General features: G+C 62.3%; 220 protein-coding genes and 1 riboswitch (1 of these 221 cut by a window edge). Of the genes, 98 read left to right on the top strand and 122 right to left on the bottom strand.

Going from position 1 to position 228,894, the window contains the following annotated elements; all coding sequences use genetic code 11:
* The 3 genes from FVE66_RS13670 to hppD all read right to left on the bottom strand — a co-directional run.
* A protein-coding gene (locus FVE66_RS13670) for a penicillin-binding protein 1A (RefSeq protein ID WP_241673214.1) crosses the window boundary here: on the bottom strand, positions 1-1,706 show its 5' portion. 808 nt of this gene lie to the left of the window's left edge; 1,706 of the gene's 2,514 nt are visible here — the first part of the coding sequence; it begins with the start codon at positions 1,704-1,706; its stop codon lies off the left edge, out of view.
* 187 nt (positions 1,707-1,893) lie between these two features.
* Entirely contained in the window at positions 1,894-5,466 is a 3,573-nt protein-coding gene (locus FVE66_RS13665) for an indolepyruvate ferredoxin oxidoreductase family protein (RefSeq protein WP_151448003.1), read from the bottom strand.
* Positions 5,467-5,579: 113 nt separating this feature from the next.
* The gene (gene hppD / locus FVE66_RS13660; protein ID WP_151448002.1) at positions 5,580-6,698 is read right to left on the bottom strand and encodes a 4-hydroxyphenylpyruvate dioxygenase; all 1,119 of its coding nucleotides are present in this window, start codon (positions 6,696-6,698) and stop codon (positions 5,580-5,582) included.
* A 122-nt stretch (positions 6,699-6,820) separates the two neighbouring features.
* On the opposite strand from hppD, the gene FVE66_RS13655 reads away from it, so the two are divergent.
* Entirely contained in the window at positions 6,821-7,318 is a 498-nt protein-coding gene (locus FVE66_RS13655) for an Lrp/AsnC family transcriptional regulator (RefSeq protein WP_151448001.1), read from the top strand.
* Here the strand turns inward: FVE66_RS13655 and FVE66_RS13650 are convergent.
* From FVE66_RS13650 to FVE66_RS13635, 4 genes are all read right to left on the bottom strand, one after another.
* On the bottom strand, positions 7,304-8,020 hold the full coding sequence (locus FVE66_RS13650) for a GNAT family N-acetyltransferase (RefSeq protein WP_241673229.1): 717 nt from the start codon (positions 8,018-8,020) through the stop codon (positions 7,304-7,306). The genes FVE66_RS13655 and FVE66_RS13650 overlap by 15 nt on opposite strands.
* A 131-nt stretch (positions 8,021-8,151) precedes the next feature.
* Entirely contained in the window at positions 8,152-9,396 is a 1,245-nt protein-coding gene (locus FVE66_RS13645; RefSeq protein WP_151447999.1) for a multifunctional CCA addition/repair protein, read from the bottom strand.
* Positions 9,397-9,403: 7 nt separating this feature from the next.
* Positions 9,404-10,120, bottom strand: coding sequence for a glutathione S-transferase family protein (locus FVE66_RS13640; RefSeq protein ID WP_151447998.1), 717 nt, complete (start codon positions 10,118-10,120; stop codon positions 9,404-9,406).
* 20 nt (positions 10,121-10,140) lie between these two features.
* The gene (locus FVE66_RS13635; RefSeq protein ID WP_151447997.1) at positions 10,141-12,102 is read right to left on the bottom strand and encodes a lytic transglycosylase domain-containing protein; all 1,962 of its coding nucleotides are present in this window, start codon (positions 12,100-12,102) and stop codon (positions 10,141-10,143) included.
* Between the two features lie 112 nt (positions 12,103-12,214).
* On the opposite strand from FVE66_RS13635, the gene FVE66_RS13630 reads away from it, so the two are divergent.
* The gene (locus tag FVE66_RS13630) at positions 12,215-12,760 is read left to right on the top strand and encodes a 5-formyltetrahydrofolate cyclo-ligase (protein WP_151447996.1); all 546 of its coding nucleotides are present in this window, start codon (positions 12,215-12,217) and stop codon (positions 12,758-12,760) included.
* A 30-nt stretch (positions 12,761-12,790) separates the two neighbouring features.
* On the opposite strand, the gene metF is transcribed toward FVE66_RS13630, so the two are convergent.
* The 8 genes from metF to metK form a co-directional block, all read right to left on the bottom strand.
* Positions 12,791-13,633 (bottom strand): methylenetetrahydrofolate reductase [NAD(P)H], encoded by an 843-nt coding sequence (gene metF, locus FVE66_RS13625; RefSeq protein ID WP_151448164.1) that lies wholly within the window; start codon positions 13,631-13,633, stop codon positions 12,791-12,793.
* Positions 13,633-13,974 (bottom strand): phage holin family protein, encoded by a 342-nt coding sequence (locus tag FVE66_RS13620; RefSeq protein ID WP_151447995.1) that lies wholly within the window; start codon positions 13,972-13,974, stop codon positions 13,633-13,635. The genes metF and FVE66_RS13620 overlap by 1 nt, the downstream gene beginning before the upstream one ends.
* 68 nt (positions 13,975-14,042) lie before the next feature.
* The gene (gene ahcY, locus FVE66_RS13615; RefSeq protein ID WP_151447994.1) at positions 14,043-15,473 is read right to left on the bottom strand and encodes an adenosylhomocysteinase; all 1,431 of its coding nucleotides are present in this window, start codon (positions 15,471-15,473) and stop codon (positions 14,043-14,045) included.
* A 25-nt stretch (positions 15,474-15,498) separates the two neighbouring features.
* Positions 15,499-15,574: riboswitch (S-adenosyl-L-homocysteine riboswitch) on the bottom strand.
* 9 nt (positions 15,575-15,583) lie between these two features.
* A complete protein-coding gene (gene rrtA / locus FVE66_RS13610; RefSeq protein WP_151447993.1) occupies positions 15,584-16,231 on the bottom strand; it encodes a rhombosortase in 648 nt (215 codons plus the stop codon).
* Positions 16,228-18,390 (bottom strand): S8 family serine peptidase, encoded by a 2,163-nt coding sequence (locus FVE66_RS13605; RefSeq protein WP_151447992.1) that lies wholly within the window; start codon positions 18,388-18,390, stop codon positions 16,228-16,230. Before FVE66_RS13605 ends, rrtA begins: the two co-directional genes overlap by 4 nt.
* Before the next feature lie 72 nt (positions 18,391-18,462).
* A complete protein-coding gene (locus FVE66_RS13600; protein ID WP_151447991.1) occupies positions 18,463-18,807 on the bottom strand; it encodes a S8 family serine peptidase in 345 nt (114 codons plus the stop codon).
* Between the two features lie 128 nt (positions 18,808-18,935).
* Positions 18,936-19,934, bottom strand: coding sequence for a M14 family zinc carboxypeptidase (locus FVE66_RS13595; RefSeq protein ID WP_241673213.1), 999 nt, complete (start codon positions 19,932-19,934; stop codon positions 18,936-18,938).
* Positions 19,935-19,950: 16 nt separating this feature from the next.
* Complete coding sequence (gene metK, locus FVE66_RS13590) at positions 19,951-21,114, bottom strand: methionine adenosyltransferase (RefSeq protein ID WP_151447989.1); 1,164 nt, start codon at positions 21,112-21,114, stop codon at positions 19,951-19,953.
* Between the two features lie 181 nt (positions 21,115-21,295).
* Here metK and FVE66_RS13585 point away from each other — a divergent pair, with 181 nt between their 5' ends.
* The 13 genes from FVE66_RS13585 (at position 21,296) to FVE66_RS13525 (ending at position 34,167) form a co-directional block, all read left to right on the top strand.
* Entirely contained in the window at positions 21,296-22,177 is an 882-nt protein-coding gene (locus FVE66_RS13585) for a lysophospholipid acyltransferase family protein (protein WP_151447988.1), read from the top strand.
* On the top strand, positions 22,174-23,043 hold the full coding sequence (locus FVE66_RS13580) for an LpxL/LpxP family acyltransferase (protein WP_151447987.1): 870 nt from the start codon (positions 22,174-22,176) through the stop codon (positions 23,041-23,043). The genes FVE66_RS13585 and FVE66_RS13580 overlap by 4 nt, the downstream gene beginning before the upstream one ends.
* Before the next feature lie 48 nt (positions 23,044-23,091).
* Entirely contained in the window at positions 23,092-23,964 is an 873-nt protein-coding gene (gene dapF, locus FVE66_RS13575) for a diaminopimelate epimerase (RefSeq protein WP_151447986.1), read from the top strand.
* Positions 23,965-24,161: 197 nt separating this feature from the next.
* The gene (locus tag FVE66_RS20490; protein WP_151447985.1) at positions 24,162-24,830 is read left to right on the top strand and encodes a DUF484 family protein; all 669 of its coding nucleotides are present in this window, start codon (positions 24,162-24,164) and stop codon (positions 24,828-24,830) included.
* Positions 24,831-24,852: 22 nt separating this feature from the next.
* On the top strand, positions 24,853-25,833 hold the full coding sequence (locus FVE66_RS13565; RefSeq protein ID WP_151447984.1) for a tyrosine recombinase XerC: 981 nt from the start codon (positions 24,853-24,855) through the stop codon (positions 25,831-25,833).
* A 49-nt stretch (positions 25,834-25,882) separates the two neighbouring features.
* Complete coding sequence (locus FVE66_RS13560; protein ID WP_151447983.1) at positions 25,883-26,947, top strand: CobW family GTP-binding protein; 1,065 nt, start codon at positions 25,883-25,885, stop codon at positions 26,945-26,947.
* Between the two features lie 372 nt (positions 26,948-27,319).
* Positions 27,320-27,772 (top strand): RNA polymerase-binding protein DksA, encoded by a 453-nt coding sequence (dksA, locus tag FVE66_RS20685; protein ID WP_151448163.1) that lies wholly within the window; start codon positions 27,320-27,322, stop codon positions 27,770-27,772.
* 93 nt (positions 27,773-27,865) lie between these two features.
* Complete coding sequence (locus FVE66_RS13550; protein WP_151447982.1) at positions 27,866-28,240, top strand: hypothetical protein; 375 nt, start codon at positions 27,866-27,868, stop codon at positions 28,238-28,240.
* Between the two features lie 105 nt (positions 28,241-28,345).
* Complete coding sequence (locus FVE66_RS13545; RefSeq protein ID WP_151447981.1) at positions 28,346-30,346, top strand: TonB-dependent receptor; 2,001 nt, start codon at positions 28,346-28,348, stop codon at positions 30,344-30,346.
* A 355-nt stretch (positions 30,347-30,701) separates the two neighbouring features.
* Complete coding sequence (locus FVE66_RS13540) at positions 30,702-31,910, top strand: STAS domain-containing protein (protein WP_241673211.1); 1,209 nt, start codon at positions 30,702-30,704, stop codon at positions 31,908-31,910.
* 168 nt (positions 31,911-32,078) lie between these two features.
* Entirely contained in the window at positions 32,079-32,615 is a 537-nt protein-coding gene (gene hslV / locus FVE66_RS13535) for an ATP-dependent protease subunit HslV (RefSeq protein ID WP_151447979.1), read from the top strand.
* Between the two features lie 9 nt (positions 32,616-32,624).
* A complete protein-coding gene (hslU, locus tag FVE66_RS13530; protein WP_151447978.1) occupies positions 32,625-33,959 on the top strand; it encodes an ATP-dependent protease ATPase subunit HslU in 1,335 nt (444 codons plus the stop codon).
* 16 nt (positions 33,960-33,975) lie between these two features.
* Entirely contained in the window at positions 33,976-34,167 is a 192-nt protein-coding gene (locus tag FVE66_RS13525) for a hypothetical protein (protein WP_151447977.1), read from the top strand.
* Between the two features lie 154 nt (positions 34,168-34,321).
* Here the strand turns inward: FVE66_RS13525 and FVE66_RS13520 are convergent, their stop codons facing one another.
* From FVE66_RS13520 to FVE66_RS13460, 13 genes are all read right to left on the bottom strand, one after another.
* The gene (locus FVE66_RS13520; RefSeq protein WP_151447976.1) at positions 34,322-34,993 is read right to left on the bottom strand and encodes a type II secretion system protein N; all 672 of its coding nucleotides are present in this window, start codon (positions 34,991-34,993) and stop codon (positions 34,322-34,324) included.
* Positions 34,993-36,213, bottom strand: a complete 1,221-nt coding sequence (gspF, locus tag FVE66_RS13515; RefSeq protein ID WP_151447975.1) for a type II secretion system inner membrane protein GspF — start codon at positions 36,211-36,213, stop codon at positions 34,993-34,995. Before gspF ends, FVE66_RS13520 begins: the two co-directional genes overlap by 1 nt.
* A gap of 4 nt (positions 36,214-36,217) precedes the next feature.
* Positions 36,218-37,654: a type II secretion system ATPase GspE gene (gspE, locus tag FVE66_RS13510; protein ID WP_151447974.1), complete on the bottom strand. Its 1,437-nt coding sequence runs from the start codon at positions 37,652-37,654 to the stop codon at positions 36,218-36,220.
* A 31-nt stretch (positions 37,655-37,685) separates the two neighbouring features.
* Positions 37,686-39,926 carry a type II secretion system secretin GspD gene (gene gspD, locus FVE66_RS13505; RefSeq protein WP_151447973.1) on the bottom strand — a complete coding sequence of 747 codons (2,241 nt, stop codon included), beginning with the start codon at positions 39,924-39,926 and terminating at the stop codon, positions 37,686-37,688.
* A complete protein-coding gene (gene gspN / locus FVE66_RS13500) occupies positions 39,923-40,696 on the bottom strand; it encodes a type II secretion system protein N (protein ID WP_151447972.1) in 774 nt (257 codons plus the stop codon). Before gspN ends, gspD begins: the two co-directional genes overlap by 4 nt.
* 79 nt (positions 40,697-40,775) lie before the next feature.
* Entirely contained in the window at positions 40,776-41,300 is a 525-nt protein-coding gene (gene gspM / locus FVE66_RS13495; RefSeq protein ID WP_151447971.1) for a type II secretion system protein GspM, read from the bottom strand.
* Positions 41,297-42,565 carry a type II secretion system protein GspL gene (gene gspL, locus FVE66_RS13490; RefSeq protein WP_241673210.1) on the bottom strand — a complete coding sequence of 423 codons (1,269 nt, stop codon included), beginning with the start codon at positions 42,563-42,565 and terminating at the stop codon, positions 41,297-41,299. Before gspL ends, gspM begins: the two co-directional genes overlap by 4 nt.
* A 22-nt stretch (positions 42,566-42,587) precedes the next feature.
* Entirely contained in the window at positions 42,588-43,520 is a 933-nt protein-coding gene (gspK, locus tag FVE66_RS13485; protein ID WP_151447970.1) for a type II secretion system minor pseudopilin GspK, read from the bottom strand.
* Positions 43,520-44,272 (bottom strand): PulJ/GspJ family protein, encoded by a 753-nt coding sequence (locus FVE66_RS13480; protein WP_166454481.1) that lies wholly within the window; start codon positions 44,270-44,272, stop codon positions 43,520-43,522. The genes gspK and FVE66_RS13480 overlap by 1 nt, the downstream gene beginning before the upstream one ends.
* On the bottom strand, positions 44,262-44,636 hold the full coding sequence (gene gspI / locus FVE66_RS13475) for a type II secretion system minor pseudopilin GspI (protein ID WP_421829789.1): 375 nt from the start codon (positions 44,634-44,636) through the stop codon (positions 44,262-44,264). The genes FVE66_RS13480 and gspI overlap by 11 nt, the downstream gene beginning before the upstream one ends.
* 4 nt (positions 44,637-44,640) lie before the next feature.
* Positions 44,641-45,120, bottom strand: a complete 480-nt coding sequence (locus FVE66_RS13470; protein WP_421829876.1) for a GspH/FimT family protein — start codon at positions 45,118-45,120, stop codon at positions 44,641-44,643.
* Complete coding sequence (gene gspG / locus FVE66_RS13465) at positions 45,117-45,587, bottom strand: type II secretion system major pseudopilin GspG (RefSeq protein ID WP_151447968.1); 471 nt, start codon at positions 45,585-45,587, stop codon at positions 45,117-45,119. Before gspG ends, FVE66_RS13470 begins: the two co-directional genes overlap by 4 nt.
* A gap of 464 nt (positions 45,588-46,051) precedes the next feature.
* Entirely contained in the window at positions 46,052-48,298 is a 2,247-nt protein-coding gene (locus tag FVE66_RS13460; protein ID WP_151447967.1) for a PhoX family protein, read from the bottom strand.
* 191 nt (positions 48,299-48,489) lie between these two features.
* Here FVE66_RS13460 and FVE66_RS13455 point away from each other — a divergent pair, with 191 nt between their 5' ends.
* Complete coding sequence (locus FVE66_RS13455) at positions 48,490-48,822, top strand: cupin domain-containing protein (protein ID WP_151447966.1); 333 nt, start codon at positions 48,490-48,492, stop codon at positions 48,820-48,822.
* 46 nt (positions 48,823-48,868) lie between these two features.
* Here FVE66_RS13455 and FVE66_RS13450 read toward each other — a convergent pair whose 3' ends face one another.
* The 5 genes from FVE66_RS13450 to FVE66_RS13430 all read right to left on the bottom strand — a co-directional run bounded on the left by FVE66_RS13450 (position 48,869) and on the right by FVE66_RS13430 (position 51,628).
* The gene (locus tag FVE66_RS13450; protein ID WP_151447965.1) at positions 48,869-49,930 is read right to left on the bottom strand and encodes an NAD(P)H-dependent glycerol-3-phosphate dehydrogenase; all 1,062 of its coding nucleotides are present in this window, start codon (positions 49,928-49,930) and stop codon (positions 48,869-48,871) included.
* Entirely contained in the window at positions 49,930-50,379 is a 450-nt protein-coding gene (locus FVE66_RS13445) for an SH3 domain-containing protein (protein ID WP_151447964.1), read from the bottom strand. The genes FVE66_RS13450 and FVE66_RS13445 overlap by 1 nt, the downstream gene beginning before the upstream one ends.
* Before the next feature lie 8 nt (positions 50,380-50,387).
* The gene (gene secB / locus FVE66_RS13440) at positions 50,388-50,879 is read right to left on the bottom strand and encodes a protein-export chaperone SecB (RefSeq protein ID WP_151447963.1); all 492 of its coding nucleotides are present in this window, start codon (positions 50,877-50,879) and stop codon (positions 50,388-50,390) included.
* Positions 50,880-50,944: 65 nt separating this feature from the next.
* Complete coding sequence (gene grxC / locus FVE66_RS13435) at positions 50,945-51,214, bottom strand: glutaredoxin 3 (protein WP_151447962.1); 270 nt, start codon at positions 51,212-51,214, stop codon at positions 50,945-50,947.
* A gap of 12 nt (positions 51,215-51,226) precedes the next feature.
* Positions 51,227-51,628, bottom strand: a complete 402-nt coding sequence (locus tag FVE66_RS13430) for a rhodanese-like domain-containing protein (protein WP_151447961.1) — start codon at positions 51,626-51,628, stop codon at positions 51,227-51,229.
* Between the two features lie 88 nt (positions 51,629-51,716).
* Between FVE66_RS13430 and gpmA the strand changes: the two genes are divergently transcribed.
* From gpmA to FVE66_RS13410, 4 genes are all read left to right on the top strand, one after another.
* Positions 51,717-52,463 carry a 2,3-diphosphoglycerate-dependent phosphoglycerate mutase gene (gene gpmA, locus FVE66_RS13425; RefSeq protein WP_151447960.1) on the top strand — a complete coding sequence of 249 codons (747 nt, stop codon included), beginning with the start codon at positions 51,717-51,719 and terminating at the stop codon, positions 52,461-52,463.
* Between the two features lie 56 nt (positions 52,464-52,519).
* Positions 52,520-53,872 carry a murein hydrolase activator EnvC family protein gene (locus tag FVE66_RS13420; RefSeq protein WP_151447959.1) on the top strand — a complete coding sequence of 451 codons (1,353 nt, stop codon included), beginning with the start codon at positions 52,520-52,522 and terminating at the stop codon, positions 53,870-53,872.
* Between the two features lie 230 nt (positions 53,873-54,102).
* Entirely contained in the window at positions 54,103-55,566 is a 1,464-nt protein-coding gene (locus FVE66_RS13415) for a S41 family peptidase (protein ID WP_151447958.1), read from the top strand.
* Positions 55,567-55,670: 104 nt separating this feature from the next.
* Positions 55,671-56,417: a HesA/MoeB/ThiF family protein gene (locus FVE66_RS13410; RefSeq protein ID WP_151447957.1), complete on the top strand. Its 747-nt coding sequence runs from the start codon at positions 55,671-55,673 to the stop codon at positions 56,415-56,417.
* Between the two features lie 20 nt (positions 56,418-56,437).
* On the opposite strand, the gene slmA is transcribed toward FVE66_RS13410, so the two are convergent.
* Genes slmA through argB form a run of 3 tightly spaced genes read right to left on the bottom strand, consistent with a single transcriptional unit; the run spans position 56,438 to position 58,692 of the window.
* Positions 56,438-57,013: a nucleoid occlusion factor SlmA gene (slmA, locus tag FVE66_RS13405; protein ID WP_151447956.1), complete on the bottom strand. Its 576-nt coding sequence runs from the start codon at positions 57,011-57,013 to the stop codon at positions 56,438-56,440.
* 13 nt (positions 57,014-57,026) lie between these two features.
* A complete protein-coding gene (locus tag FVE66_RS13400; protein WP_151447955.1) occupies positions 57,027-57,779 on the bottom strand; it encodes a pyrimidine 5'-nucleotidase in 753 nt (250 codons plus the stop codon).
* A 13-nt stretch (positions 57,780-57,792) separates the two neighbouring features.
* Positions 57,793-58,692, bottom strand: a complete 900-nt coding sequence (argB, locus tag FVE66_RS13395; RefSeq protein ID WP_151447954.1) for an acetylglutamate kinase — start codon at positions 58,690-58,692, stop codon at positions 57,793-57,795.
* A gap of 123 nt (positions 58,693-58,815) precedes the next feature.
* Between argB and FVE66_RS13390 the strand changes: the two genes are divergently transcribed.
* The 4 genes from FVE66_RS13390 (at position 58,816) to FVE66_RS13375 (ending at position 61,679) form a co-directional block, all read left to right on the top strand.
* Positions 58,816-59,385: a sigma-70 family RNA polymerase sigma factor gene (locus tag FVE66_RS13390; RefSeq protein WP_151447953.1), complete on the top strand. Its 570-nt coding sequence runs from the start codon at positions 58,816-58,818 to the stop codon at positions 59,383-59,385.
* A gap of 3 nt (positions 59,386-59,388) precedes the next feature.
* On the top strand, positions 59,389-59,583 hold the full coding sequence (locus FVE66_RS13385) for a zf-HC2 domain-containing protein (RefSeq protein WP_151447952.1): 195 nt from the start codon (positions 59,389-59,391) through the stop codon (positions 59,581-59,583).
* Positions 59,580-59,774, top strand: coding sequence for a cysteine-rich CWC family protein (locus FVE66_RS13380; RefSeq protein ID WP_151447951.1), 195 nt, complete (start codon positions 59,580-59,582; stop codon positions 59,772-59,774). Before FVE66_RS13385 ends, FVE66_RS13380 begins: the two co-directional genes overlap by 4 nt.
* A 273-nt stretch (positions 59,775-60,047) precedes the next feature.
* Positions 60,048-61,679: a hypothetical protein gene (locus FVE66_RS13375; protein ID WP_151447950.1), complete on the top strand. Its 1,632-nt coding sequence runs from the start codon at positions 60,048-60,050 to the stop codon at positions 61,677-61,679.
* A gap of 52 nt (positions 61,680-61,731) precedes the next feature.
* Here the strand turns inward: FVE66_RS13375 and FVE66_RS13370 are convergent, their stop codons facing one another.
* The 3 genes from FVE66_RS13370 to FVE66_RS13360 are packed head-to-tail and all read right to left on the bottom strand — an operon-like array spanning position 61,732 to position 64,075.
* Positions 61,732-62,502 carry an SPOR domain-containing protein gene (locus FVE66_RS13370; RefSeq protein WP_151447949.1) on the bottom strand — a complete coding sequence of 257 codons (771 nt, stop codon included), beginning with the start codon at positions 62,500-62,502 and terminating at the stop codon, positions 61,732-61,734.
* A complete protein-coding gene (locus FVE66_RS13365) occupies positions 62,502-63,254 on the bottom strand; it encodes a type III pantothenate kinase (protein WP_151447948.1) in 753 nt (250 codons plus the stop codon). The genes FVE66_RS13370 and FVE66_RS13365 overlap by 1 nt, the downstream gene beginning before the upstream one ends.
* A 2-nt stretch (positions 63,255-63,256) precedes the next feature.
* The gene (locus tag FVE66_RS13360; RefSeq protein WP_151447947.1) at positions 63,257-64,075 is read right to left on the bottom strand and encodes a biotin--[acetyl-CoA-carboxylase] ligase; all 819 of its coding nucleotides are present in this window, start codon (positions 64,073-64,075) and stop codon (positions 63,257-63,259) included.
* Positions 64,076-64,165: 90 nt separating this feature from the next.
* Between FVE66_RS13360 and FVE66_RS13355 the strand changes: the two genes are divergently transcribed.
* The 5 genes from FVE66_RS13355 to FVE66_RS13335 all read left to right on the top strand — a co-directional run bounded on the left by FVE66_RS13355 (position 64,166) and on the right by FVE66_RS13335 (position 68,868).
* Entirely contained in the window at positions 64,166-65,287 is a 1,122-nt protein-coding gene (locus FVE66_RS13355) for an MlaE family ABC transporter permease (protein ID WP_421829778.1), read from the top strand.
* Positions 65,287-66,087 (top strand): ABC transporter ATP-binding protein, encoded by an 801-nt coding sequence (locus FVE66_RS13350; protein WP_151447946.1) that lies wholly within the window; start codon positions 65,287-65,289, stop codon positions 66,085-66,087. Before FVE66_RS13355 ends, FVE66_RS13350 begins: the two co-directional genes overlap by 1 nt.
* A 24-nt stretch (positions 66,088-66,111) precedes the next feature.
* Positions 66,112-67,026: an MlaD family protein gene (locus tag FVE66_RS13345; protein WP_151447945.1), complete on the top strand. Its 915-nt coding sequence runs from the start codon at positions 66,112-66,114 to the stop codon at positions 67,024-67,026.
* A gap of 94 nt (positions 67,027-67,120) precedes the next feature.
* Entirely contained in the window at positions 67,121-67,750 is a 630-nt protein-coding gene (locus FVE66_RS13340; RefSeq protein ID WP_161993277.1) for an ABC-type transport auxiliary lipoprotein family protein, read from the top strand.
* Positions 67,720-68,868, top strand: a complete 1,149-nt coding sequence (locus FVE66_RS13335) for a VanZ family protein (RefSeq protein ID WP_151447943.1) — start codon at positions 67,720-67,722, stop codon at positions 68,866-68,868. Before FVE66_RS13340 ends, FVE66_RS13335 begins: the two co-directional genes overlap by 31 nt.
* 22 nt (positions 68,869-68,890) lie before the next feature.
* On the opposite strand, the gene FVE66_RS13330 is transcribed toward FVE66_RS13335, so the two are convergent.
* Positions 68,891-69,541: an IclR family transcriptional regulator gene (locus FVE66_RS13330; RefSeq protein WP_151447942.1), complete on the bottom strand. Its 651-nt coding sequence runs from the start codon at positions 69,539-69,541 to the stop codon at positions 68,891-68,893.
* Positions 69,542-69,633: 92 nt separating this feature from the next.
* On the opposite strand from FVE66_RS13330, the gene FVE66_RS13325 reads away from it, so the two are divergent.
* The 8 genes from FVE66_RS13325 to lipA all read left to right on the top strand — a co-directional run bounded on the left by FVE66_RS13325 (position 69,634) and on the right by lipA (position 76,072).
* On the top strand, positions 69,634-70,632 hold the full coding sequence (locus FVE66_RS13325) for a Bug family tripartite tricarboxylate transporter substrate binding protein (protein ID WP_241673208.1): 999 nt from the start codon (positions 69,634-69,636) through the stop codon (positions 70,630-70,632).
* Between the two features lie 8 nt (positions 70,633-70,640).
* Positions 70,641-71,549: a TauD/TfdA dioxygenase family protein gene (locus FVE66_RS13320; protein WP_151447941.1), complete on the top strand. Its 909-nt coding sequence runs from the start codon at positions 70,641-70,643 to the stop codon at positions 71,547-71,549.
* A gap of 188 nt (positions 71,550-71,737) precedes the next feature.
* A complete protein-coding gene (locus FVE66_RS13315; RefSeq protein WP_151447940.1) occupies positions 71,738-72,076 on the top strand; it encodes a (2Fe-2S) ferredoxin domain-containing protein in 339 nt (112 codons plus the stop codon).
* Between the two features lie 8 nt (positions 72,077-72,084).
* Positions 72,085-72,738: an alpha/beta hydrolase gene (locus tag FVE66_RS13310; protein ID WP_151447939.1), complete on the top strand. Its 654-nt coding sequence runs from the start codon at positions 72,085-72,087 to the stop codon at positions 72,736-72,738.
* Between the two features lie 94 nt (positions 72,739-72,832).
* Positions 72,833-73,978: a D-alanyl-D-alanine carboxypeptidase family protein gene (locus tag FVE66_RS13305; RefSeq protein ID WP_151447938.1), complete on the top strand. Its 1,146-nt coding sequence runs from the start codon at positions 72,833-72,835 to the stop codon at positions 73,976-73,978.
* Positions 73,979-74,094: 116 nt separating this feature from the next.
* Positions 74,095-74,358, top strand: a complete 264-nt coding sequence (locus tag FVE66_RS13300) for a DUF493 family protein (RefSeq protein ID WP_151447937.1) — start codon at positions 74,095-74,097, stop codon at positions 74,356-74,358.
* Between the two features lie 25 nt (positions 74,359-74,383).
* Positions 74,384-75,016 carry a lipoyl(octanoyl) transferase LipB gene (lipB, locus tag FVE66_RS13295; protein WP_151447936.1) on the top strand — a complete coding sequence of 211 codons (633 nt, stop codon included), beginning with the start codon at positions 74,384-74,386 and terminating at the stop codon, positions 75,014-75,016.
* Positions 75,017-75,043: 27 nt separating this feature from the next.
* Positions 75,044-76,072: a lipoyl synthase gene (gene lipA / locus FVE66_RS13290; RefSeq protein ID WP_151447935.1), complete on the top strand. Its 1,029-nt coding sequence runs from the start codon at positions 75,044-75,046 to the stop codon at positions 76,070-76,072.
* Between the two features lie 461 nt (positions 76,073-76,533).
* Here the strand turns inward: lipA and FVE66_RS13285 are convergent, their stop codons facing one another.
* The 9 genes from FVE66_RS13285 to FVE66_RS13245 all read right to left on the bottom strand — a co-directional run bounded on the left by FVE66_RS13285 (position 76,534) and on the right by FVE66_RS13245 (position 85,580).
* Complete coding sequence (locus FVE66_RS13285; RefSeq protein ID WP_151447934.1) at positions 76,534-77,826, bottom strand: TolC family protein; 1,293 nt, start codon at positions 77,824-77,826, stop codon at positions 76,534-76,536.
* Positions 77,823-78,152, bottom strand: coding sequence for a DUF3240 family protein (locus tag FVE66_RS13280; protein ID WP_206668764.1), 330 nt, complete (start codon positions 78,150-78,152; stop codon positions 77,823-77,825). The genes FVE66_RS13285 and FVE66_RS13280 overlap by 4 nt, the downstream gene beginning before the upstream one ends.
* Positions 78,153-78,202: 50 nt before the next feature.
* Positions 78,203-81,274 carry an efflux RND transporter permease subunit gene (locus FVE66_RS13275; protein WP_151447932.1) on the bottom strand — a complete coding sequence of 1,024 codons (3,072 nt, stop codon included), beginning with the start codon at positions 81,272-81,274 and terminating at the stop codon, positions 78,203-78,205.
* Positions 81,274-82,434 (bottom strand): efflux RND transporter periplasmic adaptor subunit, encoded by a 1,161-nt coding sequence (locus tag FVE66_RS13270; RefSeq protein ID WP_161993275.1) that lies wholly within the window; start codon positions 82,432-82,434, stop codon positions 81,274-81,276. The genes FVE66_RS13275 and FVE66_RS13270 overlap by 1 nt, the downstream gene beginning before the upstream one ends.
* A gap of 76 nt (positions 82,435-82,510) precedes the next feature.
* Positions 82,511-83,044 carry a TlpA disulfide reductase family protein gene (locus tag FVE66_RS13265; protein WP_151447930.1) on the bottom strand — a complete coding sequence of 178 codons (534 nt, stop codon included), beginning with the start codon at positions 83,042-83,044 and terminating at the stop codon, positions 82,511-82,513.
* 74 nt (positions 83,045-83,118) lie between these two features.
* Positions 83,119-83,556, bottom strand: coding sequence for a DsrE family protein (locus tag FVE66_RS13260; RefSeq protein ID WP_151447929.1), 438 nt, complete (start codon positions 83,554-83,556; stop codon positions 83,119-83,121).
* Between the two features lie 243 nt (positions 83,557-83,799).
* Positions 83,800-84,474: a BON domain-containing protein gene (locus FVE66_RS13255; RefSeq protein ID WP_241673207.1), complete on the bottom strand. Its 675-nt coding sequence runs from the start codon at positions 84,472-84,474 to the stop codon at positions 83,800-83,802.
* A 52-nt stretch (positions 84,475-84,526) separates the two neighbouring features.
* Positions 84,527-85,126: a phosphoheptose isomerase gene (locus FVE66_RS13250; RefSeq protein WP_151447927.1), complete on the bottom strand. Its 600-nt coding sequence runs from the start codon at positions 85,124-85,126 to the stop codon at positions 84,527-84,529.
* Between the two features lie 52 nt (positions 85,127-85,178).
* A complete protein-coding gene (locus tag FVE66_RS13245) occupies positions 85,179-85,580 on the bottom strand; it encodes a YraN family protein (protein WP_151447926.1) in 402 nt (133 codons plus the stop codon).
* A gap of 85 nt (positions 85,581-85,665) precedes the next feature.
* Between FVE66_RS13245 and rsmI the strand changes: the two genes are divergently transcribed.
* A complete protein-coding gene (rsmI, locus tag FVE66_RS13240; protein WP_151447925.1) occupies positions 85,666-86,583 on the top strand; it encodes a 16S rRNA (cytidine(1402)-2'-O)-methyltransferase in 918 nt (305 codons plus the stop codon).
* A 13-nt stretch (positions 86,584-86,596) separates the two neighbouring features.
* Here rsmI and FVE66_RS13235 read toward each other — a convergent pair whose 3' ends face one another.
* The 6 genes from FVE66_RS13235 to FVE66_RS13210 form a co-directional block, all read right to left on the bottom strand.
* The gene (locus tag FVE66_RS13235; RefSeq protein WP_241673206.1) at positions 86,597-87,694 is read right to left on the bottom strand and encodes a septal ring lytic transglycosylase RlpA family protein; all 1,098 of its coding nucleotides are present in this window, start codon (positions 87,692-87,694) and stop codon (positions 86,597-86,599) included.
* Between the two features lie 37 nt (positions 87,695-87,731).
* The gene (gene rodA, locus FVE66_RS13230; protein WP_151447924.1) at positions 87,732-88,835 is read right to left on the bottom strand and encodes a rod shape-determining protein RodA; all 1,104 of its coding nucleotides are present in this window, start codon (positions 88,833-88,835) and stop codon (positions 87,732-87,734) included.
* Positions 88,836-88,837: 2 nt separating this feature from the next.
* The gene (mrdA, locus tag FVE66_RS13225) at positions 88,838-90,850 is read right to left on the bottom strand and encodes a penicillin-binding protein 2 (protein WP_151447923.1); all 2,013 of its coding nucleotides are present in this window, start codon (positions 90,848-90,850) and stop codon (positions 88,838-88,840) included.
* Between the two features lie 23 nt (positions 90,851-90,873).
* The gene (gene mreD, locus FVE66_RS13220; protein WP_151448156.1) at positions 90,874-91,386 is read right to left on the bottom strand and encodes a rod shape-determining protein MreD; all 513 of its coding nucleotides are present in this window, start codon (positions 91,384-91,386) and stop codon (positions 90,874-90,876) included.
* A complete protein-coding gene (gene mreC / locus FVE66_RS13215) occupies positions 91,386-92,348 on the bottom strand; it encodes a rod shape-determining protein MreC (RefSeq protein ID WP_151447922.1) in 963 nt (320 codons plus the stop codon). The genes mreD and mreC overlap by 1 nt, the downstream gene beginning before the upstream one ends.
* Before the next feature lie 130 nt (positions 92,349-92,478).
* Positions 92,479-93,522 carry a rod shape-determining protein gene (locus tag FVE66_RS13210; RefSeq protein ID WP_151447921.1) on the bottom strand — a complete coding sequence of 348 codons (1,044 nt, stop codon included), beginning with the start codon at positions 93,520-93,522 and terminating at the stop codon, positions 92,479-92,481.
* Positions 93,523-93,770: 248 nt separating this feature from the next.
* Between FVE66_RS13210 and gatC the strand changes: the two genes are divergently transcribed.
* The 3 genes from gatC (at position 93,771) to gatB (ending at position 97,070) form a co-directional block, all read left to right on the top strand.
* Complete coding sequence (gatC, locus tag FVE66_RS13205; RefSeq protein ID WP_151447920.1) at positions 93,771-94,073, top strand: Asp-tRNA(Asn)/Glu-tRNA(Gln) amidotransferase subunit GatC; 303 nt, start codon at positions 93,771-93,773, stop codon at positions 94,071-94,073.
* A gap of 67 nt (positions 94,074-94,140) precedes the next feature.
* Positions 94,141-95,616 carry an Asp-tRNA(Asn)/Glu-tRNA(Gln) amidotransferase subunit GatA gene (gene gatA / locus FVE66_RS13200; protein ID WP_151447919.1) on the top strand — a complete coding sequence of 492 codons (1,476 nt, stop codon included), beginning with the start codon at positions 94,141-94,143 and terminating at the stop codon, positions 95,614-95,616.
* Entirely contained in the window at positions 95,613-97,070 is a 1,458-nt protein-coding gene (gatB, locus tag FVE66_RS13195) for an Asp-tRNA(Asn)/Glu-tRNA(Gln) amidotransferase subunit GatB (RefSeq protein ID WP_151447918.1), read from the top strand. Before gatA ends, gatB begins: the two co-directional genes overlap by 4 nt.
* A 204-nt stretch (positions 97,071-97,274) precedes the next feature.
* Here the strand turns inward: gatB and pyrE are convergent, their stop codons facing one another.
* Both pyrE and FVE66_RS13185 read right to left on the bottom strand, forming a co-directional pair.
* Positions 97,275-97,943 carry an orotate phosphoribosyltransferase gene (gene pyrE / locus FVE66_RS13190; protein ID WP_151447917.1) on the bottom strand — a complete coding sequence of 223 codons (669 nt, stop codon included), beginning with the start codon at positions 97,941-97,943 and terminating at the stop codon, positions 97,275-97,277.
* 97 nt (positions 97,944-98,040) lie between these two features.
* Positions 98,041-98,400, bottom strand: a complete 360-nt coding sequence (locus tag FVE66_RS13185; RefSeq protein ID WP_151447916.1) for a CHASE domain-containing protein — start codon at positions 98,398-98,400, stop codon at positions 98,041-98,043.
* A 79-nt stretch (positions 98,401-98,479) separates the two neighbouring features.
* On the opposite strand from FVE66_RS13185, the gene FVE66_RS13180 reads away from it, so the two are divergent.
* Positions 98,480-99,259: an exodeoxyribonuclease III gene (locus FVE66_RS13180; protein ID WP_241673205.1), complete on the top strand. Its 780-nt coding sequence runs from the start codon at positions 98,480-98,482 to the stop codon at positions 99,257-99,259.
* 23 nt (positions 99,260-99,282) lie between these two features.
* On the opposite strand, the gene FVE66_RS13175 is transcribed toward FVE66_RS13180, so the two are convergent.
* From FVE66_RS13175 to FVE66_RS13125, 11 genes are all read right to left on the bottom strand, one after another.
* Positions 99,283-100,794, bottom strand: a complete 1,512-nt coding sequence (locus FVE66_RS13175) for an MFS transporter (protein ID WP_151447914.1) — start codon at positions 100,792-100,794, stop codon at positions 99,283-99,285.
* Complete coding sequence (gene metW / locus FVE66_RS13170; protein WP_151447913.1) at positions 100,791-101,405, bottom strand: methionine biosynthesis protein MetW; 615 nt, start codon at positions 101,403-101,405, stop codon at positions 100,791-100,793. Before metW ends, FVE66_RS13175 begins: the two co-directional genes overlap by 4 nt.
* Positions 101,402-102,562, bottom strand: a complete 1,161-nt coding sequence (gene metX / locus FVE66_RS13165) for a homoserine O-succinyltransferase MetX (protein ID WP_151447912.1) — start codon at positions 102,560-102,562, stop codon at positions 101,402-101,404. Before metX ends, metW begins: the two co-directional genes overlap by 4 nt.
* 267 nt (positions 102,563-102,829) lie before the next feature.
* A complete protein-coding gene (ptsP, locus tag FVE66_RS13160; protein WP_151447911.1) occupies positions 102,830-104,587 on the bottom strand; it encodes a phosphoenolpyruvate--protein phosphotransferase in 1,758 nt (585 codons plus the stop codon).
* Between the two features lie 17 nt (positions 104,588-104,604).
* A complete protein-coding gene (locus FVE66_RS13155) occupies positions 104,605-104,874 on the bottom strand; it encodes an HPr family phosphocarrier protein (RefSeq protein WP_151447910.1) in 270 nt (89 codons plus the stop codon).
* A gap of 44 nt (positions 104,875-104,918) precedes the next feature.
* The gene (locus tag FVE66_RS13150) at positions 104,919-105,326 is read right to left on the bottom strand and encodes a PTS sugar transporter subunit IIA (RefSeq protein ID WP_151447909.1); all 408 of its coding nucleotides are present in this window, start codon (positions 105,324-105,326) and stop codon (positions 104,919-104,921) included.
* 51 nt (positions 105,327-105,377) lie between these two features.
* On the bottom strand, positions 105,378-106,316 hold the full coding sequence (gene gshB, locus FVE66_RS13145) for a glutathione synthase (protein WP_151447908.1): 939 nt from the start codon (positions 106,314-106,316) through the stop codon (positions 105,378-105,380).
* A complete protein-coding gene (gene gshA, locus FVE66_RS13140; protein WP_151447907.1) occupies positions 106,316-107,614 on the bottom strand; it encodes a glutamate--cysteine ligase in 1,299 nt (432 codons plus the stop codon). The genes gshB and gshA overlap by 1 nt, the downstream gene beginning before the upstream one ends.
* 219 nt (positions 107,615-107,833) lie before the next feature.
* Positions 107,834-109,363, bottom strand: a complete 1,530-nt coding sequence (locus FVE66_RS13135) for an ammonium transporter (RefSeq protein WP_151447906.1) — start codon at positions 109,361-109,363, stop codon at positions 107,834-107,836.
* 13 nt (positions 109,364-109,376) lie between these two features.
* The gene (locus tag FVE66_RS13130) at positions 109,377-109,715 is read right to left on the bottom strand and encodes a P-II family nitrogen regulator (RefSeq protein WP_151447905.1); all 339 of its coding nucleotides are present in this window, start codon (positions 109,713-109,715) and stop codon (positions 109,377-109,379) included.
* A gap of 19 nt (positions 109,716-109,734) precedes the next feature.
* Positions 109,735-110,538 carry a TorF family putative porin gene (locus FVE66_RS13125; RefSeq protein WP_151447904.1) on the bottom strand — a complete coding sequence of 268 codons (804 nt, stop codon included), beginning with the start codon at positions 110,536-110,538 and terminating at the stop codon, positions 109,735-109,737.
* A gap of 241 nt (positions 110,539-110,779) precedes the next feature.
* Here FVE66_RS13125 and FVE66_RS13120 point away from each other — a divergent pair, with 241 nt between their 5' ends.
* Positions 110,780-111,025 (top strand): accessory factor UbiK family protein, encoded by a 246-nt coding sequence (locus FVE66_RS13120; RefSeq protein ID WP_151447903.1) that lies wholly within the window; start codon positions 110,780-110,782, stop codon positions 111,023-111,025.
* Positions 111,026-111,085: 60 nt separating this feature from the next.
* Here the strand turns inward: FVE66_RS13120 and FVE66_RS13115 are convergent, their stop codons facing one another.
* Together FVE66_RS13115 and FVE66_RS20680 are read right to left on the bottom strand one after the other, a co-directional pair.
* Positions 111,086-111,508: a helix-turn-helix domain-containing protein gene (locus tag FVE66_RS13115; protein ID WP_151447902.1), complete on the bottom strand. Its 423-nt coding sequence runs from the start codon at positions 111,506-111,508 to the stop codon at positions 111,086-111,088.
* Positions 111,505-111,603 carry a type II toxin-antitoxin system HigB family toxin gene (locus tag FVE66_RS20680; protein ID WP_161993274.1) on the bottom strand — a complete coding sequence of 33 codons (99 nt, stop codon included), beginning with the start codon at positions 111,601-111,603 and terminating at the stop codon, positions 111,505-111,507. The genes FVE66_RS13115 and FVE66_RS20680 overlap by 4 nt, the downstream gene beginning before the upstream one ends.
* 261 nt (positions 111,604-111,864) lie before the next feature.
* Here FVE66_RS20680 and FVE66_RS13105 point away from each other — a divergent pair, with 261 nt between their 5' ends.
* Positions 111,865-113,379: a YifB family Mg chelatase-like AAA ATPase gene (locus FVE66_RS13105; RefSeq protein ID WP_151447901.1), complete on the top strand. Its 1,515-nt coding sequence runs from the start codon at positions 111,865-111,867 to the stop codon at positions 113,377-113,379.
* A 145-nt stretch (positions 113,380-113,524) separates the two neighbouring features.
* Here FVE66_RS13105 and FVE66_RS13100 read toward each other — a convergent pair whose 3' ends face one another.
* The 7 genes from FVE66_RS13100 to metC all read right to left on the bottom strand — a co-directional run bounded on the left by FVE66_RS13100 (position 113,525) and on the right by metC (position 121,042).
* On the bottom strand, positions 113,525-114,463 hold the full coding sequence (locus FVE66_RS13100) for a Bug family tripartite tricarboxylate transporter substrate binding protein (RefSeq protein WP_421829874.1): 939 nt from the start codon (positions 114,461-114,463) through the stop codon (positions 113,525-113,527).
* A 130-nt stretch (positions 114,464-114,593) separates the two neighbouring features.
* Positions 114,594-116,129: a class I adenylate-forming enzyme family protein gene (locus FVE66_RS13095; protein ID WP_151447899.1), complete on the bottom strand. Its 1,536-nt coding sequence runs from the start codon at positions 116,127-116,129 to the stop codon at positions 114,594-114,596.
* A gap of 113 nt (positions 116,130-116,242) precedes the next feature.
* On the bottom strand, positions 116,243-116,668 hold the full coding sequence (locus FVE66_RS13090) for a PaaI family thioesterase (RefSeq protein WP_151447898.1): 426 nt from the start codon (positions 116,666-116,668) through the stop codon (positions 116,243-116,245).
* Positions 116,665-117,678: a quinone oxidoreductase family protein gene (locus FVE66_RS13085; protein ID WP_151447897.1), complete on the bottom strand. Its 1,014-nt coding sequence runs from the start codon at positions 117,676-117,678 to the stop codon at positions 116,665-116,667. The genes FVE66_RS13090 and FVE66_RS13085 overlap by 4 nt, the downstream gene beginning before the upstream one ends.
* Positions 117,679-117,709: 31 nt before the next feature.
* A complete protein-coding gene (locus FVE66_RS13080) occupies positions 117,710-118,843 on the bottom strand; it encodes a M14 family metallopeptidase (RefSeq protein ID WP_421829753.1) in 1,134 nt (377 codons plus the stop codon).
* 23 nt (positions 118,844-118,866) lie between these two features.
* Positions 118,867-119,703, bottom strand: coding sequence for a VOC family protein (locus FVE66_RS13075; protein WP_241673204.1), 837 nt, complete (start codon positions 119,701-119,703; stop codon positions 118,867-118,869).
* A 100-nt stretch (positions 119,704-119,803) separates the two neighbouring features.
* Entirely contained in the window at positions 119,804-121,042 is a 1,239-nt protein-coding gene (metC, locus tag FVE66_RS13070) for a cystathionine beta-lyase (RefSeq protein ID WP_151447895.1), read from the bottom strand.
* Positions 121,043-121,180: 138 nt separating this feature from the next.
* On the opposite strand from metC, the gene FVE66_RS13065 reads away from it, so the two are divergent.
* On the top strand, positions 121,181-121,663 hold the full coding sequence (locus tag FVE66_RS13065; protein ID WP_151447894.1) for an Lrp/AsnC family transcriptional regulator: 483 nt from the start codon (positions 121,181-121,183) through the stop codon (positions 121,661-121,663).
* A 97-nt stretch (positions 121,664-121,760) separates the two neighbouring features.
* The gene (locus FVE66_RS13060) at positions 121,761-122,552 is read left to right on the top strand and encodes a fumarylacetoacetate hydrolase family protein (RefSeq protein ID WP_151447893.1); all 792 of its coding nucleotides are present in this window, start codon (positions 121,761-121,763) and stop codon (positions 122,550-122,552) included.
* Positions 122,553-122,688: 136 nt separating this feature from the next.
* Here the strand turns inward: FVE66_RS13060 and FVE66_RS13055 are convergent, their stop codons facing one another.
* Positions 122,689-123,513: a hypothetical protein gene (locus FVE66_RS13055; RefSeq protein WP_151447892.1), complete on the bottom strand. Its 825-nt coding sequence runs from the start codon at positions 123,511-123,513 to the stop codon at positions 122,689-122,691.
* 287 nt (positions 123,514-123,800) lie between these two features.
* Here FVE66_RS13055 and FVE66_RS13050 point away from each other — a divergent pair, with 287 nt between their 5' ends.
* From FVE66_RS13050 to FVE66_RS12995, 12 genes are all read left to right on the top strand, one after another.
* Positions 123,801-124,058: a hypothetical protein gene (locus tag FVE66_RS13050; RefSeq protein ID WP_151447891.1), complete on the top strand. Its 258-nt coding sequence runs from the start codon at positions 123,801-123,803 to the stop codon at positions 124,056-124,058.
* 96 nt (positions 124,059-124,154) lie between these two features.
* Positions 124,155-124,907, top strand: a complete 753-nt coding sequence (locus FVE66_RS13045) for an SGNH/GDSL hydrolase family protein (RefSeq protein WP_241673203.1) — start codon at positions 124,155-124,157, stop codon at positions 124,905-124,907.
* A gap of 34 nt (positions 124,908-124,941) precedes the next feature.
* A complete protein-coding gene (locus tag FVE66_RS13040; protein WP_151447889.1) occupies positions 124,942-126,063 on the top strand; it encodes an acyltransferase family protein in 1,122 nt (373 codons plus the stop codon).
* A gap of 201 nt (positions 126,064-126,264) precedes the next feature.
* A complete protein-coding gene (locus tag FVE66_RS13035) occupies positions 126,265-126,801 on the top strand; it encodes a hypothetical protein (RefSeq protein WP_151447888.1) in 537 nt (178 codons plus the stop codon).
* Positions 126,798-128,069 (top strand): MFS transporter, encoded by a 1,272-nt coding sequence (locus FVE66_RS13030; protein ID WP_151447887.1) that lies wholly within the window; start codon positions 126,798-126,800, stop codon positions 128,067-128,069. The genes FVE66_RS13035 and FVE66_RS13030 overlap by 4 nt, the downstream gene beginning before the upstream one ends.
* Positions 128,070-128,099: 30 nt before the next feature.
* The gene (locus tag FVE66_RS13025; protein ID WP_151447886.1) at positions 128,100-128,447 is read left to right on the top strand and encodes a DUF1840 domain-containing protein; all 348 of its coding nucleotides are present in this window, start codon (positions 128,100-128,102) and stop codon (positions 128,445-128,447) included.
* Between the two features lie 34 nt (positions 128,448-128,481).
* Entirely contained in the window at positions 128,482-129,789 is a 1,308-nt protein-coding gene (gene rsmB / locus FVE66_RS13020) for a 16S rRNA (cytosine(967)-C(5))-methyltransferase RsmB (RefSeq protein WP_151447885.1), read from the top strand.
* Positions 129,790-129,966: 177 nt separating this feature from the next.
* The gene (locus tag FVE66_RS13015) at positions 129,967-130,494 is read left to right on the top strand and encodes a DUF4390 domain-containing protein (RefSeq protein WP_151447884.1); all 528 of its coding nucleotides are present in this window, start codon (positions 129,967-129,969) and stop codon (positions 130,492-130,494) included.
* Complete coding sequence (locus FVE66_RS13010) at positions 130,491-132,752, top strand: sensor histidine kinase (protein ID WP_151447883.1); 2,262 nt, start codon at positions 130,491-130,493, stop codon at positions 132,750-132,752. The genes FVE66_RS13015 and FVE66_RS13010 overlap by 4 nt, the downstream gene beginning before the upstream one ends.
* Before the next feature lie 79 nt (positions 132,753-132,831).
* Positions 132,832-133,521 carry a response regulator gene (locus FVE66_RS13005; RefSeq protein ID WP_151447882.1) on the top strand — a complete coding sequence of 230 codons (690 nt, stop codon included), beginning with the start codon at positions 132,832-132,834 and terminating at the stop codon, positions 133,519-133,521.
* Positions 133,514-133,885 carry a GTPase gene (locus tag FVE66_RS13000; protein WP_241673202.1) on the top strand — a complete coding sequence of 124 codons (372 nt, stop codon included), beginning with the start codon at positions 133,514-133,516 and terminating at the stop codon, positions 133,883-133,885. The genes FVE66_RS13005 and FVE66_RS13000 overlap by 8 nt, the downstream gene beginning before the upstream one ends.
* A gap of 133 nt (positions 133,886-134,018) precedes the next feature.
* Positions 134,019-134,276, top strand: coding sequence for a BTH_I0359 family protein (locus tag FVE66_RS12995; protein ID WP_151447881.1), 258 nt, complete (start codon positions 134,019-134,021; stop codon positions 134,274-134,276).
* Positions 134,277-134,331: 55 nt separating this feature from the next.
* Here the strand turns inward: FVE66_RS12995 and FVE66_RS12990 are convergent, their stop codons facing one another.
* Positions 134,332-135,672 (bottom strand): MFS transporter, encoded by a 1,341-nt coding sequence (locus FVE66_RS12990; protein WP_151447880.1) that lies wholly within the window; start codon positions 135,670-135,672, stop codon positions 134,332-134,334.
* On the opposite strand from FVE66_RS12990, the gene trmB reads away from it, so the two are divergent.
* The 3 genes from trmB to FVE66_RS12975 all read left to right on the top strand — a co-directional run bounded on the left by trmB (position 135,671) and on the right by FVE66_RS12975 (position 138,445).
* Entirely contained in the window at positions 135,671-136,456 is a 786-nt protein-coding gene (trmB, locus tag FVE66_RS12985) for a tRNA (guanine(46)-N(7))-methyltransferase TrmB (protein WP_338325388.1), read from the top strand. The two genes, FVE66_RS12990 and trmB, sit on opposite strands and share 2 nt — an antisense overlap.
* 27 nt (positions 136,457-136,483) lie before the next feature.
* Positions 136,484-137,248, top strand: coding sequence for a class II glutamine amidotransferase (locus tag FVE66_RS12980; protein WP_151447879.1), 765 nt, complete (start codon positions 136,484-136,486; stop codon positions 137,246-137,248).
* Between the two features lie 234 nt (positions 137,249-137,482).
* Positions 137,483-138,445: a Bug family tripartite tricarboxylate transporter substrate binding protein gene (locus FVE66_RS12975; RefSeq protein ID WP_161993273.1), complete on the top strand. Its 963-nt coding sequence runs from the start codon at positions 137,483-137,485 to the stop codon at positions 138,443-138,445.
* 208 nt (positions 138,446-138,653) lie between these two features.
* Here FVE66_RS12975 and metH read toward each other — a convergent pair whose 3' ends face one another.
* From metH to def, 4 genes are all read right to left on the bottom strand, one after another.
* The gene (metH, locus tag FVE66_RS12970) at positions 138,654-142,409 is read right to left on the bottom strand and encodes a methionine synthase (RefSeq protein WP_151447877.1); all 3,756 of its coding nucleotides are present in this window, start codon (positions 142,407-142,409) and stop codon (positions 138,654-138,656) included.
* 177 nt (positions 142,410-142,586) lie between these two features.
* Positions 142,587-143,438 carry a dimethylarginine dimethylaminohydrolase family protein gene (locus tag FVE66_RS12965; protein ID WP_151447876.1) on the bottom strand — a complete coding sequence of 284 codons (852 nt, stop codon included), beginning with the start codon at positions 143,436-143,438 and terminating at the stop codon, positions 142,587-142,589.
* 108 nt (positions 143,439-143,546) lie between these two features.
* The gene (gene fmt, locus FVE66_RS12960) at positions 143,547-144,512 is read right to left on the bottom strand and encodes a methionyl-tRNA formyltransferase (protein ID WP_151447875.1); all 966 of its coding nucleotides are present in this window, start codon (positions 144,510-144,512) and stop codon (positions 143,547-143,549) included.
* A 105-nt stretch (positions 144,513-144,617) separates the two neighbouring features.
* Entirely contained in the window at positions 144,618-145,154 is a 537-nt protein-coding gene (def, locus tag FVE66_RS12955; protein ID WP_151447874.1) for a peptide deformylase, read from the bottom strand.
* Between the two features lie 123 nt (positions 145,155-145,277).
* Here def and FVE66_RS12950 point away from each other — a divergent pair, with 123 nt between their 5' ends.
* From FVE66_RS12950 to FVE66_RS12935, 4 genes are all read left to right on the top strand, one after another.
* On the top strand, positions 145,278-146,387 hold the full coding sequence (locus tag FVE66_RS12950; protein WP_151447873.1) for a LysM peptidoglycan-binding domain-containing protein: 1,110 nt from the start codon (positions 145,278-145,280) through the stop codon (positions 146,385-146,387).
* A 12-nt stretch (positions 146,388-146,399) separates the two neighbouring features.
* A complete protein-coding gene (gene dprA, locus FVE66_RS12945; protein ID WP_151447872.1) occupies positions 146,400-147,539 on the top strand; it encodes a DNA-processing protein DprA in 1,140 nt (379 codons plus the stop codon).
* A gap of 190 nt (positions 147,540-147,729) precedes the next feature.
* Positions 147,730-148,200 (top strand): Smg family protein, encoded by a 471-nt coding sequence (locus tag FVE66_RS12940; protein ID WP_151447871.1) that lies wholly within the window; start codon positions 147,730-147,732, stop codon positions 148,198-148,200.
* Between the two features lie 272 nt (positions 148,201-148,472).
* Positions 148,473-151,148 carry a DNA topoisomerase III gene (locus tag FVE66_RS12935; RefSeq protein WP_151447870.1) on the top strand — a complete coding sequence of 892 codons (2,676 nt, stop codon included), beginning with the start codon at positions 148,473-148,475 and terminating at the stop codon, positions 151,146-151,148.
* Positions 151,149-151,161: 13 nt separating this feature from the next.
* On the opposite strand, the gene FVE66_RS12930 is transcribed toward FVE66_RS12935, so the two are convergent.
* Positions 151,162-151,635, bottom strand: a complete 474-nt coding sequence (locus FVE66_RS12930; RefSeq protein WP_151447869.1) for a methylated-DNA--[protein]-cysteine S-methyltransferase — start codon at positions 151,633-151,635, stop codon at positions 151,162-151,164.
* The gene (locus FVE66_RS12925; protein ID WP_206668763.1) at positions 151,632-153,158 is read right to left on the bottom strand and encodes an AlkA N-terminal domain-containing protein; all 1,527 of its coding nucleotides are present in this window, start codon (positions 153,156-153,158) and stop codon (positions 151,632-151,634) included. The genes FVE66_RS12930 and FVE66_RS12925 overlap by 4 nt, the downstream gene beginning before the upstream one ends.
* A gap of 175 nt (positions 153,159-153,333) precedes the next feature.
* Between FVE66_RS12925 and FVE66_RS12920 the strand changes: the two genes are divergently transcribed.
* The 6 genes from FVE66_RS12920 (at position 153,334) to FVE66_RS12895 (ending at position 159,083) form a co-directional block, all read left to right on the top strand.
* Complete coding sequence (locus FVE66_RS12920) at positions 153,334-154,503, top strand: substrate-binding domain-containing protein (protein ID WP_151447868.1); 1,170 nt, start codon at positions 153,334-153,336, stop codon at positions 154,501-154,503.
* A 108-nt stretch (positions 154,504-154,611) separates the two neighbouring features.
* Positions 154,612-155,382, top strand: a complete 771-nt coding sequence (locus tag FVE66_RS12915; protein ID WP_151447867.1) for an ABC transporter ATP-binding protein — start codon at positions 154,612-154,614, stop codon at positions 155,380-155,382.
* Entirely contained in the window at positions 155,379-156,116 is a 738-nt protein-coding gene (locus tag FVE66_RS12910) for an ABC transporter ATP-binding protein (RefSeq protein WP_151447866.1), read from the top strand. Before FVE66_RS12915 ends, FVE66_RS12910 begins: the two co-directional genes overlap by 4 nt.
* Before the next feature lie 7 nt (positions 156,117-156,123).
* Positions 156,124-157,158 carry a branched-chain amino acid ABC transporter permease gene (locus tag FVE66_RS12905; protein ID WP_151447865.1) on the top strand — a complete coding sequence of 345 codons (1,035 nt, stop codon included), beginning with the start codon at positions 156,124-156,126 and terminating at the stop codon, positions 157,156-157,158.
* 18 nt (positions 157,159-157,176) lie between these two features.
* Positions 157,177-158,247 (top strand): branched-chain amino acid ABC transporter permease, encoded by a 1,071-nt coding sequence (locus FVE66_RS12900; RefSeq protein ID WP_151447864.1) that lies wholly within the window; start codon positions 157,177-157,179, stop codon positions 158,245-158,247.
* Positions 158,247-159,083 (top strand): alpha/beta fold hydrolase, encoded by an 837-nt coding sequence (locus FVE66_RS12895; RefSeq protein WP_161993280.1) that lies wholly within the window; start codon positions 158,247-158,249, stop codon positions 159,081-159,083. The genes FVE66_RS12900 and FVE66_RS12895 overlap by 1 nt, the downstream gene beginning before the upstream one ends.
* 837 nt (positions 159,084-159,920) lie before the next feature.
* Here FVE66_RS12895 and FVE66_RS12890 read toward each other — a convergent pair.
* From FVE66_RS12890 to FVE66_RS12880, 3 genes are all read right to left on the bottom strand, one after another.
* Complete coding sequence (locus tag FVE66_RS12890; protein WP_151447862.1) at positions 159,921-162,290, bottom strand: AsmA family protein; 2,370 nt, start codon at positions 162,288-162,290, stop codon at positions 159,921-159,923.
* A gap of 65 nt (positions 162,291-162,355) precedes the next feature.
* Positions 162,356-163,228 (bottom strand): alpha/beta hydrolase, encoded by an 873-nt coding sequence (locus FVE66_RS12885; RefSeq protein WP_151447861.1) that lies wholly within the window; start codon positions 163,226-163,228, stop codon positions 162,356-162,358.
* Positions 163,229-163,314: 86 nt separating this feature from the next.
* The gene (locus tag FVE66_RS12880; RefSeq protein ID WP_151447860.1) at positions 163,315-163,515 is read right to left on the bottom strand and encodes a hypothetical protein; all 201 of its coding nucleotides are present in this window, start codon (positions 163,513-163,515) and stop codon (positions 163,315-163,317) included.
* Positions 163,516-163,689: 174 nt separating this feature from the next.
* Here FVE66_RS12880 and FVE66_RS12875 point away from each other — a divergent pair, with 174 nt between their 5' ends.
* Positions 163,690-165,003, top strand: a complete 1,314-nt coding sequence (locus FVE66_RS12875; RefSeq protein ID WP_151447859.1) for a hypothetical protein — start codon at positions 163,690-163,692, stop codon at positions 165,001-165,003.
* A gap of 70 nt (positions 165,004-165,073) precedes the next feature.
* Here FVE66_RS12875 and fdhF read toward each other — a convergent pair whose 3' ends face one another.
* The 6 genes from fdhF to oxc form a co-directional block, all read right to left on the bottom strand.
* Entirely contained in the window at positions 165,074-167,905 is a 2,832-nt protein-coding gene (gene fdhF, locus FVE66_RS12870; RefSeq protein ID WP_151447858.1) for a formate dehydrogenase subunit alpha, read from the bottom strand.
* Between the two features lie 30 nt (positions 167,906-167,935).
* Positions 167,936-169,639 carry an NAD(P)H-dependent oxidoreductase subunit E gene (locus FVE66_RS12865; protein WP_151447857.1) on the bottom strand — a complete coding sequence of 568 codons (1,704 nt, stop codon included), beginning with the start codon at positions 169,637-169,639 and terminating at the stop codon, positions 167,936-167,938.
* A gap of 24 nt (positions 169,640-169,663) precedes the next feature.
* Positions 169,664-170,911, bottom strand: a complete 1,248-nt coding sequence (frc, locus tag FVE66_RS12860) for a formyl-CoA transferase (protein ID WP_151447856.1) — start codon at positions 170,909-170,911, stop codon at positions 169,664-169,666.
* A 75-nt stretch (positions 170,912-170,986) separates the two neighbouring features.
* Entirely contained in the window at positions 170,987-171,433 is a 447-nt protein-coding gene (locus tag FVE66_RS12855; RefSeq protein WP_151447855.1) for a PAS domain-containing protein, read from the bottom strand.
* Positions 171,434-171,541: 108 nt separating this feature from the next.
* Positions 171,542-172,801 (bottom strand): formyl-CoA transferase, encoded by a 1,260-nt coding sequence (gene frc / locus FVE66_RS12850; protein WP_151447854.1) that lies wholly within the window; start codon positions 172,799-172,801, stop codon positions 171,542-171,544.
* 28 nt (positions 172,802-172,829) lie between these two features.
* The gene (gene oxc, locus FVE66_RS12845; RefSeq protein WP_151447853.1) at positions 172,830-174,557 is read right to left on the bottom strand and encodes an oxalyl-CoA decarboxylase; all 1,728 of its coding nucleotides are present in this window, start codon (positions 174,555-174,557) and stop codon (positions 172,830-172,832) included.
* A gap of 290 nt (positions 174,558-174,847) precedes the next feature.
* On the opposite strand from oxc, the gene FVE66_RS12840 reads away from it, so the two are divergent.
* On the top strand, positions 174,848-175,456 hold the full coding sequence (locus tag FVE66_RS12840; RefSeq protein WP_151447852.1) for a Crp/Fnr family transcriptional regulator: 609 nt from the start codon (positions 174,848-174,850) through the stop codon (positions 175,454-175,456).
* A gap of 99 nt (positions 175,457-175,555) precedes the next feature.
* On the opposite strand, the gene FVE66_RS12835 is transcribed toward FVE66_RS12840, so the two are convergent.
* The 6 genes from FVE66_RS12835 to FVE66_RS12810 form a co-directional block, all read right to left on the bottom strand.
* Complete coding sequence (locus tag FVE66_RS12835; RefSeq protein ID WP_151447851.1) at positions 175,556-176,569, bottom strand: 2-dehydropantoate 2-reductase; 1,014 nt, start codon at positions 176,567-176,569, stop codon at positions 175,556-175,558.
* A gap of 293 nt (positions 176,570-176,862) precedes the next feature.
* Positions 176,863-178,392, bottom strand: coding sequence for a tripartite tricarboxylate transporter permease (locus FVE66_RS12830; protein WP_151447850.1), 1,530 nt, complete (start codon positions 178,390-178,392; stop codon positions 176,863-176,865).
* 37 nt (positions 178,393-178,429) lie between these two features.
* Positions 178,430-178,948 carry a tripartite tricarboxylate transporter TctB family protein gene (locus FVE66_RS12825; protein ID WP_151447849.1) on the bottom strand — a complete coding sequence of 173 codons (519 nt, stop codon included), beginning with the start codon at positions 178,946-178,948 and terminating at the stop codon, positions 178,430-178,432.
* A 93-nt stretch (positions 178,949-179,041) separates the two neighbouring features.
* Entirely contained in the window at positions 179,042-180,073 is a 1,032-nt protein-coding gene (locus tag FVE66_RS12820) for a Bug family tripartite tricarboxylate transporter substrate binding protein (RefSeq protein WP_151447848.1), read from the bottom strand.
* Between the two features lie 214 nt (positions 180,074-180,287).
* Positions 180,288-180,719: a universal stress protein gene (locus FVE66_RS12815; RefSeq protein WP_151447847.1), complete on the bottom strand. Its 432-nt coding sequence runs from the start codon at positions 180,717-180,719 to the stop codon at positions 180,288-180,290.
* A 63-nt stretch (positions 180,720-180,782) separates the two neighbouring features.
* Entirely contained in the window at positions 180,783-181,490 is a 708-nt protein-coding gene (locus FVE66_RS12810; protein WP_151448150.1) for a TerC family protein, read from the bottom strand.
* Positions 181,491-181,956: 466 nt separating this feature from the next.
* Here FVE66_RS12810 and FVE66_RS12805 point away from each other — a divergent pair, with 466 nt between their 5' ends.
* A complete protein-coding gene (locus tag FVE66_RS12805) occupies positions 181,957-182,946 on the top strand; it encodes a LysR family transcriptional regulator (protein ID WP_151447846.1) in 990 nt (329 codons plus the stop codon).
* 30 nt (positions 182,947-182,976) lie between these two features.
* On the opposite strand, the gene FVE66_RS12800 is transcribed toward FVE66_RS12805, so the two are convergent.
* A complete protein-coding gene (locus tag FVE66_RS12800) occupies positions 182,977-183,948 on the bottom strand; it encodes a LysR family transcriptional regulator (protein WP_151447845.1) in 972 nt (323 codons plus the stop codon).
* 116 nt (positions 183,949-184,064) lie between these two features.
* Between FVE66_RS12800 and FVE66_RS12795 the strand changes: the two genes are divergently transcribed.
* A complete protein-coding gene (locus tag FVE66_RS12795; protein ID WP_151447844.1) occupies positions 184,065-184,664 on the top strand; it encodes an FMN-dependent NADH-azoreductase in 600 nt (199 codons plus the stop codon).
* Positions 184,665-184,730: 66 nt separating this feature from the next.
* Positions 184,731-185,624 (top strand): pirin family protein, encoded by an 894-nt coding sequence (locus tag FVE66_RS12790; protein WP_151447843.1) that lies wholly within the window; start codon positions 184,731-184,733, stop codon positions 185,622-185,624.
* A 101-nt stretch (positions 185,625-185,725) separates the two neighbouring features.
* Here FVE66_RS12790 and FVE66_RS12785 read toward each other — a convergent pair whose 3' ends face one another.
* Positions 185,726-186,103, bottom strand: coding sequence for a hypothetical protein (locus FVE66_RS12785; protein WP_241673201.1), 378 nt, complete (start codon positions 186,101-186,103; stop codon positions 185,726-185,728).
* Between the two features lie 527 nt (positions 186,104-186,630).
* Between FVE66_RS12785 and FVE66_RS12780 the strand changes: the two genes are divergently transcribed.
* The gene (locus FVE66_RS12780; protein WP_151447842.1) at positions 186,631-187,359 is read left to right on the top strand and encodes an SOS response-associated peptidase; all 729 of its coding nucleotides are present in this window, start codon (positions 186,631-186,633) and stop codon (positions 187,357-187,359) included.
* Positions 187,360-187,402: 43 nt separating this feature from the next.
* Here the strand turns inward: FVE66_RS12780 and FVE66_RS12775 are convergent, their stop codons facing one another.
* Complete coding sequence (locus FVE66_RS12775) at positions 187,403-188,533, bottom strand: mechanosensitive ion channel family protein (protein WP_151447841.1); 1,131 nt, start codon at positions 188,531-188,533, stop codon at positions 187,403-187,405.
* Between the two features lie 305 nt (positions 188,534-188,838).
* Here FVE66_RS12775 and FVE66_RS12770 point away from each other — a divergent pair, with 305 nt between their 5' ends.
* Positions 188,839-189,852 (top strand): AI-2E family transporter, encoded by a 1,014-nt coding sequence (locus FVE66_RS12770; protein WP_151447840.1) that lies wholly within the window; start codon positions 188,839-188,841, stop codon positions 189,850-189,852.
* A gap of 57 nt (positions 189,853-189,909) precedes the next feature.
* Here the strand turns inward: FVE66_RS12770 and FVE66_RS12765 are convergent, their stop codons facing one another.
* Both FVE66_RS12765 and FVE66_RS12760 read right to left on the bottom strand, forming a co-directional pair.
* On the bottom strand, positions 189,910-190,185 hold the full coding sequence (locus FVE66_RS12765) for a DUF6139 family protein (protein WP_151447839.1): 276 nt from the start codon (positions 190,183-190,185) through the stop codon (positions 189,910-189,912).
* Positions 190,186-190,247: 62 nt separating this feature from the next.
* Entirely contained in the window at positions 190,248-191,039 is a 792-nt protein-coding gene (locus FVE66_RS12760; protein WP_151447838.1) for a TerC family protein, read from the bottom strand.
* 245 nt (positions 191,040-191,284) lie between these two features.
* Between FVE66_RS12760 and nhaR the strand changes: the two genes are divergently transcribed.
* Entirely contained in the window at positions 191,285-192,202 is a 918-nt protein-coding gene (nhaR, locus tag FVE66_RS12755; protein WP_151447837.1) for a transcriptional activator NhaR, read from the top strand.
* 371 nt (positions 192,203-192,573) lie between these two features.
* On the opposite strand, the gene FVE66_RS12745 is transcribed toward nhaR, so the two are convergent.
* From FVE66_RS12745 to FVE66_RS12735, 3 genes are all read right to left on the bottom strand, one after another.
* Positions 192,574-193,038, bottom strand: coding sequence for a type III secretion system chaperone (locus FVE66_RS12745; protein ID WP_161993272.1), 465 nt, complete (start codon positions 193,036-193,038; stop codon positions 192,574-192,576).
* 160 nt (positions 193,039-193,198) lie between these two features.
* Entirely contained in the window at positions 193,199-193,636 is a 438-nt protein-coding gene (locus FVE66_RS12740) for a hypothetical protein (protein WP_151447834.1), read from the bottom strand.
* 312 nt (positions 193,637-193,948) lie between these two features.
* Positions 193,949-194,464 (bottom strand): tetratricopeptide repeat protein, encoded by a 516-nt coding sequence (locus FVE66_RS12735; protein WP_161993270.1) that lies wholly within the window; start codon positions 194,462-194,464, stop codon positions 193,949-193,951.
* Between the two features lie 121 nt (positions 194,465-194,585).
* Between FVE66_RS12735 and folE the strand changes: the two genes are divergently transcribed.
* A complete protein-coding gene (gene folE / locus FVE66_RS12730; protein ID WP_151447832.1) occupies positions 194,586-195,149 on the top strand; it encodes a GTP cyclohydrolase I FolE in 564 nt (187 codons plus the stop codon).
* A 7-nt stretch (positions 195,150-195,156) separates the two neighbouring features.
* Here the strand turns inward: folE and FVE66_RS12725 are convergent, their stop codons facing one another.
* Together FVE66_RS12725 and FVE66_RS12720 are read right to left on the bottom strand one after the other, a co-directional pair.
* On the bottom strand, positions 195,157-196,005 hold the full coding sequence (locus FVE66_RS12725; RefSeq protein ID WP_151447831.1) for an NYN domain-containing protein: 849 nt from the start codon (positions 196,003-196,005) through the stop codon (positions 195,157-195,159).
* 275 nt (positions 196,006-196,280) lie between these two features.
* On the bottom strand, positions 196,281-196,772 hold the full coding sequence (locus tag FVE66_RS12720; RefSeq protein WP_151447830.1) for an SET domain-containing protein: 492 nt from the start codon (positions 196,770-196,772) through the stop codon (positions 196,281-196,283).
* Positions 196,773-197,078: 306 nt separating this feature from the next.
* Between FVE66_RS12720 and FVE66_RS12715 the strand changes: the two genes are divergently transcribed.
* The 7 genes from FVE66_RS12715 to FVE66_RS12690 all read left to right on the top strand — a co-directional run bounded on the left by FVE66_RS12715 (position 197,079) and on the right by FVE66_RS12690 (position 203,706).
* Positions 197,079-199,001, top strand: a complete 1,923-nt coding sequence (locus FVE66_RS12715) for a PrkA family serine protein kinase (protein WP_151447829.1) — start codon at positions 197,079-197,081, stop codon at positions 198,999-199,001.
* 116 nt (positions 199,002-199,117) lie between these two features.
* Positions 199,118-200,383: a YeaH/YhbH family protein gene (locus FVE66_RS12710; protein WP_151447828.1), complete on the top strand. Its 1,266-nt coding sequence runs from the start codon at positions 199,118-199,120 to the stop codon at positions 200,381-200,383.
* Positions 200,380-201,921: a SpoVR family protein gene (locus tag FVE66_RS12705; RefSeq protein WP_151447827.1), complete on the top strand. Its 1,542-nt coding sequence runs from the start codon at positions 200,380-200,382 to the stop codon at positions 201,919-201,921. The genes FVE66_RS12710 and FVE66_RS12705 overlap by 4 nt, the downstream gene beginning before the upstream one ends.
* A 164-nt stretch (positions 201,922-202,085) precedes the next feature.
* Positions 202,086-202,241 (top strand): hypothetical protein, encoded by a 156-nt coding sequence (locus tag FVE66_RS20190; RefSeq protein WP_161993269.1) that lies wholly within the window; start codon positions 202,086-202,088, stop codon positions 202,239-202,241.
* A 92-nt stretch (positions 202,242-202,333) separates the two neighbouring features.
* Positions 202,334-202,801, top strand: coding sequence for a PA2169 family four-helix-bundle protein (locus FVE66_RS12700; protein WP_151447826.1), 468 nt, complete (start codon positions 202,334-202,336; stop codon positions 202,799-202,801).
* 121 nt (positions 202,802-202,922) lie between these two features.
* Positions 202,923-203,294, top strand: a complete 372-nt coding sequence (locus FVE66_RS12695) for a hypothetical protein (RefSeq protein ID WP_151447825.1) — start codon at positions 202,923-202,925, stop codon at positions 203,292-203,294.
* A gap of 97 nt (positions 203,295-203,391) precedes the next feature.
* Positions 203,392-203,706, top strand: coding sequence for a hypothetical protein (locus tag FVE66_RS12690; protein WP_151447824.1), 315 nt, complete (start codon positions 203,392-203,394; stop codon positions 203,704-203,706).
* A 41-nt stretch (positions 203,707-203,747) separates the two neighbouring features.
* Here the strand turns inward: FVE66_RS12690 and FVE66_RS12685 are convergent, their stop codons facing one another.
* Positions 203,748-204,440 (bottom strand): FecR family protein, encoded by a 693-nt coding sequence (locus tag FVE66_RS12685; RefSeq protein WP_151447823.1) that lies wholly within the window; start codon positions 204,438-204,440, stop codon positions 203,748-203,750.
* A 105-nt stretch (positions 204,441-204,545) separates the two neighbouring features.
* Here FVE66_RS12685 and FVE66_RS12680 point away from each other — a divergent pair, with 105 nt between their 5' ends.
* Positions 204,546-206,153 (top strand): NAD(P)/FAD-dependent oxidoreductase, encoded by a 1,608-nt coding sequence (locus FVE66_RS12680; RefSeq protein ID WP_151447822.1) that lies wholly within the window; start codon positions 204,546-204,548, stop codon positions 206,151-206,153.
* Between the two features lie 78 nt (positions 206,154-206,231).
* Here FVE66_RS12680 and phaP read toward each other — a convergent pair whose 3' ends face one another.
* Positions 206,232-206,792 carry a TIGR01841 family phasin gene (gene phaP / locus FVE66_RS12675; RefSeq protein ID WP_338325387.1) on the bottom strand — a complete coding sequence of 187 codons (561 nt, stop codon included), beginning with the start codon at positions 206,790-206,792 and terminating at the stop codon, positions 206,232-206,234.
* Positions 206,793-206,997: 205 nt separating this feature from the next.
* Between phaP and FVE66_RS12670 the strand changes: the two genes are divergently transcribed.
* Positions 206,998-208,479, top strand: coding sequence for a B12-binding domain-containing radical SAM protein (locus tag FVE66_RS12670; RefSeq protein WP_151447820.1), 1,482 nt, complete (start codon positions 206,998-207,000; stop codon positions 208,477-208,479).
* A 24-nt stretch (positions 208,480-208,503) separates the two neighbouring features.
* Complete coding sequence (locus FVE66_RS12665) at positions 208,504-209,211, top strand: alpha/beta fold hydrolase (protein WP_151447819.1); 708 nt, start codon at positions 208,504-208,506, stop codon at positions 209,209-209,211.
* Between the two features lie 28 nt (positions 209,212-209,239).
* On the opposite strand, the gene FVE66_RS20610 is transcribed toward FVE66_RS12665, so the two are convergent.
* The 6 genes from FVE66_RS20610 to FVE66_RS12640 all read right to left on the bottom strand — a co-directional run bounded on the left by FVE66_RS20610 (position 209,240) and on the right by FVE66_RS12640 (position 214,411).
* Complete coding sequence (locus FVE66_RS20610; RefSeq protein WP_277753166.1) at positions 209,240-209,368, bottom strand: hypothetical protein; 129 nt, start codon at positions 209,366-209,368, stop codon at positions 209,240-209,242.
* 10 nt (positions 209,369-209,378) lie between these two features.
* Positions 209,379-210,596 (bottom strand): MFS transporter, encoded by a 1,218-nt coding sequence (locus tag FVE66_RS12660; protein ID WP_151447818.1) that lies wholly within the window; start codon positions 210,594-210,596, stop codon positions 209,379-209,381.
* A gap of 100 nt (positions 210,597-210,696) precedes the next feature.
* Entirely contained in the window at positions 210,697-211,821 is a 1,125-nt protein-coding gene (locus tag FVE66_RS12655; protein WP_241673200.1) for an FUSC family protein, read from the bottom strand.
* A 108-nt stretch (positions 211,822-211,929) separates the two neighbouring features.
* A complete protein-coding gene (gene gdhA / locus FVE66_RS12650; protein ID WP_151447817.1) occupies positions 211,930-213,273 on the bottom strand; it encodes an NADP-specific glutamate dehydrogenase in 1,344 nt (447 codons plus the stop codon).
* A 260-nt stretch (positions 213,274-213,533) separates the two neighbouring features.
* Positions 213,534-214,160 (bottom strand): DUF2026 family protein, encoded by a 627-nt coding sequence (locus FVE66_RS12645; protein ID WP_161993268.1) that lies wholly within the window; start codon positions 214,158-214,160, stop codon positions 213,534-213,536.
* A gap of 68 nt (positions 214,161-214,228) precedes the next feature.
* The gene (locus tag FVE66_RS12640; protein ID WP_151447815.1) at positions 214,229-214,411 is read right to left on the bottom strand and encodes a hypothetical protein; all 183 of its coding nucleotides are present in this window, start codon (positions 214,409-214,411) and stop codon (positions 214,229-214,231) included.
* 132 nt (positions 214,412-214,543) lie between these two features.
* Here FVE66_RS12640 and FVE66_RS12635 point away from each other — a divergent pair, with 132 nt between their 5' ends.
* From FVE66_RS12635 to FVE66_RS12625, 3 genes are all read left to right on the top strand, one after another.
* Positions 214,544-215,707, top strand: a complete 1,164-nt coding sequence (locus FVE66_RS12635; protein WP_151447814.1) for a formyltransferase family protein — start codon at positions 214,544-214,546, stop codon at positions 215,705-215,707.
* 129 nt (positions 215,708-215,836) lie between these two features.
* Entirely contained in the window at positions 215,837-216,964 is a 1,128-nt protein-coding gene (locus tag FVE66_RS12630; protein ID WP_151447813.1) for an aminotransferase class V-fold PLP-dependent enzyme, read from the top strand.
* Positions 216,965-217,297: 333 nt separating this feature from the next.
* On the top strand, positions 217,298-217,786 hold the full coding sequence (locus FVE66_RS12625; protein WP_151447812.1) for a hypothetical protein: 489 nt from the start codon (positions 217,298-217,300) through the stop codon (positions 217,784-217,786).
* A 143-nt stretch (positions 217,787-217,929) separates the two neighbouring features.
* Here the strand turns inward: FVE66_RS12625 and gyrB are convergent, their stop codons facing one another.
* The 3 genes from gyrB to dnaA all read right to left on the bottom strand — a co-directional run bounded on the left by gyrB (position 217,930) and on the right by dnaA (position 223,223).
* On the bottom strand, positions 217,930-220,422 hold the full coding sequence (gene gyrB / locus FVE66_RS12620; RefSeq protein WP_151447811.1) for a DNA topoisomerase (ATP-hydrolyzing) subunit B: 2,493 nt from the start codon (positions 220,420-220,422) through the stop codon (positions 217,930-217,932).
* Between the two features lie 180 nt (positions 220,423-220,602).
* Entirely contained in the window at positions 220,603-221,709 is a 1,107-nt protein-coding gene (gene dnaN, locus FVE66_RS12615; RefSeq protein ID WP_151447810.1) for a DNA polymerase III subunit beta, read from the bottom strand.
* A 113-nt stretch (positions 221,710-221,822) separates the two neighbouring features.
* Complete coding sequence (gene dnaA, locus FVE66_RS12610) at positions 221,823-223,223, bottom strand: chromosomal replication initiator protein DnaA (RefSeq protein WP_151447809.1); 1,401 nt, start codon at positions 223,221-223,223, stop codon at positions 221,823-221,825.
* A gap of 350 nt (positions 223,224-223,573) precedes the next feature.
* On the opposite strand from dnaA, the gene rpmH reads away from it, so the two are divergent.
* The 5 genes from rpmH (at position 223,574) to mnmE (ending at position 227,605) form a co-directional block, all read left to right on the top strand.
* Positions 223,574-223,708 carry a 50S ribosomal protein L34 gene (gene rpmH, locus FVE66_RS12605; RefSeq protein ID WP_129166618.1) on the top strand — a complete coding sequence of 45 codons (135 nt, stop codon included), beginning with the start codon at positions 223,574-223,576 and terminating at the stop codon, positions 223,706-223,708.
* Positions 223,668-224,129, top strand: a complete 462-nt coding sequence (gene rnpA, locus FVE66_RS12600) for a ribonuclease P protein component (protein ID WP_151447808.1) — start codon at positions 223,668-223,670, stop codon at positions 224,127-224,129. The genes rpmH and rnpA overlap by 41 nt, the downstream gene beginning before the upstream one ends.
* Entirely contained in the window at positions 224,126-224,386 is a 261-nt protein-coding gene (gene yidD, locus FVE66_RS12595; protein WP_151447807.1) for a membrane protein insertion efficiency factor YidD, read from the top strand. The genes rnpA and yidD overlap by 4 nt, the downstream gene beginning before the upstream one ends.
* Positions 224,387-224,407: 21 nt before the next feature.
* Positions 224,408-226,081 carry a membrane protein insertase YidC gene (yidC, locus tag FVE66_RS12590; protein ID WP_151447806.1) on the top strand — a complete coding sequence of 558 codons (1,674 nt, stop codon included), beginning with the start codon at positions 224,408-224,410 and terminating at the stop codon, positions 226,079-226,081.
* 135 nt (positions 226,082-226,216) lie between these two features.
* Positions 226,217-227,605: a tRNA uridine-5-carboxymethylaminomethyl(34) synthesis GTPase MnmE gene (gene mnmE / locus FVE66_RS12585; RefSeq protein ID WP_151447805.1), complete on the top strand. Its 1,389-nt coding sequence runs from the start codon at positions 226,217-226,219 to the stop codon at positions 227,603-227,605.
* Positions 227,606-227,682: 77 nt separating this feature from the next.
* Here mnmE and FVE66_RS12580 read toward each other — a convergent pair whose 3' ends face one another.
* A complete protein-coding gene (locus FVE66_RS12580; protein ID WP_151447804.1) occupies positions 227,683-228,669 on the bottom strand; it encodes a Bug family tripartite tricarboxylate transporter substrate binding protein in 987 nt (328 codons plus the stop codon).
* Between the last annotated feature and the right edge of the window lie 225 nt (positions 228,670-228,894).

The raw sequence follows: 228,894 nt of genomic DNA, 5'->3' as shown, positions 1-228,894 counted from the left end.
AGCAAGCTCACCGGGCTGGTGCCCAGCGCCAGCGACGGCACCGGATCCAGCCGGCTGCGATTGATGCCGGCAGCCCTTGCCAGGCTGACGATGTTGGCCAGGCCGACATCCTGCATCACCTGCGCGGTGATGGCATTGCGCGACCGGATCAGGCCTTCGCGCATCGTCATGGGTATTTCCGTCGGTGCGCCCATGTCGGTCGGCATCCAGCTGCCGCCTTCCGGGATCCGTATGTTGACGCGCGTATCCAGGTAGGTACGCAACGGACTGAAGCCCAGCTCCAGCGCCGCGCCGTAGACCAGGGGCTTGAAGGTCGACCCGGGCTGCCGCAACGCCTGCGCAACATGGTCGAACTGGTCGCGCCCGAAGTCCCGGCTGCCGACCCACGCCTTCACTTCGCCGGAGTTCGGATCCATTGCCACCATCCCGGCCTCCAGCCGTGTCTTGCCCTGCTTGAGCCGGCCCATGAATCCGGAATCACCGCGCAGTGCCGACAGCACCGCCTGTGCCGATTTCCCGGACTCCACGCCGCTCCGGAACTCGGGCGACTCACGGATGAATGCCAGCAGCAGATCCCCCCGGCTGCGCCAGAAATAATCGAATGCATCGACCTGCCCCTGCTTGCTGACGTAGGCCGCTGCGGATCTGGACAGCAACCGGCCCGAGCGCTGCGCCCATTCGACATCGGCAACCGCCTGCAGTGCCTGCATCTGCTGCTCCACCGCCTGCCGTGCCAGTTGCTGCAGGCCGGTATCGAGGGTGGCATGAATCACCAGCCCGTCGCTATAGAGGTCGACCTGGTTCTTTTCGGCCCAGTCCAGCAACCAGCGCCGCACATGTACCGTGTAATGCATGGCCGGCCCGTACACTGGTTCCTGCGGCCGCTGGAAGCGCAGCTGCAGCGGCTGCGCCCGCATCCGCCCGGCCTCTTCCTGCGCCAGGTCGCCCTGCCGGACAAGCTGGAGCAACACCGTGTTGCGCCGCGCGCGGGCCCGATCCGGATTGACCACCGGGTTGTAGTAGTGAGTGCCTTTCAGCATGCCGACCAGGGTTGCACTTTCCATCGGCCCCAGTTCGGATGCTGCCCTGGCAAAGTAGGTCCGGGCGGCCATCTCGATGCCGAACACGTTGTAGAGGAAAGGCACCGTGTTCAGGTAGATTTCCAGGATCTCGTCCTTGCTGTAGCGGCGTTCGATCTTGAGCGCGGTCAGCATCTCCCGCGCCTTGCGGGTGGCATTGCGGCTGCGGCCTATTTGCTCGGGAAACAAGTTGCGCGCAAGCTGCTGCGTGATGGTCGATCCGCCCTGCACGTCGCCACCCAGGCTGCTCCAGGCGGCGCCCACAGTGCGCGTCAAATCCACGCCCTTGTGCTGATGGAAGCGGCGGTCTTCAGTCGCCAGCAGCGCGCGGATGACCCACGGCGAAACCTGCTCCAGTTTCACCCATTCGCGCTGCATGTCCCGGAACTGCGTGAGCTGGCGGCCATCGGCCGACAGGACCACGCTCGGCTGTTCGGCGCGCAACTCGGCCAGGTGGTCCACATCCGGTATTTCGCGGTTCAACTGCCAGGCCTGGAAGCCGAGGAAACAGATGACGCCCGACAACAGCAGCGTCAGCGCGGAAAAACCGATCAGGAGTGACTTCAACCACGGGGAACGACGCAGGACAGGCGCCAACGCCAGCGGCGCATGTTGGCCTTGCTTCACACTTCACTCCTGGTTGAGGGAACGAAGTTATGACAGGAAGGCGCGCAGTAAGGTTGCAAGAGCGGTTGCAAGAACGCTTGCAAGAGCGCGTCCAAACGCTCTTGCAAGGCTTCGTCAGCGTTGCGGCCGCGCCGAATTGCGCGTTTTCAATCCGGCGTGCCGATGGCGCTGTGTTCCAACGCCGGCTTCAGGCGGCGTGCTGCTCGCTGCTGCCACCCTGAAGCCGCTGCAGCAGCCTTTCCTGCTTCTGCATCGCAGCAGCGAGATGCCGCTGCTTCACATGACCGTATCCGCGAATTTCCTCGGGGATGCTGGCCAGCGCAGTCACATCGGCAAGCTTGTCTGGCGACAACTGCGACAGCGCCTGCCCGATCACCGTCCGGTAGGACACGATCAGCTCGCGCTCGCTGCGGCGTTCGGCGCTGTAGCCGAAGACATCGAAGGGCGTGCCGCGCAGGAAGCGCAGGCTTGCCAGTGCGCGGAACGCCTTCATCATCCACGGCCCGTACTCCCGCTTCTGCAAGTGCCCGTTGGCATCGCGCCTGGCAAGCAGCGGCGGCGCCAGGTGAAACTTGATCTTGTAGTCGCCTTCGAACATGGCCGCGATCTTCTCCTCGAAGCCGCTTGCTACGTGCAGCCGTGCCACTTCGTATTCGTCCTTGTATGCCATCAGCTTGAACAGGTAACGGGCGACGGCTCCGGTCAGGCGCATTGCCCGTCCCGGCTCACCGAGTGCAAGTTCCGCCTGCCGCACGCGCTCGACGAACTCGCGATACTGGCGGGCGTACGAGGCATCCTGGTAATCGGACAGGAAACGTTCGCGCGTGACGATCACGTCTTCCAGCGCTGGTGTGCGCCGGAATTCGATCACCTGTGCCGGCGCATTGGCCTGCACCACCCGCTCGACCGCGGCGCGGTCGTGCGCGGCGATCCGGCCCCACTGGAACGATTGCTTGTTGAACTCGACCGAGACATCGTTCAGCTCGATTGCCTTGACGATGGCCGCTTCCGACAAGGGCAGCCAGCCCTTCTGCCATGCAAAGCCAAGCATGAACATGTTGGTGGCAATGCTGTCGCCCATCAGTGCCGTGGCCATGCGGCTGGCGTCAAGGAATTCGGCATGCTCGCCGCCGCATGCGCTCATGATCGCCGACCTGGCCGACTGGTCGGGGAGTTGCCAGTCCGGATTGCGGACGAATGCGGCAGTCGGCGTGCCATGCGAATTGATCGCAGCGCGGGTGTGCCCCTCGCCCATGCGCGACAAGGCATCGCGGCTGGCGGCAACGATCAGGTCGCAGCCGATCACGAGGTCGGCGGCGCCGGTGCCGACACGGGTCGAATGCAGGTCGTCAGGGTGGTCGGAAAGCCGCACATGCGAAAGCACAGGCCCGCCTTTCTGCGCCAGTCCGCTCATGTCCAGCACGCTACAGGCTCGACCCTCGACATGGGCCGCCATGGCGATGATTTGCCCGACCGTGATCACGCCGGTGCCGCCGATACCGGTCACCAGTATTCCGAAATTGTCGACCGACTGCGGCAGCGCTGGCGTCGGCAGGATGCTGTTGAATGCGCCCAGCGGAGTCCGCGCGGTTTCCGGCTTCTTCGGCTTGCGCAGGGCGCCGCCTTCGACCGTGACGAAACTCGGGCAGAAACCGTTGACGCAGGAATAATCCTTGTTGCAGGACGACTGGTTGATTTGCCGCTTGCGTCCGAATTCCGTCTCCAGCGGCTCCACCGACAGGCAATTCGACTGCACGCTGCAGTCGCCGCAACCTTCGCAAACGAGTTCGTTGATGACGACCCGCTTGGCCGGATCCGGATAGGCATTGCGCTTGCGGCGGCGGCGCTTTTCGGAAGCGCAGGTCTGGTCGTAGATCATTGCCGAGGTGCCCTCGCACTCGCGCAGTTCGCGCTGGACTGCATCGAGCTCGCTGCGATGACGCACCGTGACTCCCGGCGCCCAGTTGGTGCCTGCCGGATATTTGTCAGGCTCGTCGGTGACGACGATGATCGGCTTGACGCCCTCGGCCGCGAGCTGGCGCGAGATCATGGCCGGATCCAGCGGCCCGTCGAAGGGCTGGCCGCCGGTCATCGCCACCGCATCGTTGAACAGCACCTTGTAGGTAATGTTCACCTTGGCCGCCACCGCTGCCCGGATCGCCAGCAGGCCGGAGTGGAAATAGGTGCCGTCGCCGAGATTGGCGAACACATGCTTCTCGCTGGTGAAGGGCGCATTGCCGATCCAGGTCGCGCCTTCAGCGCCCATGTGGGTGAAGGTGGCGGTCTCGCGGTCCATCCACAGCGCCATGTAGTGGCAGCCAATGCCGGCCAGCGCACGACTCCCTTCCGGCACCCGGGTGGAGGTGTTGTGCGGACAGCCCGAACAAAAATACGGGATGCGATCTTTTTCAGGATCCGGCCTGGCGGCTACCAGCACCGCCTCCTTCGCCTCCAGGTAAGCGATGCGCTCGCGGATGCGCGCAGCAGCAGGGTGACCGGAGAAATAGCGGTCGATTCGACTGGCAATGGCGCGCGCAATCTGCGCCGGATTCAGTTCATAGGTCGCCGGCAGCAACCAGTGACCATGGCCTTCGCGCTGCGAGTTGCTCCATTCGCCGGTGTCGTCGAACTTGCCGACCACGCGCGGCCGCACATCGTCGCGCCAGTTGTACAGTTCTTCCTTGAGCTGGTATTCGAGTATCTGGCGCTTTTCCTCGACCACCAGGATCTCGTCCAGTCCCTGCGCGAACGCGCGCACGCCTTCCGCTTCGAGCGGCCAGGTCATGCCGACCTTGAACAGGCGGATGCCGATATCCCTGGCCACGTTCTCGTCGATGCCCAGGTCGGCCAGTGCCTGGCGGGTATCCAGGTACGATTTGCCGGCGGTAATGATGCCGAAGCGGGCATGCGGGCTGTCCCAGATCACGCGGTTCAACTTGTTGGCGCGGGCGTAGGCAAGCGCCGCATACCACTTGAAGTTGTTCATCCGCGCTTCCTGCTCCAGCACGGCGTCCGGCCAGCGTATGTTCAGTCCGCCGGGCGGCAATTCGAAGTCGGCCGGCAGTGCGATCTGCACGCGATCCGGATCGATGTCCACGGTGGCGCCTGATTCGACCACGTCGGTCACGCATTTCATGGCCACCCAGAGGCCGGTGTAGCGGCTCATTGCCCAGCCGTGCAGCCCGTAGTCCAGGTATTCCTGCACCGACGAAGGGTAGAGCACGGGAATCCCGCATGCCTTCAGTATGTGCTCGCTCTGGTGCGCTGTGGTCGATGACTTGGCCGCGTGATCGTCGCCGCAGACCACCAGCACGCCGCCGTGCTCCGCGGTGCCAGCCATATTGGCATGCTTGAATACATCGCCGCAGCGGTCGACGCCCGGCCCCTTGCCGTACCACATCGAAAACACGCCGTCGTACTGTGCGCCCGGGAACAGCTTGACCTGCTGCGTGCCCCAGATGCTGGTAGCGGCCAGGTCTTCGTTGACGCCGGGATGGAAACGGACATGGTGTTCGGCCAGGTGGCGGCTTGCCTTCCACGCGGTCTGGTCGACGCTGCCCAGTGGCGACCCGCGATAGCCGCTGATGAAGCCGGCGGTATTCAGCCCTGCGGCCTGGTCGCGCTGGCGCTGAAGCATGGTGAGCCGGATCAGCGCTTGCGTGCCGGTAATGAACACCCGGCCTCGGGCCAGGGTGTATTTGTCGTCGAGCGAAATCTCGCTGGCAGCCACGTTGAGGGCTGCCTCTGTTGGTGCATTCATGAAGTCTCCGTCCAAAAATTTTGTCTTTGGTGCGATCTCGCCATCACAGCCATCGCAGTCATCGGCCGTCCTCGTGAGCCGGCCTTTGTTTGACATTCGATACGGTAGCACAGTCAGAGTGTCGCCACGCCACTCCCATCCTTGAGTACCCCGCGCCGGATCTGATCCAGCTCGATCGACTCGAACAAAGCACGGAAATTCCCCTCGCCAAAGCCCTGGTCGCCTTTGCGCTGGATGATTTCGAAGAAGATCGGGCCGATCACGTTCTGCGTGAATATCTGCAGCAACAACTGTTTGTTCTGGCCATCGCTGTGTCCATCGATGAGCAGGCGCAGACGACGCAGTTCATCCAGCGGTTCGCCATGGCCTGGCAGGCGCCGGTCGACCAGGTCGAAGTAGCTCTCGATGGTGTCCTGGAACGGGATGCCATTATCCTTCAGCGCTTGCACCGTTGCATAGACATTGCCGGTGCCAAGCGCAATGTGCTGTATGCCCTCGCCATGGTATTGATCAAGGTATTCGGCAATCTGGGATTTGTCATCCGACGACTCGTTGATCGGAATCCGGATCTTCCCGCACGGCGAGGTCATAGCCTTGGATTTCAGGCCGGTCAGTTTGCCCTCGATATCGAAATAGCGTATCTCGCGGAAATTGAACAGGGTTTCGTAGAAGCCCGCCCACTCCTTCATCCGTCCACGATGGACGTTATGGGTCAGGTGGTCGATATACGTCAACCCGAAGCCCTCCGGTTCCGGATCTGCTCCCGGCAGGGCGACGAAGTCGACATCGTAAATGCTGATGTCGCCGATGCCGCCGGCGGAACCGCCCTTGCCGCGCCAACGGTCGACGAAATAGATCAGCGAGTCGCCCACGCCTTTGATGGCCGGGATGTTGAGTTCCATCGGCCCGGTCTTGTTGTCGAATCCCCAGGCGCCAAGTTCGAGCGCGCGGCGATAGGCGAAGGCTGCATCGTCGACCCGAATCGCGATCGCACAGACGCTGGGACCGTGCGTGCGCGCGAAGCGTTGGGCAAAGGAATCGGGCTCGGCGTTGATGATGAAATTGACGCCCCCCTGCCGATACAAGCTCACGTCCTTGTGGCGATGACGGGCAATCGCGGCGAAGCCCATCTGCTCGAACAGCGCGCCCAAGGCTACGGGATCGGGAGCCGCATACTCCACGAATTCGAAGCCATCGGTCCCCATCGGGTTTTCCCAGGTCTGGAAATCCATCCGTCCTCCATGTCGATTGCGCCAGTATAGGGACATGAAGCAGACAGAAAATTGCTATTTCAGCCTCTTCTCGGGGCCGCTGCGCAATACAATTGCGTAAATTATTGGTAATGAGGTGAAAAATGGCCGCCGTGAACCTGGACGCGATCGACCGCAAGATACTTTCCATTTTGCAGGCCGATGGTCACCTGTCCAACCAGGAGGTGGCGGAGCGGGTCAACCTGTCGCCCTCGCCCTGCCTGCGGCGGATACGCCGGCTGGAACAGGAAGGCGTGATACGCGGCTATGTGGCCCTGCTGGACCCGCAGAAAATTGGATTGGGATTGCTGGCCTGGGTGAACGTCAGGCTTGAGAAACATGATGCCTCGTCACCCGCACGCAAGCCGCGCCTCACGCCGCAGGAAGATTTCGCGGCGTCGGTTGCCAACTGGCCGGAGGTGGTCGCGTGCTATGCGATGACGGGGGAGATGGATTACCTGCTGCGGGTGCATGTGGAAGACATGGCGCATTTTTCGCGCTTCATGATGGAGACGCTGCTGCGCCATCCGGCCGTGCTCGATGTAAAGTCCAGCTTCGCGCTGCAAAAGATCAAGGATACGACCGCGCTACCGCTGGTCTGATCCGTCCTTTGATCCGTCCTTTGATTCTTCCTTTGATTCTTCCTTAGTACGCAGGCCCGGCAACTTCTTCAACCACCTGAAGGCGGCCCGGGTATTTGACTTCACCGTATAGTCGAACATGGCAAGCTGTTCGTCCACCGCCTCCTGCAGCATGCTGCCCGGACTGGCCGGCGGCAGCGTCAGGTAGGCGTCCGCCTCGCCGTAGGAACGATGGATTTCCATGCCTGCCTTGCGGGCAATATGCATCATGGTCCCGTTCGACGACAGACAATGCATGTAGAGGGTGTCGACATCTTCATTGCGGCAGTGCATGGAGGCTCGTTCGAACAGGCGGGTGCCGATGCCGCGGCCGCGCGCGCTGGCTGAGACCGACACCCCGAACTCGGCGACCTTCTCCTTGGTGGTGGCATGTCCATACACCGGGTTGCTGTCGCTGGGCGCGAACGCCAGATGGCCGACGCCGACCAACCTGAACGCCAGGTCGTAGACGCCAAAGATGACATCGCGATTGAAGTCGAGTCCCTGCACGTAACGGGTGACCAGTTCGTCCGGCAACTGGCTGCCAAAACGCAGCAAGCGGTCATCCGGCCCAAGAGCCAGGAAATGGCGCAGCAGGCGGCGGCGATCGCTCTCCGACAACGCCTTGACCGTGACCGGGAAATAGCTGCCGCCGGACGCGGGCTTGCTTGCACCGGGCGCCATGCTGGCAAGGATTCGGCTGAGGAGGGCGGCGAAGTTCATGTCGGACTGGCAGTATGGATGTTGCGATGCACAAAACCATTCTACGTGAAGTATTCGATGCTTGCCGCGTCCGGCCGGGCAGGATGGTAAAACTACTGCGCAAGCCGCTCCGCTTGCCAGACCGGCATGATCGCCGCCACCCGCGCGCGCCTGATCGCTTCCGGAATGCGTGCCGGCTCTTGCGGATAGCGGCTCGCTGTCTCCAGCGCAATCCGCCCCGCTTCCACCGCCCGTGCCGCCTGCAATCCACGCAGCAGGTAAGCGGCCTGCGGAAACGGCCGGTCTTCAAAGCCGCTGCGGCCGCGGTAGTCGCACTCAGTGGCGCGCAGCATCTGTTCGAAGCGCTCGGGCTTGCGAAAGGCGTCGCAATGCTCGAACAGGCGCAGCATGGTGTCGGCCCGCAACTCCTTCGCACGGCCGACATTGCCATGTTCCCTGGCCGTCATCAGGGCCAGGTCCCGGACCTCGTTTGGCACCTTCAGGCGGCGGCATACCTGTTCCACCAGGCGCACGCTGTGTGCTTCATGGCCGTGATGCCGCGGCCACTCTTCGGGTGGAGTGGCACCCTTGCCGAGGTCGTGGGTCAGCGCGGCAAAGCGCACGGCCAGGTTCTCCGCGCGGCGTGCCGCAAGATCGAGCACCATCATCACATGCAAGCCGGTATCGACCTCCGGATGATGCTGCGCCGGTTGCGGCACGCCCCACAAGCAATCCAGTTCGGGCAGGATGCGCGCCAGCGCGCCGCAGCCACGCAGCACCTCGAACATGCGCGACGGCTTTTCCTCCATCAGGCCGCGCGCCAGTTCCTGCCAGACACGTTCCGGCACCAGCGCATCCACTTCGCCGGCCTCGACCATCTTGCGCATCAGTTCATTGGTTTCCGGGGCGATCGAGAAGCTGCCGAACCGGGCGGAAAAACGGGCCAGCCGCAATATCCGGACCGGGTCCTCCTCGAAGGCAGGAGAAACATGGCGGAAGACTCGCGCGGCAAGGTCGCGCCGGCCGTTGAATGGATCGACGATGCTGCCGTCGTCCGCGCGCGCCATGGCATTCACCGTCAGGTCGCGCCTGGCCAGGTCCTGCTCCAGCGTGACGTCGGGCGCGGCGTGGAACACGAAGCCGGTGTAGCCCGGCGCAGTCTTGCGCTCGGTGCGCGCAAGCGCATATTCCTCGTTCGTCTGCGGATGCAGGAACACCGGAAAATCCTTGCCGACCGGACGAAAACCGGCGCGGATCATGTCGTCCGGGGTCGCACCGACGACGACATGGTCATGATCCTGCACCGGCAAGCCGAGCATTTCATCCCGCACCGCACCGCCAACCACGTAGGTCTTCATGCGCGTCTCATGCGGCATCGTCGTACTTGGCAATCGCCTCCGGCTCGGCGTGCGCCTGCGCCACCCAGCGCGCCACCGCCGGATGCTCGGCCACGCGCTCGACATAAGCCTGCAGCGCCGGCGCCAGGGCGACGTCGTAAGTGATGAAGCGCATCACGACCGGCGCATAGAAAGCATCGGCGATGGAAAATTCGCCGAACAGGAAACCCCGGTGCCCGAATTCACACAGGCACTGTTCCCAGATCTCGCAGATGCGCCCGATGTCTGCCTGGGCGTCAGGCGTGCGGCCCCGGCCGGGGCGCGAGGCGCGGATGTTCATGCTCATGTCACGCCGCAAGGCGGCGAAGCTGGAATGCATTTCCGCGCATACCGAGCGTGCAGTCGCCCGCGCCCGCACATCCTGCGGCCACATCCGGTGCTCGGGAAATTGTTCCGCCACATACTCGCAGATTGCCAGCGAATCCCATACCGCATGACCGTCGTCAATCAGGACCGGGACCCGCCCGGATGGCGAATAGCGGCAAATTTCCTGGTCGGTATCGGGTTGTGCCAGGCGAATGCGGATTTCTTCGAAAGGAATGTCGAACGCCGTCATTGCCACCCACGGCCGCATGGACCAGGAGGAATAGTTCTTGTTGGCGATGACCAATTGCAGCCTGGGACGCCGGGCGCCCTGCATGGATGCCACCGCAGCGGGCATGGGTTCGAGTTCGGTATCCTGCATTTTCGCGTCGCCGGCTGTGGTCAGGGAGCGTCGCCGCCAGGATTGCTGGCGTCAGCCACCGCCGATCCTGTGTAGCGCTTGGGCGCTACTACGCCAAGGCGCTCGCGCAGCGACTGCGGCCGCCCTTCGAACAGTGCCGCATAGTAGGTGGCATTCGACAACACGTTCTTGACATAGTTGCGGGTCTCGGTGAACGGAATGGTCTCGGCAAAAATCGCACCTTCGACCGCACGCGGCAGTGTCGAGCGCCACGCGCGCGGCCGGCCCGGACCGGCGTTATACGCGGCCGTGGCCATCGCCTGCGAACCCTCGAGGTCCTTCAGCACCATGTTCAGATAGTTGGTGCCCAGGACCAGGTTGGTGCCGATGTCGTTCACCCGCGAATGTTCAAAGTCTCGCATGCCGATCTTGCGGGCGACGAACTTGGCGGTTGCCGGCATCAGCTGCATCAGCCCGGATGCGCCCACATGGGACCGCGCCGACAGGATGAAACGCGACTCCTGCCGTATCAGTCCATAGACCCAGGCCTTGTCCAGTTGCAGCGGCTCGGTAGCCTTGTGCATCAGGTCGCTGAAAGGGGAGGGAAAACGCTGGGTGAAGTCGAACTCCGTCTTGGTGCGGTCGGAGGTGTTGACCATCCGGTCCAGCAGGTTCGAGCGGCGCGCGAACTCGGCGGCGGCCAGGTGCTCCCGGTCGCTCATCTTGCGCAACTGCCAGTTCCACTCGCGGTAGGCCTCGAAACGCATGCTCATCTCAAGGAACCTGATGGCGCGCTGAAAGCCGGGGTTGGCTGCCATGGCGTTGATTTCGTCATCGCCGGGCAGGGTCGCCCGGGCCGGTACGCTGATTTTCTGGCCGAGTTCCTCGGTGGCCAGCTGGCCGTAGAAATTCATCTGGCTGGCAACCGACTTGAACGCGGCCTGCGCATCCTCGGCCTTGCCCTGCGCCTTCAGGGCGCGGCCTTTCCAGTAGATCCATGCCGCGTCGTCCTGCAGCGAGGCTGGCATCGCGGCTATCGCCTTGCCCACCATGCTCCAGTCGCCTGCACGCAGCGCCGAACGCGCCTTCCACTGATGCCCGTCGAGCGAAAGCGGGGCATCGCCGGCGCGACGCCAGTAATCGGCGGCATCCGGCGCTGCCTTCAGCGAAGCTTGCAGCGCGATCTGGGCCCAGCCAAGCGCCTGCTCGGAACGGTTCAGCCTGGGCGCAATCCGCTCCAGGGCCTGCGCCGCCTGCTCGACGCTGCTCCTGGCGACACGACCCAGCGCCACGGCCAACAGCTCATGCGACTCGCGGCCCGGGCCAATTCTGTCCAGCACCAGAACCGGCCGCTCAAAGGCCTGCACGATTGCAGCTTCCGGCACGCCCGAAAAAGGGGCCAGCTTGCGGCCGAGTCCGACGTAGCCGTTTTCGGCCGCCAGTCGAATCTGCGCCCACACGTCGTCCGCCCTGAACTGACCGTTCTGCACCAGCGCCCCGACCAGCGCCGGGCAGGCTTCGCCATAGCCCTTCGGCAAGGTCAATATCGCCCGCGCGTCGGCAGCGACGTCCTGGCCTTTCGCAGCCCGCGACATCAACGCATAACATTTCAGCTGCAAGTCGTCATTCAGGATGAACTGTGGGTATTGCTCGTCGAAGGTACTCCAGTCGCGGGTGAATCCAAGCCACAACAGCCAGTCATTGCGCAGGCGGTCGCCGATTGCCGTGCCGGCGTGGCGCGCCAGGTAATCGCGAATTTCCTCCTGCGGTGCGCTGCGCAGCCGCGTCTTCAGGCGGTAGTACTCGACATAGGAAGGGATCGGATGCTGCGCCAGCCGCGCCGCCAGCTCGGCGACACGGCCGCCATCGTCGCGCCGGGCTGCATCGCGCAAGGAGAGGAAGGCGTCGCTGTCCGCGCCGGCCTGCGCACAAGCAGGCGACGACAAGCTCAGCGCACTGAGCGCCGCGACAATTGCATGGCGGAAAAATTTCCTGACTGTCATCGAAAATTGACCTTCTCAGGAGCAAGATGCTGTTCGTCTAGAATAGCACGCGAGCGGCCCGCTTGAACCGGCCGAACCGGCGCGAAACCGCGCCGACAACACTGCTCGAACCATGTCAAAAAAACAGGACCTGCGGGTCCAGCTGTTGCAACAGCGCAAGTCCATGCAGCCCGATGGTCGCGCCGCCATGAACCAGGCGATCTGCGACGCCGTGCTCGCGTGGTGCAGGGCAAATCAGCCAGCGGTACTGGCGCTCTACATGCCGATCCGGGGCGAACCCGACCTGCGGCCGGCTGCCGCCGCGCTCGCCGCCCTGGGCATCCAGCTTGCGCTGCCGGTCGTGGTCGAGCGGGATGCGCCGCTGGCATTTGCCGCCTGGACTCCGGGCGAGGAGATGACGCGCGACCTGGCCGGCGTGACCGTGCCGGCTGGCGTGCACCGGATGGTAGAGCCCGACACCCTGCTGATTCCCTGCCTTGGGTACAACCATCAGCGCTACCGCCTGGGTTATGGCGCCGGCTACTACGACCGGACGCTGGCGGCCCGCCCTGGCGTCCGGGCAATCGGCATAGCATGGTCCGCAAGCCGGGTGGAATTTACGCCGGATGCCTTCGATGTGCCGATGGACGTGATCGTTACGGAAACCGGCTTGGCGTGAGCTTGCGCACACAGGCAAGCCTGCATCACGCTAGCGTTCCGCCAGCCGCAACCTTTTCCACAACTCGGCAGTCGGCCCCGCCTGGTTGAGCGAATAGAAATGCATCCCCGGCACGCCCCCGTCCAGCAGCCGCTCGCACAACTGGGTGACGACATCCATCCCGAAGGCGCGGATCGAGGCGGTATCGTCGCCGTAACTGGCCAGCTTCAGCCGTACCCAACGCGGTATCTCGGCGCCGCACATGTCGGAAAAGCGGCTCAGCTGCGAATAATTCGTGATCGGCATGATGCCGGCTGCGATCGGCACATCCACCCCGGCCTTGTGCGCTTCATCGACGAAGCGGAAGTAGGCGTCGGCGTTGTAGAAATACTGGGTAATTGCCGAGTTGGCGCCGGCCTGGATCTTGCGCACGAAATTCTGCAGGTCGTCCTGCGGTGACTTCGCTTGCGGATGGACTTCAGGATAGGCGGCCGCTTCGATATGAAACCAGTCGCCAGTCTCCTCGCGGATGAAAGCGATCAGCTCGTTGGCATGGCGGAAGTCCCCGGAGGAACCGCCATAGCCGCTCGGAAGGTCGCCGCGCAAGGCAACCAGCCGGCGGATGCCGTGGGCCTTGTAATCCGCCAGGATCTCGCGCAGGTCGCTGCGGGAACGGCCGATGCAGGAGACGTGCGGAACCGCAATATGACCCTCGCGGCATATTTCAAGCACCGTGTCGCGGGTGCCCGCTTGCGTGGAACCGCCGGCGCCGAAAGTGACCGAGAAATAGGCTGGCTTCAATTCCGCCAGTTGCGCGCGCGTCGCGCGCAGCTTCTCCGCGCCTTCCGGCGTCTTGGGCGGAAAAAATTCAATGCTGAAGCTTTTGGAAGACATCATTCTTTCAACAATATGGCAGACAGCGCCCAGGAAATCGCGCTGTACAGGATGGAACCGCCAACCGCGGACCAGAAGCCGGCGACATAAAACCCGGTAATCGACGACCCGACCGCCCAGAACAACAGGCCGTTGATGACGAAGATGAACAGGCCAAGTGTCAGCACCGACACCGGCAGCGTCAGCAATACCAGCACCGGCCGGATCAGCGTGTTCACCAGGCCCAGCACCAGCGCTGCAATCAGGGCGGTCGTGATGTCGGAAATTTCAACCGACTTCATCAGCCAGGAAACGGCAAACAGGGCTGCCGCATTGATCAGCCACACCAGCAAAAGACGCATGGAACCTCCTTCTGTCAGGTTTCGTGCCGCCCATGACGGGCGGCACGTGATACCGGATACCTGGTGGATCAGTAGCGGTAGTGGTCAGGCTTGTAAGGGCCCGATTTCGACACGCCGATGTAACCCGCTTGCTCGTCGGACAGCTCGGTCAATTGCGCATTCAGCTTCCTCAACTGCAGGCGCGCGACCTTCTCATCCAGGTGTTTCGGCAGCGTGTACACGCCAACCGGATAGGCCTTGGTGTTGGTGAACAGCTCGATCTGGGCGATCGTCTGGTTGGCGAACGAGGAGCTCATCACATAGGACGGATGGCCGGTGCCGCAACCGAGATTCACCAGGCGCCCCTCTGCCAGCAGGATGATGCGCTTGCCGTTCGGGAAAATCACGTGGTCGACCTGGGGCTTGATGTTTTCCCAGGTGTACTGCTTCACCGATGCGATGTCGATTTCGTTATCGAAGTGGCCGATGTTGCAGACGATGGCCTGGTCTTTCATGCGCGCCATGTGGTCATGCGTGATGACGTGGTAATTGCCAGTGGCGGTAACGAAGATGTCGGCGTGTTCGGCTGCATAGTCCATCGTCACGACACGATAGCCTTCCATTGCTGCCTGCAGTGCGCAGATCGGGTCGATTTCCGTAACCCAGACCTGGGCCGACAGTGCGCGCAGCGCCTGCGCCGAACCCTTGCCCACGTCACCGTAGCCGGCGACCACGGCAACCTTGCCGGCCACCATCACGTCGGTCGCGCGCTTGATGCCGTCGACCAGCGATTCACGGCAGCCGTACAAGTTGTCGAACTTGGACTTGGTGACGGAATCGTTGACGTTGATGGCGGGGAAGGACAGCTTGCCGTCCTTGTGCATCTGGTAAAGGCGATGCACGCCGGTGGTGGTTTCCTCGGTCACGCCGTGCACCTGCGCCAGGCGAACCGAATACCAGGTCGGGTCCACTGCCAGCTTCTTCTTGATGGCATTGAACATGCAGACCGCTTCCTCGGAATCCGGGTTGGCCAGCACCGACTGATCGCTCTCGGCGCGGGCGCCAAGGTGCAGCAACAGGGTTGCGTCGCCACCGTCGTCGAGGATCATGTTCGTGTATTCGCCGTTCGGCCACTCGAAAATGCGATGCGTGAAATCCCAGTACTCATCCAGGTTTTCGCCCTTGAATGCGAACACCGGCGTGCCGTTGGCGGCAATCGCCGCGGCTGCGTGGTCCTGGGTCGAATAGATATTGCACGAGGCCCAGCGCACCCGCGCGCCGAGTGCTTCCAGGGTCTGGATCAGCACGGCGGTCTGGATCGTCATGTGCAGCGAACCGGTGATGCGCGCGCCTTTCAGCGGCTGGCTGGCGGCGAATTCTTCACGAATCGCCATCAGGCCCGGCATTTCGGTTTCGGCAATGCGGATTTCCTTGCGACCCCAGTCGGCAAGGCCGAGATCGGCTACGAAGAAATCCTGGTTGGCATTCGGGGAAGTACTGGCTGCAAATGTGGCGCTCATCACGCGCTCCTTTCGTAAGAAAAAAGTGACGTGAGCGCCGTTGCATATTGACAATGCCAAGCCTGGCAGGCGGAAAACCTGTCGCAACGCTCCTTGGCACGGCCGTTATTCTAATCGAAAGCAGGGCTGCGCGTCATCCCGCGCCGCCGGCCTGGCAGGCGGCCGGCGAACCGGGCGGCAACTGCATAGGCCAGGCCACCGGCTGCGCCCAGTGCGTGCGCTTGGGTAATGACGACGACGCCTGTCATCGCCGAAGCCGGGCTGGCCGCCCCCATGGCTTCGGACAACAGCTTCCCGGCCAGCGCCAGCAGGGACAGTGCCCACCAGATGCGTGCCTCGCCGGCTAGCGCCGCCGGCCGCCACAACAGCCACAGCGCCGATCCCGCCCAGATGCCATGAAGCACACCCGACAGTCCCGCATAGCGCTGAAGTTCCGGCATCGACAGCCAAAGGCCGGCCGACACCGAAACGGCGCTGGCCAGCAACAGGCCGACCGCATGGCGGGCCGGCAGGCGCACCCAGAGCAGTTCGCACAGCAACAGCAGTCCCGCCAGGTTGAACAGCAGATGCCAGCCATTGACATGGACCAGGTGCGCGCTCAGCAAGCGCCACAACTGGCCGCCCAGCAGCGCCTGGCGATCATAGGCGAACCAGCGCAGCGATTGCGGAAGCAGCGCCAGCAGGATTGCCAGCAGGCATAGCAACAGGCACGGGCACCAGCTGCCCGCACCGGTCACGCCCATCCGGGGAGCCTTCATGCCCGCCGTACCGCTCTCCAGCGGCGCAAGCGCGAACCGCCAGCGAGCACGGCCAGTGCCAGCAAAGCGCCGGTCCCCATGCTGCCGCCACCAGTGCCGCCGGCAACATTCACCATGACTGTGGCCGGCGAACTGGTGGTGTAGTCATCGCTAGCGTAGTAGGTCACCGAATAAGTACCGGCCACCGTGCTGTCCCACTCGAACCTGCCGTCTGCAGACAGCGTGGCGCCCTCAGGCATATCGACCGCATGGAACACCGGGGAGTCGCCGTCACGGTCCACGGCGACCAGCCGGAATCCGAGTGGCGAGCCGGCGGAGCCGCGCTGCTGTCCGAGCAATGAAATCACCGGCGCCGAATTGACGCGCACCGTCACCGTTGCGCTGGCGGTCTTGCCGGTGCTGTCGAGCGCGGTGAGGACGAATCCGTAGGTGCCGGTAATGGGCGCATTGAAGCCGGCAATCGTGGTCGATGCATTATCGATATTCACGGTGCCCGGGTTGCCGGGCAACGGAGCCCAGGTGGTGGAAACGATGCTGCGGCCGGCTGCAGCGCTGACCGTGGCTTCCAGCGGCACATATGTCAATGGCGGCACCACCACGAGATTGCTTTTCACAGCGATGCTCGGCGCGATCACCGACAGCGCCGCTGCGGCGTCGAGCATGCCGGCGCCGCAGCGGCCGGCGTATTCGGGCTTCGCGCAGGTGGTGCCGGCCGGGAACGGCCGCGCCGATGCCCGCAGATAAGACACCACCTGAGACCGGGTCAGCGCGGGATCGAGCGACAGCATCAGGGCAATCACGCCGGACACATGGGGCGCAGCCATGCTGCTGCCGATCATCACCGCATAGCTGTCGCCGTCGGGGCTGGGCTGTGGAGCGCCGGTCCCACGGTTGGACAGCGAAAATATGCCGACGCCATTCTGCGAATAGGTGCTGAGGCAGGAACCTGCTCCGCGGCCGCAGCCGCCGCCCGGGGCGCTGATCGTGATCTGGCTACCGCTGTTGGAATAGTCGGCGAGGTCGCCATCCACCGCATGGGCGGCAACCGCGATCGCACCATTGCAGTTGGCCGGCTGATGCACCCCGACCGTGTCATTGCCGGCCGCGGCGACCACGAGCTTGCCGGCATTGACAACATCGTTCACGGCGCTCTGGAACGCCGCAGAGCAACTGCCAGCGCTGCCCAGGCTCAGGTTCAGCACCCGCGCGACGTTCGGATTGGCGCCGACGCCGGGTATCGAATAGAGCCCCGCAGCCCAACGCATGCCGTCGACGATGTCGGAAGTAGGTCCGCCGCATTTGCCAAGCACGCGCACCGGCAACAAGCGCACATTCGGCGCCACACCGGCGCCGCCGATCCCATTGTTCATGGCGGCGGCAATGATGCCCGCCACATGGGTGCCGTGCCAGCTCGAACGCGAAGCAGGTCCGCCGTCGCCGCATTCGCCGGCAGCCGTTGCGTTGCCCGGGTCCCGCGGATCGCCGTCCCGCCCATCGCCGTCGCCATTGCCGACGGTAACGCCATTCATGTAAGACGTGGTGCTCAGGAAGTCAAAACCCGGCAGTACGCTGCCCAGGTCGGCATGCGGCAGGTAACCGCCATCGAGAACCGCCACGGTGACCAGCGAATTGCCGGTAGTCGCGTCCCAGGCTCGAGGCAGGTTGACCCCGCCCTGGTTCAGCCCGGAAGGCGCCATCAGGTTCCACTGCATGGCGCCATAGGACGGGTCGTTGGGCGTGAGCGTCGATGGCCGCATGATGCGGTCCGGCTCTGCCAGTTCGATGCTGGCCTCCTGCATCAGGCGCGCCGCAATGGCGCGCGCTTCGGACAGGGGCATGGGATGCGGCAGGCGTATCACGTGACTGCCGCCTGACATGCGGCGCAGCACCCGCAGCTGGACCCTGGTCGCACGCTGGAGCGCGCCGGCATCCGACGACTTCAGCGCCGCATCGAGCCTGGCGCCGCGGCTGCGGTGCGGCTTCACGATCAGGGAACTTACCAGCTCCTCTCGCAAACCGGGATCGGCAGAAGAGGGAGTAAGGATGGCCGGCGCGCTGGCGCTGTTGCCTGGCGAGGGCGCGATGCTCAGGCCGGCCTGCACGGGCAGGGCGACACAAAGCGCGGCCGCAAGCGCCAGCAGGGCTTGTCGTATTTTCATTGTTCGGGATGCATTACTGCTGGGGGGTGTCGGGGGCGGGGGCAGGTTTGCTGGCCTCGACATGTTGATCGGCTAGCTCGGACGCATCGGAGCGTCCGGCTCGGCGTATTCGACGTCCGGCAGCGCCCGCAGGGCCGACACGGCGGCGGCAAGGCGGGCGGGATCTGCCAGCCGTATGAGGCAGGCATCGCCCGACATCGGACGGACGAGGAGGAAGTTGAATCGGGTACGCGCCGACAGCCGGGCTATGCCGGCTGCGTCGCAAGTGGTGGCGCCAGCCCTGAACTTGACGATCAGTTGCGGACCGGCCGCTGGCTGGGCGGTCGCTGAGGCGGAGGTAATCCCGGCTACGCCGCATGCCGCACACAAGGTGCAGGCAGACATCAGGCAGAGCAGGAAAAGAGGACGAAAGCGCATGTTCCACTGACAAACTTGTATCAGCGAAACTTTAGCAGTTATCGTTTTTTCTCAGGTGGAATAGTTACTGCCAACACCCGATTTACAACAGGATTGCCATGCTGCCAGCAGTCAAAAAAACAAGCTTGTCAGCGCGCGTTGGCGGGGCCGGTGGAACGGTTGCCGCCTGCCGCAAGGGAGGGGATGGAAAGCGGGATGGAACGCGTCGGCAGCTGATGCGTAATCCAGCGCTGCATGTCGTCCCATATGCGCCGCGTCTCATGCGGCGTCGGCATCTGGCGGGCATTCGGCAGCTCTATCGTGACGACCGGGACCTTCTTGTAATGGCCCCCATAATTTCCGAGCGAGCCCGGGTAGATGCCGACGCGGTTGATGCGCAAGCTGCCGAAGCGCTCCGGCGGTGGCGCCGGTCCGTCGAAATCCAGCACCCCGAACGGCGCATGCACCGACACCACCAGGTCCGGATGGAATCGCTCGATTTCCTGATGCAGCCAGCGCGTCTCGGGCTCGGACAAGGGGGCACGGCCGGGATAACGGCGCGGGTCGCGGCCGGTCTTGCGCACCCACCATGCGGGCGCTTCCACTTGCCAGTCGGGAGTCGGGAAATTCCGGTTCAGGTCAACGCCGTTGGCATTCACCCGCGACGGCCTGATGGCCAGCAATCCATCCGGATTCAGCACCGGAACGATGTGCCAGTTGAAGTCCTGCCGGGGCGCAGCCACCTGCATGCGGAGCCATTCAAAGACCACCGCGGACGACGTGAGTTCGTCGCCATGTATGCCGCCGACCAGCAGGATGCGCAGCGGCCGGCGCGCGTCCTTGTCGGCGGCGATGCGACGGCTCAGGATGGGAATGCGCTTGCCGGACACGGCGCCGGTCGGGACCAGGCCGCTCCTGGTGCATTGCTTGCGGTCGATGCGGGGCAGGCGCGGGATGACGCGTTCGCACCAGCGCGACAGGTCGCGGGCAGTGGAAGAAGCGTTCAGATGGAGATGTGAAGCGGACTTTGAAGCGGGATGTGAAGCAGAGGCGGCAGCGTCAACCGCCACCGCCCCTTGCAGGACCAGCAATACTGCGAGCGCAACTGCGGCGGAACGTGGCCGGCAAACGGTGATGCCGGAAGCCACGTTCGCCACCCCGGGATCAGAGGCCGGCGCTGGCGGCCAGTGCCGCTGCCTTGTCGGTACGTTCCCAGGTGAATTCCGGCTCTTCCCGGCCGAAGTGGCCATAGGCGGCCGTCTTGGCATAGATCGGGCGCAGCAGGTCCAGCATCTGCACGATACCTTTCGGACGCAGGTCGAAATGCTCGCGCACCAGTTCCTCGATGCGCTCGTCGCTGATCTTGCCGGTTCCGAAGGTGGTCACCATGACCGAGGTCGGAAGGGCAACGCCGATTGCATAGGAGATCTGGATCTGGCAACGCTCGGCCAGTCCAGCGGCCACGATGTTCTTGGCCACATAGCGACCGGCATAGGCGGCGGAACGGTCCACCTTGGAAGGATCCTTGCCGGAGAATGCGCCGCCGCCGTGCGGTGCCGCGCCGCCGTAAGTGTCGACGATGATCTTGCGCCCCGTCAGGCCGCAATCACCCTGCGGGCCGCCGATGACAAAACGGCCGGTCGGGTTGATCAGGAAGCGGGTGCCATTCAGCCATTCCTTCGGCACCACCGGCTTGATGATTTCCTCGATCACGGCCTCTTCGATGGCCTTGTGCTCCATCTCGGGCGCATGCTGGGTGGACAACACGACCGTATCGATCGCAACCGGCCTGCCATCGACGTATTTCAGCGTGACCTGGGACTTTGCGTCCGGACGCAGCCAGGGCAGGCGGCCATCCTTGCGCAATTGCGACTGGCGCTCGACGATGCGATGCGAATAGTGGATCGCAGCAGGCATCAGTTCCTGCGTTTCGCTGCAGGCATAGCCGAACATCAGGCCCTGGTCGCCAGCACCCTGGTCGAGGTTCAGGCCACGGCCTTCATCAACACCCTGGGCGATGTCCGGCGACTGCTTGTCATACGCAACCAGCACGGCGCAGGATTTGTAGTCGATGCCGAAGTCGGCGTTGTCGTAGCCGATGCGCTTGAGCGTATCGCGGGCGACGGCGATGTAATCGACCACGGCGTGCGTGGTGATTTCGCCGGCCAGGAGCACCAGGCCGGTGTTGCAAAGGGTTTCTGCCGCGACCCGTGCCTTCGGGTCCTGGGCCAGGATTGCGTCGAGGATGGAGTCGGAAATCTGGTCGGCAACCTTGTCAGGATGTCCTTCGGAGACCGATTCCGAGGTAAAGAAGTATTCGCGTGCCATGCAAGCTCTCTCAGTATGAAAAGTTGAAACAGTGGGGACTGTCGCAGCCAACGTGACCGATGAGCTTGCGACGCTTTAGCGAAATTTATATACCGCCTCGCAAGTTGTCTGTTAACTCGGCGGATACACCATTCGTGCTATTTTACGCGTCTTGCGAAAAACAGCAAAATGCTGGTTCCCGATGCTGCTCCTTCTATTTCGCGCCCTGTCAAAACTGCCGTTGCCGGTCCTGCACGCCACAGGCTCCCTGCTCGGCCGCCTGGTCTACCTGCTGTCGCCGGGTTACCGCCGGCGGCTGAATGAAAATATCGCCCGTGCCGGGCACCAGGTCCATCTTTCATCCGCCATCCGGGAAGCCGGCAAGAGCATCATGGAACTGCCGTTCCTCTGGTGCGCGCCGCAGGAACGCGTGCTGGCCAAGGTCAGGATGGAAAACTGGGAGGTGGCGCAAGCAGCGATCGACTCCGGACGCGGCGCGCTGTTCCTGACGCCTCATCTCGGCTGCTTTGAAATCATTCCCCAGGCCGTATCCACTTATGTTCCCGTCATCGTGATGTACCGGCCGCCACGCAAGGAAGCATTGCGCCCACTGGTGGAACAGGCGCGGGCAAAAGCCCGCCTGGCGCTTGCCCCGGCCTCGCTTACCGGCGTGCGCATGCTGCTCAGATCGCTGAAATCCGGTGGCGCGGTCGGCCTGCTTCCGGACCAGGTGCCGCAGCAGGGCGAAGGCGTATGGGCGCCGTTTTTTGGCAAGCCGGCATACACGATGACGCTGCCGGGACGCATGCAGCAGATGACCGGTTGCGATGTCATCGTCACCTATGCCGAACGGCTGCCGCACGGGCGCGGCTACCTGATCCGCTTCATCCGCCACGAGGGACCGTTCGGCGCAACACCCGAACAGCAGGCCACCGTGATCAATGCCGCAATGGAGCAGCTGATAGCAGACTGCCCGGCCCAGTATTTCTGGAGCTACAACCGCTACAAGGCGCCGTCCGGCGCCTCGGCCCCGCCAGCACCGCCGGCACCACCCGCTCCAGCGCCCGTGAAGGAAACTGCATGAGGTTGCTGCTCGCCCTGATGTGGCTGCTGCACTGGCTGCCGTTACCGGTGCTGGGACGGCTGGGCAACCTGGTCGGCGCCATCCTGTTCGTGCTGGCCCGCTCGCGCCGCCACATCACACTGGTCAACCTGTCGCTGTGCATGCCGCAGGTGAGCGCGGCAGAGCGGCGCCGGATAGCACGTGAGCATTTCCAGGCTTATGCCCGCAGCGTGCTCGAACGTTCGGTATTGTGGTGGGCCAGCGAATCCCGCCTGCGCCGGCTGATCCATGTCGAGCCCGGCTTCCCGCTCGAAACGATACAGTCCGGTCCGACCATACTGCTGTGCCCGCATTTCGTCTGCCTGGATGTGGCCGGCGTGGCCGTCATGCTGGAAAGCTCCTTGTGTTCGATCTATACCACCCAGCGCAACAAGGTGTTCGACCGCGCGCTGCGCCATGGCCGCACCCGCTTCCGGCCGATCACGCTGGTGTCGCGCGCAGAAGGCGTCAAGCCGATCATTCGCGCGATGCGCGACGGACTGCCGTTCTTCATGCTTCCGGACATGGATTTCGGCCGCCGCGAATCATCTTTCGTGCCGTTCTTCGGCATCCCCGCGGCGACACTCACCGCGCCCGCCCGGATTGCGGCGGCTACCGGCGCCCGGGTGATCCCGGTGGTCGCGACCTTCCTGCCGGACTATCGCGGCTGGCGCGTCCGTTTTTATCCGCCATGGGAAAACTATCCGGGCCCCGATGTGCTGGCCGCAACCGCCCGCATGAACGCCTTCATCGAAGAGCGGGCGCTGGAGACGCCTTCGGAATATTTTTGGGCGCACAAGCGTTTCAAGACGAGGCCGGAGGGGGAAAAGGATTTTTACTATCCCTAGCGTGTAGCCCGGCCGGCGCAACAGCGTCGCGCCCAATATAATGAGCCCATGAAACTCAAGTTCACCAAGATGCATGGCGCCGGCAACGACTTCGTCGTGATCGACGCCATCAACCAGCAAATCAGCTTCAGCCCTGAACAATGGCGGCTGATCGCCGACCGCCGCTTCGGCATCGGCGCCGACCAGATACTGGTAGTGGAGCGTGCCAGCCAGGCCGGTGTCGACTTCCGTTACCGGATCTATAACGCCGACGGCGGCGAAGTCGAACAATGCGGCAACGGCGCCCGCGCCTTCGTCCGCTTCGTCACCGACAAGCACCTGACCGACAAGCGGGCGATCCGGGTCGAAACCCTGGCCGGCGTGATCGAGCCCCGGCTCGAAGCGGACGGCAACATCACGGTCAACATGGGCGCGCCGATACTGGAGCCGGAACGGGTGCCGTTCGACGCCGCCGGCCTGCAGCCGGTGACCGAAGGCAGCGACCTGTTGTGGCCGCTGCCGGTCGGAGACAAGACGGTGCCGGTGTCGGTGGTATCGATGGGTAATCCGCACGCCGTGCAGGTGGTGCCGGAGGCCGACTCGGCGCCGGTGGCGGCCGACGGCCCCCTGATCGAGCACCATCCGCGTTTTCCGAAACGGGTCAATGCCGGCTTCATGCAGGTGCTCGATCCTCACGCCATCCGCCTGCGCGTGTTCGAGCGCGGCGCCGGCGAGACGCTCGCCTGCGGCACCGGCGCTTGCGCGGCGGTGGTGGCGGGGATACGGCGCGGCCTGCTGCAGTCGCCGGTACGGGTCGAGACCCGCGGCGGCATCCTGTCGATCGCCTGGGAAGGCGGCGCCTCGCCGGTCATGATGACCGGCCCCGCGGTGTCCGTGTTCGAAGGCGAAATCGACATCGGGCAAGCAGCGCAAGTCGCTTAGCTGGCTGGTGAAAAATGCAGCAAGCGGGTCGGGATCGGGGCCGAGGATCGCAATCGTACCCTGCTACGATGAGCGCCAGCGATCCCGGGATCGAACCGCGCAGTAGTTCCGCACCCGCCTGTTAGAATCGCTGACGTAATTCGTGGCGCAACAAGATGCCGAAACCGGCTGCGCGCCATTCCGACCCTGGAAATCTCATGACTGTTGAACTCGACTCTGCCGCGGTTGCCGGCTATCTCGCCAACCACCCGCAATTTTTCGAAGAGCATGCGCAACTGTTCGCCGGCCTGCGACTGTCCAGCGCTCTCGGCGGCCGCACCGTGTCGCTGCAGGACCGGCAGGTCGAGGTCCTGCGGGAAAAGGTAAAGGCGCTCGAATTGCGCCAGGCCAGTCTGTACCGCGTCGGCGAAGAGAACGACGCCCTGAACGAGCGCTTCCAGGACTGGACCTGTTCGCTGCTGACGGCGCGCAACGATGTCGACCTGCCGCATGTGCTGGTGGACGGCCTGAAGACCGTGTTCCACGTGCCGCATGCCACGCTGCGCCTATGGAATGTGGCCGAGCCGTATTCCCACACCTGGTATGCCGAGGACGTCTCGCCGGACACGCGCATTTTCGCCAGCAGCCTGCATGTGCCGTTCTGCGGCCCGAACAACGACTTCGAAGCGGTGCGCCTGCTCGATGACGCCGGCCCGATTGAATCGGTGGCGCTGCTGCCGCTGCGTGCCAGTGCTGACAGCGAAGCGTTCGGGCTGCTGGTACTCGGCTCGCCCGATCGCCAGCGCTTCACCGCCGACATGGCGACCGATTTCCTGGCGCGCATTGCGCGCACGTCCGCAGCAGCACTTTCGCCGCTGCTCGCCTGACAATTCCCGGCGCCGCCCTCGCATGGGGTTCGACACCGACATTGGCAGTTACCTTGAATCGCTGCGCACGCAGCGCATGCTGTCCCCGCACACGCTCAGCAATTACGGCCGCGACCTCGGCAACCTCGCCCGCTTTGCGGCCGCCTCGGGGACCAGTCCGGACCCCGAGCAGGTAACGCATGTCCAGATCCGCAAATTAGCGGCACAACTGCATGCGCAAGGGCTATCGCCGCGCTCGATCGCCCGCCAGCTGTCAGCATGGCGCGGATTTTTCACCTGGCTCGCGGAGCAGGGACGGCCCCTGGAACGCAATCCGGTCGACGGCGTGAAAGCACCGCGGCGCGCAAAATCATTGCCCAAGGCCCTGTCCCCGGACGACGCCATCCGCCTGGTGGCCCATCCCATGCCGGGCCGCGACCCGGAAGCCGTTGAACAGCAGTGCAACCGCGCCATGTTCGAACTGCTGTATTCGAGCGGCCTGCGGGTGTCCGAGCTGGCCGGGCTCGACCTGCGTTATGTGCAGCAGGATGGCTACCGTTCGCTCGGCTGGCTGGACGACCAGCTGTCCGAAGTCACCGTGACCGGCAAGGGCAACAAGATGCGCACCGTGCCGGTCGGGACCCACGCGGCACAGGCGCTGGGCGCCTGGATGCAGGCGCGCCCGGCAGTTGCCGCGGCTGCGAGGCTTGCAACGCCGGAAGACCAGTGTGCACTGTTCCTGAACAGCCGCGGCCGGCGCATCACCCCGGCTGTGGTGCAAAAGCGGATCAAGGCGCATGCGCGCGCGCTCGGCATCCCGGCCAATGTCCATCCGCATGTGATGCGCCACTCATTCGCGTCGCATGTGCTGCAGTCCTCCGGCGACCTGCGTGCCGTCCAGGAAATGCTCGGCCATGCCTCGATCGCGTCGACACAGGTATATACTTCGCTCGACTTCCAGCGGCTGGCCCAGGTCTACGACGCCGCCCATCCCAGGGCAAAAAAGCGCAACAGCCAGGACTGAAGGGCCACGCAAGGCCGCCACGCCGCCTTCTTTACAAGACAATTTCCCCATGGCACTGATACCCGCAACCATCCTCACCGGCTTTCTTGGGGCCGGCAAGACCACCCTGCTGAACCGGATACTGCATGAGCCGCACGGCTTGCGCATCGCCGTCATCGAGAACGAATTCGGCCAGGAGAACATCGACAACGAAATCCTGGTCCAGGAAAGCGGCGAGCACATCGTCGAGATGAACAACGGCTGCATCTGCTGCACTGTGCGCGGCGACCTGATCCTGGCCCTGACCGACCTGGCCCGCAAGCGCAATGCAGGCGAACTGCAGTTCGACCGGGTGGTGATCGAGACCACCGGACTGGCCAATCCGGGACCGGTTGCGCAAACCTTTTTCGTGGACGAGGAAGTCGGCACCCATTACCTGCTCGATGCCATCGTCACCGTGGTCGACGCCCGGCATGGCATGCAGCAGCTCGACGAACACGAGGAAGCCCGCCGCCAGGCCGGGTTCGCCGACCGCCTGCTGCTGTCCAAGACCGATCTTGTGACCGACGAAGAAGTGGCGCAACTGCGGCGTCGGCTGCAGCGCATCAATCCGCGCGCCCCCATCATTGCGGCGGACTTCGGCCGGGTGCCGCTGGCCGAAGTGCTGGACCTGCGTGGCTTCAACCTGAACGACAAGCTGGAAATCGACCCGGCCTTCCTGCAGGAAGCGGGGCATGAGCATGACCACGAGCACGACCATGAACACGCGCATGGACACGCGCAGGACAGCGATTGCCACGGCTGCGACGACCCGTCGCACCACCACGCGCACCACCTGGATGACATCGCCGCCTTCGTGTTCAAGAGCAGCCGGCCCTTCGACAGCGCTCGCCTGGACGAATTCCTGGGCGGGCTTATACAGGTTTACGGGCCCCGCATGTTGCGCTATAAAGGCGTGTTGCTGATGGAGGGCGCTGACCGGAAGGTGATTTTCCAGGGCGTCCACCAGATCATGGGCACCGATATTGGCGCACCATGGACGGATGCCGACGAACGGGGGAGCAAGATGGTGTTCATCGGCAAGAACCTTCCGCGCGAGACGTTTATTACAGGCCTTGAACAATGTCTGGTATAAACTAGCGTCGATTTTTACCAGGGACAGACGCTGCACAGGCCGCTTGGCCAGGCAGGGTTTGACATAGCCGGGCAGTTCATCGGAGGTCGAATGAACGCAACCGTTACACGTGCCGCCAAGAAGCCCGCCGCAAAAAAAGCGGCGGCTACGACAAAAGCCCCTCCTGCCGGCAGCGACACCGCAGCAGCCAGGAAGGCAAGCGCAAAGGTCGGCGCCGGAAGCGGCGAACCCACCCTGGCAACGCCCTCCGAATCAGAAAAAACGGTTCGCCGCCCGGTTGCGGCGAATCCGGAAGTTCTTGTGAGCAGCAACAAAGCTTCTGCCAGTTCGGCAGATAGAATCCAGAAACCCGAAGTCTCGAGAGTAAGCGAAGTGGCAACGAAAACATCTAAATCGACACCCGCCCCGGCCAATGGCCAACTGCTGACGGAAGAGCAGCTTCTCCAGATGGGCGAGAAGGACTACATGAATGCGGCCCAGCTCGCCTTCTTCAAGGCGCGCCTGCAGCAACTGGAGCGCGACCTGCTGAAGAATGCCGGCGAAACCACCGAGCACCTGCGGGAAACCGTGCTCGTGCCCGACCCCGCCGACCGCGCCACTATTGAAGAAGAACATGCGCTCGAGCTGCGTACCCGCGACCGCGAGCGCAAGCTGCTGAAGAAAGTGCAGCAATCGATCGCGTCGATCGACAGCGGAGACTACGGATGGTGCGAGGAAACCGGCGAGCCGATCGGCATTCCCCGGCTGCTGGCGCGCCCCACCGCAACGCTGTCGCTGGAAGCACAACAGCGGCGCGAGCTGAAACAGAAGCTGTACGGCGACTGAGCTGCCTGCCACCTGAGGGCCGCGCCGCGGCCCATGGCGGCGCACGCGATGCACAAAATGCACATGCGATGCAATATCCCGCCGTAATGTGACATGAACCGATTCCGTTACTGGACCAGACAAAACCTGTTCGCCGGTGCCTTGGCACTGGCGCTTGTGTTCGTCCAGTCGCTGGGACTCCTGCACGGGGTATCCCACGCCGGCATCCAGCAGGGCGGCCCCAGCCTGTTGGCCGAGCGGGGAATATCAGGCGAGTCGAATCCCTTCGACTCGCGGCTGTTCGACGCCCGCCATTCCTGCTCATCCTTCGAGGCGGCGACGCTGGCGGCAGCACTGCATGTCACGCCTTTCGCCGCCCTGTTGCTGGCGAGCGCCAGCCTGCCAGTCCTCACCGCATTGCCGGTCTCCCGTGACGCGCCCACGCGCTGTCACTACCTGTCGCGCGGCCCTCCCTCCCTCTGGTTCTGAATCCATCCCCCGCCGACGGCGCTGCACGCGCCACGGCGGGCGTTCGCGATCGCGTCCGGGCTCATGCTTCCCGGCGCGATCTGATTCGACTATCGAGAGAATTCCATGAAATCAGTACGCAGAACCATGCTGGCCGTCCTGCTGGGCCAGGTCGCCACCCATGCGGCGCTGGCGCAGCAGGGCAGCGAAAACATGCCCGTGCTGCCGGAGGTGCAAGTCACCGGCCAGGCAACCGACTCCAACCGAACAGGACCAGCCTGGGAGCCGTCGCGCACCCTGATGGGCGACGAATTGCACAAGCGGATGAGCAGCTCGCTGGGCGAGACGCTCGGCCACGAAGCGGGAGTCTCCACATCCGGTTTCGGCGCGGCAGCAGCCCGTCCCGTCATACGCGGGCTGGATGGATCGCGAGTAAAAATTTTACAGAACGGCATGTCCGTGATGGATTTGTCCACGCTGTCACCAGACCATGCGGTCGGCCTGTCGCCGGCCACTGCGCGACAGGTGGAGGTCGTGCGCGGCCCGCGCGCGCTGCTGTACGGCTCCGGCCTCATCGGCGGTACGGTCAACGTGATCAACGACCGCATCCCGACTGAACTGCCGGGCCGTCCCGCCGGCGAAGCCGAACTCAGGCTGGGCTCGGTGGACCGCAGCACCAACGGCTCTTTTTCCGTCGACGGCTCGGCCGGCAAGATCGGACTGCATGCCGACGCCAGCGTGCTGAATGCGGGTGACTATCGCATTCCCGGCTACCGGATCCGCAACGATCCTGCGTCGGCCTACGGCCGGCTGCCGCAGTCGTACAGTCACCAGCAATCGCTCGGCCTGGGCGGCTCCTGGATCGGCGAATGGGGATATGCTGGAGCGTCCGTCTCCAGCCTCACCAACCGCTATGGCGTGCCGACCGCCGATGGCGCACGGATCGAGCTCGAACAGCAGCGCGTCGACATCGACACTTTGCTGCGCAATCCATCGCCCGCATTCGAAAGCCTGCGTATCCGCGTCGGCTACACCGACTACCGTCACAGCGAACTCAACGAAACCAACGTGCCGGAGACCAATTTCAGCAACAAGGCCTGGGAGTCCCGGATCGAGTGGCAGCACCGCCCGGTCAATGGCTGGCGCGGACGCTTCGGCTTCCAGACCGAAGACGGACGCTTCGCCGCGCGCAACGCCGGAACCGGCGCGCCGGATACCGTGCAGCCGACCCGTTCCACCTCGATCGCTGCATTCGCCACCGAAGAGCGCGACTTCGGACCGCTCAACCTGAGTGCCGGCCTGCGACTGGAATCTGTCCGGCGCCGCCCCGAAGCCCTGGCTGAAAGAACGTACCAGCTAGGATCCCTGTCCGCTGGCGCCCTGTGGACCCTGGCGCCGGGATACGGCGCCGGCGCCACATTCACGACCACCCAGCGCGCACCCGGCACCGAAGAGCTTTATTCGAGCGGACCGCACGACGCAACCTCGACCTTCGACATCGGACAAGCCGGCATGCGCAAGGAGACCTCGCGCGGCCTGGAGCTTGCCCTGCAAAAAACCAGCGGCGCGCTGCGCTGGAAGGCCAACCTGTTCCACACGCGGGTGGCCAACTTCATCCATGGCCGCCTGACCGGACGGCTGCTGGACGAAAATGGGGTCGTCGGCGGCACACTGAGCGAGAGGATATTCAGCCAGGCCGATGCCAGCCTTCATGGCGCGGAACTGGAAGCCAGTTATAACGCCAACGGGCCGGGACTGTCCCTGCGCGGATTTGCCGACACATCGCGCGGCAGCTTCGACAACGCCGGCAGCCTTCCCCTGCAGCCGGCTACCCGCCTCGGCCTGGAAGCCGGTTACCGGCAGGGGCCTTGGCAGGGCGGGATGTCGGTCCTGCGCGCCCTGTCGCAGCATCGCATTGCGGCGTTCGAGTCGACCGCCACGCCGGGCTACACTAGGGTGGACGCCAGCATGGCATTCACCCAACGCGCCGGCAACCAGCAGTGGACCGCATTCCTGATGGCCCGTAACCTGCTGAACCAGGACATCCGCCTGGCCACGTCCCTGCTCAAGGACGTGGCGCCGCAACCGGGCCGGAGCCTGATCATCGGCTTACGCACACGTTTCTGACCCATTGCCGCCCAAAACGTCGAAAATCGTCAGGTAATAGCGACACATGCAGGAATCGTGGTGGCCGCAAGGCTTCACCTGTCTTGGCCTGCACCCGCGGGAGGCTATAATCTCCCTGCTGGGAATCCAGTTTTTCACTGACAGGTAAAGCGTGGCCCTATTCGGTCTTTTCGGGAAAAAAAACAGCAAACCGGCGCCGGCGGAGAAAGCGCTCGCTTCGGACAAGACCGCTCCACGTCCAAATGCCGTGGCGCCTGCTCCCCGGCCAGAGCCCGCTGCCCCTCAACGCGTGCCGCGGCGGGACCCGTCGTTAAGCAACGCAACGGCAAAAAAGATCGACGCCATCGAATCCGAGATGTCGTCCGAATTTTCGGCGACGCGCCCGCTTGGCGGCCTGACTCGTCCGGGCCCGTTGCCGGCCGTGCAGCCGGCGACGGGCAAGCCACTGCCGTCCGGCGCCAACACCCTTCCGCAGCGCGTGTTCGAATCGACCCTGCCCAGTATCGGGATGAGCACGGAATTCCTGCTCGGCCCGCAGGGACGGAACACCGACATCGAGATCGTCGGATCCGAGGCAGCGCAGGTGATCGAGGAAGCCGCCATCCTTTACGCCAGCCAACAGAGCACGATGTCGGAACAGGTACTGCGCGCGGCGATCGATGACGACCTGCTGGGTGACAGCACCGCCAAGGCCTGGCTGATGCTGTTCGACCTGTATCAGTTCACTGGCCGCCAGGCAGACTTCGACGCCCTGTCGATCGCCTACGCCAGCAAATTCGAAACCTCCTCGCCTTCTTGGCGCAGCGACGATGAGCAGGCGGCAATGCCCGGCAAACCGGGCGCGGCCAGCGGCGCCGTTCCCTCGGTCGCCTTCGTCGGCAAACTCGATGGCAACATCATCCGGCTGCTGGAGCGGGTGCAGAAACTGGCCGAGACCAGCCCGACGCTCCGGCTGGAGTTCACGCGCGTTGCCGAAGTCGATCCGATCGGCTGCGGCCTGCTGCTGCGCATACTGAAGAAGCTGCTGGCGACCGGGCACGACCTGGTGCTGGTGGGCGCCCCGGAACTGGCGGCAAAAATCCGCGCCATCCTGCAAGTCGGCCGCAGGGATGAAACCGAGGCGCCGTGGCTGCTGCTGCTTGAAATCCTGCGGCTGCTGAATGCCGAGAGCGAGTTCGAGGAAGCCAGCATCGACTACTGCGTCACATTCGAGGTCTCGCCGCCCGCGTTCGAGGCGCCGAAAAACAATGTGACGACGGCCGAGGCCGGGGCTGGAAATGCGGCCGCACAGGCCTATGAAATGCCGGCGCTGGTCGAAGGGAAGTCCGAACAGTTGATAGCCGCATTGACTGCATTCGCCAACAGTCATGATCCGGCGCAACTCAACTGCGCCCGGCTGCGGCGTATCGACTTCAATGCAGCAGGCCAGTTGCTATCCAGCCTGGCGCCCGTCGCGGCCGAAGGCAGGGTGCTCGAGTTCCTGGAAGTAAACCATCTGGTTGCGGCGCTGTTTGACGTGATCGGATTGAAGGATATTGCGCGGATAGTGGTGCGCAAAGGCTGAGGCCGCTCCTCCACATTTTCACTGTTTCAATCAACAAGCCGGGCCTGCGCTTCCGGCTTGCATTCCCCAGCCCCACCCCCATCTCATCCCCTGCGCTTGTACGCGCACAAAGCGGTGCTATCCTGACAAGACAGTCACCGCCGCCATTCAAGATTCAAAAGGATTTTCATGGAACAATTTCACGGCACCACGATCCTGTCAGTACGCCGCGGCAACGTCGTCGCACTGGGCGGTGACGGACAAGTCACGCTGGGCAATACAGTGATGAAGGGAACCGCGCGCAAGGTGCGCAAGCTGTACCAGGGCAAGGTGCTGGCCGGATTTGCCGGCGGTACGGCGGACGCTTTCACGCTGATCGAGCGCTTCGAAGCCAAGCTGGAGAAGCACCAGGGCAACCTGATGCGCGCCTCGGTCGAGTTGGCCAAGGACTGGCGCACCGACCGCATGCTGCGTCGGCTGGAAGCGATGCTGCTGGTGGCGGACCGGGATGCGACACTGGTCATTACCGGCAATGGCGATGTGCTGGAGCCGGAAGACGGCATTGGCGCCATCGGCTCGGGCGGCACCTATGCCCAGGCCGCCGCCAAGGCGCTGCAGGAAAACACCGACCTGCCGCCGGTGGACATTGTCAGGAAATCGCTGACAATCGCCGGCGAACTGTGCATTTACACGAATTTGTCGCAAACCATCGAAACGCTGGACTAGGATCGACCAATGAACATGACTCCCCAGGAGATCGTCTCCGAACTCGACAAGCATGTCGTCGGCCAGGCGCGCGCCAAGCGGGCAGTGGCCATTGCGCTGCGCAACCGCTGGCGCCGGCAGCAGGTGCAGGATCCGCTGCGCCACGAGATCACGCCCAAGAACATTCTGATGATCGGCCCCACCGGCGTCGGCAAGACCGAGATCGCGCGCCGCCTGGCAAAGCTGGCCGATGCGCCTTTCATCAAGATCGAGGCAACCAAGTTCACTGAAGTCGGCTACGTGGGCCGCGACGTCGATACCATCGTGCGCGACCTGGTCGACATTGGCATCAAGCAGACGCGCGAGCAGGAAGTGCAAAAGGTCCGCGCGCGCGCCCACGATGCGGCGGAAGACCGCATCCTCGACATCCTGCTGCCGCCGGCGCGCGACTTTGGCTTCGGCAGCAATGGCGCGCCCGAAAAAGAAGACAACGCGACGCGGCAGACTTTCCGCAAGCGACTGCGCGAAGGCGCACTCGACGACAAGGAAATCGAGATCGAGGTCGCCGATGCATCGCCGCAGATGGAAATCATGGCGCCGCCCGGCATGGAGGAAATGACCGAGCAGATCAAGTCGATGTTTTCCGGCATGGGCGCCGCGCGCAAGAAGCCGCGCAAGATGAAGATCCCCGAGGCGATGAAAGTCCTGGTCGAGGAAGAAGCCGCGCGCATGGTCAACGAGGATGAACTCAAACGGCTGGCGATCCACAACGTCGAGCAGAACGGCATCGTGTTCCTCGACGAAATCGACAAGATCACGAACCGCTCGGAAGTGGGCGGCGCCGATGTGTCGCGCGCCGGCGTGCAGCGCGACCTGTTGCCGCTGGTCGAGGGCACGACGGTCAACACCAAATACGGCATGGTTCGCACCGACCATATCCTGTTCATTGCGTCAGGCGCATTTCACCTGTCCAGGCCATCCGACCTGATTCCGGAATTGCAGGGCCGGTTCCCGATCCGCGTCGAACTGGACACGCTCTCGATCGCCGACTTCGAGCGCATCCTGACCAGCACCGACGCCTGCCTGACGACACAGTACGAAGCGCTGCTGGCGACCGAGAACGTGAAGCTCTCCTATCAGCCGGACGGCATTCGCCGGCTGGCGGAAATCGCCTGCTCAGTGAACGAAAAAACCGAAAACATCGGCGCGCGACGTCTCTACACGGTGATGGAAAAGCTGCTGGAAGAGATCTCGTACGAAGCGAGCACGCTTTCGGGCACGGAGGTCGCGATCGACGCGGCCTATGTCGACAGCAAGCTGGGTTCGCTGGCTATCGACGACGACCTGTCGCGTTACGTGCTCTGACACCGACGGAGGCAAGATGTCCGGGAAATCGCGCACGCGGCACAAGAAGCAACTGATCGCCAACGGCAAGGGCCTGGCCCTGCCGCCACGCAATCCGGTGGCGGTGGCGGCACGGCAGCGGAGTGCCGGTGCGCACAGGAAAAGCCCATCCGCCATTCGCCAGCAGCATGCACGCAAGCTGGCGAAGATGGTGCGCGAGGGGGACTGAGGGGATCGCTACGGTCGCTAAATTCCCTTCTTGGGATGGTCGCTGTCCATAACGATGGTTTTGCGGTTTTGCGGCACGCTGGCTTGCGGTTCGTTCGAACCGCAAGCCAACGAGCCCAAAATCCGCAAAACCCCAACTGTGGGCAGCGATCAACCTAACGTGAAGGCACCGGCTGCGGCACGCCCGGCTGGACTGCGGCCGGCGGCATCGGCGTAGTGCCGGCCGGCGGGGGACTGCCCGGGGACGGCGGGCTGTTGACCACGACCGGCTGCTGCGCGGGCGCCATGGCGCCGGGAGTGGCCGGCAACCCCGCTGCGCCAGCGCCTGGCTCGGTAGCTGGCATCGGCGGCATGGCCCTCGCAGGCGGCACGGCGGTTTTGGTTGGCGGCTCGATCCGGCCACCAACGCCCTTCAGGTCTTCGGGCAACTCGATGCGGCGCGGCGCGCCATTCTCCGACAACACAACATAACCTGGATGAACTTCCTTCACCGTGACGCCGGGCGCAATTTCCTTGCTGGCGCGGAACGCCTCGGCCGGCTTGCCGTCGGCCGACACGATGACGACGCTCTCCTCCAGGCTGGTAGCCAGGATCAATCCCTTAAGCTGGTAATTGCTGGCCGTGGCGGCCACCCCGCCGCGCCCGCCGAACAACGCGGCCGCGGCCTCGATCTTCGGCGCGGCAGCCTGGCTGGGAGGCGGTGCAGCAACCGGGCGCGAAGGCGGCTTGAACAGCTGCATTGCCCACCACGCGACCGATGCGCACAGGGCCGCAAACAGCACAAAGCTGAGAATATAAGGCCAGCGCTTCATCGCGAACTTTGCCATCAGCGTACCAGTTGGTTGATTTCAATAATCGGCATCAGGACGGCGAGCACGATCAGCAGCACCACCACGCCCATTACCAGGATCAGCATCGGCTCGAGCAGGCCGGCAATTGTCATCGCGCGCCGCTCCAGGTCCTGTTCCTGCGCGGCGGACGCGCGCTCCAGCATGGCCGGCAGTTCGCCGGTGACTTCGCCGGCCCGGATCATGTGTATCAGCATCGGCGGAAAATGCTTGTGCGCCGAGAGCGCGCGCGCCAGGCCCACGCCTTCGCGCACGCTGTTGGTGGCGTCTTCGACCTGCTCCCGCATCGCGACGTTATTGAGCGTGTCGCGGCTGGTCTGCAAGGCCTGCAATATCGGCACGCCCGAGCCGGTGGTGATCGCCAGCGTGCTGGCAAAGCGGGCCGTGTTCAGGCTGCGTTCGAACTTGCCATACATGGGCGCGGTCAGCAGCCAGCGATGCCATCGCATCTTGAGCTCGGGCTTGCGCATCGCTGCCCGCCACAGCAAGGCGAATGCAACCAGCAGCAGCAACATCAGCCATCCGTAGTTGCGCACGAAATCGGAAATCGCCAGCATCACCACGGTCAGGAACGGCAATTGTTGCTTGGTGCTGGCAAACACGGACACGATCTGCGGCACCACATAGGCCAGTAGGAAAATCACGATCGCAAAAGCGACGACCGTGACGATCGCGGGGTAGGTGAATGCCAGCCGCACCTTCGCCACCAGCGCATTGCGCCGCTCGATGTAGTCGGCCAGCCGCGTCAGCACGCGCGCCAGTTGGCCGATCTGCTCGCCGGACGCCACCAGCGCGCGGTAGATGTCGGCGAAGTCGCGCGGGTGCTGCGAAAGGGCTTCGGACAAGGAGGATCCGCCCATTACCTGGGAGCGGATCGAGGCCACCAGGTCGCGCACATAGGGACGCTCGGCCTGTTCCAGCAAGGCCGAAAACGCCTGCTCCAGCGGCAGGCTGGCTTCCAGCAGGCTGGCCAGCTGGCGGGTGAACAAGGAAAGCTCGTTGGTCGACAGCTTGTCGCCAAAACCGCGGGCGCGCACCTTGCCCGCTTCGTCGACCTGGCCGCTGATGGCGTCCACTGTCACCGGCAGCAGCCCCTGCCCGCGCAGATCGGTGCGCGCGGCACGGGCACTGTCGGCATTGACCACGCCTTTCCTGGTAGCACCGGCGGCGTCGATCGCTTCGTATCGGAATGCTGGCACGTCCTTATTCCTTGGTGACCCGCAACAGCTCGGCCTCGGTGGTGGTGCCGTCCGCCAGCCAGCGTTCGCCATCCTCGCGCATGGTGCGCATGCCGTCGCGCTGGGCCGCTGCACGAATCTCGGCTTCCGACGCACGATCGTGGATCTGGGCACGGATCTGGTCGGTGGTCAGCAACAGCTCGTAGACGCCGACCCGGCCCTGGTAGCCGGTCTGGCCGCATTTGTCGCAGCCGACCGCGTGCCACATCCGGCCGTCATGCCGCCGGCATGAGGTACACAGCTTGCGCACCAGCCGCTGCGCCACCACGCCGAGCAGGGACGACGACAGCAGGAATGGTTCGATGCCCATGTCGAGCAGGCGGGTGACGGCGGCGGCCGAATCGTTGGTATGCAGCGTCGCCAGCACCAGATGGCCGGTGAGGGACGCCTGCACCGCGATCTGCGCGGTTTCCAGATCGCGAATCTCGCCGATCATGATCACGTCCGGGTCCTGGCGCAGGATCGCGCGCAAGGCCTTGGCAAAAGTCATGTCGATGCGGGCGTTGACCTGTGTCTGGCCGATGCCGGCCAGCTCGTACTCGATCGGATCTTCCACGGTCAGGATGTTGGTCGTGCTGGAGTTCAGGCGCGACATCGCCGCATACAGGGTGGTGGTCTTGCCCGAGCCGGTCGGCCCGGTGACCAGCACGATGCCGTGCGGCTGCGCAATCAGGTGGTCGAATTGCGCCAGCCCCTCAGATGACATGCCCAGGTGCTGCAGGTCCAGCTTGCCGGCTTCCTTGTCGAGCAGGCGCAGCACCGCGCGCTCGCCGTGTCCGGTCGGCAGCGTCGAGACGCGCACGTCGACCGACTTGCCGCCGACCCGCAACGCGATGCGGCCATCCTGTGGCAGGCGCTTCTCGGCGATGTCCATCTGGGCCATGATCTTGATGCGCGAAATCAGCGAGGCGTGGATCGCCTTCTTCGGACGGACGATGTCGCGCAGCGTGCCGTCGATGCGAAAACGCACCACGGAAATCTGCTCGAAGGGCTCGATATGGATATCCGATGCGCCCTCGCGCAGGGCCTGCGTCAGCAGTGCATTGATCATGCGGATCACCGGCGCATCGTCCGCGGATTCGAGCAGGTCCTCGACCGCCGGCATGTCGAGCATCAGCTTGGCCAGGTCGAGGTCGGATTCATATTCGTCGATCACCTGCGCCGCATCGCCCCCGGAGGAGGCATAGGCGCGCGCGATTGCGGCATCGACTTCCTCGCGCGAGACGGAGCGCAACCGGATCCGGCCGAAGCGGCGGCTGACTTCGGCGATCGCATGCGGCGGCGTCGCATCCGACACCAGAACGTCGACCACGCTCTTGCCATGGACGCGATGCGCCAGTACCGCATGGTCACGCGCCCAGGAATAGGGCAACAATCGCTCGTCGGAAAGAACAGTGCTCATGAATCCGTGGCTTCCTTCATTTCAATTCATTTCATTTCTTCAGGTTGCGCAGGTCCAGCGCCGGGTCAGAGGGCGCCGGCGCCGGGCCGGTGACGGCAGGGGCCGATTGCGGCGGCAACGCCACTGCGGGTTCGGGCGGGACGCTCATCAATCCGCTTCCTTCGATACGACCGTCTTCCATCGGCGGAAGTTGCGGCGCGCCGAGGTCAGGCAGGATCCAGGAAGGCTGCGGCTGGGCGTTGTACTGGGCGTTGCGGATGTAGCTGTAGCGGTCGCCTGCAACATTCACGCTTTGCTCATTGGAACGCACCACGATCGGCCGCAGGAACACCATCAGGTTGGTCTTGACCCGGCTGCGACGCTGGTATTTGAAGAAGTTGCCGAGCACCGGCACGTCGCCCAGCCCGGGCACCTTCTCGACCCCGCCCTGGGTGTTGTCGTCGATCAGTCCGCCCAGCACGATGATCTGGCCGTCATCGACCAGCACATTGGTGTCGATGGAACGCTTGCTGGTGATCAGTCCGGCGGAATTGCTGGTGTCCTGGATGGCCGAGGTTTCCTGGTAAATCGCCATCCTTACCGTGCCGCCCTCGGAGATTTGCGGACGCACCCGCAGCGACAGGCCGATATCGCGCCGCTCCACCGTCTGGAACGGATTGACGCCGGCGCCGCCGCCGGATGCTGCGGTGGTGTACTGGCCGGTGATGAATGGCACGTTCTGGCCGACGATGATGCGCGCCTCCTCGTTGTCCAGTGTCACCAGGTTGGGCATGGACAGGATGTTGGCGTCGGCATCCGACTCCAGCGCACGAGCGATCGCGCCCAGCGTCAGTTCGCCGGCGATCTGGCGGAAGATGCCGATGCTCATGCCGTTGCCCGGCGCTACCGGGTTGCCAGTGGTCGCGCGCGCCACCGCCTGGTTGATCATGTTGTTGCCGGCGCTGGAAAAGCCGGTGATCGAGCCGACCCGATAACGGCTGTTGGCATCGCCCGACAGGCCGGCCCACTGGATCCCGAACTCGGCGGCCCGATTGGACGACACTTCGACAATCAGCGACTCGACATAGACCTGGGCGCGCCGCGCGTCGAGCTTGTCGATGACGGCTCGCAAGTTGCGGTAGATCGCTTCATTGGCGGTGATGATCAGGGTGTTGGTAGCAGCATCGGCCTGAATGAAACCGCCGGCCCCGCCGGTTGGCAGCGGCCCTTGCTGCGAAGCAGGCGAGGACGGCGGCGCACCGAGGCCGGCGGTCGTGGCTTGGCCGGTAGCCGACGGTGTCGTCGTGCTCGCTGCGGGTGTCGTTGCAGTGGTTCCGGGTGCGCCGGTGCTGGCGGCGGTGAGGGAACTGTCGGAAGCAACTACGGCGCGCAGCGTCTGCGCCAGCCGCGTCGCCTCGGCATTGCGCAAGTGGACCACATGCACGTTGCCGGTCGCTACAGTAGGCGTGTCGAGCTTGGCTATCAAGGACTTGGCGAGATTTGCCCTGGCGGCGGATGGCGCGCGGATGATCACGGAGTTGGTGCGCGAGTCTGCCATCACGCCAATCCGGCCCGCTTCGCCGCCCGGCCCGGCCGGTCCCGGTTCCAGCAGGCGGTTCAGCGTGACCGCCATGTCGGTGGCGATCGCATGCTTGATCGGCACCACGTCGAGGTCGCTGGTCGCCGGGTTGTCCAGCGCGGCGACGATGCGGCCGATGCGGCGCAGGTTGTCCGCGTAGTCGGTCACCACCAGGCTGTTGGTGCCGGCGTTGGCATTGATCGTATTGTTGGGCGAGATCAGCGGCCGCAGCACCGGCACCAGATTGACCGCGTTTTCATAGTTGAGCCGGAATACCTGGGTAGCGATCTGGTCGCCGCGCACGGTGCTGGCTTGCATCGGCCCGCCCTGCAGCTTGGCGTCTGCCTCCGGCACCACCTTGTAGACGCCGTCCGCATTCACCACGGCATAGCCCTGCAGTCGCAATGTCTGCGTCAGCATCTGGAAAGCCTGGGCCTTGCTGACCGGCTTCTCGGCGACCAGGTTGATGGTGCCTTTCACCCGCGGATCGACGATGAAGGTGAGCTTGGTGTAATGCCCGACCGCCTTCACCACCGACTCGATGTCGGCGCCCACGAAATTGAGCGTCGCCTGATTGGCCCCAGGCTGTTGCTGCGCGTGGACTACCGGCACCTGCGCCGCGACAAAGGAGGCCAGCATGGCATTCACCAGCGTGCGGACGCCGAAGCGCCGCAGCGCCAGGGGGGAGGGCAAGTATGGATAGTTTTTTTTCATTTGAACTCGAGTGCGATGTATTGCTTGCCGCCTTCAGAGCGGCGCTGCCCCAGCAGATTCAACAGATTTCCCAGCTTTTCCTCTTCACCCGGCGCAGCCTCGGCCCGACCGGAAAATTGCAGCCGTCCCCGGGCCAGCCGGCCGCTGCCGTTCAACACCAACGATCCGCTGCGCGTCGACAAGCGCAAATCCGCCTGCTCGCCATTCCATTGCGCAGCCAGCGTGTAGGCGCCGAGCGGGCGGATTGGCGACAGGCGCGACGAAATCTCGTCCATATCCAGCTTCATCGGTCCGGATACCTGCAGGTTGTTTCCCTGAAGGGACAGCTGTAGCGGACTCCAGGACAGGGTCATGCGGCCCGACGGCTGCAGGGTGTTCAAGGGCGCGCCCAGCGCAGCGAGCCTCTCTGCCGGCATCGCTATCGCTGCCGGGCTGAGTTGCCAGCGATACCAGCTGCCGGTCAGCGTCACGTCCTGCGACAGCGCAGCCGGATTGCTCAATTGCAGATGCACCCGGCCCAGCAGCAGCGCCGGCGACAGCGTCCATGCAAATCGTCCGGGCAGGAGCGGCGTCACCGGCTCCGAACGGCCGGGCGCAGCACCGACGAAAGCCGAGCCTTGCCACAGGCTGCCCTGCGGATCGCCGAGCGCCAGGCGGCCCCCAGTCTGCCGTTCCACCAGCGGCGACATCCAGGACGCGGGCAGTGCCACGAGAGCAGTCGCCGCGACTGCGATCATCGCGGTCAATATCCAGATCAATACCCGCAGCACTGGACATACCCTCCCCCGGCAAGCAAACCTGGATTCGCAACGGAAAAAAGGAACGACGCCGTGATCGCAGTCATCGCAGTCATTCTCGCCTCTGTTGACGCAACGTTAGGGTCGCGTTGACCGAGTCGGGTTGACTTTGCGCAACAATGCTGGTCTCCACCACCAAAATTCCCGATGTCTTGCCTGCCTGGTCGAGCCAGCCAACCAGCGCGGCAAATGAAATGCCATTCAACTGGAGCCGGATGAATTCGCCGCCGACGCTGATGCTCTGCGCCTTCAGTCCCGCCCGCGCCAGGGCCGCCTCGACGCTATCGCGGGTAAGCGGCTCGGCCGACGCCGCTGCCGGCGCAGCCGGCGCCGTTCCCAGCTCAGTGGCCATGGCCTGCATCTGCATCACCTGCTGGCGCAGCGCCGGCAGGTTCTTGTCCAAGCGGGCACGTCCGCTGATGGCGGGCTCCAGCAGCAACAGGTAAACCAGGGCCAGTCCGATCGCCGACAGCACGAACAGGATCAGCATGCGATCGCGCGGATTTCGGCTTGACCAGTAGTCCTGGATTGGCTGGACCACGGCACCCAGGCGGCCGGCACTCATGTCGATGTTCATTTTTCGCTCCTGATCTGCCACACCTGCGCACCACCCTGGCCAGGCACAGCCGACACCGACAATGCGCGCGCCGACAAGGCATTGCGAACCTGTTCGATCGACGGCTTCGCATCTGGCTTGAACCGGACCAGCAGGCCGCGATCCTTGTAGTCGAGCGCGGCAAGCTGGCTGCCCGCACCGCCGGCGGCACCAGCGCTGCTGCTCCACGCATCGCCGAAGCCGGCCGCCAGCGCCAGGAAATCATCCGGCGCCGGCTGGCCGGCGCTGCGCTTTGCCGCCGCCAGCTTCTGTTTCATCTGGGCCACCGGATCGACCACCGGATCCTTCGGAAAAGCAGTCCGATAGATCTGGCTCATCATCGTGCGCAGCGAATCTGTTTCGCTGCGCAGGCGCCACCATTCGATGTTCAGGCCCAACACGTTCACCGCCAGCATGGCCCCGGCCAGCACCAGCGGCAGGCGCCATGCGCGCCAGTCGATGGCCGGCGCCGCCGCCATTCCCACTCCGGTCATCAGGTTGAGCCACTGGGCTGCGGCGGCACCGGCGATCCAGTGCTGCCAGTCGTCTTCAAGCAGTTCGATTCGTGGCGCTGCTGCATGTTCGGCGAGCGCCGCGCGGTAGGCGTCCAGGTCCGAGGGCGGCACATACAGGCGCACGCTCGCATGCGGCGCAACCGCGATCAGGGCTTCGATGACTTCCGGCGCGGCCGCAGCCGGCGGGTCAGGCAATATCGGCACGCCGATGCCCTCCTGCCCGGACAAGCGGATGGCGAGGTCGATATCCCCTTCGTACAGCGCCAGGCCGGCGCTGACAATGCCTTCCTCGTGCGGCAGGCACAGCTGCGCCGGCACGGCGGCGACATTGCGGGCTCCCGCCGCCAGCACACTGCGCGACAACAGGTCCAGCCAGGCACGCTGGATCACGCCGACGGTACGCACCCCGCCGCTTCCCGAGGCCACCAGCACGCACTCGGCGGGATCCGATATCAGCTGGTCTTCCACCAGGTTGGGCAGGGCCGCACGCAGCCTGGCGGCCGAGATCGGCGGCACCTGGACCTGCAGGATGCCGACATCGCTGGCGGCAAGGATCAGCACCACGCGCTGCGCGCGCGCCACTTCGGCCGACAGCGACGACAATGGCTCGACGCCGCTGGTCTCCACCCTGCCGTTGTCGGCCGCGACTGCATACGGGCAGGGCAGCCCGGTCCAGTGTCCGGCGTTCTCCGCCGCCGCCTTGGAAGGCATGCGTATGTAGAGCGTGCTCATGAAAGATGCCTCCCGTTCGTGTTCAGTGTTCCCGCACCCAGATCACATTGGTGCGCGGCCCGTTGCGCTCTATCAGCGCCTGCACGTCGAGCCCGGCACGCGCCATGCGCACCCGGCCGTTGACGAGGAAAAAATTGGTGGTCACCGACAACGCGCTCGGCTCGGCGCGCGCGCCGCTGGCCTGCAGCCGCCGGTTGAAATCGGCCACATCGCGAAAGCTTGCGGTCTGGCGCGCCGTGACGACGGCGGCGGCGTCGCCGGCTGCCAGGCCGGCCACCCTTGCGCTCAGGACTTCGGCCGGCGCCGTGTTGACGTTGACCGGCGTGGCGCGCGGCAGCACGACCACGAACGGTCGCAAGCGTTCGACAAATTCCGGCGTGAAGCCCGCCACGGCCAGCAGGTCATCGACCTGGGTCAGCGGCAGTTGCGACGAGCTTGCCGTCGGCTGTGCCACGCTTGCCGGCGGCACCGGCGCCGCCGCTTTCATCAGGTCGGCAGTCTTCTGCGCCAGGCCGGGATCGATGCGCTGGCTGACCAGCAGCCGGGAGAACGCCAGCACTTCGGCCGCATCCACCACGCCGTTGGGCGCCACGTTGGTGAGGTTGAAAAGGGACTGCGCGTCGACGATGCTGCCTGACAGCGCGGCATCGGAAGCATCGCTGTCGGCGCGGCCATTCTCGACATACTGGTCCAGCTTGGTTTCCGAAAGCGGCACCGCCCACGGTTCGTCCAGGCCATCCACTGTCGAGAATTTGGCGTCTTCACGCAGGATCAAGCGCGCCCAGTCCAGCGCGCCGCGCAATATCCATTGCTTCTGCAACTGCAGCCGCTGGTTTTCAATCGACCTGACCTGTACCTGCTGTTGCCAGAACAGGCTGGCAACGATGGTGATCGCCAGCGTCGTCAGCAACATCGCCGTAACCACCGCGACACCCTGTTGCCGCGCGCGCCGCATCACACGGCCCCCAGCAGGAAAATCTTTTGCATGGCCGTGCCGCGCCCGGCCAGGCGCAATGTCATCTCCAGGCCGGTGTACGCCGTGCGCGTCGCAGCGGCGCCGGTAGCCTGTGCAATCACCTGCGCCTTGCCGGAAACGGCCTGCGCGGGTTCGGCAATGCTGCCGCTGTCCTGCACGTCCGCCGCGCGCCAGCCCCGCTTGTCATCGGCCCAAAGCCGGAGCGCGATTGAAGCGACCCCTGGCTGCAGCGCGACCGCCGATCCCGCCCGACTCCCTGCCGGATCCGCTCCGGAACTGCCACCCGCGCCGCCGGTCATGGCGACCTGCATCTGGGCGTCGATTTCCAGCAGGTCGCGCGTGGCTGGCTGCTCGCGTCGCATCAGCACACCGCCGTTCACCTGGTAGGTGACCACCTGCACCCGCAGCGGCTGCGCCTCGGTCTGCACGGTCCGCACCAGCGACAGTCGCCCCTGATCGATGCGCAGCGGCTGCCGGTTCTGCAACAGCACTGAGGACGCGATCTGGGCGCAGTCGTTCTGCATTTGGGCGAATGAAAGCTGCAGGCCGCGGGTCTGCTCCAGTTCATCGGTCAGCGAGACCCGGGCGCGGATTATGGTGTCGAGGCCGCGCCAACCCATCACCGCGACCACTGCCAGCACGCTGATCGCGACCAGCAGCTCGACCAGGGTCATGCCGGAACGGGCGCATGGCCGCGCAATCCAGAACCGTTTGCAAGACTCAGAGCGCATTGGGCACCACCTGCGCGAGCTTGATGATGCGCCGCCCCGCATCACGCGTGTCGGACACGCTGACCTCGACCCGGCGAAACGACGGATTCGGCGTTGCGTACACATTTTCCTCGCACTGCAAGGGCAGCTCGCCCTGCGGACATTCGAAGCTGCGCTGCCCCAACGCGGGCCACTCGCGCGCCAGCCGGATCTGCGTCAGGCGATTCTCGGCTGACCAGGTCGCCATCATCGATGCGCGCAGGTCGGCGCTGTTGGTCGTCAGGCTGCCGACCGCTCGCAGGCTGGCTCCCAGCGCGGTGCCGACGATGAACAGCGCCACCAGCACCTCAAGCAGCGTGAACCCGGCCTGGCATCGATTCATCATGGCCTTACTCGACTGTGAAATGGCCAATGCCATCGGCACGGATTGACACCGACACCTGCGCGCTTGCCAGCGTCAGCACAAAGGGCTTGTCAACCGGCTCGCGGCCGAACACGATGCGCATCGGATTCGACTCGCCGACCGAAGCCGGAACGATCGACAGCGAGACAGGCGGCCGCTTGAAGCTGCGCGCATGCAGCAACTCGTCACCTTCCAGCCCCAGCCATTTGTTTTCCTCGCGCAGCAGGAAGCGATAGCCGTCCCCCCCCGACTCGAATGCAATTGGACGATTGCGCACGATCGCTTCGTCGCGCGCCAGTTGCATCAGCAGCGCGATCCGTTGTGCTTCGTTGTGCAACTGCTGCCGTTCATCCGGCAGTGCGTTGAAAGCGATGAAGCCCATGGTGATGCCGACGATCACCAGGACGACCAGCAACTCGAGCAGCGTGAAGCCCCTCGCGCGCCGCAATGCGGGCCATGTCGTCAGATATCCCACGACCCGATGTCGGCGTCGTTGCCACTGCCGCCAGGCTGCCCATCCGCGCCGAGCGAGAAAACGTCAATCTCACCTTTGACGCCGGGAGAAAGGAACTGGTAGGGGTTTCCCCAAGGATCTTTCGGCAGCTTGTCGACGTAGCCGCCGACCTTCCAGCCAGGTGCCGGAGGGCCGCTCTGCGGCCGGACAACCAGGGCCTGCAATCCCTGCTCCGTGGTTGGATAGCGCTGGTTGTCCAGCTTGTAAAGCTTGAGCGCCTGCATCAGGGTCGAAATATCCTGGCGCGCCGCCGTAATGCGGGCGTCGTCAGCGCGCCCCATCAGCTTGGGCACGACCAGGGCCGCGAGTATGCCCATGATCACCACCACGACCATGATCTCGATCAGGGTGAAGCCGCGGTTGCAGCGGGCAACGGCCGATGGGCCAGCGGGCGAAATGTGTACTGGTGCGATGCGCATGAGCTTGGTCACCAATGGTAAAAAGTAGATGAGTGATACTCAGTATAGATTTCGTATTTTTCGCCTCAAGCATTGTTAGCTTGACCGGCAGCAACAAGCCGGTCGGAGGCCAAAATGCCCGGCATTCGCGCAACGACATCGCGCTGACACCGACATACCCATGATCAACGATTGACTATCTGGCCTCTTGGATGGGATCAATTGTCAGCTTGAGGGATAGCAACAAGTTGGTCGGAATCAAGAAGGGTTAGATTCCGCACTATTTGGAAAGTGCCGGCTCGGGGGCAAACATTTTGCTGGCCAACAAAATGTCTCGTTGCCTGCGGGAGGCCAGCAAATGTCAGCGTGGCCGAGAGCAAGGAATTCGCCGCGAGGGAATTCCTTGGCCGCCGTTGGCCGCCCGTCACGGCCACAACCGGAAATAACAGTCATGGCAGTGACGGGCACAACGGATGTCAGGACTATCAGCTGCCGATGCGGCCGCCGTCATTCTTGGTGATGACGATCGTCGCCGAGCGCGGACGGCCGGTGGCGCCGCCCGCACCATACCCGGCACTGGCAGGCCAGTGGCTCAGGTACTTGGTGGGATCGGTAACATTGGCTTTGCTGATGGTCTCGCCCGGATGCTGGATGTTGACGAACATCGTCTTGCCATCCGGCGTTTCGGCAAGGCCGGTGATCTCGCAGTCGACCGGACCGACCAGGAAACGTTTCAGCGTGCTGGCAGTGGCCGCCTTGCCAACTGGCGTGCTGACATTGACCACGCTGTTATCGAGCTTGGTGTACGAAATGGTTTTCGTGCTGCCATCGCCGATCGCGCCCGGGATCGCGGCGAGCATCATGCAGTTCGTCGTGTCCCCGTAGTAGGCATCGTCCGTCTGAATCCAGCACAGTCCGGTTGCGCTGGAGAATACCAGTCCGTCCGGGCTGGAGAAGTCCTGGTCGCCGGTGAGCGAGGAAAGGTTGACGCGAGCCGGATCTGCATCCGATTGCGCACCGAACAAATAGATGTCCCACCGGAAAGTGGTCGCAGCATGATTGCCGGCCGTCTCGGCAACGCGAATGATGTGGCCATTCACGTTACCGGAATTCGACGTTGAGGGGTTGGACAGGGTAGCCGTACGAGGATCGGTATAGGCGCGCGGGTTTGCGGCGTCCAGACCATACTGGCCGGCGACCGGTTCCAGCCTGCGGTTGAGGTTGTTCGTAAGCGTGTAATAGATCTCGCCCGTGACTGGATGGACGCCGCACCATTCCGGCCGGTCCATTTTCGTCGCCCCGACCGCATCCGCCGCGATCCGTGCGTTCACCACGACATCAGCCTGGTCGGCGAATATGTAGGTCGGGTAGGCCGCGATCGCTGCGTTGGCGATGTTCAATTCGATCCACTCACCGCTGCCGTCAGCGTTGAACTTCGCGACATACAATTTGCCGCTGTCGAGATACTTGTCGCCGACTGCGATGCGGTTGGCGGCGCTGGCATCAGCGGCATCCCAGTTCGCCGTCGACACGTACTTGTAAATGTATTCGCCCTGGGAATCGTCACCCATGTAGAGCGCGACCGGTTTGCCGGCGCCAAGCAAGCCGAAGGCAGCGCTCTCATGCGCGAACCGGCCCATCGCGGTGCGTTTCTTGATCAGCGCCGTCTTGTCATACGGGTCGATTTCGACGATGTAGCCGAATCCGTTCAGTTCATTGCGGTAGTCATCGGTGCCATCGAGAGAGGCGCCGAGCTTGCTGATGTTGAAGCGCAGGTAAGGCTCGGTGTTCGCTGCGGTTTCCCAACCATGCCGGCCTGCCGCGCCCTGGTTGCGCCCATAGCGCTTGAGCGAGGTCACGCTCTTGTCGTTGGCGCGAGCCAGGTCGTCGGCCGCGCCGCGCGCGAAATAGCCGGCCCAGTTTTCCTCGCCGGTCAGCAGCGTGCCCCAAGGGGTGCGGCCAGTGCCGCAATTGTTGATGGTGCCGCGGGTTGCAGTTCCCGCAGGCGAATGGATGGTTTTCATCAGTGCGTTGCCACGCGCCACGCCCGAAATCTCGATCGGGGTCAGGGGTGTGATGCGACGGTTGAATGCAGAGCTTTGCACTGTCGCAAAAGCGCCATTGGCTTTCTTGACCTCGACGATCGACACGCCGTGCGCAGCAATTTCCTTGTCCGCCTCGCCGATCGGCCGCGGGTTTGCGGTAGCGCCGTTGGCATGCAGGAATTGCTGCGTGATTGCTTCGTGGTTCATTGCCAGCAGGGCGCGATCGGAACTGTTGTCATCGCGTACGCCCGCTGCAGACAATCCGAAATACTCCATGCCGTCGGCATGATCACCAGCACGGTTTTCGAAGCTGGTGTCGGTACCATCGTTCCGGTAGGCCGGCGTAGCACCCGTAAGTGGATCGCCCAGCGCGTACAGGACGGTCGCGGTATATCCTGTCGGAATCACGACCGAGTCGGCCAGGCTTTTGGCGACCGCAGTAAAACCAAGCAGCGTTTCGGATTTGACGTTCCCGGCCTGCTGTGTGGCGACTGCGGTAGTGCCGCCGCAAGCGGACAAGCCAAGCGATCCGAACATCGCGCCCATCGCCGATGCCACGCCACCACGCAACACGTTGCGGCGCGAAAGACGCGCCTGCAGGACGCTATCGAATGTCGGGTTGCCCGAATTGTTGTTGCCAATATCGTCCGGGTCGGCGAGATGTTCCTGACGGGTCAGGTCGTTCATGTGGTGCCCCTTTTTCCAGGTGAAGAATCGGGGCCGATGTTACGAATGGAGAGTTACCGAATCGTGACCACAGCGTGACAATTCCGGATGCATGGCGAGCTGGCATGAGCGAGCGCAGTCGCCGATATACTGAACTGTGCTATTTCTCCATGCGTGGCCGTGCCGGCCGCCACGATCTGAAAGGAGCAGTCATGTCATTACCGCATGCCTCATCGGGCGACCTGGTCGATGTCCGCCCGCTTGACGAAAGATTGAAGGGCGCCATTTCGACCGCTGTGCTGCGCACCGATCGGCTTGAAGTGATGCGGATCGTGCTGCATGCCGGGAAATCAATGCCCGAGCACCAGGTGCCCGGCGAATTGACAATCCAGTGCATCGAGGGCGTGGTCGACTTGCACGCCCATGGAAAGGTGACGTCGATGCAAATGGATGAACTGGTGTACCTGGGGCCGGCCGTGCCGCATGCGCTGGTCGCGGTGGAAGATGCGTCGTTGCTGGTCACAGTGCTTCGCAACCAGCAGTAGGAGCAAGGCCTGGGGAGCAAACCCCGGGGAGCCCGGCCGCAAGGGTTCAGGCAGATTCGTTGCGTGGATCGCGTGACAGCAGGCTGGCCACGGTGTCGCGCGGCGACTGGCCGTCGAAAAGAATGGCGGCAACCGCATTCGTCACCGGCATGTCGACGCCGCGTTCAGCGGCCAGGTCGCGTACGGCCCGCGCACAGCGCACGCCTTCGGCCACATGCCCGAGTTCGGCAACGATGGCCGACAAGGGCTTGCCTTGTGCAAGCCCAAGGCCGACCCGGCGGTTGCGCGACAGGTCACCGGTACAGGTGAGTATCAGGTCGCCCATGCCAGTCAGGCCGTTGAAGGTTTCCGGCCGTCCGCCCAAGGCGACGCCCAGGCGCGTGATCTCGACCAGTCCGCGGGTGATCAGCGCCGCCCGCGCGTTCAAACCCAAACCCATGCCGTCAACGATGCCGGTGGCGATCGCCAGGATGTTCTTGACGGCACCCCCGACTTCGACGCCGATCAGGTCGTCGGTGGCATAGACGCGGATCGCGCCGCCATGGACGGCGGCCACCACGAGTCTCGCCAGTTCGGGGTCGGCGCTGGCGACGGTCAACGCGCATGGCAGGCCTTGCGCCACTTCCTGGGCGAACGAGGGACCGGACAGCGCGCCGACCGGTATCCGGCTGCCGAGGACTTCGCGCACGACCTGGTGCGGCAGCAGCCGGGTGCCTTCCTCGAAACCCTTGCACAGCCAGACCAGGTTGGCGATGCCGCACTCTTTCAGTTGCGTCACCAGCGGGCGCAAGCCGGCCACCGAGGTCGCCGCGATCAGCAAGCCATTGTCGGCCGCCTGCGCCAGCGCGAACTGCAAATCGGATGTGACGGCGAGATTGGCGGGCAGGATCGCGCCCGGCAGGTAGGATTTGTTTTCACGGGTCGCGGCCAGCGAGTCGATCGCCGCCTTGTCGCGCCCCCACAGGGTGACCTGGCGCCGCGGCGCCAGCGCTATCGCCAGCGCCGTGCCCCACGCTCCGGCGCCAAGAATGACGACTGCCGGCGCACTGGCAGGCACCGCTGCCGGAGCGGCTTCTTCACTCGCTGCCTCACTCGCGGTCTCACTCATCACTCACCCCAGACCTCGGATGCCTTGACATAGCCGGTCTGTCCATCGGCATGACGCACGCGTATCCAGGCCGCGTTGCGCGGTTCTACTATTTCCAGCAACACATTGCGCTCGGCGCTGAAGACCAGCGGCGAGCCTTCGTCGGCAGCGGCGTGCACGCGGGCAGTGCCAACGTTGACGACAACATTGCGCTTGTTCACGACTGCTTTCGCCGGCAGCCACGACAGCTCGCCGGAAGCATCGCGCACCTTGATCCATTCGCCATAGGTAAGGACAACTTCGACCGGCATGCCGCGTGGCGCGATCGCCAGCTTGCGTCCCTTGTCGGAGGGCGCGTCATGCAGCACCACCGGTGCCGTGCCGACCGAACGAAAGTCCGCGGCCCGTGCCAGCCCCAATCCTGACGCAAGCAGCATCGCCCCAAGCAGCAACTGGCGGCCGGCTTTCATCTGCAATCTCAGTGCTGGGCCTGCGAACCGTCAGGCATGACGATGCCGGAGCTCGCCTGTTGCTGCTGCTCGGCCAGCGCAGCCTGGCGCTGCTGGTAGAACATTTCGAAGTTGATTTCCGACAGATGGACCGGCGGGAATCCGGCACGGGTCACCATGTCGGCGATATTGGCGCGCAGGTACGGATAGATGATGTTGGGGCAGCCAATGCCCAACAGCGGGTCGAGTTGGTCTTCCGGAATGTTACGGACCTCGAAAATTCCGGCCTGCTTGCCTTCGACCAGGAAGGCAACCTTCTCACCCACCTTGGCAGTGACGGTGATGGTCACGGTGGACTCGTAGATGCCTTCGGCCAGCGCCTCGGCGCCGACGTCGACTGCCACTTCCATCGCCGGCGGCTCCTGCTCGAGGAAAATCCCGGGCGAGTTGGGCTGCTCGAGCGACATGTCCTTCAGGTAGACGCGCTGGATCTGGAATACGGGTTGATTTTGATCGGACATGGCTTGCTTTCTGTGAATGTAGGGGAGGCAGCGGCCGGGTTCGCGTCCGCCGCACAGGTGAAATGCTAGGCGCCCTGCAGCAGGCTGTCGAGCCTGCCCTCGCGGTTGAGCGCGGAAAGGTCGTCGAACCCGCCTACGTGGGTCTCGCCGATATAGATTTGCGGCACCGTGCGGCGACCGGTTTTCTGCATCATTTCGGCGCGCTGGACAGGGTCGAGGTCAATCCGGACCTTTTCGATGTCGTCGACACCTTTTTCATTGAGCAGCCGCTCCGCCATCTGGCAGTAGGGGCAGACACCGGTGCTATACATCAGGACACGAGGACGAGTGGACATGGCGTTACTTCCTTACTTCGTTGTCGGCAAGCCTTGTGCCTGCCATGCGGCGATGCCGCCGTTGAGACTGAAGGCCTCGGCAAAACCCGCCTTCTTCAGTTGGGCGCAGGCGCGTGACGACGTCACGCCGGTCGCGCAGGTGACGATCAACGACTTCGTCTTGAACTTTTCAAGTTCGCCGATGCGCTTGCCCAGTTCCTTGAGCGGAATGTTGCGGGCGTCACGCAGGTGGCCGGCGGCGAAATCCTTGGGATCGCGCACATCGATCACCACGGCCTTGCCGGCGTTGATCAGTTGGGTTGCCTGCAGCGTGGAGACTTTGCTGCCGCGTGCGGCCAGGCTGGGCCAGAGCAGCGCGCCGCCGGAGAGCAGTGCGCAAAGAATCAGCCAGATATTGTCAATGAGAAATTTCACAAGGAAGAGTTGGGTTGGAGAAAACGCGATCATTATAAAATAGATGTCTCAAGTCCTCCCTCTACATCTTCCCGGACCCCATTCATCCATGTACAAAATCGTTTTGATGCGCCACGGCGAATCTACCTGGAACCTCGCCAACCGCTTCACCGGCTGGACCGACGTCGACCTGACGGAGAAAGGCGCGAATGAAGCGCTGCAGGCCGGAAAACTGCTGAAAGAAGCCGGTTTCACCTTCGACCTCTGCTATACCTCGGTGCTGAAGCGGGCGATCCGCACCCTCTGGCTGACGCTGGACGAGATGGACCTGATGTGGCTGCCGGTGGAGCACAGCTGGCGGCTCAATGAGCGCCACTACGGCGCCCTTCAGGGGCTGGACAAGGCCGAGACCGCGGCAAAATACGGCGACCAGCAGGTGCTGATATGGCGCCGCAGCTACGACATTCCGCCGGAACCGCTCGACCCGGCCGATCCGCGCACTTCATATGACGATCCGCGCTACGCCAGCCTGAAGCGGGAAGAAGTGCCCCTGACCGAATGCCTGAAAGACACCGTCGCACGCGTCATGCCGATCTGGAACGACTCGATCGCACCTGCCATCCGCGCCGGCCGCCAGATCCTGATTTCGGCGCACGGCAACAGCCTGCGGGCACTGATCAAGTCGCTCGACAAGCTGTCGGACCAGGAAATCGTCGGCCTCAACATCCCCAACGGTCAGCCGCTGGTGTACGAACTCGACGCCGACCTCAATCCGATCAGGAGCTACTACCTGGGCGACCCGGCTGCGATCGAAGCGGCCATGAAGGCCGTGGCCAGCCAGGGGAAGGCGAAATAGCCACCCCCGCAACCAGCTCCACGGCCCCCCGCCGCGGCCCCAGTGCCGCGGCGTCCATGCTCCCGGCATTGCTGGCTTTCGCGCTCTCACTGGTACTGCTGGCCGGCGCGTGGCAACCGGCACAAGCGGCGCCCAGCGAGCGCCAGCGCCAGAAGCAAGCAGCCGAACAGGAGCGCGCGGCATTGCGCGGCAAGCTGTCCGGCCTGCGGCGCGAAATCGATCGCACCGAGTCGGCCCGCAGCCATGCGTCGGACGCGCTCGCCGCTTCCGAGCGCGCGATCTCCGACGCCAATCGCGCACTGGCAGAACTGGCGCAGGAACAGCGCGAAACCGCCACCCGCGTCGAAGAATTGCAGCAGCAGCACCGGACGCTGGAAAAACATATCGCCCAACGCAAGCTGCAACTGACCCGGCTGGCACGCGACCAGTACCTCGCCGGCGGCAGCGACAGGACCAGGCTGCTGCTCTCGGGGGACAACCCCAACCGCATCAACCGCGACCTGCAATACCTTGGCTACGTGTCGAAGGCGCAGGCCACGCTGATCGCAAAACTTCAGGTCGACCTGGCCTCCATCGAAACCAACACCGAGCAAACCCGCGCTGCACAGCAGGAACTCGACGAAATCGCCACTGACCAGCGCCAGCAAAGAGCGGTGCTGGAGAAAGAAAAGTCGAAACGCTCAATATTGCTCGCACAACTTTCGAATAAGCTGAACGTACAGCGCAAGGAAGCGGGAAGCCTGCAACGCGACGAACAGCGGATGGCCCTGCTGGTGGACCGGCTATCGCAACTGCTCGAGGAGCAACGGCGCGCCGAACTGGCAAAGGCGCAGCAACGCCAGGAAGCGGAACGGCGCAAGGAGGCAGAGCGGGCCCGCAAGCTGGCACAGAAGCGGCAACCGAAAGAAGTCTTCCGGGCAGATCCGATCGACAACGATGAAAGACCGGCACAGCCGGCAGTGCGCGACCAGCCCTCGGGCAAGCAAGCGGCCGACGCGCCGCCCGCGGCAGCGGATATGGCGGCCCTGCGTGGCCAGTTGCGGCTGCCGGTCAAAGGCGAAGTGGTGGCGCGCTTCGGCAGCCGCCGCGGCGAAGGCAGCAGCTGGAAGGGGTTTTTCATTCGCGCCCAGGAAGGTGCGGAGGTCCGGGCGCTGGCCGCCGGGCGCGTGGCATATGCCGAATGGCTGCGGGGTTTTGGCAACCTGATCATTGTCGACCATGGAAACCAGTACCTGAGCATTTATGGCAACAACCAGGCCGTGCTCAAGCGGCCGGGAGACATTGTGAAGGCCGGAGATGTCATTGCAAATGCAGGGAATAGCGGCGGCAACGAATATTCAGGTTTATACTTTGAGCTGCGTTACAAGGGCCGCGCCATCGATCCCCAGCAATGGATGGCAACCCGATAATGACTTTCCGACCAGTCCTTGCGGGCGGCATATGCACTGCACCTTGCCCCCGCGGTATTGAAAAGACGGCCGTCGGGCCGATCTTGCATGGGAGCGGGCGCAGCAAGCCGCGGGGAAGGGCGATTACCACATACGCATGGCGGCCAGATCCTGAATTCGCCATGCTTCCCCATCAGTAGTCGAATCGCCCGCCGGTCACTGCCGGCGGAGGCAACCATCGCAGGTGAGAAATGAGCAGCAAACTCAAGAACGTCAGTCTGATCACCCTTGGCATCCTGGCCGGCGTGGCCGGGTCGATGCAATTCGACGCCCTCGCCCAACGCAGCGCCGGTACGCCGCTGCCAGTCGACGAGCTGCGCCAGTTGGCGGACGTGTTCGGCCTGATCAAGACCGACTATGTCGAATCGGTGGAAGACAAGAAGCTGCTGACCGAAGCGATCTCCGGCATGGTCGCGTCGCTCGACCCCCATTCCGCTTACCTGGACAAGAAGGCATTCAAGGAATTGCGTGAAGGCACGCAGGGCAAGTTCGTTGGCCTGGGCATCGAAGTCGGCATGGAGGATGGCTACGTCAAGGTCATCTCGCCGATCGAGGATTCGCCGGCCTACAAGGCCGGGCTCAAGGCCGGCGACCTGATCACCCGGCTGGACAATACGCCAGTCAAAGGCATGACGCTGGACGAGGCCGTCAAGCGCATGCGCGGCGAACCGAATACCAGGATCACGCTGACGGTGGCCCGCAAGGACGAGGACAAGCCGCTGCTCATCAGCATCGTGCGCCAGGAGATCCGCGTACAGAGCGTCAAATCCAAGATGGTGGAGCCAGGCTTTGCCTGGGTGCGCGTGTCGCAGTTCCAGGAGCCGACGGTTGAGGACCTGGTGAAGAAGCTGACCGCGATCTACGCGCAGGACCCCGGCCTGAAGGGACTGGTGCTGGACCTGCGCAATGATCCAGGCGGCGTGCTGCCGGGCGCGATCGGCGTGTCGGCCGCATTCCTGCCCCGGGATGTGCCCATCGTCTCCACCAATGGCCAGTTGCCGGATTCGAAGGCGACCTTCTACGCCCGCCGCGAGTTTTACGCCACCCGCTCCAGTAGCGGCGACCCGTTGAACAAGCTGCCCGAGGCTTTCAAGAAAGTAAAAATGGTCGTGCTGGTGAATTCCGGCTCGGCTTCGGCCTCGGAGATCGTCGCCGGTGCGCTGCAGGATTACAAGCGTGCGACCATCATGGGCACCCAGACTTTCGGCAAGGGTTCGGTGCAGACCATACGGCAACTATCGACCGACACCGCGGTCAAGCTGACCACGGCCCGCTATTACACGCCGAACGGGCGCTCGATCCAGGCCCGCGGCATCGTGCCGGACATGATGGTGGATGAAACCCCGGAGGGCGACGGCCTGAACAGCCTGCGCCTGCGCGAATCCGACCTGCAGAAGCACCTGTCCAACGACAAGGACAAGGAAGCCGAAGGCCGCGCCCGCGTCGACGAACTGGAAGAGCAGCAACGGATCGCGGCACTGGAGAAACGGCGCAAGCCGCTGGAATTCGGCGGCAAGGACGACTTCCAGCTGGCACAGGCGGTGAACCACCTGAAAGGCTTGCCGGTGCAACTGTCCAAGACCAAGGTGGTCGAAAGCAAGAAAGAGCCGACCATCAACACCAAGGACGAGAAAAAACCGGCCGACCGGAAATAATCCTGCCAGACAGCACCAAGGCCGCCCCGGGGCGGCCTTTTTCATGTCAGGCCCCCATCCTCCAATCCAAGCCCGCATGCTTTGCGGATATTCTCCAGCCGATCATGAATGACCAACAGCTACTGCGCTATTCGCGCCACATCCTGCTCGACGAGATCGGCATCGAAGGCCAGGAACGACTGCTTGCATCGAAGGTTCTGGTGATCGGCGCTGGCGGCCTCGGCTCGCCAGCCGCCTTCTACCTGGCCTCGGCCGGCATCGGCAAGATCACGCTGGTGGACAACGACATCGTCGACCTGACCAACCTGCAGCGGCAGATCCTGCATACCAGCGATCGCATCGGCCAGCCCAAGGCGGCATCCGGACAGCTGACGATGCAGGCGCTCAATCCGGGGATCGAGGTGGTGGCGCTGCAGGAGCGGGTCGAGGGAGCGCGGCTACAAGAACTGGTGGCGCAGTCAGATGTGGTGCTGGACTGCAGCGACAATTTCACGACCCGGCATGCCGTCAACCGCGCCTGCGTGGCCGCCGGCGTGCCGCTGGTTTCTGGTGCGGCGGTGCGGATGGACGGCCAGATATCGGTGTTTGATTCGCGCAGCCCGGACGCGCCCTGCTATGCCTGCCTGTTCCCGCCGGACCAGCAGTTCGAGGAAGTGCAGTGCGCCACCATGGGCGTGTTCGCGCCGCTGGTCGGCATCATCGGCACCATGCAGGCAGCGGAAACGCTGAAACTGATCGCCGGCGTCGGCGAGTCGCTCGCCGGCCGCTTGCTGCTGCTGGACGCGCGCAACATGGAATGGACCAGCATCCGGGTCAAGCGCAACCAGGATTGCCTGGTTTGCGGGCACTGAGGCGACCGAACGGCCGGACATCACACCAGCAGCATCGCAATCTGCGCCTGCGCGCCTTCGGTCGGACGCTGACGGAAGCCGGTCTTGGCGAAGCGATGCCAGCGGCCCAGCACCAGGCTGGTGATCATGCCGGCGCGAGCCGCCGCCTCGGCTTCGCTGGCTTGTCCCTGGGTGGCGGCCAGCTTGAGCGACTGGCGTAGCGCCAGTTCAATGCGTTCGACGAACTGGTTCATGCGCGCCTGCAGCCGCTCGTCCTCGTTGACCAGCGCATCGCCGATGATCACGCGGGTCATGCCCGGGTTGCGCTCGGCGAAATTAAGCAGCATGCCGGTGATGGCCTGTGCCTGCGACAAGCCGCTTTCCTGTTGTCCGGTGATCTGGTTGATCAGCCCGAACACGGTTGATTCGATGAATTCGATCAGCCCCTCGAACATCTGCGCCTTGCTGGCGAAATGCCGGTACAGCGCAGCCTCGGACACGTCGAGCCGGGCTGCCAGCGCGGCCGTGGTGATCTTTTCACCCTTGGGTTGCTCCAGCATGGTGGCCAGCGTCTGGAGAATCTGCAGTTTTCGTTCGCCCGGTTTTGTGGTTGCCATGCTGCGCTTGTCGTTATGGTTGGAATGGCCCTTGCAGGCTGTGCAGCCGGGCCGGCAATTGCCCAAGGGATTTTACTTTGACATCGACGTATGCGGGGCGCTTTACCGGTGTCGAGGTTCCGGACGCGAAGCGCCCGGCGGGCGGCGAGTGCTGCGGATTGGTCATCAGGTACTGCGTGACCCAAACCGTGCGCAGGCCCAGCGAACGCGCGGATTTCAGGTTGGCCGCCGTATCCTCGACCAGCACGGTGTTGTGCGGCGCCAGCTTTTCATGGCGCAGGATCTTGCGCAACAATGCCCGTGAAGGCTTGGGCCGCAACTGGCGATGCACCATCATCGATTCGATCGGCAGGTGCCTGGCGAAATGGCGGTGCAGCCCGAGATGACGCACCACTGCATGGGAGTAGCGGCGCGGGGCGTTGGTCAGCAGGATCTTGCGGCCAGGCAGCCGCCGCAGCAGGCGGCCGAGGCCGCGCTCGGCGCGGATCATCGAGGACAGGTCGTCAAACTGGTGCGCATGGTGCAGGAAGTCTTCGGCGCGCACATTGTGGTGCCGGACCATGCCAAGCAAAGTGGCACCGTAGCGCTTCCAGTAGGTGACGCGCGCCGCATTGACGACATCGGCGTCGGCCGGCGTTTCACCGTCCCCCAGCACGCGCGCCATGTACGCGTTCATGTTGGCGTTGATCGCCGGGAAAATCGCGTGCGACGCGTCATGCAGCGTATTGTCGAGGTCGAACAGCCAGGTCAGGCGCCTCGACATCATGGAATGCCGGCGATCAGTGCGAACGGATCATGGTGCCGAACGCCTGCTCGGTCAGCACTTCAAGCAGCAGTGAATGCTCGATCCGGCCATCGACGATATGCACTGTGTTGACGCCGGACTTGGCGGCATCCAGCGCTGACGAAATCTTTGGCAGCATGCCGCCGGAGATGGTGCCGTCGGCAAACATCTCGTCGATTTCGCGGGCGGACAGGTCCGTCAGCAAGCCGCCCTGCTTGTCCAGCACGCCCGGCGTGTTGGTCATCATGATCAGCTTTTCCGCCTTCAGGATTTCGGCAATCTTGCCAGCCACCACGTCGGCATTGATGTTGTAGGCCTGGCCGTCGTCGCCGAAGCCGATCGGCGAAATGATGGGGATGAAGGCGTCGTCCTGCAGCGCCTTGACCACGGCCGGGTTGATGGCCTCGATCTCGCCGACGAAACCGATGTCGAGGAACTGGCCGGGATGCTCACGGTCCGCCATCTTCATCTTGCGGGCGCGGATCAGTCCGCCGTCCTTGCCGGTCAGGCCCACAGCCTGGCCGCCGTAATGGTTGATCAGCATCACGATGTCCTGCTGCACTTCGCCGCCCAGCACCCATTCGACGACTTCCATGGTTTCTTCGTCGGTGATGCGCATGCCCTGGACGAAAGTGCCCTGCTTGCCGATTTTCTTCAGCGCGCTGTCGATCTGCGGGCCGCCGCCGTGCACCACGACCGGGTTCATGCCGACCAGCTTGAGCAGGATCACGTCGCGCGCGAAGCCGTGTTTCAGGCGCTCTTCAGTCATCGCATTGCCGCCGTACTTGATGACAATGGTCTTGCCGTGGAACTTGCGGATGTACGGAAGCGCTTCCGCGAGGATCTCCGCCTTGATTTGCGAAGAAACGGTGGAGAGGTCGGTAAGATCGGACATGACGGTCAGGAAAGTAGGATTGCGCTGATTTTACAGCGAAAGAACTGCGACGACCTTCCAGTTTTGTTGTCAGGCCGGCCGGGATGGACTAGGCTTTTGCTGCCCTGACAATCCCCACGCACCATGAGCGCAACATCCCTGCAAGAACTGGAGTCGATGCGTCCGGCGCTGCTACGCTTTGCCATCCTGCAATTGCGCAACGAATCGCAGGCCGAAGACGTGGTGCAGGAAGCGCTGGTCGCAGTGCTCGAGCAGCCCGGCCGCTATGCCGGCCGCTCGGCGCTGCGCACCTATGTCACCGGCATCCTGAAACACAAGATAATCGATGTGCTGCGCAGCAATTCGCGCATGCAGCCGCTGGACAATGGCGACGGCCGGCTCGACGACGAAGCGATCGATGCGCTGTTCTCCGCCAACGGGCATTTGCTCGCCATGCCGCGCAACTGGGGCGAACCGGACGCCGCCCTGCAACAGAAGGACTTCTTCAGGGTGATGGAACAATGCCTGGAAAAGCTGCCACCCGCCATCGCCCGCATTTTCCTGATGCGCGAGTGGCTCGAAATGGAAACCGGCGAGATCTGTAAGGAATTGGGCATTTCGTCGTCCAATGCATGGGTAATGCTGTACCGGGCGCGCGTGCGGCTGCGCGAATGCCTGGATCTGAACTGGTTCGGCGACGCCGACGGGGGTTAGACCATGAACATCAAGCCAAGCTGCCGCGAAGTGCACCGGCTGACATCCGAGGGCATGGACCGCCCGTTGTCCGCCGTGGAGCGGCTGCGAATGCGAATGCACCTGCTGGTCTGCGAAGGCTGCCGCCGTTTTGGCCGGCAGGCGGCGCTGATGCGGCGCGCCATGCGCGGTACACCCACGGGGGAGGGCGAATCATGAGTCAATGCGCGCAATGTGGCGCCGAATTCAAGTGCGGCATGGTCGATGCACCTGGCGATCAGCCGTGCTGGTGCGCGCAATTGCCGGCCCTGCTTGGGGTGCCGCTGGATGGAAGCTGCCTGTGCCCGGCGTGCCTGCAGGAAAGGCTGCGCAGCGCGGCACAGGGGCGGGAGGTGCCGGACGGGCTGTGAGCAGGCGCGGCACCTGCGGCATCTTGCGCTCCTCCTGCTGCGCGCTCTTCAAACGCGCCTGCGCCACCCTTGCCAGCCGGGCCTCGACCGTGCTTCCCCCTATTGGATGCGCCAAGTGGTTCTATAAAAGCACAATAAATCTCTGAACGGTCATCAAATTTTCACAAATTTTTCCCGTTCACTGCCTGGGAACATTTCTTTCAATATTCGCACCTAGGGGTGGTTTGCTCCGGCTCAGCACGGACACGCCATCCACATTAATCAGGAGTGAATTTGAAAAGAGCAATAGAGGCGGATCCTTCGTTTTCCAGGCGCCGCCAACCAACGGAATTTTTTTGCCTGCCAGTTTCAGGAGGGCAAACTGGAAAGTTCGGACGAGATCAGGATCGAAGCCCCGACAATCATCGATTGCCGCAGTCCTTGCATGAAAACCGACGCTCGATAGTCGACACGTTTTTCGGTGGTAGCCGTCCTGAAAAGGCATCCGCTGCCCTCTCACATCCGCGCGAAAGAACCGGCATTGTCAAGCACAGCCGCCCAGGGGCAGGACATCCATCCTTGAACCATACGCCGGTCCGGTCGGTGACGTCATCGTCAAGCGCCGACACAGGGGAATGTTTCGCCGCCACGCAAAAATTCCAGGAAACCGATAGCGTGGAGTCGCAGGCGGCACTTCCTTTCCTGGCTGTGCTGGCGTCCCCTCGCCTGGCGTCCCCATACCTGCGCCCCAGCGTGCCGAGGCCCTTTGCGCTGGCCGAGGTCAAGATTGCACTGACGATGGGCTTCTCGCCACTCGTTCTGGAACAAATGCAGGCTTACTGGGGCACGCGCGGGATACCGGGCAGACTGGAAACCCTTCCCATTGATGGGGAGTCACTCAAGGCAACGCTCGGCGAACCCATCGGCAAGGGCCTGGCGGGGGCGGTCGTTGAATGCAGTACAGCAACGGGCATCAAAGCGTTCAAAACCCCGACGGGTGCAAGCTGCCTCTACGAACAGCCAACCGGGATGAACCCGCGCCGTCCAAATGTCGAGGGGCGAGCAATGCTGGCTGCGGAACTGGCCAGCAAGCTCTTGCCTGCGGGATGCGGCCTGGTCGTACCCAGGACACGGATGGCGAAAATCGGCGCCGACTTTGGCTTGCTGATGGATAAGTTGCCCGGCAAGTCGCGCATGATACGTGTGCTTCACAATCGTTCCCTGAAGGATCAGTCGGAACTGTCCAGGAAGCTTTTGCGCAAGTTGCAGAAGCACGGGATCAACGCCAGGAAGACGCTGAAAGCGATACACCTGCATGGCCTGCAAAGCATCCGCTTGTTGCGCAAGCAGGACGGCTCCATGCAGGTTCTGGTGACTGGCCAGGTATTGCATGAAGCTCCTTTCATCGTTGCTCATCCTGACTACAAACGGGCGCTCACGTGGCTGCAATTATTTGACTTCCTTACAGGCCAGATGGACAGGCACAGCGGCAACATCCTGATCGAACAATACCGGGATCCCGAAACAGGCGAGCAACGAGTGAGGATTGGCGCCATAGACAATGAATGTTGTTTTGGCGTGCCCACCGAGCATTCCGAATTTGCACGCATCCTCGATACGCATGCCTTCCTGTTGCCGCAACTGCCGGAGGCCATCGACGCCGAGATGTTCGAGGCAATCACGCAATTTCAGATCCCCCCCGGGGTGGCGCAGGCCTATCTGGGCGAACAGCGCTATGTAGACAGCCTGCTCCGCAGACTGGATATCCTGCAGCAACACTGCCGGAATCTGGCGGAGAAGAAAGCCGTCATTCCCGTAACGGACTGGCAGAATTTTCACCTGCCTGATCCCGCAAGCTCATTGTGGCAACGCGAAAGCATGAGCGTGTCCAGCGAAATCCAGCAGGCACTGGAGCCGACGCAATAGTCGCCTCAAGCCAGCAGGAAAGGGATGACGGGGCCAGGCGCTGGGGGCGGATTCAGGCCTCGCAGGGCTTTTCTTCCACGCGCGGGAAACCGGCTTTGAGGACGTCAAGATCCGCCTTCTTCGGCGCTTCCAGCCCCCGCAATCGGTAGGCGACCCGAAGCAGCGGCATCTTGTGCTCGACTATCCGGGCGCTGCGAACACCCAGCTGGCTCAGCTTCGCCAGTTGGGCCCTGGCCGCATCTTCCGTCTTGAACACGCCCAGTGAAATGCCATGACGCTGGGCCGGATTGTCCTGCAGCACGTAAAAATCGTTGATGCCCAGCTTGCGCAGTTCCGACGATTTCTTGTCCGCGCCTTCCTTGCCGGCCGGCAGAGGCGGTATCCAGACCATGTGGCTGCTCTGCTCCCTGACCTCAAGCCGGACCGGCTTTTCCGGCAGCGTCAATGCCGCCAGCCGGGTTTCGAAGCGCTTGGATTCGGCCAGCGTCAAGTTGGCGAGTTCGATACAGGCGGCCTGCTTCGTCGCAGCCACAGGCCGGGCCAATACTGGCGTGATTGCGGCTGCGGCCGGGATTACGGTCGACGAAGCGCTGGCGGCAGCGCTGGCAGATGCAGATGATGCCGGCGTGAGTGACGCAGCAGGCACCGCCGAAGTGGCGGCAACCTGGGCCGGAGACAGCACCCGCAGCTTGTCGGCATTGATCTGGTTCCTGATTCGCTGCGGCTCATGTCCACTCGGCACCAGCGCGTCGAACCAGCCGAGCTGAAACGCCAGCAAGCCGCCATTGACCAGCAAAAGGCAGGCAAAAACGAATTTCAGCATCAGGATGTCTTCTCCATTGCGGCCACCTGCAGGCCGATCAGCACCAGGTTGTCGATCAGGTCCGCGGGCGCGGCCAGGAAGGGCGCCAGCATCCGTGCGGCGCCGCCGGAAATGATACAGCGCGCACCCGGGTGGCGGGCCAGCGCGCGTTCGATTGCGCCGGCCTGGGCCGACATGCAGCCCAGGACGATCGCTTCTTCGGTGTTGTCCGCGAACGGCATGTCCGAACCCATCCGTTGCGCGACCTCAGGCAGTTGCGCAGTATGCGTCGCCAGCGCCGACGCCATCAGGCGCAAACCGGGAAGGATCATGCCGCCGATGAAAACCCCGTCGCCGCTGATGGCGTCGATGGTGGTGGCGGTGCCGCAGGTGGCGACAATCAGGGCCTGCCCCGGGAACAGCGCACGCGCACCGATCGACGAGGCAAAACGATCCGAGCCCAACTGCCCGGGCGTGCGATAGCCATTGCGCAATCCGGCCCGTAGCGCCGATGAAACGAACACCTCGAGCGGCGGTTCGTGCGGGCCAAAACAGTGCCCCAGTACCGCCGCCAGGTCCTTGCGCACGGCCTCGCCCGCGACATTGGACAGCACCACGCGCATGACATGGCGGCCTTTCCAATGCGCCGCCAGCGTTGGCAGCGCCTCGCGCGCCACGGCCCCCGATTCGACCCACTCACCCGGCTTGCCGGGCATGGCAGGCGCCAGCGCCCATTTGACCCGGGTATTGCCGGCATCGATCAGCAACAGCATGTTCAACTCCTCGCCACTGCGGCCGCGTCCGGCATGGCGCGCAGCGATACGTCGCCGGCGGCAATCGTCACCGGCCCGGCCGGTGTGTCGAGCAGCAGGCAACCGGATCCGTCCACGCCGATTGCCCGGCCTTCCTGCACCACCCGGCCATGATCGAGGATGCGCACCATTTGTCCGGCATGCGCATGCAGCCGGTTCCAGTTGTCGGCGAAGGGCGCGAAACCCGCGGCATCGAAGCTCGCCAGGGTGTGCGCCAGCCTGGCCGCCAGGGCAGCCAGCAATTCGTTGCGGCGATCGAGCAGTTGCGGCATCTGCGCCACTTCGCGCCCGATCTCCGCCCGAGACTGCGGCATCAGCAAAATGTTCAGGCCAATTCCGATGACCGCCCACGGCTGGCGGCGCCCCGGCTGGCGCACCACGCCGGTCTCGATCAGGATGCCGCCGAGCTTGGCCTCGCCCAGCTGCACGTCGTTGGGCCATTTCAGGCTTGCCGCCACCCCGAAACCGGCCAGCGCTTCGGCCACCGCGACGCCGACCGCCAGCGGCAGGCCGAGCAGGCCTGCGATGTCGCGCCGCAAGAATGGCCACGCAAGCGAAAAGGTCAGCGATGCGTGCGGCTCGGCCAGCCAGCTGCGGCCGGCGCGTCCGCGCCCGGCCGTCTGGACTTCGGCGGCCAGCAGCAGCGGACCCTCCAGCTGCGGCAGCCGCTGCAGCAGGTCAGCATTGGTGGACCCGGTCAAGGCAATGCATTCGATCGCCACGCCCGGCGCGGCACCGCGCAGGTGGAGGGCAATTTCTTTCGGGGACAGCGCATCGTTCATGCGGGCATTGTAGCCGCGCCGGGCTTCCGCATTCCGGTTTTGCAGGGCTGCGCAATGACGCAGCGCGCAATCTCCCTTAAACTGAGCCGAATGATGAATTTGCAAGCATCCGCTCCCGAACTGATCCGTCCCGACCCGCAAAGCGTGCTCGTCCAGGGCGGCTGGCGGGTCCTGACACTGTCGGCCCCGGGCGCCATTGCCCACCTCGACGCTGTCTTGCGCACCCTGCCGCCGGCCGCCACGCTGCGCTGGGATCTCCGCGGCATCGCCGCCCTCGACCACATCGGCGCGCAATGGCTGTGGAATGCATGGGGCGGCAGGCGGCCGGGCGAATTGCTGCTGTCCGAACAGCAAAAGGAAATTTTCAACCGGCTCGAGCAGAGCGGGAAGCTGGCACTGCCCGCCGAGCCGAGCCGGCGTTCGCCGCTGGACTGGATCGCGGCCACCGTGCTGCTGGCAGCCGATAACTTCATCGCCTTCATCGCGCTGATTGGCCAGCTGACGCTCGACCTGCTGCAATTCATCCGCCGGCCGCAACGCGGCCCCTGGAAGGAGATTTCAGCGAACCTGTTCCGCATCGGTTTCCTGGCGCTCGGGATCACCGCGCTGGTCGGCTTCCTGATCGGCGTGGTGCTGTCCTTCCTGTCGGCACAGCAATTGCATACCTTTGGCGGGGATGTCTTCCTGGTCAACATCCTGGGCATGAGCATCATTCGCGAACTTGGACCGCTGCTGGCTGCCATACTGGTTGCCGGCCGCTCCGGTTCCTCCATCACCGCGCAGCTGGGTGTCATGCGCGTCACCGAGGAACTGGATGCCATGCTGGTCATGGGCCTGCCGCATGGCTTCAGGCTGATCCTGCCGCGGGTGGTGGCGCTGGCGATCGCCATGCCTTTGCTGGTAGTGTGGACCGACGCCGTCGCGCTGATCGGGGGCATGACCGCCGCCTGGTTCGAGCTGGGGCTGACGCCCGATTATTTCATCATGAAGCTGCCGGATGCGGTGCCGCTGGCGAACTACCTGATCGGCTTGTTGAAAGGTGTCGTGTTCGGCGTGCTGATCGGCCTGGTGGCCTGCCATTTTGGCTTGCGCATCAAGCCCAATACCGACAGCCTGGGCCGCGGCACCACGAGTTCGGTGGTGACAGCGATTACCATCGTGATCGTGGCCGATGCGATCTTTGCGATCATATTCAAGGGCGTGGGCTTCTGATGGAACCCACGCCGCTGATTCGCATACGGGGACTCTGGACGCAATTCGGCGATTTCGTCGTGCACCAGGACCTCGACCTCGACGTCTGGCGCGGCGAGATCCTGTCGCTGGTGGGCGGCTCGGGATCTGGCAAGACTACCTTGCTGCGCCAGATGCTGGGGCTGGCACAACCTGCGCGCGGCAGCGTGCAGGTTGCTGGCGAGGAAATCGGCCCGGGCGAACGGGCAGCCGGGGCGCAGATGCGCAGCCGCTGGGGCATGTTGTTCCAACACGGTGCGCTGTTCTCGGCCCTGTCGGCATTCGAGAACGTGGCGCAGCCGCTGCGCGAACTGCATGCCCTGCCGCCCGACCTGATCCGCGACGCCACGCTGCAGAAACTGCACATGGTGGGCATCAGCCCGGAACAGGCCCAGCGCATGCCGGCCGACTTGTCGGGCGGCATGGTCAAGCGGGTGGCGCTGGCCCGCGCGCTGGCGCTGGAGCCGGAGCTGCTGTTCCTGGACGAGCCCACTGCCGGGCTCGATCCGGCGCTGTCGGAGGCCTTCGTCGACCTGATTGCATCGCTGCATCGGGCGATGCACCTGACAGTGGTCATGGTCACCCATGACCTCGACACCATGGCCGCGCTGTCGACACGGATTGCGGTGCTGGCCGACAAGCATGTGGTGGCGACCGGCAGCATGCAGGAAATCATGCGGGTGGACCATAGTTTCATCCGCGAATTTTTTCTCGGCGAACGCGGTTTGCGCGCGCTGCAAGGGCTCGAAGGCGTCGGCGCGCAACAGGCGCCGCCCCAATGAGCATCCAGGTGGGATAAGGGCATCATGGAAAACAAATCGCATGCACTGATAGCAGGACTGTTCACGATCGGGCTGCTGGTGGCCGCGGTGCTTGCCGGCATCTGGCTCAACCGCGACCGCGAAATCCGCACTCCGTACGAGCTGACAACCAAACTGTCCATTCCGGGGCTCAACCCGCAGGCGGCGGTACGTTACCGCGGCTTGACTGTCGGCCGGGTCGATGACATCGTTTTCGATCCGCAGGTGCCCGGACAGATCCTGGTGCGCATCGGCGTGCGCGATGACACGCCCATCACCCTCTCGACCTATGGCGTGCTCGGCTACCAGGGCGTGACCGGCATCGCCTTCATCGAACTGAACGACGATGGCAAGAATCCGGTCAGGGTGAAAAGCACGCCGGGCAAGGTGGTTCGTATCGAACTGCGGCCCAGCCTGCTGAACACGCTGCAAGACAAGGGCATGGCGGTCCTGGCGCAGGCTGAAGAATTGACCCGGCGCGTCAACAACCTGCTGAATGAGCAGAACCAGCAGGCGATACTGACGACATTCAGCAACATCAGCGAAGCCGCCGATCAGTTCGAAAGAATCCCGCGCCAGTTGCAGCCGACACTGGCGCGCCTGCCCGGCCTGACAAATGAAGCGCAGTTGGCGGTGCAGTCGATCAATCGGCTATCCCGTGACTTGAGCGACATGAGTGCGCGCCTGCAGGCACCCAACGGGCCGATAGAACGGATCGGCACCACGGCGGACGGCATCGCCAGCGTGGCCGACCGTTTCGAAAACGACCTGCTGCCGCTGACCACCGAAGTCCGTTCCACCCTGCGACTGTTCAACCGGACGCTTGAAAACATCAACGAGCGGCCCCAGAGCATTCTTTTCGGCAACCGCCGCGCTGATCCGGGGCCGGGCGAGGATGGCTTTGCCACGTCCAACCGATGACAATCGATGGCAGCCGATGACAACAATGACAACGATGACCATCCGTGAGCCCCGACCGACCCACGACCATGCCCATTCCGTCCAGAAGGTGAACATGCATTCCAGGCTTTTGCGCAGGCCGCAATTCGTTGCCGCTGCCATGCTGCTCCTCATGCTCGGCGCCTGCACCACAGTCGAGCGGCGCCAGACACAACTGCAATACGACTTGGGCTACCCGGCGGCCAGGGCTGCGGCCGCCGCCCCGGCCCGATCGTCCCCGGTGCCGGTATCGGTGAGCGAGATCAGCGCGCCGTCCTGGATGGACAGCACCCGCATGTACTACCGCCTCGACTACGACAATCCGCTCGAAGCGCACACCTATGCCCAGGCGCGCTGGACCATGGCGCCGTCGCGGCTGTTCCTGCAAAGGCTGAAGGCGCGCGTCAGCGAGGCCGGCGGCGGCGTGCTGGGCGGCGGCGACGGGGCGGTCGGCGTGCCGCGGCTGCGCATCGAGGCCGACGATTTCAGTCAGGTGTTTTCCGCCCCGAAGGTCAGCACCGCGCGCGTGGCGATGCGGGTGTCGGTGCTGCAGGACCGCAAGCTGATTGCGCAAAGGACCTTCACCACCAGCGCGCCGGCGCCCACGCCGGACGCGGCCGGCGGCGTGCATGCGCTGGCCCTGGCGTCCGACGCAATGATTGCTGACATGATTGCATGGCTGTCCACGCTTCCCCTGGCCCGCTGAACCGCGAAGGAACGCCGCTGGCCGGCGCGCCCTCCGTCGCTGCGCGCATCGGCCTGGTGCTGTACGCGTTGCTGATCACCTATGCCAGCTGGTTTCCCTTCACAGGCTGGCGCAACAACGGCCTGGCGCCGTGGGCCTTCGTCAGCGCTGCGATGCCGCATTACTGGACGGTTTTTGACCTGATCACCAACGTGATCGCCTACATTCCGATCGGCATACTGGCAGTGTTCGCGCTCTATCCCCGGTTGCGCGGCGCGCCGGCGATGCTGGCGGCGCTGGCGGTGGGTACGCTGCTGTCGGCCGGCATGGAAGCAGGGCAGACCTATCTGCCCAGCCGGGTTGCATCCAACCTCGACCTGCTCACCAATACCGGCGGCGCCGCCATCGGCGCCATCGTCGGGCGTTTTGCATCGCATGCATTCCTGGAACAAAGCCGGCTGCTCAGCCTGCGCCGGCACTGGTTTTCGCACGAGGCCAGCCGCGGCCTGATCGTGCTGGCGCTGTGGCCGCTGGCGCAGATCTATCCACAGGCTTACCTGTTCGGACACGGCCAGCTCTTGCCGCTGGCATCGGCCTGGCTGGGCGAATTGCTCGACCGGCCGCTCGACCTCGGCGTGCTGCTGCGCCAGGGCCGCGACCTGAGCGCCGAACAATACTGGCTGGCCGAGAGCATCATTACCGCCACCGGGCTGGCAGGCGCAGTACTGACCATGATGTTCCTGTTCCGTGAGCGAGCGCCGAAGGCCGCGCTGGCCGGCCTGCTGGTAGCTGCCGCACTGGCGTCGAAATCGCTGGCCAACGCCGTCATCTTCGGTCCCGATAATGCATTTCTCTGGCTCACCCCCGGCTCTCAAGCCGGGCTGCTGATCGGCGCCTTGATGTTGTCCGGCCTGATGTTCGCGCCGCCGCCTGCCCAACGGCGGGTCGCCGGGCTGGCGCTGGTCACAGCGCTGGTGGCGGTCAACCTTGTCCCGGCCAATCCGTACTTCGTCGCGACGCTGCAGACCTGGTCGCAGGGAAAATTCCTGAACTTCAACGGCGCCGCCCAACTGCTGTCGCTGAGCTGGCCCTTCTTCATGCTCTGGTTCCTGTATCACCCGGTACACAGGCGGAAATGATGGTCATGGCCGGAGGGCAGCTTCAGTCGCCGCCCACCTGGATCAGGAGCGCGATGTGCCTTGCCTTCTCGAACAGCACCGGCAATATTTCATGATTCAGCTTTTCTTCGGTCCAGTCGGTAATTGACGCCGATATCCCGAGTGCAAATTGCCTCGGTCCGGTTCCGGGCAAGGGCACCGCAATTGAAATGTGATTCCCTTCCGGATAGTGCAAGACGCTGTGCTCGGCTGGCGTCAGCGCCAGCGCCATGCCGAGCGCACTCTTGTCACGCGGTAGCGCGCTGCCCACCCGCAGGTTCATGACATAGAGACGGCGTCGCTCTTCCAGCGCGAGCGCCCGGCCAAGGATCACGACGCGGTCGTGATCGCCCTCGCCGAAGTTGGCAGTACCGGAACACAGGTCAGCCAGGTTCTGCAACACCGCCTGGATCTGCTCGTTCATCCCAGCTCCCTGCAGTGCCGCAAAACCAATTTCCAGCACACGCGGCGTCAGCCGCCAGCGAGCGGCTTCCTTTTGTACGTAGCCCTCTTCCTGCAAGGTGCACAGGAAGCGCAGCACCGTCGGCCGCGGAAGATCAACCGCTGCCGCCAGTTCGGCAAGCGAGGGAAAAGGCTGGTCCGCGAAGGCTCGCAGGATGGATAGACAGCGCTGGATCGATCGATTATTCTTCATAACGTTCCATCAGGTGGTAGGTCATTTCACTAGGTGGACATCCTAACAATAATTAGACGGACCCCCAACCTGTTTCGTCAGGAGACACAAAAATGATGGAAAAACTGCTTTCGCCGCGACTGAGGAAGTTGCTCCTGGCCGCGCCCGCTGCCGCCTGCCTGCTCTCATTCAGTGGCGCATCCTTTGCCGCAGACCCATGGCCGACGCGCCCGATCAAATTGGTCGTGCCATACCCGGCCGGCGGATCCACCGACGTGCTGGCCCGTCTGGTGGGACAGAAGCTTTCTGAACGAATCGGACAAACGGTCGTCATCGAGAACAAGTCGGGTGCAGGCGGAAACATCGGCACGGATTCCGTCGCCAAATCCGCGCCGGACGGCTATACCCTCACGATGGGAAATATCGGGCCGATCGCAATCAACCCCTCGCTCTACCCCAACCTTCCCTATGACCCGCTGAAAGACCTGGCGCCCATTACTTTCCTGGTGTCGGTGCCGAACCTGCTGCTGGTGAACAATGCCTTGCCGGTAAAAAACGTGCAGGAATTCGTGGATTACGTGCGTGCGCGTCCCGGCACTTCCTATGCGTCGCCGGGTGCCGGCACCTCGCTTCACCTGTCCGGCGAATTGTTCGTCGCAACGGCCGGAGTCAAGATGACCCATGTGCCGTACCGGGGCGGCGCACCGGCGCTGGCGGACCTGATGGCGGGACATGTGCCTGCGCTGTTTGACAACATGTTCCCCGCGATCACGCAGGTAAAGGCGGGCAAGGTACGCGCCATTGCCATCACCTCGGCCCAACGTTCGGAACACCTGCCTGATGTGCCGACCCTGGCGGAATCCGGACTGCCCGGCTATGACGTCACCGGCTGGTTCGGCATCCTCGCGCCGGCCGGCACGCCGCGTCCGGTGATCACGCGCCTCCATCAGGAGTTTGCGGCGATCCTGCAGATGCCTGATGTGCGCAAGAGGATCACCGACTTCGGCGGCATGATCTCGGGCGCCGGGCCTGACGAATTCAGGACGTTCATCGTCAGTGAAACAGCCAAGTGGCGCAAACTTGTCCAAACTCAGAACATCAAGGTGCAATGATGACGGCAATGATCAATAACGGAATCCTCGAACAAGCTGGCTCGTACCAGCACTTGGCAGTCAACAAGATCGCCGGCGCCCTGGGCGCGGAGATTGGGGGCATCGACCTGTCGCAACCCCTTTCCGATGCCGTATTCAAAGAAGTGCAGCGTGCATTTGCCGAGCATCAGGTCATCTTTTTTCGCGGCCAGCAGATCACGCCAGAGCAGCACAAGGCATTCAGCCTGAGATTCGGCGGACTGCTGGAAGTGCCGTTCGTGCGGTCGCTCGAAGGCCATCCGGAAATCCTGGCGATCATGAAGGGCGCGCAGGAGATCACGCGGCGCAATTTCGGCGGCGTCTGGCATTCGGACATGAGCTACGCGCCGGAGCCGCCGCTTGGCTCCATCCTGTGTTCCCGCGTGGTGCCACCATACGGTGGCGACACCCTGTGGTCCAACATGTATCTCGCCTACGAACGGCTGTCCGAAGGCATGCAAAGGATGCTGGACCCGATGAACGTGGTCCATAGCGCAATCCGCTCTTACGGCGCAGCCGGCGTACTGGTGAACAACGGCGATCCTGCATCCAAGATGGACGTGCGCACCGATAACCGCGCAGCAGCGGAAGTGACCCATCCCGCCGTAAGGATTCACCCGGTCACCGGCCGCAAGGCGCTGTACGTCAACTCGGCATATTCGATCCGGTTTGAAGACATGACGGAGGAAGAAAGCAAGCCGCTGTTGGACTTCCTGTTCGCGCACTGTTCACGTCCGGAGCACACCTGCCGCCTGCGCTGGAGCCCCGGCACAATTGCCATGTGGGACAACCGCTGCACCCAGCACTTGGCAATGAACGACTACGATGGCTTCGATCGCGAACTCCATCGCACCACCATCATGGGCGACAAGCCGATTCCGGCCACCCCCCGGCCATAAGGGCAAGCAACGTCAGCGAACGGCAGTGGTGCTGTTCGCCGCTCGCCCGCCGCTCGTCCGCCGATTTCCCGTTGATCTCCAGCCGATTTCCAGGCGGGGAGGGCTGGCGCTGGCAGCACGGCCGGAATTGATGGCGTGTATCATGAAGGCTCCACTGCAGAGCAGGCGCAACGCGTGCCTTTTTGATCATGTCAGACAAGAACGAGCAGTACCAGAATGACCAGTACTACGAGCACCATGTTTTCATTTGCATGAACCAGCGCGAGGACGGTCGTCCCTGCTGCGCCGATCGCGGTGCGCAGGCGGCGCAGGAACACGCCAAGCGCCGCATCAAGGAACTCAATCTCAATGGCCAGGGCAAGGTCCGCATCAACAAGTCGGGCTGCCTGGACCGCTGTGAAGAAGGCCCGGTGCTGGTGGTCTACCCGCAGGGCACCTGGTACACCTATGTCGACAATGAAGATATCGACGAAATCATTGACGAGCACCTGGTAGGCGGCAAAGTCGTCGCGCGGCTGAAGATCTGAGGCCGGCCATGAACGCACAAACCCAACGTTTCTCGATAATCGGCAGCGCCGGCTCGCTCGAATGCGCGCTCGACCTGCCCGACCCCAGGCTGTTTCCGGTGCCGGTCGGCCTGGGACTGGTCGGCCATCCGCATCCGCTTTACGGTGGCAACATGGACAACAAGGTTGCGCAGACGCTGGCACGCGGCTTCGTCGCGCTAGGCTATGCGGCGGTGCGCGTGAATTTCCGCGGCGTGGGCGCTTCCGAAGGCCAGTATGACGAAGGCATCGGCGAGACCGACGACATGGACGCGCTGCTGCAACATATGCAACAACGCTATCCCGGCCTGCCGCTGGCGCTCGCCGGTTTCTCGTTTGGCAGCTTCGTGCAAGCGCGTCTGCACCAACGGCTTGCCGCGCGCAACACGCCGGCCGAGCGGCTGGTGCTGGTCGGCAGCGCAGCTGGCAAATGGGACATGCCTGCCATCCCTGCAAACAGCATCATCATTCACGGCGAACTGGACGAAACGATACCCTTGTCAGCTGTATTCGACTGGCTGCGCCCGCAGGACATACCTGTCATTGTCATTCCCGGCGCCGATCACTTCTTCCACCGCAAACTGCAACACATTAAAAACCTGATGGTCGAAATGTGGCATCGGCGTCCGCCCGCGCCGCTATAATTTCTCATCCTCGTTCCCTGCCGCCAGGCGCGCGCCAAGCGTGCCGCCGGCAATGGCTTCACCATCCTCGTATCGTTTCCGGATCAAGCACCACATGAAAAAAATCCTTGCGGCCTGCGCCGCCCTGCTGTTTTCTTTGCCCGCGCTGGCACAAAGCCTTCCTCCTCCCGCTCTTGCCGCGCGCTCCTTTCTGCTGATGGATGCCACCAGCGGGCAAGTCATCGCCGCGCAAGAACCCGACCTGCGCATCGAACCGGCTTCGCTGGTCAAGATCATGACCGCCTACCTGAGCTTCTCTGCAATCAGGGACAAGAAGCTTTCTCTGGATCAGATGGTCAACGTCTCGGTCAAGGCATGGAAAGTCGACAAGGACAGCTCCAAGATGTTCATCGATCCGGCCACGCCGGTGAAGGTCAACGACCTGCTGTACGGCCTGATCGTCCAGTCCGGCAATGACGCCGCGGTCGCGCTGGCCGAAGCAGTGGCCGGCACCGAGGAATCGTTCGCCGTCCTGATGAATCGCGAAGCCGAGCGCATGGGCATGAAATCGACTCGCTTCGCCAATGCGCACGGCCTGCCCAGCCCCGACAACTATTCGACGGCGCGCGACCTCGCCACGCTGGCGACGCGCATGATCAAGGATCATCCCGAGCTCTACAAGATCTACTCGACCAAGACCTACACCTACAACAAGATCACCCAGCCCAACCGCAACCGCCTGCTGTGGCTGGATCCGACGGTCGACGGCATGAAAACCGGCCATACCGCAGCCGCCGGCTACTGCCTGATCGCATCCGCTCGCCGGCCCAACGGCAACAACGGCGAGCGCCGCCTGATCTCGGTCGTGCTCGGCACCGGCTCCGACCAGATCCGTGCGCAGGAAAGCCAGAAGCTGCTGAACTGGGGCTTCCTGAACTTCGACACCGTGAAGCTGTATGCCAAGGGCCAGCCGGTCGCCACGCCCGAAGTCTGGAAAGGCTCGCAGGGGCAAGTCAAGCTCGGCTTCAACCAGGACATGTATGTGACCGTCCCGCGAGGCATGGGCGAGAAAATGAAACCGGTGCTGGAACGTAAAGATCCGCTGGTCGCGCCGATCGCCCAGAACAGCCGGGTCGGTACGCTGAAGATGGTCGCCGACGGCAAGACCGTGGTCGAACTGCCGGTGCTGGCGCTGGAACAGGTGAACCAGGCCAGCATTTTCGGCCGCGCCTGGGATTCCGTACGCTTGATGTTCAAATAAGGAATTCCGGAGATCCGGGGGGCCGGTCGCGATAGCCAGATGGCCACATTGGAAATCGCAGATCCGGCCCCATCTGCTTTCCTTGAACGACCCCTGCCAGACTGCCGGAGCACATCATGACCCAACAAAGCCTGATCATCTACCCCAGCGATTTCCCCATCAAGATCATGGGAGCGATGCAGGATGGCTTTGCCGATGCGATCGTGACGGTGGTGTGCGAGCACGATCCGGATTTTCATTCCGGCAAGATCGAGATGCGCCCGTCCAGCAAGGGCAACTATCTGTCCGTGACCGCCACCGTGCGCGCCACCAGCCGCGAGCAACTCGACAACCTGTACCGGGCGCTGACCTCGCATCCGATGGTCAAAGTGGTCCTGTAAGACGCCAACGGACAATGGACCAGCCATGCAGCTCCTGATCCGCCAGCGTGGCACCGAAGACTACCAGGCCAGCTTTGCCGCAATGCGCGCGTTCACCGACGCCCGCACGCCGGAAACGCCGGACGAACTGTGGCTGGTCGAGCACCCGCCGGTTTTCACGCTCGGACTGGGCGCCAACCCGGCGCATGTATTGCACGCCGACGGCATTCCGGTGGTCCAGACCGACCGTGGTGGCGAAGTCACCTTCCACGGCCCCGGCCAGGCGGTCGCCTACCTGCTGGTGGACCTGAAGCGCAACGGCCGCCGGCTGTTCGCGCGCGAATTCGTGCACCAGATCGAGCAGGCCGTGATCGATACGCTGCTCGCGTATAATCTGGACGGTGAACGCAAGCCCGGCGCGCCTGGCATCTATGTGGCCGAAGGCGAGCGGCGCGGTGCGAAAATCGCTGCCCTGGGCCTGAAAGTGCGTGCCTCCGGATGCACCTATCACGGCGTTGCGCTCAATGTAGCCATGGACCTGGAGCCGTTCTCCCGGATCAACCCCTGCGGCTATGAAGGACTGGCAACGGTGGACATGAAAAGCCTGGGCGCCCGGGCATCCTTGCCGGAAGTGCAACTGGCGCTCGCCGCCCACCTCATCGAACGACTGAAAGGATGATCGCGACCAGTGCGCGATCCTGAACTCATGGCTTCCCGACCCGACGAAACGACTGCTGCAACCGAACCCGCCGCCCCATCCGCGCCCGCAGCGGACGCTGCTGCCACTTCCGGTTTTTACGATCCGACCCAGAAGCAGAAAGGGGCCGGCAAGACCGCGCGCATCCCGATCAAGGTGGTGGCCGCCGAACGCCTGCCCAAGCCGGACTGGATCCGGGTCCGGGCCGCGTCGCCGAACAGCCGCTTCTACGAGATCAAGGACATCCTGCGCGCCAACAAGCTGGTGACGGTGTGCGAGGAAGCATCCTGCCCCAACATTGGCGAATGCTTCGGCAAGGGCACGGCGACCTTCATGATCATGGGTGACAAGTGCACCCGCCGCTGCCCGTTCTGCGACGTCGGCCATGGCCGGCCCGATCCGCTGGACGTGGACGAGCCAGCCAACCTGGCGAAAACCATCGCCGCACTGAAGCTGAACTACGTCGTGATCACTTCGGTCGACCGCGACGACCTGCGCGACGGCGGCGCCGCCCACTTCACCGAATGCATACGTCGCGTGCGCGAATTGTCGCCAGCCACCCGCATTGAAATCCTGACGCCGGACTTCCGCGGCCGCATGGACCGCGCACTGGAAATCCTGAAAGCTTCGCCACCGGATGTGATGAACCACAACCTGGAAACCGTGCCGCGCCTGTACAAGGAAGCCCGCCCCGGCTCCGATTATGCCTACTCGCTGAACCTGCTGAAACGCTTCAAGGAACTGCATCCGGAAACGCCAACCAAATCCGGCATCATGGTGGGATTGGGCGAAACCGACGACGAAATCCTGCAGGTCATGCGCGACCTGCGCGAACACAATGTCGACATGCTGACCATAGGCCAGTACCTGATGCCCAGCGGCGACCACCTGCCGGTGCGCCGTTATGTGCACCCGGACATTTTCAAGATGTTCGAGGAAGAAGCCTACAAGATGGGCTTCGTGCATGCTGCGGTGGGAGCGATGGTGCGCAGTTCGTATCATGCGGACCAGCAGGCGCATGGGGCGGGAGTGGTGTAAGCAGTGGTCTAAGGGTCCAAGCGCGCGCGATTACCGCGAAATGGCTTCAATCCCTACTCACGAATAAAAAGACCAGCAAGCAGAAGATCGGCGAAGAGTCAGATCCATCCGCCACCCGCTGGCGTAAACCGAAACCGGATCAGGCCGGCATCAGCGTCATCAACGCCATCTACGCCACCAGCCGCACAGGAAGTGGCAAGCCGCTGCCTTGCGACAAACAGTAGCGCTTGATCACGCGGCAGGACAGGGGCGGAAAAAGGCGGGCGGGCAAACAAGTTCGGCGAAACAGCCAGATCTATTCGATAGCCAACCGATACATCTGGTGATGGAATGATTGCGGGCCTAAGACAGCCAAGAGACGTTCATCCAGATCGAATACCGGACCTGGCCGCGCAAAACTATTAGTGAACATCCGTCGCTGGAATACGACATGGGGAAGGGTGAATTTAGGTGATGGCCGATCAGTCGCCATCACCATGATGCTCGCGCAGGCTCCATAGCCGGTGCATGTCCAGCAGCAGCCGCGCGTTCGCTTCCAGCGCATCGATGCGTGCCTGCTCGGCGGTGCTGATTGCTTCCAGCGACTGGCGACGCGCCAGCAGCGTGTCGTTCAGCGGCGCCTCGCCCAGGCTGTACGCCTTGCCGACCAGGGCGGCATTGGCTTGCGCCTGGCTGGCGATCCCGGCGAATCGATCCGACAGGGCGTTGGCGGATTGCGCCTGCATTGCCACTTGCGCCGCATCGCTCTCCACCCTCACCTTTACCTCGCGCGCTTTCTGCGCCGCCGCTTCCGCCCGTGCCACGGCAGCGTCTGCGTTCGCGCTGCGCGCAGCGCCGGAGAAGGGCAGCGATACGATCACTCCGACTATATGCTCCTGGCGGTCGCGCTCCTGCGCATAACGCACACCGACCGTGGGATCGGAGGTGCGCTCGAGGACCGTGCGCTCCGCTGTCAGGCGGCTATGTGCCGCTTCCAGTTCCGCAAGCTCGATTTCATGATTGTGGGCGAGGATTTTTTCCTGCCATTCGGCTACGCTGCCAGGCAGCACGACCGGCGCAGGAAGCTCGGCCGGCAGCTGCGGGCTCAGTCCGGGATAGCGTTTGCGCAGTTCGGCGTCCGTGCGTGCCGCTCGGGCGGCGGCCTGGGCCTGGGCGACGACAGCGCGCTGCCATTCGGTCTCGGCGAGCATCTGCTCCAGCCGCGGCGCATCGCCCGCCTTCACGCGGCGTTGGACAATATCCAGCTGCTGCTCCAGCACGCGCGCATGGTCCTGCAAACGCTGTGCGCTGCGGGCTTCGCGCATCCATTCGAACCACGACTTGAGCAATCCACGGCCGGCTTCATGCCATGCATCGGCCAGGCGCGCCTGCGCCACGCTGATGCCGGCATCGCCCAGCGCAATGTCCTTGCCCTGCTTGCCGCCGATCCGGAACGGCCGTTCGACCGTGAGGTCATTCTCCAGGTAGCGCTGGCCGGCGTTGTCAGTGCGCCGCTGCGCGGATGCCCGTACCGTCCATTCATGGGTTCCGGCGGCAAGACGGCGGCTGTTTGCCTGTTCGGACTGGACGATGGCGCGCGCCGCTGCAAGCTGCGGCAGCGCAGAGAGCGCCTGGCGAACTACCGCCTCGGGCGGAACTGCCGGCGGTGATTCCCCGGCAAAAGCGGGAAGCACCAGCAAGGAAGCGAACCACGCCAGCAGCAGCGCGAGCAAGCCTGGGTGGCCAGCACCGGCCGTTTTGAACGTGGCGGTCATTTCGCCTCACCATACGCGGTGAGCGCAGTGGTCCACCAGACCGTGTGCGAACCGGGAAACGCGCTGGTGACCGCCGCGGTCAGCGCAGCGACGTGCTCGGTGCGTGTGACCAGCATCAGCATTGACCGGCGCGCCCTGCCGCGTACCTTTTCCATCGCGGTCACCAGCGGCACGTGTTCACCCAGCGCTTCCACATGGGCGATCGACACGTCATCCACCCGGCCCGGCTCGGCCAGCAACAGGTCGAGCGCCTCCAGCTCCAGCGCAGCGGGCAGGGCCAGCGTCAGCAGGCAGTCGGGGCGGGTGTCGTGCGCGTTGGTTTCCATCGCAGCTTCCTGGGTGCCTGGGGCCATCGTTTCGGCTGTCACTTTCGCAGTCATTTCTTCTCCCATCCGAATTGCTGGAACAGTGCGGGCAGCAGCACCAGCGTCAGCAATGTCGCGCTGATCAGGCCGCCGATGACGACGATCGCCAGCGGCCGCTGGATCTCGGATCCCGGCCCGGTAGCGAGCAGCAGCGGGACCAGGCCGAATGCAGCGATGGTGGCCGTCATCAGGACCGGCCGCAGGCGCCGGCGCGCGCCTTCGGTGACCACGTACAGGCGGTCGGCGCCGCGCGCCGCAAGCTGGTTGAAACAGGTCAGCATGACCAGGCCATTCAGTACCGCAATGCCCATCAAGGCGATAAATCCGACCGAGGCCGGCACCGACAGGTACTCGCCCGAAATGCCCAGCGCAAACACCCCGCCGACCAGCGCGAACGGAATGTTCATCAGCACCAGGGTCGCCTGCCGCAGCGAACCAAGCGTAGTGAACAACAGCAGGTAGATCAGCGCCAGCGCAACCGGCACCACCACCATCAGCCGGGCGGCAGCACGTTGCTGGTTTTCAAACTGTCCGCCCCAGGTGATGTGGTAACCGGCCGGCAGCGGCACCTGGCTCGCCACTTTTGCCCGCGCCTCGTCGACAAAGCCGACCAGGTCGCGGTTGCGGACGTTGGCCCGCACCACCGACATCCTCGATGCGTTCTCACGTTCCACCTTGACCGGCCCGTCCAGCATTTTCAGCTGCGCCACGGAAGACAGCATGATCGGTTCGCCATCCTCGCGCGGCAAGCGCAGCGAACGAAAGGACTCGGCGGTCAGCTGGCCGGCCTCGCCACGCACCAGCAGCGGCAGGCGCCGCCCCTGTTCGATCACCACGCCAGCGCGGCGCCCTTCCACCAGCATGCGCAAATCATTCTGGATCTGCTCGACAGTCATCCCCAGGCGGCCGGCCGCCTGCCGGTCGATTTCGACCTGCAGGTACTGCACGCCGGAATTGCGGGTGGTCAGTATTTCTTCGCTGCCGGGGATCGCCTTCAGGACCACCGCTATCTGCGCCGCCAGCTTGCCCAAGGTCGGCAGGTCGGGGCCGAAGATCTTGATCGCCAGGTCGCCGCGCACGCCGGACAACATTTCCGATGTGCGCATTTCGATCGGCTGGGTGAAGCTGAAATTCATTCCCGGGAATTCGCTGGTGACGGCGCGTACCGCATCGATCAGTTCTTCCTTGCTGGCGCTCTTCCATTGGTCGCGCGGCTTGAGCAGCAGGAAGGTGTCGGTTTCATTCAGGCCCATCGGATCCAGCCCCAGCTCGTCGGCGCCGGTGCGGGCGACGATGCCAGCCACATCCGGCACCGCGGCCAGGATGCGACGCTGGACCATCAGGTCGATTTCGGTGGAGCGCTGCAGGCTGATGGATGGCAGCTTTTCGATCTGCATGATCAGGTCGCCCTCGTCCATGGTCGGCATGAAGGATTTGCCGAGGTAGGGGAATACGGCCACGGCGGCAAGCAGGGCGACGCCGGCGGCGGCATAGACCCGGCGGCGCCGGCCCAGCACCCAGACCAGCAGCGTCACATAGCGCTGCTCCAGCCGGCCGACCCAGCGCGGCGCCGTGTGCGTGCCCTTGCCGAGGAAGAACGATGCCAGCACTGGTATCACCGTCAGCGACAGCAGCAGGGATGAAGACAGCGCGAACACGATGGTCAGCGCGACCGGCGAAAACATCTTGCCCTCCAGCCCTTCCAGCGTCATCAGCGGCACGAAAACAATGCCGATGATCAGCATGCCGGCAAACACGGGAACCGCGACTTCCTGTACCGAGCGGAAGATCAGGTTCAGGCGCGAGCGCACGCCGCGGCCACCCTGATGGCCCTGGTGCGCCTGGTGCGACTCTATGTTCTCGACCACCACCACTGCGGCGTCGACCAGCAGGCCGATGGCAATCGCCAGCCCGCCCAGCGACATCAGGTTGGCGCTCAGGCCAACGGAGCGCATGAGCACGAAGGTGAACAGCGCAGACAGCGGCAAAATGGCCGCCACCACCAGCGCCGCCCGCAGATTGCCGAGGAACAGGAACAACAGGATCATCACCAGCACGATCGCTTCCATCAGGCCGCGGCTCACGGTGCTGACTGCCCGCTCGACCAGGTTGCCGCGGTCGTAGAAGGTGCTGAGCGTGGTGCCCGAAGGCAAGGTCTTTTCGATTTCGGCCAGCCGGGCGCGGACGTTGTTCACCAGCAGTTGGGCATTGGCGCCGCGCAGCCCGAGCACCAGGCCCTCCACTGCCTCGGAGCGGCCATCGTGGGTGACATTGCCGTAACGGGTCAGCGCGCCGAAGCGCACCTGGGCGACATCGCCCACCCGGATCGCCACGCCGTTTCGCTCGGCCACCGCAATTGCCTTCACGTCGCCCAGCGTGCGTATGCTGCCGTCGGCCCGCACCAGCAGCGACTCTTCATTTTCATTCACGCGGCCGGCGCCGTCGTTGCGGTTGTTGAGTTCCAGCGCCGCCTGCAACTGGGCCAGCGACAGCCGGCGCGCTGCCAGCGCCGCCGGATCTGGCACCACCTCGAAACTGCGCACCAGACCGCCGAGCGCATTCACTTCGGCGACACCCGGTATCGAACGCAGCCGGGGACGGATGGTCCAGTCGAGCAGGGTGCGCTTTTCCGCCAGCGAGAGATTGCCTTCGATGGTGAACATCACCATCTCGCCCAACGGCGTGGTGATCGGGGCGAGGCCGCCCGTAGCGCCCGGCGGCAGGTCGGCCAGCACCGAATTCAGGCGCTCGGCCACCTGCTGCCGCGCCCAGTAGATGTCGGTGCCCTCGTCGAAATCGAGGGTGATGTCGGCCAGCGCGTACTTGGACTGCGACCGCAATATATGCTGGTGCGGTATGCCCAGCAGCTCCTGTTCGATCGGAACCGTGATGCGCGTTTCGACTTCTTCCGGTGTCATGCCGGGCGCTTTCATCACGATCTTTACCTGTGTCGAAGAGACGTCGGGGAAGGCGTCGATCGGCAGGCCCCTGAAAGCTTGCACGCCCGCGGCAATCATCATTGCGGCCAGGACCAGCACCAGCAGGCGTTGCGACAGTGCAAAGGCTACGAGGCGGTCGAGCATTATTTAGGCGCACCAGTGTCGGCCGCGGCGCCCAGCCCGGACCAGATTCCCTTGAGGACGGCAATTCCCTGCACCGCGACATTGGCCCCGGCCGGCAAGGCGCCGGCGGCCGCAGTGACCACGACCGATTCGCCGCTGCGCCCGCCGGCCGCGACTGCCACCGGCCGCACACCGCCTGGCTCGCGCACCAGCACGTAATCGCGGCCCTCATGCCGCAGCAGGGCGCTGGCCGGCACGCTGAAACCGCCGCCGCCCGTGGCAATGCCGGTGGAAGGGACGATAGAAACAGCCGCATCCACATGCTGGTTGGCGCGCAGGCATTTGTCTGCGCCGGGAATGCTTGCCCGCACCGGGACGGACTGGTTGGCGGGGTTCACCTGCAGGCTCTTCGCGGTCACCCGTCCGGCTTTTTCGCAGCCGGCCACCTGCACTGCGTCGCCGACGGCGATGCGGTCGGCCTGCTCGCGGCTGGCCTGTAAATCCAGCAGCAGTTCGCCGCCGCGCGCCAGTTTCAACAAGGGTGCGCCGGCGTCGACGCGCTGGCCAACAGTGACCGCCTGTTCAGTCACGGTGCCGGCATAGCGGGCGACCACAGTGATTTCCGGATCGAGCCCCTGTGCGCTCGAAAGCTTGCCGATGGCGGCATCGCCCATGCCGGCAAGGCGCAGCAATTGCCGCCGTTCCTGCGAGGCGGCTTGTGCCTGCGAGTGCGCGCTGCGGGTTTCCTCCAGCCGGCTGCGGGCGATGATGCCTTCGTCAAACAATGCCTGGTCACGCTTGAGCTTGTCGGCGGCCAGCGCCAACTGGGCCCGGCTTTGAACATATTCGCGCTGCCATTCGAGCACCTGGGGGCTGTGCAGCCGCACTACCGGGGTTCCCGCCGCCACCGGCTGCATGGTCTGCACCAGCACCGCCTGGACGACGCCGGCAGCGGGCGTGCTGACCAGTTCCAGGCCTTTGCCGGAAAAGACCACCGTGCCGGCAAGGCGCAGGCGTTCGGCGGCGCCCTGGGCCGGCTTGACCGGCTGGAACTTTATACCGGACTTGCCGATGCGATCGTCGTCGATACGGATGAATGGCGAGGGCTGGGCCAATGCCGGCTGGCAAAGCAGCGATGGGCCGGCTAGCGCCAGCAGGGAAAGCAGGAGGCGAACACGCATTTTTCTTGTCTTGTCAGGTTGACCCGCAGTTGGCCCTGCCATCAAAGTTTCGCAGCGGTCGAACTGCGATTGACCGTCAGCCGGCCAGTGCTTTTTCCAGCAGTTGGTGCAATTCGGCGAACTGCGGCTCGCCGACATAACGCTTGATGATCTGGCCGTTCTTGTCGATCACGTAAGTGGTCGGCGTGAGCTTGACGTCGCCGAAGGCTTTTGCGACAGCGCCAGTACTGTCCAGCGCGACCTTGAACGGCAGCTTGCGGGTCTGGGCGTAATTCAGCACGTAGTTGGGCGGATCGTAGCTCATCGCGACCGCGACGAATTCCAGTCCGCGGTCCTTGTACTTGTCATAGGTCCGCACCATGTCCGGCATTTCCTTGATGCAGGTAACGCAACTGGTGGCCCAGAAATTCACCATCACGACTTTGCCGCGCAGGCTGTCGGACGTGTACTGCTGGCCATCGATGCCGCTGAAGGTGACCTTGGGCGCGGTTTCCTTTTTCGAGAACGAGAGGTAACCGGTGACGGCCAACGCGAGCACCAGCACGACGGCAAGGATCCTGGTCAGGTTGGGGCGCCTGGTTGCGCCGGAAGGGGAAGCGGGAGCTTGCATGGCGGTATGCGGGGAGCCCGCAGTGGGTCGGTGATGACAGTGGCCATTATACCGCGTGACCCTGAGCGGTACGGTCAGGGCCTGATGTACGCAAAGCCTTCCTTCGCCTGCAGCCGCGCGATCTCTGCCACGCCCGATTTCACCAGTTTTGCCTCGCGCAGCAATCGTTCGTGGGGAACGTCGTGCGCGGCCAGCGTAAAGTTGCACACCCGAAATTCCACACCCTGCTGTGCCAGATCCGATACCTGCGCATCGAACGGCCGGCCATTGCGCTGGGTCGCGCCCTTCAGCAGGAACTGGATGCCGTCGGCCAGGGCAACCACGACGATCCGGGTGTCGGGCTCGGCACGCAGATGATTGCGGATGTTTGCCAGGCCCCGGCTTGCCTGGTCCACGCCATCCTGCATGTGATAGACGACCTTCACAGGCTCGGCGCGCACAGCCGCAGGCACAATCGCCGCACTTGCGGCAAGCAGGATTGCGGCGATAAGGGAAAAGATATGTCTCTGCATGTTGGTCGAGGCTCGTGGCAGGGTTGGATGCTTTGACCGGTGCGGGCGCAGGCCATGAGGGCGCGGTGAATGCTTTTCCCGCCACAGAAAGAGCGGCAATCGCCGAGCGACTTTATAACTCCCTCCCTTTCAAGGGGAGGGAGCGTTCGTTGCGTTCGCCCGTCTACGCTCTCGAAATCGAGATGCGGGTAATGGTCAGCAAAAGTCCCGAGGCCTAATTTAGCCTTCCCGCCACCGTCAGGGTTAACGATTTCCCGTTTGCGGCTGCGGACTGTTGGTCATTAGCCGCAATTCATCTTCGGTGATGTAGTCCAGGATCTTCACCACTTTCTGCACGCCGCCTACCGAACGCGTTATTTCACCAGCGCGGTCGCCTTCGCGCCGGGTGACACGCCCCATCAGATAAACCACGCCGCGCTCGGTGACAACCTTGAACGAGTTCGCAAACAATTCTTTCGAGTCGATGAACGAAGCTTTGACCTTGCCGGTGATCAGCGAATCGTTGGATCGCGCGGTCATGCTGGACGACGGTGCGACTATCAGTTCATTGACAATGGACTGCACGCCCTCGATGGCGGCTGCTTCGCGTTCGACTGCGGCCTTCATTGCTTCGTCGCGCACTTCGCCGGTCAGCAGGACCTTGCGATTGAAACTGTTGACGTTGACGTGGCCGGCGTCGCCGACCAGGCCGGAAATCCGCGCCTCGCCCTTGACGACGATCGTCTTGTCTTCCGTCTGTGCGCCGAGCGTGCGGCGGTCCGAAGCGGCCATGGTGCCGACAGCGGCAGTTGCCACCGCCATCTCGATGCATCCTTGCAGCGTGATGGCAACCGACCCGCACAATACCGCCAGGCCGATCGGCCGGCGCAAGCGATTCCACAATACTTGCCGCTTGTTGGCAACGACTTGTTCGTTCACTGGCTCGCTCAATTGCTCATTCAACTGCGCATTTAATCGCGAATTCAATCGATCACTCACTAGCATCTCCTCCGAATAAAGCGACATCAATGCCGTCGCAAAGGCAATGTATGGTCAACAGATGAACTTCCTGGATGCGCGCGGTACGGTCGTGCGGCACACAGATGTGCACATCAGCCTCGGTCAGCATGCCGGCGACAGCACCGCCGCCCTTGCCGGTGAGGGCCACCACCCGCATGTCCCGCTCCAGCGCCACTTCGATCGCTGCCAGCACGTTGGCCGAATTGCCGGAGGTGGAAATGGCAAGCAGGATGTCGCCGGGCTGGCCGAAGGCCTGCACCTGCTTGGAAAAAACGTCCCGGAAGCTGTAGTCGTTGCCGATCGCGGTCAGGATCGAACTGTCGGTGGAAAGCGCGATGCCGGCCAGCGGAAAACGTTCACGCTCGAAACGGCCGACCAGTTCGGCTGCGAAGTGCTGGGCATCGGCAGCAGAACCGCCATTGCCGCAGGCGAGCACCTTGTTCCCGTTGGATAAAGCGCCAAACATGAGGTCGACTGCTTCGGCAATCGGTCGCGCAAGCTGGGCGGCGGCGCGTTGCTTCAGTTCCGCGCTTTCACGGAAATGTCCCAGTATGAGTTGGTCAGTTGTCATGCGACGATTATAGTTGGTCGCGCCAGTATTGACCGCGGTGGTAACAGAATCGTTACAAGCTGATGACCCCGCGCAGCCAGTGCAGCGCCGTGCCCTCGATCGCAATCACGTCGAAGCGGCAGGGCGGCAGATGACGATAGCGTTGCAGGAAAAGTTGGGCGGCAAGCACCAGGCGCGCCTGCTTGCGGGCAGTGATGCTGCCGGCGGCGCCACCGTAGCTGGCGCTGGCGCGGGAGCGGACCTCGACAAACACCAGTTCGCTCCCGTGCTGCATGATCAGATCGATCTCGCCGCCGCGGCAGCGGAAATTGCGGGTGACCAGCCTCAGTCCCTGCTGCACCAGGTAACGCAGCGCGCGGTCCTCGGCCTCTCGTCCGCGCGCGCCTGGCGTGCCGCGTGGGCCTGGCGTACCTGACGGGACGCCATCCGCCGGCCCTCCCGGCTCGCGGCTCATGGACGCACCATGCTCACCGGCAGGCACCCGAGTACACTTGGCAGCCAATCGCATGAAATCCATCTGCCCATCGACCTCTCCACCAATGACATCAGAAGATACCAGCCTGTCGCCAGAAATTTCCGCGCTGCATGACGTGTCACAGCAAAGCTATCCGGCCGGCGCATTATATGTGGTCGCCACACCGGTCGGAAACGCCGGCGACATCAGCCTGCGCGCGCTGCATGTGCTGGCGCTGGCAGACGCGGTCGCCTGCGAAGATACCCGCAACACCAGGCAACTGCTGAACCGCTACGGGATTTCGACACCGTTGATTGCGGCCCACCAGCACAATGAGCGCGAGGCGGCGCAGGCGCTGGTTGCTCGGCTGCAGGCAGGCGAACGAATCGCACTGGTCTCGGATGCCGGCACCCCGGCAGTGTCGGACCCCGGCGCGCGCATCGTGGATACGGTCATCGAAGCCGGCCTGCGCGTGATTCCGTTACCGGGCGCCAGCGCCGCGATCGCAGCACTGTCGGCCGCCGGCCTGGTGGCGGACCAGTTCCATTTCGCCGGATTCCTGCCCGCGCGCGCGGCCCAGCGCGATTCCGCCCTGCGCAAACTGGCCGCGCTGCCGGCCACACTGGTGTTCTATGAAGCGCCGCATCGCATTGTCGAAACAATCGACGCCCTGTGCGCCGCATTGGGAGGGGAGCGCAAGGTGGTGCTGGGCCGCGAACTGACCAAGCAGTTCGAACAGATCCACCGTTGCGCGCTGAAGGACGCCGCGGCATGGCTGCAACAGGACAGCAACCACCAGCGCGGCGAATTCGTGGTGCTGGTGGAAGGCGCGCCGGAACAAGACCAGGACCGGGCCGAAACCGACCGCATCCTGGCGATCCTGCTGTCGGAGTGTCCGGTGAAACAGGCGGCATCGCTGGCTGCGCGCATTACCGGGCTGAAGAAGAATGCGCTGTATGAGCGCGCGCTGGAGCTGAAGGCCGGCGCCGGTGCCGAGGACTAGCAGTCCCTGCCTGCTAACGCTGGACGATGATGGCGCTGATGCTGCTTGCCGCGCGCAAGGTCTGCGCGGCGGCTTCGGCCTCGGCGCGGCTGGCGTAGGGACCGCCGAACAGCCGGTACAAGCCATTCGATTGCGCCACGTCCAGCGCCGGCCAGGCACTGGCGCCGCTACCCGACAAGCGCTGTCTCGCCTGTTCCGCATTTGCCTGTCGCGAGAACGCACCCAACTGAAGATAGAAGGAACCGGCTGCCGCCAGCACACCCGGCTGCCCGGAAGTCGCATCGGTCGCGGCCGGAACGTTGGCAGCTGCTGCAGGGGTGGCAGGGGCCGTGGCCGGGCGATCGTCCGGCTGCGTGCCAAAGGAAGTCATTGCCACCTCCGGCGCCACCACGGCCGCCAATTCCACTGTCGCTGCAGTCTTCGCCTCCAGCTGGCTGCTGTTGATCCGGGCAATCTCGTCCGGCAGCAGGCGCTCGACCTCGATCTCTCCGCTGCCGCGTCCCAGATAGCCCAGCTTGAGCGCGGCGGTGTAGGACAGGTCGATCACGCGGCCGGAATGGAATGGTCCGCGATCATTGATCCTGACGATCACCTGGCGGCCGCTGGCCACGTGCGTCACCCGGGCATACGAGGGAATCGGCAAGGTTGGATGGGCCGCGGTCATCTTGAACATGTCGTAGGGTTCGCCCGACGATGTTTTCTGGCCGTGGAATTTCTTGCCATACCAGCTGGCGATACCGCGCTGGCGCAACGGACGCTGGTCAGTGATCGGGGTGTAAGTCTTGCCGAACACGGTATAGGGCCGGTTGGCACGGGGGATGATGGCTTCGACTCGCGGTTGTGCGTCGGGCGTTTGTGCCAGTCCTTCCGGAATCACATCGGCGGGGCCGTCGTCCATGTAATAACCACCGCGCCCGGATCCCGCTGGCGGCAGCACCGGCACTGCGGCAGCGCCGGTACGGGCGCTGGCCTGAGGTGCAGTCGTGGCCGCATCCTGCACCGGCGCGGGTGGCATCAAGGTACATCCGTTGAGCAGCAGCGCACCGGCAGTAACAGCCAACCAGCCGCTGCGATTGGCAATGGACTGCAAGGAATTCATCATCAGTCGCATGGCCGCTCCCTTCCTGGTCTGATGGTCTGTTTGTTTGTCAGGTCTGCACCAGCTTGCGGTGCCTGTGTATGCTCATCAGGATGCCAGCGCCCAGCCCCAGCGTCACCAGGGCGGTGCCGCCGTAGCTCATGAACGGCAGCGGCACGCCAACCACCGGAAGAATACCACTGACCATGCCCATGTTGACAAAGGCATAGGTGAAGAAGATGAGGGTGATGGCCCCGGCCAGCAGCCGCGAGAACAGCGTCGGCGCGTTGGCCGCAATCAGCAGGCCGCGGCCAATCAACAGGATGTAGAGCACCAGCAGGCTTACATTGCCGATCAGCCCGAATTCCTCGGAATACACCGCGAAGATGAAGTCGGTCGTGCGTTCGGGTATGAATTCGAGATGGGACTGGGTACCCTGCAGCCAGCCTTTGCCGGTGATTCCGCCGGCGCCAATCGCAATGGTCGACTGGATGATATGGAAACCCTTGCCGAGCGGGTCGGTGGTGGGATCGATCAGCGTCATTACCCGGGCGCGCTGGTAATCGTGCAGGAAGTGCCAGGCCATCGGCAGGCTGGCCAGGAACGTGACGCCCAGGCCGACCAGGACTTTCCACGGCAGTCCTGCGAAGAAGATTACGTAAAAACCGGCAGCGGCGACCAGCAGTGAGGTCCCGAGGTCGGGCTGCCTCGCGATCAGGGCCACAGGCGCCAGCAGCAGCAGCGCAGCCAGCAGGAAATCGCGCCAGGTGATGCTGCCTTCGCGCTTCTGGAAAAACCAGGACAGCATCAGGGGCATCGCAATTTTCATGATTTCCGACGGCTGGATCACGATGCCGAGGTGCAGCCAGCGACGCGCGCCTTTCTTGACCAGGCCGAACATGGCCACCGCGATCAGCAGGGCCACGCCTATCGTGTAGATCGGCAGCGCGAAACGCATCAGGGTCTGGGGTGGCACCAGCGCGGCGAACCAGAGCACGACGAAAGCGACCAGGACGTTGCGCAAATGGTCCTCCACACGGCCGGGGAAATCGATGCCGGCCGAATAGATGGTCAGGGTGCCGGCGCCGAGGATCAGGAAAATTATCAGCGACAGCGAGCCGTCGAACACGGTGAAATACGGCTTGATCAATTGCAGCAGTGAGCGTTTTTCCATGGCTAGTCGCGCCTTGCAGAACGTGGAGCGGCAGCAGGGCTAACCGGCTGGACTGTCGACTGCACCGTCGGCTGGACTGTCGGCTGCACCGTCGGCCGTACCACGCCGGCGGGCGCAGCAACTTGTTGCGCGCCGCCCTTGGCGGGCGCCGCATCTTTTTGTCCCGGCTTCTTGCCCAGCAGGTAATAGTCCATGGCCTGGCGGGCGATCGGGGCCGCAGCGGTCGCGCCGAAACCGCCGTTCTCGACGATCAGCGCCAGCGCAATGCGCGGCTGGTCGGCCGGCGCAAAGGCCATGTACAGCGCATGGTCGCGATGCTGTTCCGCGATGCGCTTGGCGTCATATTTCTCGTTCTTCTTGATGGCGATCACCTGCGCCGTGCCGGTCTTGCCAGCAGATTCATAGCCGGCATTGGCGAAGGCCCGGGTCGAGGTCCCCTCCTTGGTCACACCGACCAGCGCATTCTTGACGATGTCGATGTTTTCCTGCTTGAGGGGAATGCGGTAGCTTTCCTTGGGAACTGTCACAACGCGATTCTTGGTGACCGGGTCTTCCACCATCTTGACCAGGTGCGGCTTCATCACGACGCCGTTGTTGGCCAGGATGGACGTGGCATGCGCCAGTTGCAGCGGCGTAAAGGAGTTATAGCCCTGGCCGATGCCAAGCGAAATGGTTTCGCCTGCATACCATTTCTTCTGTTCCGGGCGGCGATAGGCGTTGCGCTTCCAGTCGGTCGAAGGCAGCAGCCCGGACCGCTCGTGCTCGAGGTCGATGCCGGTCTTCTGGCCAAAGCCGAACGGCTTCATGAAATCATGGATCGCGTCCACGCCCATATCATTGGCGAGCAGATAGTAGTAGGTGTCGCAGGAATGCACGATGGACTTGTACATGTCGACCATGCCATGGCCGCCTTCCTTGTCATCGCGGAAGCGGTGGTTGCCGAAGTTGAAGTAGCCGGGATCGCGGATCGACTGCTCGGGCGTGCGCTTGCCGAGCTCCAGCGCCGCCAGCGCCATGAACGGCTTGTAGGTCGAGCCCGGCGGGTAGCTTCCCGACAGGGGCCGGTTCACCATCGGTTTGTCAGGCGAAGTGTTGAGTTCGTCCCAGCTCTGCTGGTCGATTCCCTCGACGAACAGATTGGGGTCGAAGCTGGGCATCGAGACATAGGCCAGGATGTCGCCGGTGGATGGTTCGATGGCGATCAGCGCGCCGCGCCGGTCGCCGAATGCCTGCTCGACCACTTTCTGCAATTCGATATCGATCGACAGGATCAGGTTCTTGCCCGGCGTGGCGTGGGTGCGCGCCAGCGTGCGCACCGCGCGGCCACCGGCGGAGACTTCCACCTCCTCGTAGCCGGTGGTGCCATGCAGCTGCTTTTCATAGCTTTTTTCCAGGCCTTCCTTGCCGATATGGCTGGTGCCGGCGTAGTTGGTGGCGTCGTCCCACTCCTCGATCGCACTGGCCTCGGCCTGGTTGATCCGGCCGATAAAGCCGATCACATGCGAGGCGACGCTGCCCAACGGATACTGCCTGAACAGCCGCGCCTGGATTTCAATGCCGGGAAAGCGGTAGCGCTGTGCGGTGAAACGCGCCACTTCCTCGTCGGTCAGCCGGGTGCGGATAGGCACGCTCTCGAAGTTCTTGGCTTCATCCAGCAGGCGGCGAAAGCGCTTGCGGTCCCGCGGCTGGATATCGACCAGCTTTGCCAGTTCTTCGATGGCGGTCTCGAGATCCATTTTCAGCTTGGACGGCGTGATCTCGAGCGTGTACGCCGAAAAGTTGCGGGCCAGGACCACCCCGTTGCGATCCAGGATCAGCCCGCGGTTCGGAACCACCGGGACCACGGCAATGCGGTTGTCCTCGGCTTGGGCGGCATAGTCGCCATGCTTGTAAGCCTGCAGCCACAAAAAGCGCGCCAGCAGCAGGCCGAAACAGATGAACACGAACACGCCCGCCGCCGATAGCCGCATCCGGAAGTCGTGCAATTCCTTTTCTGTGTTCTTGAATTCGGTCATGCGTATTCAAACATTCGGCTGGCTCAGATTGGCCGGGTTTCGTCGCGGTTTATCGCACGGCGCTGCGGCGCCAGGAACAGCCAGGAAACGAGCGGCCAGATGAGGGCAGCCGTCACGCTCGATGCATAAAAGGACCAACCCGGCAGCTTGCCGCTGACCATCGACTGGATCGTCAGTTCCACCGTCTGCATCACTGCCAGCAGGGGTAGCACATGCAAGGCCTGGGTCAGCACGCTGAACCACAGCACGCGACGATGGATCATGATCGCAAAGTAAGACAGCAGGGTGTAGGCCAGCGCATGCTGTCCGAGCAGCGACGCATTGTGCACATCCATCAGCAGGCCCATGGAGAAAGCGATGCCGATGCCGACCTTGCGCGGCTGGTTGATGCTCCAGAAAATAAGCACCAGCGCGAGGAAATCCGGAACGCCGGGCATCCCTCCCCAAGGCAGCAGGTTGAGCATGAAGGCAACGATCACCGTCAGCGCAATGAAAAGCGGGCTGACGGGCAGCAGGATGTAGTGCGGTCGGTCCATCATCTGGCATCCCCTGTTTTCAGTGCGGGCGCAGTCGGTGCGGCGGCATCCGTGCCCGGCGCAGCCAGGCGTTTCTTTCCAGGCCGGCCCTTTTCTTTCGGCTCTTCCGGCTCCGGCCGCGGGGGCAGCCTGGCCTCGGACAGCAGCACCAGCAACTGCCGGTTGCGGTCAACACCGGCCGATGGCTGGCAGACGATGCGTGCGAAGGCGTCGGAGGACTGGCTTTCCACATTTGCCACGCTAGCCACCACCAGGCCTGGCGGATAAACGCCGTCGATTCCTGACGTGACCAGCATATCGCCCTTGCGGATGTCGGCGCTGGTCGGCATGAAGCGCAGGTCGAGCATGTTGGACTGGCCGCGGCCGTAAGCCACGCTGCGCACGCCGCTACGGGCCACCTGGACCGGAATCGCCTGTCCCTTGTCAGTCAGCAGGGTGACTTCCGAAGTCAGCGGGAATACACGGGTGACCTGGCCGACCACGCCCACATCGTCGATCACGGGCTGGCCCGCCTTCAGGCCATGCTGCAGCCCGCGGTCCAGCACGATCTTGCGGGTGAAGGGATCGCGGGTGTCGTACAGGATTTCCGCCATCACAGACTTCACCGGCACCCGCTCGGCCGCTGCCAGCAGCTGCCGCAGGTGAGCGTTCTCGGCAACCAGTTGCTGCCCCTGCTGCAGCTTCTGCGCATTGGACACATGCAGACGCCGCAGCGTGTCGTTTTCACGCTGTATCGAGGATAGCGTGTAGAAGTAATTGCCGACCGCATAAGCGGCGTCGCGCGGCGCTAGCGCCACCATCTGCAACGGATAGAGCGCAACGTTGACTACCTGGCGAATGGCGCCGAGCGCGCGCACCCGCGAATCGATTGCCAGCAGGGCGAGAGCAATCAGTGCGAACACGATCACCTTCAGCCGCGCGGACGCGCCTTGCTTGAACAGTGGCGGAGGGCTGTATTCCATTGAGCGTGTGCGAGATTACGAGCGGCGCTGCAAATGAATGGTTGAATGAAATGACATGTGCGCCGGTCCAAAAAAAACATCCCGGCCATGTGGCTTGCACACGCCGGGATGCCTGTCCGGGCAGGCAGGCTTATTCGTACGAGAAGATCGAGCCCAGCTTATCCATTTTCTCGAGCGCCATGCCGGAGCCGCGCACCACGCAAGTCAGCGGATCTTCTGCAACGATCACGGGCAGTCCGGTCTCTTCCATCAGCAGCCGGTCCAGGTCGCGCAACAGCGCGCCGCCGCCGGTCAGCATCATGCCTTTTTCGGCGATGTCGGCGCCGAGTTCGGGCGGCGTCTGCTCCAGCGCGTTCTTGACTGCGGAAACGATGTTATTGAGCGGATCGGTCAGCGCTTCCAGGATTTCGTTACTGGAAATCGTGAACGAGCGCGGAATCCCTTCCGACAGGTTGCGTCCCTTGACTTCCATTTCCTTGACTTCGGAACCGGGGAAAGCCGAGCCGATCGCCTTCTTGATTGCTTCCGCAGTCTGTTCGCCGATCAGCATGCCGTAGTTGCGGCGGATGTAGTTGACGATGGCTTCGTCGAACTTGTCGCCGCCGACCCGTACCGAGCCCTTGTACACCATCCCGCCCAGCGAAATGATGCCGACTTCGGTCGTGCCGCCGCCGATATCGACCACCATCGAACCGGTCGCCTCGGACACCGGCAGGCCGGCGCCGATCGCGGCCGCCATCGGCTCTTCGATCAGGAACACCTGCGACGCACCGGCGCCCAGTGCCGATTCGCGGATCGCGCGACGCTCGACCTGGGTCGAACCGCAAGGCACACAGATGATGATGCGCGGCGAGGGTTTGAAAAACTTGGTGTCATGCACCATGCGGATGAACTGCTTGAGCATCTGCTCGGTGACGGTGAAGTCGGCGATCACGCCATCCTTCATCGGGCGGATTGCTTCGATGTTGCCGGGCACCTTGCCCAGCATCTGCTTGGCTTCCTTGCCAACTGCCTGTATGGTCTTCTTGCCATTGGGGCCGCCTTGCTGGCGGATGGCGACGACCGACGGCTCGTCCAGCACGATGCCGCTGCCGCGAACATAGATCAGCGTATTTGCCGTGCCGAGGTCGATTGCGAGGTCGTTAGAAAAATAACTGCGTAAAAATCCAAACATGGGTTTGTCCTGATCGCGCGCTCGTGGGCGCTTATCGTGTGATGTGGGTGGGAACGCTGCAGGTCGCGCCTTGGGTGGCACGGTCAATAGAGCGCCATTCTACCTTATAATTCTGCCGAATCCTGACGAAGGAAATCGCAATAAAGGGCGCATATCGGACGCTTTTTCCAAGTATTTAACGTCGATTCGACAACTTTTTGCATTTTTAAAAATTCTTGCCAACCGCTTTCGCACAGCGCACCGTCAACATGTCCCTCGCACTCTCCGATGTCAAACGCCTGGCCGTACTGGCGCAACTCGAACTCAGCGATGAAGCCGCCACCGCCACCCTCGCCAAGCTGAACGATATCTTCGGCCTGGTTGAACAGATGAAGGCCGTGGACACCACCGGCGTGGCGCCGCTGGCGCAGCCGATCACTGCTTACGATGCCGGCTTTTCGCTTCGGCTGCGCGAGGACGTGGTAACCGAAACCGACCGCCGCGAGGACTACCAGAAGCCGGCGCCCGCGACCCAGGACGGACTGTACCTGGTGCCGAAGGTCATCGAATAAGCGACCTGACAACCCGACAGCCCCGGCCAGTCCGCCTCTTGCCGCACCAACTTCTTCAACGAGTCTCATGCACAACAAAACCATCAAGGAGCTGTCCGCCCTGCTGCAGGGCCGGCAACTCTCGGCCACCGAACTGGCCCGGCACTATCTGTCGCGCATAAAAGACAGTGGTCTCAACGCCTGGCTTCACGTCGACGAAGAACTGACGCTGCAACAGGCAGCCGAAGCCGACCGCCGTCTCGCAGCCAACGATGTCACGCCGCTGACCGGCATACCGATTGGCCACAAGGACATTTTCGTCACCCGTGGCTGGCGCTCCACGGCTGGCTCGAAAATGCTGGCCAACTATGTGAGCCCGTTTGACGCTACCGTAGTGAAACAGTTCCTGCAGGCAGGTACTGTCACGCTTGGCAAATTGAACTGTGACGAATTTGCCATGGGCTCGTCGAACGAGAACTCCTGGTTCGGCCCGGTGAAAAATCCGTGGGATGAAGGCGCGGTGCCCGGCGGTTCGTCGGGCGGCTCGGCGGCGGCAATCGCGGCCCGACTGACGCCGGCGGCAACGGCCACCGACACCGGCGGCTCGATCCGCCAGCCGGCGTCGCTGTGCGGCGTGACCGGCATCAAGCCGACCTATGGCCGCGTCTCGCGCTTTGGCATGATCGCCTTCGCCTCCTCGCTTGACCAGGGCGGCCCGATGGCGCGCACGGCCGAAGACTGCGCATTGCTGCTGAACGCGATGACCGGCTTCGACCCGAACGACTCGACCAGTGTCGATCGTCCCACCGAGGACTACACCCGCGACCTGGGGCAAGGGCTCCAGGGTTTGCGTATTGGCGTGCCACGCGAATATTTCGGTCCCGGGCTGGCGCCTGACGTCGAAGCCGCGGTGCGTGCCGCGCTGAAGGAATACGAGAGCATGGGCGCCACGCTGGTCGATATCTCGTTGCCAAAGACCGAGCTGTCGATTCCTGTCTACTACGTGATCGCTCCGGCGGAAGCCTCGTCCAACCTGAGCCGTTTCGACGGCGTGCGTTACGGTCACCGCGCCAAGGACTATACGGATCTGGCCGACATGTACCGCAAGACCCGTTCGGAAGGGTTCGGCGAAGAGGTCAAGCGCCGCATCCTGGTCGGAGCCTACGTGCTGTCGCATGGTTATTACGACGCCTACTACCTGCAGGCGCAGAAGATAAGGCGCCTGATTGCACAGGACTTCAAGGACGCGTTCGGGAAATGCGACGTGATCATGGGTCCGGTCTCGCCCACCGTTGCCTGGGACTTGGGCGCGAAGGCAGACGATCCGGTCGCCAACTACCTGGGCGACATTTTCACGCTGTCCACCAGCCTGGCCGGCCTGCCCGGCATGTCCATTCCTTGCGGTTTCGGCCAGGGCGAAAAGAATTCCCGCCGCCCGGTCGGCCTGCAGCTGATCGGCAATTATTTCAGCGAAGCGCGCCTGCTCAACATCGCGCATCAATATCAGCAGCGCACCGACTGGCATCTGCGCCGGCCGGCGGGCGTCGAGGAGAAACAGGCATGAAGTGGGAAGTCGTCATCGGGCTGGAAACGCATGCCCAGCTCACCACCGCATCGAAAATATTCAGCGGCGCGTCGACCCGTTTCGGCGCCGAGCCCAACACCCAGGCATCCCCGGTCGACCTGGCCTTGCCTGGCGTGCTGCCGGTCATGAACAAGGGCGCGGTAGAAAGGGCGATCAGGTTCGGGCTGGCGATCGGCGCCACCATCGCGCCGCAGTCGATCTTCGCGCGCAAGAATTACTTCTACCCCGACCTGCCCAAGGGTTACCAGATCAGCCAGTTCGAGATCCCGGTGGTCCAGGGCGGCACGCTCAGCTTCGTGCTGGAGGAAGGCGGCGAGTCCCGCATGAAGACCGTGCAACTCACACGCGCGCACCTGGAAGAAGATGCCGGCAAGTCGCTGCATGAGGACTACCACGGCATGACCGGCATCGACCTCAATCGCGCCGGCACGCCGCTGCTGGAAATCGTGACCGAACCCGACATGCGCAGCGCAGCCGAGGCCGTGGCCTATGCCAAGGCACTGCATACGCTGGTCATGTGGCTCGGCATCTGCGACGGCAACATGCAGGAAGGTTCTTTCCGCTGCGACGCCAACGTCTCGGTGCGTCCGCTCGGGCAAGAAGCCTACGGCACCCGCTGCGAAATAAAGAACCTGAATTCGTTCCGTTTCCTGGAAGAGGCCATCAATTACGAAGTGCGCCGGCAGATCGAGTTGATCGAGGACGGCGGCACGGTGCGCCAGGAAACCCGCCTGTACGACCCGGACCGGAAAGAGACGCGCTCGATGCGCAGCAAGGAAGACTCGCAAGATTACCGCTACTTCCCCGATCCCGACCTGCCGCCGCTGGTGATTGGCGAGGACTGGATCGCGCGGGTGAAAGCCACCATGCCCGAATTGCCGGGCGCGATGCGCGAGCGTTTCGTGCACGACTACGCGCTCACCGACTATGACGCTGCAGTGCTGACGCAGTCGAAGGCGATGGCGGCGTACTACGAAGCCGTGGTCGCCAGCGCCGGCCGCGAGCAGGCAAAGAGCGCGGCCAACTGGATGATGGGTGACGTCTCGTCCACCCTGAACCGGGAAGGCGTCGACATCGCCGGCTCGCCGGTGAAAGCCGGACAGCTTGCGCTGCTGCTCAAGCGCATTGCCGACGGCACCATCTCCAACAAGATCGCCAAGGAAGTATTTGGCGCGATGTGGGAAGCGGGTTCGGATTCAGAAGCGCTGGCCGACGAAATCATTGAAGCCCGGGGCCTGAAACAGATTTCCGACAGCGGCGCGCTGGAAAAGATCGTCGACGACGTGCTGGCGGCGAATGCGAAATCGGTAGAAGAATTCCGCAGCGGCAAGGAGAAAGCGTTCAACGCGCTGATCGGCCAGGCGATGAAGGCGACCAAGGGCAAGGCGAATCCGGCGCAATTGACGGAGTTGTTGAAGAAGAAGCTGGGGTGAGGGCGGCTGGATCGAGAGCTTGAAGGTCTCGATCCGGCAGCAAACACCTGAGGTCGATTCCGCTCTTTCAAGGGCTGATCATTGCCCGCATCGTGATTGACAGCGTAGACCGGCGCCCCCCATGAACGCTCCCTCCCTTTCAAGGGGAGGAGCCATAAAGTCGATCGGCCATTGCCGCTCTTCAAATCACGATATGGGCAGCGATCAGCCCTGTACCCCGTACTTGCTCCGATACGCCGCCACCGCCTCCCGGTGCTGTCCGATGTCGCCGCCGGCGCTTTGGCCCGACAGGAACGAGAACAAGTCATCCAGGCTGGCGATAGCAACCACCGGCATGCCGTACAGCTTCGCCACTTCCTGCACCGCTGACAGCTCGGACAGTTCGCCATCCTTGCCCGCGCGTTCCATCCGGTCCAGTGCAATCAGCACCGCCGCAGGGGTCGCGCCGGCAGCGCGGATCAGTTCCACCGACTCCCGCACGGACGTGCCCGCCGAGATCACATCGTCGATGATCACCACCCGGCCCTGCAAAGGCGCACCGATGATGTTGCCGCCTTCGCCATGGTCCTTGGCTTCCTTGCGGTTGAACGAAAACGGCACGTTGCGGCCCTTTCCGGCCAGCGACACGGCTGTGGCCGAAGCCAGCGCTATGCCCTTGTACGCGGGTCCGAACAGCATGTCGAATTCGACACCCGCATCGAGCAGCGTCTGCGCATAGAAATCGGCCAGGCGGCCAAGCGATGCGCCGTCGCAAAACAGGCCGGCGTTGAAGAAATACGGTGAGGTGCGGCCGGCTTTGGTGATGAAACTGCCAAAGCGCAGCACGCCGGACTGGATGGAAAATTCGATGAATTGCTGGCGCAGGCTACTCAAGATGACACCGTAGGGCAGGGATGGAAAGACCCACATTCTAGCCCGATACCGCGCGCAGGCATGCTTGCCGGCAGCCGGACCGGCTAGATTGCAGGAATCACATACCCCACGTCCCTGAACATGCGCAGGCAGATGTCCACCACCTGCTCGTCGTAGAGCGTGCCCTTGCCGCGCTCGATTTCGCTAAGGCTGGTGCCAGGCCCACCTTGCCCGAGAGCGTCGCGCGGCCGGTATCCCGGGCTGATTCCATCGCGGCGCGCCTGAACGGTTCGGCAAACATGTCGTAGCCAAAGGCGCGCAGGTTAGTGCCGCGGAACGGCTCCAGAGAGTGAGTCACAGGATGAAAAAGCAGGACGCAAGGGAGGGAATACGTGGACTGGAATGCAAGATATTCTGCACGATTCAAACTGGCCGCTATAGTCCAGTCGCTCCGGTCCCGAGGTGGAGATACCCGCATTGCGGCCTGATACCGTATGCTGTCGGCTGCCCGCGCCACCGGCGCCGGAACACGTCTTCATCATCACCGAATCAAACTCATGAGAATCATCTCCGCCAACCTCAACGGCATACGCTCGGCTGCAAAGAAAGGCTTCTTCGACTGGATGGCACAGCAGGATGCCGATTTCATCTGCGTGCAGGAGCTGAAGGCCCAGTCCGGCGACATGACGCCGGAGTTCCTCACTCCGCACGGCTACAACGGCACCTTCCATTTCGCGGCCAAGAAGGGCTACTCCGGCACCGGCGTCTATTCCCGCCTGAAGCCGGATCACATGCAGATCGGCTTCGGCGACGAGGAATTCGATGCCGAGGGACGCTATGTGCAATGCGACTTCGGCAATCTCTCGGTGATATCGCTTTACTGTCCCTCGGGATCATCCAGCGATGAACGGCAGCAGGCGAAATTTCGCTTCATGGCGCGCTTCCTGCCGCACCTTGAAATGCTGGCGGCATGTGGCCGGGAGGTCGTGATCTGCGGCGACTGGAATATCGCCCACAAGGAGATCGACCTGAAGAACTGGAAAAGCAACCAGAAGAATTCGGGCTTCCTGCCGGAGGAGCGCGCCTGGATGACCACGCTGTTCGACGAAACCGGCTGGCGGGACGTCTATCGCTTGCTGCATCCGGATACGACCGGGGAAGCCTACACGTGGTGGAGCAACCGCGGCCAGGCCTGGGCCAAGAATGTCGGTTGGCGGATCGATTACCAGATTGCCACCCCGGGCGTCGCGGCCACCGCACGCGCAGCCTCGGTCTACAAGGACGCCCGCTTTTCCGACCACGCGCCGCTGACGATCAGCTACGACTTCACATCCTGAGACCGGACGGGCCGGCCGCAGGCTCAGGGACTGGGCTGCGAGGCCGGCTCTTCATGCCCGGCCAGCACTGATTTGATCCACGGCAGCAAGGCATAAGCTGGGAATGCAAGCACGAAGGTCAGCAGGAAGTAATTCGCGTAGCCCATCTCGTGCGCACCGACCCCGCCGGCCCAGCCCGCGATCGAGCGCGAGAAAGCGAAGATGGAGGACAGGATCGCGTATTCCGTGGTGGCGCGCGACTTGTCCACGATCGCCATCAGGAAAGCCAGGAAAGCAGCGGTCCCGAGCCCACCGGTGAATGACTCGATCGCACTGGCGGAATACATGATCGCCTGCAGATGCGGTGCGATCTCGGTGCCCTGCGGCGCAGCAGGAATCATGAAGGCGGCAACGACATAGCCAAGGTTCGAGAGCGCCTGCCACAGGCCGAGCACCCACAGGCCGCGGAAGATGCCGACCCGGTCGGTGTACCAGCCGCCCAGCACGCCGCCGCCTATCGACAGTGCCAGGCCGACATTGACCGACACCAGTCCGATCTGGGTGTTGGTAAAGCCGCTGTCGACCCAGAAGGGCTTGATCATGAAGCCGATCGACGAGTCGGCCAGCTTGAAGATCAGGATGAAGCCGATCAGGATCAAGGCATGACGCCGGTTCAACAATGACACGATGGCGCCGAACATCGGCCCCTGTTCCGATGTTCGGGCCAGTTGTTTCGACCGGCCGCGGAACGCGCGTGAAAACAACAATGCGGACGCAATGATCAGCGCCACCGGGATGGACCTGAACCACCATGCGCGCTTGACGCCGGCGATCCAGGCCGGGTCGAGCGCAGTGACCAGCGGCCACAGCAAGCCAAGCAGGAACAGGCCAAGGGCAGACATCAGCACCGGCTGGCGCACCAGCGCGGTGAGTTCGCTGCGCAGGTCCGCCTGCGCTTCGCGCGCCGGACGGTCCGGCTCCTTCGGCGCCAGCATCACGACGATCGCCATCACGAGGAACAGCAGCGCCGTCACCCCATAGGTGCTGTTCCAGCCCACATGGTCGGACAACCACAGCAGCACGCCTGCAGCCAGCATGCCGACCCGGTAAAAACCGATCCGGAAACCATTCGCCAGCCCCAGTTCCTGCTTGTTCAGGCGCTCGATGGTGTAGCCGTCGATGGCAATGTCATTGGTGGCCGAGAGCGCGGTGAAGACGCCGATGGCGACCCATACCCACGGTCCGAAGCCGGCCTCGCGAGCGATCGCAATCATCACCAGCCCCATGCCGACATCGGCCGCCGCCATCCACCATCGATGCCGGCGGGTGAAGTCGATCAGGGGCGCCCACAGGAATTTCAGGGTCCACGACAGGCCGAGCAGGGACAGGAGTCCGATCTTGTTCAGCTCGACACCCTGTTGCCGGAAATAGACCGGGAACAGGTCGTAGAACAGACCGAGCGGAAAGCCTTCCGAAAAATACAACAGGCTGACCCAGAACAGCTTCGAGCGCAGCAGCTTGGGCTGCGCCTGGCCTGTGTATTGGGGCAGGTTCATGCAGGCGTCTTCTTGCGGAGGCGAAATACGGCCAGGCTACCTCGCCAGGTGGGCAGGAAAGTCACCGGCCGGCCAGCTTCATCGAGCGAGACGCATTCCAGCACTTCGAGCCCGACCTCGTTGGCAAGTTCCTCGAAATCAGGGATCGTTGCGCAGCGCAGGTTGGGCGTGTCATACCACTGGTAGGGCAGGCTTTTCGAGATCGGCATGCGTCCCTGCAGCAAGGACATGCGATGCTGCCAATAGGCGAAATTGGGGAAGGAAACGATCGCTTCGCGCCCGACCCGGGCAATGTCGCGCAGCACGTCCTTGACATCCTTGATCATCTGCAGCGCGGACAGGCACAGCACGGTGTCGAAGGATTCGTTGGCGAAAATGGCAAGTCCCGCTTCCAGGTCCTGCTGGATCACCGACACCCCGCGCGCGATGCACAGCGGGATTTTCTGGTCGATGATCTCGACGCCATATCCGCTGCACTGCTTGTCGCTTTGCAGGTAGTCGAGCATGACGCCGTCGCCGCACCCGAGGTCGAGCACGCTCGATCCCTCGCGCACCCAGTGCGCGATGAAGGCCAGGTCGGGACGCTGTGCCAGCAGGTCGTCGAAGTTCATGCCACCCTCCGCTGCGCGCCGCTGCCACTGATCTCGTCCCACACCCGCTCGTAGTAAGCGCGCACCGCCGCGTGATAGCGGCTGTCTTCAAGCAGGAAGGCATCGTGGCCGTGCGGCGCATCGATCTCTGCGTACACGACCCGCCGCCGGTTGTTGACCAGCGCCTGCACCATCTCGCGGCTGCGCGCCGGCGCAAAGCGCCAGTCGGTGCTGAACGAGACCAGCAGGAATTCCGCTTGCGTGCCCGCGAGCGCGCGGGTCAGGTCGCCGCCATGGTCGCGGGCCGGGTCGAAATAGTCGAGCGCCTTGGTGATCAGCAAGTAGGTGTTGGCATCGAAGTATTCGGAAAACTTGTCGCCCTGATAGCGCAGGTAGGACTCGATCTCGAAATCGATGCCGAAGCCGAACTGGTAGTCGCCGGCGCGCAGCTCGCGGCCGAATTTCTCGGCCATGTCGTCGTCGGACAGGTAGGTGATGTGGCCGATCATGCGCGCCACCCGCAGGCCGCTGCGCGGCACCACGCCATGGGCGTAGAAATCGCCGCCGTGGAAATCGGGATCGGTCAGGATCGCCTGGCGGGCAACATCGTTGAAAGCGATGTTCTGCGCCGACAGCTTGGGCGTCGACGCGATCACGGCGCAGTGGCGCAGCCGCTGCGGGTACAGCATGCTCCAGGCCATTGCCTGCATGCCGCCCAGCGAGCCGCCCATCACCGCCGCGAATTGACTGATGCCAAGGCGGTCTGCCAGCCGCGCCTGCGCATGCACCCAGTCTTCCACGGTCAACACCGGGAAGGACGCACCGTAGGGCTTGCCGGTCGCCGGGTTGACATGCATCGGTCCGGTCGAGCCGAAACACGAGCCGAGGTTATTGACGCCGATGACAAAGAAACGGTCGGTGTCGACCGGCTTGCCGGGACCGACCATGTTGTCCCACCAGCCGACGACCCTGGCGCCGTCGGGACCTTCGTAATACCCGGCGACATGGTGGGAAGCGTTCAGCGCATGGCAGACCAGCACCGCATTGGAGCGGTCCTGGTTCAGCGTGCCATAGGTCTCGTAGACGATGGTGTAGTCGCCGATCAAGGCGCCGCCCTGCAGCGGCAGCGGTTCGCTGAAATGCATGGACTGCGGGGCGACGATACCGATTGAACTCATCTTCGATGGTGGAATGCGAAAGGACAAAACGCCAGAAAACAAAAAAGCCCGAAAAGCATTCAGCTTGTCGGGCTAATCCGGAACCTGCCAGGTAGCTCGCTTTAGCCGTATTTATATGGGGACTGGCCCCCTGCGCCCGCAAGCTGTGTAGGCCGGGTCGGTTACCCTTCCGGCCGCCGTTCAAATCGGCGCAGTGGCATCAAGAATATACGATGTGGGGTGACGGGTCAAACCATGGGCCTGGGCTCCGCCCGGGCCTGCGGCGCCTTACATCTCCCGCAACTGTGCCACCGCCTCCGCAATCGCTTCCGGCTCGTAGGCCTTCAGGATCTTGCGGGTCTGGGCAGTGATCCGGCCGAGATCTGTATTGAGCACCTCCTGCTTGACCGCGAGAATCTGCGTCGGGTGCATCGAAAACTCGCGCAGCCCCATACCCAGCAGCAACCTGGTCAGGCGGACGTCGCCGGCCATCTCGCCGCAAACGGCAACCGGCTTGCCGGCCTTGGCGCCAGTCGAGATCGTCATCCCGATCAGCTGCAGCACCGCCGGATGCAGCGGGTTGTAGAGGTGGGCGACTTCGTGGTCGACGCGATCGATCGCAAGCGTGTACTGGATCAGGTCGTTGGTGCCGACAGACAGGAAATCCAGGCGCTTGACGAACAAGGGAAGCGCCAGCGCGGCGGCCGGGATCTCGATCATGGCGCCAACCGGAATCTGCTCGTCGAACTTGCACTTCGCTTCGCGCAACTGGGCCTTGGCCTGCGCCACCATTGCCAACGTCTGCTCGATCTCGAATGCATGCGCCAGCATCGGCACCAGCAGATGGATAGGACCGAAAGCGGATGCCCGCAGGATTGCCCGCAGCTGCGTCAGGAACATCTGCGGCTCGGCCAGGCAATAGCGGATCGCCCGCAGCCCGAGCGCAGGATTGAGCGCCGTTTCATCGGCATGGTGCAGCGGCTTGTCGGCGCCAATGTCGAGCGTGCGGATCGTGACAGGCCGCCCCTTCATCGCCAGCACCGCTTTGCGGTACGACTCGAACTGTTCATCCTCGGTCGGCAGCCGGCCGGCGTGGATGCGGCCGAGGAAAAGGAATTCGGAACGGAACAATCCGACGCCGCTCGCCCCCACCTCCATCGCGGTGGCGCAGTCTTCCGGAAGTTCGATGTTTGCCATCAGGTCGATCGGGGTGCCGTCCTTTGTGACGGCCGGCGTCTTGCGCAGACGGCTCAGCTTCTTGCGTTCGCGGATCAGGCGCTGCTGGAGATCGCGGTACTGTTTCAGCACCAGCGGCGAAGGATCGACAATGACCACGCCGGCGTCGCCGTCGATAATGATCCAGTCGTCCTGCAGCACCAGCGTCGAACCATTGGCCAGGCCGACCACGGCCGGTATGTCGAGACTGCGGGCAACAATCGCCGTATGCGAGTTCTGCCCGCCCAGGTCCGTGATGAAACCGGCAAATGCGCCATGACGGAACTGCAGCATGTCGGCCGGGGAAACGTCGTGGGCGACCACGATCATGTGCGCCATCGACTCGTCGGCACCGGCCTCGGGAAGCTTGCTTGCAGTGCCGGTCAGCACTTTCAGCACGCGCTCGCCGACCTGCCCGATATCGTTCTTGCGCTCGCGCAGGTAGGCGTCTTCGATCTCCTCGAACTGCGCCGACAATTCATCGATCTGGGTCACCAGCGCCCACTCGGCGTTGTAGTGTCGCTTGCGGATGATCTCCAGCGGAATTTCGGAAATCATCGGGTCCGACAGGATCAGCGCATGCACATCGATGAAAGCGCCGAGCTCGGCCGGCGCATCGGCCGGCAGGTCGGTCCAGATCGTCTGCAGCTCGCGATGCACGGTGGCCAGCGCATCCTGCAGTCGCTGCACTTCGTTCTCGACCTGCTCTTCCGGAACCAGGTAATGCTGGACATCGAGCGCCGCCGGCGCAAACAAGTGGGCACGGCCGATGGCGATGCCGCGCGAAACCGGAATGCCGTGCAGCGTAAACGACGAACCGGTCTTGTTCATTTGAGCGGGATCCGGTTTCACTCGCTCTCGCCGAATCGTGCGCGGATCAGGGACAGCAGGGCGTCCAGGCAGTCTTCCTCGTCCGGTCCGTCGATTTCCAGCTTGACGGTCGAGCCCTTGCCGGCGGCCAGCATCATCACGCCCATGATTGACTTCGCGTTGACACGCCGCGTGTTGCGGCTCATCCAGACGTCGCTCTTGTATTTTGCGGCCAGTTGGGTCAACTTGGCCGAGGCGCGGGCATGCAGGCCCAGCTTGTTGATGATTTCGACTTCCTGCTCGATCATGTCGGTATCGCTGCTATCGTTGATGTTGTTGGTTGTTGGTCTGCTTACGTCGGTGACAGGCGCACCCGGTTATCCACCCGCACTGCGCCATTCTGGGCGCCGGCCAGGGCCATCTCGATAACGACATCGATGGTGTCGTTGCGGTAGGTGATCGCGCGCAGCAGCATCGGCAGGCTGATGCCGGCAATCACCTCGACATGGCCCGGCTGGCACAACTGCAGCGTGCAGTTGCACGGCGTTCCTCCCATTACATCGGTGATGACCAGCACGCCGCCGCCGTCATCGAGCCTTTCGATCGCCTCGCTAGCCAGCCGCCGCACCTCGGCCGTGTCCTGGTCGGCGGAGACGTCGATCGCCTCCAGCCGCTCGGGCCGGCCGCGGAACACGTGCGTTGCCGCGTCGATGAATGCCTGACCCAGTGGTGCGTGCGTCAGAAGCAGAATGCCAACCATATGTGTGCCGATTTCCCGGTGATGGCCGCCTGGGCTGTTTGCCCCCTGCGGCTACATCAATTCTTCAAGCGCGTCGATGAACATGCCTGCGACGTTGAAACCAGTTTGCTGGTGTATCTCCTGGAAACAGGTCGGGCTCGTGACGTTGACTTCGGTCAGATAGTCGCCGATCACGTCCAATCCTACCAGCAACAGGCCGCGCCCCATCAAAATCGGGCCAAGCGTCCCGGCAATCTCGCGGTCGCGCTCCGACAGCGCTTGCGCAACACCACTGCCGCCGGCGGCCAGGTTGCCGCGCACTTCGCCCGCCTGCGGTATCCGCGCCAGGCTGTACGGAACCACCTTGCCACCGATTACCAGCACCCGCTTGTCGCCCTTGACGATCTCGGGAATGTAGCGCTGGACCATGATGGTGCGCTGGCCATTTTTGGTGAGCAGCTCGATGATCGAGCCCAGGTTCATGCCCTCGCGGTCGACCCGGAAGATCCCGGCGCCCCCCATGCCGTCGAGCGGCTTGAGTATCACGTCGCGATGCTCGGCATGGAAAGCACGGATGCGCCGTTCGTCGCTGGTGACAATGGTCGGCGCAGTGAATTGCGAGAACTGGGCGATGCTCAGCTTTTCATTATGGCTGCGGATCGCTTCAGGCTTGTTGAAAACCCGCACCCCCTGCGACTCCGCCAATTCCAGCAGGTAAGTCGCATAGATGTATTCCATGTTGAACGGCGGATCGGTGCGTTCGACCACCGCGTCGAATGCCGACAAGGGATGGTTCTCGGGCGCATCGGCGCGATACCAGTCGAGCAGATCGCCGGTCAGCTCGATACGCTGCACGGTCGCGACCACCTTGCCGCCAACGATCGCCATGTCCTTGTGCTGGAACACATGCAAGCTGTGGCCGCGCGCGGCCGCCTCGACCATCATTGCGTAGGTGGAATCCTTGTAGGTCTTGAAACCTGGAAGCGGGTCGGCGGCAAAGGCAATCTTCATCAATAAATTTCCGGATTGGGGTCGGTCTTCTCAAGCTCGATCGACGCTGCCAGCAGCGCCAGCCGCGCCACCACGCCATACATGTAGAAACGGTTCGGGGCGGCGGTCCCCGGCTTGGCCAGCAGGTCGGGCAGCGCATGCTGGTGAGCGAACGCCAGCGGCACGAAATGCGCGCCCGGCGAGTTGAGGTTCTCGTCCACGCCGCGTTCGGCATGCACGCGGTAGAAACCGCCAACCACATAACGGTCGATCATGTAGACCACGGGCTCGGCCACAGCATCGTTGATGTGCTCGAAGGTGTGCACGCCCTCCTGGATGATCACGTCCGAGACTTCCAGCCCTTCCTTGACGACCGACATCTTGTTGCGCTGCTTGCGGTTCAGGTCGCGCACTTCGCTCGAATCGCGCACGGTCATTATGCCCATGCCATAGGTGCCGGCATCGGCCTTGACGATCACGAACGGTGTTTCCTTGATGCCGTATTCCTTGTATTTCTTGCGGATCTTGGCCAGCACCGCGTCGACACTGACGGCCAGTGCGTCCTCGCCGGTCCGCTCGTGGAAATTGATTCCGCTGCATTTTGCGAAATACGGATTCAGCATCCATTGGTCGACATCGATCAGCTTGGCGAACTTCTTGACCACCTCGTCATAGGCGGCAAAGTGATTGCTCTTGCGCCGCACTGCCCATCCCGCATGCAGCGGCGGCAGCAGGTTCTGCTCGTTCAGGTTCTCGAGTATCGACGGCAGCCCGGCCGACAGGTCGTTGTTCAGCAGGATCGTGCAGGGATCGAAATTCTTGAGGCCGACGCGGCGTCCATTTGCCTGGCGTTCGAGCGGTTCGAGGACGATGGTCGTTCCATCCGGCAGCTCGATGGGCGTTGGTTCGCGCACACCTTCCGACAGCGAGCCCAGCCGCACATTCAGGCCGGTCTGGCGGAATATCTGCATCAGGCGCGCGACATTTTGCAGGTAGAAGGTGTTACGGGTATGACGTTCCGGAATCAGCAACAGGTTCTTGGCGTCCGGACAGTATTTCTCGATCGCCGCCATCGCCGCCTGCACCGCCAGCGGCAGCATTTCCGGAGAAAGGTTGTTGAATCCGCCCGGAAACAGGTTGGTGTCGACCGGCGCCAGCTTGAATCCTGCATTGCGCAGGTCGACCGAGCAGTAGAACGGCGGTGTGTGCTCCTGCCATTCGAGGCGGAACCAGCGTTCGATCGCGGGCGTTGCAGCAAGGATTTTCTTCTCGAGGTCGAGCAGGGGGCCGTTCAGGGCGGTGACCAGGTGGGGAACCATAAGATGCTTTCGGTACAGGATGGCAAGATTCTAGCGGTATTCCCGGATGCACGCGGAGTTCGGCTTGCAGCGGGGCTGGCACCAGAGGTGGGGACGGACGCCAGGTTTTTAAAGTACCGCGGCAATACCAGGCTTCAGCCAAAAAAAACGCCTCCCGAGGGAGGCGTTCTGAAACCCGCGAACGGGATACTGCCGGAGGAGACTACCTTGGTGATTCAATCACACGTGATACGCGGACTCGCCGTGGCTGGTGATATCCAGGCCTTCGCGTTCCTGGTCTTCCGGCACGCGCAGCCCGATCACAAGGTCAACCAGCTTGAAGGCGATGAATGCCACCACGCCGGACCAGATCACGGTCGTCAGCACGCCCTGGAACTGAATCCAGACCTGGCCGGCGATCGAATAGTCGGGCGCAACCTTGTTGGCGACATAGTCGTAGATGCCGGTGCCGCCGAGCGATGGCGCAGCAAACACGCCGGTCAGGATGGCGCCCAGTGCGCCGCCCACGCCATGCACCCCGAAGACGTCGAGCGAGTCATCCGCACCCAGCATCTTCTTGAGGCCGTTGACGCCCCACAGGCAGACGACGCCAGCCACAAGCCCGATTACGAGGGCGCCCATGATGCCGACGAAACCAGCCGCAGGCGTGATGGCAACCAGGCCGGCCAATGCGCCGGAGACTGCACCCAGCATCGAAGGCTTGCCCTTGGACATCCACTCGGCGAAGACCCAGGCCACTGTTGCCGCAGCCGCAGCCAGCAGGGTGTTGATGAAGGCCAGCGCAGCCGAACCGCTGGCTTCCAGCGCCGAGCCGGCGTTGAAACCGAACCAGCCCACCCACAGCAGCGAAGCACCGACCATGGTCATCGTCAGCGAGTGCGGTGCCATGGCTTCGCGGCCATAACCGATACGCTTGCCAATCACGTAGGCACCAACCAGGCCAGCGACAGCGGCGTTGATATGCACGACGGTACCGCCGGCGAAATCAAGCGCACCCTTCTGGAACAGCCAGCCGGCGGCAGCGGTCGCTTTTTCTGCGGCAGCAGCGTCAGTAAAGGCATCCGGGCCAGGCCAGAACCAGACCATGTGGGCAACCGGCAGGTAGCTGAACGTGAACCACAGCACCGAGAACAGCAGCACGGCCGAGAACTTGACGCGCTCGGCGAAGGCGCCAACGATCAGTCCGCAGGTAATGGCCGCAAACGATGCCTGGAAGGCGACGAAGGCTAGCTCCGGAATCACCACGCCTTTGCTGAAGGTGGCAGTGTTGGTCTCGCCCGTAATGCCCTTCAGGAACAGCCGGTCGAACGAGCCGATGAAGCTGCCACCCTCGGTGAACGCCAGCGAGTAGCCGTAGATGCACCACAGGACGATGATCAGCGAGAACACCATGAACACCTGCATCAGGATCGACAGCATGTTCTTGGAACGGACCAGGCCGCCGTAGAACAATGCCAGGCCGGGGATAGCCATCATGATGACGATGAGGGTCGCAGTCATCATCCAGGCCGTGTCACCTTTGTTGGGTGTCGGTGCGGGTGCTGCTGCGGCCGGTGCTGCTGCGGCAGCGGGTGCAGCAACTGCCGATGCTGCCGGTGCTGCTGCCGCGGCTGCGGGGGCTGCTGCAGCGGGTGCCGACGCAGCCGGTGCGTCTGCCTTTGGCATGTCGGCTGCCGACGACATGCCGGAGAAGCCGACTGCCAGCGCCAGGGCGCCGGCGGCCAGCATGCTTGATAGTGTAATTTTCATCAGATTTCTCCAGTCAGAGTGCGTCTTTGCCAGTCTCGCCAGTGCGGATCCGCACCACCTGCTCGAGGCTGTAGACGAAAATCTTGCCGTCACCGATCTTGCCGGTGCGGGCCGAAGTTTCGATCGCCTCGATTGCGCGCTCCAGGATGTCGTCGTCGACCGCTGCTTCGATCTTGGTCTTGGGCAGGAAGTCGACTACGTATTCGGCGCCGCGATACAGTTCCGTGTGGCCTTTCTGGCGTCCGAATCCCTTCACCTCGGTGACGGTGATGCCCTGCACGCCGATGGCGGACAATGCTTCCCGCACCTCGTCGAGCTTGAACGGCTTGATGATTGCAGTAAGGAGTTTCATGAGAACCTCGTCAGATTGGTCAGAAGGTTTTGGATACGGACAGCACTGCCGACGGCCGGCTCACATCCTTGATCGAGGTGCCGCTGGTGCTGGTGATCGTGTACTGCGCCGCATTGGCGTTGGTGCCGATCAGTGCCAGGCCAACAGTGGCGAAGCCAAAATCCTTTGCAATGCCAAGCTTGTAGTCGGTGTAGCTGCCTGCGCCGTAGTTCTTGATGGTCTGGCGGCCGACGTGCGCGGTGAACGTGGTCTTGTCAGCGATTTCCCAGTTGCCGGTGATGTCCAGGTATCCCGAACCCTTGGAATCGCCGTTGGCGGCCAGGCCGAACACAGCGCCGGAGGTGGTGCCATTCAGGCCGAAGAAGTCGGTCAGGCCGTAGCTGTACTTCACGGAGAGCCACTTCCAGGTGCCGCCAAAATAGATCTCGCCATTGTTGTATTTCTTGCCGGTGGCGGCGATTTCCGCGCCCGGGTAGTAGTAGTACAGCAGGCCGACGTCAGCCGTCACGTCCTTGGCGACTTCCCACTTGTAGCCACCGTAGATGTCCATCTCGAGGCCGGCGCCATTGTTGAACTGGTTGCCGCTGACGTTCGAGTTCCAGTTGCCCAGGTAGAGGCCGCTGCTGTGGCTGTAGTCAAAGCCGCCCTGCAGGGTCGGGGCACGGAAGGTCTGCGAAATGCCGCGGAAGCGATAGTCGCTCGCAAGGGTGATGTTGCCGGTCAGCGTGTGCGGCGAGGCGGGTGCGGCCGGAGCAGCGGTCTGGGCCGCGACGGATCCCGCGAACGTGGCGAGTACGGCAGCGAAAAGTATCGTTTTTTTCATGGCATATCCCTAGTCGTGAATAATCGGAATCGGATTGATCAGGCAGCACAATATGTGAGCACCGTGCAACATTTAGCAGGGAGCGTGCCAGCCCTGAAAACGGCTTTCCGGTATCATTCCGATTCCCCAGCGCCGCAGCTGTGCATGGGTAGACATTTACGCGCAAGTCGTTGCACCCAAGTGGATCGTGCTCCGATTTGCCGCACCAAAAAGATGCAGCACTCATCCCGGGCACACCAAAATGGACAAGACCAACTTTTTTCAGAATTTCCAGGCCAGGATCAACCAGGCGCTGGAGAACTCACCGGCCCGGGATATTGAAAAGAATGTGAAGGCGATGATGACCCAAGGCCTGGCACGGCTGGACGTGGTGACCCGGGAAGAATTCGATATCCAGGCGCAAGTCCTGGCCAAGACCCGCGCCCGCCTGGAACAGCTGGAAGCGCGAGTGGCAGAGCTTGAAGCGGCATTCAAGGACCGGCCCTGAGCGTTTGCCGGCGAGACGATTGCCCGGCGGGCTTTGATCCCGCGGCAGTCAGGGCATGTTTCAGACGAAGGCGTTTACGCTCACGTTGAAACGCTGCGCCAATCCTTTGGCGACTGCTTTGCTGATGTTCCTGCGCCCCGCAAGAATGTCGCTCAACAAGGTTTGCGAGGCGATGCCTTCCAGGTCCTTGTACTTCAGCTTGTTGGCTTCGATCAGGTGACGCAACACCTCCCGGGGCGGCGCATCGGGAATCACGACATTCTTCCGTTCCCAGGCTTCGATCAGGTCGGTCAACAGATCCAGCATCGAAAACAAGGGGTGACCCTCGTCATCCCCGATGGTATCCACCAGCTGGTCGGCAAGCTTGACCGCGGCCTCGTAATCCTTGTTGCTGCGAATCGGATGCATGGGAACCGCCTCCTGCACGGTTGCCCAGGCCCGCGCAAGCGCGGGCATCCCGCCTGATTGGGCTATCGAGTTCATTTTTTTCGATTTTCCTGTGTCCATTTGTCGTACTCCGCGTGCGTGAAGACGTGACGGATGTACATCTTCTGATGTTCGTAATATACGACTGCCACTATGCGGTAGCCATATTGTGTGTTGCGAAAGTATCAATCTGCGATGTCTTGTTGTTACTTGGCTACCGGTTGCCGGTGGCTGGGCACTCGCGGGAAGTGCTGGTGGTGGAACTCGAAGCGGAAGTAGAGGGCCGTCCCTGACCGGTAGCCGACAAATCGTTTCCACGCCGGACACCTGATCCCGCCGCACGCCTAATACTCCTTCCCCTGGCCACACCACCCGCCGATGATCCGAAGCTTTCCCCGGAAGCATCGGAAACCATGACCCTGGCCGTCCTTAAAAGCCGTGGACTGACTGGAATGCAAGCCCCGCGGGTCACGGTGGAGGTCCACCTTGCCACCGGCTTGCCCGCATTCACCATCGTCGGCCTGCCCGAAGCAGAGGTGAAGGAAGCGCGCGACCGGGTCCGGGCCGCGCTGCTCAATGCCGGCTTCGAATTTCCCAACCGCCGCATCACCGTCAACCTCGCGCCGGCCGACCTGCCCAAGGAGTCCGGGCGCTTCGACCTGCCGATCGCGCTCGGTATCCTGATGGCGTCCGGACAGATACCGGCCAGGGACCTGGACCGGCACGAATTCGCCGGCGAATTGTCCTTGTCCGGCGAACTGCGGCCGATCCGCGGCGCGCTGGCAATGACCTACGCAATGCACAGGGAGGGTGCTGCCAGTGCATTCATCCTGCCCTTAGCCAATGCCGCAGAAGCGTCGCTGGTACGGGATGCGCTGGTCTATCCAGCCCGCTCCCTGCTCGAAGTGGCGGCGCATTTCGCCGCCCGCGACGACAGCGCCCGGCTGGCCCGCCACATCGCCGAGCACCCTCCAGGCCTGGCCGCGTGCCTAGACCTGGCCGAGGTGAAGGGACAGGCGCGGGCCAAGCGCGCGCTGGAAATCGCGGCCACCGGCGGCCACAGCCTGTTGATGGTCGGTCCGCCGGGCAGCGGCAAGTCGATGCTTGCCGCCCGCCTGTCCGGGATACTGCCGCCGATGACCGACGAGGAAGCCCTGGAGTCGGCGGCAGTGCAATCGCTCACCAGCGGCTTCCAGGTTGAACGATGGCGGCTGCGGCCCTACCGGGCGCCGCATCACACGGCATCAGCGGTGGCACTGGTCGGCGGTGGCAGCCCGCCGCGCCCGGGCGAAATCTCGCTGGCACACCGCGGCCTGCTGTTCCTCGACGAGCTTCCGGAGTTCGACCGCAGGGTGCTGGAAGTGCTGCGTGAACCGCTGGAGTCCGGCCGGATCACGATCTCGCGCGCGGCCCGCCAGGCTGATTTTCCGGCCCGTTTCCAGCTGGTCGCAGCAATGAATCCGTGTCCCTGCGGTTACCTCGGGCACCCGGTAGTTCGCTGCCGATGTTCGCCGGATGCGATCGACCGCTATCAGTCCCGGCTGTCCGGACCGCTGCTGGACCGCATCGACCTGCAACTGGAGGTGGGAGTAGTGGAACAGGATGAGTTACGCAACGCCGCTGCCGGCGAGCCGTCGGCAGCGATAGCCGAGCGCGTTGCCACTGCCCATGCCTTGCAACTGGCCAGGCAGGGGAGGGCAAATTCGGAGCTGACGCCTTCCGCGATCGAACAAGTCTGCCGCACCGAACCGGCAGCCGAAAATCTGTTGCGCAGCGCCATGACGCGCTTCGCATGGTCGGCCCGCGCAGCGCATCGGGTACTGAAACTGGCGCGCACCATTGCCGACCTGGCCGGGAGCGAGATGATCTCGGCGGCCCATGTGGGAGAGGCGATCCAGTATCGGCGAGCCTTGCGTCCGCGCGACTGAAGCAGGCCGGTCAAGCGACCGCCCATCCGGCCACGGGCGACACCGAGGTGGCGACCAGTGAAAAAAGCCCTCCGCGTTGAAGGGCTTTTTCCTGTAATGCGGCCAAGCCGGCAAGTCGATTGCCTGTTGCCGGCCTGGCCCGGTTTCAGTTCACCGTGATGTTTCCATCACGTACAACTTTACCCCAGCGGGCCGTTTCGGATGTGACCAGGCCGGCCAGTTCTTCCGGCGTGGACGGTGCGGGTGTCGCGCCTTGCGAGGCAATGCTCTTTTTCACTTCGGACAAATTGAGCAAATGGACGATATCGGCGTTGATCTTCTTGATGATTACCGGCGGCGTGCCGGCTGGAACGAACACGCCCCACCACGAGGTCACCTCATAGCCGGGCACGCCGGCCTCTATCATCGTCGGCACGTCAGGAAGCTCGACGGAGCGCTTCGGTGAAGTGACTGCCAGCGCCCGCAACTTGCCAGCCTTGATGTTGGCAATCGCCGCCGGCAGGTTTTCGATGGCCATTGGCACGACACCGGCCATTACATCGGTCAGGGCCGGGCTGCTGCCTTTATAGGGCACATGCGCAATCGGTGTGCCGGTCATGCTCTTGAACAGCTCGGACGACAGGTGTGGCGAGGTGCCGGCGCCCGAACTGGCATAGAAAGCCTTGGCCGGATTGGCCTTGAAGTAAGCCAGCAACTCTGAAACCGACTTGACCGGCACGTCCGGGTTCACGACCAGCACATTGGGCACCGTCGCGATCTTGGAGACCGGCGCAAAATCCTTGATGTGGTCGTATCCCGGGTTCTTGTACAAGGCCGGGTTGATCGCATGGGTGTTGATGGAGCTCATGAAGATCGTATAGCCATCAGCCGGCGAACGCGCAGCAGCCTGGGCGCCGAGATTGCCGCCTGCGCCGGGACGGTTCTGGACCACAACCGCTTGTCCCCACGTCTTTGCCAGGTTATTGGCGACCAGGCGGGTGAAATAATCCGACGAACCGCCGGGCGGGAACGAAACGATGATGCTCACTGGCTTGTTCGGATAGTCCAGTGCCTGCGCCTGGACAGACGTGGCCAGCACGGCCATGCTGCCTACTGCCAGCAGGCTCGAAACAAGGCTTGGTACAGCGCTCTTGAAAATGCTTCTCATGAAACTTCCCATGTTGAGGTAATAGGCAGGCACGCGATTCGGCCTGTGCAAAGTAATGGATCCACGGTCAGCTGTTAGCCGCATTTCCGCTCGTCCATGCTGCTGTCGTCTCCAATTCCCTGGCTCGGTTTTTCAGGAGATTGCGATCGACCTTGGCCGTGCCGGCCAAAGGCAATTCGTCAACGACCTGTACCCGCCGTGGATAGTGGTATGCGGGGCCGTTCGCCAGCGCAAACGCCTTGATGTCCTCGAAATTTATCTGTGTGCCGGGCTTGGGCACGAGAAAAGCCACCGGCATCTGGCCGCGCTCTTCATCGCTCAAGGGCACGACGCAAGCCTGCCGGACTTGCGGATGCTTCTCCAGCATTTTTTCCACTTCGCCCGGATGAATGTTTTCACCCGAGCAGACAAACATGTCGTCAGCGCGCCCGACAAAGAAATAGAAACCGTCCTCGTCGCGCCGCATGATGTCGCCGCTGTAATACCAGCCATCCTGCAACACTTCGGCGGTTTTCTCCGGAAGGTTCTGGTAGCCGGTGAACATGGCCGGATTGCGCGAAACCAGGACACCCTCGTTTTCATCCGGTCCATCGACCAGCCTGATCTCGGTTTCCGGGGTGGCGTAGCCGACTGACAAGGGCGGCGAAGGCCGCCCGTCGGGATGCGGCCCGAAATTCCCGGCGCCGGCTTCGGTCGAGCCATACCCATGTGTAAGCCGGACGCCGGGCAGGGCGGCCTTGATGCGCTCCCATAGCGCCAGGGTCATGGGCGCGGACGCAAGCGACACCCGCCGCAACGAGGACAAATCGCGCTTCTCCAGCAATTCGGGATTGCGGAAAATCCGCGCGAACATGGTCGGGATCGCCGACAGGGCATTGATCTGGTAACGCTCCAGCGTATCGACATAGGTGGAGACGTCGAATGAAGGCAGTATCACCAGCGTGCCGCGGCTGGCAAATGTGCGCTTGGCCAGGATCAGGCCATTCATGTGGAACAAGGGCTGCGCAAGAAGATAGCGTTCCGGCTCCGGGGTTGCCGGCAGTGCGGTGCGGGACACCACCCACAATTGCCCGGAATGGGGCAGCAGGACGCCTTTTGGATTCCCGGTCGAGCCCGAGGTATAAATGATCTGCCCGATCTCCTGCTCGCCGACTTTCACGGTATCGAAGCGGGCCGGTTTTACCCGTGACGAGAAACCCTGGTCGTCATCGCCGTCAAAATCAATCACAGGGACCCGGCCATCCAGCTGAACCCGGCTCGCGCCATCGACAAACGCAAATTCAATGGCCGCGTCATCCAGGATGTAGTCGATCCGGTCTTTGGGAAGCTTGATGTTGATCGGCACCACAACCATGCCGGCACGCTGGATACCGAAATAGGCGAACAGGAATTCCGCCCTGTTGAGCGATGCAATCGCAACGCGCGCGCCCCGCTTCAGTCCGGCTGCAACGAGCGCATGGCTGACACCGCCGCAATACCCATCGAATTCGGCGTAGGTGTAGGTGCGCGGCTTGTCTCGATCGCGCAAATCGATGATCGCGGGGCGATCCGGCTGTTCGCCCGGATCACTCAACTCCCCAATGTTGTTCCAGCGCTGTGACATGCTGATTTCCACTCCTTTACTGAATGATCGCCAGGCGTGCCCGTCATTGATAGCCGCCGGGCAAAGCCTGTCATGATGCCTGCATTACATTGCCGTTGGTGATCCGCCGGTGATCAGCCGCCTGCTTCCAGCGTCGAATAGGTCGCCCGTCCTACCGCGAGCAGCACCTGCGACTCGTTGTAGATATCGACGTCGGCCACGCCAACGCTGCGTCCGTTTCTCCGCACCTTGGCGACTGCAATCAGCGCGGTATTGATCGCCGGCCGGAAATAGTCGACCCGGAAGTTGACCGTCGGCAAGCCGCGCCCGTGCAGCATTCCCACCGCGTAATCGCCAACGGTGTCGATGATCGCGGCAATTGGTCCGCCATGCCATTGGCCGCTGCCACGGCCGCGCTCGAATTCCGCACGCATGGGAATGCGCATCGTCAGCAGTCCCTGCTCATAATCGATGTCAGTCACTGTCATGCCCAGGAAACTCATGAATGGCGAGCTGTCGAGTTTTTCCTGGATTTCCTGCGTCGTCAGGCGCGCGCTCATGATGCCACCACGATTTTGCCGAACACTTTGCGCTGCTCGATGGTGTCGAGCGCCGCGGCGGCGTCCTCCAGCGGCCATATGCGGTCGATGGGAGCCTTGAGTTTTCCGCTATTCACCAGGTCCAGCAGAGCAACCAGGTCGCTCCTGTCCCAGCCGTTGGAGCCCCGGATCTGGAGTTCGAAGCTCCAGACATAGCGCAGGTCTTCCTTGGGATCGAAACCTGCCGTCGCCCCGCAGGTCAGCAACCGGCCGCCCAGGCGCAGGCAGCGCAGTGACTTGACCCAGGTATCGCCGCCGGTGAAGTTCACGACGACATCCACCCCGCCCGATACTTTTGTGCGGTTGCGGCCAGGCTTGCCTGTCAGCTCATGCACCGCCTTCATGAAATCGGTCTGGGTGTAAAGGATGATGTGGTCGGCGCCCAGTTCTTTCAGGCGCGCGCCCTTTTCTTCCGTCCCGGCGCAGGCGATCACCTCGGCACCCGCCAGCTTGGCCAGCTGCACGCAACATACGCCGACACCACCGCTGGCGCCGAGAATCAGCACTTTCTCGCCTGCCTTGATCTGTCCGATGCTTTGCATCATCCGGTGCGCGGTGCCGTAGGCCACAGGCAGCGCCGCGGCTTGCTCGAAAGGCACGCCGTCGGGGATGCGGATCAGCTGATGTGCGCGCACGCGGCAACGTTCGGCCAGGCCGCCGTGCACGGTTTCGCCGATCAAGCCGCCTTCGACCTTGTTCGACGGGTCGGCCAGCACGCGGTCGCCGACTGCCCATCCTTCGACGCCGGGCCCGACTTCAATGATCTCGCCAGCGACATCCAGGCCCATGATCACCGGGAACGGCAGGTTAATGCCCGGCATGCCGCGCCGGGTGAACACATCGTGATAGTTGAGCGACGATGCTTTTACCCTGATCACGACATCGCCTTCGCCTGCCACCGGATTCGGGAAGTCTGTCTCCAGCTTCATTTTCTCGCCGCCGCCGTGCTCCCGCAAAACCATTGCTTTCATCTGAATATTCTCCTGGGGGTTTTAATGATGGCTACCACGCGCTCACGCCCGCGATAGCCTGTTGTGTAATTTCCATACTGTGGCGCAGCACCGACCTGCGCCAGCTGTTCGAAACCGGGACAAACGCATCCAGCAAATCGCTGCGCAAGTGTGCATCCCGCATGGGATCGGGATGCAAATGCGATTTGTGGCGCAACCATTGATCCAGCCGCAGCGAATAGCGGGTACCGAGGCCACGCGTACCAAACTCGATCACTGCCCCGACCACGGGCCGGTCTCCCAAAAATTCCTGGAGCCCGAAGAAAACCAGACCCTGATAGTTTGGCCGCGCCATTCCATTCGGGCGCTGTCCGAGGACGCGGTCTGCTCCCCACCAGCTGGCCGCCCGGGCCTGCAATTTACCGCCATCTTCGTTGAAGCATAAAAAAAAGGGTTCGGCATAATCACCGATACCGGTATGCCAATCAATGAAACCGACCTGCCTGGCATGCTCCAGATGGACCTGGACTATCGTTTCCAGCGTTCGGTTCGACCACTCGCGCTGGCTGCCGCCATACACCAGGCCATCGGGATGACTGTACTGGCCGCTGGCCAGTGCGTTGTAGAGAGCATCCGCCCCGAACTGCTCCCCGTACAGCCGGGCAGCCTCGTCCGCCTGCTGGATCCGTGCCTCGGTCCAGTGGTCCGGAATGATCTTTTCATGCAATGACGCGTAAGCCTGATTCTGCGGATAGGCCGCATTGTGGTTCACGAAATTGCGATTCAGGTCCACGTTATTTTCCGTGGTGCGCGAGCCATGCTGATGGCCATAGGGATTCAGGCTATGGACAAGAAGCACGCCCAGGTCTGCGGGCAATGCCTGCGCGCCGCCGCTCTTCATCCATGCGATCTGCGCCGCGGATCCTGCCGCCCCTTCCAGGCCATGGGTGCCGCTGACGATAAGCAACTGTTTTGCTGCGGCAGGATTGCCCAGGTGCGCGACATCGATGCTCAGCGCGCTCCCATCTGGCGCCAACTGTTCTGGATGTTGGTAGGCGCACAACCGGGCTCCCGCCGCTTGCGCAGCAAGACGGAATTTTTCACGCGCTCCGCTGTAGTCAAGGGCAAAGCAGTCCCAGTAGTCCGGTATCAAGGGTGACATCGCAGCGGACATCACAGCGGGCATCACGGCCTGCATTGCAGCCGGCCTCACAGGCATTCCCGTTCAACAAACATCACGGCGGCACCCATGGCCTGCCCGGCGTGAACCAGGATGTAGTCGCTGCCAGCGACCGACGCCACTCCGCCCTGCGCGATTGCCAGTCGTGCAGCTTGCAGCGACTTCGTCTGCAAGACAACTGCCACCATCCGGTCCGTCCCATCCGGCGCTGCGGATGTACCTGGACCGAAACGCGCCTGTGCGGCGGCCGGCGTCATGAAGTGAATCGCGGCCTTGCCGGCGGCGAGGATTTTGCAGTCGCGTCCGTCATCGGCGCATTCCGTGTCGAACAATTTTTCGTATAGCGCGCACGAACGCGCCGGATCTTCACTGGCGATGACAAATCCGATGATGTCGGTGACTTCGTTAGGGTGCTCCTGCCATTCATGCTGCCAGACCAGGTGTGGTGTCAGATGATGGCAAAAAAATGCCCGCCCATTTGGAACCAGATGGGGGGCCAGGTTGACGGTCCGGAAACGCGCCTCTTCCGTCCCCGACTTTGTTTGTACCGGCCGATGAAATTCACGCGGCGCGTCCACCGGAATATCGCGTGCCTGGATTTCTCGAAACAGGCCCTCGGCGTCATCCGCCTTGAATACCAGGCCGCCCAGGCCTTGAACTTGCTTCGCAAGTTCAGGCCGGCTTGCGGCAGATTCGTAACCTAGCAATTCGAGGTAATTCTCCCCGAATATGCATAAGTGGTTGCTGGATCCAAGCGTGTGATATCCGCGCGGTGTCAGGGAAAATCCCAGGCGCGTGAATGTATCGACCGCCTGGTCCAGATTTTCACGGACGTTGATGACTGCATGATCCAGTATTGGTTTCATGTTTTCCATTTGATTCAATGCCTTGTAACCACAAGCCAGGCTGCCTGCTCGCCGCGATGGCAGCCTGCACGCCAGTTAATCTTCCAGAACAACCGGAATGTTATCCGACCTCACGCAAAATATTGCACGCCACCTCACCATCTTCATTCGCGCAACGGGAAGCGGCATCGAGCGCCTGGACCATGTCGGCGATCAGGTCATCCGTGCTTTCAAGGCCGGCGTGGATGCGTAACATGGGTCCACCCGGCAGTCGCCGGCCGAAATTTCTGGTCACCGAATCGACCGGCAATGCGAGGCTCTCGAACCCGCCCCACGACAAACCGATCCCGAACAGCTTGAAACTCTTGAACAAGGTAGAAAGTTGATGCCGGGACATGGGCTTCAGGATGATGCCGAACAATCCGCTGGCGCCATGGAAGTCGCGCTTCCATAAAGCGTGTCCCGGATCGCTCGCCAGGGCTGGATGCAAGACCTTCTCCACGGCCTCATGGCGCCTGAGTCTTTCAGCCAGCAATACGCCATTCTCCCAATGCCGCTGCATGCGAACCGCGAGGGTACGAAGTCCTCTCAGCGCCAGGAATATGTCATCCGGTCCGGCAGTTTCGCCAAAATCGAAAGCGCTGGCCTGCAAGGCGGGCCAGGCTCGCTCGTTCGCGGTTGCCACGCCAAGCAGGGCGTCGGAATGCCCCACGATATATTTCGTTGCGGCGTGGACGGAAATATCCACCCCGTGCTCGAACGGCCGGAAATAGAGTGGCGTCGCCCAAGTGTTGTCCATCACGACGAAGGCACCCGCACTGTGGGCTATTTGCGCAATTTGCGGAATATCCTGCACTTCAAAGGTCAGCGAACCCGGGGACTCTACATAAACCACCCTCGTATTTTCTTTTACCCGCTCAGCCATGCCGGCCGCATCGAGGGGATCGAAATACTCGACGGCAATCTGCAACCGGCTCAGCACCCGCTCCGCGAAAATACGGGTCGGCCCGTATACGCTGTCGCTCATCAGCACATGGTCGCCAGCTTTCAGGAGGCCCAGCAGGGTATGGGTACAGGCCGAAAGGCCGGAGGGAAACACGATTGACCGATATCCCCCTTCCAGTTCACTGATCGCATCTTCCAGGGACCGGGTAAGCGGCGTGCCAAAGCGGCCGTAGCTTGCCATCGGATTGCCCGCAGTCTTGCGCGATTCCCACTCTTCCAGCGTTCCGGAAAGTATGGTCGAGCCGCGGTAAACCGGGACATTGACCATGCCCGAATGGTCGGCAGAAGAACGTCCTATATGGGCAAGCTTGGTGCAGGTGCCGGGCAAGGAGTAGTCCACAGGCTGGTTTTGCATACACGGAATATCCAGTTGAATTATCTGGAAATATTCTACGCAGCGGCCGCGGAATGGAATTTCAATTTCATCGGCAATAACCGGGCTTTATGGTATTTTTTACTACCATACTAACTTTTAGTGGATGTTTCTTCCAATATGCGAATCCCATCTGAAAAACTTGACCGCTTCGATCGGGAGATCCTCTCCATCCTGCAGGAAGATGCGACGGTGTCGGTAGCGGAGCTGGGAGAGCGGGTGGGACTCAGCCCGACGCCTTGCTGGCGCCGCATTCAAAAGCTGGAAGAGCGCGGGGTAATCCGCAAAAGGGTCGCATTGCTGGACCCTGCCCAACTGAATGTCGGCGTGACGGTTTTCATTTCGATACGCACCAATGAGCACAATATCGAATGGTTCGCGTCCTTCCACAGGCTGGTAAGTGCCCTGCCTGAGGTGACCGAGTTCTATCGGGTAGCCGGCAACACCGACTACCTGCTGAAAGTCGTGGTCTCCAGCATCGAGGATTACGACCGGATCTACAAAACCCTGATCCAGGGCGCCGCGCTGTCGGATGTCAGCTCCATGTTTGCCATGGAGCAGATCAAATATACGACCGCACTACCGCTTGGCCATGCCGGCTGAACCGCGATTGCACGATTGAAACAGTTGGCGCGGTCCGCATCCGCAGATGTTGCATAATGAATCCGTCGTAAAACCCCAAAAAACAGAGGAGACAAGAATGGATGACAGACGCAGGAGCCTGCTCAAGACCGTTGCCACTGCTGGCGTAGGCGCCGTAGCAGGATGCGCATTGCCGACCACGGCCAGCGGCGACGCCAAAACGCCGTTCAAGGTGGCGCACACGATGATCCCCATTGTCGGCAGCTCGGACATGTTCCCGGTGCGGCGCATCTACTGCATCGGCCGCAACTATGCGGCGCACGCGCGCGAGATGGGTTCAGACCCGACGCGGGAGCCACCGTTTTTCTTCCAGAAGCCAACCGACGCAATCCAGCTGGTCATGCCAGGAAAGACGGTTGACCACCCGTATCCGCCACTGACCAAGAACTACCATTACGAAATCGAACTGGTCGCGGCACTGTCAAAAGGCGGGCGCAATATTCCAATGGACAAGGCGCTTGACCTTGTTTTCGGCTATGCGGTCGGGCTGGACATGACGCGCCGCGACCTGCAGCGGGCAATGGGCGACCAGAAAAAGCCCTGGGAGATCGGCAAGAGCTTCGACCGTTCGGCCCCGATCGGTCCGATCCATCCGGTCTCGAATGTCGGTCATTTCAAACAGGGTGCGATCTCGCTCAAGGTCAATGGCACCGTAAAGCAGAACTCGAATCTGAAGCAGATGATCTGGTCGGTCGCCGAACAAATCAGCAAGCTGTCGGAAGCCTTCGAACTGCAGCCAGGCGACATCATCTACTCCGGCACGCCGGAAAATGTCGGCCCGGTGGTCAGGGGTGACCTGATGCAAGGGCACATTGACGGACTGCCCGACATCAACGTGCGCGTGGTCTGATACCGGCACGGGGCGGCAAAACCATCTTCGCGCGCGAGGAAGCCGCCCCTGCCATCAGCCCTCTGAATATCCATTCAGCCTCTGCAAAAAAGGAGCGGCCAAGCCGCTCCTTTTCCCGTCACGCGTCCCGCAGCGATCATTGAACGTTGATCACACCCGCAACGCCAGCGCCAACGACAGCAGCCTGGCCAGCATTGGTGACAGTGATCGAGGTTCCCACTACCGGCGTGGTCTCGTCGGCCTTGCGCATTGCCACGTTCGACAAGGTGGCGAGCATGTCGAACTTGCCGGCCATGTTCTTGGCCGTTGCCAGCCCTGCTGCTCCGGCCAGCGCCCGGGTGATCGCCGTTTCCAGGTCCAGCACCAGCATGTTGCTGGTGCCATCGCCAGCAACTGCGTCGAGCCGGACCAGATCAGCTGCATCGGCCGTGGCATCGACTGCCGCGCCAGTCGCCGGCACGTAATGAACATAGACCTTTGCGCCAGCCGGAACCGCAACACTGAACGCGCCTGCCGGGCTCACCGTCAGCGTGACCTTGTCGATCATCAGCTGCAGCTGTTCAGCCTGCTCGCCGGGAGCGGCCGATGCTGCCTTCTCGGTCAAGTCGATCGCGATGCGGGCGGTCTTGGCCTGGCCATCGGCCGTATCCATTCCAATCGGAGAAATGCGCATGCCGAATTGCGTCAGCGGGGCATTGGTGCCAGTCGTGAAGGGGCCGGCATCGCCAGGGAAGCTGGCGAGCTGGTCGGCAGTGATGACCGTGTTGCTGAACATCACTTGATCGCTGGTCAGGCGGAGAAATCCGCTCAGCACGGAATTGTCGGCTGTGGGCGGAGTGGCGGTAGGAATCAACGGCGCGGGACTACTCACTGCGGTAACCGGCGTGTCACTGCCGCCGCCGCAAGCAGCGAGAAGCATCGACACGGCAACCGCTAACAGGACATTCTTGCGCTTGAACATTTCAGGTTTCCTCACTCAGGTTTATAAACAGGCTTGCTACAAGCAAAAGGAACCGGATGATGGACGCCAGCATCTGCGAAAATGCGTGCCCTCAACGTCCCGCAGATGGCTTCACGACATCGCTGTCGCCTGCTCGCTGGGGATGTTTTCCCCGGTCCTGAGCGAGGGACACTGCGGGCTGCAGCAGAGGCCCTCCGACAGGACCGAAAGCTCATCGGTCAACCGATCAACCAGGCAATGCCTGTTGATGTGAAGCCACTGTACTGGCGACGCCACACGGCAATCTTGTGGTCAATCAAGCATGGAAAAAAACATCGGCTGCAGGCCTCGAATCCGAATGGAAACTTGCGCGGGCACAAACTCGAGCTCATAGGGAAATTCAGGCGCTGCCGAGCCGCGAACATGCCGTTTTCGAATGGAATAATTGCCGCAGAAAAATAAAACTTTTACCTTGGCAATTGGATCTCCGCGTGCAACGAGGCTTATTAAGCGGAAAGCCTCCCGGCCTTAATTTGGCACAAGTGAAAAGCCGAAAAATTCTTTGATCATGGATGCGCAGGGGGAATCCATATTTCCCCGCGCGCGATGCTTGCGCGTGCCTTTGCATCGGCGCTGAATTTTCCAAGGAGGCTGGTTTGAAAGTGCAAACGATATTGGAGTTGGTGGCGGCGGCCGCAGTAGCATTGACCCTGGCTGGATGCGGCGGCGGCGATGGCGCAATCGCTGCTGCTCCCGCAGATGCGGCAGTGGCGTCCAACACGACGCCGTTGAAGCCGACCTCTGCCGCGAGCAGCGTGGTGCAGGAAATCGACTACTACGGCGATTCGACGGTCTGGGGATTTGCGAGCGGCACCAGCGGCACCCGGGTAGCACAACCGGCGCCCTCGATTTTTGCCTCGCTATTGCCTGCTGCAGCACGCTACACGGTTCGTAATGAGGGCGTCAGCCGCACCACTGCCTGCCAGCTGTTGGGTGGAACCGATGGCACGCACCCGGACTGGCCTACGCAAATGAGAAACTCGACCGCGAAATTCGTCATCATCAATCACGCGATCAATGACCAGCGCGCGGATATCGGCGAGTCGGTCAGCGCATACAAGACTTGCCTGACCTCGCTTGCACAGATTGCAAAGCAGCAGGGAAAGAATGTGATCTTCGAGACACCCAACCCAACCGACCAGACCGGTGCCGGCCTTGACCAATACGTGACGGGAATGAAGGAGGTCGCGGCCGCCGAGCGGCTGAACCTGATCGATCAGTACCAGTACCTGCTGACCTATCTGAACGGGCAGGCTATCAGGACGCTGATGCCCGATGGAATACATCCGGACGACGACACCTATGTGCTCAAGGGCCGCTTCGCTGCCGCAGAGTTCTTGAAAATGTCATATTGACCGCAGAGCGCCGTCGGACCAACGGAAAACACCGATGATCAAATCACTGGAGGGGGGACGCGGTCTGGCTGCATTGATCGTTGCCCTGTACCACCTCAAGATCGGCACCGCCGAATGGTCGGTGCTGCGCAACGGTTACCTGTTCGTCGACCTGTTCTTCGTGCTGAGCGGATTCGTCATCTGCGCAGCCTACTCCAGCCGGATGAATGACAGCGATGATTTTCGCTCGTTTTTCATCCGCCGCACCGGGCGCCTGCTACCCCTGCTCTGGTTCACCACGCTGTTCTTCATCCTGGTGCAGAACGGCATCGTGCTGGCAAAGCGGATTGCAACATTCTCCGGACACGATGCATTTCTCAGGGCACCGGGCACGCTCGATTATTTCGTGCCGGATCCGCTACAGTTGCTGGCGGTGGCCACTTTCACGCACGGCATGGGCCTGTTTGAGGACCTGGTCATCAACACGCCGAGCTGGAGCATCAGCACCGAGTTCTTCACTTACCTGCTGTTCGCAGGCGTCTGCCTGCTTTTCCGTGGCCGCACGCGGGTCGTGATGTTCGCCTTGCTCGCGATCGCCGGGTTGGCGATATCGGCCTGGGGGGCGGTCACGGTGCACAACTGCCTGGCCGTGGGCGGTTGCCTGTCGCTGACCTATGACTTCGGCTTTCCCCGCACGGTTTTCTCTTTTTTCCTGGGCACCCTGTGCTGGCATTTTTCGCAAATCCGGAATACTGGTGGCACCCTGTTCACGGTCGCCGGTTCGTTGCTGCTGCTGGCGCTGCTGATGCTGGTCGACGGCCGGCCCATGCTGGCGTTTGGGTTTCCTTTCGCATTCGCCCTGCTGATTCTGGGGGTGAGCGGGGACCATGGCTGGCTGGCCGGCGTACTGAAAACCCGGCCGCTGCAAATCCTGGGCGAGCGCTCCTATTCGATCTACCTGATGCACATGCCGCTGGTGATGATCTTCGAGAACTTGGCGCATCGGACTGAATCGCCGGCATTCAGGGGCGCCGTCCTGCTGAGCTTCGTCGCCACCTTGCTGATCCTGTCCGGCTGGACATACCGCTTCATCGAACAGCCATTTCGCCATATGTTCAACCGGCTGGCGGACCGCAAAGCCTTGTCCGCCAGCGAACTCGCCATGGCCAAGGATTGACCAGTCTGCGCGCAAAGGTAACTTCCTTGCGTTTGCGCAATATCGGAGATGAGCTACGTTCTACGATGGAACCGGTTCTTCACCGAAGCACCACTCCCTGGAAGTTTTAGCCCGCCACCGCAAGGTTCGCGGGCTTCTTTTTGGTTCCGGCCCGGCACGCCGGGACTGAAGCCGGCCGCCGCTGCTGTTACCATCACGGCCATGCCGAAAAAAAACCATATCTGGCGACATCTTGCGTGCGCGGCCTTGTGCTTTCCCCTGCTGTCCGGATGCTCCCCCGCGCTCGACTGGCGCGAGATACGCGCAACAGAAGCGCCCTATACCGTGCTGATGCCTGCCAAACCGGCCGTGCACACCAGGAAAGTGACGCTTGACGGCATCGAGGTCGACATGACGATGCGAGGCGCCGAAGTCGATGGCGTCACCTATGCCGTCGGCACCGTGGTCATGCCGGACGAACAACAGGCGGCGAAGGCAGCAGGCACATTGCAGGCGGCGCTGGTACGCAACCTCGCCGGCTCGGTGCAACAGCAAAAGAGTGTCAATGCGGCCGGACTGCCCATGAGTCAGATACTGGCCAGTGGCAAGTCGCCGCGCGGCGAAGCGATCCAGCTGCATGCGCGCTTTGCGTCCCGCGGCAACCGCGCCTACCAGGTGATCGTGTTCGGCCCGGCTAGCAAGGTCAGCACCGACGCTGCCGACACCTTCCTCGAGTCATTCCGTCCCATCCAGCAATGAGCGCACCACCCAATTACCTCACTGGCGCCCTGGCGATCCGGGTATTCGTCTGTTTTGCCGCCGGATACTTGTTGTCCTATGCATTCAGGTCCATCAACGCGGTGATCGCACCGGCCTTGCTGGCTGACCTGAACCTGTCGAATTCCGACCTCGGTCTGTTGTCGGCCGCCTATTTCATCACGTTCGCCGCGCTCCAGTTGCCAATGGGGATCTGGCTGGACAAGTATGGTTCACGGCGAACCGAGGCAGCGCTGCTGGTGTTTGCGGCAGCAGGCGCGGCCGTATTTGCCGCCAGCACCAGCCTGGCAGGCCTTTGGGTGGGCCGGGCGCTGATCGGCGTTGGCGTGTCCGCCTGCCTGATGGCGGCGTTGACGGCGTTCCGCCAGTGGTATGCGCTGGAGCGCCAGGCACAATTGGCGAGCTGGATGCTGTTTGCCGGCACCGCCGGGGCGCTGTCGGCCACGGTTCCGGTCACCTTGATGATTCCGCATATCGGTTGGCGCGGAATTTTCGGGCTCATGGCCGGCCTGATCCTGCTGGTAGCGGCCGCCGTATTTTTCCTGCTGAAGCCGGCCGAACGCCAGATCCCCCGGCCGCAGCGCGCGACCCAACCCGGCGCGCCGCCCCAGGGATACCGCGAAATTTTCGGGAATGCCTATTTCCAGCGAATGGTGGTGCTCGGATCGGTCTGCATGGGTATTTTCGTGGCACTGCAGACCTTGTGGGTCGGCCCTTGGCTGACCACGGTGCAGGGCCTGGATCCGACCCGGGCGTCGGAAGTGCTGTTCGGCTTCAATCTCGCGCTGATGGCTGGTTACCTTGCCCTGGCGTGGTGGGCGCCGCGGCTTATTGCCCAAGGTGGGCGCGGCCGCTGGCCGGCCACCACCGTGCTCACGGTCGGCACCTCGGGCACGCTGCTGACGCAGGCGCTTATCGTGATGGTGAATGGCGAATATGCGTGGCTGCTCTGGATGGTGCTCGCCATATTTGCGCCGATCCTCTCACTGGTCCATACGCAGGTCAGCATCAGTTTTCCGCAGCACCTGGTCGGGCGCGCAAACAGCGCCTATAACATGACTGTGTTCCTGTTCGCTTTCATCGCGCAATGGGGCATCGGCATCGTGATCGACGGCTTCAGGTTGATGGGCCTGTCACACATCGATGCCATGAGAGCCACACTGGCAATCTGCGTTGTGCTGCAACTGGCTGCGCTAATCGCATTTGCGATGCATCGTAGCCGCGCGCCCGGCGCTGCTGTATCGTCATAGTCGGATCAGGCCGTAAAAATGAGGACTCCCATGCTTGTAACATTCAAATCCAAAGCGGCTGCGGACGTGTTGATGTACGGTGAACACGCCCGCCATATTCTCGAACTTCTTGGCAAGACCGCCGGCGAACGTGGCGTGATTACCGCGGCCGAGACTGGGCCCGCCATTGCGCGGCTGGAACAGGAGATTGCCGAGGCTCGGGCGCATGCGCTCTCCGAGGATATCCGGCACGATGTCGAGGCCCATCAAAGCGCCGACAATGATGACCATGAGCACGAACCCAGCCAGCCAGTGAGTTTCCCCACCCGCGCCTATCCGCTGCTGGAAATGCTGCGAGCGGCAAACCGTGGCGGCCATAACGTGGCCTGGGGCATCTGAGATGCCGTCGGCCTTCCAACCGGTACTCTCCTAATTGAGCACGAACATCGCAAAAGCCCCGCCGCAGGGGTCGCTGGCTGCGGCATTGCTGCTGGCGGCGGAGGCCGTTGCCGCAGTCACGCAGGGCACGGCGCTGCCGGCCGCCCTGGCTTCGGTATTCAATCCATCCACGACACCCGAAACCCGTGGTGCGGCGCAGGACATCGCCTACCGCTGCATGCGCCGCCTGGGTACCGCCGACGCCGTGATCCAGCTGGTAGCCGCGCGCCCGCCGCAACCAGCGCTGCTGGCAAGCCTGCTCCAGTGCGCCGTCGCCTTGCTGCTCGACCCGCAACGTCCATACGAACCCTACACCGTGGTCGACCAGGCGGTCGATGCCATCGCCTCCAATCCCCACACCGCGCATACGAAGGGCATGGTGAATGCCGTTCTGCGACGCATCTTGCGCGAGGAGCAGGTACTCACACAGCAAGTCCTCTCCAGGCTCCGGGCGCGCTGGAATTACCCGGACTGGTGGGTGCGCGGCATGCAGCAGGCCTGGCCGCAACAATGGGAATCGATACTCATGGCCGGCAATGCCGCGCCACCGCTGACCCTTCGTGTCAATCGCCGGAAATGCGAAGTCCCGCAATACCTCGAGCTGCTGGCAGCCCACGGCATGCAGGGAATCCAGCTCGGCCCGCAGGCGGTACGGGTGATGCAGCCCGTGCCCGTGGCCCGGCTTCCCGGCTTTGCCGACGGCCTGGTCTCGGTGCAGGACGCTGCTGCGCAACTGGCGGCGCCTCTGCTTGACCTGCACGACGGCCAGCGCGTACTGGATGCCTGCGCTGCGCCGGGCGGCAAGACCTGCCACATGCTGGAACTGGCCGAACTTGACCTGACGGCCCTGGATGTCGACCCGCTCCGGCTCAGGCGGGTGCAGGAAAACCTGGACCGGACCGGCCTGACGGCCAAGCTGGTGCAGGGCGATGCCGCCGGCGCAGGCTGGTGGGACGGCGCCCCGTTCGACCGAATATTGGCAGACCTTCCCTGCACCGCCTCGGGAATCGTGCGCCGCCATCCTGACATCCGGTGGTTGCGGCGGCCTGAAGACGCCAGCCGGCTGGCCCGGCATTCAGCCTCGATACTGGACAATCTCTGGCGCATGCTGGCGCCGGGCGGCAAGCTGCTGCTGGTGACCTGCTCGCTGTGGCCCGAAGAATCGGCATTGCAGGCCCAGGCCTTCGCGGCGCGGACAGGAGCCCGCCCGCTGCCGGCGCCAGGACAGCTGCTGCCCGAAGCAAATCCACAACAGGATCACGACGGGCTTTTCTATGCGCTGTTCCAAAAGGCTCCAGTTTGATAAAGTGGTGACCAACGCCACGCCCGCAAGGCGCACGGCAAGCGGCATGCCCGGGCACTGCAAGCCCCCCGATAACCATAAGATACGCTGCCCGACAGCGGCCCGACCCTGACCCCATCACCAGTGACTCGACGACTCTTTCAGGCATGCTGGATCTGGTTGGCGTTGACCTTCGCAATGTCCGCCCTGCTGGCCCCCGCGCCAGCCCGGGCAGACGGGGTGGACGTGATGCAGGCGCATCTGGAGTCCGGCGAGGAGGGCGTTCGCCTGTCCGCGGCCTACTCCTTCGAGCTGAACCGCGGCCTGGAAGACGCACTGGGGCGCGGTATCCCGATGTATTTCACTACCGAGGTGGCGATCTCCCGCCCCCGCTGGTACTGGTTTGACGAGACCACCTTGCGCGCAGCGCAGACTACCCGGCTGTCGTATAACGTGCTGACACGCCAGTACCGGATCTCGACTGGCGGGCTGCAACAGAGCTACGCCACGCTGGAAGATGCACTGTCCCCGATCCGCAGGCCGCCGCGCTGGCTGGTGGCGCCGCGTGGCGCCCTCAAGAGCGGCGAGACCTACCAGGTCTCGCTGCGCATGGGCCTGGATGTGGGACAGCTGCCCAAGCCGTTCCAGGTCAACGCCATGAATAACAGCGACTGGCGTCTCAGCTCGGACTGGAAAACTTTCAGCTTCCGGATGGATGGGCGGTGACACGCGCGCTGCGGTACTTGCTGGTGGTGGGCGGCGCGGTTGTCTGCATACTGCTGTTCCTGCTCGCGTCGGCCTCGGAAAACTCCGCATTCTTCGATCGGCATTATCCGTGGCTGCTCGGACTGAATGCGCTGATCGCCGTCGCGCTGCTCGGACTGGTTACGCTGCTGCTGACCCGGCTCTACCGCCGCTATCGGGCACGCAGATTCGGTTCGCGCCTGATGGCCCGGCTGGTGATGATGTTCGCACTGATCGGCATTCTTCCCGGACTCGTGATCTATCTGATGTCGGTGCAGTTCGTCTCGCGCTCGATCGAATCCTGGTTCGACGTGCGCGTCGAATCCGCGCTCGAATCAGGGCTGACGCTCGGCCGTACCGCCCTCGACAGTGCGCTGTCCGACCTCTCATCGAAGGGGCGCAGCATGGCCACTGCGCTGGGCGACTCGGCGGACGGCGGACAGGTGACGCAACTGTCGCGGCTGCGCGAGCAATACCAGGTGCAGGAGGCAGTCATCGTGTCGGGCAAAGGACGCGTCATCGCATCCGATGGCGGCGCGCTGGGCATGCTGCGGCCCGACCTGCCGTCGTCGGCGATGCTGACCCAGGCCCGGCTGCATCGATCCTTTGCCGCGCTGGAAGGCGGCAGCGAAGCGGTCACGCGCTCGGGCCTGCCACAGGACAGCATCCCGCTTCGGCTACGGGTAGTGGTCGCCATCCCGACCCTCTCCAACGCCCTGCCGGTACCCAGCGAACAACGCTACCTGCAACTGTTGCAGACAGTGCCGACCCAGCTTGCGACAGACGCCGAAGCGTTGCGCGCCGCCTACAGCGAATATCAGGAACGCTCTCTCGGCCGCTCCGGCCTGCGCAAGATCTACCTGGTCACCCTGACGCTGACGCTGCTGCTCGCCATCTTCGGCGCGATCACCAGCGCCTTCCTGATTGCCAACGAACTTGCCAAGCCGCTCCTGCTGCTGGCGCAGGGAACCAAGGCGGTCGCCGAAGGCAACCTGTCACCGCGGCCGATCGTGGCCAGCAACGACGAGCTGGGCACGCTGACGCAATCCTTCAACCAGATGACACGGCAATTGTCCGACGCACGCTCAGCAGTGGAACAGAACCGCGCGGAACTGGAGAACGCAAAGGCGTATCTCGAATCCGTGCTGGCCAACATGTCGGCCGGCGTGATGGTGCTCGACCAGCAGTTCCACATCGAGACCTGCAACCAGTCCGCCGCGCGCATCCTCCAGCATGACTTCGAGCAGGAAATCGGCCAGTCCCTGGAGTCGATCGATGGCTTGGGTTCCTTCGCACAATCGATCACCCAGGCATTCCTGGAACAAAGCGCACAGCAGGCAGGCGAACCGGGCGCGCCCGGCGTGCACTGGCAGCAACAGCTGGAAGTGCCTGGCCAGGCCCCCAGCACCGATGGCGACACCACGCTGACGCTTCTGGCGCGCGGCTCCCGCCTGCCGGTCGGCGCCGGCTATGTCGTGGTGTTCGACGACATTTCGGACGTGATCTCCGCCCAGCGCTCCATTGCGTGGGGCGAGGTTGCCCGCCGCCTCGCGCATGAAATCAAGAATCCGCTGACGCCGATCCAGCTTTCAGCCGAGCGCCTGCAGATGAAGCTCGAAGGCAAGCTGGCCGAACCGGATGCAGCAATACTGCAACGGGGCACGACCACCATTGTCAACCAGGTCACGGCCATGAAGCGCATGGTGGACGACTTCCGCGACTATGCAAAGACGCCGCCGGCGGTGCTGGCGCCGCTCGACATCAACGCGCTGATCGAGGAGATTCTCGGCCTTTACATCGCCGGCGACGATCGTGACATCATCCACACCCAACTCGCGCCCGGCCTGCCGAAGATCATGGGCGATGCGACCCAGTTGCGCCAGGTGATCCACAACCTTCTGCAAAATGCGCAAGATGCCGTGCTCGAGCGCGCCGACAAGGCGATCCCGGCCCATATCGATGTCGTCACTGAAGAGATCCGGTATGAAGATGCCAACGGCAGCCCGCGTTCGGCGGTGCGCCTGACGATCTGCGACAACGGTCCCGGCTTTTCAGCGAAGATACTGGCCCGCGCATTCGAGCCCTACGTCACGACCAAGCAACGCGGCACCGGCCTGGGTTTGGCGATGGTCAGGAAAATCGTTGAAGAACATGGCGGCCGTATTGATCTGAACAATCGGCCGGATACAAACGGGGCTAGAATCTTCATCCTGTTGATGAAGTTAGCCGAGACTAATTAAGAAGGGCGATGACGCGCTGATCCAATAGAATACGCAGCGACTCAGGGGGCTTCACAACAAAGAAGGATGAAGGTAATAAATGGCAAACATACTGGTAGTTGACGACGAGATGGGCATTCGCGAGCTGCTCTCCGAAATATTGGGAGACGAGGGCCATGTCGTGACCACCGCCGAGAACGCGCAGCAGGCGCGAGCCATGCGTGCCGCCGAGACACCGGACCTGGTCCTGCTCGATATCTGGATGCCGGACACCGACGGCGTGACGCTGCTGAAGGAGTGGCAACGGGACGGATTGCTGACCATGCCGGTCATCATGATGTCGGGCCATGCAACCATCGACACCGCGGTGGAAGCGACTCGCATCGGCGCACTGAATTTCCTGGAAAAGCCGATCTCGCTGCAAAAGCTGCTGAAAGCAGTCCAGCAAGGACTGCAACGCCAACTGGAACCGGCGCGGCCCGCACTGGCGACGCCGATCCGTGCGATCGAAACGCCCGCACAGGCAGCCAGCGCGCCCGCAGGCGAAGCGCTTGCCGCAGACAGCGCGCCGGCCGTACCGGCGGAGGTGGGGTTTACCGTCTCGTTCGAGCTGCCGCTGCGCGAGGCGCGCGACGCCTTTGAGCGCGCGTATTTCGAACATCACCTGGTGCGCGAAGGAGGCAGCATGACACGGGTCGCTGAACGCACTGGGCTTGAACGGACACACCTGTATCGCAAGCTCAAACAACTGGGCGTGGAACCGGCAAAGCTAGTCCGCCGCGGTGGCTGACGCCGGACCGATTCCTGCAATCCTCGTCAGCGGAGGCAGCGCCTCTGCACGTGAATCCTGCATTGCCGCGGCGATCTACGCCCTGCCGCCGGGCCGGACCGCGGTGCTGATGGAAGGAATCCCCGACGGCAAGCTGCATCTGGCCGAGGGTCCCGACCTGACGATTGCCCGCACCGCCCCCGGTTGCCTCTGCTGCACCGGCAACCTGGTGATGAAAATAACGCTGAACCGTTTGTTGCGCACCCGTCCATCGCGAATTTTCATCGGCGTGGCCAGCCGCGACCACATGGCAAGTTTGCGGGAGATCCTGTCGTCACCACCTTACAGTGCGCTTCTCAGCCTGGAGCCGGATCTTTCCGCCTGACACCTTGGCATGGCTCCTGCATGCGACAGGGGCAGCATCGATAGTGGATGTTCTTGAAATCCTGCCCGCCAGCGCCATTTACGTAACAGACGTGTCGAGCAGGCACACTGACCTTGCCGTAAAAGGAGCGCAAATGAATCTCATCTATAACAGCGATCAGTACAGCGTCGTTGAATTCGTTCCGGATGACGGACGTGACGCGCTGCGTTTCGGCGGCTATGAAATCATGGACAAGGCTTGCCGAAAGGAAATCTTCATCGGTGGCACGCTGGCCGAGGCCTTCCGGAAAAATGTCGAAGACCTGATCGCGACCCAGCCAACCGAGGAGGACATCGATGCCTTCCTCGGCAACTACGACGTACTGATGAGTCAACCCGTCCTGCTTCATTAAGCAGTGATGCCGGAACTCCGGGGCCGAAACTGCCCCGGAGTTCCGGGTTCCCGGACTACGGCTCCCGGTACTGCCGGCAATGCGTCTCACGGGTGGCGAGCAAGGCGACACAGGACGACGCCACCCACAGCAGCAGCAAGCCGAATGCCAGTTTGTACGCATGCAGGTCATACACCCGCACGCCATCCAGCAAGGCCCCGCTCCAGTTCTTGTCCAGGATCCACCCGATCAGGGGCTGCTGGAACAAGGGACCGACCATCACCCCCATATTGACTGCACCGGCCACGGTGCCCGACAAGGCCAGCGGCGCCGATTCCCTCGAGTAAAGAAATCCCACTGCCATGCTGCCAGATCCTGCCGCGCCAAGCAGCAGCAGGGGCACCAGCACGGACAGCCGGCCATCCGGAAAAATGTACAAGACACCGTAGCTGATCAGCGTGAAGCTGCCGCCAATGACATAGGGCAATTTGCGCAAGCGGATGCGGTCGGACAAGATGCCGAAGGCAATGCTTCCCACTGAAAACGCGATCAGCATGCCGCTCGTTACCAGCGACGCCGAGCGTGGCGTTAGTCCGTGCTGTTGCACCAGGAAGGGCACCCCCCACAAGCCGGTGAAGGTCAGGAATGCGCCGCAAATTCCCGACGGCACCCAGAACAGCAAGGGCACGTTGCGGTAGGCCCAGATTCGCCCCAAGCCCGACAGGATGGTGCGCAGCGAGGGCGCGTGAAACGCTGCGCCGGCCGGTATCTGGCTGCGGAATCCGCGCTGCACCGGATCGTCCCGCATCAGGAAGAAAATGCCGGCAGCGATCAGCAGGGCAACGATGCCCGAAGCGCCGATCACCGGACGCCAGCCCAGCGCATCCGACAGCGCCCGCAGCGGCAAACCGGCCATGACGGCGCCCATCGTCCCCACCGCGAGCGACACGCCGGTCACCATGCCCAAGCGGCGCGCATCAAACCAGTGTGCGCACAACTTCAGCATCGATACCCAGGCGACTGCCACCGTGGCACCAATCAGTCCGCGGCCGAGCGCCGCCGACGCGAAGGTATCGGCAAATGCGAATAGCAAGGCACCGACGCCGCCGATCATCGCCCCGATCCACAGCACCCGACGCGGACCAAACCGGTCCACCAGCACCCCGGTGGGCAACTGCATCGCTGCATAGAAATAGAAATAGAACGCCGACAGGTTGCCCAGCATGGCTGCGCTGAGCTGGAAGTCCAGCATCAGTTCGGTCGTCAGCACTGCCGGAGTGACGCGGTGGAAGAAACCGAACAGGTAGAAGGCGACCGCCAGCCCCCACATCGCCAGCGCCAGCCGGACCGGCGGATCAAGCAACTTGGGCGTTGCGGCAGCGGGGCCGGTGGCGGCGAAGGGGGTTACTTGCGTCATGCCGATATTATGCCGACATTATGCCGCGACCGGCGCGGGCACCGGCCGCCTGCCCTTGTTCCTGCCGTATACTCTGCCGATGTCAGGAAATTCACGTCCCGTAACCAGCAACCAGGACGGCATCCATCCGGATCTGCTGCGGCACCTCGACCGGCATCGCGCCACGCCATTTCGCAAGCCGGTATCGCTCCACACCCGGCATGCCTTCGAACGGATGCAGGCGGCCTGGCGGCAGGCTGGGCGGCCGCCGCTGGTCCTGGACGCAGGTTGCGGCGTTGGCTGGTCGACCCTGGCCCTGGCCGGGCGCCATCCCGGCCATCTGGTGATCGGCGTTGATCAATCCGAGGAACGCCTGCAGCGCGGGCCAGCGGCCCGACCCGACAATCCGGCCAACCTGTTGATGCTGCGGGCGGACGTGGTCGACTTCTGGCGGCTGATGGCTGCGGCCGGAATGACCCTGTCCCACCATTACCTGCTCTATCCGAATCCCTGGCCGCGCAAGCAGCATCTGGGGCGGCGCTGGCACGGTCATCCGGTGTTCCCCGTCATCATCGCGCTCGGCGGCCGGATCGAATGCCGCAGCAACTGGCTGCTCTACATGCAGGAGTTCGCGACCGCGCTGCAGCACCTGACCGGCCAGGCGGCTGAGGTACAACGCTGGTGCCCGGACCCGGACGCCGTGCTGACACCATTTGAAGGCAAGTACCTGGCGTCCGGCCACAGCCTGTGGCGCTGCCATGCCGACATTCCGGCTGTAGTTTTGAGCGCCCCCGTGCTACCGTAACCAATCAACACGAAGGACCTCGACCTCATGTGCCAGCTGCTCGGAATGAATTGCAATGTCCCGACCGACATCGTATTCAGCTTCACCGGTTTCGCCACCCGCGGCGGACGCACCGACACGCACAACGATGGCTGGGGCATCGCGTTCTTCGAGGGCGCGGGCGTGCGCCATTTCGTCGACCACCTGCCGGCGATCGACTCGCCGGTGGCCGATCTGATCAAGGCGTGGCCGATCAAATCGAAAAACGTCATCGCCCATATCCGCAAAGCCACCCAGGGCCGGATCGCGCTGGAAAACTGCCATCCCTTCGTGCGCGAGCTCTGGGGTCGCTACTGGGTGTTCGCCCACAATGGCGACCTGAAGGACTTCGACCCGCAACTGACCGGCCCCTACCGCCCGGTTGGCAGCACCGACAGCGAACGCGCATTCTGTTACCTGCTGCAGCAACTGCGCGAGCGCTTCGGCGACCAGCTGCCGGCGCTGGACCAGCTCACTGCTGCAATGACGGAGCTGACGAAGGAAATCGCAGCGCATGGCGTATTCAACATGATGCTCTCGAACGGCTCGGCACTGTTCGCACACTGCGCGACTAACCTGTATTACATCGTGCGCCAGTATCCATTCGCCGAAGCCCGGCTGTCCGACGAAGACATGAGCGTCGACTTCTCGACGGTGACCACGCCCGAGGACCGGGTCGCGATCATCGTTACCGAGCCGCTGACGACAAATGAAACCTGGATCCGGCTATCGCCCGGCGAACTGATCGTGTTTGTCGACGGCCAGCCGGTCTGAGCCGGGCCATTCAGTCCGCGGCGGGACCCGCGAGGTCCGAATTCTGAACAAGCTTTCGACATGTGAACGCTAGATGCCCCCGCGTTGACATCCCCATGCCCGTCGCCAATATTCGGAGAATGCCTGGCAGCGTCTGCAGGTGACAAAAAATAGAAAAAAGGGGACGAAATGATGAAATCAGTCAGGTGTAAATTACCTGCTTTTTTGACCACGAGGCGAACCGCTACCGCCCTGATGGCAGCAGCGCTGGTGCTGGGGGCACCGGCCATCAGCGCGCAGGAAGCAAAGTATCCGTCGCGCACGATCACGTTGGTGATTCCATATGGACCGGGCTCTGCCAACGACATCCTGGCCAGGATGCTGGCACCCGAAGTCGCCACGCATCTGAATCAGTCGGTGGTCATCGAGAACAAGCCCGGCGCGGGCGGTTCGATCGGCACCGCCGCCATCGCGCGGGCGAAAAACGACGGTTACACCGTGGGCTTGGGCGGCAGCGCCACGCTGGGCGTGAACCCTGCGCTGTACAAAACCCTTCCATACTCGGCGCAATCGGACTTCACCCGGGTCCTGAAGCTGGCAAGCACGCCGAATGTACTGGTGGTCCCGGCCGAGGCGAAAATAGCCAATACGCAGGATTTCCTGGCCCAAATGAAGTCCCGGACATTGCGCTACAACTCGCAAGGCAACGGCACCACGGCACACTTGGCCGGCGCGCTGGTGGCGCACCAGTTGAACGTGAAGGCCGACCACATTCCCTACAAGAACGCCGGGGAAATGCTGACGGCGCTGCTGACTTCCCAGGTTGACTTCGGCTTGCACCCGCTGGCCGGGGTGATAGGCCAGATCAGGGATGGGCGCTTGCGTGCTCTCGGCGTCTCGACCCTGAACCCGTCCAAGGCATTGCCGAATGTTCCCTCGCTGATCCCCGACCTGCGCGCAACCGGCCTGAAAAACTTCGAGTACGCTAACGTCTGGTTCGGCATCATTGCACCGAAGGGAATTCCACGTGACGCCCAGATGGCGCTGCACGGGGCCTTTGTAGCGGCCCTGTCCAAACCGGTCATCCGGGACAAGCTCATCTCCATGGGGTATGAACTTGAACCGTCTGCATCGCCGGAGGAGTTTGAGCAGTTCCTCAGGGATCAACAGGGCTTCTGGGTCGATCTGGTCCGCATCTCGGGCGCCAAGGTGGAGTGATCGCGAGGGGGGAGCGGTCCGGGTGACGGGCGCCAGTGATGGCGCCGCTGCGCCGGCGGCCGCATCCGTCCCCCTTGACGCTGATCATTACCCATATCCTTATTCATAGCGTAGACCGACGCACGCCACGAATGCTCCCTCCCCTTGAAAGGGAGGGAGCTATTAGGTTGATCGGCCCTTGACGCAATTGCTGCCGCACTCCTCCCCGCTACAAATTCGGCGCCAGCCAGCGCTCCAGCTGCTCGCGCGATACGCCGCGCCGGTGCGCCATGTCCTCCACCTGATCCATGCCGATCTTGCCGACCGTGAAGTACTTCGACTGCGGATGCGCAAAGTAGAACCCCGACACTGACGCACCGGGATACATCGCAAACGAATCGGTCAGCTGCATCCCGATTTCTTCGCACTGCATGACGCGGAACATGTCGGCCTTGACCGTGTGCTCCGGACAAGCCGGATAGCCAGGAGCTGGCCGGATGCCGCGATAGGATTCCTTGATCAATTCCTCGGCCGACAAGGACTCCTGCGGGGCGAATCCCCACAAATCCTTGCGCACACGTTCATGCAAGTACTCGGCGAATGCCTCTGCCAGGCGGTCGGCCAGCGACTTCAGCATGATCGACGAGTAGTCGTCATGGGCGTCTTCAAAGCGCTTCTCGTACTTCTCGATGCCCAGGCCGGCAGTCACTGCGAACATGCCGATGTAGTCGGCACGGCCGGATGACTTGGGCGCGATGAAATCGGCCAGGCACTGGTTGGGACGGGCGACGCCGTCAATCACCGGCTTCACCGTTTGCTGCCGGACTCCGTAATAGGTGAACGCAACGGTAGTGCGGGTGTCGTCGGTATAGACCTCGATGTCGTCATCATTGACACTGTTCGCGGGCAGCAGGGCAACCACGCCGTTTGCCGTCAGCCAGCGGCCGTCGATCACTTTTTTCAGCAGTGCCAGCCCTTCCTGGTAGACGCGGGTAGCCGATTCGCCGACCACTTCGTCCTTCAGGATTGCCGGGAACGGACCGGCAAGGTCCCAGGTCTGGAAGAATGGGCCCCAGTCGATGTATTTCGCCACTGTCGCCAGGTCGACGTTCCTGAACTCGCGGCGGCCGATGAATTTCGGCTTCACCGGCGCAGCGTCGCCATCGAAAGACAGCACCGCCTTGTTCTTGCGCGCATCCGCGAGCGACAGCAATGGCGTCGACTTGCGGTTGGCATGCTGGTGGCGAATGCGCTCGTAGTCGGTGGCGATCTCGCCCAGGTAGGAATCGCGCTGTTCCGGCGTCAGCAGCGACTGCGCCACCGACACCGAACGCGAAGCATCGGGCACGTAAATCACCGGCCCTTCGTAGTGCGGGGCAATCTTCACCGCGGTATGGGCCCGGCTGGTGGTGGCGCCGCCTATCATCAGCGGCATCTTGAGCGCGCGGAAATGCGGGTCGCGCTGCATCTCGCGCGCGACGTGCGCCATTTCCTCCAGCGAGGGCGTAATCAGGCCCGACAGGCCGATGATGTCGGCATTTTCCGCCTTGGCCATGGCCAGGATATCGGAGCAGGGCACCATCACGCCCATGTTGACCACTTCGAAGTTATTGCACTGCAGGACCACCGAGACGATGTTCTTGCCGATGTCATGGACGTCGCCCTTGACGGTCGCCATCACGATCTTGCCCTTGGCCTTGGCCGCGATGCCGGTACGTTTCTCCTCGGCCTGCTTCTCTTCTTCGATGTAGGGAATCAGGTGAGCCACCGCCTGCTTCATCACGCGCGCCGATTTCACTACCTGCGGCAGGAACATCTTGCCCTGGCCGAACAGATCGCCGACGATGTTCATGCCGTCCATCAGCGGCCCTTCAATGACGTTGATCGGGCGCCCGCCCGCATCCTTCGTCTTGAGCCGCATCTCTTCGGTGTCTTCGGTGATCCACTGGGTGATGCCGTGCACCAGCGCATGGGCCAGCCGCTTCTCGACCGGCGCGTTGCGCCATTCCAGGTTCTGCTCTTCCTTCTTGCCGCCGGCCTTCAGGCTCGAAGCAATCTCGATCATCCGTTCGGTCGCATCTTCCCGGCGGTTCAGCACCACGTCCTCGACCCGCTCGCGCAGCTCGGGATCGAGGTCGTCGTACACGCCCACCATGCCGGCATTGACGATACCCATCGTCATGCCCGCCTTGATCGCGTGATAAAGGAATACGGTGTGAATCGCTTCGCGCGCCGGATCGTTGCCACGGAACGAGAAACTGACGTTGGACACGCCGCCGCTGACCTTCGCATAGGGCAGGTTCTCGCGTATCCAGCGGGTGGCATTGATGAAATCCACCGCGTAGTTGTTATGCTCCTCGATGCCGGTCGCGATCGCAAAGATGTTCGGATCGAAGATGATGTCTTCCGGCGGGAAGCCGACGCGGTCGACCAGCAGCCGGTAGGCGCGTTCGCAGATCTCGGTCTTGCGCGCGAAGGTGTCGGCCTGGCCCTTTTCGTCAAATGCCATCACGATCACCGCAGCGCCATAACGGCGGCACAGCGAAGCCTGGCGCAGGAATTCTTCCTCGCCTTCCTTCATCGAAATCGAGTTGACGACCGACTTTCCCTGCACGCACTTGAGGCCGGCCTCGATCACCGACCATTTGGACGAGTCGATCATGACCGGAACGCGCGCAATGTCAGGCTCGGACGCAATCAGGTTCATGAAGCGCGTCATCGCCGCGACCGAATCCAGCATCGCCTCGTCCATGTTGACGTCGATGATCTGGGCGCCGTTCTCGACCTGCTGGCGGGCCACCGACAGCGCCTCGTCGTACTGCTCGTTCAGGATCATGCGGGCGAAGGCTTTCGACCCGGTCACGTTGGTGCGCTCGCCGACGTTCACGAACAGCGAGCTTTCGTCCACGGTAAACGGTTCCAGCCCGGACAGACGCAATGCGCACGGCACATCCGGTAGCTTGCGCGGCGCAATGCCGCCCACGGTCTGCGCAATTGCCTTGATGTGCGCCGGCGTGGTGCCGCAGCAACCGCCGGCAATGTTGACGAAGCCGCTTTCAGCAAAATCTTTCAGCAGGGACGAGGTCACGTCCGGTGTTTCGTCGAAGCCGGTATCGGACATCGGATTGGGCAGTCCGGCGTTCGGATAGATGCAGACGAAGGTGTCGGCGATGTTCGACAATTCTTCGGCGTAGGGCCGCATCAGCGCCGCACCGAGCGCGCAGTTCAGGCCCACCGTCAGCGGCCGCGCATGACGCACCGAATTCCAGAAGGCAGGCACGGTCTGGCCCGACAGGATGCGGCCGGAGGCGTCGGTCACCGTGCCCGAAATCATGACCGGCAAGCGGGTGCCGGTCTCTTCGAAATAAGTTTCCAGCGCGAACAGCGCCGCCTTGCAATTGAGCGTGTCGAAAATGGTCTCGACCAGCAACACATCGGCGCCGCCATCCACCAGGCCGCGCGTCTGTTCCAGGTAGGCGGTGGCAAGCTGGTCGAAGGTGACGTTGCGCGCGGCAGGGTCGTTGACGTCCGGCGAGATCGACGCTGTCTTGGGCGTCGGGCCAAGGGCGCCGGCCACGAAGCGCGGCTTGTCGGGCGTCGAGTACTTGTCGCACGCTGCCCGCGCCAGTCTTGCCGCCTCCACGTTCATCTCATAGGCGAGGTGAGCCAGGTGGTAGTCGTCCTGTGCCACCGAGGTGGCGCCGAAGGTATTGGTCTCGACCAGGTCGGCGCCGGCTGCCAGGTATTCTTCGTGAATCGCGCTGATGACGTCGGGACGGGTCAGGGTCAGCATCTCATTGTTCCCCTTCAGGAACAACTGCTTGCCCGGCACCGAATAATCGGCAAAACGCGCGCCGCGGTAATCCTCTTCGGTGAGCTTGTATTGCTGGATCATTGTCCCCATCGCACCGTCGAGTATCAGGATGCGGCGGGACAGCAGGTCGCGCAGGACTGCTTCAACAGGAGAGATGGCGTCGCGTTTCATGTGGCTTTATCCGTTCTGGAAATGCAAAAACCCGGCTGCTGTTGCGGAGCCGGGTTCTTTCAAGGTCCGCTTTAGCAGTATTTATTCGGGAAATCGGAAGATCTCCCTTGCGCCCGCAAGCTGGGTTTGACTTGTTCAAATCAAATCGGCGCGAGCACAATTATACGGCACTTCGGATCAGTCCGAGATCAGGCGAGGATGGCTGCGGGAGCGCGCGACCCGCTCGTCCAGCCTGAGCGTCAGGCACTTCGCCGCACCGCCCGCTTTCATGAATTCGGACAATGGCGTCTGGTGAACCTGATAACCTGCGGCTTCCAGCGCCTGCACCAGAGCGGCCGATGCCCGGTTCATGAACAGGTGACTGCCGACATTGACGGCATTGCAGGCAAACGCCTTGGCATCATCGGTGCTGACCGCAATGCGAAATTCCGCCGGAACCCGTGCCGCGATCCGGCGCTGCGACTCGGCATCGAACGCATCCGGGTAATACAGCAGGCGCCCGCCATCGAGTGGACAGAAGCAGGTGTCCAGATGATAGAAACGCGGGTCGACCAGCCTGAGCGGCTGCACCACGACATCCAGCCACATGGCGAGAAACGGTGCGCTGCCGAGATTGGACCTGTGGCCCCAGCCCAGCCATAGCAAGGGCTCCCGGCGATCGAACAGCGCATCGCCTGCGCCCTCGAAGTAAATGTCGTCCGGAAGGCGCAGCACCTGCATCCCGTGGGCAGCAAACCAGCTCGCAAAAAGCGGCTCCTCGGCCTGGCGCTCGATGTGACGAAAATGGGAGAGGATGGCTTTCTCTCCAATCACGAGCCCGGCGTTTGCCGTGAAAACCATATCCGGCACGCCCTCCGTGCCAAGGATCGATTCCACCGTCGCCACCCGGCCGATGGCGCGTGACAATGCCTGCCATTGCCGCATGGCGAGCGCGGGATCGCAATGGGCGACGTTCCCTTCCATCCAGGGATTGATGACGTAGACCACATCGAAGTGATCCGGCGCGCACATCAGGATGCGGGGCTTCATGGCTGGGCTGTCCTTTGCTGCAAACGAGGCCCGCTGCTGCGGGCGTCCTTCGATAGGATGCCGCGGGCCATCGGACGTTCACGGAATTCGCCCGCGCGCGCGCGGACTTTATCGGTGCAAGGTAAAGCGCTTGCCGGACAGGGCGAAACCCTTCAGGAAATCCTGCACCGGCAAGCGCTTGCCGCCCGGCTTCTGCAATTCAAGCAGGCGCAATGCACCGCTGCCGCAGGCAACGACGACGCCATCGGCATCGGCTGAAATCACCATTCCCGGCTCCCTGGCACCATCCGCCGGACCGGGCAAGGGAACCGCCTTCCAGATTTTCAGGGTCACGCCATCGACTTGGCCCGACGCGCCAGGGAAAGGGTTGAACGCGCGGATCTTGCGGGACAACACCACGGCATCGGCCGCAAAATCCAGTGCTGCTTCATCCTTGCTGATCTTGGCGGCGTAATTCATCCCCTCTTGCGGTTGCGGCGTTGCCGCCAGCGGTCCCGACTGCAGTTGCTGCAGCACCGAGACAATCATCTCGCCGCCGACTTGCGCGAGCTTGTCGTGCAGGCTGCCGGTGGTGTCGTCGTCCGCAATCGGCATGCTGCGCACCGCCAGCATCGGCCCCGTATCCAGCCCTTCCTCCATCTGCATGATGGTGATGCCCGTGTGCTCGTCGCCGGCCTCGATCGCACGATGAATGGGCGCGGCCCCGCGCCAGCGTGGCAGCAAGGACGCATGGATGTTCAGGCAGCCCAAGGGCGGGATGGACAGGACCGTAGTCGGCAGGATCAGGCCATAGGCGGCGACCACCATCACGTCGTGCGGGGTTGCGTGCAGCAGGGCGTGGGCCTCGCGTGCGATGTCCGGATACTTTCCATCGAGCTTGAGGGAGACCGGCTGCGCCACGGGCATGCCGTGCGCGAGCGCATATTGCTTGACGGCAGATGCCTGCAATTGCATGCCGCGACCTCCGGGGCGGTCGGGCTGGGTCAGGACCAGGGGAATTTCAAAGCCGGCGTCATGCAACGCACTTAGCGCGACAGCGGCAAACTCGGGGGTACCAGCGAAGATGACTTTCATGCCGGGATTTTAATATGTGCGCCCGATATGTGCGCTCAATACGTGCGCTCAATACGTGCACTCACGCACACCCGCAAAACCATTGCGGGACGGCCGCCTGACCGTTCAGCGTGCCGCTGCCGTCTTTTGTGCGTGCCGCCGCTCTTCGCGCTCTTCCTTCAGCATCCTCTGCTTGATCCGGTTGCGCTTCAAAGGTGACAAATACTCAACGAACACCTTGCCCATCAGGTGATCCATCTCATGCTGGATGCACACGGCAAGCAATCCCTCCGCATCGACCTCGAACGGCCGGCCTTCGATGTCAAGGGCCCTGACCTTGACCCGGGACGGGCGCTCGACACCGTCGTACACGCCAGGCACCGAAAGGCAGCCTTCTTCATACACATGCCGTTCTTCACTGGACCAGACTATTTCCGGATTGATGAAAACCTGCAGCGCATCATGCGTCTCCGACGTGTCGATGACGATCAGGCGCTCATGCACGTCGACCTGGGTCGCGGCAAGGCCGACCCCGGGCGCCTCGTACATGGTCTCGGCCATGTTGGCGACAAGTGTCTTCAAACGCTGATCGAACACAGTTACCGGCTTGGCAATCTTGTGCAATCGCGGGTCAGGAAAACGCAGAATATTTAACAAGGGCATACGACTTTTGCGCAACAGGGATAGTGCTTCAAATGGTGGTTTGTCTTGCGACTTCAAGAGTTTATCGGCAGAATTTGATTCACTTTGGCAAGAAATTTTGCTGTGCCAGCCACCGGACCACTAATGAAAAAGTTTAGCACAGCCCTTCGTGCCATTCCTGCGCTGACGCTTGCCGCCGGCCTTTGCGCTATCCCGGCCAGCGCCGCGGACAGGGCGGCATCGTCTTCCACGCAGTCCACGCAATGCGCTTTTCGCACAGATGCGCCAAGCCAACACCGGGTAGTGAAGGGCGATACGCTGTGGGACATATCCAGCCGTTTCCTCGCCAATGCGTGGTGCTGGCCGCAGGTCTGGGGCATGAATCGTGAACAGATCCGCGATCCCCACTGGATCTATCCGGGACAGGTGGTGGTGTTCGACCGTGCTGCCGGACGCCTGCGTATTGGCGAATCCGGCAGTGCCGCCGGTGCGCTGCCGGAAATCAAACTGTCGCCGCAGACCCGCATTGAAGCCCTCGGCCGGGAAGCGATCGCCACCATTCCTTCCGGCGCGATCGAACCTTTCCTGACGCAACCGCTGATCGTCGAGCCGGGCGATTTCGATAATGCCCCGCATGTGCTGGCGACCGAGGAAGGGCGTATCAATGCAGGACTTGGCGACAAACTATTCGTCCGGGGCGACCTGAAAGGCGAGAACAACTTCCAGGCCTTCCGTCCTGCGCGTCCGCTTAAAGACCCGGTCACCAACGCCATACTCGGCTATGAATCGGCCTATCTCGGCGTGGTCAAGCTGGATCGCCAGGCCCGCGCCGAAAATGAAGCGCACCGCTTCGTTGTCACCTCCTCGCGCGAGGAAATCAGTGCCGGCGCCCGCCTGTTACCGGTTCCGCAACGAATTGCCATGAACTATGCGCCACATGCGCCGGCCGCCGCGGTCGACGCCCGCATCGTATCCGTGTACGGCGGACTCACCCAGGCAGGACGCAATAACGTGGTGGTGATCAACCGCGGCAAGCAGGACGGGATCGATCCGGGCACGGTCCTGCACCTGTACCGGTTGGGCCGCATGATCAAGGATCCGCAGGCGGGAGCAGAGCAGTTGCCGGTCAAGCTGCCTGATTCCAACTACGGCACGCTGTTCGTGTTCCGCGTCTTTGAAAAGCTGTCTTATGGCCTGGTGATGCAGGTGACCGATGCCGTGCGCATCAACGACCTGGTCCGTTCGCCAGAATAAGCCGAGCCAGCATTGTCGCCGGGCGCAGAAGAACTCTCACACTGGTTGCGGCTGCTGCATGCCGAGGGGATAGGCGCGATCACCGCGCGCCAGCTCCTTGCGCATTTCGGGCTGCCGGAAAATATACTTTCGTCCAGCTATTCATCCCTGTCCCGGGTAGTGCCGGAACGGTCCGCCCGTTCGCTGCTGGCGCCGATCACTGACGAACTCAAGGCCGCGATCGAACTTGCCGTCGAGTGGGCCGGGCAAGCCGGAAACCACATCCTCACGCTGGCCGACCCGGCTTACCCCAGTGCCCTGCTCGACACCGCCGACCCGCCCGTGCTGCTGTATGCAAAAGGCGACCTCTCCCTGCTCGCCCGGACCGCCGTGGCGGTAGTCGGCAGCCGCAACGCAACAGTGCAAGGTACCGAAGACGCATTGAATTTCGCCCAGGTGCTGAGCGAATCCGGCGTGACCGTCGTGTCGGGACTGGCGCACGGCATCGATACCGCAGCACACCTGGGCGCACTCGCTGCCACGGGGGACGGTGCCGGCTCGACCATCGCCGTGATCGGGACTGGCGCCGATATCGTCTATCCCGCCCGCAACCGGGCGCTTGCCCACCGGATTGCAGCAAAAGGACTGATCCTGTCCGAGTACCCGCTGGCGACGCCGGCGATACCAGCCAACTTCCCGCGCCGCAACCGCATCATCAGCGGGCTTTCCCGTGCGGTGCTGGTGGTGGAAGCGGCAGCACACTCAGGATCGCTGATCACGGCAAAGCTGGCGGCCGACCAGGGTCGCGACGTGTTTGCCGTTCCCGGCTCCATCCATTCACCGCTGGCGAAAGGCTGCCACCAGCTGATCAAGCAAGGTGCCAAGCTGGTCGAATCGGCCGAGGATCTTCTGGAAGAACTGGGCCCCTCGCTGGGATGGCCGGCAGCGCGCAAACCGGCTACGCCAGTTGCGCGGAATGCCACCCGATCGGTGCCGCTTGCGCCGGACCTGCAACAGCTGCTCGATGTCATGGGCCACGACCCGGTGGAAATCAACACACTGGCAGAACGGGCCAGTCTCGACGCCGCCACCGTGGCCGCGCATCTGCTCGCGCTGGAAATGCAGGGTGCGGTCGAGGCACTGCCGGGAGCTCGCTACCAGCGCCTCGGGTAGCCGAAAATCCGATCAGGCAGCAGAGTTGACGAAAGCGAAGCAAGCGCGCCGCAGGATTGATCAGCCGTACACGAAAACGAGAACGGATTGACCATAATCGCCCGAAATAGTCCTGATTTCGTCACTTTTCTCGCTGGTTTTGCCTTTTCTTCGCTTGTGCCGACATCGACGAACCGTTACAGTAGGCTCCATGTTTGATGTCCTCGTCTACCTCTACGAAACGTACTACCGGCCGGATGCCTGTCCCGAGGCCGATGCGCTGATCAAGAAATTGTCGGCCGTCGGTTTCGAGCAGGACGAGATCTCCAGGGCTCTGGGCTGGCTGACCGATCTTACCGAAACGACCAACGCGCTGTCGGGACGCCCCAGCGAACACGAGTCGTTCGGCTTCCGCATTTACGTTGACCGTGAAGTCGATGCGCTCGGCTCGGCCGCCATCGGGTTCATCCAGTTCCTTGAGTCGGCCAAGCTGATCAATTCCGTGCAGCGTGAAATCGTGGTCGAGCGCGCGCTGGCCGCGAGCGAAGCCCAGATCTCGCTGGACAAGCTGAAAGTGATCGTGCTGATGGTTCTATGGAGCCAGGGCAAGGAGCCCGACGGCCTGATTTTCGACGAACTGTTTGCCGACGACGACGACAGCAGCCCCCGCCAACTGCACTGACCGCGCCCGTCCCTGCACACTGAAAAATTCCGCCATCCGGCTGCGACCGCAGCCCGGAAAAATCCTGTCGTGCCGGGAATTTCTGCAGGCAACCAATATAAGCAAACTTGCAGCCGGCGCGATATCGCGCTTATCATTGGCCGCAATTCCGTCGCCCGACGGCGATCTGCCCGCGCAGGTTCTTGACGTTTCCCCTGATAAACCGCGGCATTTCGCTGCGGCATATACACTCACACACTCCCGCCGCGTCCCGCGGCAACCGAGACCTGAACATGACCAAAACCCTCATCATCGCCGAGAAGCCTTCGGTCGCGAACGATATCGCGAAGGCTATTGGCGGCTTCACCAAGCATGATGAGTACTTCGAATCCGACGAATATGTGCTGTCGTCGGCCGTCGGCCATCTGGTCGAGATCGCCGTCCCCGAAGAATACGATGTGAAACGCGGCAAATGGTCGTTCGCCCATTTGCCGGTGATTCCGCCGCATTTCGACCTGAATCCGATCGCCAAGACCGAATCGCGCCTGAAGGTGCTGAACCGGCTGATCAAGCGCAAGGACGTGAGCATGCTGATCAATGCCTGCGACGCCGGGCGCGAAGGCGAACTGATCTTCCGCCTGATCGCGCAATACGCCAAGGCAAAGCAGCCGATCAAGCGACTGTGGCTTCAGTCCATGACACAGGGCTCGATCCGCGAAGCGTTCAAGCATTTGCGCGCCGACGAAGAGATGATGCCCCTGGCGGACGCGGCGCGTTGCCGCAGCGAAGCAGACTGGCTGATCGGCATCAATGGCACCCGTGCAATGACCGCCTTCAACTCGAAGGAAGGCGGCTTCTACCTGACCACGGTCGGCCGGGTGCAGACGCCGACGCTGTCGATCGTTGTCGAGCGCGAAGAAAAGATCAAGCAGTTCGTCTCGCGCGACTATTGGGAAGTGCGTGCCGAATTCATCTGCGCAGCCGGCATTTACGAAGGGCGCTGGCTCGACCCCCAATACAAGAAAGACGAGACCGATCCGGAGAAGCGCGCCGAGCGCCTGTGGAGCAAGGCTGCCGCCGAGTCCATCGTTGCCGCCTGCCGCGGCAAGACGGGAGCCGTCACCGAGGAATCAAAGCCAACCACGTCCGCGGCGCCGCCGCTGTTCGACCTGACCAGCCTGCAGCGCGAGGCAAATGCCCGCTTCGGCTTCTCGGCCAAGAACACGCTGGGGCTGGCACAGTCGCTGTATGAGAGGCACAAGGTGCTGACCTATCCACGTACCGATTCGCGGCACTTGCCGGAAGACTATCTCGGTTCGGTGAAAGAGACTCTCAGCGTGCTGTCGGAAAGCAATAACTACCAGCCCTTCGCTTCGCAGATCCTCAACAAGAACTGGGTCAAGCCGAACAAGCGCATCTTCGACAACAGCAAGATCAGCGATCACTTCGCCATCATTCCGACCACGCAGGCCCCGAAGAACCTGTCCGAGCCGGAGCAGAAGTTGTACGACCTGGTGGTGCGCCGATTCATGGCGATCTTCTTCCCCTCCGCCGAGTTCCAGGTCACCACCCGCTACACCGAGGTTTCAGGGCATCGCTTCAAGACCGAAGGCAAGGTCATGACCAATGCCGGCTGGATGGCAGTGTACGGCCGCGAGGCCATGGCCTCGAACGAAGACGGCGAAACCAGCGGCATGCTGGTGCCGGTCGCCCCTGCAGAGAAGGTGCGAACCGAAAGCGTGAACGCGAACGGCCTGGTCACCAAGCCGCCGGCACGCTATACGGAAGCGACGCTGCTGTCCGCCATGGAAGGCGCCGGCAAGCTGTTCGAGGACGAAGACCTGCGCGATGCAATGGCGGGCAAGGGGCTGGGCACGCCTGCCACCCGCGCCGCCATCATTGAAGGACTGCTGTCCGAGAAATATCTGCTGCGCGAAGGCCGCGAGCTGATGCCGACCGCCAAGGCATTCCAGCTGATGACCTTGCTGCGCGGACTCGGCGTGTCCGAACTGACCGCGCCGGAACTGACCGGCGAGTGGGAATACAAGCTGTCGCAGATGGAGCGTGGCCAGATCAGCCGCGACGAATTCATGCGCGAGATCGCGCAGATGACGCAGGTGATCGTCAAGCGTGCCAAGGAATACGACAACGACACCATACCTGGCGACTACGCGACCTTGCAGACGCCGTGCCCGAACTGCAGCGGCGTGGTGAAAGAGAATTACCGCCGCTTCGCCTGCACCAACTGCACTTTCTCGATGAGCAAGACTCCAGGCAGCCGTCAGTTTGAAGTGGCGGAAGTGGAAGAACTGCTGAAGAACCGCACCATCGGCCCGCTGCAGGGTTTCCGTTCGAAGATGGGCCGGCCGTTCGCCGCGATACTGCGCATCGTGCGTGACGAAGACCTGAACAACTTCAAGCTGGAATTCGACTTTGGCCAGAACGACGCCGAAGGCGAGGGCGGCGAGCCAGTCGACTTCACCGGCCAGACCGTGCTCGGCCCCTGCCCGAAATGCGGCAGCGGCGTCTACGAGATGGGCCTGTCCTATGTCTGCGAACGCTCGGTGCTGAGGCCGAAAGGCTGCGACTTCCGCAGCGGCCGTATCATCCTGCAGCAGGAAATCCTGCCGGAGCAAATGGTCAAGCTGCTCAACGACGGCAAGACCGACCTGCTGCCGGGCTTCGTCTCGCAGCGCACGCGCCGGCCGTTCAAGGCCTTCCTGGTACGCGGCACGGATGGCAAGGTGAGCTTCGAATTCGAAGAACGCAAGGCCAAGCCGGGCGCTGCCGCGAAGAAGGCAAAAGCAGCGGCGACGGAAGAAGCGGAGACCGGGGATGCGTCAAGCGTCACAGCACCGGCACGCAAGGCAGCGGCGAAGAAAACCGTAGCGAAGAAAGCGCCGGCAAAGAAAGCCGCAGCCAAGAAGACCGCGGCCCCACGCAAGGCCGTCGCGAAAAAAGCCGCCTGACGCTGGATCCGACCTACGCCCGCTGCTCGAGCGCAAGCAGATAACGCTTGCGCTCGAGGCCGCCGGCATAACCGGCCAATGCACCGGTAGCGCTCAGCACCCGGTGACAGGGCACGATGATGCAGACCGGGTTGCGTCCGATGGCCGCCCCGACCGCCCGCACCGCGCGGCTTCGTCCCGCCTGCCGCGCCTGCTCCCCATAGGTGCTGACGGCACCGAAGGGAATCTGCTGCAAACCCTCCCACACCTGCAACTGGAACGGCGTTCCACGAAGATCCAGCGGCAGCTCGAACCGTGTACGCGCACGTCCGAAATACTCGTCCAGTTGCACTGCTGCGGATCTCAGTAGCGGATATTCCGGATTTTCCTTGCCCTGCACGCCCGTGAAATATTTATGCTGCTCGAAATACAGGCCACAGATTCCCCGTTCGCTCGCTACCACCAGCAAGTCGCCCAAGGGGCTGTCATGCCTCATCCATGCGTTCATGTGGACTTCTCCTTTTCCATCTCCGTCTCCGATTTCCACTGCCAGAGCGCGATCGCCGCATAGCCGCGCCACGGCGACCACCCGGCCGCACATTGCAGCAGCGCCCTCTCGTCCAGCCGTGCCGGCCCGGTAGTTCCCTGGACTTCACTGATGCGCCTGGCCAGCGCCTTCTGCAAGCCGAGATCGCCGGCCGGAAACGCATCGGGCTGGCGCAGCCCGCGTAGCGCAATGTACTGCGCTGTCCATTCTCCAATGCCGGCCACGGTCCTCAGGCTGCGGACCAGCTCCGGCAGGGCGGTTCCAGGCCTCGGTTCGAGTCCGCCCTCGAGACTGAAGCGCGCCAGTTCGACCAGGGTGGCGGCGCGCTGTCCGGGCAATCCGATCGCAGCGATCGCGTCGGCCGGCAGCGCGGCCAGCACTTGCGGGCGAGGAAAGTGATGGGAAATGCCTGGGCAAGGCGTCGCAGCAGGATCGCCGAAACGCTGGACCAGGCGACCGGCAAGCGTGGTCGCACCCGGCACGCTTACCTGCTGGCCCAGCACCGCTCGCACCGCCAGCTCGAAACAATCGAACGCACCCGGCACACGCAAGCCGGGTGCCGCCTGCACGATAGGCGCGAGCAAGGGATCCAGCACCAGATGAGACGCCACGCGAGCGGGATTCGCATCCAGGTCGAACAACTCCCGCACCCGGTTGATCAGCGATTGCATCACCGGCAGCAGCGAGGGCGATAGCTGCAGCCGCAGCTGCGAGCGGGCATCGTCATGGCTCGCCCGTATCCAGCCGCAGGCGTCGCCGATGCGCACCGAGCGCAACCAGGCTGGGCCGCCAGCGCCGGACTCGATCGACTCCACACCCGGCAGTGCCCGTGGCGCCAGATAGGCCAGCAATCGGGTCCAGGGCAATGGTGGCCGGTATGCCAGCCGGAGCGTGATGGTGTCATCGTCCGCATCATCCCGGCCTGCGTGGCGCCGCAAGGCGCCCGGTGCCACCCGGTAGCGCTGGGAGAACAGGGCATTGAAGCGGCGCACGCTGCCAAATCCTGCGGCATAGGCGATGTCAGCCATCGGCAGCTGCGTTTCCTGCAGCAGCTTCTTGGCGAACAGCAGCCTCTGGGTCTGCGCCAGTTCGACCGGCGTCACGCCAAAGTGCTGCAGCACCACCCGACGCAGCTGGCGTGACGACAGCCCGACCTGCCCGGCCAATTGCTCCAGGCTGCCTTCATTCAACGCGCCCCCGGCGATGCGCTGCCACACCGCCAGCGCGAGGTTCTGCGCAAGCGGATACGGCGCCAGCTCAGGCCGGCAGCGCAAACAGGGACGGAACCCGGACTTTTCCGCCGCTGCGGCGGTACTGAAAAACTCGCAGCCCGGCAGGCGAGGTGTGCGGGCTGCGCAAACCGGCCGGCAGTAGATGCCCGTCGATTTCACGCCGGTGAAGAACACACCGTCGAAACGGGCATCGCGCGCCGACAATGCGCGGTAACAACTGTCGCGGCCTGGCATCTGCGGGTGGTCGTCCATGCCGCTTGTTATACGCTGCGCCCCCGGGCACCGTCTAGCCGTTTTCGGACATCGTTGCCCGAGCCTCGAAGGCTCCCGCGAATTGGTATTTCTACTACATACCAAAGTGCAAGGCTTTGGAGTAATCTCGCCAAGGGGAAATCCCGACGCCATCCCAATAAAAAGGAAGAGACCAATGAAAAACCGCCTGTTTGCCGCGGCCGCCTTGCTGTGCTGCGCCGCCTCTCTCCAAGCCAAGGACATCAAGATCGCCCACGTCTACGACAAGACTGGTGCGCTGGAAGCGTATGCCAAGCAAACCCAGACCGGCCTGATGCTGGGACTCGAGTACGCGACCGGCGGCACCATGCAGGTCAACGGCAACAAGCTGGTGGTGATCGAGAAGGACAACCAAGGCAAGCCGGACGTGGCCAAGGCACAGCTGGCTGCAGCCTTCGCGGATGACAAGGCGGACATCGCGGTAGGACCGACCAGTTCCGGCGCGGCGCTGGCAATGCTGCCGGTGGCGGAGGAATACAAGAAGATCCTGCTGGTCGAACCCGCAGTTGCAGACGCAATCACCGGCGACAAATGGAACCGCTACATCTTCCGCACCGGCCGCAACTCTTCCCAGGACGCGATCGCCAATGCGGTGGCGCTCGACAAGGCCGGCGTGACGATTGCCACCATGGCGCAGGACACCGCCTTCGGCCGCGACGGCGTGAAAGCCTTCAAGGAAGCGCTGAAGAAGGCAAAGCTGGTGCATGAAGAATACCTGCCCGGCAACACCACTGACTTCACCGCCGGCGCGCAACGCCTGTTCGACTCGCTGAAAGGCAAGCCGGGCCGCAAGATCATTTTCATCATCTGGGCCGGCGGCAATCCGTTCAAGATCGCCGACCTCGATCCGAAGCGTTACGGCATCGAGATCGCCACCGGCGGCAACATCTTGCCGGCCATGACTGCATACAAGAATTTCCCGGGCATGGAAGGCGCGGCCTACTACTACTTCGCCATTCCGAAGAATCCCGCCAACAACTGGCTGGTGACCGAGCACTACAAGCGCTTCAAGAATCCGCCTGACTTCTTTACCGCGGGCGGCATGGCAGCAGGCATGGCGCTGGTCGAAGCACTCAAGAAGACTGCTGGCAACACCAATACCGAGAAGCTGATCGCGGCGATGGAAGGCATGAGCTTCGACACGCCAAAAGGCAAGATGACCTTCCGCAAGGAAGACCACCAGGCCATGCAGTCGATGTATCACTTCAAGATCAAGGTCGATCCTGCTTTCCCGTGGGGCGTGCCTGAACTGGTGCGCGAGATCAAGCCGGAAGAGATGACCATCCCGATCCGCAACAAGCGCTGATCGACATCAAGACCAGGCAGCGCGGCGTCAATGCCGTGGGATGCAAAGGGTGAGCCCGGTGGCCGCCCTTTGCACCCGAATCGCTGCCCGCCAGCAAGGACGCCACAGATGTCCACACCCTCACTCGAAACCCGCGACCTGACGATACGCTTCGGCGGCCACGTTGCGGTCAACGCGGTGTCCTGCGCGTTCCAGCCGGGGACGCTGACCGCGATTGTCGGCCCCAACGGCGCCGGCAAGACCACCTACTTCAACCTGATTTCCGGCCAGCTCAAAGCCAGCGCCGGGCAGGTGTTGCTGGATGGCCGAGACATATCCGGCCTGTCCCCGTCGGCCCGCACCCACGCCGGGATCGGACGGGCATTCCAGCTCACCAGCCTGTTCCCGCACCTGAGCGTGATGGAGAACATACGCCTGGCCCTGCAATCGCGGCAGCGGCTCGGACTCGACCTGCTGCATGTGTGGAGCCACCACAAGGACCTGGTGTCGCGCGCCGACCAGGTACTGGAAGCGGTGGCCCTGGAAGCCCGCCGCGATGCGACCGCTGCATCCCTGCCGCACGGCGACCAGCGCAAGCTGGAAGTCGGCATGCTGATGGCGCTCGAACCCGCGGTCTACATGTTCGACGAGCCGACCGCCGGCATGAGCGTGGATGAAGTGCCGGTGATCCTCGACCTGATCCGCATGCTCAAGCAGCAGCGCGACAAGACCATACTGCTGGTGGAGCACAAGATGGACGTGGTACGGGAACTGGCCGACCGCATCATCGTGCTGCACAACGGCGCGCTGATGGCCGATGGCGAGCCGGAAGCGGTGATCGCCTCGCCGCTGGTGCAACAGGCCTATCTCGGACTGGCGCCGGTGGAGGAGGCGGCATGAGCGAGCCATTGCTGAAACTGGCCGGCGTGCACACCCACATCGGCGCCTACCATATCCTGCACGGGGTCGAACTCGAGGTGCCGCGCGGCCAGCTGACCATGCTGCTGGGCCGCAATGGCGCCGGCAAGACCACCACGCTGCGCACCATCATGGGCTTGTGGCAGGCGTCGCAGGGCAGCATCCGCTTCGACGGCGAGGAGTTGCGCGGCAAGCCGACACCGGAGATCGCGCAGCGTGACATCGCCTACGTGCCGGAAAACATGGGCATCTTCGCCGACCTGACGGTACGCGAAAACATGCTGCTGGCCGCACGCGGCGCGCGCCGTGCGGAAGACATCGATGCCGCCCGGCTCGATTGGATCTTCAAGTTATTCCCGGCAATGAAAAAATTCTGGGCGTATCCGGCCGGCAAGCTGTCCGGCGGGCAGAAGCAGATGCTGGCGGTATCGCGCGCCATCGTCGAACCGCGCAAGCTGATCCTGATCGACGAACCCAGCAAGGGACTGGCTCCCGCCATCATCGCCAACATGATTTCCGCATTCCGCGAGCTGAAGCAGACCGAGACCACCATCCTGCTGGTGGAACAGAACTTCAACTTCGCGCGCCAGCTCGGCGACCGGGTAGCGGTGATGGATGACGGCAAGATCGTGCATGCCGGCCCGATGGCGGAGCTGGCTGAAGACCAGGCGCTGCAAGGCCGGCTGCTAGGGCTGTCGCTTGGCGCCCACCAGTGAGGACCATATGAGCGCGCTTCCCGCAACAGATTCCACCACCCCGGCCGCTTCCGCAGCCGGCCCGGCCATTGCCATCGACTGGCTGCCGCTGCTGCTGGTGCCGGCACTGGGCTTGCTGGCGTTGCCTTTCGTCGGCTCGCTGCCGACCTGGATCACGCTGACCGCGGCCGGACTGGCGATGGGCATGATCATCTTCATCATCGCCTCCGGCCTGACGCTGATCTTCGGCCTGATGGACGTGCTCAATTTCGGCCATGGCGTGTTCATCGCGCTGGGCGCCTTCATCGCGGTGTCGGTGCTCGGCCTGATGAGCGGCTGGACCACCGCAGACCATCTCGGCCTGAACCTCGCCGCGATAGCGATCGCCGCGGTGGTCGCCATGGCCGGCGCCGGCCTGCTCGGATATGTTTTCGAGCGGGTGCTGGTGCGGCGCGTGTATGGCCAGCACCTGATGCAGATCCTGATCACGATGGGCGGCATGGTGGTCGGCGAGGAGCTGATCAAGATGATCTGGGGACCGCAGTTGATCGCGCTCGAATTGCCCACCACCCTGCGCGGCGCCATCCTGCTCGGCGACGCAGCCATCGAAAAATTCCGCCTGCTTGCGGTGCTGGTCGGGCTGGTGGTTTTCGTGGCCATGCTGCTGGTGCTGAACCGGACCAAGCTGGGCCTGCTGATCCGCGCCGGCGTGCAGGACCGCGAAATGGTCGAGAGCCTCGGCTATCGGATCCGCCGGCTGTTCGTCGGCGTATTCGTCGCCGGCTCGGCGCTGGCCGGGCTGGGCGGCGTGATGTGGGGCCTGTACCAGCAGGGCGTGGTGCCGCAGATGGGTGCGCGCGTGAACGTGCTGATCTTCATCGTCATCATCATCGGCGGGCTGGGCTCGACCGGCGGCTGCTTCCTCGGCGCAATGCTGGTCGGGCTGCTGGCAAATTACACCGGCTTTCTGGCGCCGAAGGTGGCGCTGTTTTCCAACATCCTGCTGATGGCTGCCATCCTGCTGTGGCGCCCGCAAGGTCTTTATCCGGTAGCGAACCGGTGATGAAGCGATGACCAAGCCATGATTGCCCGCCTGCTCTCCCACGACCTGCCACGAAATCGCTGGCTGTCGGCGATGCTGATCGTCATCGTCTTCTGCCTGGCTTTCGCGCCCTTCATTTTCCCCGGTTCCAAGGCGCTCAACGTAGCGGCCAAGATCCTGATATTCATTGTGCTGGTGGCCAGTTACGACCTGTTGCTCGGCTATACGGGCATCGTCTCGTTCGCGCACACGATGTTCTTCGGCATCGGCGCTTACGGCGTGGCGATTGCCAGCACCAGGCTGGGGGCAAGCTGGTCAGCGCTGGGAATCGGCATCGTCTGCGCGCTGCTGGTATCGATGCTGCTGTCGCTGGTGATCGGGCTGTTCTCGCTGCGGGTGAGGGCGATCTTTTACGCCATGATCACGCTGGCGGTCGCGTCTGCATTCCAGACACTCGCTTCGCAGCTGTCGGACTTTACCGGCGGCGAAGACGGCCTGAATTTCAAGCTGCCGGAAGTGTTGTCGCCCGCATTCCAGCTGGCCGAGGAACCAATCCTGAACGCATCGCTGGACGGCCGGTTCATCACCTATTACATCGTCTTTTTCGCGGCGGTCGTGCTGTTCCTGGCCATGCTGCGCATCGTCAACTCGCCGTTCGGCCGGGTACTGCAGGCGATTCGCGAGAATGACTTCCGCGCCGAGGCGATCGGCTACCGGACCGTGGTCTTCCGCACCTTGTCGAATGTACTGGCAGCACTGTTTGCCACGCTGGCCGGCGCACTGCTCGCCATCTGGTTGCGGTACAACGGGCCGGACGCCTCGTTGTCTTTCGAGATCATGATCGACATCCTGCTGATCGTCGTGATCGGCGGCATGGGTACGATGTACGGCGCGGTGATCGGCACCACCATCTTTACCCTTGCGCAGAGTTACCTGCAGGACCTGATGGCGATCGGCGCCAGCGCCACCCAAGGCATTGCGTGGCTGTCGGCGCTGCTGTCGCCGGACCGCTGGCTGCTGTGGCTGGGCGTGCTGTTCGTGCTGTCGGTGTATTTCTTCCCGACCGGCATGGTAGGCAAGCTGCGCGGACGTACGCAAGGAGCGAAATGATGCAGCCAAGCTCGCACTACCTCCGTTGTCTCGATCGCGAAATCCATTTCGTCCAATGGGGCGCGGCCGATGCGCCGCCGCTGGTCATGTGGCACGGCCTGGCGCGAACCGGGCGTGACTTTGACGACATTGCCGCCACTCTTGCCGACCGTTACCGCATCATCTGCCCCGACACCATCGGCCGCGGATTTTCGCAATGGAGTGCGCGCCCGGACGCGGAATACTGCCTGGACTTCTATGCAGGGCTGGCGCGCTCGCTGCTGGACCAGCTCGGGCTGCAGCAAGTGCGCTGGATCGGCACGTCGATGGGCGGCGCCATCGGCATCAAGGCGGCGGCGACGACGCTGCGTGGGCGCATCTCGCATCTGGTGCTCAATGACATCGGCAGCCGGATCGCGCAAAGCGCCGTGGACCGCATCAAATCCTACGCCGGCAGCCCGCCGCAGTTCGACACGGTGACCGAGCTGGAGCAGTACCTGCGCACTGTCTACACGCCCTACGGATGGCAAAGCGATGCGCAGTGGCGGCGGATGGCCGAGACATCGGTGCGGCGGCTGCCGGACGGCAAGATCACCACGCATTACGACCCGAACATGGTGAAGCAGTTCTTCAACTATCCGGATGACTACGTGCTTGAGGCGGAGTTCGACAGTCTCGACATGCCGGTGCTGCTGCTGCGCGGGGAAAATTCGGATTTGCTGGCGCCGGAAACAGCACAGGAGATGACGCAGCGCGGGCCGAAGGCGACGCTGCTGACGGTACCGGGCTGCGGCCATGCGCCATGCCTGAATGTGCCGGGGCAGATCGAGCCGATTGCCCGATTTCTGCAGGGATAGTTCGGCTCTGGTTCAACTAGCGTAGCCGGGCGAACGCCACGAACGCTCCCTTCCCTGAAAGGCTGGTCATTAGTTATATCGGTGGGTGGTTTAGTTGTTTTGCCTCTATTTGGCTTGCGGTTCGTTTGGCTGGGTTTGATGGTTGTGGTTGTGAAGCCGGGAGACACCCCGGCGGGTGTGTTCCTTTCTTTTTGAAAAAGAAAGGAACCAAAGAAAAAACGTCAAAACCCACTTGGCCAACGCCCGCTTCGATCGCCAACCAGACTCGGATGTCTGGGCTAATCCAGTGCGGCGTTCGCGAGGAAGGTACTGCCACACGTTCGCCTCTGACCGGGATCAGCCAACCCACTTCAATGCCGCCGACCGCACACCACCGCTCGTTGACTCTTAATGGTTTTCGAAGCCGCTAATTGGCTCTTGAGGGCGGGTTGTCAGGGGGCGCGGATGTCGCAAGCGATTTTTTGCCGCTCTCTGCCTTTCGTGAACAGATCCCCTCCGTCGCTTGTTTGAAGCTTCGAAAACCATAAAGAGTCAACGGTGCGCTGGGCATCGGTATAAGACACTTCATGGGGTTGGCTGATTAGGTAAGCGGCACACAGCCGAGGGATCATCGCTCGCGAACGCCGCACTGGATTAGCCCAGACATCCGAGTCTGGTTGGCGATCGAAGCGGGCGTTGGCCAAGTGGGTTTTGACTTTGGTTTCTTTGGTGACTTTCTTTTCCAAAAGAAAGTTACACACCTGCCGGGGTGTCTCCCGGCTTCACACCGACAACCATCAAACCCAGCCGCACGAACTGCAAGCCAAAGAGCTAAAAACCACAAAACGTCCCAACCACTCACCGCCCGAACAGTCCCTTCAACTGCCCCTTCAGCTGCTCCTCGACCTTGCCCCTGATGTCGTCCTTGCGGCTGTCCAGCTGCTTTTTCACCAGCTCGGTCGCAAGGCCGCTGAAGTCGACCCTGTAGCCGATCGCGGTGAACGGCCCCGACAGCCGTACCGGCACCGTCAAGCCTTTCAACGCCTGCAACTCCGGACCAGCCTGGCCCTGCAAGGTGGACACGACGGTAGCCTTGACCAGGTAGTCGAGGCGGTCTTCGCCTATATCGATGTCGCCCGATCCATCCGCCCGCAACAGCGGTGACTTCGCCCGCAGGTCGTCGTTATGGGCAACGCCGCGGGCAATGCGGAAACTGCCCGACAGTTCGCTGAAATCCGTCTGCCCGGAAGCGGAACCGGTGCCGGCCTGCGTCGGGGCATTCCCGCTCAGGACCCCAATCCCGCTCTTGGCGGTGCGGATCGCCTGCGCGATATTGAAGCCTTTGACCGAGCCGTCGCGAAGCTCAAGCCGGGCCGTGCCGTTCAGGTTCTTCTTCAACTGGGCCGCCAGTCCGCCTTCCGTGCTCACATCCAGCATGACGTTGCCGCGCCCCTCGATTGGATCCTTGCCGATCGCGTCCTTCAGCAAGGGGCCGAGATTGATACCGGACAGGGTCTGGCGCACTGAGAATTTCGGTGTCGCAGCGGCCACAGCGGAGGCTGAGCCGGCCATCGTGCCGCCATACAGGCTGGCATTGATCGGATTGACATCCAGCTTGCCGCCGGCGGCGCGCAGGTCGAGCCTGAGCTTGGCCAGCCGCAGGTTCCGGACCTTCAGGCTACCGACCCGCAGGCTGCCGCTTGCCTGCAGCTCGCGCAGTGCGGAAAGGTCGATCGGCTGCGCGGGCTGAGATGGCTGCGATGGCTGAGATGCAGCCGGCGTGCCTGCCGGTGCGGCACTGCCCTCGGGCGACTTGGTGCTATAGCGGTCCGCATCCAGCTTGTCGATGTCGATGTCGAAGGCCCAGGTCGCCGGCGAAAATTTCGCCAGGCCGATCTTCGCATCAAAGCTGCTTTCATCCAGCTTGCCTTGCAGGCTGGCGTTGGCGCTCTGCTTGTTGAGGTCGGCACCCGCACGGCCACTGGCAGCCAGCGTCATGCTTCCGCCGCCGGGGTTGGGGAGTGTCATGCTGGCGGCAATGCCGGACAGGTCGATCAGGCCGGTTTTCAGGTTGGCCTTGAGCGCGCTCGACACCGTCCCGCCCATGATCGTCGTTCCCTGCTTGCCGGACAGCGTGACATTCATTTTCGGTGACGAGAACTGCAACTGGTCCAGATCGCCGGCCAAGCTGCCTTCCATGCTGGCTTTGGCGTCGGTGATGGCGTCCTTGACGGTGGCCTGAAGCGTTACGCTCGGGAGCCGGAAGGCTTGCGGCGTGCCTTCGAAAGTGGGCAGCGAGAAACTGACGCTGATGTTGCGCCCGCCCGGCGACATTTTCGCTTCACCAGAGACCTTGCCGCCGCTGACCTTGTTATCGCCGATCAAAAGCCTGGGTGCATCCAGCGTCACTTCGACCGGCTGGCCGGCTTGCTTGCCGCTCGCCGACAGCTTCAGTCCGCTGATGTCGAAACGCTTGTCATCCGGGCGCAGGTCGGCATCGCCAGCGATCTTCAGTAGCAGCTCGGACACCCCAAGCGCCGATCCCTTCAGCTCGCCATCGAGCTTGTTCACTGCATAGCGCTTGCGGTCGAGGTCGAAGGTGAAGTTGGTCTTGAGGCTCACGGCCGCATCCAGCGCCGGATCGCTGCTCTTGATGCGCGCTGCGACGCTGGCCTTGCCTGGCACCGCATTGGCTATGCGCCCGGTCTGCAATTGGAGCCCCGTAAGCGCGAGCTTGCGCCCGGCCATCTGGTCATCCAGCGCAATGCGGGCGTTTCCGATATCGATGCTGTCGATGTCGAAGCGAAGCTGCTGATTGCTGGTTTCTTCCTTTGACAGCAGGTCGTCAAAATTGGTCGCGCCGGTCTTGTCCCGACGGATGTTCGCATTCAGCCCCTGGATCTCGATACGGTCGACAATCAGCTGCTTCGACAGCAGCGGCAGCAGCGCCAGCGACACCTTCGCCTTTTCGACGCTGGCGAATTCAGCGCTACCCTTGTGTTCGGAAATGCTGACCCGGCCAAGGTCGGCGCCAATTTTCGGGAAGAAGCTCAGCTTGATCTCGCCCGGAATGCTGAGCGTGCGCTGCTTCTTTTCCTTCACCAGCGCGATGATTTGCGGTTTGTAGTCGTTCGGGTTGAAGGTAGCAGCGATGAAGGCGGCGCCACCGGCGACGATTACCAGCAGGGCCGAGAGGCCGATGACGAGGTATTTGGCTGCTTTGGGCATGGGGACGCAAGGCGAAGTGGATCCAGCGCATCAATTTACCACCGGTCCCGAAAATATCGACAGGATCAGCAGCGCGTCGGCGCTGCAGGATTCGGGACTGTGGCATTCCGGAAGCCGGCATGCAGAAAGCCGGCAACCGCATGCTGGGTTGCTTCAAGGTAGGGAATGCTGCTGTGGTCCGAGCCGGCGATCATCGCTTCGTGCGGCGGGGATGGCAGGCTGGCGACGAAGGCATCGGTGTGCGCGGCCGGCACGACATTGTCCTCCTGCGCCCGTAACACCAGCGTGCGAGTCTGCAGACCTGCGGCAAACTTGACCGACTCGAAGCGGTGTCGCAACAGCCAGTGCACCGGCAGGGTTCGGAAGCGCCGCCGCGCCAACGATACCACCGAGTCATAAGGGGTGATCAGTACCAGCGACGACAGCGGGCGCTGTGCAGCGACCTGCACCGCCACCCCTGAGCCAAGACTGCGTCCCACCACGGCCAGTTGTTGCGGGTCCACCCTGTGATGCGCGGCCAGCCATTCGCACAGCATGGCGGCGTCCTCCATGATCGGGCGCTCGCCGGGCACGCCGCTGGAGCGTCCATAACCCCGGTAGTTCATGGCCAGCACGGTCATGCCGGGGAACATGCGCCCGGCATCGCGCGCGACCCAGCTGACTTCTTCCGAACGGCCACCGAAATACAGCACGCCCGGATGCGGGCCAGGCGCATGCGGCGTCATCAGCCAGCCGCAAAGACGTTCGCCATCGCTGGTGCGCAGCACCAGATGGCGGGTGCGGTGGCCATCGCTTTGCGGATGATCGACTTCACGGTCCCGCACCGGATTGAAGATCAGGCTGGTCTGCCGCGCTGCGACGGTAGCCGTCACGCCTACCCACAGCAAGCTGGCGAGGCCGGCGGCGCCAGCGATGGCTTTTCGATCAGGCAGTTTCATGCGTCGCCGATGGTTTCATTTGCGCTCAAGGGCCAAGCGGACGGCCGACGACGGCGAATTCTTATCGCCAAGCTTCCAGGTCCACATCATATTTTCTCGTGCTGTCTGGCACGCTCTTCAGGCGAGGGCGGACTGTCCGCATATTTCTGTTCCTCGACCACGTCCAGGTATTCACTGCCATCGAGTATCCGGCCGACGTGCGGGATCCCGTCGCCGGGCTTGGTGTGCGTGACTGCAGACTCTTCCTTGATCGGCTGATCATTCTTCGGCGATTGCTGTTCTGGCATAGCGTACTCCTGTTGGCAAATATGAACTTGGAGAAATTTCGCCGGCGATAGTTCGATTGCGGGAAATCGATTTCATCAACAATCCGCGAACACAATCCCGGTTCCATCCTGCGCCAGCGGGAACCATGATCCGGGCTGGGGTACAGAGCCGGCCTCACAATCTTGCCTCAGATCATGAATCCCCATCCAGCGTCGCACACCAATTCTTCCACCCCGCATGCCGGTCTTGCCGCCAAGCCGTTACCGGCACCGGAGATACCGGACGATATCGCCAGCAAACTGGTCCGAGTGGTGAGCCGCTCGCGCAACCTGGTCGATGTGCTGGCGCTCTCCTGCGCCAGCAAGCAGTTTCGTCGCTGTTCCCAACCAGTCTTGCTCGCCCTCAGCCCTCACCAACTCAGGATGCGCGAGGGGCGCAAGGCCTGGCGGGCCGCATTCCGCAATGCCGACGATCCTGCGCACCGCTCCTTCATGCTGCGCGCCGCTGCGCGCGATACATTGCGGCTATTGTCCAGTGTCGATCCCGGCAAGAGCAGCATGCTGGTGGCCACGCTGCATTTCCTGGCGCCGCCACGGAATGCGCCATGGCGAACTGATCGCGAGGATGCGCCGGCGGCAGTCCTGGATGGCCTGGGCGAAAAATGGCTCGCCGACCGACTCTGCGAGGCTGCGCGCCTGGCACCCGGCGCGCCTGGAGGCCTGGCCAACCTGGATTGCCAGCTTGACCACCGGGTCTGGTCAGCCCTGCGCAAGTCCACCGGGCAACCGTACGCCGAGCGGCTGGCGCTGATGATGGCTACCCTGGAATTGTTCCGTCAGTGCCTGCATTCCTATGACATGCGTGACGTGCTGGTCCAGCAGTTGCCAGGATTGTCGCTGAACGACCAGGTCAGGCTGGCGCACCGCATGATGGGTCTGCGAGTCGGACGGGCAAGTACCCACTGGATCAATGTTCTGGAACCGGTGAAGCAGGCGATCGCCGACAAGAGCCTGTTCGACCGGGCTGAGCACCCGCAGCCGGCACATATACTGTGGTCGACTTTCCGCACCAGCGTGATGGTATTCGGCAAAGATGCCACCGACTGGCTGCAAGACGTGCTGGACAATGGACTGCACGAACAATTGCAGCAGCACCCGCATGTCGCGCCGCCGGGTCGGCTGGACGGAGAAGCGAATCCACAAGCGCAAGATGCGCCATGGCCACTGATCCTGGTGGCATGGCTGTGCCAGTTGCGGCTCATGACAAGTGCGGGAGGCGACGCACTGATGAAAAAAATCGGCGAGCGGATCGCGTCGAAGGAATACCGATTCCTCTATTCCGAGGAATTCAGGCGCTTGACCAAGCACCCGGACATCGATCCGGTTGAGCGCCTGGTGTGCTGGCTGGCTGGAAGGAAGATCAAGCGAGGCGCGCCCGGGATGGCAGCATTTCCTGAAGTGCCCGACCCGGCTGGCAAGAAAGACCAGGACAAGTGCGCGCTGATGTGAAGCCACGGCGCTCCGGAATGTGAAAAGGCCGCCCGAAGGCGGCCTTTCCTGTCTCCATCCCCTGGCGTTCTTACGACGCCAGTTCCCTCTTGATCGTGCGTTCCAGTATCTGTCCACCGCCGTAGGTGGTCTGCACCGGCGGCTCTCCACCTGCCACCACCTTGACCGCGCAATACTTGAACTCCGGTATTTTCGCGAACGGATCCAGCGCATCGTTGGTCAGCCGGTTGATCGCTGCCTCGTAGTAGGCAAACGGGACAAAGACCGCGCCGCGCGGCGTGCCTTCCTCGGCCCGTGCATACAGCGTGACCTTGCCGCGGCGCGATTCAAGCGTTACCACATCACCCGGCTTGATGCCCATTCCGTCCATGTCCAGCGGATTGATCAGCGCAGTCGGATCAGGCTCCAGCGCGTCGAGCACCAGCGCCCGGCGGGTCATGCTGCCGGTGTGCCAGTGTTCCAGCTGGCGGCCGGTAATCAGCACCCATGGGAACTCAGTATCGGGACGCTCGGCTGCAGGGATCACGTCGGCCGGCACGAACTTCGCGCGGCCATCCGGACGCGGGAAACTCTCCACGAAGACCACTGGTTCGCCCGGATCGCCTTCCTTCATGCAGGGATAGGTAACGGCGCCATCCTGCTCCATGCGCTCCCAGGTGATGCCGCCTATGCTTGGCATGGCGCGCCGCATTTCGTCGAACACTTCCGACACATGCTTGTAGTCCCACGGCAAGCCGAGCTTCTTGCCGATTTCCTGCAGAATCCACAAATCCTGACGGGCATCGCCCGGCGGATCGATGGCCTTGCGGCCCATCTGGACCAGGCGGTCGGTATTGGTGAAAGTGCCATCCTTCTCGGCGAATGCGGAGGCCGGCAGCACGACGTCGGCCAGGTACGCGGTTTCGGTCAGGAAGATGTCCTGCACGACCAGGTGATCGAGCGATGCCAGCGCATGGCGAGCATGGTTGGCGTCGGGGTCGGACATGGCCGGGTTCTCGCCCATGATGTACATGCCCTTGACCGTGCCGGCATCGATCGCCTTCATCACTTCCACCACCGTCAGGCCGACCTTGTCGTCCAGCTTGGTGTTCCAGAATTTCTCGAAGAAGGCGCGCACTTCGACATTGTCGACGCGCTGGTAATCCGGGAAGCTCATCGGGATCAGGCCGGCATCGGACGCGCCCTGGACGTTGTTCTGGCCGCGCAACGGATGCAAGCCGGTGCCGGGACGACCGATCTGGCCGGTCATCAGCGACAACGCGATCAGGCAGCGGGCATTGTCGGTGCCGTGCACGTGCTGCGACACACCCATGCCCCACAGGATCATCGAACCTTTGGACGTCGCATACAAGCGCGCAACGTAACGGATGGTGTCGGCGTCGATGCCGCAGATGGGCGCCATCTTCTCGGGCGAGTAATCGGCGACATTTGCCTTCAGGTCGTCATAGCCGATGGTGCGCGCGGCGATGAACTCTTCGTTGACCAGGCCTTCGTTGACGATCACGTGCATCATCGCGTTCAGCAGCGCGACGTCGGTGTCGGGCTTGAATTGCAGGAAGCGATGCGCCTGGCGGGCCAACTCGGACCGGCGTGGATCCATCACGATCAGCTTGGTGCCGTTGGCAACCGCGTTCTTGATCCAGGTGGCAGCAACCGGATGGTTCACGGTCGGGTTGGCGCCGATGATGACGACCACATCGGCCTTCATCACGTCCATCACCGGGTTCGAGACCGCGCCCGAGCCTATGCCTTCCAGCAGGGCGACCACGGACGACGCATGGCACAAGCGGGTGCAGTGGTCGACGTTGTTGCTGCGGAAACCAGTCCGCACCAGCTTCTGGAACAGATAGGCTTCTTCATTGCTGCCCTTGGCCGAGCCGAAGCCGGCCAGCGCCTGGGGGCCTGCGGTGTCGCGGATGTCGCGCAGCTTGCCGCCGGCGAATTCCAGCGCCTCTTCCCAGCTCGCTTCGCGGAACACGTCGAACACGTTTTCAGGGGTCATCTCGAAGTCGCCGGACTTGGGCGCGTCCTTGCGGCGAATCAGCGGCTTGGTCAGGCGGTGCGGATGGTGCGCGTAGTCAAAGCCGTAGCGGCCCTTGACGCACAGGCGGCCGCGGTTGGCCGGACCATCGCGTCCTTCAACGTAAAGAATCTTGTTGTCCTTGACGTTGTAAGTCATCTGGCAGCCGACGCCGCAGAACGGGCAGACCGATTCCACTTTCTTGTCCGGCACCTGCAGCGCGACATCGCGCGCCGGCATCAGGGCACCGGTCGGGCAAGCCTGCACGCATTCGCCGCAGGCGACGCAGGTGGAGGCGCCCATCGGGTCGTCCATGTCGAACACGATCTTCTCGCCAGCACCACGGAAGGCGAGGCCGATCACATCGTTCATCTGCTCGTCGCGGCAGGCGCGCAGGCAGCGGGTGCACTGGATGCAAGCGTCGAGGTTGACCGCGATGGCCGGATGCGACAAGTCCTGTTGCACGCGTTGGCGCGCTTCGAAACGCGGCTTGCCGACCGCCAGCTTCTGCGACCACTGGTCGACTTCGTTTTCGCGGGTATAGGCAGTCTCCGGCATGTCGGACTGCAGGAGTTCCAGCACCAGTTTCTGGGCCCTCACCGCGCGCTCGCTGTCGGTCGTGACCTTCATGCCCTGGCTGGGGTGGCGGCAGCAGGACGGCGCCAGCACGCGTTCGCCATTGATCTCGACCATGCAGGCGCGGCAGTTGCCGACCGCTTCCAGTCCTTCCTTGTAGCAAAGGTGCGGAATCTCCACGCCTTCGCGCCGGGCGACCTCGATGATGGTCTCGTTGGCGCGGCCCGTGACTTCGCGGCCGTTCAGCTCGAAGCTGACGGACGGGACGTCGATCTGGGCCATCTCATTTCGGGTAATCGCGTTCATGTTTGTCTCACTGCCCGTGAAAGGCAAAGCTCAGGCAAGTTCCTGCGGGAAGTATTTGACGACGCAGTCGACCGGATTCGGTGCAGCCTGGCCCAGGCCGCAGATCGAAGCATCGCGCATCACGAACGACAGGTCCGCCAGCAACTCCAGGTCCCATTTCGGCTGGTTGATCAGGGCCGATGCCTTGGCGGTGCCGACCCGGCACGGCGTGCATTGGCCGCAGGATTCATGCTCGAAAAAGTTCATCATGTTGCGTGCCGCATCGACCGCAGTATCCTGGTCCGACAGCACCATCACGGCCGCCGATCCGATGAAGCATCCGTAGGGCTGCAGCGTGTCGAAGTCGAGCGGTATGTCGTTCATGCTGGCCGGCAGGATTCCGCCCGATGCGCCGCCAGGCAGGTAGCCATAGAAGGTCTGGCCATCGAGCATGCCGCCGCAGTATTCATCGATCAGTTCCTGGATCGTGATACCGGCCGGTGCCAGTTTCACGCCCGGGTTCTTGACCCGTCCGGATACCGAGAACGAGCGCAAACCCTTGCGGCCATTGCGTCCGTGCGAGCTGAACCACTCGCCGCCTTTTTCCAGGAGTTCGCGCACCCAGTACAGGGTTTCGAAGTTGTGTTCCAGCGTCGGCCGGCCGAACAGCCCGACCTGCGCCACATAGGGCGGGCGCAGGCGCGGCATGCCACGTTTGCCTTCGATCGACTCGATCATGGCCGATTCTTCACCGCAGATGTAGGCACCGGCGCCGCGGCGCAACTGGATCTTCGGCGCATCTGCGCGCGCCAGCAGCGGATGTTGCGCCAGCCGGGCCAGTTCGGTTTCCAGCACCGCACGGCAACCGTGGTACTCGTCACGCAAATAGATGTAGATCGCTTCGATGCCGACTGCCCATGCAGCGATCAGCATGCCTTCCAGGAAGCGGTGCGGATCTCGTTCGAGGTAGTAGCGGTCCTTGAATGTGCCCGGCTCGCCTTCGTCGATATTCACCGCCATCAGGCGCGGTCCTTTTTCGGCACGCACGATGCGCCACTTGCGGCCGGCCGGGAAGCCCGCGCCGCCCAGGCCGCGCAGGCCGGAATCTTCCATCACCTTGATCACGGCCTCGACGTCGCGGCGACCGTTGATGCAGTCGTCGGCCAGCTGGTAGCCGCCTTCGGCCACATAGGCGTCATAGTCACGGTACGGCTGCGGCACGTGCTTCACTTCCTTGGCCGCCACCTTGGCCGCAACTTGCTCAACAGTCGCGTTGGGCACTGGATTCTGGTGCACCACCGCCACCGGCGCCTGCTCGCAACGGCCGACGCAGGGGGCGGGGATGACACGCACTTCCTTGCCAAGGATCGCCGGCAACCTGGCCAGCAAGTCCTTCGCGCCATTCATCTCGCACGACAATCCGTCGCACACCCGCACGGTCAGCGCTTCCGGCTGGTTGTCGCCTTCCTTCACCACGTCGAAGTGGTGATAGAAAGTCGCGACCTCGTACACCGCGGTCTGCGACAGGCGCATTTCCTGCGCCAGCGCCGCCAGATGGGCCGACGACAGGCAGTTGTAGCGATCCTGTATCTTGTGAAGATGCTCGATCAGCATGTCGGCGCTGCGCGAGGCATCACCCAGCAATGCCTGAACTTCAGCCAGTGCTTCAGGGGCGACGCGGCGGCCCTTTGGCGCTTCGCGCTTGCGCTGCTTGGTCGAACCCTGCACCGCGATCGGAATGATCATGTGATTCATGGAAATTTGCTTGTTTGTCCTGGTTCAGATCACGCGTTCTTGTCGCATTTGAGCGATGTCGTCCGCGCTGTACCCCAACTGCGTCAGCACCTCTTCCGTGTGCTCGCCCAGCAAGGGCGAGCGCGTCACGTCGGTAGGGCTGTCGGAGAGCTTGATCGGATTGCCCACGGTGAGGTATTTGCCGCGCGTGGGATGGTCCACTTCGACAATGGTGCCGGTGGCACGCAGGGCCGGCTCCTCGGCAATCTCTTTCATTGAAAGGATTGGTCCGCAGGGGATGTCGTATTTGTTAAGGATATCCATGGCCTCGTACTTGGTCTTGGTCATGGTCCATTTTTCGATGCGATCGAAAATAGGCTTCAGGTGCAGCAGGCGCGCCTGCGGCGTCTTGTATGCCTCGTCCTCGATCCAGTCTTCTTCGCCGATCACCTTGCACACCGCCGGCCATACCGCGGCCTGCGTGATGAAATAGATATAGGCATTGGGATCGGTTTCCCATCCCTTGCATTTCAGGATGGAGCCAGGCTGTCCGCCGCCGGAAGAGTTGCCTGCGCGCGGCACTGAATCGCCGAACTTGCCATCCGGATATTGCGGATATTCATGCAGCGTATGGGTGCGTTCCAGCCGCTGCTGGTCGCGCAGCTTGACACGGCACAGGTTGAGTACGGCATCCTGCATCGGTGCCAGCACCTTCTGGCCGCGTCCGGTCATGGTCCGCTGGTAAAGCGCGGCGATGATGCCCGTCGCCAGGTGCAGGCCGGTTCCGCTGTCGCCGATCTGGGCGCCGGTCACCATTGGCGGGCCATCGTCAAAACCGGTGGTCGATGCCGATCCGCCGGCGCACTGCGCAACGTTTTCGTAGACCTTGCAGTCTTCGTACGGGCCGGGGCCGAAACCCTTGACCGATGCCAGGATCATGCGCGGGTTGATTTTCTGGATGTGCTCCCAGGTGATGCCCATGCGGTCGAGCGCGCCGGGCGCGAAATTTTCGACCAGTACGTCGCATTCCTTGATCAGCGTGTCCAGTACTTCGCGGCCGCGCGGTTTCTTGGTGTCAAGCGTGATGGAACGCTTGTTGTGATTGAGCATCGTGAAATAAAGGCTGTCCACGCCGGGAATGTCGCGTAGCTGCCCACGCGTGGCATCGCCCTCCCCAGCACGCTCGACCTTGATCACATCGGCGCCGAACCATGCGAGCAGCTGGGTGCAGGTCGGACCCGACTGGACATGGGTGAAATCAAGGATCTTGACGCCGTCTAATGCTTTGCTCATGAAATATCCTGCCAGGAAGTTGAAGATCAACCCCTATGTTAACCCACCGTGCCGGCCGCGCCGGCCAAACCGGATTCAGTCCGGCTTTCCTTGTACTGCCACCTGTGCTTCCAGTTCGGCCACCCGCTTGCGCAGGTTGCGGTCTTCAGCAAAACGTGCGGACTCGTCACGAATCACCGCCACGATCGAGGCAACCTTGCCATCCGCGCCATGCAGCAGCGCTACGGTGAATGCGATCGACAGCCGGCGGCCATCCTTGTGCACCGCAGGAACCCGCAACAAATCATGGCCGTAGCGTGTGATGCCGGTCGCCATGGTCTTGTGATAACCATCCCAGTGGCGTTGCTGCTGCGGCTGGGGAATGATCATGTCCATGGACTTGCCCAGCGCGTCGGCCTCGGTAAACCCGAATATCCGCTCGCAGCCCGGGTTCCAGAGCGTGATCAGACCGCTGGCGTCAGACGCCATGATCCCGTCCCCGACTGCTTCCACCAGTTGCCTGTAGTCGATCGAAGATTGCATAGCGCAGTTCCCTTGGAAAAAATTGGAGAGGGGCTCCATGCAAAGACGGCGCCCAAATTGAACGCCGTCCTTGCCTGTTACCGAGTCCTGACCATCAAGCTGCCGTGATCAGACCACCTTGTCGGCGTGCAATGCCTTGATCTGGTCCTGGCTGTAGCCCAGGCTTTCCAGAACCTCGTCGGTGTTCTCGCCCAGCAGCGGCGATCCGGTGACTTCCGGCTTCAGGTCCGAGAACTTGATCGGGCTGCCAACGGTGAAATAGCTGCCGCGCTCCTTGTGGGGAACTTCAACGATCGAGCCGCTCTTGCGCAGCGATTCGTCGTTCAGCAGTTCCTTCATCGACAGCACCGGTGCGCAAGGGATGTCGTACTTGCGGAAGATGTCGACCGCTTCGTACTTGGTCTTGTCCTTGATGAAGTCTTCGATCGTGGCGAAGATGTCCATGATGTGCGGCTGACGTGCTTTCGGCGTCGTGTAGTTCGGGTCGGTTTTCCATTCCGGTTTGCCGAGTGCGTCGCAGATCGGCGCCCAGGCGTGGCCCTGGACCGTGAAGTAGATATACGCGTTCGGATCGGTTTCCCAGCCCTTGCACTTCAGGATCCAGCCCGGCTGGCCGCCGCCGCCGGCATTACCGCCGCGGGGAACGACATCACCGAAGGCCTCGTGCGGGTACTGTGGATACTCTTCCAGGTAGCCCAGGCGGTCCAGGCGCTGCTGGTCGCGCATCTTGACGCGGCACAGGTTCAGCACGGCGTCTTGCATGGACACGGCCACTTTCTGGCCACGGCCGGTCTGCTGACGGCCGATGTAGGCGGTCAGGATGCCGATTGCGAGGTGCATGCCGGTGTTGGAATCACCCAGCGCAGCAGCCGAGATCGTCGGCTCGGAGTGCTCGCCTTTCCACCAGCCGGTGGTCGAAGCGGCGCCGCCGGCGCACTGGGCCACGTTTTCATAGACCTTCAGGTCTTCGTAGTGGTGGCCGTCGGAGAAGCCCTTGACCGAAGCCAGGATCATCTTCGGATTCAATTCCTGGATACGCTCCCAGGTGAAGCCCATGCGGTCCAGCGCGCCGGGGCCGAAGTTCTCGACCATCACGTCGGAGGTCTTGATCATCTTTTCCAGGATTTCCTTGCCGGCCTGGGTCTTGGTGTCCAGCGTCAACGACTTCTTGTTGCTGTTGAGCATGGTGAAGTACAGCGCATCGACATCGGGGATGTCACGCAACTGGCTGCGGGTGACGTCGCCGGAACCGGGACGCTCGACCTTGATCACGTCTGCGCCGAACCAGGCCAGCATCTGGGTACATGCGGGACCGGCTTGCACGTGCGTGAAGTCGATGATGCGAATACCTTGGAGAGGTTTGTTCATGGTGGATAGCTCCTTTTCGTCGGTTAGCTTATTTTTTGGTTGCTGCGCTTGTAGGATTCAAGTGACTGATGCGGCCGCTTTCGGTTCCGGCTTTCTCGTCGATCACTGCATTGATCAGGGTCGGCTTGCCGGAGGCGATGCCTTCAGCCAGCGCCTTTGCCAGCTCATCCGGCGTGGTGACGGTCACGCCAACGCCGCCGAATGCGGTCATCAGCATGTCGTAACGCGAACCCTTCACGAACACCGTCGGAGCCACGTCGGCACCGCCGGTCGGGTTGACGTCGCAACCGCGGTAGACACCGTTGTTGTTGAAAATCACCACGGTGACCGGCAGGTTGTAACGGCAAATGGTTTCGACTTCCATGCCCGAGAATCCGAACGCGGAGTCGCCCTCGAGGGCCACCACTGGCAAGCCGCTGGTGACGGCAGCACCGATGGCGTAGCCCATGCCGATACCCATCACGCCCCAGGTGCCTGAGTCGAGGCGCTTGCGCGGCTGGTACATGTCGATGATGCTGCGCGCATAGTCGAGCGTGTTGGCGCCTTCGTTGACCAGATAGACATCCGGACGGGTCTTGAGCACGTCGCGCATGGCGCGCAGGGCGCTATGGAAGTTCATCGGCGACGGATTGGCGTCCAGCGTCTTGGCCATCTTGGCGATATTTGCTTCGCGCTTTTCGACAATGGCGCCGGTCCACTCGGCTGCAGGCTTCTGGAAATCGCCCAGGCCGGCCAGCAGGGCCTTGACGCAGGAGCCAATGTCGCCAACCAGCGGCGCGTCGATCGGCACGTTGCTGTCCATTTCCTGCGCGGAGATGTCGATCTGGATGAATTTCTTTTCAGCCCAGTCCTTGTGGTCCGTACCACCCCAGGTCGGGCCCTTGCCATGCGACAGCAGCCAGTTCAGGCGGGCGCCGATCAACAGCACGGTGTCGGACTTGGCCAGCGCGTAGGAACGGGCGGCCTGTGCCGATTGCGGATGATTGTCGGGCAACAGGCCCTTGGCCATCGACATCGACAGGTAAGGGATGCCGGTCTTCTCGACCAGTTCGCGAATTTCGGCGTCGACCTGGGCGTAGGCAGCGCCCTTGCCCAGCATGATCACCGGACGCTTGGCGGACTTGAGCACTTCCAGCGCGCGCTTCACCGACTCGGGCGAAGGAGGCTGATCCGGCGCAGCGTCGACCACGCGCACGATCGACTTCTGCCCTTTGATGGCGTCCATGGCCTGGCCCATCAGCTTGGCTGGCAGGTCGAGGTAGACACCGCCCGGGCGGCCTGACACGGCTGCGCGGATGGCACGTGCCATGCCGATGCCGATGTCCTCGACGTGATTGATACGATAGGCTGCCTTGACATACGGCTTGGCGGCATTGAGCTGGTCGAGCTCTTCGTAGTCACCCTGCTGCAGGTCGACGATCTCGCGCTCGGAGGAGCCGCTGATCATGATCATCGGGAAGCAGTTGACGGTAGCATTGGCCAAGGCGACCAGGCCGTTCAGGAAGCCAGGAGCCGACACGGTCATCGCAATGCCCGGCTTCTTGGTCAGGTAGCCGGCGATGGCTGCGGCGTTGACCGCATTGGCTTCATGACGGAAACCGATCCAGCGCATTCCCTCTGCCTGCGCCAACCTGGCGAGGTCGGTAATCGGAATGCCAACCAGGCCGTAGATGGTGTCGATATCGTTCGCCTTCATGGCGTCGATGATGAGATGGAACCCGTCGGTGAGCTCTCGTTCTTGTGTCTCGGTTGTCATGATCACATATCTCTTTATTCGATAAGGGGTGAGCAATACGACGGCGTCTCGCTCATCATCTGCACAGGGTGGACCTGCACCGTCGCGGTATGATAGGAATTGCGATCGGGGTTTACCATTGACCGCGGTCAATTTTCAAGTTATTCCCGATTTACCTGGTGGTGCCCGGTCAAGGCACCCGCTGCAGGTTGCCAATATCATAGAGAGAGGCTGCCGTTGTTCTCATTGACCGCGGTCAATTTGTACCGGATCATGTGGCCACTGTCTGAAATGCAAGAAAACGAGGTCAAATGTCGTCTGTAGCCGACCATCCGGAACGCAACATCATTCGCGTGCAACTGCGCCAGAATCTCGTGCTCAAGGGAATGACCGAGCAGGAGTGGGCCGAGCTGGAACCCCTGCTCGTCATTGTCGATTGCAACAAGGGAGATTTCCTGTTGCACCAGGGCGTGCACGAGATGGAGCAGTACTTCGTTCTCGATGGCCTGCTGAAGCGGGTAGTGACGAATTCCCAGGCCAAGGAAATGATCCTGCGCTTTGCCGAAGCAAGGGACATTGAGACCAGCTATGCGGCATGGCGCCTGAAGACGCCTACTCCCTACAGCATCGTGTCGGTCACCCGCTCGCGCGTGGCCAAGCTGCCGCTGATGCAATGGATCGCGTTCATGGAACGCTACCCGGACGTCAAGCAGACCTTCGAATACGAGGTCATGCACCTGATGAGCGAAATCATGGCCCATACGATCACGCTGCACTTGCTGGACGCGCCGGGACGGGTACATCGCTTCCTGCGCAAGCATCCCGACCTGTTCGAGCGAATTCCCAAGAAAGAACTGGCAACCTACCTGAACCTCTCAGCGGAAACGCTCAGCAGGTTGAAACACCAGGGCAAGATCTGAGGGCACATGCCGCCGGCCGCCGGCATGTGCGAGGTCGCGGGCAGCACACGGGCAGCCTTGGACCAAGCCCGGGCTGAGCGCGGGCAGCCCCGACACTCCTCAATCGATGTTCGGCATCAGCCGTACATGTCCTGCCTTTTCTTCCATTTCCCTTCCCAACAGTTTCACCAGCGCATAGACGGTATCGATATGCGGTGTAGGCGTACCCGTAAGCCTGCCCAGCTCGATCACTGATCCCGCCAGCGCGTCGATTTCCGGCGCACGCCCCGCTTCCACGTCCTGCAGCATCGAGGTCTTGTGCTTGCCCACTTTCTCGGCGCCAGCGATCCGCTTTTCCAGCGACACCCGGAACTCGATGCCCAGCTTGTTGGCGATGGCCTGCGCCTCGGTCATCATGTTGGCTGCCAGCTCGCGCGACAGCGGAAACTGGCAAATGTCCACCAGCGTCGAATGCGCCAGCGCGCTGATGGGATTGAAAGTGAGGTTGCCCCACAGCTTGAGCCAGATTTCGGCACGAATGTTGTCCAGCACCGGGGACTTGAAGCCGGCATTGGTGAAGCACTGCGCGACCCGGTTGACTCGCTCGCTGCTCGACCCGTCCAGCTCGCCCAGCGGAAAACGCTCACCCTCGATATGCATGACGACGCCCGGCGCGACCAGCTCGGAAGCAGGGTAGACCACGCAACCGAGAACGCGCTCTGCGGGAATTTTCGCCGAGATCAGTCCGGTCGGATCCACCGACTCGACACGGCGGCCGGCCAGCTCGCCGCCATGCTGGTGGAAGTACCAGTAGGGAATACCGTTCTGCATCGGGATCACCACGGTCTCCGGGCCGAACAGATCGGGCACATCATTGGCCACGGCTTCCAGTTGATGCGCCTTCAGCGCCAGGATCACCAGATCCTGCGGGCCCGCCTCCTTGTAATTATTGGTGGCCCGGACATTGGTTGCGATGCGCTCCTGGCCATCCTGCGTGATCAGCTTGATGCCGTTCTTGCTGATCGTCTCCAGGTTGGCGCCGCGCACGATGAAAGTCACGTCCTCCCCGGCCAGCGCCAGCTTTGCGCCAACGTATCCGCCAATGCCCCCCGCTCCCACTATTGCTATTTTCACTTTTACGTCCCCTGCTGTTGTTCAAGGCACCGCGTCGCCGTGATGTCCCTGACCCCGATTGAAAAATCCGATTCTGCACAAGGGGCCGCTTTGCTGCAATGCAAAAAGTAGAGAAAGGGGACAAATAGTCACCATGAGAAATTGCATTCCGGATTAAGAAATGAAAACCCGAAAAGGACGGTTTGCTGCAACGCAAAAGCATCGCCGATTGCGCAAAAAAAAAGCGGCGCCCGAAGGCGCCGCCTGATGCAGCCGGCCAAGCCGGACTGCGTGCATCTGCAACGGTTACCGCATCAATCCACCGGACGCTGCGCTGCCAGTTCATCCACCTTCGGAGGGCGAACCAGGGCGATCGCACGGGAGATCAGCGGCCAGAACAACATCAGGAGTGCCAGCGTAGTGATCGAACCGACCAGCGCGTTGGACCACATGATCGACAACTCGCCCTGCGATACCAGCATGGCCTGACGGAACGAGTCTTCTGCCTTGTCGCCCAGTACCAGTGCCAGCACCAACGGCGCAAGCGGGTAATCAAGCTTCTTGAAGATGTAGCCGATCAAGCCAAACAGCAGCATGAACCAGATGTCGAGCATCGCGTTATGCACGGTGTAGGCGCCAATCGCGCAAATCACAATGATCACAGGTGCGATGATCGAGAACGGAATGCGCAGGATCGATGCAAACAGCGGCACGGTCGTCAGCACCACGATCAATCCGACCAGGTTACCGAGATACATGCTGGCGATCAGGCCCCAGACGAAGTCCTTCTGTTCGACGAACAGCAGCGGACCTGGCTGCAAGCCCCAGATCAGCAGGCCACCCAGCAGGACTGCGGCGGTCGGCGAACCCGGGATACCCAGTGCCAGCATTGGCAGCAGCGCGCTGGTACCGGCAGCGTGGGCTGCGGTTTCAGGCGCGACCACGCCTTCCATTTCGCCGGAGCCGAAGCGCGCGCCGTTCTTGGAGAAGCGCTTGGCCAGGCCGTAGCTCATGAAGGATGCAGGCGTCGCGCCACCCGGGGTGATGCCCATCCAGATGCCGACCAGCGAACTGCGCACCGAGGTCGCCCAGTAGCTGGGCAGCTTCTTCCAGGTTTCGAACACGACCTTGGGATTGATCTTCGCGCTCTTGCCGGAAAATGCCAGGCCTTCTTCCATCGACTGCAGGATTTCACCGATACCGAACAAGCCGATCACCGCGATCAGGAAGTCGAAACCGCGCATCAGGTCAGGCAGGCCGAAAGTCAGGCGCAACTGTCCGGTGACGGTATCCATGCCGACTGCGGCAAGGCCGAAGCCGATCGCCATTGACGCCAGGATCTTGAACGGCGAACCCTTGCCCATGCCGACGAAGCTGCAGAAGGTCAGCAGGTACACCGCGAAGAACTCCGGAGGTCCGAACTTCAGTGCGAACTTCGCCACCAGCGGCGCCATGAAGGTGATCATGATGACCGCCGCCAGCGCGCCGACGAAGGACGAGGTAAAGGCGGTTGCCAGTGCCTCGCCGGCGCGGCCCTGCTGCGCCATCGGATAGCCGTCGAAGGTGGTCGCCACCGACCATGGCTCACCCGGTATGTTGAACAGGATCGAGGTAATGGCACCGCCGAACAGCGCACCCCAGTAAATACACGACAACATGATGATCGCCGACGTTGGCGACATCGAGAAAGTCAGCGGCAACAGGATAGCGACGCCGTTGGCGCCACCAAGTCCCGGCAGCACGCCGATGAGAACACCTAGCACGATGCCGATCACCATGAGCAATGCATTCATGGGCGACAGGACCGTTGCGAAGCCCGAGAAGAGGGCGTTTAATTCTTCCATTCCAACACCTCGTTTTCAGAGTCGGTTAGCAACCGGCTCAATACCCAGTAAAGCTGAGCAAGTTAATCATGCCCTTGAACAGCGGGACCTTGAACCAGATTTCGAACAGCGCGAAGAAAAATCCATTGATGACGATGCCCAGGATTACGCTCTTGAGCGGCGAGTACTTGCCCAGAATGATCATGAACAATGCGATGTAGATCGCGGACGCGACATAAAGGCCGAGAACCTGGATTGCACCGACGTAGACCGCTGCCGGAATCAGCACTGACAGCACGCGTTTGAGCTGCTCGCTGTCGACGAAAATTTCGGTATTGCGCTCTTTGCCGAACACCGACTGCCACAGGATCCCCGCGCCGGAGATACAGATGATCAGGCCGATATAGAAGGGGAAGTAGCCAGCCCCCGGACCATCGCTGGTCCAGCCAGAGCCGAGCTTGCGGCTGCCGTAGATGACCGTCAGGCCGAGAATCAATACGAGGACGGCGACAACAGCCTCGACGATGTAGGTGGGCACGCCGGAACGCGGTGCGCCGGCATCCGTATGGTGATCCATGTGGAAAAACTCCTGCTGTGGACTATTGAAGGCGACTGATCAGACAGGAGGGCACACTGCGTGCGTCCTCCTGTCCTCCTGCCGCTTGAGATATTACTTGGCGATGAAGCCGGCTTCCTGCATCAGCGTCTTGTGCTGCTGCTCAGCCTTTTCCAGCCATTTGACGAAGTCCGGGCCAGTCATCGAGGTCTGGTTGAAGGCACCCTTCTCCATGAACTCTTTCCACTCGGGGGTCTCGCGGACTTTCTTCAGGACGTTGACGTAGTAATCCGTCTGATCCTTGGTGACGCCTGGCGCCATGAAAATGCCGCGCAACATCACGTAGTCGGTGGGCACACCCGATTCCTTGCAGGTCGGGATGTCGTTCCAGGATTGGGTAGCGGTGACCTTGGTCTTGTACGGCATGCGCTCATCGTCAAAGACGCACAGTGCACGCAGCTTGCCGGCGCGCCATTGGGCGACGGCTTCGATCGGGTTGTTGACCGAGGAATCGATGTGCTTGCCCACCAGTTGGACCGCAACTTCACCGCCCCCTTTGAACGGGATGTAGATGAATTTTGTGCCGGTGGCCTTTTCGACGCCAACCGTCAGGATCTGGTCTTCCTGCTTCGATCCGGTGCCGCCCATTTTCATTTTGCTTGGGCCGGCTGCCTTGACTGCGGCGATGTATTCCTTGGCAGTCTTGTGTGGCGACTCTGCGTTCACCCACAGCACGAACTGGTCCAGCGCCATCATCGAAACCGGGGTCATGTCCTTCCAGTTGAACGGCACGCCAGTTGCGAGCGGTGTCGTGAACAGGTTGGAAAGGGTGATGATGATCTTGTGCGGCTCGCCCTTGTGGTTCTTGACGTCGAGGAAGCCCTCGGCGCCGGCGCCACCGGACTTGTTCACCACGATCAGTGGCTGCTTCATCATGTTGTGCTTGACGATGATGCCCTGGATAAAGCGCGCCATCTGGTCAGCGCCGCCGCCTGTGCCTGCGGGGATCACGAACTCGACCGGCTTGGTCGGCTCCCATGCCGCAAATGCGGACGGGGCAACTGCAGCAAAGGCAGCAGCGATGAAGCCTGCCGTGACTGCACGCTTGAGACCACCTGCCACCAACGAAATCGATGCTTTACGCATGAATGTCTCCTGATTATTGATATAGATTTCACACCTGCCGCCCACATGCTGTCCGGCGACTGATCTTGTGCGGCCAGCCCCCCTCTTTTTGAGAGGGGGTACTGATGTCGCGATTACATCCCGACCTGCCGAATCACCTCTTTGCGGGATTGCCATTTGCGGCAGTCCCAGCCCTCTTTAGCCGAGGGTCGAATTATTCAATGCTGAACCAGCTTCATTCCTTGACCAGCAACACCGGCACGGTCGACAGGTGGATGACCTTGGAGGTTACGGAACCAAGCAGCATGCCTGCCATGTTTCCTAATCCGCGCGGGGTCATCACGATCTGGGCGCAGCCCTTTTCCCTTGCCATCTGCACCACTGTTTCCGCCGGGTCGCCGAGCGCCGTGTGGGTGGTGTAGTGCAGGCCGGCCTTTTGAAGCAACTCGATTGCCGGCTTCATTGCCGCATCGGCGTTCTCGCGGTAATAGCGGTCCAGCTCTTCGTGCGAAATGAAATGGCGCACATTGCCGGAGACAATCGGGTGCTGCACGTTCAGCACGTGCAGCTCGACCGGATCCTTGTAAAGTCCGGCGGTATTGATGGCATATCGCACTGCTCGCGACGAACCTTCCGAGCCGTCCACGGGAATCATCAGCTTGATCATTAAAGCTCCTTCGCCTGTCTGTTTCTGTATCTGTTTGGTTCTATGCGATCTGGTCCGCGGTGATCAGCGGACTTCGCTCTCGATTTCGACACCGTGTGCCTTGGGCCGACCGCGGCTCATCCATTTTCCGATGAGGACCACGAGTGCGGCACCGACATACGGTATCACGTCGTGCAAGAGCGGCTGCGTCTTGAACCATGCAGCGAGGACCGGATCGCCAACCAGCATTTCACCGGCGACATAACCGAGCAGGGCGGCGCCGACCGTGATGATGACCGGGAAACGATCCATCAGCTTGAGGATGACGGTGCTGCCGAAAATGATCAACGGGATGCTGATTGCCAGGCCAACGATCAGAAGTACGATGTTGCCCTTTGCAGCCGCTGCCACGCCAAGCACATTGTCGAGGCTCATCACGAGATCGGCGATCAGGATCGTGCGGATAGCCGCGCCGAGGTTGCTGGCGCTCGGGCCGTGACCTTCGCCGTCGTCTTCTGGCAGCAGCAGCTGCACGCCGATCCACAACAGCAATATGCTGCCGACCAGCTTCAGGTAGGGCAGGCTCAGCAGGCTGACTGCAACCACCGTGAGGATGATCCGCATGACGATCGCCGCCACGCTGCCGTAGATCACGGCTTTCTTTTGCTGCTCGGCCGGAAGCGACCGTGCAGCGAGGGCGATCACCACGGCGTTGTCGCCGGAGAGAATTATGTTGATGCCGATGATCTGGGCCAGTGCTACCCAGAATACCGAGCTGTACATCATTTCCATCATGTCTGAAGCTCCATTGGAGCGGCCCTGGGACCGCTTGATTTATGGCGAAGGACCGGTTCTGCGGACAAAGCGGAGGAACACTCCAGCCAATCCGGTCACCAGAAACAGCGCGCACGAGAATACTGCGACAAATCCCGAACAATCCCGATTGACCGAAGTCAAGTTTTCATAAATTCGGGTACTCATTTGAGGTGGTCAATTGTATGCGAGTATCCCGACGGGAAAAATCACAAGGCCAAAAAATTTGCCTCCCGTAGCCATTCTTTCCATAGCAGGGAGATCAACTTTCGCCCTGATGTGACCGGTTGCCGCATCGGGGACTGGCCGACACCGGCGCCGGCGTCCTTTGCTTGCACGGACGCCATCGCCGGCAGAAATAACGATTAGCAATAGCTGAATGTTTTAGGCATAATCATTCTGTTTTTATTATGGATTAGCCGCCCACAGGCAGGCAAGCATCACGATGAGAAATGCCACTTTGCGGCAATTGAAAGTATTCGAGACGGTGGCCCGCCACTCCAGCTTCTCGCGCGCAGCTGAAGAGCTGCACCTGACCCAGCCCGCAATCTCGACCCAGGTCAAGACACTTGAAGGACATGTCGGCATGCCCCTGTTCGAGCAGCTGGGCAAGAAGATCTACCTGACGCCCGCCGGCACCGAATTGCTGCATCACAGTCGCGCGATCATCGCGCACTTTCAGGCGGCGGAGGAGGCGATGACCCAGTTCAAGGGTGTCACGGGCGGACGGCTGAATGTCGCGGTGATCAGCGCCGGCGACTACTTCCTGCCGCGGCTGCTGGTCAATTTCGCTGGCCGGCATCAGGGCGTCATACTCAACCTCTCGGTCCACAACCGCGAGGAACTCCTGCGCCAGCTGGCCGACAACATGACTGACCTCGCCATCATGGTGCGGCCGCCCACTGACATGGACACGGTCAATGAATCGTTCGCGCCGCACCCTTATGTGGTGGTCGCGGCGCCAGGCCATCCGCTGGCACGGGAAAAAAATATCCCCATCGCCGCCCTGACGGATGCGCCCTGGATCATCCGCGAAAAGGGATCCGACACCCGGAAGTCGATGGAAGAGGGGTTGGCACAACATCTTCCCGGAATGAACATCGCGATGGAAATCAAGAGCACGGAGACCATCAAGCAAGCCGTGATGGCGGGGATGGGCATCAGCTTCCTGTCCGCGCATACGATAGGACTGGAACTGCAGGCGAAGAGCCTGGTGGTGCTGGATGTGCAGGAGTTGCCGGTCATGCACAACTGGTACCTGGTCCATCGCCGCAACAAACGCCTGCCGCCAGTCGCGCAGGCATTCCGTGAATTCCTGCTGGCCGAGGGCGCACCATTGCTGGAACAGCTGACCAGGCTGGATCCGCGCCTGCTGCAGCCGCCGCGGACCAAACCACGCTCGCGGAACACACGGACTGCCGGGCAGGAAAGCTGATTCCTGAACAGAGCAGTCCGGGTCGGCTTGTCAGGGGGTGGGCAGCGCCTGATTCGGGCCGCCAAAGCCGCGCAGCCGGGCAATGCGATCCTCAACTGCGCGGCACTGCGGACTGTCGAACTGCGCCTGCACCGCGTCGATGAATACGCGGGTGCGCGCCGGCATCAGCCTCCGTCCGGGGAAAACGGCCCAGGCAGTGACGTTGGGAAGGCTCCATCCAGGCAGGACCGGAACCAGCTCTCCGCTCTCCACATAGGGTTCGGCATAGTGGTCCAAGGCTGCCGCAATGCCGCCGCCAAGTCGTGCCAGCCTGATCAGCAAGTCCGGAGAATTGATGGCGGCGCGGGCCGGAGGAGCGCCCTCCCAGACCTGCTCGCCCCGGTTCAACACCCAATGCTCGGCCTCGCCGGTCCGGCGCAGCAGCCTCAACGCGCCGTGCCCCATCAGCGCCTCCGGCTCGGCTGGCTCGCCGGCGCGCGCCAGGTAGGCCGGGGCCGCATACAACCCTGCTGAAAACGCGGCGACACGCCGGGCGGCCAGGGTCGCATCGTCGGGCAGGGGACCCATCCGCAAGGCGCAGTCGAAATTTTCGCCGATCAGGTCGACCCGGCGTGGCGACAGGTCCAGTTCAAGGCTGATGGCCGGGTAGCGGGTGATGAAGTCTGCCAGCATGCGGGCCAGCACGGTGCTGGCCAGGTCAGCGGGCATCGAGACGCGCAGGCGCCCGCTCGGCTCGACCTGCCGGTGCTGCGCCAGCGACTGCGCCGCCTCCACTTCATTCTGCACGCCGCGTGCATGCTCGAGTACGCCCAGGCCAAAGTCAGTCAGGGTCAGCTTGCGGGTGGTGCGCAACAGCAGGCGCTCGCCCAGATGGGTCTCGAGCATGGCCAGCCGCCGCGAGACGGTCGATTTCGGCACGCCCAGCCTCTGGGCAGCGCGGCTGAAGCTGCCTGTCTCGGCGACATGCGCAAACAAAAGCAGATCATTGGGTTCAAGCTTCATGTTCCAGCCCTCGGCTCATTGTCTCACCAGTGGGACAATGTTATCCATTTTACCGTCTTCCGGATTGATTTCGGTACATCTACACTGGCTGTACTGAAACCGAACCGGAGCAAAAAATGAACATCCTTCAAGTCAATTCCAGCGCACGCACCGATGGCTCGCAATCTACCCGCTTGGCCGGCGTGCTGACCGAACGCCTGGTCGAGCAAAATCCTGGCGCGAAAGTCACCCTTCGCGACCTGGCCCAGAATCCGCACCCGGCGCTTGACGAGCAGGCGCTTGGCGCCCTGTTTACGCCAGTCGATGCCCGCACCCCGGAGCAAGCCCGGCGGGTTGCACAGGACGACGCCCTGATCGGCGAGATCCAGTCGGCCGACGTGGTCGTTCTTGGCGTGCCGATGTACAACTTCGGCGTGTCGACCCAACTGAAAAACTGGATCGATGCAATCTCGCGGGCGAAGGTAACATTCCAGTACACGGCGAATGGTCCCGAAGGCCTGCTCAAGGGCAAGACGGTCTATGTCGTGCTGACTCGCGGCGGCGTCTACCGCAACACGCCAGCGGATTCCCAGGTTCCCTACCTGAAAACGGTATTCGCCTTCCTCGGCATGACGGATGTCCGGTTCGTGTACGCGGAAGGCCTGGCAATGGGTGCGGAAGCCGAGCAGTCAGCCATCACATCGGCCCACGAGCAGATCGACCTGGTCACTGCCTGAGCCGTATTTGAACAGTTCCCCGCCGCGCGCAGGATGCCCGCGGCGGGCACAGGAAAGGAAAGCATCATGCAAGAGTCAACACAATTGGACAGCGCATTTGTATCGCGAGGCGTCGAGCGTCTGGTGAACGGCGTGGCCACCTCCGACGGGGCCGGCGTCAAGCTGACCCGCGTATTGACCCAGCCACTGCAGCGGCGGCTGGATCCTTTCCTGATGCTTGACGCCTTCGGCACCGACCAGCGGGAGGATTACATCGGCGGCTTTCCGGACCATCCGCACCGCGGCTTCGAGACCGTCACCTACATGATCGCCGGACGCATGCGCCACCGCGACAGCGCCGGCAACGAAGGACTGCTGGAAAACGGCAGCGTGCAATGGATGACGGCAGGTCGTGGGGTGATCCACTCCGAGCTGCCGGAGCAGGAAGACGGCCGCATGGAGGGCTTCCAGCTGTGGCTGAACCTGGCGGCGAAAGACAAGATGCGCGCCCCTTGGTACCGCGACATTCCTGCCGGCCAGTTGCCGCGCTTCACAACGGCCGATGGCGTGGAAGGCATTGTCATCGCCGGCGCCAGCCATGGCGTGGAGGGCGCGGTCCGGCGTGACATCACGGAACCGATCTATCTCGACGTGACGGTGCCGGCCGGCAAGCGCTTTCGCCAGCCCCTGCCCGAAGGCCACAATGCTTTTGTTTATGTCTATCGGGGCGCTGTGTCGGTCAAGGGCACGACGGTCCAAAGCCGGCAGATGGCGATACTGGCCAACGATACCAACAATACCAACGACATGCAGGCAAGCGGCGTCGAGTTTACTGCCTTGGATGAAGCGGCCAAGGTGCTGGTGATTGCCGGCAAGCCGCTCAACGAGCCGATCGCGCAATACGGCCCGTTCGTGATGAACACGAAAGAAGAACTGATCCAGGCGGTGGAAGATTTCCAGTCGGGAAGGCTGGCAAACTAGCTCCGGCATTCCGGACCGTCTGGCCGTTTTTACCGGCTCCTTCCCAATCCCGGAGGGCCGCCTGCCCTCGCAGCGCGGCCCCGATCCCCCTGGTGCAACACTCAACGTGAGTGCGGGGAATGCGTGGTGTGGAGCGGAGGCGGCTGCTGCGGGGCTTGCCCCTGAGGCTGCGGCTGCCCGCCAGCGTCCATGGCCGGCTTTGGCTTGCCCTGGGCATCGGACAGCCGGTACTTGGTGCGCCGGTCCCCCATCAGGTCGCGCAACTCGCGCACCGACAGCGAACTCACTTCATGCATGCGGATCAGCATCGATGCACCCACCGGCAGGCGACGATGCCTGATCTTGCTGATTACCGGCGGGGCCACTTCCAGCGCCCGCGACAAGGCTGCATCGTTCTTCAGATGCAGGCGTTCGATCAAGATGTCGAGCAGGCGATTTGGATTGTAGGACTCTTGGCTAGTCAGGGTTTCGGACGACATGGCATCTCGCTTTCGATGTGGTTTCGGAATTATTTCTTGTGCTGACCTAGGGACACGATGGCGTGGCCATAATTTCCTCCAACCATGCACTTCTTTGATGTGCAACAAGTGGCAGAGCAACTGGTTTCGCACCACCGTCGTTTCCCCCAGGTCTGCTCCCCGGGGAGTCCTGGACACGCTTGCCAACATGCCCAGTGTCTTTATCGGAGTTGAGGTCTCGCAATTTCGTTCCCCGTCGCAGTGCCGATAATGAATCCTCAAGCAACGGCGCGAGCATCAAGGGGGAATCCGGATATGACTTCCGTCGCAATCACGGTCTTGATACTCGCCGTCGCCGCCATCGTCGCGGGCATGCTGGTCGTCGTGGCCGATCTTCTGGCCGACATTGACCAGCGTTACTGAACCGCACCGTTTTTGCCGGCATCGGCGCGCCGCCGGACAGTGTGTGAATCTCCACCGGCACCCGCTTGAATCTGCCCGGCAGGCAGGTTAGGCTGGCTGCTGCCTCCAAATTTTTTCAAGACCCGATGTGCGGACGAATCACGCAACGCAGGACTCCCGCGGAATACATCGCCGAGATCGGCTGGGATAGCGCGGACGGTCTCGAACTCGCTGGCCAACCTGCTTACAACATCCCGCCTGGCACCACGCCGCTGCTGCTGCACCGCCTGCCCGACGGTGCTTGCCATGTCGACCGCCTGCATTGGGGGTATCGCCCACGCTGGGCGGTGTCGAAGGGGATGCCGCCGGCCATCAACGCGCGCATCGAGAAAGCCGCGACCGGCCGCTTTTTCGCGCCCTTGTGGCGCGAAGGAAGGGTCATTGTTCCCGCCGACGGCTGGTATGAATGGACCGGCAAGCCGGGGCAAAAAATGCCGTGGTATATCCGGCTTGCAAACGACAGGCCCATGTTCCTGGCCGCGATTGCCGGACTGCGACCGGACCGGGATCCGGACAATGGCTGCGGCTTTGCCATCGTCACGGAAGCGGCCGACGCCGGAATGGTGGACGTCCATGATCGCCGCCCGGTCGTGTTTTCCGCCGCCGATGCTGCCTTGTGGCTCGATCCGGAACTTGGGGCGGAACAGGCCGAACAAATGGCCCGGGTCATGAGCCGTCCAGCCGAGGACTTCACATGGTATCCAGTCAGCACGCAGGTGAACCGGGCGGGCAACGACGGGCCCGGCCTGATCGAACCGGTCGCGGCCACGCCAACGATCCCGCCTGCAACCGACTCTCCGCCAGGCCTGTTCTGAGGCCGCTGCAAGAGGGCCGTACGCCCCCTATCCCCCTATCCCCCTATCCCCCTATCCCCCGATCCCCCGATCCCGCTGGCGCCTGGGAAGACGTCATGAGCAGGCGCGGCAACGCATGCGGGTAGCGTTCACTGATATAGCCGAGCAGCTGTTCGCGGATGCGGCAGCGCAGATCCCAGCAACGGCCGGCGTCAACCGCACTGACCAGCACCCGCAGGCGCATTGCCTTGTCGTTGGCATCGATGACCTGTACCAGGCACAAGCGCCGATCCCATTCGGGCGCTGCCTCGCAGAAACGAAGCGCGGCCGCCCGGATGTCATCCACGGGAAGCGAAAAATCGGCCCAGAATTCGACGGTCCCGAGGAGTTCCGAACTCGATCTCGTCCAGTTCTGGAACGGATTCTCGATAAACCACTGCAAGGGCACGATCATGCGGCGCTGATCCCAGATGCGAACCACGACGTAAGTCCCCGTGATTTCTTCTATCCAGCCCCATTCATTCTGGACGATGACCACGTCATCGAGTCTGATCGGTTGGGTGATGGCCAGTTGCATGCCGGCCAGCAGGTTGCTCAGAACCGGCTTGGCGGCAAAACCAATCACCAGGCCCGCCACACCAGCCGAGGCCAGCAGGCTGGTGCCAAGCTGACGCATCATCGGCAGGGTCGACAAGGCCATGCCGGACCCGATCAGGACGATCATCACCATTACCGAGCGCGACAGCACCTTGGTCTGGGTTTGCACTCGCCGCGCTTCCAGGTTGTCGGGATCGGTCGCGGGATTGCGTTCGACGATGGTGTCCGCGACCGCGCGCACGACGCGAACAGCCAGCCAGGTAATCGCCGTGATCAGCAACAAGGCGGAAACATGCAGCAGCAACGGCATGGTCGCCAGCGCATTCAGGTTGTTTCGCAATACCACCTGAAGCAACAACAGGAACACCACCATGCGGCCGGCTCCGTTGCTGTAGGCAACGATCCTCCTGGAAAATGGAAACGGGGCCGACATGCGCGTCAGCACCCGCGTGCCTATCCGATGCAGAAGGTACACTCCCGCCCACACGAGCAGCACCTCCACGCCGATTGCGATCAAGGGGACGCGTTCTACCAGCGCCAGCCACGGCAGGAGCACATGGGCGATGGCTTCCATCAGATTGCGGAGAACATCGTTCATTCTGGGCAGTGTTCGCGATTTGCAGTCGATCTACAGTCGATCCCGAGCGAGCAGGAACCGGTCGATGATCTGCCGAAAACCGATGACTTGCATTGCGGCATACGGCATTGACCGCCAGTCCGCCACCTGGCCAGCCCGCCCCCCCCGGGAAAAGCTCGCGCTGCAAGGTACTATTGGAATTTGAAGATCCGGGAACAGGCAGCGCCGGGCAGGATGAAGCTTCCGCACTGACCAGTGCCCGGCTTTTGTTGAATTGCTTGTGCAAACGCAAGTCACGGCCCGGTGCCACGCTTCCACTATCCACCATGCAAACCAGAATCCAAGCATCCGTTCCGGAAATAGCATCCTGGCTGCTCGCCTCCGTCGCCCTCGTACTGACTTTGCGCCTGGGCCTGCTGGCGGCCCTGTTCGCGGGCCTGCTGGTCAATGCGCTGGTCCACATGATGGCGCCGGCGCTGGGCCGCAGGGCGAGCAGCCGCAACGCAAAGATGATCGCCGCAGGATTCCTTGCCGGCCTCGTCGTGCTGGCCCTGAGCGCAGCAGGCTGGGGGCTGGTGTCGTTTTTCCGCAGCGAAGCGGGAAGCGTGCCGGTCCTGTTACAGAAAATGGCCGACATCATCGATGCCTCGCGCAATGAAATGCCGGAGTGGTTGCGCCGCTCGCTGCCCTACGGTGTCACGGAACTGCAGCAGCAACTGACGGAACTGATGCGAAGCCATGCCCAGGACGCACGGACATTCGGCGAGGAGGCCGGCAGGACAGCGGTGCACATGCTCGTCGGCATGATCATCGGCGCCATGGCGGCCACCTATGACGCCGCGCACACGGTCCATGTCGCACCCTTGTCCAGGGCGCTGGGGGCGCGGGTCGCGACACTTTGCACGGTTTTCAAGAGCATAGCGTTTGCGCAGGTCAGGATCGCGGCGCTGAACGCAATTTTCACCGCACTGTTCCTGCTGGTTGCGCTGCCGCTGGCTGGCATTCACCTGCCTCTGCGCAAGACCATGATCGCCGTCACGTTCATCGTCGGCCTGTTGCCCGTGGTCGGCAATCTTGTTTCCAACGCCGTGATCGTCGTGATCGCATTGTCCCAGTCGCTGACCATTGCAGTCGTGGCGCTAACCTACCTGGTCGTCATCCACAAGCTCGAATACTTTCTCAATGCGAAGATCATGGGCTCGCGCGTCGATGCCCATGCCTGGGAATTATTGACAGCAATGTTGGTGATGGAAGCGATCTTCGGCTTGCCGGGAGTGGTGGCAGCGCCTGTCTTCTACGCCTATGCGAAGCGGGAGCTGGCGGACCAGGGGCTGGTCTGAGGAGAAGTCGACGGGGAAATCAGGCGGGCGCAAATCATGCGCCCGCGCCGGATCAGATCACGGACTGGAGTGAAAAGCGGGACTGCTGGCATGGCCCGGAACACCAAGCCAGCGCACGCTGGTAATGGCATACCCTTTCGAGCTGATCTGCTCGGTGGGCTTTTCGATCAGGAACTGCATCAGCGCGTCGTCGCTCTCCGCGAAGTCGACGCCGAGTTGCGCCGCTTCCCAGTCGATCGCATTCGCTTCCTCCGGAATATATCTTGTTGCGGGAACCGCAAGGTAAGAATAGCGGCCCCCTTGCTCGGGACGTCGGTAAATATCCAGCCTCATGTTTTCTCCTGTAAAAATCCGGAAACCGGAATCGGCTTCCGTACTACACGAAGACGCCACACTCAACGATCGTTGCGGGTGGCACTATGCCGAGATTTTGCTTCCTCCACATGCACTGCGTGTGAAACCAGGTTCACCGGCGCGGTGCTCTTCCTCATCCGGATGTTCAACATTTCCACCACAAGCGAAAAGGCCATTGCCGAATACACATATCCCTTGGGCACATGGTGATCGAAGCCTTCCGCTATCAGCATCACGCCGATTGCCACCAGGAAAGCGAGTGCCAGCATCTTGATCGTCGGGTGCGCCGACACGAAGCGGCCAATGGCGCCGGCAAACACCATCATCAGCGAGACCGAGGCGATCACTGCTGCAACCATCACCGCCACCTCGTCCACCATGCCGACGGCGGTGATGATCGAATCCAGGGAAAACACGATGTCGATGAGCATCACCTGCATGATGACAACGGCAAAACTCACTTGCACCGCATCCTTGACCGTTACCTCATGCGACGCGCCTACGGTGATTTCGTGGATTTCACCCACGCTTTTCCATAGCAGGAATAGTCCGCCAAAGATCAGCACCAAGTCGCGCCCCGAGATTTCCTGGCTCAGCACTGTGAACAAGGGAGCGGTGAGTCCCACTATCCAGGCCAGCACCAGCAGCAGCGCGATCCTGGTAAACATTGCGAAGAACAGACCTACCTTGCGTGCCAATTCCCGGCGCTCCGGCGGCAATTTGTCGACCAGGATGGTCAGGAAGATTATGTTGTCGATTCCCAGCACCAGTTCCAGCGCGGTCAGGGTAAAGAAGGCGATCCAGATTTGCGGATCAGCAAGTAATTCAAGCATGATTGACCCCCGCCCGCGCACGGCAGAAGAGGGCACCCGCACTGCGCGCCCGGTCGATGATACCGGCGAACTCGGCCGTGGATTGCATCGGATAGTCCTTCCATATGAAGAGATGAAACTACGGCATTCGTTCCCGACGATACCCCAAAGTTGTTCGCCCGATCACGACAACGGCCCATCTTAACGATCTTCCATTTTTTGTAAAAGTGAAGATAATGGGAGTTTTAATTCGGAAAAAACGAAGCATGGCAAAAGGCACGGGCCTGAATTACCGACACTTGTATTACTTCTGGGTGGTGGCAAAGGAGGGCAGTGTCACGCGTGCCGCCGAGCGGCTTGATGTGGCAGTGCAAACAATCAGCGCCCAGTTGACCATGCTCGAGCAATCGCTTGGCAAAGCCCTGTTGGCACCGCAAGGCCGAAGGCTGGTGCTGACTGAAGCCGGCCGCGTGGCGCTGGGCATCGCCGACCAGATCTTCCTGCTCGGAGGGCAACTGGTCGACGCACTCGCCGATTCGGAAATCGAGCACACCGTACGCCTGACAGTCGGCATTTCGGATTCACTCCCCAAGCTGATATCGGCGCGCCTGCTTGAAGCCGCGCTCAGCCTGCCGGAAAAGGTCAAACTGGTCTGTTACGAGGACAAATTCGAGTCGCTGCTCGGCGACCTCTCGGTGCATAAACTCGATGTCGTCCTGACTGATCGCCCGGTTCCACACGGCACCACGCTGCGCGTATTCAGTCATCTTCTCGGGGAAAGTGAAATCAGCCTGTTCGGCGTCAGTGAGCTGGCACAAAAGTTTCGCGCCAGCTTCCCTGCAAGCCTGACGGGAGCGCCGATCCTGCTGCCCACCCGGAACAATGCGGTCCGTGCCCGTATCGACCAATGGTTCGAGGCAAATGAGGTCCGGCCGGATATCGTTGGTGAATTCGATGACAACGCCCTGCTGAATACTTTTGGGCGAAGCGGGCTGGGCCTTTTTCCTGCGCCTTCGGCCCTTGCAAAAGATGTCCTGGAACAATTCAGCGGCGTACCAGTCGGGGAGATGACACGTGTCAAGGAGCAGTTTTACGCAATCTCCAACGAACGCAAGATCAAGCATCCCGCCATCGACGCGATCCTGACTGCAATCGACCGCGGATTCTTTTCGAAGGAAATCTGAAAGCCGCCCTTCCGCACGCCGGCGGGCCTGTGCCGCCTATTCGCCGCTTGGCTGCCCAGTTGGCTGCTGGGCTTGCTGGGCCTGCTCGAGTTCGGACAAGAAGTCCTCGAGACGGCGCAAGCCAAAATTGAGCCCGACCACCCCCTGCCTCAGCACCGGCTCGGTTCGTGCCGACCCACTGTTGAGATCCTGCGAAGGCGGCGATGGAAGCGGGTCCGTGCTGGTCCCGATGCGCGCGCCAACCGCCGGGCTCCCGCTTGCCTGCTGCTTGTCCGCCGCGGCCGGCCCGCCAGGAAAATCAACGCCGGAAGCGAACGGGGTGCTTCCCGAATTTCTTGGGCCATTAATGGTCATTCAAGCATCCGGTCGAATCACGCACGCAAGTGGACGCTTTCGCTGCCGATGGGTGGCAGCGAAGCAGTGCTGTTGTCCTTTTTCACGTAATCGCGCCAAATACCGGCGATGCTGGCGAGATTCAGCACGACAGTCTGGAGATCGGCAACCGTGAGGTGGTCATCGAACAGGTCATAAATCAACATCACTTCGCCCTGCGGACCGTCGATTGCCATGCGAACCCCGCCAGTGTCCTGCCACAACAGGTTGTAGGACAGAAGCGTCTCATAGACAGGCAACTGCGAGCCCTCGCCGGGACGTCCCAGATTGGCGCTCAACACCAGCCGCGAAGGGTTGCTGGCCCACTCGATGGTGATGGCTGATTCGTCTTCCAGCATCAGCACCCAGTTGCTTTCATCCTGCTGCAGCACCGCATCGATTTCCGTGGTTTGCGGCCCCAGTTCCTGAACGATCATCTGGGCCAGTTCGAGACTGATGGACATGGTCTTCCTCTGCGCGGTGGTTCGAGTGGAAGGCAAGCCGGACATGAGGTCGCGCGAAACACGAACCCCATGTGGATCACCGCGACCTATGTAACATCAGCGAACAATAAGTTCCATAACCGAACATAAGCAAGGGCAGGCCCTGACCGAAGTGTCGTGGTCAGATCGGCGCGGTGGGCGCGCGAGATACAACGACCAACTGCACCTGCCCACCAGCATCGCTGCCGTCCTGCTTGTAGTCGCGGATGACGCTCAGGGCAATGCGTTCAAATGCATCGCCGAACTCAAACTTGGCGCGAACTACGGGATCAGTCGCCGCCCACAACTGGCAAAATTTCTTTACTTGGTCGAGATCCGCCCCCTTTCCGCGCTGGGGAAGCATCATTTGAACAACATGACGCCGCATTGCAAAAAATGATGAGCGAATGGCGGCATCATCCGGCGAAATGCCTGCCTGCAAGGCCACGTTCTTCGACAGCGCTTCCGCCAGCACCTGGACCAGTGAATTGGTCGACCCGACCGAAAGTTCGGTGACATTTTGCAGCCCATCCACCTCGCGATCCTCTTTGCGGCGGTCGATATCGCTGCGGATCTGCACATTGCCGATGCCCGATCGATTGGGCTTGCCGGCGACCGGGAGCGGCGGAACCGAAGTTGCGGTGGCAGGCCTGGCGCTGGACGCAGGGCGGGACTGAAGCGATGACAAGCCGGACGAAAGGCCATTCAATTTATTCGACATGAGGGACACTCCTTCTGATCCTGGTATGGCGGAAGGCATCTGATCTTGAGATGCGGGGCTATGTAACATCGGGCGACAATCGGTTCCATGAGCCTGACGACCCTCACTTGAACCGATTGAAGCATCGAATACGTTTTGTCCCTTTCGTGCCTTTGGCGCCTTTTGTCCCAGCTACCGTGACCGAGGTTCCGACAGACTGACGCTGATGACGCCGCCCTTGCCCTGAATGATGGGACGCAGGCGTTTGCTTTTCTCGCGCGCACCCGGATCATCGGGATCCAGGCGGGCCGCCCGGTCATAGGCACGCATGGCCATGCGCACGTGCGCATCGCCCAGGTTTTCCTGCGCCTCGACATAGCCTGGCTGGATGCGAAGCGCCTCGCTGAAGGTGGACTCGGCCCTCTCGTACTGGCCGAACCACAAAAGGAGGACGCCGAGATTATTGTATGGCTCCGCCAATTCCGGATGGGTCCGCGTCAATGCGGTATAGATCTCGATCGCTTCGTTGACCTTGTTCTGCTCGGCAAGCGCGCGAGCCCGGGAGAACAAGGCCCCCGGATCCGGCAATTTTTCCCGGATATGGATGCTGGCATCCCTCAGGATCTCCCTTCGGTTCCCGGTGCCGGTATCAAGAGTGTCGCCGGCCTCCGCCAACGCCGGCGCGGCACACACGGCAATCATCAACATGGCGGCAAGCCGTCTCATCTCTTTACACCCCCTTCCTGGCGCGCACCCGTCTCCGACGCTTGCGGTAAGCTATGTTGCCGCATTGCACAGGCGACATCAATATTTGCATTAAGGAAATAAAATGGCAGGAGATAGTTTTTCGAGCGAAGACTGGAGGCGATTCATTTCCAGCCTGGGTGAAAATCCGGATCGCCCCGGCCTGTCGGACACGCCCGCAAGGCTGGGCCGGGCATGGGCGCACTGGACTTCGGGCTACCAGCAGGATCCGGCGGAAATACTCAAGACCTTCGAGGATGGCGCCGAAGAATATAACGAACTGATCGTGGTGCGCGGCATTCCGGTCTACAGCCATTGCGAGCACCACCTGGCACCGTTCTTTGGAACCGCGACCGTCGGCTATGTGCCGGACGGGCGTATCGTCGGCTTGTCCAAGCTCACCCGCCTGGTCGACTGCTTCGCCAAACGCCTGCAGGTGCAGGAGCGCCTCACGAGCCAGATCGCGAACGCCATGATGTTCCATCTGCGTCCCAAGGCGGTTGGCGTGGTCGTGCGATGCCGGCACATGTGCATGGAAAGCCGGGGAATACGCACCCCCGGGGAAGAGACCGTGACCTCGGCCATGCTCGGTGAACTGCAGCCGAACCTGGGAATGCGAACAGAATTCCTGGCCTTGGCGCGAGAGTAAGCGACTACTACTCGTCGTTGGAAGGCAGGCGCACCATGTACTGTCCGGACTTTTCGTCGCGCTGGATCTGCAGCAGGTTGTGCTTCTGCGCGTCTTCCAGCATCTGCCGGAATGAACGGTAGCCATAGGCGGATTCGGTGAACCCCGGCTTGCGCCGTTTCATGGTCTGCTTGACCATGGAGCCCCACAGCTTCTCTTCCTCGCCGCGCTCTTCCAGCAGCGCCTCAATCGTCTCCATCATCAGATCCAGGCCTTCCTGGGCCAGTCCCTCATGGGGCTTTTCCTCTTCGCGCCTGGAGGAAGGTGCGGCCTTTGCGTCGGCTGCGGCCGCTGCGCGCGGCGCTTTCTTCTCGGGTGCCTTGCGCTTGCGCTTCTGCGCCTGGACCACCAGGTCGTCGTAGAAAATGAACTCGTCGCAGTTGGCTGCCAGCAGGTCTGAGGTCGAACTACGCACGCCAATGCCGATCACATATTTGTTGTTCTCGCGCAGCTTGGACACCAGCGGGGAAAAATCGGAGTCGCCGCTGATGATGACGAAGGCGTCGACGTGGGACTTGGTGTAGCAGAGGTCGAGTGCGTCGACCACCATCCGGATGTCGGCAGAATTCTTGCCGGACTGGCGCAGGTGTGGGATCTCGATCAGTTCGAACGATGCCTCGTGCATCGTCTTCTTGAATTCCTTGAAACGATCCCAGTCGCAGTAGGCTTTCTTGACCACGATGCTGCCCTTGAGCAACAGTCGCTCCAGCACGCGGAGGATGTCGAAATGCGGGTAGTTGGCGTCGCGCACGCCGAGTGCAATGTTTTCGAAGTCGCAGAAAAGCGCGAGATTGGTGACTTCAGGCTGACCGGCCATGTGGTCCTTCTTGATGGGGTTTATCTTGCCCGCAGTGTGCCCCCCAAACCCGGGCCGGGCAAGCCCAACCAGGCGTCAGCTTGCGGCAGTAACTGCCCGTCGGGAGTTCACCCATGCCGGGCGCACAAAAAAAAAGCCCGCTCAGAGAGCGGGCTGAATCTATATCAAAGGAGGAGACATAGAGGAGACAGGTGCGAGTATAGGGAGACTGCCACTGTCGATCCAATTTCGATTCGCCATACCAGATATAGCTTTTGTGAATACCGGGACCCGCTTCACGCTTTGCGGCGCGGACGCTTTGGCGCCAGCATCGTATGCCGGCAGTCGGGGGAGCCGCAACGGCATTCGTAGGCCCGCTTCACCGCGGGCGTGTGGCGTTCCTCTACGATCAGGCCGTAGTCGTAGTTCAGCTCCTCACCCCGCCGCAGATCGCGCAATGCATGGATGTAGACGTGGCCGTGTTCCTCTTGTGCCTCGCAGTTCGGCTCGCAACTGTGATTGATCCAGCGAGCGTCATTGCCCTGGTCGCCGCCGTCGATCAGCTTGCCGCTTTCGAGACTGAAGAAGAAAGTGTGGAAGGGATTCTCCGGATCCTTGCCGGAACGCCGGTCGGCCTCGCGCTGGGTGATGCGCGCCCCCCCGTATTCGATGATCCGGGTGCCGGCCGGTATCTTGCGGGCAGCGAATACGCCGTTGCCATGGACCTTTGAATGCCGCACGACGATCAGGTCGTTGCCAGGCACTTGCTTCGCTTCGGAACTGCTCATGAGCTGGTAATTTTCAGGTAGTAAGGGGAAAGGAAACTCGCGCGACAAAACGGTGCAGAAAATCCGTGAAAACGTGCCGCCGGCGAGCATCGCATGCACCGCGCTGTTGCGATGAAAATGAAGGAAACGAAACAGCAATTCTACTGTGAACTTGTTGCTTCGCAAGCACTCGGTATAAAAGTGTTTTGCGCCGACAACTTTCACTGGCGGCACAATTTCTTCGGCGTATTATTAATTCGCGACCTCCTCGCGGCGCGACTGATTCCAGCAGTCCTGTCTGGAAAGATTTCAAAGGATCAGGCCCTTATGAAAATTTTCGACAACTACGCATCCCGTTACGAAAAAACCCGCGAGGAGGAAATGTCCTTGCAGGACTACCTGGAACTCTGCAAGCGCGACCGGATGGCCTACGCAAGCGCCGCCGAGCGCATGCTCGCCGCCATCGGCGAACCCGAGTTGCTCGACACCCGCCACGATCCCAGGTTGTCACGCATATTTGCCAACAAGGTCATCAGGATCTATCCGGCGTTCCGCGAGTTCTACGGCACCGAGGAAGTCATCGAACAAGTCGTGTCCTACTTCCGCCACGCGGCGCAGGGACTCGAAGAGCGCAAGCAGATCCTGTACTTGCTCGGACCGGTCGGTGGCGGCAAGTCGTCAATCGCAGAAAAGCTCAAATCCCTGATGGAAGAAATTCCGTTCTATGCAATCAAGGGATCTCCGGTCAACGAGTCTCCGCTTGGCCTGTTCGACCCGAACGAAGACGGCACCATCCTGGAAGAGGATTTCGGCATCGCCAGCCGCTACCTGCGCGGCATTCCCAGTCCGTGGGCTGTGAAGCGGCTGCATGAATTCAACGGCGACATCAACAAGTTCCGGGTCGTCAGGCGTTACCCGTCCGTGCTGCGGCAGGTCGCGGTTGCCAAGACCGAGCCAGGCGACGAAAACAACCAGGACATCTCGTCGCTGGTCGGCAAGGTCGACATCCGCAAGCTGGAGAGCTTTTCGCAGGACGATCCGGATGCCTACAGTTATTCCGGCGGCCTGTGCCTGGCCAACCAGGGCCTGCTCGAGTTCGTCGAAATGTTCAAGGCGCCGATCAAGGTGCTGCACCCGCTGCTGACGGCGACCCAGGAAGGAAACTACAAGGGCACCGAAGGTTTCGGCGCCATCCCGTTCGACGGCGTGATCCTCGCCCATTCCAACGAGTCGGAGTGGAAGACCTTTCGCAACAACAAGAACAACGAAGCATTCCTGGACCGGATCTATATCGTGAAGGTGCCCTACTGCCTGCGCGTGTCCGACGAGATCCGGATCTACGACAAGCTGCTGCGGCATTCGTCGCTGGCCAGTTCGCCGTGCGCACCCGGCACACTGAAGATGATGGCGCAGTTCTCGATATTGTCGCGCCTGAAAGAGCCTGAAAACTCCAGTATCTACAGCAAGATGCAGGTATATGACGGCGAAAACCTGAAGGACACCGACCCCAGGGCGAAGTCCAGGACCGAATACGCCGACTATGGCGGCGTCGATGAAGGCATGAATGGCCTGTCTACCCGCTTCGCCTTCAAGATCCTGTCCCGTGTATTCAATTTCGACAGCGCCGAGGTGGCTGCCAACCCGGTCCATCTGCTGTACGTGCTGGAGCAGCAGGTCGGCCGCGAACAGTTCCCGCCGGAGACTGAACAGCGCTACCTCGCCTACATCAAGGAATACCTGGCGCAGCGCTATGTCGAGTTCATCGGCAAGGAAATCCAGACCGCCTATCTGGAGAGTTACTCGGAATACGGCCAGAACATCTTCGACCGTTATGTGAGCTTTGCCGATTTCTGGATCCAGGACCAGGAATTCCGCGACCCGGATACCGGCGAAAGCTTCAACCGCGAAGCGCTCAACAACGAACTGGAAAAGATCGAGAAGCCGGCTGGCATCTCCAATCCGAAAGATTTCCGCAACGAGATTGTCAACTTCGTTCTGCGCATGCGCGCCCAGAACAACGGCAAGAACCCGGCCTGGACCAGCTATGAGAAATTCCGCAGCGTGATCGAGAAGAAAATGTTCTCGAACACCGAAGAGCTGCTGCCCGTGATCTCGTTCAACGCCAAGGCGAGCGCCGAAGAAGCCAACAAGCACAAGGAGTTCGTGTCGCGGATGGTGGAAAAAGGCTATACCGCAAAGCAGGTACGCCTGCTGTGTGAATGGTACCTGCGGGTGCGAAAGTCATCCTGATCGAAGCGGGCCTGACACCCTGCCGCATGGCAGGGCGGGACTGCATTCCCCCGGCGTGCATGGCACCGTCGCCGGGATTTGGCGGGCCGAACGCATGGCAGTAACGGGAGATGATATTGACTTACTTGATCGACCGGCGCCTGCAGAGCAAGAACAAATCTGCAGTCAACCGTGAGCGCTTCCTGCGGCGATACAAGGAGCAGGTGAAGCAGGCAGTGGAGCGGGCCGTCAAGGGCCGCTCCATCCGCGAGATCGCAGGGGGCGAGAAAATATCGATACCGGCGAAGGACCTGAATGAACCCGGCTTCGGCCACTCGCGCGGCGGCGTGTGGGAAACGGTCAACCCCGGCAACAAGGAGTTCATCAAGGGCGACAAGATCGCCCGTCCCCCTGGTGGGGGCGGCCACGGCAAGGGCAATGCCGGCAACAGCGAGGAAGTCAGCGAGGACGACTTCGTGTTCGAATTATCGAGGGAAGAGTTCATGAGCTACTTCTTCGAAGACCTCGAACTGCCGAACATGGTAAAGAAGCAGCTGGCATCGACGGTGGAATTTCGTCCCCAGCGCGCCGGATACACGGTATCGGGAACGCCCGCCAACATCCACGTGCTGCGCTCGCTGCGCGGAGCGCTGGCGCGCCGGATCGCCGTCACCTCGGGACCGGCGGCAGAGCTGCGCGAGGCAGAACAGGAACTGGAGCAGCTGCAGCTGATCGTGGCCGACGACGACCTCGGGCTGGCAAAGGCCAGGCGCAGGGTGGAAGCGCTGAAAATCCGCATCGGTGCGATTCCTTTCATCGACCCTTTCGACCTGCGCTACAGCAACCGCATCAAGGTTCCGAAGCCATCCAGCCAGTGCGTGATGTTCTGCCTGATGGACGTGTCGGGATCGATGGACCAGCAAAAAAAGGATATCGCCAAGCGATTTTTCATCCTGCTCTACCTGTTCCTGAACAAGGTTTATGAAAGGATCGAACTGGTATTCATTCGTCACCACACCACTGCCACCGAAGTCGACGAGCACGACTTCTTCAATTCGCGCGAATCGGGTGGCACCGTGGTGTCATCCGCCCTGCACATGCTGGACAAGGTACTCACCGAGCGCTACAGCAGCAGCGACTGGAACGTCTATGTAGCGCAGGCGTCCGATGGCGACAACTGGGACAAGGATTCGGTCAGTTGCCGCCAGCTGCTGACCGATACCATCATGCCGATGGTCCAGTATTACGCATACGTCGAGATTACCGAGGGCGAGCCGCAAAACCTCTGGTACGAGTATCTCGCCGTGGCCGACGCGCACCCCCACTTTGCGATGCAGAAAATCGAGTCGCCGGCAGACATCTTTCCGGTATTCCGCGAACTGTTCAAGAAGCAGACAAAATGATCAAGCTAATGGATGCACCTGCCATCGAGCGCCGACTGCCGGAGCAGTCGGAATGGACATTTGAGCTGATCGAACTCGCGCACGAGGAGATCCGGCGTGTGGCAGCTGGCTTTGGCCTCGACACCTATCCGAACCAACTGGAGATCATCACTGCGGAGCAGATGATGGACGCCTACGCCTCGATTGGCCTGCCGGTGTCTTACAACCACTGGTCATTCGGCAAGCACTTCCTGCAGACCGAAAAAAGTTACCGCCGCGGGCAGATGGGCCTGGCGTATGAAATCGTCATCAACTCCAACCCCTGCATTGCTTACCTGATGGAAGAAAACAGCCTGATGATGCAGGCGCTGGTGATCGCGCACGCTGCCTATGGTCACAACTCCTTCTTCAAAGGCAACTACCTGTTCCGCACCTGGACCGATGCCGAGGCGATCGTTGACTACATGCTGTTTGCGAAGAACTACATTGCGGAATGCGAACGGCGGCATGGGGTGGACGCCGTGGAGCAACTGCTTGATTCCTGCCACGCGCTGCAAAACTACGGCGTGGACCGCTACAAGCGTCCCAACCGCATTTCGATGCAGGAAGAAAACGAGCGGCAGCGCGACCGCGAGCAATACCTGCAAAGCCAGGTCAACGACCTGTGGCGCACGATTCCGCGCCGCGAACAGGCGAGCGCCGCGCCCTCGGGCCCACGCCGGTTTCCGGCGGAACCGCAGGAAAACCTGCTGTACTTCATAGAAAAGTCAGCCCCGCTGCTGGAACCGTGGGAGCGCGAGATTGTGCGCATCGTGCGCAAGATCTCGCAGTACTTTTATCCGCAGCGCCAGACGCAGGTGATGAACGAAGGATGGGCGACTTTCTGGCATTACACGATCCTGCACCAGCTCTACGATGAAGGCGTGGTCGGCGACGGCTTCATGCTCGAATTCCTGCAGAGCCACACCAATGTCGTGTACCAGCCGCCGATCAACAGCAGTCACTACAGTGGCATCAACCCTTATGCCCTCGGGTTTGCCATGATGCGGGACATCCGGCGCATCTGCGAGTCGCCCACCGACGAGGACCGGCGCTGGTTTCCCGATATCGCCGGCAGCGACTGGAAGACGACGCTCGACTTTGCCATGCGCAATTTCAAGGACGAGAGCTTCATCGCACAGTTCCTGTCACCCAGGCTGATCCGCGACTTTCACTTCTTTGCCGTGCTCGATGACGACCAGCAAGAGAAGCTGTCCGTATCGGCGATCCATGACGACAACGGCTATCGCTACATCCGGCAGCAACTGTCCTCGCAGTACAACTTGCACAGCCGGGAACCAAACATCCAGGTGTGGTCGGTAGATACCCATGGCGACAGGTCGCTGACCCTGCGTCATTCCGAATTCCAGCGCCGCCCGCTCAATGCGCAGACCGACGAAGTCCTCAGGCATGCCGCGCGTCTGTGGGGTTTCGACGTGATTCTCGAAACCGTTGACGATCAAGGTGCTGTGAACGCGACGCGGGAATGCAAACTGGAGAAGCACGGAAAGGCTGCTTGACCGCGTTTCTGTAAATTTTTCCGGGTACTGTAGTTTGTGCCGCAAATCTTGATGCATTCGCGCGTGTCTTCACTGGCGGTGCCCGGCGCATTTCTGGCACAACGCTTGCGTGCCCCTTCCGTTCAAGGACAGCTTTCCTCCGAAGGCTGCGAGAGGAGACACGCATGAACGCGAAACTCAGGCAACTCAACCAACGCTCGGGCTTTGTCCTGTTGAGCATCATCAGCGCCGGCTTCCTCGTCGCCGCGATGACAGTGCATCCGGCAGAGTTGCCGAAGCAGCCGGTCAAGGCCGCCTGCACGATCAACCAGTCGGCCTGACCGGGATCTGATTCCATCCGGCAGTCCGCCTGCGCGCACACGGGCGTTTCTCGCGAACCTGGTTTCTGCGGCTTTCTTCCCCTGGAGCACGAATGGACAATGACGACATCATCGCCACGCTGAACCACCTGATCCAGACCTGCAAGGACGGTGAGGAAGGATTTCGGGTATGCGCGGCGGACATCAGCGACCCGCAGCTGAAGACGCTGTTCGTGGGCCGCGCAGAGACCTGTGCCAATGCGGCGCGAGAGTTGCAGGAGCAGGTGGTCGCGCTGGGGGGAGATCCGGAGACTGCGGGCACCCTTTCCGAAACACTGCACCGGCGCTGGACCGATATCAAGGCCGCCCTGATCGGCATGGACGACGAGGAAATCCTGGGCGAATGCGAGCGCGGCGAAGATGTTGCCGTAAATAGCTATCGCAATGCCCTCAGGGATGATTTGCCACCCACGCTGCGCAGCATGGTGGAAAGACAATACAAAGGCGCCATGCGCAATCATGACCAGGTAAAAGCCTTGCGTGACCAGTTCAGGACAGCGAAAAACATCACTCGCCATTAGTCCGGGACTGCTGCGGTGGCCTTGCGGCGGGTAGCCAGGTTCGCTCCGGATACTGCATCAGCACTTGTGACCGTGAAGGAAAGGATTTAGCATCCGTGGCTTTCCACACCGGTTGATAGCCATGGGCCATCCTGATCCTGTTTTTGTCACTGCTGACGTGTCCTGGGCCGATTTCAACAGAGGCTTGCCGCACGGACGCTACCGCGTAGTAATCAACCCCGAGCTGGCGCAAAAATATGTGGCGGCACGACTACTGATCAAGCTGATCTCCCTGCCTGTGCTCGGGATCGGCGTGGCGCTCGCCATTTCCGGTTATCCGCTGGCCGGATTGCCGCTGGTGGCGCTGGGCCTGCTGCTGCCGCGAATCGTGAAGAAGAAGGCGCCGCAATTGCTGCTGCACCTGGTCACGCGCGATGCGGCAATCTACAAGGATGCAATCGAGCACGAAATCCTCGAGGTGCGCGAGCCGGCACGTCCCGACAACGACGCCTGATAGCGGATTTGACGGACCTCAAGCGCGCTGGATGTGTGCCGATTGTTTTTTCGCCGCGGAGGTCAAGCAAGGGTGACCAATCCAATCGCGCCAAACCATGGGAATCCTTAGCGTAACGGATACCGACGATGCCGTCTCCGGGATCAACGCGCTGCGCGAGGTGCTGGCCGATGATCTCCTTGACGTCGAAGGCCGCCTGCATGAACTCGAACATTCGGCCACGCCGATGAACGCAAGCAGGAAAGAGGAAGTGCTTGTCTACCGGACGGCGCGGACGGCGCTGCTGAGCGGCTTGGCCAGTGTCGATGAAGTGCTTGCCTGGGTGCATCTGGTGGCCGAAAAGGATGCCGACGGCAACGAACTCGAATCGGTCCTTTCCCTGCCGCATCTGGCAGTAATGCGGGCGAGCTGAAACCGCGGCATGAACCTGGCACCCGGCATCCGGCCCGCGGGTCAATAATGTCCCTGTCCCTGTCCCTGTTTGGCTTTCCCGTAGAACGGAGGGCGGCGCCCCACTGCGGCTTCGAGCAGGATCAGTTCGTCATCGCTGTGGTTGATGAGCTCCGCGGCCTTCATCACCGAGGCATTGGCGGCGATGGTCACCGGCCGCTCATGATGCGTGGTCTCAAGCCGGGAGACTGCATCAGGATTGGCATGCGGCCTGATTTCCGCTGATCCGTAGCAGAGACAGAAATAGGTCCGTTCGGTGCTGGCCTCGATGTAGCAGGCGGTGCCGCGGATGCCGATCGACGCCGTTGGCGTGATCAGCTGCTTGTTTCCTGTTCCGAACACGCTCAATACTTTGCCCGACAGATAGCGCAGGATGCGCCTCCCGCCTGCTTCTTCGAGGCGCAGCGCACTACGCTCGCGCAGCAAGAAGGCGTCGGCGCCGAGCACCAACACGGCATGCGCTCCCGGCCCGGTCGTGATCGACTCTCCTGGCACAAGCGGCTGCCCCGCGCCGGCCTCCCGGCCGCCTATCCTGATGTCGCCAAAGCCGCGGCGCAGTCCCTGCGCAAGTTCCTGGCCTGCGGCAAGTCCCTGCGCCTGCGCCGCAAATGTGCTCCAGCCGGCGATGCCGGCCGATCCCGCAAGCAGCAAACGGCGCCGGATCGCCCTGCGCGGCTCTGTGTCGTACGATTTCATGCACTCCCCCCTGTCCTGACGCACCCCCTGCAAGCCAGTATGGCCGCTATCGCTGGTATAGCGGGTAAAATGGCGGCCCACTGATTCGACACCGCGCCGCTGGCCATGCTGAGATTAACGGAAATATCGCTGCCACTGGATCATCCCGAAGCCGCCCTCGGTGAAGCCATCGCCACCCGACTGGGAATTGCGCGCGAAGACATTCTCGGCTTCACGATCGCCCGCCGCGGGTACGATGCCCGCAAGAAGTCCAACATCTTGCTGGTGTACACGCTCGACGTGGAAGTCCGGAACGAAGCCGAAGCGTCCAGCCGACTGCAAGGCCGCCCGAATATCGGCCCCAAGCCGGATACCGAATACAAATTCGTCGCTCGCGCACCCGCCGGACTGAAGTCACGGCCGGTCGTGATCGGAACCGGCCCATGCGGACTCTTTGCCGGCCTGATCCTGGCGCAAATGGGCTTTCGGCCTATCATCCTGGAACGCGGCAAGGCGGTTCGCGAACGCACCAAGGATACCTGGGACCTCTGGCGCCGCGGCGAACTGCATCCGGAATCGAACGTGCAGTTCGGCGAGGGCGGCGCCGGCACCTTCTCGGACGGCAAGCTGTACAGCCAGATCAAGGATCCGCGCCATTACGGCCGCAAGGTGCTGGACGAGTTCGTGAAAGCGGCCGCGCCGCCGGAAATCCTGTATGTCAGCAAGCCGCACATCGGTACCTTCCGCCTGGTGAAAATGGTGGAACTGATGCGGGCCTCGATCGAGGAGCTTGGCGGCGAATTCCGTTTCGGCTCACGCGTCGACGACGTCGAGATTGCCGACGGCCGCATGCGCGCGGTCACACTGAGCAGCGGCGAGGTGATCCCGGCAGACCATGTAGTGCTGGCGATCGGCCACAGCGCCCGCGATACCTTTCACATGCTGCATGCGCGCGGCGTCTACATCGAAGCCAAGCCTTTCTCGCTCGGTTTCCGGATCGAGCACCCGCAATCGCTGATCGACCGCGCCCGCTTCGGCACGCATGCCGGTCATCCGCTGCTGGGCGCCGCCGACTACAAGCTGGTCCATCATGCCGGCAACGGCCGCTCGGTCTACAGCTTCTGCATGTGCCCGGGCGGCACAGTGGTGGCTGCCACCTCGGAACCGGGCAGGGTGGTCACGAACGGCATGAGCCAATACTCGCGCAATGAACGCAACGCAAACAGCGGGATCGTGGTCGGCATTTCGCCGGAGGACTATCCCGGCGGCCCGTTGGCCGGCATCGAATACCAGCGCCAATGGGAATCGCGTGCGTTCGAACTCGGTGGCGGGGACTACAGCGCCCCGGGACAACTGGTCGGGGATTTCATCGCCGGGCGGGCGTCGAAGCGGGTCGGCGATGTGGCGCCGTCATACAAGCCCGGCGTGCTGTTCGGCGACCTGGCGACGGCATTGCCGGATTTCGTCATTGGCGCGATTCGCGAGGCCTTGCCGGCCTTCGAGCGCCAGATTCCCGGCTTTGCAATGCACGACGCCGTCCTGACTGGCGTCGAGACCCGCACCTCCTCGCCGGTGCGCATCCGCCGCAACGACAAGCTGGAAAGCATGAACGTGCGTGGCCTGTATCCAGCAGGAGAAGGCGCAGGCTATGCGGGCGGGATCATGTCCGCCGCGGTGGATGGCATTCGCGTGGCGGAAGCGCTGGCACTATCCATGCTGGAACACCACGCCTGACGCCGCCACCTCGGCCGCATACGCTGCAAAATGGAAAAAGCCGCCCGAGGGCGGCTTTTTCATTACGACCCGTGGCGCTTACTTGCGGCCGCGGGCAGCAGTCTTCTCGCTGGCAGCACCGGCGTATTGTGCGAACACCTTGCCGAAGTTTTCTTCAAACGTCTCATTCGCCTGCTTGGTGAGCTTGTTGAGTTGCTCGTAGCCGGCGCTGGCGTTGGTGATCGCGGTCTTCACCAGTGCGACTGCCTGCTCCATGCCGGGAGGCGCGTTTTTCGTCAGCTGGTCAACCAGGCCGGCGGCATCGCGGGCACGGGCGGCGGCCTGTTCCTCGGCTGCCTTTGACAGTTCCGCCTGGGCCGCTGCGGCAATGCCTGCGACATTGCGCGAATAGGCGACGGCCTTGGCTGCTGCAGGCTGGCTTTGCGCAGCGATCAACGCGAGCAACTCGCGCGGGTCCTTGGCGGCCAGCAGTTGCTGGGTGGTGGCGGTCGATTCCTCAAGCGTTGCGCGGGCAGCGCGCAGGTTCAGGTCAATCAATTGGGAAACGCTTTCGAAGGCCTTGGCCTGGAAGGCATTGACGGCTGCGAGCTGGGATTCGAAGTTGGCTTTTGCGGCGCCGGAAAATTGTTCTGCGAACATGGTGATTCTCCTGAAGATGGGTCGGGTGCGACCCGGGAATAGGGGAAGCGCACCTTATTGTGCGCTGCAACAATTCGTATTTTAGGGTCAACCCTCCGGATGTCAAGCCGTTTTTGTGCGCCGCACCAAAATAATCGGGATGCCATTGCCCGGCCCGTACAGCAGCAGACCGCTAGAATAGCGGTTTCCCCCGCCGCCGCCCTCCATGAGCATCTTGCTGACCACCCTCAACGCCCGCTATGCGCATGCCTCGCTCGGCTTGCGCTATCTGCTGGCGAACATGGGAGAGCTGTCGAACCAGACCCGCCTGCAGGAATTCGTGATCGGCACCCGTAGCGCCGACGTGGTGGAGAAACTGCTGGCGCACCGGCCGCGCATCATCGGGTTCGGCGTCTACATCTGGAATATCGAGGAGACAACGCACATCGTCGCGCTGCTGAAGCGCGTGGCGCCGGAGGTGGTCGTGGTGCTGGGCGGTCCCGAAGTGTCGTACGAGCCGGAACTGCAGGAAATCGTCCGCATGGCGGATTACCTGATCACCGGATGGGGCGACGTCAGCTTCCCGCAATTATGCCGGGCAATACTTTCCGGGCCCAAGCCCTTGATGAAAATCCACGCCGGCGTGCAGCCGCCGCTGGACCAGGTCCGCCTTCCCTACGATCTCTACAGCGCGGAAGATATCGCCCACCGGACGCTCTATGTCGAAGCGTCGCGCGGCTGCCCGTTCAAATGCGAGTTCTGCCTGTCTTCGCTGGACAAGACAGCGTGGCCTTTCGGACTGGATGGCTTCCTGCTTGAACTGGAGAAGCTGCATGCGCGCGGCGCCCGCCTCTTCAAGTTCGTGGACCGGACCTTCAACCTCAACATCAAGTCCAGCCTGCGCATCATGCAGTTCTTCCTCGACAAGCTGGAGGCGCATCCGGACGATCCGGTCTATGCCCACTTCGAAGTAGTGCCCGATCACCTGCCCGACGCGCTGAAGGACGGCATCCGCCGCTTTCCGCCCGGTACCCTGCAGTTCGAGATCGGCATCCAGACCTTCAACCCGGAAGTACAGTCGCTGATCAGCCGGCGCCAGGACAACCAGAAGGCGGCCGACAACATCCGCTGGTTGCGCCAGCATTCGAACGCGCATCTTCATGTCGACCTGATCGCCGGCCTGCCGGGCGAAGACATGGAGAGCTTCGCTGCCGGATTCGACAAACTGTACGCGCTCGATCCGCACGAGATCCAGTTCGGCATCCTGAAGCGACTGCGCGGCACGCCCATCATTCGCCACACCGAAGCCTGGGGCATGGTGTTCGATCCACACCCCCCTTATCAGATACTGGCCACCAGCAAGCTCGACTTCATCACGATGCAGCGGCTGGTCCGGTTCGGGCGCTACTGGGACCTGGTGGCAAATTCAGGCCGCTTTGCGCGCACGCTGCCGCTGATCCTGCGCAATGCGCCGTTCGCTAATTTCATGGCTTTGTCGGACTGGCTCTATCAGGTGACCGACGCCACGCACCGTATCGCGCTTGACCGCCTGGCAGGACTGGTCACGCGCTGGCTGGTCGGGCAGGGAATGACGGAAGAGAATGTGCGCATCTGCCTGGGGCATGACCATGCCGGCCAGGCCGGCAGGGCCCCGCCCAAGCCACAGGCAGCAGCGCCACAAAGGCAAGCGCGCCACCTGGGCGCCTGATCGGAAAACAAGAGGAGATACCCGATGAACTTTGTACTGATACACGGCGCCTGGCACGGCGGCTGGTGCTGGCGCGACGTCGCGAAGCCGCTGCGCGACGCGGGACATACGGTGTTCACGCCAACCATGACCGGATTGGGCGAACGCGCCCATCTGCTCAATGCTGAGGTCGGCCTTTCGACCTTCGTCCAGGACGCCTGCGCTGTCATCGAAAACGAGGAACTGCAGGATGTCGTGCTGGTGGGCCACAGCTTCGGCGGCCCGGTGATAAGCGGCGTAGCGGACCGCATGCCCGAACGGCTGCGCCATTTGGTCTATCTTGACGCACTGATCGTGCAGGACGGCCTTTCTGCTCTCGACATGCTACCGCCTGAAGTCAGGCAGGAACGCAGCCGCACCATCGACCCCGACGGCTTGCGCATGGCGATACCCGCCCCGGACAAATTCGGCATCAGCGACCCGGTACACGCGGCATGGCTGCAGCGGCGACTGACGCCGCATCCGCTGAAGGCCTACGCCGAGCCGCTGGCACTGCGCAATCCGATCGGCAACGGCGTGCCGTGCACCTATATCGCCGCAACCGACCCGTGGTACGGCCCTTGCGCAAGCAGCCGCGCGTGGGTGAAGTCGCAGCAAGGATGGGGATGGCGCGAGATTGCGGCCGGGCACGATGCGATGGTGTCCGCGCCACTGGTGCTGGCAGGCATGTTGCGGGAAATCGCCGGCGCGTGACCGGTATCCGATTGACTCGGCGAACCGCTCAGAAACACATCACAATGCGGTTCGCCAGGTCGACCACGAAATCCGGCCGCAAATAGGCTGCAAACGTCAGCGCCAGCACGGCAGCCAACACCGCCAGCCCTGCCCATCGCCAGATCGCACTGCTCATCGTCATGTCCTCAAGCGCCCGCCGGAGCCAGGCGCGCGATCGGTTTCTCGTTGATCGGCAGGTTGATCAGCGCGGCGAACGCGCCAAGCAGGATCGTGATCATCCATACCGTGTTGTAGCTGCCCTGCTTGTCGAACAGGTAACCGCCGAGCCAGACACCAAGGAAGCTGCCGAGCTGGTGCGAAAAGAACACGAAGCCCGACAGCATGGAAAGATACTTGACGCCAAAGATGCCGGCGATCACGCCGTTCGTCAGCGGTACCGTCGACAGCCACAATATCCCCATCGCGGCCGAGAATACATAAACCGACCAGGATGTCAGCGGCGCCAGCAGGAACAGCGCAATCACCACCGAACGCGAAATGTAGATCGAGGACAGCAGGTAGCGCTTGGGCATGGTGCCGCCGAGCTTGCCGAAATAGAAGGAGCCGAAGATGTTGAACAGGCCGATCAGCGCCAGCGCCATTACCGCCAGGCTCGGATCCGTCATGCCCTTGTCCCGCAGGTACGCAGGCAGGTGAACGGCAATGAACACGACCTGGAAGCCGCACACGAAATAGCCGGCGACCAGCAACTGGAAGGGCCGATAGGCAAACGCTTCGCGGATGGCGGCAGAGATGCTCTGCTGCGGCCCGGTCGCCTTCTGCACCGGCGGCTCGCGCAGCAGCAGCGCCATCGGCAGCATCAGCAAGACAAGACCCAAAGCCAGGATGTAGAACGCGTTCTGCCAGCCGGCAGCCGATATCAGGTATTGCTCGACCGGCATCAAGGCGAACTGGCCGAAAGAGCCGGCGGCCGAGGAAATCCCGAATGCCCACGAGCGGCGGCTCTCGGGCGCAACGCGGCCGATGATGCCGCTCACGGCGCCAAATCCGACGCAGGCCATGGCTGCACCGATCAGCGTGCCTGCACTGATCACGAACCACACAGGGTCAGTGACCAGCGCCATGGACAGCAGGCCGGCCACGTACAAGCCCACGCCCGCCACTACCACTTTCGCCGTGCCAAAGCGATCCGCCGCCATGCCGGCAAATGGGCCGAACAAGCCCCAGCCCAGATTTTGCAGGGCCAGTGCCAGCGAATAGGTTTCACGGCTCCAGCCATGCGACTGCGAGATCGGTTGCAGCCAGAATCCGAAGCCATGCCGAACGCCCATGGAAAGCGTCAGCACCATGCCGGTCGCGAACAGGACGGTCTTCAGATCTGGGGCAGTGCGTGTGCTTGACATGAGCTTGTTCTTTTATATTTTGGGCGGACCTCAGTTTAACCGAGCTTCGCCAAGTGCCGCAGGCGACGGTCCGCCGCCATCCTGCCATGACGCCATGCCGCTATGACAGGCGTGACGGAACGAGTGAGCGCACCACGCGGCCTGCCACCTCGCGAAAGCGCGGGCTATGCAGGCAGATTCCCCCGACCAGGCCCACCAGGCAGCCCAGCAGGGTATCGAACAACCGGGCTTGGATCAGTACCGTCGCTGAACTGTGTCCCAGCGTGGCTGCCTCGGCCAGCAGGATCGTCAGGGGGGTAATGAAAATGGCGGCGAATGCGTAATGGCGCACCACCGTCGATTCGACCACGAAGGTCATTGCCATCATGGCCAGCGAGATGGTCCATTTGTCCAGCGGCAGCAGCAGCAATCCCCACGCGAGCAGCAGGCCGATGCCGGTTCCGATTACCCGATGCAACTGCTTGTTCCACACCGCGCGCAGGGATGCGCCCTGGATCACGGCCAGGCAACTCACCGGAACCCAATAGGCCTTCTCCAGCTGCAACGACTGTGCCAGCGCCAGCGAGATGCCGACGAACACGCCGATCACGACCGAGTCGAAGACAACAAAATCGAAAGTCGGCGTCGGCAAAGGCGGGACTGACGCGGGCGGCCGCATCCGCAATACAAGGAGACTGTAGAAAAACCCGACCAGGCAAGCCAGCAGGCACCCCAAGGTGAGCAGGCCGACCATCACGGGCAGCTCCATCAAAGTCACCGGCGAATAGGCGCCGATCGACGCTGCCATGACAAAGAACAGGCTGCCCGGCGGCCCGAAACCGTAAAAGCGGCAAACCATGGTAACCAGGATGGTCGTGAAGACCAGCACCGGCATCATCGCCGGCGGAAAGAAATGACTGATCACCCCCAGCGCATAACAGCCGGCCATGCCGAACGCGCAGGCCATCACCGATACCATACGGTGGTACAGCGGAGTGTTCGGCAAATACAGGAAAACCAGTCCGCCAAGCGAAGCGACCAGTCCGTAATCCATCCGATCGAACCAGGCGCCGACCAGCAGCGGCAGGCCGGAGGCAAGCGCAGCCGCGAACGGCATTTGCCATACCCGGTCGCTGGCCTGGATCGTCGTCAGGTGGCGCAATTCTTCCCGCGCCAGCAGCAACAGCCGGCCCAGGCTCAGGCGCAGCATGGGCACCAGTGCAGTTCGCAGAACCTGCGGCTGCACACGACTTCAATACAGGGGAAGGACATCATTGGATCGGTATGCAGGCCAGTCAAGCCTCGCGCACGCCACCCGCCTGCATGCGGATGGGTGCGCAGAAGCCTCGGGTGACTAGATTACACCCTGGGCCAACATGGCGTCGGCCACTTTCACGAAGCCGGCGATGTTGGCGCCGTCGACATAACTCACGCTGCCATCGGCACGTCGCCCGTATTGCAGGCAGGCGGCATGAATGCCTTTCATGATCTGGAACAGGCGTGCATCCACTTCCTCGCGCGGCCAGGACATGCGAACTGCATTCTGGCTCATTTCCAGGCCCGAGGTCGCGACACCGCCGGCGTTGCTGGCCTTGCCCGGCGCGTACAACACGCCGGCGGCTTCGAACATCTTGGCGGCTTCGATCGTGGTCGGCATGTTGGCGCCTTCGGCCACGCACAGCACCCCGTTACGCATCAGGGTGGCGGCATCGTCGGCGTTCAGTTCGTTCTGAGTGGCGCAGGGCAGGGCCACGTCCATCGGCACGTGCCACGGGCGCACACCCGCTTCGAAGCGCACGCCGGTGCGCTGGGCATAGTCGCTCACGCGGCCGTAGAGGTGGTTCTTCACCTCCATCAGGATCGCCAGCTTTTCAGGAGTGAATCCCTCTTCGTCGATGATGGTGCCGCTGGAGTCGGATACCGTAACCACCTTGGCGCCCAGCGCCATGGCCTTTTCCACCGAATACTGCGCCACGTTGCCGGAACCGGAAACGCCCACGCGCAGGCCTTCAAACGAGCGGCCGCGGGTCTTCAGCATTTCGTCCGCGAAATAGACCGTGCCGTAGCCGGTCGCTTCCGGGCGGATCAGGGAACCGCCGAAACTCATGCCCTTGCCCGTAAATACGCAGTCGGCGCGGTTGGTCAGCTTCTTGAACATGCCGGCCATGTAGCCGACTTCGCGGCCGCCGACGCCGATGTCACCCGCCGGAACGTCGGTGTCGCCGCCGACGTGGCGGAACAGTTCGCTCACGAAGGCCTGGCAGAAACGCATCACTTCGGCCGGGCTCTTGCCCTTCGGGTCGAAGTCGGAGCCGCCCTTGGCGCCGCCCATCGGCAGCGTGGTCAGCGCATTCTTGAAGGTCTGCTCGAAGGCGAGGAATTTCAGCACCGACAGGGTGACCGACGGGTGGAAGCGCAAGCCGCCCTTGTACGGACCGATCGCCATGCTGTGCTGGATACGATAGCCACGGTTCACTTGCACCTGGCCATGGTCGTCGGTCCACGAAACGCGGAACATCACCACGCGCTCGGGCTCGACCAGGCGATCCAGCAGGCCTTGCTCCGCATATCTGGGATTCTTTTCAATGAAGGGCCACAGGCTTTCCATCACCTCGGTGACGGCTTGCAGGAATTCGGGCTGGCCGGGATTGCGGTCGGCGACATGTTGCAGGAACTGGTGAACGGAGGCGTATTTCATGTTGGAATCCCTGGAGGGCGAAAATTTTGATAACCCTTAATTTTCGCACACTCGCCATCCCAAATCAGGGCACCAAACCATAATGCGCTACAACATAGTGCAATTTTGCAATGATTATTCTCGTAATCGCTATAAATAAGGGCTTTTGTAAGGAATTTGACAGACTGATGTAACAATTTTGTGCACTGCCGCCAGCCATCGTTGACAAAGGCCCGCTACCGGGCAATGGGGGACGGGGTCAAAGAACAGGTAGTCCGGCCTTACCAGGCGCCAGTGAGCGTCAAGCCACTGAGCTGTAAATCAATCTCCGCATCGCCTCTGCTCATGCGCACGCGATTCGGAATTCTCTTTGGCGGCTTCTGGTACCACTGCGCGCACACGCTCAACAAGTCCCTGGCGTCAGGGCGGGCATGGAAATCCTGTATGCACTGCTTTGTCAGGTCGAGGTCCGGTATCAGGTAGGAGTCGCCTGGCTTTTTGAGCAGGTACGGCGAGTCGGCCATTGCACTGAGCGGCTTCTGAAACATTTTTCGCGAACACTGTCCGGGAAGGCCTCTCGCTTGCAGGGCTTCCCGGAACAAGGGCGCCATGAAGTCGATGATGTGGCCCTCGCAGAAAATCCAGCAATGAAAACCGTGCTCGTCACCGGCATCGCCATGGATTTCATCATGATCGGCAAAAGACAGGACGGTCTCATCTGCATCGTCGACCTTGTAATAGGCAGGGCCCGCCACGGGTTGGCAGCGTTTCTTGTAAAAACTTTCGATCAGGGATGCGCCGGCAATGCTGAAGAAAATGCTGGCGCGTAATGTATTAGAGGCGGTATTGTCCGCGGCCCCATCAAAGACGCTCTTCAACACACGAAAAATGCGCTGGTAGTCAGCCAATGGGATGGGCGGGTGGGGCGTTCGCATGGATTCCTTTGATGGTGGGGAGCTTCAGTACTGTTCGTGGTTCATGAGGACGGTCGAGCGAGCTTTGCCTTGTACGTTCTGGTATCCTTTCGCGCATCGTGATGCGAAATCACGGAAAAATCAAAGCGAATCTTGGCGGCCCCGAAGCCCGCCGCATGTTCCGGCAGGGCAACCTTGAAGTGCCAGCCGCCCGCCGGCAAAAAGTAATTTGCGCTGAATCGCATCGAGGCTCGCATGCGCTGTAGCGCAGAGCAGCACAAACGGATCGTGCCACGGACGTGAGCACCGGCTGTCGGTGCCGCCGGACAGGGCTTCCTCGCACCGCTTGTGCATGGATGAATGAAGGAATGGAAAAAATGAAATGTGCATTGGTAGGATCCCGTTTCTTCGGCGCCTCGGTGTTCGAGGCCTTACGCAAGGAAGAAGGGATCGAATTTACGAGCGTCGTTGCTCCCGCTGAAGATGATCGGCTGGCCAAGGCCGCGCGGGCGGCCGGCGTGCCGCTGCATGTGCTGGAAAACCCCAAGTTTGTACCGGGAGAGGCGATTGCAGAGGGTACCGATCTCATCATCGCTGCGCACACGCATGCACGAGTGAGCGACGAGGCGCTCGCGCGCTCGCGTCTGGGCGGCATCGGCTATCACCCGTCGCTGTTGCCCCGGCATCGCGGCATTGCTGCGGTCGAATGGACGATTCTGGAGGGCGATCCGATCGCTGGCGGCTCGATCTATCACCTGGCCGACGGCTGGGATGCGGGCGCCATCGCCGCTCAGGACTGGTGCTTTGTCGCAAAGGGTGAAACCGCGCGCGAGTTGTGGGAGCGGGCGCTGGCGCCGATGGGCCTGACCCTCTTGAGCAAGGTAGCCCATCACGCCAGATTGCACGGCGCGCTTCCCGCTTTCCCGCAAGACCCGCGTTTCGCCACCAAGGCCCAGATGATCCGCAGGTCGGTGGTGCTGACGGAGGAAGTCACGTCGACCACTACCTCGCTGGTCGTCTCGATCGTGGGCGCCGACCGTCACGGCATCGTCAGCTCGCTGGCCGACCGTGCGCAGCGTTACGGCGCCAACTGGGCGGCGAGCCGCATGACCAGGATTGCCGGGGAATTTGCCGGCATGGTTCACTTCGAGGTGCCGCGCGAGAACGCGGACGCGCTGGCAAATGCGCTGCGCGGACTGGAATCCAGTGGACTCCAGGTGGTCGTTGCCAAGAGCGACGGCGCCAAGGTATCCGACTCGATGAAGAGCGTCGAGCTCGAACTGGTCGGTGACGATCGGGTCGGGATCGTCAGCAGCCTGACCAAGATATTGGCCGAACGCGGTATCAGCATCGAGAACATTCACACCGAGATCGTTCGCAGCGGCGTGTCCGGCAAGCAGACGTTCAAGATCGGCGCGCACTTGCTGGTTCCTGCCAAGTTGTCCGTGGATGACCTGCGGCAGCAGCTTGGCACCCTGGCGCACGAGATGGTGGTCGACATCGCCTTGGGCGAGAAGCCAGCGCCTGACGCGTCGACTTGAGCCAGTGCCAGTGACGGGCCGCTTCCGGTGGCCCGAGCAGTAAAAGTCTAGCGGCATTTCTTGCCTTTTGTGGCCTGGCCAGGCAAACCCTGGCCAGGCCGAATTCGATTCATTTTTGCTGGAGCAAACGTGCCAGGTCTACTACCCAAGGTCGATCCCGACGGTCTTCTCGAATACTCCGTCGTCTACACCGATCGTGCGATAAACCATATGTCGCAACGCTTTCAGGGCGTAATGAGGGACATTTCCAAGACCTTGAAACAGGTCTACAAGGCTCAGTCGGCCATTGTCGTTCCCGGTAGCGGCACCTTCGGCATGGAAGCGGTGGCGCGGCAGTTCGCGACCAAGCAGCATTGCCTGGTCATCCGCAATGGATGGTTCAGCTACCGCTGGAGCCAGATCCTTGACATGGGCAGCATTCCTTCCGGTACCACGGTACTGAAGGCGCGCCCCTTGGAAGATTCCCCGCAGGCAGCCTTTGCGCCGCCTCCTGTCGACGAAGTGGTGGCCGCGATCAAGGAAACCAAACCGGCGGTGGTCTTTGCACCGCACGTGGAAACCGCTTCCGGGATCATGCTGCCCGATGACTACATGCGCAAAGTCGCCGACGCCGTGCATGCGGTGGGCGGCCTGTTCGTGCTGGATTGCATCGCCTCGGGGACCATATGGGTCGACATGCAAGCCATTGGCGTCGACGTCCTGGTCAGCGCGCCGCAAAAGGGCTGGAGTTCCCCGGCGGGCTGCGCCCTGGTGATGTTGAGTTCACTCGCACGAGACAAAATCGACTCGACCCAGAGCACCAGCTTCGCATGCGATTTGCGCAAGTGGTTGCAGATGATGGAGTCGTACGAGCAGGGCGGCTTCGCCTACCACACCACCATGCCTACGGATTCGCTGACCGTCCTGCGCGACGTCATGGCAGAGACCGCCGCATACGGCTTCGACAAAGTCCGTGCCGAGCAACAGGAACTCGGTGACAGGGTGCGGGCCCTGCTGGTCGCAAAAGGATTCAGGAGCGTAGCCGCAGAAGGTTTTCAAGCGCCCGGCGTGGTGGTGAGCTACACCAACGATGACGGCATACAGTCCTCAAAGAAATTTGCGGAGGCGGGTCTGCAGACCGCAGCGGGCGTGCCACTGCAATGCGATGAACGGGCTGACTTCAAGACCTTCCGCGTCGGCTTGTTTGGCCTGGACAAGCTGCACAACATCGAGCGCACCGTCGCAAACTTCGCCAAGGCTCTGGACGCGGTAATCTAGAAAACTGGCGTGCCATTGGGCGGCGGGAGAACCTGAGTAAAGTCGGCGTCAGGTAAATCCCATCGTCCAGCACGCGCGTCAGTTGCCGCAGTACATCCACGATTTCAATATGGTGCCAACCCGGCAGGCCTGACTGGCAAAACCCGGTCAGCCTGGCTTTCGCATGCGCCGAAGCTTGCAACATTGCCTGCCACGTGCAGGGTGAATTTGGATATCCCCGGTTTCAATTCGTGGTCGCATGCCACGTACGTTGCCGCACATACCGGAGCTTGCCCGTAGGCCACACTCCGTTGTGTAGTCACCTGAACCCCACCAAGGCATCAAATGAAACCAATGCGCACTATCCTTTCCAGCCTGCTGCTCGTTACCTTTACAGGCGCAGCTTTCGCCCAAGCACCGGCCACGCTCGCCAACGACAAAGCACAACTGAAGTCTGACGAAACCGCATTGAGCGCGGCCAAGCAGAAGCTCGACGCAGACAAGAAAACGCTGAAGGCAGACACCAAGTCAGGCCTGGCGGCAGCAGAATCCAAAGACGAGAAGCAGGTGCGACTGGACAAACGCAACGTCAAGGGCATGAAGCAAAATATCGCGGCCGGCGAACCCGGCCCGCAGATGACGTCCGACAAAGCAGCATTGAAGCAGTCAAAGAAAACTCTGAAAGCCAACAAGAAGAAACTGAAAGCCAACAAGAAGGCCGGCAAGATGTCAGCGCAATCGAAAGATTCGCAAGCCGTGTACAAGGACAAGCAGTCGGTCAAGGCGCAAGACAAGACCGTAGATGCTGGCCGCGACAAGGTCGAGGCTGCAGAAAAGAAGTAAGCCTGATGCGGTCCGGCTCGCCACAAGCGGGTCGGGCGTATTGCACCGTGACGCGATCGGTGTGGCCGTAAAGTAAAAACCCCATAAGTTGAGAAACTTATGGGGTTTTATGTTTCAGCTTATGGGATGCCCTGCGACGGGGATCAAACGTCGATATTCCCCGCCTGCAGCGCATTCAGTTCAATGAACGCCCGTCGCGGTTCGACATCATCGCCCATCAGGGTGCTGAACATCTGGTCGGCGGCAATCGCATCGTCGATCTGCACCTTCAGCAGGCGCCGCACCGTCGGATCCATCGTGGTTTCCCACAGCTGGCCGGGGTTCATCTCGCCCAGTCCCTTGTAGCGCTGCTTGCTTACGCCGCGTTCGGCTTCGTCGCGCAGCCAGTTCATCGCTTGCTGGAAATCGCGAATCGCCACTTCCTTGACCTTTTCGCCCGTGCCGCGCCGGACCAGCGCGCCACGACCGATCAGGCCCCTGAAGGTGGCGGCAGCACCTGACAGCACCGCATAGTCCGGACCGTGGGTGAAGTCGGCGTCGATCACGCTGACCTTGACGTTGCCGTGCAGCGTGCGCTCGATGCGCAGTGCGGATTTGTCGGACAGTTCGTCGCCGGCCCTGACTGTGACCCTGACACTCGGATCATTGATCGCGGCAGCCAGTGCATCGGCCGAAACCTGCGCCTGCTCGCGCGAGTCCAGGTCGAGGGTAACGCCCGTCATGATTGCCGACAGCGCGGCGCTGTCGATCGCGCGCGTCAAGCGCATGATGATGGCGTTGGCGGTATTGAACTGGCGGACCAGTTCGCCCAGCGCTTCGCCGGTGATCGGGTCTGCATTTTCCTGCGGCACCAGTTGCGCGTCCTGCAGCGCAATCTGCATCATGTAGCTGGCTTCCTCGACGTCGTCCTTCAGGTAGCGCTCGTCGCGGCCATGCTTGACCTTGTACAGCGGCGGCTGTGCGATGTACACATGACCGCGCTCGACCAGCAAGGGCATCTGCCGGTACAGCAGGGTCAGCAACAGGGTGCGAATGTGGGCGCCGTCGACGTCGGCATCGGTCATGATGATGATGCGGTGGTAGCGCAGCTTGTCGATGTTGAATTCATCAGGGCCGATGCTGGTGCCAAGGGTCGCGATCAACGTCGTGATCTGCTCGGAGGACAGCATTTTTTCAAAGCGCGCTTTCTCGACGTTCAGCACCTTTCCGCGCAGCGGCAGGATAGCCTGGAACTTGCGGTCGCGGCCCTGCTTGGCGGAGCCACCTGCGGAGTCGCCCTCGACGATGTACAACTCGCATTTCGCGGGGTCGCGTTCCTGGCAGTCGGCCAGCTTGGAGGACAGGCCCAGCCCGTCCATCACGCCCTTGCGGCGGGTCAGTTCGCGCGCCTTGCGCGCTGCCTCGCGGGCGCGGGCGGCCTCGACGATCTTGCCGCAGATGATCTTGGCGTCGTTCGGGCGTTCGGCCAGGTAGTCGGTCAGGGTCTTGGCGACGATCTCTTCGACCGGACCGCGCACTTCGGACGACACCAGCTTGTCCTTGGTCTGCGAGCTGAACTTGGGCTCGGGCACCTTGACCGACAGCACGCAGGTCAGGCCTTCGCGCATGTCGTCACCGGCCACCTCGACCTTGGCTTTCTTGGCGAAGTCGTTCTCGTCGATGTATTTGTTGATGACGCGGGTCATCGCCGCGCGCAGGCCGGTCAGGTGAGTGCCGCCGTCGCGCTGCGGGATGTTATTGGTGAAGCACAGCACCTGCTCGTTGTAGGCGTCGTTCCATTGCATCGAGACGTCAACGCTGATGTTGGTGTTCTGGTCCGACATGCGCTCGCCGGTGGCCTGGAAAATGTTCGGGTGCAGCGAGTTCTTGGCCTTGTTGATGTATTCGACAAAGCCGCGGGTTCCGCCTTCGAACGCGAATTCTTCTTCCTTGCCGGTGCGCTGGTCGGTCAGCCGGATGTGCACGCCGTTATTCAGGAATGACAGTTCGCGTATGCGCTTTGCCAGGATTTCGTAATGGAATTCGACGTTCGTGAAAATTTCCTCGTCGGCCCAGAAATGCACTTCGGTGCCGCGCTTGTCGGTGTCGCCGACAACCTTGATCGGCGAAACCTGCACGCCGTCGATCGTTTCGACCTGACGGTTTTGCGGAACACCGCGTACGAAGTCCATCGCGTACTGCTTGCCGTCGCGGCGAATGGTCAGGCGCAGCAACTTGGAGAGTCCGTTCACGCAGGACACGCCAACGCCATGCAGGCCGCCGGAGACCTTGTAGGAATTCTGGTCGAACTTGCCGCCGGCATGCAGCTCGGTCATCACGATCTCGGCTGCGCTGCGCTTGGGCTCGTGCTTGTCGTCCCACTTGATGCCGGTCGGGATGCCGCGGCCGTTGTCGGTCACGGAAATCGAATTGTCGGCATGGATGGTGACGTGAATCTCGGTACAGTGCCCCGCCAGCGATTCGTCGATCGAGTTATCGAGCACCTCGAACACGAGATGGTGCAGGCCGGTGCCATCGGACGTATCGCCGATGTACATGCCGGGACGCTTGCGCACTGCTTCCAGACCTTCAAGGATCTGAATGGAAGAAGCGCCGTACTGGTTTTGCGGGTTGTTTTCCACTGGAATCGCTGACATGGCTACTTTCAAAAAACAGGCGGCGTACTTTCCTGCAATGACCCGCTTACGCCGGGGAAGGGGTTATTCACTGCAACAGCCGGCCGAACAGGGCTGAGGTGAGGGGGCTTCGCAGAACGGCGCCACCAGGGTGGCCCGCCCCCTCACCTCAGCCCTCTCCCGGGGGAGAGGGCATGAGCGTCAGATGCGCATCGGCATCACGACATACTTGAAGTCCTCGTTCTCGGGCACGGTGATCAGGGCCGACGAATTGGCGTCGCCAAGCGCGACGGTCACGTTGTCGGTCTTCAGGTTGTTCAGGACATCGAGCAGATAAGTGACATTGAAGCCGATATCGATGCTGTCGCCGCCGTAATCGATTTCCAGTTCCTCGACCGCTTCTTCCTGGTCGGCGTTGGTGGAACTGATCTTGAGGCTGCCGGGCGCGATCAGGCAGCGCACGCCCTTGAACTTGTCGGAGGTCATGATCGCGGTCCTCTGCAGCGCATGCAGCAGTTCGTCGCGACGGATCGTGAAGCTGTTCTTGTAGCCCTTTGGAACCACCCGCGTGTAATCGGGGAACTTGCCCTCGACCAGCTTGGAGATCAGTTCGATGTCGCCGAAGGTCAATTTGACCTGGTTGGTGGCGATATCAATCTGCACCTCGTCATCGCTGTCGTCCAGCAGGCGCTGCAACTCGATGATCGTCTTGCGCGGGATGATCACTTCCTGGCGCGGCAATTCCTGCTCGACCGCGACCTGGCAGAAAGCCAGCCGATGGCCATCGGTGGCCACGCCGATCACATGGTTGCCGGTAACGACCAGCAGCAGGCCGTTCAGGTAGTAGCGGATGTCCTGTTGCGCCATCGAGAAATACACCATGTTGAACAGGTGCTTGAGCGTCTTCTGCGGCAGCTTGACGGTGGCGTTGTAGGTGCCCGCTTCGGCAACCGTGGGGAAGTCGTCGGCGGCCAGGGTCTGCAGCGCGAAGCGCGACTTGCCGGACTGGACCGTCATGCGCTTGTTGGACAGCGTCAGCGCGACATCGTTGCTATCGGGCAGGGCGCGCAGGATGTCGAGCAGCTTGCGGGCCGCGACCGTGGTGGCGGCAACGTCGCCGCCGCTGCCGATATTTGCCTTCGTCGTGATCTGCACTTCGATGTCGGTGGACAGGAAAGAAACCTGCTCGCCTTCCTTGCGGATGAGGATATTGGCCAGAATCGGCAAGGTGTGCCGACGCTCGACAATACCGCTCACGATCTGCAGTGGCCTCAGAAGCGTGTCTCTGTGGGTTTTGACCAATTGCATGCTTATTCCTTGTTATGAGGTTATGACATGTTCTGCCGACGCCCTGCCGCGGCGTCACTACTGGTTGTCGCTTCCGGATACCGGCCCGAAATCACCATTCCGGGCCCTCCGCTTCATCCCTTCAACGTCTGTTCCAGCACATGCAATTCATGATTGCACTCCGGATTCTTGCCGCGATCGGCCGCGATCTTGCGTACTGCGTGCAGAACCGTGGTGTGATCGCGTCCGCCAAACAACTCGCCAATTTCCGGCAGGCTCTTCTGCGTGAGTTCCTTGGCGAGGTACATCGCAATCTGCCGCGGCCTGGCGATATTCGCAGGCCGCTTCTTTGAATACATGTCGGCGACCTTGATGTTGAAAAAGTCGGCCACCGTCTTCTGGATGTTTTCCACCGAAATCTGCCGGTTCTGCACCGACAGCAGGTCTTTCAGCGCTTCCTTGACGACATCGATGGTGATGTCCTTGCCGTGGAAGCGCGAGTAGGCCAGGATCTTGCGCAGCGCGCCTTCCAGCTCGCGCACATTGGAGCGCAGGTGCTTGGCGACGAAAAATGCGACGTCGTCGGAAAAGTTCACGCCTTCCTGCTGGGCTTTCTTGAGCAGGATCGCGACCCGCATCTCCAGCTCGGGGGGCTCAACCGCCACCGTCAGGCCGGAGTCGAAGCGCGAAATCAGCCGGTCATCCATGCCGGTGATTTCCTTCGGATAGGTGTCGCTGGTAATGATGATCTGCTTCTTTGCAGCAATCAGTGCCTCGAACGCATAGAAAAATTCTTCCTGCGTGCGGCTCTTGCCGCCAAAGAACTGGATATCGTCGATCAACAGCAGGTCCAGCGAATGGTAATAGCGCTTGAAATCGTCAAAACCCTTGCGCTGGTAAGCGGTCACGACGTCGCGCACATACTGCTCGGCATGAATGTAACGGATGCGCACATTCGGATTGTCCGCCAGCACCTGATTGCCGATCGCGTGGATCAAGTGGGTTTTTCCGAGGCCGACGCCGCCATATAAAAACAGCGGGTTATACGAACTGCCCGGATTATTGGCAACCTGGATTGCGGCTGCGCGCGCCAGCTGGTTGGCCTTGCCGGTCACGAAACTGTCGAAGGTCAGCGCCGCATTGATGCGGCTTTGCTCGCGGCGCGGATTCTCTTCCACTGAATCATGGTGACGCGATGCCGCCGCCGGCATGGCTTCGGCCGACGGCCCGGCAGGGATGGCCATCCCATTGACGGCAACCGGCGCGCCGTTCACCGGCGCCTTGCGGGCATTGCCGCGCGGGTCGAGCACGAACTGCACGTCGATCTGCGACTCCCAGTACTGGGCTGCCAGTGCCGTGATGCGATTGGCAAACTGGGTCTTGACCCAATCAAGCTTGAACCGGTTCGGCGCCGCAATGCGCAGGCGTCCCTCCTCGTAGTCGAGGGGCACGAGCGGCTTGATCCAGGCGCTGAACTGCTGAGGCGTCAGCTCCTGTTCCAGCTGCGCGGAACATGTCTGCCAAAAATCTTCCATTAATTCGATTCGATGTGAGCGGGGGGTGCTGCAGCCTGCCTTTTTAATGTGCATTTTTATACAGGCAGGAGGTCTTGCTGTGTGCCGCTATTCTACCCCGGGCAGGCCAAGTTATCCACAGGCAGCAGCCAAATTTTGCCGCCCGCCAAAGCCCGTCAGATTGCCAAGTGATTGACACAGAAGCAGAAACTGAGGTCTAATCTCGGGTTCGCTGTCCGTCGTTGCCGCATGTCCTGCCTCTCCGGCTGGCTGCTGTCGCGGCCAGCCGGAGAGGCGCCTTGCATGAAGCGGGTGCCAGACCCCTATCCCGTAAGACCTTTTCCGAATTCAGCTGACTAGCGAGAACGATAATGAAACGCACATACCAACCTTCCGTCGTCCGCCGCAAGCGTACCCATGGCTTCCGCGCACGCATGGCAACCCGTGGCGGCCGCGCCGTGATCAATGCCCGCCGCGCAAAAGGCCGCAAGCGCCTGGCTGTATAAGCCCGACGCTTCGCCTGCTGCCCCTGCCGGCGTGACAGTCAATCAACAGGCTCGTTACACCCGGGCACAACGTATCCTAAAAGCGGATGAGTTTTCATCCGCTTTTCGTTTGCGTCCCGTGTTCAGGACCAGCAATTTCACGCTGTATGCCAGGCAAAACGGCCTGGCACAGGCACGTCTTGGCGTGGTTGCTGCCAAACGGCTGGCACAGCGTGCGGCCACCCGCAACATGATCAAGCGGGTCGCGCGCGAGGTTTTTCGCCAGAGCGACTTGCCGCCGCTCGACTGCATCATCCGGCTGTCTTCGGCAATCAATACCAAGGCGGGGCCCGCCTCGTCCGCCGTGCTGAAAAAGCGTTTGCGCGAACAGATCATGACTCTTTTGGCATCACAACTTGCCGCCGAAGGAACAAGCCGATGAGCAGATTGCTACTGATCCTGTTGCGGCTGTACAAACTCGCCATCAGCCCGTATCTTGGCCGCAACTGCCGATTCCATCCCAGCTGTTCCGACTTTGCTTCCGAGGCGATCCGTCGCCACGGCGCAATGAAGGGGTTCGCCCTTTCCGGACGCCGCCTGTGCAAATGCCACCCGTGGCACGAGGGCGGGTATGATCCTGTGCCGGAACCTTCCGCACCCGCGTCTCGCTCGCCAGACTCGGCGCCAGCCTCACACTAAACAGAACTGAAACCAAACACCATGGATATCCAACGTACTGTCCTCTGGGTCGTCTTCTCGATGTCGCTGTTGATCCTGTGGGACAACTGGATGCGCTACAACGGCAAGCCGTCGCTGTTCTTCCCGGTGACGGCCACACAGCAGGCCGCCGACAAGTCAGCACCTCCCGCGAAGAAATCCGATGTGCCGCAGGCAGCTAGCGTCACGCCGGCCGCACAGGTTCCTTCGAACGCTGCAGCTGCAGCCGCGGCAACGCCGGCGGCCGCGCCCGTGGTCGCCGAAAAGGTGACGGTCACGACCGACCTGATGAAGGTCCAGATCGACAGCGTCGGCGGCGAGATCCGCCGGCTTGAACTGCTCAAGCACAAGGACAGCAACGATCCGACCAAGAACGTGGTGCTGTTCGACTCCAGCCCCACCCGCACGTATCTTGGCCAGACCGGCCTGATCGGCGGCGCCTACCCCAACCACCGCACGCCGTTCGCAGTACGTCCTGGTTCGCGCGAAATGGGCTCGTCCGACCAACTCCAGCTGGTGCTGGAAGCGGAGGAAGGCGGCGTCAAGCTGATCAAGACCTACACCTTCAAGCGCAATGATTACGTGGTCGGCGTGCGGCACGACGTGCAGAACGTGGGTGGTGCGCCGGTTTCCCCGTCGCTCTACCTGCAACTGGTGCGTGACGGCGGCAAGCTCGAAGGCGAGTCGCATTTCTACAGCACCTTCACTGGCCCGGCAGTCTATACGGACGCCAGCAAGTTCGAAAAGCTTGACTTCGAGAAGATCGAAAAGGGCAAGGCTGACCATGCAAACAAGGCCGACGACGGCTGGATTGCGATGATCCAGCATTACTTCGTGTCGGCTTTCGTGCCGCCCGAAAAGATGAAGCGCGAGATTTTCGCCAAGAAAGTCGACAACAACCTGTATTCGGTCGGCACCATCATGCCGATCGGCACGGTCGCTCCTGGCGCCACCGCCTCGGTCGATTCGAAGCTGTATTCGGGTCCTCAGGAAACCGACCGCCTGGAGAAAATTGCGCCCGGCCTCGAACTGGTCAAGGACTATGGCTGGCTGACCATCATCGCCAAGCCGATCTTCTGGCTGATGGTGCAGATCCACAAATACCTGGCCAACTGGGGCTGGACCATCGTCGCGCTGACGATCCTGATCAAGCTGGCCTTCTTCCCGCTGTCGGCAGCCAGCTATCGCAGCATGGCCAAGATGAAAACGGTCACGCCGCGCATGACCGAGATCCGCGAGCGCCACAAGGGCGACGCGCAGAAGATGAACCAGGCAATGATGGAGCTGTACAAGACCGAGAAGATCAATCCGCTCGGCGGCTGCCTGCCGATCGTCATCCAGATCCCGGTGTTCATCTCGCTGTACTGGGTGCTGCTGGCCAGCGTGGAAATGCGCAACGCGCCGTGGCTGGGCTGGATCCATGACCTGGCAGCGCCGGACCCGTTCTACATCCTGCCGGTGATCATGGCCGTGTCGATGTTCGTGCAGACCAAGCTCAACCCGACGCCGCCCGATCCGGTGCAGGCCAAGGTAATGCTGTTCATGCCGATCGTGTTCTCGGTCATGTTCTTCTTCTTCCCGTCGGGACTGGTCCTGTACTGGGTGGTCAATAACCTGCTGTCGATTGCACAGCAGTGGGTGATCACGAAGAACATCGAGCGCGCCAACGCCGCCTGATAACACCAGTTCAGTGATAGGCCCGCGCCGCATTTGCCGCGCGGGCCTTTTTCATTCTGCTGTTTCACCGTGCTTTTTTCCTGCGCTCCAGTTGGGCTCAAGCAAAGGCACGGGATTCCACTCTAAAATATCGCCATGCTTCATGATTCCCTCCCCATTGCCGCCATCGCCACCGCGCAAGGCCGCGGCGGTATCGGCGTAGTACGTGTCTCCGGCAAGAACCTGGGCGCACTGATACCCGCGGTCTGCCGCCTGGCGCCCGGCGCCAGCTTGCAACCACGCCATGCCACTTATCTGGATTTCGTGCAGGCCGACGGCACGCTGATCGACCGCGGTATCGCCATCTATTTCAAGGCGCCGCACTCCTATACCGGCGAAGACGTGCTGGAACTGCAGGGCCACGGCGGCACGGTCGTGTTGCAGATGCTGCTGCAGCGCTGCCTGGAAGCCGGCAAGGAGCTGGGCTTGCGGCTGGCCGAGCCTGGCGAATTCACCCACCGCGCTTTCCTGAACGGAAAGATGGACCTGGCGCAGGCCGAGGCGGTTGCCGACCTGATAGAAGCGTCGACCGAAGCGGCTGCCAAGTCGGCATCGCAGTCGCTGTCAGGCGCGTTCTCGGAAAAGATCCACGGACTGGTCGAGCGCGTGATCCAGCTGCGCATGCTGGTCGAAGCGACACTGGATTTTCCGGAAGAGGAGATCGATTTCCTCGAGAAGTCCAACGCGCGCGGCCAACTGCAACAGATACGCGCCGACCTGACGGCGGTGTTCGATCAGGCGGCGCAGGGTGCATTGCTGCGGGAGGGGATCAATGTGGTGCTGGCCGGCCAACCCAATGTCGGCAAGTCGTCACTGCTGAATGCCCTTGCCGGCGCCGACATCGCCATCGTCACCCCCATCGCCGGAACCACCCGCGACAAGGTCACCCAGACCATCCAGATCAACGGGGTGCCGGTCAATATCATCGACACGGCTGGCATCCGCGAGCCATCGGAAGCGACTGACGAGGTGGAGCGGATCGGCATCGAGCGGACCTGGCAGGCAGTGGAGAACGCTGACGTGATCCTGCACATGCTGGACGCCACCCGCGGACCGACGCGCGGCGATGAAGCGATCGTGGACAAGCTGCCGGGCGGCGCACCGGTCATCCGGCTGTGGAACAAGATTGACCTGTCGGGTCATCGGCCAGCCATTGACCGGCTGTCCGATTCAACCCATATCTATCTTTCGGCAACCGACAAGGTCGGCCTCGACCTGTTGCGCACGGAACTGTTGCGCATCGCAGGCTGGCAGCAGACCGCAGAGTCGGTCTACCTGGCGCGCGAGCGACACCTGATTGCACTGAAGGCGGCGCGCGAGCACCTCGAGGTCGCAGCCGAACTGGCCGCCCGCAATGACGAGGCACTGGACCTGTTCGCGGAGGAACTGCGGCTGGCGCAGGAGCGGCTCAACAGCATCACCGGCGAGTTCACATCCGACGACCTGCTGGGAGTGATATTCAGCAGGTTCTGTATCGGAAAATAAACGGACCCGCCGCCGGAATTCCGGGGGCGGATCCTTTCACGGCCTTGCCGCTTGGCGAACAAGGCCACAAGTCACCATCAATTTACAGCGGTCGGGACGATTTTCGCGGCAGAAGCGGCTTCTTTCCAGAAGCGCAGTTCGTTTTCGAAATATTTGTCCATATCGGCGGGCGAGCCACCTGCGGCGCTGATCGTCTGCTTCTCGAGCCGTTCGATCACCGCAGGCATCTTCAGGATCTCGTTGACTTCCTTGTTCAGCAGGTTGACCACTGCAGGGGGGAGCCCGGCCGGTCCCGAGAGTCCGAGCCAGTATCCGGTTTCCAGGCCCTGCAAGTTGTTCTCAGCCAGCGTTGGCACCTCGGGCATGTATTTGGAACGTGTCGCGGTGGTGACGAAGAGGGGCTTCAGGTCGCCCCGTTTCACAAAATCGCGCTGCGAAGTAATGGTGCCGAAATATCCGGACAGGTTGCCACCCAGGACGTCCTGCACGGCGCCCATCGCACCCTTGTATGGAATGTGGTTCAACTGGATGTTGGCACGCTGCGCGATGATGGCCATCAACAGATGGTGAATGGAACCAACACCGGCCGTTCCGTAGGAGAACTCGTTAGGCTTCTTCTTTGCGAACGCAATCAACTCCTGCAAGTTATTGATCCCCAGCTTCGGCGAGGCCGTCATCAGGTTAGGCGATACGCCGATCAGAACGATGTTTTTCAAGTCCTTGCGGTAGTCGTACGGCAACTTGTCGTAAACCCAGGGATTCGTGGCGTTCATGCTGTTGGAGAGCAGCAGCGTATAGCCATCGGGAGCCGCCTTGGCGACCTGATTGCTGGCAATGATCGTGTTCGCTCCCGGCTTGTTCTCAACTACGACGGGCACCTTGAGCCGCTCGCTCAGGCTCCTGCTCATCTCACGGGCGATAAAGTCGGTTGAGGCCCCTGGTGCAAGTCCGACAATGATCTTGATCGGCCGGTTCGGGTAAGCATCCTGGGCCTGCACTGCGCCCGCAAGGACAATGGTTGCAAACACGCTTGCGCGCAGGAAATGTCTGATGGTGGATTTCATTTTGTCTCCGTTAATAATCCGGTCAGTTGTCCGCTGGTGTCCTGAAGCTGACGCCTCATGGTCAATGGCGGCGGCCTGGATAAAGTTTCACCCAGCAAAACCAGTTTCGGTAGATAGGATATCATCCTCTTTAAGGAACGCAAACAAGACTGTCCCGGGCGCCGCGCAATTTTCAGCACATCCCACTTTCATGCGCGCGATTTGTCGTGTATTCTGCTTACTGAT

Source organism: Lacisediminimonas profundi, assembly GCF_008831265.1.
Taxonomy (GTDB): domain Bacteria; phylum Pseudomonadota; class Gammaproteobacteria; order Burkholderiales; family Burkholderiaceae_D; genus Lacisediminimonas; species Lacisediminimonas profundi.
This window is presented reverse-complemented; position numbering and strand designations above follow the sequence as displayed.

Coding starts and splice junctions, on each gene's coding strand:
- FVE66_RS13665 (WP_151448003.1), bottom strand. CDS start 5,466: ATGAATGCACCAACAGAGGCAGCCCTCAACGTGGCTGCCAGCGAGATT.
- hppD (WP_151448002.1), bottom strand. CDS start 6,698: ATGGATTTCCAGACCTGGGAAAACCCGATGGGGACCGATGGCTTCGAA.
- FVE66_RS13655 (WP_151448001.1), top strand. CDS start 6,821: ATGGCCGCCGTGAACCTGGACGCGATCGACCGCAAGATACTTTCCATT.
- FVE66_RS13650 (WP_241673229.1), bottom strand. CDS start 8,020: ATGGCGCCCGGTGCAAGCAAGCCCGCGTCCGGCGGCAGCTATTTCCCG.
- FVE66_RS13645 (WP_151447999.1), bottom strand. CDS start 9,396: ATGAAGACCTACGTGGTTGGCGGTGCGGTGCGGGATGAAATGCTCGGC.
- FVE66_RS13640 (WP_151447998.1), bottom strand. CDS start 10,120: ATGCAGGATACCGAACTCGAACCCATGCCCGCTGCGGTGGCATCCATG.
- FVE66_RS13635 (WP_151447997.1), bottom strand. CDS start 12,102: ATGACAGTCAGGAAATTTTTCCGCCATGCAATTGTCGCGGCGCTCAGT.
- FVE66_RS13630 (WP_151447996.1), top strand. CDS start 12,215: ATGTCAAAAAAACAGGACCTGCGGGTCCAGCTGTTGCAACAGCGCAAG.
- metF (WP_151448164.1), bottom strand. CDS start 13,633: ATGTCTTCCAAAAGCTTCAGCATTGAATTTTTTCCGCCCAAGACGCCG.
- FVE66_RS13620 (WP_151447995.1), bottom strand. CDS start 13,974: ATGCGTCTTTTGCTGGTGTGGCTGATCAATGCGGCAGCCCTGTTTGCC.
- ahcY (WP_151447994.1), bottom strand. CDS start 15,473: ATGAGCGCCACATTTGCAGCCAGTACTTCCCCGAATGCCAACCAGGAT.
- rrtA (WP_151447993.1), bottom strand. CDS start 16,231: ATGAAGGCTCCCCGGATGGGCGTGACCGGTGCGGGCAGCTGGTGCCCG.
- FVE66_RS13605 (WP_151447992.1), bottom strand. CDS start 18,390: ATGAAAATACGACAAGCCCTGCTGGCGCTTGCGGCCGCGCTTTGTGTC.
- FVE66_RS13600 (WP_151447991.1), bottom strand. CDS start 18,807: ATGCGCTTTCGTCCTCTTTTCCTGCTCTGCCTGATGTCTGCCTGCACC.
- metK (WP_151447989.1), bottom strand. CDS start 21,114: ATGGCACGCGAATACTTCTTTACCTCGGAATCGGTCTCCGAAGGACAT.
- FVE66_RS13585 (WP_151447988.1), top strand. CDS start 21,296: ATGCTGCTCCTTCTATTTCGCGCCCTGTCAAAACTGCCGTTGCCGGTC.
- FVE66_RS13580 (WP_151447987.1), top strand. CDS start 22,174: ATGAGGTTGCTGCTCGCCCTGATGTGGCTGCTGCACTGGCTGCCGTTA.
- dapF (WP_151447986.1), top strand. CDS start 23,092: ATGAAACTCAAGTTCACCAAGATGCATGGCGCCGGCAACGACTTCGTC.
- FVE66_RS20490 (WP_151447985.1), top strand. CDS start 24,162: ATGACTGTTGAACTCGACTCTGCCGCGGTTGCCGGCTATCTCGCCAAC.
- FVE66_RS13565 (WP_151447984.1), top strand. CDS start 24,853: ATGGGGTTCGACACCGACATTGGCAGTTACCTTGAATCGCTGCGCACG.
- FVE66_RS13560 (WP_151447983.1), top strand. CDS start 25,883: ATGGCACTGATACCCGCAACCATCCTCACCGGCTTTCTTGGGGCCGGC.
- FVE66_RS13550 (WP_151447982.1), top strand. CDS start 27,866: ATGAACCGATTCCGTTACTGGACCAGACAAAACCTGTTCGCCGGTGCC.
- FVE66_RS13545 (WP_151447981.1), top strand. CDS start 28,346: ATGAAATCAGTACGCAGAACCATGCTGGCCGTCCTGCTGGGCCAGGTC.
- FVE66_RS13540 (WP_241673211.1), top strand. CDS start 30,702: ATGTCGTCCGAATTTTCGGCGACGCGCCCGCTTGGCGGCCTGACTCGT.
- hslV (WP_151447979.1), top strand. CDS start 32,079: ATGGAACAATTTCACGGCACCACGATCCTGTCAGTACGCCGCGGCAAC.
- hslU (WP_151447978.1), top strand. CDS start 32,625: ATGAACATGACTCCCCAGGAGATCGTCTCCGAACTCGACAAGCATGTC.
- FVE66_RS13525 (WP_151447977.1), top strand. CDS start 33,976: ATGTCCGGGAAATCGCGCACGCGGCACAAGAAGCAACTGATCGCCAAC.
- FVE66_RS13520 (WP_151447976.1), bottom strand. CDS start 34,993: ATGGCAAAGTTCGCGATGAAGCGCTGGCCTTATATTCTCAGCTTTGTG.
- gspE (WP_151447974.1), bottom strand. CDS start 37,654: ATGAGCACTGTTCTTTCCGACGAGCGATTGTTGCCCTATTCCTGGGCG.
- gspD (WP_151447973.1), bottom strand. CDS start 39,926: ATGAAAAAAAACTATCCATACTTGCCCTCCCCCCTGGCGCTGCGGCGC.
- gspM (WP_151447971.1), bottom strand. CDS start 41,300: ATGAACATCGACATGAGTGCCGGCCGCCTGGGTGCCGTGGTCCAGCCA.
- gspL (WP_241673210.1), bottom strand. CDS start 42,565: ATGAGCACGCTCTACATACGCATGCCTTCCAAGGCGGCGGCGGAGAAC.
- gspK (WP_151447970.1), bottom strand. CDS start 43,520: ATGCGGCGCGCGCGGCAACAGGGTGTCGCGGTGGTTACGGCGATGTTG.
- FVE66_RS13480 (WP_166454481.1), bottom strand. CDS start 44,272: ATGCGCTCTGAGTCTTGCAAACGGTTCTGGATTGCGCGGCCATGCGCC.
- gspI (WP_421829789.1), bottom strand. CDS start 44,636: ATGATGAATCGATGCCAGGCCGGGTTCACGCTGCTTGAGGTGCTGGTG.
- gspG (WP_151447968.1), bottom strand. CDS start 45,587: ATGCGCATCGCACCAGTACACATTTCGCCCGCTGGCCCATCGGCCGTT.
- FVE66_RS13460 (WP_151447967.1), bottom strand. CDS start 48,298: ATGAACGACCTGACCCGTCAGGAACATCTCGCCGACCCGGACGATATT.
- FVE66_RS13455 (WP_151447966.1), top strand. CDS start 48,490: ATGTCATTACCGCATGCCTCATCGGGCGACCTGGTCGATGTCCGCCCG.
- FVE66_RS13450 (WP_151447965.1), bottom strand. CDS start 49,930: ATGAGTGAGACCGCGAGTGAGGCAGCGAGTGAAGAAGCCGCTCCGGCA.
- FVE66_RS13445 (WP_151447964.1), bottom strand. CDS start 50,379: ATGAAAGCCGGCCGCCAGTTGCTGCTTGGGGCGATGCTGCTTGCGTCA.
- secB (WP_151447963.1), bottom strand. CDS start 50,879: ATGTCCGATCAAAATCAACCCGTATTCCAGATCCAGCGCGTCTACCTG.
- grxC (WP_151447962.1), bottom strand. CDS start 51,214: ATGTCCACTCGTCCTCGTGTCCTGATGTATAGCACCGGTGTCTGCCCC.
- gpmA (WP_151447960.1), top strand. CDS start 51,717: ATGTACAAAATCGTTTTGATGCGCCACGGCGAATCTACCTGGAACCTC.
- FVE66_RS13420 (WP_151447959.1), top strand. CDS start 52,520: ATGCTCCCGGCATTGCTGGCTTTCGCGCTCTCACTGGTACTGCTGGCC.
- FVE66_RS13415 (WP_151447958.1), top strand. CDS start 54,103: ATGAGCAGCAAACTCAAGAACGTCAGTCTGATCACCCTTGGCATCCTG.
- FVE66_RS13410 (WP_151447957.1), top strand. CDS start 55,671: ATGAATGACCAACAGCTACTGCGCTATTCGCGCCACATCCTGCTCGAC.
- slmA (WP_151447956.1), bottom strand. CDS start 57,013: ATGGCAACCACAAAACCGGGCGAACGAAAACTGCAGATTCTCCAGACG.
- FVE66_RS13400 (WP_151447955.1), bottom strand. CDS start 57,779: ATGATGTCGAGGCGCCTGACCTGGCTGTTCGACCTCGACAATACGCTG.
- argB (WP_151447954.1), bottom strand. CDS start 58,692: ATGTCCGATCTTACCGACCTCTCCACCGTTTCTTCGCAAATCAAGGCG.
- FVE66_RS13390 (WP_151447953.1), top strand. CDS start 58,816: ATGAGCGCAACATCCCTGCAAGAACTGGAGTCGATGCGTCCGGCGCTG.
- FVE66_RS13385 (WP_151447952.1), top strand. CDS start 59,389: ATGAACATCAAGCCAAGCTGCCGCGAAGTGCACCGGCTGACATCCGAG.
- FVE66_RS13380 (WP_151447951.1), top strand. CDS start 59,580: ATGAGTCAATGCGCGCAATGTGGCGCCGAATTCAAGTGCGGCATGGTC.
- FVE66_RS13370 (WP_151447949.1), bottom strand. CDS start 62,502: ATGCTGAAATTCGTTTTTGCCTGCCTTTTGCTGGTCAATGGCGGCTTG.
- FVE66_RS13365 (WP_151447948.1), bottom strand. CDS start 63,254: ATGCTGTTGCTGATCGATGCCGGCAATACCCGGGTCAAATGGGCGCTG.
- FVE66_RS13360 (WP_151447947.1), bottom strand. CDS start 64,075: ATGAACGATGCGCTGTCCCCGAAAGAAATTGCCCTCCACCTGCGCGGT.
- FVE66_RS13355 (WP_421829778.1), top strand. CDS start 64,166: ATGATGAATTTGCAAGCATCCGCTCCCGAACTGATCCGTCCCGACCCG.
- FVE66_RS13350 (WP_151447946.1), top strand. CDS start 65,287: ATGGAACCCACGCCGCTGATTCGCATACGGGGACTCTGGACGCAATTC.
- FVE66_RS13345 (WP_151447945.1), top strand. CDS start 66,112: ATGGAAAACAAATCGCATGCACTGATAGCAGGACTGTTCACGATCGGG.
- FVE66_RS13340 (WP_161993277.1), top strand. CDS start 67,121: ATGCATTCCAGGCTTTTGCGCAGGCCGCAATTCGTTGCCGCTGCCATG.
- FVE66_RS13335 (WP_151447943.1), top strand. CDS start 67,720: ATGGCTGTCCACGCTTCCCCTGGCCCGCTGAACCGCGAAGGAACGCCG.
- FVE66_RS13330 (WP_151447942.1), bottom strand. CDS start 69,541: ATGAAGAATAATCGATCGATCCAGCGCTGTCTATCCATCCTGCGAGCC.
- FVE66_RS13325 (WP_241673208.1), top strand. CDS start 69,634: ATGATGGAAAAACTGCTTTCGCCGCGACTGAGGAAGTTGCTCCTGGCC.
- FVE66_RS13320 (WP_151447941.1), top strand. CDS start 70,641: ATGATCAATAACGGAATCCTCGAACAAGCTGGCTCGTACCAGCACTTG.
- FVE66_RS13315 (WP_151447940.1), top strand. CDS start 71,738: ATGTCAGACAAGAACGAGCAGTACCAGAATGACCAGTACTACGAGCAC.
- FVE66_RS13310 (WP_151447939.1), top strand. CDS start 72,085: ATGAACGCACAAACCCAACGTTTCTCGATAATCGGCAGCGCCGGCTCG.
- FVE66_RS13305 (WP_151447938.1), top strand. CDS start 72,833: ATGAAAAAAATCCTTGCGGCCTGCGCCGCCCTGCTGTTTTCTTTGCCC.
- FVE66_RS13300 (WP_151447937.1), top strand. CDS start 74,095: ATGACCCAACAAAGCCTGATCATCTACCCCAGCGATTTCCCCATCAAG.
- lipB (WP_151447936.1), top strand. CDS start 74,384: ATGCAGCTCCTGATCCGCCAGCGTGGCACCGAAGACTACCAGGCCAGC.
- lipA (WP_151447935.1), top strand. CDS start 75,044: ATGGCTTCCCGACCCGACGAAACGACTGCTGCAACCGAACCCGCCGCC.
- FVE66_RS13285 (WP_151447934.1), bottom strand. CDS start 77,826: ATGACCGCCACGTTCAAAACGGCCGGTGCTGGCCACCCAGGCTTGCTC.
- FVE66_RS13280 (WP_206668764.1), bottom strand. CDS start 78,152: ATGGAAACCAACGCGCACGACACCCGCCCCGACTGCCTGCTGACGCTG.
- FVE66_RS13275 (WP_151447932.1), bottom strand. CDS start 81,274: ATGCTCGACCGCCTCGTAGCCTTTGCACTGTCGCAACGCCTGCTGGTG.
- FVE66_RS13270 (WP_161993275.1), bottom strand. CDS start 82,434: ATGCGTGTTCGCCTCCTGCTTTCCCTGCTGGCGCTAGCCGGCCCATCG.
- FVE66_RS13265 (WP_151447930.1), bottom strand. CDS start 83,044: ATGCAAGCTCCCGCTTCCCCTTCCGGCGCAACCAGGCGCCCCAACCTG.
- FVE66_RS13260 (WP_151447929.1), bottom strand. CDS start 83,556: ATGCAGAGACATATCTTTTCCCTTATCGCCGCAATCCTGCTTGCCGCA.
- FVE66_RS13250 (WP_151447927.1), bottom strand. CDS start 85,126: ATGACAACTGACCAACTCATACTGGGACATTTCCGTGAAAGCGCGGAA.
- FVE66_RS13245 (WP_151447926.1), bottom strand. CDS start 85,580: ATGAGCCGCGAGCCGGGAGGGCCGGCGGATGGCGTCCCGTCAGGTACG.
- rsmI (WP_151447925.1), top strand. CDS start 85,666: ATGACATCAGAAGATACCAGCCTGTCGCCAGAAATTTCCGCGCTGCAT.
- FVE66_RS13235 (WP_241673206.1), bottom strand. CDS start 87,694: ATGCGACTGATGATGAATTCCTTGCAGTCCATTGCCAATCGCAGCGGC.
- rodA (WP_151447924.1), bottom strand. CDS start 88,835: ATGGAAAAACGCTCACTGCTGCAATTGATCAAGCCGTATTTCACCGTG.
- mrdA (WP_151447923.1), bottom strand. CDS start 90,850: ATGACCGAATTCAAGAACACAGAAAAGGAATTGCACGACTTCCGGATG.
- mreD (WP_151448156.1), bottom strand. CDS start 91,386: ATGGACCGACCGCACTACATCCTGCTGCCCGTCAGCCCGCTTTTCATT.
- mreC (WP_151447922.1), bottom strand. CDS start 92,348: ATGGAATACAGCCCTCCGCCACTGTTCAAGCAAGGCGCGTCCGCGCGG.
- FVE66_RS13210 (WP_151447921.1), bottom strand. CDS start 93,522: ATGTTTGGATTTTTACGCAGTTATTTTTCTAACGACCTCGCAATCGAC.
- gatC (WP_151447920.1), top strand. CDS start 93,771: ATGTCCCTCGCACTCTCCGATGTCAAACGCCTGGCCGTACTGGCGCAA.
- gatA (WP_151447919.1), top strand. CDS start 94,141: ATGCACAACAAAACCATCAAGGAGCTGTCCGCCCTGCTGCAGGGCCGG.
- gatB (WP_151447918.1), top strand. CDS start 95,613: ATGAAGTGGGAAGTCGTCATCGGGCTGGAAACGCATGCCCAGCTCACC.
- FVE66_RS13185 (WP_151447916.1), bottom strand. CDS start 98,400: ATGCGGGTATCTCCACCTCGGGACCGGAGCGACTGGACTATAGCGGCC.
- FVE66_RS13180 (WP_241673205.1), top strand. CDS start 98,480: ATGAGAATCATCTCCGCCAACCTCAACGGCATACGCTCGGCTGCAAAG.
- FVE66_RS13175 (WP_151447914.1), bottom strand. CDS start 100,794: ATGAACCTGCCCCAATACACAGGCCAGGCGCAGCCCAAGCTGCTGCGC.
- metW (WP_151447913.1), bottom strand. CDS start 101,405: ATGAACTTCGACGACCTGCTGGCACAGCGTCCCGACCTGGCCTTCATC.
- metX (WP_151447912.1), bottom strand. CDS start 102,562: ATGAGTTCAATCGGTATCGTCGCCCCGCAGTCCATGCATTTCAGCGAA.
- ptsP (WP_151447911.1), bottom strand. CDS start 104,587: ATGAACAAGACCGGTTCGTCGTTTACGCTGCACGGCATTCCGGTTTCG.
- FVE66_RS13155 (WP_151447910.1), bottom strand. CDS start 104,874: ATGATCGAGCAGGAAGTCGAAATCATCAACAAGCTGGGCCTGCATGCC.
- FVE66_RS13150 (WP_151447909.1), bottom strand. CDS start 105,326: ATGGTTGGCATTCTGCTTCTGACGCACGCACCACTGGGTCAGGCATTC.
- gshB (WP_151447908.1), bottom strand. CDS start 106,316: ATGAAGATTGCCTTTGCCGCCGACCCGCTTCCAGGTTTCAAGACCTAC.
- gshA (WP_151447907.1), bottom strand. CDS start 107,614: ATGGTTCCCCACCTGGTCACCGCCCTGAACGGCCCCCTGCTCGACCTC.
- FVE66_RS13135 (WP_151447906.1), bottom strand. CDS start 109,363: ATGAAAATTACACTATCAAGCATGCTGGCCGCCGGCGCCCTGGCGCTG.
- FVE66_RS13130 (WP_151447905.1), bottom strand. CDS start 109,715: ATGAAACTCCTTACTGCAATCATCAAGCCGTTCAAGCTCGACGAGGTG.
- FVE66_RS13125 (WP_151447904.1), bottom strand. CDS start 110,538: ATGAAAAAAACGATACTTTTCGCTGCCGTACTCGCCACGTTCGCGGGA.
- FVE66_RS13120 (WP_151447903.1), top strand. CDS start 110,780: ATGGACAAGACCAACTTTTTTCAGAATTTCCAGGCCAGGATCAACCAG.
- FVE66_RS13115 (WP_151447902.1), bottom strand. CDS start 111,508: ATGAACTCGATAGCCCAATCAGGCGGGATGCCCGCGCTTGCGCGGGCC.
- FVE66_RS13105 (WP_151447901.1), top strand. CDS start 111,865: ATGACCCTGGCCGTCCTTAAAAGCCGTGGACTGACTGGAATGCAAGCC.
- FVE66_RS13100 (WP_421829874.1), bottom strand. CDS start 114,463: ATGGCCGTGCTGGCCACGTCTGTCCAGGCGCAGGCACTGGACTATCCG.
- FVE66_RS13095 (WP_151447899.1), bottom strand. CDS start 116,129: ATGTCACAGCGCTGGAACAACATTGGGGAGTTGAGTGATCCGGGCGAA.
- FVE66_RS13090 (WP_151447898.1), bottom strand. CDS start 116,668: ATGAGCGCGCGCCTGACGACGCAGGAAATCCAGGAAAAACTCGACAGC.
- FVE66_RS13085 (WP_151447897.1), bottom strand. CDS start 117,678: ATGAAAGCAATGGTTTTGCGGGAGCACGGCGGCGGCGAGAAAATGAAG.
- FVE66_RS13080 (WP_421829753.1), bottom strand. CDS start 118,843: ATGCCCGCTGTGATGTCCGCTGCGATGTCACCCTTGATACCGGACTAC.
- FVE66_RS13075 (WP_241673204.1), bottom strand. CDS start 119,703: ATGAAACCAATACTGGATCATGCAGTCATCAACGTCCGTGAAAATCTG.
- metC (WP_151447895.1), bottom strand. CDS start 121,042: ATGCAAAACCAGCCTGTGGACTACTCCTTGCCCGGCACCTGCACCAAG.
- FVE66_RS13065 (WP_151447894.1), top strand. CDS start 121,181: ATGCGAATCCCATCTGAAAAACTTGACCGCTTCGATCGGGAGATCCTC.
- FVE66_RS13060 (WP_151447893.1), top strand. CDS start 121,761: ATGGATGACAGACGCAGGAGCCTGCTCAAGACCGTTGCCACTGCTGGC.
- FVE66_RS13055 (WP_151447892.1), bottom strand. CDS start 123,513: ATGTTCAAGCGCAAGAATGTCCTGTTAGCGGTTGCCGTGTCGATGCTT.
- FVE66_RS13040 (WP_151447889.1), top strand. CDS start 124,942: ATGATCAAATCACTGGAGGGGGGACGCGGTCTGGCTGCATTGATCGTT.
- FVE66_RS13035 (WP_151447888.1), top strand. CDS start 126,265: ATGCCGAAAAAAAACCATATCTGGCGACATCTTGCGTGCGCGGCCTTG.
- FVE66_RS13030 (WP_151447887.1), top strand. CDS start 126,798: ATGAGCGCACCACCCAATTACCTCACTGGCGCCCTGGCGATCCGGGTA.
- FVE66_RS13025 (WP_151447886.1), top strand. CDS start 128,100: ATGCTTGTAACATTCAAATCCAAAGCGGCTGCGGACGTGTTGATGTAC.
- FVE66_RS13015 (WP_151447884.1), top strand. CDS start 129,967: ATGTCCGCCCTGCTGGCCCCCGCGCCAGCCCGGGCAGACGGGGTGGAC.
- FVE66_RS13005 (WP_151447882.1), top strand. CDS start 132,832: ATGGCAAACATACTGGTAGTTGACGACGAGATGGGCATTCGCGAGCTG.
- FVE66_RS12995 (WP_151447881.1), top strand. CDS start 134,019: ATGAATCTCATCTATAACAGCGATCAGTACAGCGTCGTTGAATTCGTT.
- trmB (WP_338325388.1), top strand. CDS start 135,671: ATGCCGATATTATGCCGACATTATGCCGCGACCGGCGCGGGCACCGGC.
- FVE66_RS12990 (WP_151447880.1), bottom strand. CDS start 135,672: ATGACGCAAGTAACCCCCTTCGCCGCCACCGGCCCCGCTGCCGCAACG.
- FVE66_RS12980 (WP_151447879.1), top strand. CDS start 136,484: ATGTGCCAGCTGCTCGGAATGAATTGCAATGTCCCGACCGACATCGTA.
- FVE66_RS12975 (WP_161993273.1), top strand. CDS start 137,483: ATGGCAGCAGCGCTGGTGCTGGGGGCACCGGCCATCAGCGCGCAGGAA.
- metH (WP_151447877.1), bottom strand. CDS start 142,409: ATGAAACGCGACGCCATCTCTCCTGTTGAAGCAGTCCTGCGCGACCTG.
- FVE66_RS12965 (WP_151447876.1), bottom strand. CDS start 143,438: ATGAAGCCCCGCATCCTGATGTGCGCGCCGGATCACTTCGATGTGGTC.
- fmt (WP_151447875.1), bottom strand. CDS start 144,512: ATGAAAGTCATCTTCGCTGGTACCCCCGAGTTTGCCGCTGTCGCGCTA.
- def (WP_151447874.1), bottom strand. CDS start 145,154: ATGCCCTTGTTAAATATTCTGCGTTTTCCTGACCCGCGATTGCACAAG.
- FVE66_RS12950 (WP_151447873.1), top strand. CDS start 145,278: ATGAAAAAGTTTAGCACAGCCCTTCGTGCCATTCCTGCGCTGACGCTT.
- FVE66_RS12940 (WP_151447871.1), top strand. CDS start 147,730: ATGTTTGATGTCCTCGTCTACCTCTACGAAACGTACTACCGGCCGGAT.
- FVE66_RS12935 (WP_151447870.1), top strand. CDS start 148,473: ATGACCAAAACCCTCATCATCGCCGAGAAGCCTTCGGTCGCGAACGAT.
- FVE66_RS12930 (WP_151447869.1), bottom strand. CDS start 151,635: ATGAACGCATGGATGAGGCATGACAGCCCCTTGGGCGACTTGCTGGTG.
- FVE66_RS12925 (WP_206668763.1), bottom strand. CDS start 153,158: ATGGACGACCACCCGCAGATGCCAGGCCGCGACAGTTGTTACCGCGCA.
- FVE66_RS12920 (WP_151447868.1), top strand. CDS start 153,334: ATGAAAAACCGCCTGTTTGCCGCGGCCGCCTTGCTGTGCTGCGCCGCC.
- FVE66_RS12915 (WP_151447867.1), top strand. CDS start 154,612: ATGTCCACACCCTCACTCGAAACCCGCGACCTGACGATACGCTTCGGC.
- FVE66_RS12910 (WP_151447866.1), top strand. CDS start 155,379: ATGAGCGAGCCATTGCTGAAACTGGCCGGCGTGCACACCCACATCGGC.
- FVE66_RS12905 (WP_151447865.1), top strand. CDS start 156,124: ATGAGCGCGCTTCCCGCAACAGATTCCACCACCCCGGCCGCTTCCGCA.
- FVE66_RS12900 (WP_151447864.1), top strand. CDS start 157,177: ATGATTGCCCGCCTGCTCTCCCACGACCTGCCACGAAATCGCTGGCTG.
- FVE66_RS12895 (WP_161993280.1), top strand. CDS start 158,247: ATGCAGCCAAGCTCGCACTACCTCCGTTGTCTCGATCGCGAAATCCAT.
- FVE66_RS12890 (WP_151447862.1), bottom strand. CDS start 162,290: ATGCCCAAAGCAGCCAAATACCTCGTCATCGGCCTCTCGGCCCTGCTG.
- FVE66_RS12885 (WP_151447861.1), bottom strand. CDS start 163,228: ATGAAACTGCCTGATCGAAAAGCCATCGCTGGCGCCGCCGGCCTCGCC.
- FVE66_RS12880 (WP_151447860.1), bottom strand. CDS start 163,515: ATGCCAGAACAGCAATCGCCGAAGAATGATCAGCCGATCAAGGAAGAG.
- FVE66_RS12875 (WP_151447859.1), top strand. CDS start 163,690: ATGAATCCCCATCCAGCGTCGCACACCAATTCTTCCACCCCGCATGCC.
- fdhF (WP_151447858.1), bottom strand. CDS start 167,905: ATGAACGCGATTACCCGAAATGAGATGGCCCAGATCGACGTCCCGTCC.
- FVE66_RS12865 (WP_151447857.1), bottom strand. CDS start 169,639: ATGAATCACATGATCATTCCGATCGCGGTGCAGGGTTCGACCAAGCAG.
- frc (WP_151447856.1), bottom strand. CDS start 170,911: ATGAGCAAAGCATTAGACGGCGTCAAGATCCTTGATTTCACCCATGTC.
- FVE66_RS12855 (WP_151447855.1), bottom strand. CDS start 171,433: ATGCAATCTTCGATCGACTACAGGCAACTGGTGGAAGCAGTCGGGGAC.
- frc (WP_151447854.1), bottom strand. CDS start 172,801: ATGAACAAACCTCTCCAAGGTATTCGCATCATCGACTTCACGCACGTG.
- oxc (WP_151447853.1), bottom strand. CDS start 174,557: ATGACAACCGAGACACAAGAACGAGAGCTCACCGACGGGTTCCATCTC.
- FVE66_RS12840 (WP_151447852.1), top strand. CDS start 174,848: ATGTCGTCTGTAGCCGACCATCCGGAACGCAACATCATTCGCGTGCAA.
- FVE66_RS12830 (WP_151447850.1), bottom strand. CDS start 178,392: ATGGAAGAATTAAACGCCCTCTTCTCGGGCTTCGCAACGGTCCTGTCG.
- FVE66_RS12825 (WP_151447849.1), bottom strand. CDS start 178,948: ATGGATCACCATACGGATGCCGGCGCACCGCGTTCCGGCGTGCCCACC.
- FVE66_RS12820 (WP_151447848.1), bottom strand. CDS start 180,073: ATGCGTAAAGCATCGATTTCGTTGGTGGCAGGTGGTCTCAAGCGTGCA.
- FVE66_RS12815 (WP_151447847.1), bottom strand. CDS start 180,719: ATGATCAAGCTGATGATTCCCGTGGACGGCTCGGAAGGTTCGTCGCGA.
- FVE66_RS12810 (WP_151448150.1), bottom strand. CDS start 181,490: ATGGAAATGATGTACAGCTCGGTATTCTGGGTAGCACTGGCCCAGATC.
- FVE66_RS12805 (WP_151447846.1), top strand. CDS start 181,957: ATGAGAAATGCCACTTTGCGGCAATTGAAAGTATTCGAGACGGTGGCC.
- FVE66_RS12800 (WP_151447845.1), bottom strand. CDS start 183,948: ATGAAGCTTGAACCCAATGATCTGCTTTTGTTTGCGCATGTCGCCGAG.
- FVE66_RS12795 (WP_151447844.1), top strand. CDS start 184,065: ATGAACATCCTTCAAGTCAATTCCAGCGCACGCACCGATGGCTCGCAA.
- FVE66_RS12790 (WP_151447843.1), top strand. CDS start 184,731: ATGCAAGAGTCAACACAATTGGACAGCGCATTTGTATCGCGAGGCGTC.
- FVE66_RS12785 (WP_241673201.1), bottom strand. CDS start 186,103: ATGTCGTCCGAAACCCTGACTAGCCAAGAGTCCTACAATCCAAATCGC.
- FVE66_RS12780 (WP_151447842.1), top strand. CDS start 186,631: ATGTGCGGACGAATCACGCAACGCAGGACTCCCGCGGAATACATCGCC.
- FVE66_RS12775 (WP_151447841.1), bottom strand. CDS start 188,533: ATGAACGATGTTCTCCGCAATCTGATGGAAGCCATCGCCCATGTGCTC.
- FVE66_RS12770 (WP_151447840.1), top strand. CDS start 188,839: ATGCAAACCAGAATCCAAGCATCCGTTCCGGAAATAGCATCCTGGCTG.
- FVE66_RS12765 (WP_151447839.1), bottom strand. CDS start 190,185: ATGAGGCTGGATATTTACCGACGTCCCGAGCAAGGGGGCCGCTATTCT.
- FVE66_RS12760 (WP_151447838.1), bottom strand. CDS start 191,039: ATGCTTGAATTACTTGCTGATCCGCAAATCTGGATCGCCTTCTTTACC.
- nhaR (WP_151447837.1), top strand. CDS start 191,285: ATGGCAAAAGGCACGGGCCTGAATTACCGACACTTGTATTACTTCTGG.
- FVE66_RS12745 (WP_161993272.1), bottom strand. CDS start 193,038: ATGTCCATCAGTCTCGAACTGGCCCAGATGATCGTTCAGGAACTGGGG.
- FVE66_RS12735 (WP_161993270.1), bottom strand. CDS start 194,464: ATGTTGATGATTGCCGTGTGTGCCGCGCCGGCGTTGGCGGAGGCCGGC.
- folE (WP_151447832.1), top strand. CDS start 194,586: ATGGCAGGAGATAGTTTTTCGAGCGAAGACTGGAGGCGATTCATTTCC.
- FVE66_RS12725 (WP_151447831.1), bottom strand. CDS start 196,005: ATGGCCGGTCAGCCTGAAGTCACCAATCTCGCGCTTTTCTGCGACTTC.
- FVE66_RS12720 (WP_151447830.1), bottom strand. CDS start 196,772: ATGAGCAGTTCCGAAGCGAAGCAAGTGCCTGGCAACGACCTGATCGTC.
- FVE66_RS12715 (WP_151447829.1), top strand. CDS start 197,079: ATGAAAATTTTCGACAACTACGCATCCCGTTACGAAAAAACCCGCGAG.
- FVE66_RS12705 (WP_151447827.1), top strand. CDS start 200,380: ATGATCAAGCTAATGGATGCACCTGCCATCGAGCGCCGACTGCCGGAG.
- FVE66_RS20190 (WP_161993269.1), top strand. CDS start 202,086: ATGAACGCGAAACTCAGGCAACTCAACCAACGCTCGGGCTTTGTCCTG.
- FVE66_RS12700 (WP_151447826.1), top strand. CDS start 202,334: ATGGACAATGACGACATCATCGCCACGCTGAACCACCTGATCCAGACC.
- FVE66_RS12695 (WP_151447825.1), top strand. CDS start 202,923: ATGGGCCATCCTGATCCTGTTTTTGTCACTGCTGACGTGTCCTGGGCC.
- FVE66_RS12690 (WP_151447824.1), top strand. CDS start 203,392: ATGGGAATCCTTAGCGTAACGGATACCGACGATGCCGTCTCCGGGATC.
- FVE66_RS12685 (WP_151447823.1), bottom strand. CDS start 204,440: ATGAAATCGTACGACACAGAGCCGCGCAGGGCGATCCGGCGCCGTTTG.
- FVE66_RS12680 (WP_151447822.1), top strand. CDS start 204,546: ATGCTGAGATTAACGGAAATATCGCTGCCACTGGATCATCCCGAAGCC.
- phaP (WP_338325387.1), bottom strand. CDS start 206,792: ATGTTCGCAGAACAATTTTCCGGCGCCGCAAAAGCCAACTTCGAATCC.
- FVE66_RS12670 (WP_151447820.1), top strand. CDS start 206,998: ATGAGCATCTTGCTGACCACCCTCAACGCCCGCTATGCGCATGCCTCG.
- FVE66_RS12665 (WP_151447819.1), top strand. CDS start 208,504: ATGAACTTTGTACTGATACACGGCGCCTGGCACGGCGGCTGGTGCTGG.
- FVE66_RS20610 (WP_277753166.1), bottom strand. CDS start 209,368: ATGAGCAGTGCGATCTGGCGATGGGCAGGGCTGGCGGTGTTGGCTGCC.
- FVE66_RS12660 (WP_151447818.1), bottom strand. CDS start 210,596: ATGTCAAGCACACGCACTGCCCCAGATCTGAAGACCGTCCTGTTCGCG.
- gdhA (WP_151447817.1), bottom strand. CDS start 213,273: ATGAAATACGCCTCCGTTCACCAGTTCCTGCAACATGTCGCCGACCGC.
- FVE66_RS12640 (WP_151447815.1), bottom strand. CDS start 214,411: ATGCGATTCAGCGCAAATTACTTTTTGCCGGCGGGCGGCTGGCACTTC.
- FVE66_RS12635 (WP_151447814.1), top strand. CDS start 214,544: ATGAAATGTGCATTGGTAGGATCCCGTTTCTTCGGCGCCTCGGTGTTC.
- FVE66_RS12625 (WP_151447812.1), top strand. CDS start 217,298: ATGCGCACTATCCTTTCCAGCCTGCTGCTCGTTACCTTTACAGGCGCA.
- gyrB (WP_151447811.1), bottom strand. CDS start 220,422: ATGTCAGCGATTCCAGTGGAAAACAACCCGCAAAACCAGTACGGCGCT.
- dnaN (WP_151447810.1), bottom strand. CDS start 221,709: ATGCAATTGGTCAAAACCCACAGAGACACGCTTCTGAGGCCACTGCAG.
- dnaA (WP_151447809.1), bottom strand. CDS start 223,223: ATGGAAGATTTTTGGCAGACATGTTCCGCGCAGCTGGAACAGGAGCTG.
- rpmH (WP_129166618.1), top strand. CDS start 223,574: ATGAAACGCACATACCAACCTTCCGTCGTCCGCCGCAAGCGTACCCAT.
- rnpA (WP_151447808.1), top strand. CDS start 223,668: ATGCCCGCCGCGCAAAAGGCCGCAAGCGCCTGGCTGTATAAGCCCGAC.
- yidD (WP_151447807.1), top strand. CDS start 224,126: ATGAGCAGATTGCTACTGATCCTGTTGCGGCTGTACAAACTCGCCATC.
- yidC (WP_151447806.1), top strand. CDS start 224,408: ATGGATATCCAACGTACTGTCCTCTGGGTCGTCTTCTCGATGTCGCTG.
- mnmE (WP_151447805.1), top strand. CDS start 226,217: ATGCTTCATGATTCCCTCCCCATTGCCGCCATCGCCACCGCGCAAGGC.
- FVE66_RS12580 (WP_151447804.1), bottom strand. CDS start 228,669: ATGAAATCCACCATCAGACATTTCCTGCGCGCAAGCGTGTTTGCAACC.